Origin of the sequence: Nitrobacter winogradskyi Nb-255, from assembly GCF_000012725.1 — a bacterium.
In the GTDB taxonomy this organism is placed as follows: Bacteria; Pseudomonadota; Alphaproteobacteria; order Rhizobiales; family Xanthobacteraceae; genus Nitrobacter; species Nitrobacter winogradskyi.
In genome coordinates, this window is sequence record NC_007406.1 from 760,344 (window position 1) to 988,068 (window position 227,725).

Genomic DNA, 227,725 nt, shown 5'->3' on the forward strand with positions numbered 1-227,725 from the left:
TCGCTCTGATCCGGAATCTGGATCGCGCGAGCAGGAGCCGGATGGGAGACTTAATTGAATCGCAGCGATTTTGATGGTCGCAAAGGCCGTCATTGTTGCGACACGAGCATCGCCGTTGAAAAGAAGCTGGCCGCTGGCAGCCGTCGTAGCCTGACAAGGTGTCATCGATAGGCGTGATGGTCAGGCTTGATTTTCACGGCGTCGTCGTCGCGACAGCGTTGATGGCCGGGCGAGCCTGACGCTCTCAGTCATTATAACTCTATCGGAGATTTCAACATGCGTTCGCTCGAACGATTGATGATGGCCGCAATCTTGTCGATAAGCGTATTCGCCGTCTCCATGGGCGTATCCTATGCTCATGACAAGGTGGTTCGCGTCGGCTACCAGAAGTACGGAAATCTCATTCTGCTCAAGGGCAAGGGAACCCTTGAGCAGAAGCTCGCTCCTTTGGGCTTCAAAGTCGAATGGAAGGAGTTTCCATCGGGTCCGCCGCTGCTCGAAGCGCTGAACGTTGATGCGATCGATTTCGGACACGCCGGTGAGTCGCCGCCGATCTTTGGTCAGGCGGCGGGCGCGCAGTTTCTTTATGTTGGGCATGAGCCGCCAGCGCCGAAAGGGGAGGCGATCCTGGTGCCAAAGACGTCACCGATCACGCAGGTTGCGGACCTCAAGGGCAAGAAGGTCGCCTTCAACAAGGGATCCAACGTTCACTATCTGCTGGTAAAGGCGCTGGAGAAGGCGAGCCTGAAATACGCTGACATCGAACCGGTGTTTCTCGCGCCGGCTGATGCGCGCGCCGCTTTCGAGCGTGGCTCCGTTGACGCCTGGGTGATGGGATCCGTATCAGGCTTCCGCGGAAGTCGCGACGGGCGCCCGCACCCTTGCCGACGGGACGGGGCTTGCGCCCAATCACCAGTTCTATCTCGCCAGCCAGAAATTCACCTCAGCCTACCCGCAGATTGTCGATGCGGTGATCGATGCGCTCGCCGATATTGATCGTTGGGCCGATGGCAAGGAGGCGGCGGTTGCCGAGGAACTTAGCGCCGGCATCGGCATTCCTGCTCCAGTGCTGGAGATCGCGCTCAAGCGTCAGACCTATGGCATCCGGCCGCTGGATGACAAGGTGGTCGCCAGCCAGCAGAGCATTGCCGACACCTTCCATGCATTGGGGCTTCTGCCGAAACCGCTGGTCGTCTCTTCGATCGTCAGAAAGGCCGGATTATGACCGTTGCTCCGGCTGCAAAAGTGAAGCTGCTCTGGTTTCTGCCGACTCACGGCGATGGCCGCTATCTCGGTACAACCACCGGCGGCCGCGAGGTGAACTTCAGCTATCTGCGTCAGATCGCGCAGGCCGCCGATCAACTCGGCTATTACGGGGTGCTGCTGCCGACGGGTCGGAGTTGCGAGGATTCGTGGGTGACCGCTTCGGCTGTCGCGCCGTGGACAGAGCGCCTGCGTTATCTGGTGGCGGTGCGGCCCGGTCTGCAATCGCCGACCGTCGCGGCTCGAATGACCGCGACGCTTGATCGGGTGTCCAATGGCAGGCTGCTGATCAACGTCGTGACCGGCGGTGACCCCGTCGAGAACAAGGGCGACGGCGTCTATCTCGATCACGACGAGCGCTATGTCGTGACCCGGGAGTTTCTGAACGTGTATCGGAGCTTGCTGGCGGGCGAGAGCGTGAACGTCGACGGCAGGCATATCCGCATCGAGGACGGCCGCCTGCTGTTTCAGCCGGTACAGCAGCCGTATCCGCCGCTTTATTTTGGCGGGTCATCGGATGCGGGCATCGATGTCGCGGTCGATACCGTCGACAAGTATCTGACCTGGGGAGAGCCTCCGGCGCAGGTCGCGGACAAGGTCAACCGCGTTCGCGCGCTGGCCGCGACGCGCGGGCGACAGCTCAGTTTTGGAATCCGGCTGCACGTCATTGTGCGCGAGACCAATGCCGAGGCATGGCGAGCGGCGGATGAACTGATTTCCTACGTCACCGACGACACCATCGCGGCTGCGCAGAAGATCTTCTCGCGCATGGACTCCGTCGGTCAGCAGCGCATGGCGCAGTTGCACGGCGGGCGCCGCGACAAACTCGAAATCAGTCCGAATCTGTGGGGCGGGGTCGGGCTGGTCCGCGGTGGCGCTGGGACTGCGCTGGTCGGAGATCCCGATACGGTCGCGGCCAGGATCAGGGAATATCAGGATATCGGCATCGATACTTTCATCCTGTCCGGCTATCCGCATCTTGAGGAAGCCTACCGGTTTGCCGAGCTTGTGTTTCCGCTGCTGTCGCAGCCGGCTCGCGACAAGGTCGACACCATCCGACTCAATACCGGACCATTCGGCGAGACCATCGCCAATGAAAGCCGCCCCACGGAGGCGCGGCCGCTGCAGCGGGAGACCGTCCGTTCATGAGCATGGCGGGGGCGCTTTCAGGCGATCGCAAGTGGCGGTTGCCGCGTCTTGACGGAGTCGTTCAGTGGCTTCTGCCGGCCGCTATCCTGCTTGTCTGGCAGGTCGCCTGCAGCACGGGCTATGTGCCGGCGCGTGTGCTGCCGGCGCCGACCGAGGTCGTGCTGGCGGGCTGGAAGTCGCTGCAGTCGGGCGAGCTGGTTCAAAACATCTGGGTCAGCTTCTGGCGCGCGGTCGTGGGTTTCCTGATCGGCGGCGGCATCGGCTTTGCGTTCGGCCTTGCCAACGGGCTGTCGCCATTCAGCGACAAGCTGACCGACACCACGTTGCAGATGATCCGCAACGTGCCGCATCTGGCGCTGATCCCGCTCGTCATTCTGTGGTTCGGCATCGAGGAGGCGGCGAAACTGTTCCTGGTAGCGCTCGGCGTATTCTTTCCGGTCTACCTGAACACGCTGCACGGCATCCGCACCGTCGATCCGCAACTGATCGAGATGGGGCGCGTCTACGGCATGAATAGCGGCGAGCTGTTCCGCCGCGTCATCTTCCCGGGCGCGCTGCCCTCGATCTTTGTCGGCGTTCGATTCTCGCTTGGCATCATGTGGCTGACCTTGATCGTGGCGGAGACCATCGCGTCCTCATCGGGACTTGGCTACATGGCGATGCAGGCACGGGAGTTCATGCTGATCGACGTCGTCGTGCTCAGCATCCTGATCTATGCGCTGCTTGGAAAGGTGGCCGACAGCGCCTCGCGTTTTCTCGAGCGGATCACCTTGTCGTGGCATCCCGCATTTCAAAAACATTGAGAGCGACCATGCAACTATCCCTTCGTGCGCTACCCTCGGACGTTGACTTCGTGCCCCCGGCCAAGCTCATCGAGCAGGCGCGGAAAGCGTGACGCGCGGCCGATCCGAAACTCGAACCCGGGCCTGGCGGACTTGCCCTCACCATTCGGGGCTTGCGAAAATCGTTTGGTGAGAACGATGTGCTGCGCGGGATCGATCTTCATATTCCGGCGGGCCAGTTTGTCGCGATCGTCGGGCGCAGCGGTTGCGGCAAGAGCACCTTGCTGCGGCTGATCGCCGGTCTTGAGACGGCAACCGCAGGCTCGATCGGCTTTGGTGAAAACATCCGCGCGGAAGATGTCCGCGTGATGTTCCAGGAACCGCGCTTGCTGCCGTGGACGAAGGTTGCGGCAAACGTCGAGGTCGGCTTGGGTCGCGAGCGCGCGCGGCATGATGCGAGGGCACGCGCCGAGCAGGCGTTGACCGAGGTCGGGCTGCACGACAAACGCGGGCAATGGCCCAGGATCCTGTCGGGCGGGCAGAAGCAGCGTGTCGCGCTGGCCCGCGCCCTGGTCAGCCGTCCGCGCGTGCTGGCGCTCGACGAGCCGCTCGGTGCGCTCGATGCCTTGACGCGCATCGATGCAGCGCCTGCTTGAGCGAGTTTGGAGCGATCAGGCTTTTACCGCGATTCTCGTTACGCACGATGTCTCGGAGGCGGTCGCGCTGGCTGATCGGGTGCTTGTGATCGAGCAGGGGCGGATCGCCCACGATGTCGAGATCAATATTGCGCGTCCGCGCCGACGCGGCATTGCGCGTCCGCGCCGACGCGGCTCCGCCGATCTCGCCGCGATCGAGGGATCGATCCTGCAGGAACTGTTGAAAGAGGATCGGTCGACCGATGCTTGATGAACGGGACGGATCATTCTTTAATTTGAGGCCATCATGAATCTAGCTGTTCGAGACATTTCGCGGGGACGCGAGATCGGGTCAGGCGAGTTCCGCAACGCCATGCGCCATCTGGCCGGCGGCGTCAGCGTCATTACGGCCGGACGCGGCGACGATATTTCGGGTATGACGGTTACGTCAGTCGCCTCGCTGGCAATCGAGCCTGCAACCTTGACCGTCGCGATCAACCGAAAAGCGTCAACATTGCCGTTGCTCCTGCGATATGGCGCCTTTGGCGTCAATATTCTGACTGGCGGCCAGGCCGGTATTGCTGAACGATTCACCGGCAAGGATGGGCATAAGGGAGCGGCACGCTTTGCCGGCAGTTCCTGGACAACGGGTGCGTTTGGCGTGCCGCTGCTCAAGGATGCGCTGGTTGCCATCACCTGCGAGCTGGAAGAAACCATCGAGCGGCATTCTCACGTTATCGCGCTTGGCCGTGTTGTTCATCTGGCGGCCTCGGAAGGAGACTCATCACTCGCCTATTGGCGAGGCGATTACCTTGCAATTGAACGAATCAGTGGCATATCGCGAACCGCTGGTGGTCCTTTACCGACCGTTCATGCCTCGGATGAGTGAGGATCGAGAGCCAATCTCACGCGCCGGATAGCCAGATAAAAGAAGCTCCTTTGTAGAGTTCCCTGCCGGCAGCGAAGTGATGGAGATTTGGTTGTATATCACTGCGCCGGCCGCCAATCCAAGATTCTGCAACTCATTCCAGATTGCGGACTGAGCCGCCGCAACAAATGTTTCAATCTCCATCTCGCGTACCATAAGCCGATTGCAGTCAGGGCCCACACGATTGCGGAGCAAAGAACGCGGCGGCGGCGCCATAAAGCGAGACGACGAGGAAAACCACGGCAGAGGCTATCCGCCCCGCTGCCGAGCGCCGCGGCTTTTCTGGCCCCGGCGTTCTCCGCGACCTCCTGCGTCCCGCTTGCGCCGGATTTCATGGCGCTCGACCAGCGTTGCGCTGGCGCAGAAAAAATGGCCGGCAGCTAATCCAAATGTGGAGACGATGACCGTTTGAGGCCTGTAAGGCTGCCGATTCACGGCAGGGATCGGGCAGGACGCGAACAGTTCCCGGTTCCTATCAAGCTCCGCTTCTGATTGAATGATGAGAAGTGAGAGAAGAGAGGATTGAGATCGCTGTTCTGTCGTGTTTTCCTTACGCGAAACGGTGCCGTCCTTAGGGCTCAAGCCCGAGGACATACTTCGCTCGAGAACGCTATGGAAAGGTTACCGGGATGCGCCTCACAAGCCGGTTTGCTGCGGGACTAGTGGCTGCGTTCATTCTTGCGGCGATAGGCCCGCCGGCCGAAGCGGCGGCAAGGCCGTGCGAGCAGGCGGTCGGGTTCTCGGTCCTGCCCTCGCCGGTTGCGCCTTGGAAGGGGGCGCCGCTGCGCGTCATGATCACCACCGAAAAGCCGCTCCAGGGCGTGATCTCGCTGGTCGCGCCGGATGGCAGAGTCGTGGCCAGATCGTCCGACCGGCACGGCAGTGCGCCGTACTCCTGGTTCGCCGAGGCCGCTCAGCCTACGGCAGGCGTGTGGCGCGCCACCTTGACGCTCGACAGCGCAATGGCGGATTGCAGCACAATTACGCGCGACATCTCCGTGAGCGCGCGCAAGCCAAACCCTCCACCCATTCCATCGGGTGCGTTCTGGCAGGTGCGCAATAGCTGGGATCACACGACCGAGTCCCTGTTTTCCGCGTGGATTGAGAAGCTATTCGACGCGCCTCCCGATCAGGATCTTTCATGGAAAGCATGGCATGAAGTCCTGCACAACCGATCGCGCAATTTCCTGTTCAACTATTTAGGTCGCGGGGAAGATGACAAGCGGACGGGCCTTCGTCCCGACTGTGCTGATTTCGTGTATTTCCTGCGCGCCTATTTTGCCTACAAGATGGGATTACCCTTCGGCTATTCCAATTGCTCGCGTGGGGCCCGCGGCAAGGCGCCCAGGTGCTACCAGTGGTTCGACATGGAGCACCCCGAGAAGACGCGCCCGCAACCGCCTTCAGAACAGGAAACCGCGTCGGCTGCGGCCCCCGGCGCCATGCCGCCCGGACAAGCGCCTGCGCTTCTGCAGCCCTTTGCCTCGTTGCAGCCGGCCCCGGCCGAGACACTCGTGGCTCCGCCGAAGGCGCGGCCGAAACGGCCGACGACGTTCAACGAATATCTGCGGGATGTCGGGGACGTCGTGCATACGGGCGCCGTTCGCGCCGCCGCGAGCGACGATAACACCGATTTCTACACTGTCGCGCTGACCCAGGAAGCGCTTCGTCCCGGCACGGTGTACGCCGATCCCTACGGCCATGTGCTGATGCTTGTGCATCGCGTGCCGGAAAAGAACGGCAAGCCGGGCGTCTTCCTCGCCGTCGATGCGGAGCCGGACGGCTCGATCACACGAAAGCGTTTCTGGCGCGGCAACTTCCTGTTCGCGCACGACCCCGCGCTGGGAAGCCCCGGCTTCAAGCGCTTTCGGCCGGTCGTGCGTGGGAAAGGCGGTGCGTTGCGGCGGCTGGTCAACGCCGAAATCACCAGCAATACCCAGTATGCTGATTTTTCGCTCGATCAATCGGAGATGAGCGCCGAGGATTTTTACGATCGCATGGACGACGTGATGTCGCCGGAACCGCTCGATCCCGTGAAAGCGATGACAGACGCTATCGAAAGCCTGAACGAGCAGGTGAAGACGCGGGTGACCGCGGTCGAGAACGGACGACAGTATCAGAACAAGCATGCTGGAGAGGTAGCTATGCCCAACGGCTCCGCGATCTTCGGCACGACCGGAGCCTGGGAGGATTACTCCACTCCGGCGCGCGATTTCCGTTTGCTGATCGCGATCGATGTCGTGCGGGGATTTCCCGATCGTGTCATCCGACGGGCGACGCGTTACGCGATGCCGGGCGGCAAGAGCATCGCGGAGGTGAAAAGCGAACTGCAAGGCGTGCTTGCCTCCGAGCTTGCTTCGCGAAAAATATCCTATATGCGCAGTGACGGCTCGCAATGGACGCTTTCGCTCAAGGAGGTCGTCGAGCGAGCGCCGCGCTTCGAGATGGCTTATAATCCGAACGACTGCGCCGAGGTGAGGTGGGGTGCGTCGGAAGGCTCTGAGGAGGCATCCACGTGCAAGCGGCACGCGCCGCAGGCGCAGCGCGAGAAGATGTCGTCGAAGTACCGGACCTGGTTTCACGAGCGGAACTGGCCGACCAACAGCTAGAGGACGAGCAGATGGCAACCGCGAAGAACACGATCTGCCTGTGGTATGACAGGGATGCCGAGGCGGCGGCTCGCTTCTACGCCGCGACCTTTCCTGACAGCTCGGTGAGCGCCGTTCATCATGCCCCCACCGACTATCCGTCCGGCAAGGCGGGCGACGTGCTGACGGTCGAGTTCACCGTCGCCGGCATACCCTGTCTCGGTCTCAATGGCGGTCCCGCGTTCAAGCACAATGAGGCCTTCTCATTCCAGATTGCCACCGACGATCAGGAAGAGACTGACCGCTATTGGAACGCCATCGTCGGCAATGGCGGCCAGGAAAGCGCGTGCGGCTGGTGCAAGGATAAATGGGGCATCTCCTGGCAGATCACGCCGCGCGTTTTGACCGAGGCGATGGCTGCCGGCGGCGACGAAGCAAAACGCGCATTCAGTGCGATGATGACCATGAAGAAAATCGACGTCGCCGCGATCGAGAAGGCACGGCGGGGCTGACGCGTAACCAGATCAAGATCGGAGAGTCCCGTTTCCGCGATAGCGGAACGGCGGGAGCGGCGTCTCGATGTCACTGACTTCGATGTCACGGACCTCAGTGTCATTGACCTCGGTGTTATCGATGATGCGTCGGTCGACAGCCTTCCGGTGCGGCGACTTGCGGCAAACCGGATCGGTCGCGGAAGCATCGCCGGCAAGCGCCATGGCCTGACACCTGCATCCGCCGAAGTCGATGTCCTTGCGCTCGCAGCTTCTGCAAGGCTCCGGCATCCAGCCGTCGCCACGAAAGGCGTTGAAGGCGCCGCCATTGTACCAGATCTCGCCGAGGGGGCGCGCCCGGACGTTATCAAAGGCGAGATGCTTGATGGTTTCGGCGGCGTGGCATGGTAAGACCCGACCCGAAGGCGTGACATTGAATCCGGCGCGGCCCCAGCCGCCCATGCAAGCCTTCGGATATGTCGCGTAGTAATCGGCCGGAATGTAGTCGATCACAAGCGCGCCTTCGAGCCGCGCGCGCATCGTCTCCACGATGCTCGTAGCCTTGGCGACCTGATCCATCGTCGGCATCAAAGCCTTCTGATTGAGCATAGCCCATCCGTGGAATTGGACCGTCGCGATTTCGACCCGGCGCGCGCCGAGTTCGACTGCGAGAGATATGATATCTTCGATCTCTCCCATGTTCCGGCGATGACAGACCGCATTGAGGGTCAGTGGAATGCCGGCGTTGCGCAGCCAGCCGGCGACGGCCATTTTGCGCGCATGGCCACCGTCGTAACCGGCGACATGATCGGCGCCGGGCGCTCTCGTTCCCTGAATTGACAGTTGCACGTGATCCAGTCCCGCGGCCGAGAGCTTGTCGACGCGCGCTTCCGTCAAACCAAGGCCGGACGTTATCAGGTTGGTGTAGAGTCCCAAGGATACGGCAGCCTTCGTCAGATCGATCAGGTCGCGCCGCGAGGCCGGCTCTCCACCGGACAGATGCAGATGAAGAACGCCAAGAGCGGCGGCCTGCCGAAAGGTCTCGATCCACTCGCTCGTCGACAATTCCTCGTTCGCCCGTGCAAGTTCCAGAGGGTTGGAACAGTAGGGACAAGCGAGCGGACAGCGATGGGTGAGTTCGGCAAGCATCGCGATCGGAGGCGGAGCCGCGACCTGTCCCGTCCCTTCTGCGGTGACGGTCATCCGACGACCTCCAGCGTCCGCCGGTTGATGAACTCGCGGATGAAGGGAATGATGTCCCGGAGAACCTGTTCCTTCGGCGCCTCGAACCGGCGAGAGAGATCATCGGCGATCCGATCCAGATTCCGATGACCATCGATCTCCTTTATGATCGCGACTGCGATCTCATCGAGCGCGATCGCGCGCTCCGGCGCCAGAAGCACGGTCTGGTTTCGAACCGTATCCTTCCGCAGCCGGACGCCTCGCGCCAGATGCACGACGGTGCCGCCGTCAATCTCCGGCCTCGCAGTGTTCGGTATCATGACCTGAAGTCCTTTCGGCCTGGGCGATCTCGCCTTCATCCGCGCCGACGCCGTCGCGGCCGTTCCACGCGCCCGGAGGGATGAACCCCGGCGCGACATAGGCGAAATGGAGAGCGTCGAGCTGGGACCACAGCACATCGGTTTTGAAGATCAACGCCGCGGCGGCTGCATCCTGCTTCTCCATCGTGTCGGCATTGTCGAGAACATAGGACAGACCGAATTCAACCTCGCGCGGCGCTTCTTTCAGACGTTGACGGAAGTAGGACAGGGCATTGTCGTTGGCAAAGGCGTAATGCTCCAGAAGACCGGCGATGCGATCCTCATGGATGGCCCTCGCGAACATCTCCGTCAGCGATGAGGCGACAGCCTCAAGCATCGGCTTCTCCCGGACGAAAGACACATAGGCATCGACCGCGAAGCGCGTCCCGGGAAGAACGCCTCGGGTCGAAGCGACGTAATCGGGATCGAGTCCTGTGGCTTCCGCCAGTTTCAGCCAACGCCTCAGTCCTCCGCCTTCCTGAAGGCCGCCGTCATGTTCCTCGATGCGCCTGCGCCAGGCGCGGCGCAGTCCGGGATCATCCACCCGCGACATGAAAGCTGCATCCTTCATCGGGATTCGGCTCTGATAATAGTAGCGGTTGATCACCCAGGCGCGCGCCTGGGTCAGGGTGCATTGCCCACCATGCAGCATCCGGTGAAATACGTGCTTGTCGTGATAGCGCTCGGCGCCGATCGCCCTGAGGCGGGCTTCGAACGCGTTTCTGTCAGGAGCGGGGTGCAAGGGAAATCTCGGCGCCGTCGCAGCCGACTTCGAAACCATGCCGCAGAACGAGGTCGCGCTCCGGTCCGTCCCGCCAGATGGGATTGGTGTTGTTGATGTGAATGTAGACGATCCGCCCGATATCGAGTCGCGCCAGAACCTTGAGGCTGCCGCCTTCGCCGCTGATGGGCATGTGCCCCATGCGCCGCCCGGTCTTCGTCCCGGTCCGGGTGCGGATCATTTCGTCGTCGGTGAAGAGCGTGCCGTCGAAAAAGACGATGTCCGCACCGCGAATCCTGGTTGCCAGCGATTCCGTGAGGTGAGCGCATCCCGGAATGTAGAAAGCTCTCAGGCCGCCAGCGGACAGCGCAACACCTGTCACATGCTCACTTTCAGCACCGATTGTCGCATCCTCGTCCTCCATGAAAAGCGCCACCTTGCCGGGCACCGCGAACAACGACGCATCCAGCCCCGGCAGCAGCGGAAAGCTCTTATTCGGAACAACCAGATTGCGCTGCACGGTGTTCGGATCGAGCACACGGAAGACGGGATTGGAATCGAGGATGCCGGCAATCGCCCCGGTCAGGAATATCTGAAATGGCTGCCTTTCACGCAACGTCAACAGGCCGACGATATGGTCGAGGTCGCCATTGGTGAGGACCACGCTCATGATCGGCGTATCGCGCGGGCCACGCGGATGAAGCTGCGTATTGTCGTTGATCTGCTGGCGGATATCGGGTGAGGCATTCAGAATCGCCCAGTTCAACCCACCCAGGCTGACCGCCAGTGATGATTGTGTCTGAGGGCGCAGGCCTGAGGAGCGCGCCATCGCGCAGTTCCGGCAGCCGCAATTCCACTGCGGCAGGCCTCCGCCGGCGGCGGCGCCAAGCACGACAAAACGCATGGGTTGTCGATCTCCCGCGCCGACTTCCGCGCCGTCCTGGGGTCTCAGAGCCGAACCGGCGCGCGCCCGTCAGCCGGAGCGTAGCTATTGATCTCCATGCCGCAGCTGACTTCCGCAAACCTCGGTGGATGCCACTTCATCTCGTTCTCCCTTAAGGGTGAGCTTTTCAGGATTGAACTTGCCCAGAGGTCCTGCATCGATACCAAGCGTCAGATACCAAGGGCATCGATACCAAGGCATCGACGGGCTGGCTGTCTGTAACGCGCTGCTGTGCGGTGGGTTCCGCAGCCCGGCTATATGCGCACGGTCGGGGAGGAGAGCTATCGGGTGCATTCACCAGGGGCGTCATGTGGCTCCCGCGCCGCGGCTTTTGCGCATTTACCGCAACGGCATCGGCGGCCGTGGAGCATTGTCATCGCCCGGCCGCGGCGGAAGCCGGGCGGGTACGGGCGCTTGCGAGGCAATGTAGGCGTCACGTTGCGGGGGCGGTAGTTGCCTTTCGGTCGCCTCCGGCGGCGGAGGGGACGGACGAGAAGGAGGGGGCGGAACCGCCGCTTGAGGCGAGGTGCGTTGCCGCTGTGACGAAGCAGGCTTCGCTCGTTGTGGCGCGGGCTTGGGGTGAGCTTCACGCTCCGCGGCTGCTGCGATCTCTCGGCGCAGTTGCTGCTGGCCGGCTTTCAAATCTTCGATCGCGCTTTTCAGCGCGGCGATATCGTTCGCCATCGTCTCAAGCGATTGAGCAAGTTCGGCCGGAAGCGCGGCTTGAGCTGGCGGAGCCTGCGGCGCTGTCGTGATAAAATCGGTGGGCGGTGGCGGCGCCTCCGGTCCGATCGTCGCGGCCTCCGGTGGGGGGGCCGCTTCGGCGGTGGGTTGAGGCTGAGGCATGGCTGCTTGAGTTGCCGCCGTGTCCTCCGCTTCAGCCGCGTGTGCGTTTTGTGGAGGAGCAGGAGCCTCCATCAGAAGCTGCGGGACAAGTTGCGCAAGACCCTGTTTGGCCTGTTCACCATAGGAATGCCACGCCGCAGCTCCGCCAATGCCTATACAGATAGCCAACAGAACGGTTACGACGCCGCGACGGGACCGGGCGCGGGGGATTGCATCTTGGAGCGCGGCGGCGTTGTCGTTCGACGGCGCGGCCTGGAACGACGGCTCTCCCATCGGCAGGAAGGATTCCGTGGATAAAGGCGTCTCTTCAAGCTGAAACGGCTCCTGTTTGATCCGTGGCGCCAGGTCGCGAAGCTGCGCGACTATAGCCTCATGTGGATCGGCCTGAGAACCCGCGGGTTGCGATCTGAATAACATCGGAGTTCCAGGTTGCGTGTTGCACGGGCCGGTTCTGGCTGCGTCTTCGTGCCGAGAAAGAAGCTGCCCGTTTGGCATCAGCAAGGCGGCAAGATGAAAAGTGTAAGGCAGGAAGGAGGGAAACCGTGTCACCCATAGATCGGTTGTGGCGGATTTCATCCATGGGACTGTTGCTGTTCTCAGCGGCATTTCGGTCAGCACCAGCTGTTGCGCCGTGCCGTTCTTCCAGCCATCAGCCTTTGGGTGGGTTGCGGTGCTGACCTTGCGAGATCAGCGCGCATAGAAGACGCCGATGGGACGCTCGGCCGATTGACGCCCCACAGTTGAAGCCAGCCTCTTGAGGGATCAAGTGGCGGTGCGGTTAGCCGCTAACGTCAGCGTTGCGTGAACCGGCCGGCGACCTGCATGTATCAGCAAGCTGTTATAGGCCGCTCCTGCCGGCATGCTTCCGCCTCCAGCCATCAACTCCGCAACCGGGCGGCGTTCCCGTTGCAACCAAGTACTGCATCGCGAGTTGTGAGGTTTCAAACTTCTCGGGAAACGGCCATGCCCATGAAAACCGCAATCGGACTGACCACAGTGATCGCCGCCGCTTTGGCTTCTGCATTTGCCGCCACCTCCGATCCATTGCCGCCCGAATCGACCTATCGCCCCTTGCCGACCCAGCCTTTCTCAAAGGTGAAGGAGGACGACGAGGCGCAGAAGCCGGCGGTGATGGAGCGGCAGCGAACGCTGATGGAGCAGCGATACGATCTGGCGAACCGGCCTGTCGCGGGCGTCATGATGTCAGGCGGCCGAAAGGCGGTTCAGCAGGGCGTGCGGGTCAAGCTTCCCCAAGGCGTTACATGGGACAGCCTTGCGGCAAAGGAACCGAACGAGATTCGAGACAAGGATCTGCTGCCGAAGGGATTTATGCCGCTGCCTCACGTAAAGCAGGCCACCGGGGGGCAGGTCTTCCCGGACGATCAGATTCGCAAGATTGCCCATGACGAACAGCGCGACCTTAAGCGCTTCGACATTGATTTCGACCTGCCCGGCCACCTGACGCCGGAGTTCCCGCCGCCGATCTTTCTCACGACGCATCCGGAACTCGGCGACGTATCGCGCGGCGATCTTTTGACGATCAGGAATTTCTACGAGTATCTGAACGGCATCATTACGCCGGTTCAGATGGAAGGTCTTCGCCTGCTGCTCACGCCTTTTCCGCAGGAAGAGTTCAACCAGACCGAAGATCGGAAAGTCGCGCAGCCGAGCCTTGGCGTCACCTGCCTGGATTGTCACGCGAACTTCCACACCAACGCTGCGTTTCACCTGACTCCGGATATCCGCCCGCAGGCGGAACGTTTCCGGCTCGATACCACCAGCCTGCGCGGCATGTACAACCAGCAGATCCACGGCTCGAAGCGATCGCTTCGTTCGATTGAGGATTTCACCCAGTTTGAACAGCACACCGCATACTTCAACGGCGATCACGTCAGCGCGGCGCGAAAAGGCATGCATCTGCCGGATCGCGCCAATCAGGTCGCGATGATGGCGCAGATGCAGAACATCATCGATTTTCCGCCCGCCCCGAAGCTCGATCCCTCGGGGCGTCTTGATCCGAAGAAAGCCACCGAACAGGAGTTGCGGGGCGAGCAGGTGTTCCTGGGAAAAGGCCGCTGCGCTGAATGCCACATCCCGGCAATGTCCTTCACGGACAACAACATGCACGATCTGAAGCTCGAACGCTTCTACAAGGCCGGCCAGACCATCAATGGCATGGTCGCCATCCCCGATGGCCCGATCAAGACCTTCACATTGCGCGGCATCAAGGATTCTCCGCCCTATCTTCATGACGGCCGCCTTTTGACGCTTGCCGACACCGTGGAGTTTTTCAACCTCGTCCTGGGCACCAAACTGAACCAGCAGGACAAGGATGCGCTGGTGGCTTACCTCCTCACCCTTTGAGGGTCGTCAATCAGACGAAGGTTATGCGGAAAGTGTTGCTGGTGAGAGGCGCTGTGCTCACACCGCCGCGCCTGAGCGCAGAAGGCCGATGGCGGCGAGGCTCAGGCAGTCCCCTGGAACGAGGCCGCCATTCATCGCCGCGTCATACGCCTGAAATATCGGTGGACCAACGTCGTGGAATTGAGAATCAGAAAATGTGAGGAGCCTGATGCGAGTTCTGGTTGCGACCGATGCCTGGCATCCGCAGGTCAACGGCGTGGTCCGCACATTGACGTCCCTGGCTCGCAGCGCCTCGGCGCTTGGCGCCAGGATCGAGTTTCTGACCCCGGAAGGATTTCCCTCAATGGCTCTCCCGACCTATCCGGGGTTGAGAATATCCTTTCCAAACCGCGGCGAGATCGCCCGCAGGATCGAAGCGGCGTCACCCGATGCCATTCACATCGCGACCGAGGGACCGGTCGGGTGGATGGTGCGCGGGTATTGCCGCCGTCGAAAGCTGCCCTTTACAACATCCTATACAACACGCTTCCCGGAATACATCGCCGCGCGATCGATCATCCCGATGTCGACAAGGTCGATCATCCCGATGTCGACGCGTTCGATCATCCCGATGTCGGTGAGCTACGCGGTGCTTCGGCGATTTCATGCGGCCGGGGCCATGACGATGGTCGCCACATCCTCGCTCAGGCAGGAGCTGAGCGCGAGAGGCTTCAAAAGGCTCGGGTCCTGGACACGAGGGGTCGATACCGAACTGTTCACGCCCGATCATGCGTTCGAGCTTGATCTGCCGAGACCGGTTTTCATGACGGTAGGCCGTGTCGCGGTCGAGAAGAACCTGGAGGCGTTCCTTTCGCTGAACCTGCCGGGATCCAAGGTGGTGATTGGCGACGGACCGCAAAAGGCGGAACTGGAAAGCCGGTATCCGAAAGCCAGGTTTCTGGGCGAGAAGACCGGCCGCGAACTCAGCGCGCATCTGGCGGCGGCTGACGTCTTTGTTTTTCCAAGCCTCACGGACACGTTCGGCATCGTGCAGCTCGAAGCGTTGGCATGCGGCACGCCCGTCGCCGCGTTCCCGGTTACCGGTCCTCTCGATGTGATTGCCGATCATCCGGTCGGTGCATTGGACATGAACCTGAGAAGCGCCTGCATCCGCGCGCTCAGCATATCACGTGAAGCCTGCAGGAGTTTTGCCTTGCAATACTCATGGGAGAGTTGCGCAAGGCAGTTCATCGGCAACCTCAGCGCGTTGCAGCCGAGCCGTTCATCGCCGCTTCGCGGTGGCCTGATGACGCAAGGCGTTGCGCAAGGTTAACCCGCACGAAAAAGGAAGAGTGAAGTTACCATGACGGAAATCCTCAAGCTGGATGATGGCGAGCAACTGGACTTCGACCGCGCGACGGTCGAGCAGGCCTATGACCGCTGGGCTCCGGTTTACGACTTCGTGTTTGGCGGCGTGTTCAGCAAGGGCCGCAAGGCGGCTATTCAGGCCACCGGCAGGGTCGGCGGGCGCGTGCTCGAGGTCGGCGTCGGCACGGGAATCTCGTTGCCGCAATATGCACCGCATCTTCGCATCTTCGGTACCGACATTTCGGAAGCGATGTTGCGGAAGGCGAAACGCAGGGTCAAGGCTCTCGGCCTGAAGAACGTCGAGGATCTTGCTGTCATGGACGCGGAGAAGCTCGAGTTTCCGGACAATTCGTTCGATGTGGTGATGGCGCAGTATGTCGTGACGGCGGTGCCGAATCCGGAAGCGGCGCTTGATGAGTTCAGTCGCGTCCTGCGGCCGGGCGGTGAACTGATCATCCTGACCCGGATCAGCGCCGATGCCGGCCTGCGCCGTTTCATCGAGCGCCGGTTGCAGCCGGTGGTGCGTCCGCTCGGCTTTCGGACAGCCGAGTTCACCTGGTCGCGTTATGCGCAATGGCTGGCAACGACAGGCGCGATGGGATTGGTGGAGAACCGGCCGATACCGCCGCTCGGCCACTTCTCGCTGCTCCGGATTCGGAAAACCGCGATCGCGGCTGCCGCCTGACCTCGAGTCTTTCCCGCTTCACCGAAGCGATGAAAGACCCGAGATTTTTGATCCGACGCGTTTCTTGACGCGAACCGGATTCCATCCTCGGGTCAAGCCCGAGGACATGCTTCGCTCGAAAAGCTACAAGGCGTCGAAGTCCGCGCGAGCGCCTCGTCGCGGCGCTCCTTGTGACATTTGCATAGTGTCATCTTGCGTACATCGAATCCTTGTAAACCGAATGAACCTTATTCTGGGCAGGGAATGAATGATGAGCTTTCGAGAGCAATTGCGCACTCAACGGTGGGATGATCATCGCTACTATCATCACAGCCGCATTAACCAGAGCCTGCATTTTGTCAGCGCCTTCAGCTTTCTCGTTGCGTATGCGTTGTTGTTCGTCGACCCGGTTGCCGCCGCACTGATCGGCTGGCTGTTCTCCATGACCACAAGGCAGGCGGGTCATTTCTTCTTCGAGCCGAAAGGCTATGATCATGGCAATCATGCCACCCATGATCACAAGGAGGAAATCAAGGTCGGCTATAATCTGAACCGGAAGATCGTGCTCATGGCCATCTGGGCGCTGTCACCGCTGGTTCTCTTCCTCGATCCGACACTGTTCGGTGTCTTCACGCCGTGGGCTTCGCCGGCTGACTTCATGCGTCAGGTCGCCAAGGTATGGCTGGCGATCGGAATCGGCGGCGTGCTGTTCCGAACGGTTCATCTGTTCTTCATTCGCGATGTTGAGACCGGCCTCGTCTGGATGACCAAGATCCTGACCGATCCTTTCCACGATCTCAAACTATACTACAAGGCGCCGCTGTATCTGATGAAGGGCGAGTTGATCGATCCGGGCCTTGGACAGGTTCAGACACGCAAAGCGCGCTCGAACTGAAATGCTCCGCAAGACGGTCGCCGGCTCACCGCGGCCGTCTTCGCGTGATCATCTCCTTCAGGATTTGCCGGCGCACGCTTTTGTTGGTGAGCGAGGGATCGCGCCGCCACCAGCCATCCCGTTTCATATTTTCGGCCGCTGTCACGAAGCGTTCCGCGACCGCGGCAAAGTCGGCGTCGGTGTAGTTCAGGCTGAAGATCAGGCGGCCGGTACCGATCCAGCTCAAGGCGAGACCTTCGGCTCGCAGATAATACTGAAGCATCCAGTTGTAGCGGGACGGCTCGGTGTAGTGCACCGTCCAGATCGACGACAGATTGCCCACCTGCACCGGAAGGTCCCGTGCGCTCAGCAGGTCGTTCAACTGTTTCGCGCGTCCGTTCCAGGTCTCGTCAAGACCGTCATAGATCGCCTGGAAGCCCGGAGCGGCGAGCCGGCTCAGGAATTCGTCCATCGCCGCCATGACGTAGGGATGCGAATTGAAGGTACCGCGGGCGAAGCAGACATCGGCGGGCCGATCGTCGCGGAAGCGTCGCATCAGGTCCTTACGGCCGCAGACCGCGCCGACAGGAAGGCCGCCGGCAAGGCTCTTGCCGTAGGTTACCATGTCGGCGCGGACGCCGAAGTATTCCTGCGCGCCGCCGGCGGCGAGACGGAAGCCGACGAAAACTTCGTCGAAAATCAGCACGATGCTGCGCTCGGTGCAGATCTCGCGCAGCCGTCTCAGCCATTCGCTGTAGGCGGCGCGGTCGAACCGGCTTTTGCGGGAACTGTCGACCAGCGCGGAATCAGCCGGCGCGCTAGCGTTGGGATGAAGCGCCTGCAAGGGGTTCACCAGAACGCAGGCGATGTCGCGCCTCGTCTTCAGGACATGGAGCGTCCGTTCCGACATGTCGGCAAGAGTATAAGTCTCGTGCGGCGGCATCGGGTTGCCCACTCCAGGCTGAACGTCACCCCACCAGCCATGATAGGATCCGGCAAAGCGAACCAGATGCGTTCGGCGGGTATGATAGCGGGCGAGCCGTACCGCCTGCATCACGGCTTCGGTGCCGGACATGTGAAACGAGACTTCGTCAAGACCGGAGATTTCGCAGAGCCGGCGAACATTGTTCGCGATCACGGGGTGATAGGGTCCAAGCACGGGACCCAGATCATGCGCGCGTTTTTCCGCCGCCGTGATGCAATCCTTGTAGAAATCGTTGCCGAAGATGTTGACGCCGTAGGAGCCGGCCAGGTCGTAAGAAACATTGCCGTCGACGTCGGTGACGGTGACGCCGCACGAGGACCGCATGAAGGCGCCGGTCGAAAGATGCTCGCGCACCATCCGGCTGTACTGAAAGGGCACCCGATAGGTCTCGGTGAACTGCAGGTCGGAGATCCGGCTCGAAACCTCCGCGGTCATCCGGCGGCCCTTGGCGTAGCGTTCCTCATACAGGCGGGCGAGCCGGAAGAAAGCGTCGCTTCGTTGCTTGACGACTTCCGGCGGCGCGCCGTCGGAGCCGAAGAAGCCGTCGTGATCGAACTCATAGAACGGCAGCAGCCGGGCAACCGTCCTGGACAATCTGGAATGGCCGGTCAGCGAGCGGTGCTTGGCCCGCGAAAGCGCCAGCCGGGCGTTCAGTTTGGGAAGGGCCGCTGCTGCGCCGCCAATCGCGGCGGCGGACAGGGCCAGAATCGGAAAAGGCAGGTCCATGCCGCCAGCGCTATCCAACCCCTCTGACAGGTTCATGACAATGAGAAAGCTGATCTCGGCCCTGACCGAGCAGGAGGATATGAATTTCCTGCTGACCAACCGGATTCCGCGGGCCATGCTGACCCGGTTTATGGGATGGTTCGGCAAGATCGAGCAGCCCCTGATCCGGGATCTCTCGATCGCGTGCTGGCGTCTGTTCTCCGATCTCGACCTGAGCGAAGCACGCAAATCCAGCTTCAAGAGCCTGCATGATTGTTTTACGCGGGAGTTGCTTCCGGGTTCGCGCCTGCCGGATCCTGATCCCGCGATTGTGGTCAGCCCCTGCGACGCCATCGTCGGGGCGTTCGGGAAGGTGGCGGATACGGAGCTTTTTCAGATCAAGGGCGCGCCTTATTCGCTACCGGACCTGCTCGGCGATCCGGCGCTGGTCGAGGCCCACCGGAATGGCCGCTTCATCACCCTGCGGCTGACGTCGAGCATGTACCATCGCTTTCATGCGCCGCACGATTGCCGGATCGATCGGGTCACGTTCATTCACGGCGACGTATGGAACGTGAACCCGATCGCATTGAAGCGGGTCGAGCGGCTGTTCTGCAAGAACGAGCGGGCGGTGCTTCAGGCGCGGCTGATAACCGGCGAGACGCTGACCCTGGTGCCGGTGGCGGCGATTCTGGTCGCGAGCATTCGGCTGCACTTCATCGATGCCACCCTCAACGCTCGAACCAGGGGACCGACGGTTTTTTCCTGCGATGCGAGCGCTCGAAAAGGCGACGAACTCGGCTGGTTCGAGCACGGATCGACGATCATTGTGCTGGCGTCGGATGAATTCGATTTCTGCGACAATGTGGTGGAATCGGCGCGACTTAAGGCGGGTCAGCCTCTCATGCGAAGGGTTGCCGGGGACAGGATGGCGGGAACGCAGAATCGAATCTGATTGATGGTGGGCGATTCGTGACCGGCCCCAATACGGGGCCGCGAGAGGATAGCGAAGCGTCGCTTTATCGGTGTTGCGAACCTCCCCTGAGTGACACATGCGACGATAGGTAGCGCCGCGGCGTCAGTCTGAAACTATGGCCCTAAAAAATGAGATCTTTCGCGTGGCTCCGGCGTTTGCGAGGTGGTGCAAAAAAGCATCTATGCAGATTGATGTGAAGATTACCTCACGGGTTTAGATGAATTCTATAATAAAGACTTTGTCGTTTCATGTAGAAGCGCACCCATACATAGGAACTGATTGATTTGGGGGCTCTAGGGTTATGACCAAGAAGCTTGAGGTGCAGCTTTATTCGTCGATTTCTCATCTGGCTTTGTCAGCCGGACTTGCGGTGTCGCTGGCCGCGATCGCTCAGCCGGCGTCGGCGCAATCATCTCAAACATCGAGCGCTATTGCCCTTGATACCATCAACGTCCAAGGGGAGGGCGGGGCCCCGAGCAGCGGTGAAGGCGCATACAATGTTACGATGGCCTCTTCACCGCGGCAGACCGCGCCGTTGCTCGATACGCCGCAAACCGTGACGGTCGTGCCGCAGGCGGTTATTCGCCAGACCGGCGCACGCAACCTCACCGAAGTGTTGCGCACCACGCCTGGCATTTCCTTCGAAGGCGGCGAGAACGGTTTCGGCACCTCGAGCAACACCTTCCAAATGCGCGGCTTCGACGCCAGCGGCAGCCTTTTCATCGACAACGTGCGCTCGAACGGCAGCTACACGCGCGACATATTCAATGTGGACCGCGTCGAGGTGTTCAAGGGGGCCGCGGCGGATAATGGCCGCGGGAATGCCGGCGGCTATATCAACATGGTCACCAAGCTGCCGTCGCTGCAGAACTTCACTCAGTTCGATACCTTCTCCGGCTTCTCTGAATACGGAAACCAGCCGCAGAAGCGCGGCACCGTCGATCTCAACTACATCGTCGCGCCCAACACGGCCGTGCGTTTCAACGCCTTGCTGGAACAGAGTGGCATTCCCGGCCGCGATCTGGCCGAAAACAAGGCGTGGGGCGTTGCGCCGTCGGTCGCCCTGGGTCTCGGCACCGATTTCCGTACGTTCCTGGCTTTCGAGCATCTGTCGAGGCGGGATCGTCCGGATTGGGGTGTGCCGGGGGCGACCGTTCCAGGTCTCGTAACCTATAATCCAGCAACGATGGGTGTTCGCCGCAACGCGTTCTACGGCCTGCGCTCGGACTTCGACAATGTGGACGCCGACCGCGTGCTCGGTCGTTTCGAATACGACATCACCCGGCGCATCACGATCAGCAACCAGACGGTCTGGGCGCAGGTCGACCGCACGACGCGCTTTACCCAGCCGACCGGATTCACTGCGCCGGCCACCGCCGCGACCAGCACGACTTTCTACGGCAGGCGCAACCAGACGGTCAGCAACATCACCAACATGACCATCGATGTGGACACCGGTCCTTTCAATCATAAGATCGCGACGGGCCTCGAGTTCAACCATGAAACGTCCGACGCCAATCGGTTCGGTTCGATCAGCTCGACGACCAATCCGGCGCTGCTTGCCAACCTGTTCGATCCGAATCCGGATCGTGCCGGACCTGCGCCTTTCAACCCGACGGAAAACAACCGCGCCAGCGTATCCACCGCCGCAGCTTACTTCTACGACACCATCAAGCTCTCCGAGCAGTGGCAGATCACCGGCGGCTTGCGCGCTGAACACTACAAGGTCGATATCAACAGCCGCACCGTCGCCGGCGCGCCGACCGGCCTCGGAAATTTCAACGACACCCGAACCACGCTGAACGGTAAGGTCGGCCTGGTCTACAAGCCGGTGAGGAACGCCAGCATCTATGGTTCATTCGGCGTTTCGCATCTGCCGCCGGGTTCCTATCTTTCCAACGAGGATATTTCCCGTACGGGCGACAATGCCTTCCCCGGCCTCGTTCAGGGTGCCGATCCAGTGCGCTTCCACAACTATGAACTGGGCAGTAAAGTTGACTTCTTCAACAAGCGGTTGATGGTCGCCGCCGCTTTGTTCCGCACGGAGAAAGTCAACGCGCCGATCACGGGCATCGACCCATCCATCCCCGGAGATGTCGTGGGGCTGAAGGGTTACGGCAAGCAGATCGTGCAGGGTGTCGAACTGAGCGTGACCGGGGCCCTCACCGAAAACTGGAACGTGTTCGGCGGCGCCGCTTTCATGGATAGCAGACGCGAGCACAGCGCTTATCTTGACCTCGTTCGCCGCACCGCGAATCCAGGCGATTTCACCGCAAATGCGGGCAACGGTCCGTGGACCTCGACCAACGGCGACGCGCTGGCTTTCACGCCGCGCGCTACCGCCAATCTGTGGACCACCTATCATGTTCCTGCGACCAACCTCACGATCGGCGGTGGTATCCGGTATGTGGGCACGTCCTATCTGGGCCGGCCGGACACTGCGAGCCGGATCATACCCAATGGCAGGTTCGGCCAATTGCCGGCTTATACCGTGGTCGATTTGATGGCGTCGTATGAACTCCACAAGGATGTCATCGTTCGGTTCAACATCGATAATGTGGCGGACAACCGGTACGCGATGTCGACCAACTGGTCCGGCGTCCGTGCCCTGCTTGGACCGTCGCGTAATTACCGCGTGAGCACCAGCTTCAGGTTCTGATGGGCTGGGCCCGACGGATAAATTCCCTGAACACTCCGGCGTCGTCGCGCCGGGGTGTTTTTCTTTGCGCGAGCCAACGATCGTGCCGCCCGTTGCGAGAGGCTCCAAGCTTACATGGTCTCGGCCGGCGCTATGGTAAGGACGCAATGCGGGACTACTTCGCTGCTGATTCAACCAGAAGCGATAATGTTCTAGATCACGTTCATGGTTTCGGATCGAATCGATCCAAAACCATGAACGTGATCGATTCTAATATTTTGAGACGCGGGATGCGGGCGGAAAACCGCTACACATTTTTCCTCATCCCGCTTGAGTGCTTTTCAGCTTCAATCAGAAGGGTAAGACGGGGGCGAGGCTGCCGCGAAAAGGATACAGGCGATGATCCAGGTTATTTCGGACGTGCTGACTCCGGACGAGCTGAAACGTTTCCGCGAGTTGCTCGGGCAGGCGCAATGGCAGGACGGCCGCGCCACCGCGGGCCATGTCGCGGTCCGCGCCAAGGCCAATGAGCAGTTGTCGCACGAGGATTCGCTGGGGCAGCAGTTGTCCGAGTTTCTGCTGGAGCGCCTCGGCAAGATCAGCCATTTTATCGCCGCGGCGCTGCCGCTGAAGGTACTGCCGCCACGTTTCAACCGCTACACCGGCGGCGGCAGCTACGGTGATCACATCGACAACGCGATCTTTTCCGTGCCGGGCGCCGGCGTGCGTATCCGCGGTGACCTTTCCGCCACGTTGTTCCTCAGCGAACCCGGCGATTATGACGGCGGTGAACTGATTATCCAGGGCGAGTTCGCCCGGCACCAGTTCAAGCTGCCCGCGGGACAGATGATCCTCTATCCTGCCAGCACCTTTCATCAGGTTACTCCGGTCACCCGGGGCGCGCGGCTCGCGGCGTTCTTCTGGACGCAGAGCCTGGTGCGCGAACACTCGCGCCGCGCGCTGCTGTTCGAACTCGACAATACCATTCAGGCGCTGGCGCAGGACAATCCCGAGCAGCCGGCGGTCGCCCGCCTGACGGGGCTCTATCACAACCTGTTGCGCGAATGGAGCGAGACCTGAGCATTTTCCGGCGAAGTGGATACCAGTTCGCCGCAAGAAAATGTGAGCAGAGAATAATTTCCAGAGCATGGCCGATTCAACCTGAAGGGATCATGCTCTGGAGCCTCTCCGCTTCCGGTCAAATCAGAAGCGGGCTCTATGATTTTGATTTGACGCGCTTTCTTCACGCAAACCGGTATCCACTTCGTTCGAAAACGCTATAACACCACGATGACCACGCCGCTTGCCAAGCTCACGCAGATTCCGCCGACGGTCGCGGCGGTTGCCGACTACGAGGTGCTGGCGCGTGAGCGTGTGTCGCCTGGAGCCTGGGCCTATCTCGACGGCGGCGCGGCGGACGAGGTGACCGCGCGGGAAAATCGCGCGGCGTTCGCTCGTCTGCACTTGCGCACACGGGTTTTGCGCGATCTCTCCAGCGGAAACACGGCTTGCGAGTTGTTTGGCACGCGGCTGCGTGCGCCGATCCTGCTCGCACCTGTCGCCTACCAGAAGCTCGCATATCCGGATGGCGAACTCGCCACCGTGCTCGGCGCTTCGGCGATGCGGATGGCGATGGTGGTCAGCACGCAGGCGAGCGTCGCTCTGGAGGAGATCGCGCGGGAAGCGCAGACGCCGCTGTGGTTTCAACTCTACATCCAGCACGACCGCGACTTCACGCTTCGTCTCGTGCGCCGCGCGGAATCCGCCGGCATTCGCGCGCTGGTGGTGAGCGTCGATGCGCCGATCAGCGGCCTGCGTAACCGCGAGCAGCGCATGGGCTTCGCTTTTCCGGGCGGCATCGAGCCGGTCAATCTGCGCGGCCTGACGCCCTCGCCGCGAGCCGCCGGCGAGACGCTGTTCGATAGTCCGCTGATAACCAGGGCCGCGACCTGGCGCGACATCGAGAATCTGCGCGAAGCGACCAAGCTACCGCTGGTGCTCAAGGGCATCATGACGGCGGAGGACGCCGAGCAGGCTCTTGCGGCCGGCGTCGATGGTCTCATCGTCTCCAACCACGGAGGGCGGGTGCTTGATGGTCAACCCGCGACCATCGAGGTGCTTCCGGAGATCGCGGCCGCCGTATCCGGCCGCGTACCGATCCTGCTCGACGGCGGGATCCGGCGCGGCGGCGATGTCTTCAAGGCGCTGGCGCTCGGCGCCAGTGCGGTGCTGGTCGGCCGTGCCTTCGTTCATGGGTTGGCCGCGGCGGGCGCGGTAGGCGTTGCCCATGTGCTGCGCATCCTGCATGCCGAGTTGGAAGCGACCATGGTGCTCACCGGCTGCCGGGATATCCGTGCGATTTCTCCGGCGTCAATCCGGCAAGCAGGACTGCGTACGTAGTGGGTTGGTTCAAAAGTTCGCTTTCATTTTCAGCGCGTCCTCCGAACGAACGTCTCACACCCGATGGATCATCTGGATAATCGCTCAGTTCCGATCGCTATAACGATCGTGCCGGCGAGGGCACGCAACAATCTAGAAGGATTCTTAAGTGCTCAACGTAGCGAAATGCCGCCGTATTGGATATTGGAGAGGGACTAAAGCAGTAAGAGGTGTCCTTATCATTTCTGTCTCCTGAGGACGATCGGTAGATTCGTCACGGCTTTATCCTTTGTTGCTCTCGCTTCTCATCGAAAGTAACCGGTTGGTGGTTCGAGGATCATCGACTGTCGGGCGTGGGCTTGGATCGGATGATTGCCGCTATAACGACCAGGGACAATGGAGTGCGGCCGCCAATAATATGAGCGGGCTGTTTCAGCCGATTTGAGCGGGGACTGTCGCTTACTCAGACAAACCACTTTCGAGGCTTTCATATTGCGCGGTATGGAGTGACTCTTCTTCGAATGCCTTCATCCTTGAGCGGCTATTGAAAAGCTCCCGGCTGCGCTGCCAAGAAATGCCGTGTGGTTTCTGCTCGACCTTTGGGCAGCTGTTTAAGGGGCGAAATGATAGCGCTGGCAAGCCAACAGATATCCGGAACAAAGAGCATGATTGTGAGACTTGCGAAGGCGACGATCCATCTGACGTTTGCAGCGTTATTGGCTGTCCTCGTTCCATCGGCTACGGTTTTTGCCCAGCACCGGGCGTCGTCCCCGTCGACGACATCGTCCGGGGGGGGGGCGGCGGCAACTCCTTCTGCTTCTTCGGTGAACGGCTCTGCGGGGGCGGCTTCGGCTGCGTCTGCATCGCCGGGGCCGGCGAGTTCTGCTCCGTCGGCCACTGACGGGTCGGCTGGGGCTGCGTCATCGCAGCCGTCGGCGTCGACGTCTCCCGAGGGGGCGTCTGATGCGTCGTCCGGGGAGGGGTCTGCTTCATCTGATGCGTCTGCGGGTGCATCGTCGGACGCGGCCGCGCCGTCGGATCAATCCGCCGCGCCGGATTCCGCCGCGCCGTCGCCTGCGCCGGAGGGCTCGTCGTCGACGCTTCCGCAGGACCTGTCGCCGTGGGGCATGTTCATGCAGGCGGACATCGTCGTGAAAGCGGTAATGATCGGTTTGGCGTTCGCATCATTGGTAACGTGGACGGTCTGGCTGGCCAAGGGGATCGAGCTCGCGGCGTCGCGGCGGCGGGCGCAGAGCTGCGTGCGCAAGCTGGAGCGCGCCGACAGCCTCGATGCCGCGCGCTCCGAGATCGCCGAGGGCTGGACCTGTGAGGGCACAGTGGCGGATCTGATGGGGGCGGCGGAGCGCGAGCTGCAGCGCTCGGGCGATCTGTCGTCCGAGGGCATCAAGGAGCGGCTGGCGATCGCGCTGTCGCGCATCGAGGCCAAGGCGGGGCGCGACATCGCCCGCGGCACCGGCCTGCTGGCGACCATCGGGGCGACCGCGCCGTTCGTCGGCCTGTTCGGCACGGTGTGGGGCATCATGAACGCCTTCATCGGCATCTCGCAGACCAAGACCACCAACCTCGCGGTGGTGGCGCCGGGCATTGCCGAGGCGCTGCTTGCGACCGCGCTCGGGCTTGTCGCCGCGATCCCGGCGGTGATCATCTACAACGTGTTCGCTCGCGCGCTTTCGAGCTACCGGGCGCTGCTGTCGGACGCCTCCGGCGAGATCATTCAGCACATCTCGCGCGATCTGGAGCGGCAGGAGCGGGGGCTCGGCCCGTCCGTGGTGGCGCTGTCGCGCGGCCGCGCTGCGGCTGAGTGATGCGCCATGGGGGTATCGCTGAAGAACCCGCAGGATGGCGGCATCGACGAGCTGAGCGAGATCAACGTCACGCCGTTCATCGACGTGATGCTGGTGCTTTTGATCATCTTCATGGTGGCGGCGCCGCTGTCGACGGTGGATGTCGCGGTCGACCTGCCGGTGTCGAACGCGCAGCCGCAACCGCGTCCCGACAAGCCGGTGTTCCTGACGGTGAAGCAGGACCTGACGCTGGCGCTCGGCAATGACGACGTGCCGCGCAACACGCTGCAGGCGACGCTGGACCAGCAGACCGAGAATGACCGCGAGCAGCGGGTGTTCCTGCGCGCCGACGGGACGGTGGCCTATACCGAGCTGATGAAGGTGATGAACCTGCTGCGCGAGGCCGGCTATCTCAAGATCGCGCTGGTGGGGCTTGAGGATACCGGGCAGGCGGTGGCGGCGGGCGGAGCCGCGCCGGCGGCGGCGCCTGCGCCATGATGAAAATCGACTGGCGCGACCCGGACGGCCGGGCCGGCGATGATGTGAACCGGGCGGCGGCGCTGCGCTGGACCGCGGCCGGGCTTGCGGTGGTGGCGCTGCATGCCGGCGGCATCTGGATGGCGCTGCACTGGCCGGCGGCGGCGGAGGCGCCGGGCGATCCGCCGGCGGCGATCATGATGGAGCTGGCGCCGATGGCTGTCGCGCCCGAGGCGCCGCAGCAGGACGTCGCGCCGGGGCCGGAGATGGTGGAGGCCGAGGAGCAGGTCGATCCGGACAAGCCGATCGAGGAGAAGCCTGATCCCGAGCCGACGCCTCCGGAGGTGAAGGAGGCCGAGGTCAAGCTGCCGGAAACGCCGAAGGTGGAGAAGGCGGAGGTTGTGCTGCCGGCCAAGGTCGAGCCGCCGAAGCCGAAGCCGAAGAAGAAAAAGCAGAAGAAGGCGCCGCGCACCACCGCGCCGCAGAGTTCGCAGGCGCAGCGCGCCGATCGCGCGGCCGCGCCGGCCGAAGGCATGGCGTCGTCGATGTCGCCGGCGACCTGGCGCGCCGCGCTGATGGCGCATCTCAACCGCCACAAGCGCTTCCCGCCGGGCGCGGGCATGGGCGTGGCCTCGGTCGCGTTCACGATCGACCGCTCGGGCCGGGTGCTGTCGGCGCGCCTGGTGCGCTCGGCCGGCGATTCCTCGCTCGACGCCGAGGCGGTGTCGCTGCCGCGCCGCGCCAGCCCCGTCCCAGCCCCTCCCTCCAACGTCGGCGGCGGCTCCATCACACTCGCCGTCCCAATCAGGTTCAACAGATAATGTCAGCCCGCTTTATGAGAACGTGCCTGCTCACCCTTGCCGCCGCAATCACGACCGTTGCCATGACTGCGGCTCATGCGCAGCAACCGGCCACGCCGGCGGCGTCTACGCTGCCGAACGGGGCCGCCTCGGTGAGCGAGACCTACGGCGACTGGACGGTGGACTGCCGGCTCGTCGATCGGCGGAAGCAATGTCTGCTGTCGCAGGTGCAGGGCAACAAGGAAACCGGCAGGCGCGTTTACGCTATCGAACTGACGCCTCCCGCAGGCGGCAAGATCGAGGGTACGATCCTGATGCCGTTCGGGCTCAATCTCGATGCCGGCGCGGTGCTCAAGCTCGACGACAAGGACCTTGGCAAGGGGCTGCGCTTCTCCACTTGCGTGCCGCAGGGCTGCCTGTTGCCGGTGAGCTTTCCGGCCACGGCCACGGACGCCATGCGGAAGGGCACGAAACTCGTGGTCGCTTCCCTCAACCTCTCCAGCAACGAGCCCGTCACCTTCAGCGTCTCGCTGAACGGCTTCGCCGCCGCGCTGGCGCGGGTGACAGAACTCGCGAAATAAAACGACTCCTCCCTCATAATTTGGCCCGTCCATCTACGACGGGTAGCCGAATTGCGGCGCGACCGGCCCCCGAGACTATCAAGGAACGATCGTTCACAACGCGGTCGGGCTGGGTGCTGGCGTCGCGGTGCGGCCTTCATGGATCGTTTATCGCTGCTGGATGCCTTCATGAATCGGGCGCGGCGGCGCGCCTCAGTGTTGATCACTGATCGACGCTCCCGCTGTTTTAGAGCATGATGAGTTTAGATTTGGTTGTATCCTGCATTGACGAAGTAGTTGGCGCATTCAGCCGGTGCAACGGTTTCGAGGATCGGAGCGATAGCATTGTAGACGGCCTCGGTGGTCCGCTGCGCGGCTTTGCGTAGCCAGTGTTTGAACTTGGCAAAGAACTGCTCGATCGGGTTCAGATCAGGCGAGTATTTCGGCAGGTAGAAGAGCCGGGCACCGGCGGCACGGATGACGCGACGCACGGCGCTGGCCTTGTGCGAGCCGAGGTTGTCCATAATGACGATGTCGCCGTGCCGCAGGGTCGGGACCAGAACCTTCTCGATGTAGAGAAGGAAGGCTTCGCCGTTGATCGGCCCCTCGATGAACCACGGCGCGGTGATGCGATCGTGGCGCAGAGCGGCCATAAAGGTCATGGTCTGCCAGCGGCCATGCGGCACCTTGGCTCTGATGCGTTGACCGCGCGGCGCCCAGCCCCGCAGCGGCGCCATATTGGTTTTGGTCCAGGTCTCATCGATGAACACCAGCCGAGTGGGATCAATCCGATCTCGATACTTGGTCCATTGCGCTCGCCGACGGGCGACATCGGGACGATCCTGCTCTGCAGCAATCAGCGTCTTTTTTTGTAACTGAGCTTCACAGCGTGAACGAACTCCCACATCGTGCGGTAATCGACCTTAAGGCCACGCTCGGCAAGTTCGGCCACCAGCCCGCGCACGGTAAAGTCCTTTCGGCACCGTTGCAGCAGCCATTCGCGGTGCGGCCCCGCAATCTTCTTTGGCCTATAGCCGCCGATCTGGCTTGGCGCGACGCTGCCGGTCTCGTGGAAGCGTTGTACCCAGTTGATCGCCGTGCTGATGCCCACCCCAAACTGGGCCGCAGCCTGATGCCGCGACAGGCCGCCTTTAACGACAGCACGCACTACCCGCTCACGAAGGTCGTTCGAATAGGCTCGTCCCATCCATGCTGGCCTCCTTCCCAGTCAGCATGTTGAATCAGATGAATTCTGATTTGGGAATCTCAATCGATTCAAAATAAACCCATCCCGCTCTAGGCGCAGTTAGAGCGTTTATGGCGAGGTGCATGACCTATTCGCCGCAAGAGATGCGACCAGAACAAATAATCTCCGGAGCATGGCTTATCGCTTCTGACGGAATCAGGAGCGGGTTCCATGATCTTCATTCTGAGGCGTTTTCTTTGCGCGAGCTGGTACTCTTTCGTCCGAGAAAAGCTGGTGTTTGCAAAAGGACGGAGTTCGCAACGGCGTTTCATCGAAGGTCGCTGCACCGTCTCTTTGGGTGATGCTGGCGATCACCCTCGCAAAGATCGGTCGCGATCGTTAATCGACGACATGCGTTTAGCAGGCGATCGGTTTTTCGCTACCAGCAATAGCACCCCCGCTGAATCGGATCCTTATTAATCCGCGTTCATTCCGGAGCACGGCGAAGAAGTTGGCTCGCTGTGTGACGAGAGGAGGCCGGATCAGGATGCCGAGCGTGTCCGCAAAGGCATCGAGGGACTATTCAACTGCCGTGGGCAGTCGCATGCCGTGGATATTGCGGAAGCGTTTTCGATCAGGGTGAAGTCGGGACTATAAGGATGGGCCGAGCAGACCAGCTAGGCCGAACTAAAAAGGATGCCGGCTCCTTGAAGGGACACCGGCTCCTCATCGCACCGCTCATAGGCTACACGCCTGTAAGAGAATAACATCTGAAGGCGGGAGGGGTGTTGCCTGCAGGTCATCCCCTTCAGCGCTGTCAAGGCTCTTCGGAAGGCCTTGAAAAGATGATGAGCAAAAACCCGACCACAGCCATCGCGGCACCGTAGTAGACCCATTCGGTGTGCCGGACCAGAATACTATCGGCGGGATAGCTGTAAAAACGGAAACCCTGCCCCATGAAGCCCAATCCGGCGATCAGGGTGATAACTCCAACGATTCTCAATAGAGCATGCATTCTGAGGCGCTATCCCGGATTGTTGAATGAGACGAAGAAGCAAGTATGCCGTATATTAAGCGGCCTCGGTCTTCGCTTCAACTCCATTTACGATAGGAATTCTCTGTCCTGTGGAGGAGCCTGCTTGAGAGTGTTTAATTGCTTCAATCCTTTAATCACATGAGATGGAATTCATATCCGAATGCGCTCAAAAGTAATGTCGACTCTGTAGGGATTGCCGGGTCGATCAGTTTGAATGAATGCGAGTCATCAAGCCATGGTGCATCGACGGTGGTCAGCATCGTTTTGGCGCGTACCTATGTTGCTCTGGCCCATATTTGCGACGAAACCACCGCCTGCTTGGCAACGAATTAATCGTGGTGGAGAGCGTTAAGAACCCTCCCAGGAGGGCATCAGACATCAACCAACTGGCAGGCCTAGGATACCCGCACAACGCCACTGATAAGTTCCCCCGTAGGTTGATCTACCGACAGTTGCACTAGCCTCTGACCGATGTGATGCTTCTCAATAAAAATGGCGCCCGTTATGCACGGGCGCCATTTTTATTAAAAGACATTCGGCGTCTAGAAAGCGATCAAATGGCCGTCAGATTCGCTAAACAGCGGAACCAGCCCTGACCTTCTTCTCTGGCTTCTGAGAAGCCGCCGTCGAAGTGACGGTGGGTACGCCATTCTCGAAGCTGACTTCGGCGCCCATACCTGCCGCCATTTCACCCTCAAGGATCGAAGGCTGCTTCGGAGCGGTCAGACGCTGGAAAGACTCGGTCAGAGCGCTCGAAAAGTCAGCGGCTCGGCCACAGACCGAATCCCACAGCATTACCGCACCCTGGTTAGGGACAAACATTCCCTGCCTGGTGGATCGGTTAAGGGCCAGGCGCGACTCGCGCGCACGACGACGTATGGCGTGCTCGTGATCGTGGTCGTCCTCCTGCGCATTGACCGGCAACTGCAGGACCGTAGCCGTCTGCCCTGCGACCAGTTGAGCAATCTTCAGAACCTGCCCATTCGGAAACTCCAGGGCGTCATGCTGAACGTACGGATTGTCCTCATCGACTTTGCGGAAGCTCGCGACCTTGTGATCGACACGAGCCTTGCCTGAGAACTTTATGCCAAGAAAACTGCGGGGCTGCTCGTACTGAACATTCTCATCGAATGCGAGCTCTGTTCCAGGCAGCAAGCAGACCGCCAATTCAGGCGGGCTGTCATGAATTACAAGCTTGGGGCCGAGCTCGCCGACGGCGGCAAAGCCGCGCACGTTAGATTTCGCGAGCTCCATAGTAACCAGCTTATCGGCGACCTTGGCAGGCCGCGAAGAGACGTGATGCAGACTGTAGTCGCACATGAAGGGCTCCTCTGGTTGGGACTACGCATTACCCCACATCGATACAACACCCTCGATGCGAACTCGTTCCGCCCATTTCATACCACTGGCGGCTGCGTTTTAAAGTCCGACGATCCAACCATGCTAAATTGGTACGGTCCAAAATGTACCATGTTAACGCCGTTCACGTCAACTTAATTTCCCCAGTCGGCCCCAGTGGCCAAAGGAACAATTATGCTTTGAATTCAGTGGTGCGCCGCCCGCGAAGCGGCCCGATACCCGCCAAAACCCACAGGCAGAAGCCAGGACGCGGCTGGAATTGCTCCAGAACATCGTCTCGGCCTGATTTCAAGTTGCAGTCGCACGGTAACTGGATTCCAAATCCTTCGTGTCCCGATGCTTCGAGCGCTACCCGAGTGAAACAGATTCTTGCGATGACTCCCGAGCGACACACGAGTCCGCCTTAGAAGCCGCGCGGCGCCCGGCATGTAGAATGTCGATGTGCCGCGGGAGCCGGCGCGGTTCGCTGCTTGCCGCTTGGAGACAGCGGGCAACTGCGCTATGTAAGGACAGCTCTGGGCCAGGGACTGCGGTTGGGAGCAACTTCGCGTCTCCAAGAAAAAAGACGTACGGAAGGGGCCTCCGAATCCGAGCCTACCGAGCGGTTCTAGTCGACCCGGGGTTGAGGCTTGGCGTGAGGATTTCGCCAAAGCGCAGGAGTTTTGACATGACGGATGAGGCGAACGTAGCTGGAGCCGAAAGCGCCTGCCTGGTCGAGGCTCGCACGGATAGCGGGACTGATCACGCCGCGAATACCCCGCCTGACGAGATGGCGCGAATGGGTGAGGAAATCATCGCCGCGCTCAAAACGGTCTATGATCCTGAAATTCCGGCAGACCTCTACGAGCTTGGTCTGATCTACAAGATCGCAATAGACGACGAACGCAAGGTCAATATCGAGATGACATTGACCTCGCCGAATTGCCCGTCAGCGGCAGAATTGCCCGGTCAGATCGAACGAGCGGTTAAAGGGGTCTCCGGTGTGCACGATGCCAAGGTCGCCATCGTCTGGGAACCGACGTGGGATCCGAGCCGCATGTCAGACGAGGCGCGCACGGTCCTGAACATGTGGTGATGGACCGCGGGAACCGGCGTTGACTTGATGCTCGCGCGACCTGCCGGCAAAGGCCGAGCTATGTTCACTGAGTGATATTTACCCGCAGGCCCGCTATTGATCCGTCCTTCTCCGGGGAGGTTTTACGGCGCGGCCTTCTATGGTGTTGTCCGGTGAAGCATGCCGTCAAGGTTCGACCCCGTGGAGGGACGCTGGTTGGCGTGAAAGACCTGGAGCCTTTCCGCTACCGATAGAATTGGAAATTGCTCTATGGTTTTGATTCGACGCGTTTTCTTCACGCAACCGGTGCTCGCCTGGCTTGAAAACGCTCTGGGCTCAAAACGTTGGAGCCTCGCTTCCGATGGAATCGGAAGCGAGGCTCCAGGCTGTTTCGTAATGGCTCGTAACCAGGAACTTACTTCGGCAGCGGCGCCGGATCCTTGGAGAGCGTATTGAGATAGGCAATCAGGTCAGCGCGCTTGCTTTCGCTTTTCAGTCCAGGGTAGCCCATGGACGTGCCCTTGGCGTAGGCTTTCGGGTCATCCAGCCAACTGCTGAGATCGGCGAAGGTCCACTTGCCGCCAGCCTTGCTCTTCAGAGCCGCGGAGTAGTTGAAGCCTTGCTCCGAAGCGATCGGCCGGTTGACGATACCGTAAAGATTCGGGCCGACCTTCTTGGCCCCGCCTTCCTCGGTGGTGTGACAGGCCAGGCACGGCTTGACAAGCCCAGCGCCACGTTCTGCGGAGGCGCTGGCCAGCGCCTTGTTGAACGACTCGGCGTCAGCAGCGCTCGGCGCGGCTGCGGCTTCCTTGGCCTCGGTCTTGTGGCTGGCTTCAGCGTGCGGCTTCTCCGGCGCGCTGAACGACTCGTCGATGATGCGTACTGTTTGAACAAACAACAATGTTCCGAGCAGCGCGCCCATAATGGCGTTGGTCCGGTTCGAATGCACTGTATCACTCCCAGAGCTCATTACTGAAGTACTCCCAGCGGTATGAAGGAGCCAAAGAAACCCGGGATATCCCGGACGAACTGAAAGATCGATGGCAGCGGCACCCCCCGGCTCATCAATCGCGAAACAACTCCACCCCGGCCCGTTTTGCGTGCCTAAAGGGAGCGGCGGGCACACCCATATCAAATAGAAGTTTGTCGCGCAACGGTTCAGCCCGGCGTTGAACGGCCCCGAATTTTGCACTGCGAATGCGGCTTTTGACGGGCGTCATGGATCTTTTAGTTTCTTGCCAGCCCCGGTTCACATCGCTCATGCGACGTGGTCGGAGGCGGGTGCTCGTGGCGATGGCGATCACAGCCAGGGCGCGAGTTTATCCATCGCGATGAGTTGGTCGACTTCGATGCGCGGGCGGACCGTCGCATACTGGTTGCCCCTGACCAGCACCTCCGGGACCAGCGCGCGGGTGTTATAGGTCCCTGACTGCACGGCCCCGTAAGCGCCTGCGGTCATGATCGCCAGAAGATCTCCGGCTTGCGGCTCCGGCAGATTGCGCCCGAGCGCCAGATAATCTCCGGTCTCGCACACCGGGCCGACCACATCGGCGACCATCACCGCGGCATCCCTGGGCGCCGCGCGCACCGGCATGATCTGATGGTAGGCTTCATACAGCGTGGGACGGATGAGGTCGTTCATGGCCGCATCGATGATGACGAAATTGCGGGCGTTGCCGTGCTTCACGTAAATCACGCGCGTCACCAGAACGCCGGCATTGCCGACGATCATGCGGCCGGGCTCGAACATCAGCGTGCAGTCGAGATCGCGGGTCACGCGTCTGACCATCTCGGCATAGGCAAGCGGCTCCGGCGGCGCCGATCGGTCCTCGTAATAGGGAATGCCGAGGCCGCCGCCGAAATCGACGTGGCTGATGACGTGACCATCGGCGCGCAGCGTGCCGACGAAATCCGCGAGCAGACGGAAGGCTGTTTCCATCGGACCGAGATCGGTGATCTGGCTGCCGATATGCATATCGGCGCCGGTGACCTTGATGCCGGGCAGTTTTGCCGCCCGGGCATAGACCGCGCGCGCCTGCGTGATCGGAATGCCGAACTTGTTCTCCAGCCGGCCGGTTGAAATCTTGGCGTGAGTGCCGGAATCGACGTCAGGATTGACGCGCACCGAGATGCGCGCGGTGCGGCCTGTTTCAACCGCGACGCGGGACAGCAGGTCGAGTTCCGGTTCCGATTCGACGTTGATGCATAGAACGTCCGCGGCGAGCGCCGCGCGCAGTTCGGATTCGGTCTTGCCGACGCCCGAGAACAGAATCTTGCTCGCCGGAATGTTCGCGGCGAGCGCACGCTTGAGTTCTCCGCCCGACACCACGTCTGCTCCCGCTCCGAGCCTCGCCATGGTGCGCAGCACCGACTGATTGGAGTTCGCCTTCACGGCGTAGCAGATCAGATGGTCGGTTCCCGCGAAAGCTTCGGCGAATACGCGGTAGTGCCGTTCCAGCGTCGCCGTCGAATAACAATAGAACGGCGTGCCGACGGCTTCGGCCAGCGTTGAAAGATCGACGTCCTCGGCGTGGAGTACGCCGTCGCGGTAATCGAAGTGATGCATGGCTCTAGTGTCCCGAATCCGAAATCCGCTTCACCAACTCAGCGTCTCACACAATAGCCCAAGAGCGTTCGGCAAGGGTGCGCGGAAACAGCAAGCGAAACTTCCGAGGGGCCACGCCCGCATCACGCCCGCATTTCAGTGGCTGTCGAGCAGCGGGTCGAGGATGAAGGATTTCCTGGCGCCTCTGGACGCCGCCGGGTCGCTGTTGATTCCGAAAGACGGATCGAACAGGTTGTCCTTGGGCGCATTGGCGCGGTCATGGTCATCCGCCGCGGCGGCGGCAGGCGGCTGGTTTGATGCGGTCGGCGGCACATCGAGGCCGCCCTTGCGCCCGCAGCCGGCCAGCGCCAGCGCGGCGGCGGTCAGAAGAAACAGGGCCCATCTCATCGAGATGGAGCTTGAAGTGCTGTTCACGGCGATATCCCCAATCGGCGGCACCATACAAAGAATGCCCTGTTCTGGCGAGGCCCGGAAGGTCAGAAATTCAAGACTGGCGTTCGGGTCAGTCCGGTGTTCGCTTTTTCTCCAGCCGCCTGAGCCAGGCCTTGGCTTGCGCGCGGACGTTCTTCGGCGCGGTCCCGCCATAGCTCGTCCGGCTCTTCACCGAGGCTTCCACGGACAGCACCGCAAGCGCGTCGCGGGTGATGCGCGGCTCCACCGCCTGCATCGCGGACAGCGGCAGTTCATGCAGGGCGACGCCCTGCTTCGATGCGGCCGCGACGATACGCCCGGTGACATGGTGCGCGTCGCGGAACGGCATCTTCAGCGTCCTGACCAGCCAGTCCGCGAGATCGGTCGCGGTCGCATAGCCATCGCCGGCAGCCGCCTTCATTCGCGCTTCGTCAGGCACGAGGTCGGCGACCATGCCGGTCATGGCGCGGATCGCCAGCGAGAGCGCGCTGAACGCCTCCATCGCGCCCTGCTTGTCTTCCTGCATGTCCTTTTGATAGGCCAGCGGCAATCCCTTCATCACCACCAGCAGTCCCGTGAGCGCTCCCACGACGCGGCCGGTCTTGGCGCGCACCAGCTCGGCGGCGTCCGGGTTGCGTTTCTGCGGCATGATCGACGAGCCCGTGGTGAACTTGTCGGAAAGTCGCACCAGGCCGACCAGCGGCGAGGTCCAGATCACCATCTCCTCCGCGAAGCGCGACAGGTGGGTCGAGGCGATCGCCGCGGCTGACAGCGTCTCCAGCACGAAATCGCGATCCGAAACCGCGTCGAGCGAGTTCGCCATCGGGCGATCGAAGCCGAGTCCCTTCGCGGTGGCATGGCGATCGATCGGAAAGGACGTGCCCGCCAGGGCAGCCGCTCCAAGCGGGCTCTCGTTCAGGCGCCTGCGCGCATCGGCGAAGCGTCCGCGATCGCGGGCCGCCATTTCGACATACGCCAGCAAGTGATGGCCGAAGGTCACCGGCTGAGCGGTTTGCAGGTGCGTGAAGCCCGGCATTACCGTTCCGGCGAATTCCAGTGCGCGGGTCGCGAGAGTATGCTGGAAGGTTGCGAGCGCGTTATCGGTCTCGTCGATGATGTCGCGGACATAGAGGCGGAAATCGGTCGCAACCTGATCATTGCGCGACCGCGCGGTATGCAGTCGTCCCGCCGAGGGACCGATCAGCTCTCCGAGCCGGCTCTCCACATTCATGTGAATGTCCTCAAGCGCCCGCTTGAAGTCGAAGGAATCGTCGCGGATTTCTGACAAAATCGTGTCTAGACCCTTGCCTATTTTTTTCGCATCATTTGCCGCGATGATGCCTTGAGCGGCAAGCATCTCGGCATGGACCTTTGACGCGGCAATGTCCTGGGCGTAGAGGTGGCGATCGACGTCGATCGAGACGTTGATCTCCTCCATGATCGCGTCAGGTCCTTCGCCGAACCGTCCACCCCACATCTTGTTGCTCATGTCCTGTTGCTCATGTCTTGCCGCTCATGCCGTGCTCGCCACTTTCATCATGCCTGCCGGACGGCCGATCCGCTCCGGTGGGTGTAGCCGTCGAAGCCGACGCCTGCATACCCGTATCTGATACAGGATGACAAACGTTATGACCGATACCCCTACGCCGCCTCATCGCGCCGAAAGCAGGTTTCCCATAGGCCCGCTGGTCGCAGTCGCCATTGTCGTGGGGGCCACGGTGGCGCTTCTGGGAATCGGGCATCTCAGGCACGCGAAATCCGCCGTTAATGCGCTGGCGCCCTGCGGTCCGGCCATGGAACTGTCCAGGAAGCTCGCCCCGCAGGCCACGGGCGAGGTGGCCTCCCTGACCATGGCGTCGAAGCCGCGTCGGATGCCTGACCTGGCCTTTCTGGATGGCGAGGGCCAACCCATGAAGCTCTCGGACTGGAAGGGGAAAACCGTTCTCCTGAACCTCTGGGCGACATGGTGTGTGCCTTGCAGAACCGAAATGCCGGCTCTGGACCGGCTTCAGGGCAAGCTCGGCGGCGATAAGTTCGCCGTGGTCGCCATCAATATCGACACCCGCGACTCCGATAAGCCGAAGGCTTTCCTGAAAGACGCCAACCTGACTCACCTCGGCAATTTCCATGACGAGAAGGCGTCCGTTTTCCAGGAGCTTAAAAGCGTTGGCATGGCGGTCGGCATGCCGACCTCGGTGCTGATCGACGGCCAGGGTTGCGAACTCGGCAATATGGCCGGACCGGCTGAATGGGACAGCGAAGACGCCATCAAGCTGATCAACGCGGCGGTGGGCTCCTAAAGCGCTTTCCGGCGGAGCGGATGACCTGTTCGCACGAACAGAACACGTCAGAACAGCGATCCGGAGCCTTGCTTCTGATTCAATCAGAAGCCAGGCTGCTCGAAGTGCCTTCGCTTCTGATCAAACAAGCGCGCGTTGCATAGGAGCCGATGCGTTCGGCTCTCAAATATGATTCGCCCCACGGGAACGCACGGAAGCGCGTGATGGCGTCGCCATCGTGAAAGCGAAGCCTGCGGACAATACCTATGGAAGCGGCCCGCACCTGCAGAAAGCCGTGAGCGGCTATTTTCAAAGGCATGTTGTCGAAGATACGAACATGTCTTGGTGGTTATGTCATACAATCCGGTTGCTTTGTCGTTTGCGTTTCTCTTAATGGATATTTCTGTTTTCGGTTTCCAATGATTGATGCGCATGGCGGCTCAAAGCCCCTCCGCGTAACAACCTGTGCCCCTACGAAGTGATACGCCTCCCCAGAGGCGAGAGAATACTTACGACTTGATTATCGCTCGGATTGACTGCGATCAGATTATTCATGGCAGGGGGTGCTCCATGCATATCGACCACGAAGGCAATCGGGTTGGCTCACGCATCGCCGTTCGCTCACGCATGACCGCCGGCCTGCGCATCGCCGGCTCCTGCGGCGTCCTTCTGTTTTTCGGACTTTCAACCTCACCGGCTTTATCAGCCAAAACCAAAGCGGCCGCGCAGCAAAACACCACGGTCACATGCTCAAGCGGATTTCTGCCGGCCGCGGGATCAACGAATAGTCCGCCTGACCTTGTGGTCAACGGCGAGTGCCACGTCAAACCCGATCAGACTTACTACTTCGAGAACGTCAACGTGCTGGACAAAGGCCAGCTCGTGTTCGACGAGCTTGACAAGACGATCAAGCCCACGGCCACCCACTTCTGGGCTCAATCGATGGTGATCGAGAACGGAGGTACGGTCGTCGCCGGGTCGCAGAGGCAGCCCTACGGAAATTACGGTGGCGTCCTGACAATCCACCTTTACGGTGCGGACCGCAACGCCAGCGGTCCCGCGCTCGGCGCGCTTTGCCGGACCGCGCAGAACACCGATACGGGCCCTTGCGGTATCCCAACTTCTGCCTGGCGTGACAACGGAAAGACCAAGCTTGCTCTGCCCGGCGGCGTCTCGGATTTCTTTTACCGTTACGGACCGCTGCACGGCGACGGCAAGTGCTCCGACGGATCGGTCTGGTCGAGCACATCGCCGTGCGATGACAGTCAAGACAAGCAGGTTGGGTATTTTGGCTATAAGGTTCTAGCCGTCTCCTATGGCGGAAGCCTCGAACTCTGGGGCGCGAAAGGCTCCTGCAATTCGATGGGCTGCTCCAATCCGCAACTTCATCCGAGCTGGACACGGCTGGACCGCTCGCTCGCGGCAGGCGGCGGCGCAGGGCCGAACGATCCGCTCGTCGTCGCCGGCGCGAGCAACCTGCGGCCGGAAAACCTCCATGTCCAGGCCGGAGATCAGATCGTCGTCACGACGACGGACTACCTGCCCGGTCATTCCGAAACCTTCGTCGTCAAGGATGCTCACACGGGAGATAACGGGAGGGGGCGGTGGCTCACGAAGATCCGTGTCGATCATGGCGCGGCATGGCCCCACAACGGCGAACGCTACGCACTCACCGACAAGCTGGCGCCGTCGCAGGGACGCCTCGATCTCGATCCCGATCTCGTCAAGAACGGCGTCGAGACCCGCGCCGCTGTCGCTATCCTCAATCGCAGCATCCGGATCGTATCCGGAGGAGACCGGCCGGGCGAGGAGTTTCCGGACTCGACACCCGAGAAGCCCTGCGTCGCCCAGGATGGCAAAGGGCCGTGCTATTCGCTCGGCGGTCATGTCGTGTTCCGGCAGGGATTCAAGGCGGTGCACGTCAAGGGAGTCGAATTCAAGGAGCTAGGGCAGGGCGGGCGGATGGCACATTATCCCGTCCATTTCCATATGGCTCGCCAGACGCCGGAAGGAACCTACGTGCAGGATTCGTCGATCAATGAATCGATGACCCGCTGGATCGTCCTTCATTCCACGCAAGGCGTCATGATTGCCGGCAACGTCGGCTACAAGTCCATCGGCCATGGCTTTTATCTTGAGGACGGCACAGAGACCGACAATATGTTTTACGGCAACCTCGGCATTCTTGCGCGTGCCGCTGTCGCCAATGAACAAAATCCGCGATCGATCCCGGGCATCCTCGCCGCCAACGAAGACAAAAAACCCGTCCCGAAATTTCCGTTCCTGACCGACTCGGCCTATCCGTCGGTGTTCTGGATCACGAACGGCTGGAATGAGTTCATCGGCAACATGGCGGCCGGCGCAACGGCCTGTGGATCGGCCTACTGGTTCGTCCCGGTTTGGAACAGCGACAGGCCGGACGTGATGACCCCGAATAACAGCCTTGATCAGCGGCATATGAAGTGGTCGGGTTATGCCGGTCTGCAAAAAGACGGCGCTTATCGAGGCTCGACGCCGCTCAAGGCGTTCGTCGGAAATTTCGCCACGTCGACGATGATGTCGTTCCAGACCACGGGCGACGCGCCGGAGTGTTCGGGCGTCCTCAAGCCTGCGTCCCGTGCGGCGCAGGATAAGACGGCGGATGCCGCGCAGGGCGGCGCTGCCACCAATGCTCTGGTCGCGGTTCGCAGCCTTGCGCCGGATCCGAACGACAACGAGGCTGACGATCACTATTATCCGCATGCGGTCGGCGGAAACCGGCACGCGACGGCCTGCAATAGGAAGGACGACGGCACCTACGATTGCGAGGGCATCAAGTTTTGCGATCCGGGCCATCCTGAAAATTGCGCGGTGACCGTCATCGACAAGTTCACGTCGATGTTTCACTGGGCCCAGCACAATGTCGCGGCGATCTGGCTGCGCAATCAATGGTATCTCGTCGTCAACAGCGTGCTGTCGGATGTTCAGAACGGCGGCCTGACTTTCATCACCGGCGGCGATTATACCCATGCGTCGGTGATCCGCGGCTATTGGGCGCTCGCGCGCAAGAGCGTTTTCATCGGCCATTCCCAGCCGCAGGACGACGCCCACGCCTTCGCGCTGGACGCGGGGCCCTTCAACGCGCGTTCGAAGCTGCGTTGCGACTGGCAGGTGGCGGGTCTTTCGCCGAGCAATTATTGCCTCAGCGCGAAGGAAGGCGTCTCAATTCCGCTGATCAATTTCGACTCGGGTCAGCGCCTGTTCAACATCTACGATGGTCCCGCCTATCAGGATTCCAACGCCTACCTCGACATCACCAAATCAGACTGTCCCGTGACCGGATCGAAGACCGATCCGGGCTGCATGTATGGCTCAGGCGTGGTCCTGGGCGTCACCAAGGATCCGCTGAACGGGCAATGCTATCTGCCGAACGCCGCCATCGGCTGGAAACAGAACAACGGCTTTTTCTATCCGCCGGCTTTTCACTCGGCGAATCTGTTTTTCAGCAATGTCGACATCCGTCATTTCGTATTCGATCCCCTGTTCAAGGCGCCTGACGGCGTGGCGGAAAAACAGGATTTCGGTCAGGGCGGCACCTATCTCACGGCGACCTCCGGCCCGAACGCGGTGTCGAACTTCTATTGCACCTCGACGGACAACATGTTCGACGGCTGGAGCGGCATTGACCGCCAGACCGAGCTTACCGATGACGACGGGACGCTCACGGGACTCATCAGTTCGAAGCCCGGCGGTGAGACGGTGTCGATCAACGAGGATCAGTTCTTCACGGCCAAGCTTGAAACCTCCGAGTGTAAATCGAACCTGAGGGTCAGCCCGTCGCTGGTATGTCCGCAGAAGCCGCTGCCGCCCGCGTCGACGCCGTCGACCGCGAAGACGAGTCCCTATGATTACGTGGCCACGGCGATTGCACCGGGGTGCTCGGAGAAGTCCCCGCCCGATCCGTCGAAACCCTATGGCCGCTGCGGAGACACGCCCGATCTCGGTCAGGGCGGAGACTGGTCGAGCGAGTGCTCCAACGGGGCCTGCTACGGCGTTCCGCTTTACCGTCAGTACCTGACCACGACCGAACTGGGCCATTGGCAGACGAACGGCTGCGCCGCCAACGCCAATACGCCCGCGTGCCGCTGGCCTTTCATGCGGATGGGCGGCCAGAACATGTATCAGCGCGAAACGCTGACCGTGAACAACGGTGTCTACTATGTCGACACGTCCGTCTCCAAGACCACTCAGAACACGGAGAATTATACGAAAATGCCGCAGACGCGGGACGTGAATGTCTTCGCTCCCGGCCAGACCTATTACATGTTCTTCCTCTATGCGAAGCCGAGCACGGCCCAGACCTACCAGATCTATGTCGGCGAGGGCTTTGATACGGGAACAGTGAAGCCCGTGCGCGGAAGCCTGGCGACCGCGCCGATCAAGTTCAGCCCGGACTCCGCGCCCAATGCGGGGAAGTGGTTCACCGTGAAGGGCGTCTCCAAAGGCGTGCTCACGATCGAGACCAATTTCGCGGCTCAATCCGAGCTTGATCCGCGGCAGCAGAAGAACGGCCTTTGCGGCCCGGCGACATTCTGCGGCTGGAAGGCGGACGGAAGCTGCGGCTCGAAGCTGGCGAGCGCCGATCCAGGCAAGGAGCCATTGCTTCTCGCCGATCCGGCACTGGGCAAGGAGGCGGACGCCGTTTGCCGGACCTGGGCGGTCAAGGACCTCGATTGCCCGGCAGCCGGATGTTTCGGGTTCGCGTTTACGCTCCCAGCCAATTTCAAGGCGCAAGACCAGGGGCAGGCGGCACGCCCGACGCCGGCCGCCTTCCCCACGACCGGCGAATTCGCGACGCGGTTCCTCAACACTAAAATCGTTCCCGACAACGCAAGCCATGCGCGGGACGGAGTCGAGACGGAGTGCTTCTATCCGAGACTGCCCGGAAGTTGCCCGGCGAAATAGCTACAGCCTTTCGCTCCCGATTGAATCGGGAGCGAAGTTCGTTGCTATGGGACGGAGGTTACGCAATCGGCCGGACAAATCATCGCGTCGGCGCTTCGCGCGCGATATTCCGTTGAGTCTCGTTCTTGAATTTCAGATTGACGCGAACTTTCTAAAATAAATAGGCCGCCCCAAGGGCGGCCTATTGCCGGCTGAAGCGGTCCAATCAGGTGCCGCCGCTGTATCCGGTTTTTTCCTGACCTTGAGGATTCTTGTCGGGCATATCTTCCTTGACCGCCTTTTTGATCTCGGACTTGCGGGTGCTTTCGCCCTGTTCGCCCGGCTTCTTGCCCTGGTTGCGCTGGTCGTCCTGATTCTTCTCATTCGGATTCGTCATTGAAGTCTCCTTGGGGTTGCCAGGGTCAATGGGTTCCGTTCTGGATTGGTTCCTAAAACTTTTTCGCTTGCGATCGAAAGCGCTCGGGTTTCCTGACTGAGGATTGTGGGTAGCCTTCGCTGCTGCGTTGCACAAACTTTCGGCACCGCCTGCTTCCATAGCGAGCGATCGTGCGCGCTCATTCCTACGAATGGTTGATGTGGCGGCGTTCTGATAGCGGCGTGCCGTATTTTCAGGTCTGGCACAGGTCTTGCGTAATCGTCCGTGACGGCTCTCGCTATCTGAGGACGGAGCAAGATCGAGATGAACAAGAAAGAGAAGCTCGTCATCGTCGGCGCGGGCATGGCCTCCGGCCGCATGCTCGAGCATCTGTTCGAGGCTGACCCTGAACGTTTCGATGTTACGCTTTTCGGCGCGGAGCCGCGCGGAAATTACAATCGCATCATGCTGTCGCCGGTGCTGGCGGGCGAGAAGTCGTTCGATCAGATCGTCACGCATGACGCGGCCTGGTACGACGCCCATCAGGTCGAATGCCGCTTCGGCGAGACGGTGACGCGCATCGATCGCGCCGCGAAGGTGGTGCACTCGGCGGGAAGCGAAGCTCCTTACGACAAGCTTGTGATCGCGACCGGATCCGCTCCCTTCATGATCCCCGTCGCCGGGCGGGACTTGCCGGGCGTCATGGCGTTTCGGGACTATGACGATGTTCAGGCGATGGTCGCCGCCGCCGGGAAAAAAGACGCCAAGGCTGTCGTCATCGGCGGCGGCCTTCTCGGACTGGAGGCCGCGGCGGCGCTCAGGCTGCATGGCATGGAGGTGGTGGTTCTGCATCTGATGGGCCACCTGATGGAGCGTCAGCTGGATGCGGCGGCGGGCTATCTCCTGCAGAAGGAGCTGGAGAGCCGCGGCATCAAGATTCATTGCAAGGCGCAGACCAGTGCGATCCTCGGACGCGGGCGCACCGAAGCGGTTCTGCTCGATGACGGCACCCTCTATCCCGCCGATATCGTGGTGATGGCGGTTGGCATTCGTCCCGAAGCGCGGATCGCGACCGATGCGGGTCTCCATGTCGAGCGCGGCATCGTCGTGGACGACCGGATGCTGACGTCCGATCCGGACATTCTCGCCCTCGGAGAATGCTGCGAGCACAACAACATCTGCTACGGCCTCGTCGCGCCGCTCTATGATATGGCCAAGGTCGCGGCGAAGACCTTGACAGGAGTTGAAGCGACGTTCCGCAGCGTCGACACAGCGACCCAGTTGAAGGTGACCGGCGTGAGCCTTTACTCGGCGGGCGACTTCGCCGACGCGCCTGACCGCGAAGATATCGTGCTGCGGAATTCCGGCGCGGGAATCTACAAGCGGCTCGTGCTGAAGGACAACCGCATTGTCGGCGTGGTCCTTTACGGCGATACCACGGACGGCGCCTGGTACTTCGATATGCTGCGCAAGGGGACGGATGTCTCGGAGTTGCGCGAGACGCTGATCTTCGGTCAATCCCGTCAGGGAAACGCGTCCCTCGACCCGATGGCGGCGGTCGCGGCCTTGCCGGATGATGCGGAGATCTGCGGCTGCAACGGCGTTTGCAAGGGCGCGATCGTCTCGGCCATCATCGCCAGGGATCTGACATCGCTCGACGACGTACGTGCCCACACCAAGGCGTCCGCCTCCTGTGGGTCCTGCACGGGTCTCGTCGAGCAGCTCATGACACTGACGCTCGGGGACAAGTACAATCCCGACGCCGTCCAGCCGGTGTGTGGCTGCACCACGCTCGGACATGGCGATGTCCGGCGGCTGATCAAGGCGAAGCGTCTAAAGACCATTCCCGCCGTGATGCAGGAACTGGAATGGAAGACCTCATGCGGCTGCGCGAAGTGCCGGCCGGCGCTCAACTACTATCTCGTCTGCGACTGGCCGGACGAATATGCCGACGACTACCAGTCGCGTTTCGTTAACGAGCGTGTTCATGCCAACATTCAAAAGGACGGCACCTATTCGGTCGTGCCGCGCATGTGGGGCGGCGTCACCAGCGCGAAGGAATTGCGCGCCATCGCCGACGTGGTCGATAAATTTCACATTCCCTCCGTGAAGGTCACGGGCGGCCAGCGTATCGACATGCTGGGCGTCAGGAAGGAAGACCTGCCTGCGGTATGGGCCGATCTCGGCAGGGCCGGCTTCATCTCGGGTCATGCCTATGCCAAGGGCCTGCGCACGGTGAAGACCTGCGTCGGGTCGGACTGGTGCCGCTTCGGCACGCAGGATTCGACCGGGCTCGGCATTCGTATCGAGAAATTCATGTGGGGTGCGTGGACGCCGGCCAAGGTCAAGATGGCGGTCTCGGGTTGTCCGCGCAACTGCGCCGAGGCGACCTGCAAGGACGTCGGCGTGATCTGCGTCGACTCCGGTTATGAGATCCATTTCGCCGGCGCGGCGGGCCTCGATATCAGGGGCACGGAAGTTCTGGGACTTGTCAAAACGGAAGATGACGCGCTGGAACATATCGTGGCGCTCGTCCAGATGTACCGCGAGCAGGCCCACTATCTTGAGCGCATCTACAAATGGGCGAAGCGCGTCGGCCTCGACGAGATCCGCCGCCAGATTTTGGACGATCCGCAGAAGCGCAAGGCTTATTTCGATCGCTTCGCCTTCAGCCGCAAGTTCGCGCAGGTCGATCCTTGGTCTGAACGCGTGTCCGGCAAGGACAAGCACGAATTCCGGCCGATGGCGACCATCGGTTTTCCGGTGGCGGCGGAGGAAGCATTATGAGCTGGATTGCGATTGGCGGGACGGAGGATATTCCGCTTCGCGGCGCGCGCTGCGTGGCGACGCCTCTAGGGCGGATTGCGGTATTCCGCACTGTCGAGAATCGCTTCTTCGCTATCGAGGACCGCTGCCCGCACAAGGGAGGTCCTCTGAGCCAGGGCATCGTGCATGGTGCTCAGGTCACCTGTCCGCTGCATGGCTGGGTGATCTCGTTGGAGACAGGCAAGGCGCAGGGCGCTGATGAGGGGTCTGTACGCACCTTCGCGCTGAAGGTGGAGGGTGGAAAGCTCCTGATCTCCTCGGACGCGCTCGTCAGCATGACCGCCTGACGCGAAGCGACCTGCCGGAGGCGTCTGGTGACTGGTCGGTGGTGTTTGGCAGGCAAAGACCATGTTCACCGCGTGCGCCGAACAGTCCGGCACTGCCTCCGACAGTTGCCAATGACGGCAGAGTCACTCCCTGACGAAAACCGGAACTGAACAGTTTGTACTGTCCCATTCTTGTTACTTGCCTCTCGGATCGGTGGTGTACAGGGTACAGAAGCCCCAGCGTCTCATTCGTCACCTTTTCAGATGTGGCCATCTTTCTTTCACATGGATGCGGTGTTTGAGCATTATCGCTTCTGATTGAATCAAAAGCGAAGCTCTCGATTGTTGTTCTGACGCGTTTCTTCACGTGAACCTGTATCCACTTCGCTCGAAAACGCTATATTCGCGGCGGTGGTCAGCGTCACCGTCACCGTCACCGTCGCGGTCGTGGCCTTGTCCGGATTTTGAGACGCCGCATATGACGCGACTGGCGTAGCTCGCGCATCCGAAAACCCCAGCACTGAAGGAGAATCTCAGATGCCGACCCTCTACACGATGCCTGGCACTTGCTCGCTCTCGCCGAACATCGCCGTCGCGTGGCTCGACGCTCCGGTCGAGATTCACAACATTCCTTATGGCGACCAGAAAAAGGAATACTACCTGGCCATCAATTCTCGGGGACAGGTGCCGGCGCTGCGCTTCGAAGACGGGGACGTACTGACCGAGGCGGCGGCGATCCTCGCCTGGCTTGGCGCGACCCATGGTAAGGAAAGCCACGCTCCCGGTAGCCGGCTCGGCCGCAAAGAAGCCGAAGCGCTGGCCTACATGACGTCGGAAGTTCATGCGGCTTATGGCGGTCACTTTAACACCCAGAAGTTTGCCGAGAGCGCGGCGGCGCAGGAAGAGGTCAAGCGCAAGACCTATGAGAAACTCGCCGGTCACTATGAGCGGTTGAATGGCGTCCTGAGCGAGAATGGCGGCGAATGGTATCTCGGCCAGCGCTCTTTCGCCGACACTTTCCTTTATGTGCTGACGCGCTGGATCGAGAAGACGCCGCTTTCGATTGGCGATTATCCGGCGCTGAAAGCGTTCCGCGCGTGCATGGAAGCGGACGAGGGCGTGAAACAAGCCCTTGCGCGGCAAGCCATGGAGCCGATCGGATGAACGAGGACGAGTCGGACTGGCCCGCTCTGCCCTATGGCGATTGGGCCGAAACATGCTCCGCCCTCCATCTGTGGACTCAGATCGTCGGCAAGTATCGGCTCGCGCATACACCCTGGGTCAATCACTCCTGGCACGCCACGCTTTACGTGACGCCGCGCGGTCTGACGACGGGAATGGTGCCCGACGGCAGGTCGGCCATCACCTTAACCTTGGACTTCCACGATCATGCGCTGATCGGCGAAACGGCCGACGCGCGTGAGAGCTTTCCGCTGGAGGCAATGAGCGTAGCCGACTTTCTGCGCCGGACGAGCACGCTGGTCGAACGGCTTGGCGGGCGGATGGATATTCATGGCGCTCCGAATGAGATCGCCGATGCGACACCCTTCGCGCAGGACACCGCGTCGCGGCCCTACGACCGCAAGGCGGTCGAGCGGTTTCATCGGGCGCTGGTGCAGATCGATCGCGTGTTCGCGCGCTTCCGCACCGGCTATCTTGGCAAGGTGTCGCCGGTGCATCTGTTCTGGGGCTCGTTCGATCTGGCTGTGACGCGTTTCTCGGGCCGCAAGGCCCCGCGTCATCCGGGCGGAATTCCGGCGCTTCCCGATCCGATCACGCAGGAAGCCTATAGTCACGAAGTATCCTCGGCCGGGTTTTGGCCCGGCGGCGGCGGGGTGGATGAGGCGATGTTCTACTCCTACGCCTATCCGGCGCCCGATGGCTTCGCCGACCGCCCCGTCGAGCCGGCGGCGGCCCGCTTCGACCGGAAGCTCGGAGAGTTCGTGCTGCCCTATGAGGCGGTGCGGGCCAGCGCCGATCCTGAAGGCGAACTCACGAGGTTCCTGCAATCGACCTACGAAGCGGCGGCGGATCTGGCCGGGTGGGACCGGCAGGCGCTCGAATGCGACCTTGGCGTCCCACGGATCCCCACAGGTCATTCCAACCTTAGAGGGAGTCTAAACACATGACATTGCATGGGAATTAACGCTCTCATAAGGATAGGCCCGCGGTAGCAAGCAGGAAGGCGCGCCGGCGTCTCCTTTAGGCCGGAGGCTCTTATTCGTGGCGTTCGATGTCCAGGATCTGTTTCGGAGGCATAGCCAGGAGCTGAAACGCTTTCTGCGCCGCCGGGGCGCTCTGCCGATACCGCCGCCGATCTGATGCAGGAGACCTTCCTGAAGCTCCTGACCGCGAAGCCTACCGCGCCGGTCGATAACGTGCAGGCTTATATTTTTCGTACCGCCAACAACCTGTCGATCGACCTCGCGCGCCGACAGCGGTTGATGCCGCTGGTCGATAACAGCGACGACGTTCTCAACCGCCTTTCCGCTTCTGACAGAATCAGAAACGGCTCTATGATTTTGATTTAACGCGTTTTCTTCACGCGAACCGGTGTCCACTTCGCTTGAAAACGCTCTAGGATTTGGCCGGCTCCGGATCGTATCCATGGCCGTCCGCGAGAGGAGTCTGCCTGATGGTGGCCGATCCCGATTGGAGCGACGACGAGGATTTCGGCGGCACAACCTCGACAAGATATCGCGGGAAGCCGTGGCGTGGTTCGCAATCATGCACGCCGATCAGGTCGCGAAATCCGATCAGCTTGCCTTTCGCGCCTGGCTTCGACGGGACGAGCGTCATCGCGTGGCCTATGCGGATATCGAACGTCTTTGGTCGGGAGCTTCCGAACTTCCGGTCGTCAAATCGCGTCGCCGCGAGAAGCGGATCGCCGTCACGCGGCGAACGTTCGGCGCGGGCATGCTCGCCGCCATGGCCGGCGGCGGCGGCTGGGTGGCGTATCAGCAGCATCCGTTCGCGGACTACCGCACCAGTGCCGGCGAGCGCAGGACGGTCAGGCTCGCCGACGATTCAAGCGTGGACATGGCTGGCGCGACGGCGTTGTCCGTCGATTTCAGTTCCAAACTGCGTCTTGTCACGCTGCATCGGGGAGAGGCTTATTTCTCGGTTGCGCCGGATACGTCTCGCCCGTTCGTGGTCGAGGCGGCGGCGGGCCGCACGATGGCCGCCGGAACCGCGTTCAACGTCGACTATGTTTCCGATGACGACGTGCGCGTCACCGTTGCCCAGCATGCTGTCGATATCCGCGTCGCCGCGGAGGGGGCGCGGCTGGATGCCGGATCGCAACTGACCTACGGCCGCGAAAGCATCGGCCCGCCTCAGGCGATCGATCCGGCTTCGGAGCTTGGCTGGCGCGACGGCCGCCTGATTTTCATCTCGCAGCCGTTCGGGCGGGTCGTCGCGTCGCTCAATCGCTGGCGGCAGGGCAGGCTGATGGTGATGGAATCGGCGTTGGCGGTCCGCCCGGTCACCCTGATCGTCGATCTTCAGAAATCGGGGAATATTCTCGCCACTCTCGAAGACACGCTCCCGATCCGGGTCGTCAACGTCACCCCCTATTTGACGCTGTTGTTCGCGGCATGAGCAGATTTTTTCTCCGGTCCATCTGATACCGGCGGGATCGCTTCGTCTGAACGAGTGAGGAGCGCGGAATTAAGGCCGACGCTCATTTGTTCAGGGGAGCGGGGGCGATGGCGGGGCGGAGTGTTTCAGGAGTTGCGGCGATCAGGATGGCAAGGTTGCTGGCGTCGATATCGTTCGCCGCCTTGTTGTTGCCGTCTCAAGCCGCATTCGCGCAAACCGCGCCGTCATCAGCGCCATCGGCGGGCGCGCTTCAACAGTCGATCACCTTCGCCATTCCGCCGCAGTCCTTGTCGAGCGGCATCGTGGCGTTCTCGCGCGCGGCCGGAATCGATCTCGTTTTTGACGGCGCGGTGCCGCGCGGCGCGCGCACGTCAGGCGTCTCTGGAACGTTCACGGTGCGCGACGGCGTCAACCGGTTGCTTGCGGGCACCGGTCTGTCGGCGCGATTCACCAATGCGCGCACGGTGCAGATCGTCAACCCTTCCGCGGCGGGCGGCGTCAGCGGCGCGGCTCCGTCAGGCGCGATCTCGCTCGACACCATCGACGTGCAGGGCGAGACCGCGTGGGGGCCGGCGAACGGTTTCGTCGCCAGCCGCAGCGCCACCGCCACCAAGACCGATACGCCGATCATCGAGGTGCCGCAGTCGATTTCGGTGGTGACGCGAGATCAGATCGAGATACGGAGAAACCAGACCCTGAACGAGACGCTGCAATACACGCCGGGTGTTTTTGCCGAGTCGAGCGGCATGCAGCACAGTGGGCCGACGTTTCAGATACGAGGTTTCAGCGCCGTTCCCGCGGACGGGCCGATATTCCTGAACGGGTTGCGCACGATCAATAACGGCGATATCGAGCCTTTCGGATTGGAGCGTATCGAAGTAATGCGCGGCCCGGCATCGGTTCTCTACGGGCAGAACCAGCCCAGCGGCGTGATCGCTCTCGTCACCAAGCGCCCGACGGAAGGACCCGTTCATGAAGTCCAGTTGCGGGGCGGCAGTTTCGGCCAGAAGAGTGGCGCTTTCGACTTCGGCGGTCCGGTGACTGAGGACAGAACGCTGCTCTATCGCTTCACCGGCCTGTTGCGGGAAGGCGGTAACGGCATTGATTTCTCAAACGATCAACGCGCGTTCGTTTCAGGCGCGGTGACGTGGCGCCCCACGGACGCGACAGAACTCACGGCGTTCAGCCTCTTTCAGAAAGACAAAGGCAGATGGAATTACGGCCTCCCGGCGCAGGGAACGGCGCTGCCGAATCCGAACGGGCGAATCCCGGTTACGCGCTTCATCGGTGAGCCTGACCTTGACTACAATGTAACGGAACGGGCCGTCGTCGGATACAACCTTCAACATCGCGCCACCGAGAGCCTCACCTTCAGGCAGAATCTTCAGTACGCGCGGGAAAACTGGGACTATCGCAACGCCACGCCGATCGGTCTTCAAGCCGACCTTCGTACGCTCGACCGTAGCTACGAAACCCTGCGTGCGAGTTGGGACACTTTTGCGATTGACAACCAGGCTGAACTGAAGACTACGACCGGCGTCCTGCACCACACCGTGCTGTTCGGTGTGGACTATCGATGGCGACGATACAATTCTCTTGGCTTATGGGGAGGAGTTGCTTCTCCGATCGATGTTTTTGCGCCTGTCTATGGCCAACCCGTTCTCATTTCGGCTGACAATTATGGATCTCGTCAAACTCAAAATTTCCCCGGCATCTACCTTCAGGATCAGATCAAGCTCGACCGCTGGATCCTGACTTTCGGCGGACGCCACGATTGGGCGGAATCCAAGACCGTCAATGCCTTTAGTGCTGCAGTCACCAATCAGAACGATCGGGCCTTCACTAGGCGGGCCGGGCTTGGCTACGAATTCGATAGCGGAGTGGTCCCTTACGTCAGCTATTCCGAGTCCTTCATGCCCGTTTCTGGAACGACGTTTGACCAGGTGCCGTTCAGGCCGAAACCGGAACGCAGTACGAGGCAGGCGTCAAATACCAGCCGCATGATATGAACCTGCGGATTACGGCCGCCATTTATGATCTGAGGCGCAAGAACGTTACGACACGGGATCCGGCGCACCCGTTCTTCAGCATCCAGACCGGCGAGGTCACCGCGCGGGGTTTCGAATTCGAGGCCGTGACCAGCCTGACCAGTGGCCTGAGCCTTACGGGCGCTTACGCCTATAATGACGCCAGGGTGACCGAGAGCAATGACGCCAATCTGGGTATGCGCCCGATCCGAACTCCGCAACATCTTGCATCGGTCTGGGCCAATTACACCATCCACGACGGCGCGCTGAACGGTCTTACCCTTGGCGGAGGCGTGCGGTATGTGGGGGCGAGCGCAGGCGATTTCATGAATACGTTCTATGCGCCCGCCTATACGGTGGTGGATGCGATGGCCCGTTACGACATCGACAGCTGGCGCTTTTCCCTCAACGTCACCAACCTGTTCGATACGCAGTATGTCGCGGGGTGCGGGTATATCGGCCAGTGTAACGTCGGACGCGTGCGCACCGTGCTCGGCAGGGTGAGCTATCGCTGGTAGCGGACAGTGTTTGCGGCGGCGACGCCGGCTCGCCGCAGCAACCGAAGTATGTTTGTAGGCGGCGATAGATTCCCGGAGCAGGTCGGCTTCGCTGAGTATGAATTCCGCGATTCGATGGCGACGCGCGAGGTCTGCTCCCGAAAATGACCTGCTCCTGAAAGAGCGGCACGCCGAAGCGTATTGTCCAACACATCGCGCGGATGGCGATCGTGCGGCCTTGGCCCAGGACGACATGGTGCATCCCTGTCTGCGCCGTGAGGACTGGAGCCGGTCCTGTCTCCAGACGCGCTGAGCGTTACGGGCGCTGAAGCTTCTAGAGCGGGATGAAGAAAAGTGTGTAGCGGTTTTCCGCCCGCATCTCGCGTCTCAAAATATTGGAAGCGATCACGATGAAGACGGCGACGGTGTCCTGGCCGTGAATGGCCTGGGGGAACCGCAAGACTCGTCTCGTTGAGAAACCGGCTACGCGCTCATCTCAATCGGTCTTGTGGTGCGCCTATCCGGCGACGAATCGAACCAGATATTCGCTGAATTAGCCCAATGGGAGCAAGTCCTTAAGGATACGTCGCTCGCGCGACCTGCGCCGCCATCGCTGTAGGGATTGTCGCTATGCCCCTCAGCGCCGATTTCGACCGGGTGGCCATCCTGGCCGCCGAAGGCGGTCGTCAGAATGCCGTACGGTCGCCGCCCAAAAAGCGCCTTCCACCGTTCAGCATCCGCCTGAGCCCGGAGGAACGCGCCCGCCTGGCTGTTGAGGCTGCGGGCGCTCCGCTGGGCGCGTACATCAAGGCCAGGGTGCTGGGCACGGTGCCGGTGGAGCGCAAGCGCCGGAAAGTCCTCACCATAAAGGACAGGGAGGCGCTTGCGCAGGCTCTGGCGCTGTTGGGCCGTTCTCATCTGTCCAGCAATCTCAATCAGCTCGCCTACGCCGCGAACATCGGCTCGCTGCTGGTGACGCCGGAAACCGAAGCCGATCTGCGGGCCGCGCTCGCCGATGTCCGGGAATTGCGCCGCCTGCTGCTGACCGCCCTGGGATTCAGGCCGGAGGGGCGGTCATGATCCTGAAAGCCTCGCAGCGCGGCAGCGGCCAGAACCTCGCCGCCCATCTGATGCGCACCGATGATAACGAGCATGTGCTCGTCCATGATCTGCGCGGCTTTGCCTCGGACGATCTGCATGGTGCGTTCAAGGAAGCGGAAGCCGTCAGCCATGGCACGAAATGCCGCCAGTATCTGTTCTCGCTCAGCCTGAATCCGCCGGAAGCGGAAAACGTCCCCATCACCGTCTTCGAGGACGCCATCGAGCGGATCGAAGGAAAGCTCAAGCTTGAAGGCCAGCCGCGCGCCATCGTCTTCCATGAGAAGGAAGGCAGGCGTCACGCCCATTGCGTGTGGTCGCGCATCGACGCCGAAACGATGACGGCGCGCCAGATGTCGTTCTTCAAGCAAAAGCTGATGGGCGTCTCGCGAGACCTCTATCTGGAAAACGGATGGAAAATGCCGCGTGGGCTGGAAAACGCGGCGGAACGCAATCCCACGAACTTCAGCCTTGCAGAATGGCAGCAGGCCAAACGGCAGGATATCGATCCGCGCTGGCTCAAGACGACGCTGCAACATTGCTGGGCGCGCTCCGATAACGAACGGTCATTCGTGCGCAGCCTCGAAGAGCATGGCTTCTTTCTCGCGCGCGGCGACCGGCGGAGCTTCGTCGTCCTCGACCATAATGGCGAGGTCTGGTCGCTGGCACGCTGCCTCGACCTGAAGAGCAAAGAGGTTGCGGCACGCCTCGGCGATGCCGCCGCCTTGCCGAGCGTCGAGGTCGCAAAGGCATCGGTCGGCGCGCGCATGACCCCCGCCCTCCGCCGCCACGTCGAAGAATCCAGGGCGCGGTTTCAGAAGCGATCCGCCACGCTCGGCCAGCGCAGGATGGAGATGACGCACCGCCAGCGGGCCGAGCGCGCGCAGCTCAAGGCAACGCAGGAAACCGAATGGCAACGGGAAACCCGTGCGCGAGCGGAGCGCCTTCCCAAAGGGCTGCGCGGCCTCTGGCATCGGATAACGGGAAAATACCAGCAAGTCCGGTCTGAGAATGAGCGGGAGGCGCAACGCACGCAGGAGCGACATACGGGTGAGCGTCAGACCCTGATCGACCGCCAGCGCGATGAGCGCTCTCTATTGCAAAAACAGTTCAGGGAATTGCGGTCACAGCAGGCCGCGCTTCTTCTCGAATTACGCAAAGACATCGGGCGCTACCTGCGCATGGCGCGCGCCCGTGCGGACAGTGCCGCGCTTTCCAGACGCAGAGGCTCCAGCCTCAGACTCCAACGGTAAAAAGGAGATCGCCCATGTCTTCGAAGAACAACGACGAGATGACCGGAATCGTCATGGTGTTCGCGCTGATCGGCGGGATGGTTTATGCCGCCATCCTGGCTGTCGGCTTTCTCATCATCCTCGGCGTTGCCGTTGTGACTATCGGCTTCACGATCCTGTCGCTGATCGCCTGGAACCGCCCGGTTCGGGCTTTCGGCCAGGTTATTACACCTGAGGAAGCACGGCGCTTCATCAAACAGGGCCTGCACGGACTCTGGATGTTTCCGTTCGCGCTTGCGCTGCTGGAGTGTTTTACGAGTCTGCGGGTGAACTGGGATTATCTGTGGGTGTACCTCTTCATCGGTTATGCGATGGGATCGCTCGGCGTGGAATGTATCCCCACGCATGACGAAAACGGCCAGCCCCTGATCGAGATACTGCCGCCGGACTACCAGCCGCCCCGGCAGGAAGTGCTGCTTCCTCCTGCACGGGAGCCCCGGCCCGCGCCGGAACCGGAGCCAGAGCCATTCCGGTTTGCGAGCTGGGATGATGAGGAGCGCGCATCATGAACAGGCTGGTGCAGGTCTATCAGTTCGTCTGGATGCTTGAATCCCATCATCAACAGCGCCTTGCGTGGGAAGACGCCGCGCAGGCGCGCATCGCCCGCGCACGAGCGGAAGCGCAGGCCGAGGCCCAGCTTCGCGCCATGCTGGACGCAAACCCCAGCGGCCAGCTCGGCCATTCCAGATTGAACGACGAAAGGGCGCTGCGTGAGGCGGGACTGCTATGAACGGCCTTGCACGATCCTACGCCCATATCCGCCAGGGGATCGAACTCGGCTTCTTTCGCGGCAGGCCGCTGATCTATGACGGTACCGAGCCGGTCGCCATCGACGCCCAGGCCGGAAAAGGCAAGCTCACACGGTTTCTCGGCGTCAATCTGGTGTCGCCGCGCACGGCGCATCTGAGCAAGATCATCACCGATCCGAAGGATGCCGAACTTGCATGGGTATCGTGGAAAACGCTTGAGCGGCAAGGCTATCATGTGCGCTTTATCAATGCGGGCAGGCTCTACGGTTATCCTTCCGAAAGCTATAATTTCAACACGCGGCTTCTGGAAATCGCCTCGATCCCAGCGCTGCGAACTCTGGTGGGGGAGGCCGCGTACGATGCCGCGAGCTATCTCGTGCCAGTCGATCCGAACCCCCATCACAAATGGATCGGCCAGGGCGTGCGCACGGCCTTCGCGCTCTACAACAAGATCACGGCGCTTTATCCTTCCGAACGTTGGCCCTGCACGGTTGGCGGGCTTTGGGATTTCTTCGGGCGCGCGCCGGATGAGATTGCGGACGATCTACTGGTGTGGGCGTCTGATTCCCGCATGGAGGAAGACTGGGGCATGTGCCGCCTGGTCGCGGGCCTGACCGCTTCGACCGATCAATGGAACGCCTATTCCTCGACGGTGGTGGAGCGGCTGCAAGGTTTCCAGCCGGGATCGGCGGCGCGAACCGTGACCGAACGCAACAGCTTCGATCCCGCCGACATGAAACGGGAGAAGACGGCTCTCTTTATTATTGGGTCGGCCCGCTCGGACACGAGCCGGAATTTCGTGGGTGCGATGGCGGCGGCGGTCATCGAGCGTTTCGCGGATGCGCATGGCACGCTGCGGGCGCTGGTCGTCGGCGAAGAATGGGGGCAACTCTATGTCAGCAACTTCCCTGAAATCCTCACCCTCTACCGGCAGGGCGGGATCAATTTCCTCGGCGTCTTCCAGAACGCTGCAGCCCAGATCGAAAACCGCTACGGGCGCGAACTGGCCCGCATCTGGCGCAAGGCGGTCGCGCATACGCTCTATCGGGGCTTGCCAGATACCGAAACGCTCAAAGACATCGAGCACCGCTCGGGCCGCACCTCGGTCATGGTGCGCGGATTCAACGTCAACCAGAACCAGGTGAACGGCTCCGGCGACAATCTCTCCGAACAATCGAGGCCGCTGCTCCAGGTGGAAGACATCCGCCTTGCGACCGGCGGTGAAAGCGCGCTGCTCGAATCCCGCGATCAGGGGTATTTCACGGTCGATATGCCGAATTTCTGGGAGCGGCCTGAAATGAGCGGGATGCTGCGCGATGTACGCGAGAAGCCCGATAAATATGCGTGGCTCGCGTAGAATTCTCTTTCTAATGCTTCCCGCACTAAACGTTGGTCGGAACGGGTTGGCCCAGCGGTAGGCGCGGTCGAACGCTTACGGCCACCTCGACCTCCTGTCCCAGCAGAGTCAGGATCGTCATAAGCCGGTCAAGCGTGAACCGCCCTAGATTGACGCGGCGGATACGGGAAAAGTCCGCGTGGCTGATTCCGGTTGCGTCTTCCGCCTTCCGGGTTGTCCAGTGGCGGTCATCGAGAATCTTGATGATCTCAGATGCCATCAGCGCCTTGGCTTGCAACAGATCAGCGTCGTCGCGGCCAAAATCGCGGAAGACGTTGCCGCTGCCATGGACCAGTTCCGTGTCGTCGTTTTTGATACTCATTTCAGCATCTCCTTCAATCTTTTGATCCGCTCCAGGATCAGGTCGGTCTCCTGCTTCGGGGTTTTGATGCCGCTCTTGGATTTCTTCTGGAAGGCGTGAACCACCCACAAGGCATCCTTGAACTGCAACGTATAGACGGCCCGATATGCGTCGGTACGATGGCGCAAAGCTACTTCGTAAACGCCGGAACCAAGGCCCTTCATCGGCTTTACATTGCCCGGAAAGCTGCCGTCCGCCGCAACGGTGAGAGCCGCCAGAATGTCGTCCTGCGCTCCTTGCGGGAAATCCTCAAAGGTCTTTCGGGCAGCCTTCATCCATGAGATCGGCCTTGTTTCGCGGAATGTAATCATCTGCCCCTATGGTGTCAAATATGCCACCAATGGTCAAGATAATTCTGTTCACGGTTCGATCCGAGAGCGCAGTAATGTATCTGTTCACTGGAGGACAAGGGCGACGCAATTTTGCTTGGAAATCAAACAAGCTTGTGTCTATTTGTCTGAGCCGGAACTTTCCGGTCCAGGAATTTCCTTGGCCCCGCCACCTAGGCGGGGCTTTTTTTTAAGTGCTAAACGTTAACATTTTAACCCAGTGTGGCAGACTCGCTACAGCACTATCTGAGCTTTTGCTTTTGATTAGAAACCATCGATTCTAACTTCGAGGTTCCCATGAAAAAGATTCTTCTGATCACCGCAGCTGTGTTGGTCAGTGTACCGGCTGCTTCTGCCGCTGATCTCGCGCCGCGTCCTTATACCAAGGCTCCGCCCTATGTGCCCGCTCCGATCTACAACTGGACCGGCTTCTACCTCGGTGGCCACATTGGCGGTGCGTTCTCAAACGGAAGGGACGGCGTGTTCCTGGGTGGTGTGCAGAGCGGATGGGATCTCCAGTTCGCACCGAATTGGGTCTTCGGCCTCGAAGGCAGTTACAGCTTTCTCGATTCCGGGATAGCCGGTGCCAATCTCGGCCTTGGTTCGGCTACCGCACGGCTAGGCTACACGTGGGGGGGGCCAGCTCTATTTTACGTGAAGGGCGGCTATGGTACAGCCGTTTTGCGGGGTAATAACGCTATCTTCGGGATCAACCCAAACATCGGTCTTGACGGCTACACCGTCGGCGCTGGTCTCGAATATATGTTCACCCAGAACTGGGCCGGTAAGGTTGAGTACCAGTATTTTGATTTTGGCAGAATTGCAGGTACCAACATCAATCTGGACACCCATACCGTCAAGGTTGGACTGAACTATCGCTTCAACCTTGGTGCTCCGGCCGCTGCCCCGTATGCACCCGGATACTGATCTCATTACATGCTGGTGTGAAAAGGCCGGCAATTTTTAGGCTGTGTGAAAATACTGGAGGCTCTGGCATTTGCCAGGGCCTCTTGTGCTTTCAACGCCTCGCAATCGGCGGCATCTTAAGCGCGGATGCCAGCGCAATCCAGAATAGCACTGGTATAGGCTAGCTACCATGCATGGCGCCGCACTCCCCGACTCGCGATAAGGCCCGTGCCGATGGGCAGGAGTAGCCCCAGGTAGCCATAGGCAAAGATGGCCATCAGCATCGCGCGCACTGCCAGCGCTGCCGCCGAGGCGATAGCCGTCACTCGATACGCGACGATATAGGGCGTGCGGAAATCATGAGTTCGCGGGTGCCCTTGATTTCGCCTCAACGCCCGATGACCTGACCCCCAGCTTTCCTCCATCTGGGATTAGAGCCGGGTGGTTGTTTTGCGCATGAGCGCGGTTGAAGCAATGGGCTGCGTAGCGGAGCCCGTAGGGCGTAGCGAAGCAGGCCATTGCTTATCCAGTTCGGCAGCGAACGCCGCCGGTGTCGCGTATCCGAGCGATGAGTGCGGTCTCTCCCGGTTGTAATCCTCGACCCAGGCCGCGATCTCGACCCGCGCGTGGGCGAGGCTGTGGAACAGCGTCTCGTTGAGCAGTTCGTCGCGCATGCGGCCGTTATCGGCAGGCCGCGCGTTCTAACGGATGAACAATTGCAGGAGGCGCGCTGGCGCATAGAGGTCGGCGGCAAGACGACTGCCAGCGTCGCGCGCGAGATGGACGTGCCGCAATGGACGTTGAGCCGTTCTCTCCGGCGGCAGGTTGAAACGGTGCAATGAAGAAACGAGCGATGGGGTCACGGGAGAGCGCAATCTTCCCGTGCCGGATGCCGCAAGCGGAATGGCGGTCGTGGGTCGAGGGGCGCGAAAGCCCTCGTCAGGGTTCCAAGGGGCTCGAAGGCTCTTTGGTCGCAAGGGTCAAGGGAAGGCCGATGCCTTCCTTGTCATGGGGTGTTGGGGCAGCACGAAGGCTCCCCGACTGGTGATGCAACGGCCAAACGGTGCGAGTGCTCAACCGGCGATACGGTTGAATGGTGTTGTAGAGGCTCGATGCCTTGGAAACACCACGGCCTGGGGGATGCAACGGGGGCGCGCAGCGGCCCCCTTGCCAAGATTGCGGTACTACACCGCACATCTTGCGATTATCAGAACCCTCCTGAAGCGCCAGTGGTGACAGGTTCATACCGGGAGATGCAGCCCGATGAAGCAGGCCGGGCATTGCACGGCAAGCAAGACTTACCTGTGTGAGAAGACGTGACCGTACCCTCGGCCCGGCTACATGAGGCGGAGGCGGTTATTAGACTAAAGTCCTATCAATCAGCAACTTATGGAATATATTCCGATTATTCTTCCAAGAACCGGATAATTGTCTTACAATTATATTGATGTGTGCGGGTAGTCCGCCTGCATCGGGGCTTCAAAACCTCTTTTAGATCAGCGGCTGGCATCAGCCGTTATATGGTGCTTTTCCTGAACTGTATTTGGATGAGCATCGTTGATGCTGCTCGGTCTCAAGACCGGGTGGCAGTGGCGTATGTCCAGTGGCCCTCGGGTCTAAAGGCCATTGTGCCGTTTCTGATCTAACGGTTTTGAACACCCGGTCACCAGGGACTACCTCTGGTGATTTTTTTTGTTTTCGGGGGTTCAGTGGATCAGGGGTATTTTTCAGAACTTTGCTTTCGACTGCTGCCTTTTGCCTCGCCTACCTGCCTCGATACCCTTTTTCTCGTCAACGCCGCGCTGGCGTTCATGTTTATAATCGGCGGCGTCGTTGGCGCGTGCCTTTATCATCTCCGGCAGACGCGGAAATCGAAAGCGACTCCCCCACAAAAGGTATCTGCGGGCAGAAGCGAAGCCGGAAACGTCTTTTTCGCCATCTTCGCGGCTGTGGGCATGGTTGCATTACTCGGCGTGGCGCTGACAAACCTCATGCAGGGTCCGATTACATCCGTATCGAAGGTAACGCGCGCCAATATCGCGCAAAACGATATGCAGGCGGCGGTGGCCGTGATCACGCAGGCGTCGTTCGTCGCGCCGGACGCGGATTGCGACGATGACGGCTTTATCGAACCTTTGCCGTTCCGCGATGCAGAAGCCGCGCCTGCACCTTCCGGCGGCGGGCTTCTTCCCTTCAGCACCGCCGTCAACCGCCGCGATCCGTGGGGCACGGATTACGGCTATTGCGTCTGGGATCATGGCGGAAAGGTTCTGGACGATTCATGCGGCGGCGCGGACGCCATGCGCAGCGGCGGGGGCAATACGCAAGAGGCCGCCGCCATCGCCGTGATGTCGGCGGGGCCGGACAAGATATTTCAAACCGCCTGCGAAGACTGGATCGACAACGATACGCCCGTTGTGAACAAGGTTTCGGGCAGCGACGATATGTGGCGCATCATTCCCTATGCGCAGATGATGGTGCCCGCCAGCACGACCAATGCCCGCTTGCAGGAACTGCCCGATGGAGCCTGCAATGAAAACACGATTGGCATCATGCGGCTGTTTTTGGGGACCGCGCAAATTTGCCTTGCAGACGGCTGGGTGGAGATCGACGACGTGTCCGTCGAGTCGGCGGGGGACTTTATCGACATCACGGGGGCCGAGCCTGCAAGTACGGAACACCTGTCGGGGACGATTTCTTTCAGCGGCTTTCGCGGAACGCGGCCCCTGACCGTGCAGGGCGCGGCAGTCCTTTTGATAAACGGCAATCCCGTCACCGCGCCCGCCGCCGTATCGGACGGCGATACAATCGAGCTGCGGGCCGATGCGCCAGGCAACCCCGGTGAAACGTCCACGTTCTCGATCATGATGAGCGGCATCAGAAAAGAATGGAAGATCGAAACACGGGCGGCCTATCCGCCAAGCCTGTCGATCACGCCGAACGCGGCGGCCATAAATGTCACCGGCCCCGGCAATCCGGCTTATAGCGATCTTACCGGCTTTGTCGTGCGCAATACGGGCGAACAGGCGACGGGCGTTTTACAGGCGGCGCAGCTGGTGCCCCTCTCGAATTACGAGTTTTCAGGCGATGGCGATGATTGTGGGGGCGTGACGTTGGAACCATACGCGAAAAGCGCGGCGCAATGCACTGTCGATATCAGGGCGAAATCGTCGGGCGAAGCAATCCCATCCGGCACGCTGACCGTAACGGACGGCGCATCGGCGAATGCGACAGCGACATTGTCGGGAACGGCAAACGGCTTTAACTGCACGCTTGCCGGGGTGACGGTCGCGCACGGTGCGTCCAGTACCTTCTACTCCGCCACAGCCCACACGGACTGTGCAAGCGTGAGTCAGACCCGGACCTGCAACAGCGGCGTGCTCAGCGGATCGGGCAGCTACCAGTATGCAAGCTGCGACACGCTTGCAAACTGTACGCTCAACGGGGTGACGGTCGCGCACGGTGCGTCCCGCACCTTCTACTCCGCCACGATCCACACGAACTGCGCGAGCGTGAGTTTGAGCCGGACTTGCAACAACGGCACGCTTAGCGGATCGGGCAGCTACCAGTATGCAAATTGCAACGCGCCTGCAAACTGCACGCTCGGCGGGGTGACGGTCGCGCACGGTGCGTCCCGCACCTTCTACGCGGCCACATCCCATTCGAACTGTGCAGGCGTGAGTCAGACCCGGACTTGCAACAACGGCACGCTGAGCGGATCGGGCAGCTACCAATATGCAAGTTGCACGCTTGCCTGCGTTCCGTACGCGGGGCAGGTTTGCGGGTATTCTTGTAGGAATGAATGTGTGACAGCTTGTGGCGATTGCGCTGTTGATGGGCAATGGGCCGTGAATTTTGGCTCACTGTGGGGGTGGATATGCATTCAGGGATCGGGGAGTGGGTACGGTTGCTTCCCAGGTGGAAGCGGGACGACGCCGACGCGATACTATGCATGTGACGGGAGCTGCAATTAAGACAATTCGGATGCAGCCCTACCGGCCCTATCTACATCCCGAGCCCGTGTATGACCTTGCTGACAGAGGCGTTGGCCTTTCCTCAAAATTTTCCAGCCTGTCCTTAGAATGGCTGCCGCAGTAGTAGCGCCCACAGATAGGCAAAGAACGCATCCTGTGGGTTAATGTGCAGTTCGTTGATGAGAATGTCGCTGTCCTTGTGGATGTGGCGCGGATCGAAGGGCCGTGTTGTGGACGCTCCGGTATCGACCTCTGCCTGTTTGAGTGCCTCCCATATCTGGTAGCGCCGCTTCGGCTGCATCCCGTTGAAGCGCAACAGCCGGATCGCCTTCTCGACATTCTTCGGCTCTGATGCGGGCAGCCGCTCAAAACCCTTGAGATGCTGGGCGCACAGGATGCGGTGAATCCGCTCGATGGCGTGCAGGTCGTGTAGATGCTCCGGCACGCCGCGATGTTTCGGGTTGAATACCTCCTTCAGCGGGTGCGGTTCGTCGCCGAACTGCGGTATGAACAGTCCATGGTCGCGCATCCGCTCTCGCAGCCGATGGAAGATGAGATTGACGGTCGGGGCGCTGAGCTTTGTCGCCTTCACCGTCTCCGCCGCCGTTAGGTCGCGGGCGAAGCATTCCACCACGCGCTTCAGCCGGTGTTCGGAAATTTTCGCGTTCCGGTAACGGCGGTTTTTTGGTGTTGCTCCAGGCACTTGGCGGCTCCCCGAAAGCGCCCTTCCTCGCCCTTTCCTTGCTGAGAGGTTCGACACCCTTGCGAGGGCAAGGATAGGCTTGCCGCAGGATAGATCGAAGCCGGGTAGTTCACATAATTTCCATGATCGCTGATGGCTTCGACAACTTCGCAAAGGAATATATTCCTTGACAAGTTCCCTTTTTGTTCTGTATGCTTCTGCTCGTCCTGTGACGGCAGAAAGGAGGCAGGCATGAGCGACGATGACTTTTCTCCCTACCTTCATCATCTGGTGCACCTCGACCTGCCGCTGGAGGCCAAGATCGAGATGTTGCGCGTGCTGCAAGTAATGATGCGCTCCTTCGTGGATCGCGCCTTCGGTGACGATCCCGTCCAGCTCGCCCGCAGGGATGGGGATGAAATCCGAATTGAGCGTGAAGCTGATTCCTCCGCTGTGGTACCCTTGGAGGATCACAACAGCACAGAAGACAAAGCCCAGACGGATGCGTTCACGCAACGCGCAGACAGGGCAACGCGAAAGGAGAACGTCTGATTCATGAAAGCCACCACGTCCCAGAAGGCCGTCATCTATTGTCGCGTGTCCAGTAAGAAGCAAGTCCGTGAAGGTGACGGCCTGCGCAGCCAGGAAACCCGCTGCCGCGAATATGCGGCCTATAAAGGCTATGAGATCGTCGGTGTTTTCTGCGACAGCGTGACCGGCAGCAAGAAGAAGCGCCTGGGGCTCTCCGCCGTGGTGAAACACCTCAAGGCGCACCGCAAGGATGGTTGCGTCGTCATCATCGACCACATCGACCGCTTTGCCCGTGACGTGCGCTGGCATTGGGACTTGCGCGATCTGCTACGCGAGGCGGGCGGGAAGCTGGAAAGCCCTTCCATCGAGTTCGGCGAGGATGCGGATAGCATCCTGCGTGAGAACCTGCTGGCCTCGGTTTCGCAGCATCAGCGCCAGAAGAATGCAGAGCAGACCCGCAACCGCATGCGCGCACGGGCGATGAATGGCTATTGGGTGTTTCAGGCTCCGATGGGCTACCGCTACGAGCGCGTTGCCGGACACGGCAAGATGCTGGTGCCGCAAGAACCATTGGCGTCGATCATCGGGGAGGCTCTCGAAGGCTACGCCTCGGGCCGCTTCGAGGGATTGACGGAAGTGAAGCGATTTCTGGAATCCCAGCCCGCGTTCCCGCGCAACAGTAATGACGAGGTTCACATCGAGCGAATCTCGGAGATTTTCTCGCGCCCGGTCTACGCAGGTCATATCACCATCGAGGACTGGGGCCTTCGGTTGGTTCCCGGCAAGCATAAGCAGCTGGTCAGTCTCGCCACATGGCAGGCTGTGCAGGATCGGCGTTCCGGCACGGCAAAGGCTCCGGCGCGGGCCGATATCAGCGAAGACTTCCCGCTGCGCGGCTTCGTCTCCTGCGGCTGCTGCGGCAAGCCGCTGACCGCTTGCTGGTCGAAGGGCCGCAGCGCCCGCTATCCCTACTATCTCTGCGATACGCGGGGCTGCCCGGAATCACGCAAGTCGATCCGCCGCGACGCGATCGAGGGCGAGTTCGAGACGCTGCTGACCTCGCTCAAACCGACTGAGGGATTGTTCAATGTCGCCTTCGCGATGTTCCGCGATCTCTGGGAAGCGAAGCTCGCGAGCCAGCATTCTCAGGGCGGTACGCTTAAGAAGGAAATCGCCCTGATCGAGCGCAAGGTCGATGCGTTGCTAGACCGGATCGTGGACGCGGACAGTGATTCCATCGTCAGAGCCTATGAGAAGCGCATCCGTGATCTCGAAACGCAGAAGGCTCTGATGCGGGATCGTATCGCGAATTGCGGTAGGCCGCTCACCAGCTTTTCCGAAGCTTATCGAACCGCCTTCGACTTTCTCGCAAACCCTTGCAAACTCTGGCACTCGGAGAAGATCGAGGATCGCCGCGCCGTGCTCAAGCTGGCCTTCGCCGAGCGTCTGATCTACGTGCGCGGGGAGGGTTATCGAACCGCCCAATTCTCCATGCCATTCAAACTCATAGGAGGTGCTGAAATGAATGAAAAAGAGATGGTGCCCCTGGCCGGAATCGAACCAGCACTCCTTGCGGAACTCGATTTTGAGTCGAGCGCGTCTACCAGTTCCGCCACAGGGGCATTCGCGAGTCACATCCGAATGCGGCCATGACCTTACGAAGCGGAGCGGACTATAGCGGCCGATCCTTGCCGGTCAACCCGGCCGCGCTAGGTGTGATGTTGCGTCAGGGGGGGCTTGGTCCGAAGGACCGCGGAAGGCGGCGGGCTGCCGGCTCGACAGCGGCAAGGCTCGCGGGCTATAGAGCATCTCCCGGCTAAGCGGAATCTGGTTCGTGAAGACAACGCGTCAGACCAAATGATAGAGCGCCCATCGTGAAACCCGCCTCCGCAGCCGGCAACAGAAAAACCGCTTTCGCTGCGGCGCTGGCCGTCGCCTTCATCGCTGCGGCGACCCTCGCAGGCGCATGGTTCTTTCAGCTTGTGCTGGAGATCCTGCCGTGTCCGCTCTGCCTTCAGCAGCGCTATGCTTACTACTTTGCGATCCCTTTCGCCCTGCTTTTGGCCTTTGCCATCGCGAAGGGCGCGCCACGCTGCCTCATCATACCGCCTCTCGCCGTTCTCGCGCTGGCCGCGCTGGGCAACGCCGGGTTCGGCGCCTATCATGCCGGAGTGGAGTGGGGCTTCTGGCCGGGGCCTGCCGAATGCAGCGGATCGGTGCTCGATCTGGGCAAGGGAAGCCTGCTTGAAAATCTCGACAGAGTGAAGGTCGTGCGTTGCGACGAAGTGCAGTGGCGCTTCCTCGGCCTGTCGCTGGCCGGCTACAACGCGCTGATCTCTCTGCTGATGGCGGCAATCGCGGGATGGGGGATCGCGGCTTTGGCGGGCAAGGTTCGGTAAGCCAGAGTTTGGGACTCTGTGTAGACGGTCTTGGGACTGGCGGTCCTGATTGACGGACTTCGCTGGCGGAAGAACAAAGCGGCGCGGTTTGCCGCCCGCATCCGCTCGCAAAAATACTGGAATCGATCACACGATGATTGAGGATCGATTTGATCCACAATCATCGTGATTAATCTAATGAGCGGGATCAGTTCGGCTGGGCCGCCTTGGCCTTGCATTCGGCGCGGAATTTCTTGCGTTCCTTGCCGCGCAGGCCCTTGGCGTCGGCTTCCTTCGTGCATTCGAGCGAAGCTGTGGAATTCGCCTTCTGGGCCTTCTGGGTCTTGTGAGCCTTCTTTGCGGTGGACGCCGCCTTTGAAGCCGCCGCGGGCGCTTCGGTTGCGGGGGCTTGGGCGAATGCCGTTGCGCCAAGCAGCAGCGATGCCGCGACGACCGCTATGACGCGGGGAAACATGGTCATGGGAAATCCCTCAGGTTGATGACGGCCGCACCATCGCGGAGCCGGGCTGAACGGTGGGTGAACGGCGGCGAGCGGATTGCTGTTTTGAAGCGCTTCCTTCACGCGAACCGATTTCCACTTCGCCCGAAACGCGATAGGATCGATCCACCATCCTTCAGGCCCCGGAAAGATAGAGTCATGACAGGTTATCTAAAACTGCTTGGCGCCGTGACGGCGTCAGGTCTGCTTGGGCTTTCGGCGTTGCCCGCCGACGCGCTGACGGCGCAGGAGTGCAGCGCCAAGTATCAGGCCGCGAAATCAGCGGGCACCCTCGACGGCCAGAAATGGAACGATTTCCGCAAGGCTCATTGCGGAGCGGCGGCGACGGCCCCGGAGGCGGCCGAAGCGTCCGCGCCGACGACCGCAGCAGCTCCTTCGGCCACGTCAGCCGACAACGCGGTTTTCCCATCTGCGGTGTCGTCGAAATATGCCGGTGAATCCGCTGGCAAGGCGCGCAGGCATACCTGCCTCGATCAATACAAGGCCAACAAGTCCAGCAACGCCAATGGCGGGATGAAATGGATCATGAAGGGCGGCGGCTACTATAGCGAGTGCACCAAGCGGCTGAAGGGCGCCTGATCGATCATGCCGGAATCGCGGGACCCGTTCGGCGCCCCGACAAGGCGCGGGCTGCTGCGAGCCTTCGGCCTGGGAATGGTGACGGCGGGTCTGACGCACGCGCCGACACTGGCCGAGACGCCTGACAATATTCTGACGGAAGCCCGCGTGTTGCGCGACCCGGAAATTCCGGCGGCGGGCAATGCGCAGGGCGACATCACGATCGTCGAATATCTCGATTTCAACTGCTCCTACTGCCGCAAGCTCGCGCCGGGACTCGCTCAGGTGGTGCGCGACGACGGCAAGGTCCGGCTGATCTTCAAGGATTGGCCGATCCTCGGCCCCGTCTCGGTCTATGCGTCGCGTCTGGCGCTGGCGTCCAGGTATCAGGACAAGTTCGTCGTCGCGCACGAAGCCCTGATCAATACGCGTTCACGTCTGACCGAACCGCGTGTTCGCGCATTGATGGCTGATGCGAAGATCGATGTAGATCGCGCGATCAAGGACATGGCCGCCAACGCCGGCGCGATCGACGCCGTTCTGAAGCGCAACAACGATCAGGCGGCGGCCTTCGGATTCAACGGGACGCCTTCATTCATTATCGGGAAGTTCCGCGTGCCCGGCGTACTGACCACGGCGCAATTCGTCCAGGCCATCGCGGACGCGCGCAAGGCCGTCGCCGCGAAGACCAGGTGAAAGCATACGGACCGGCGCGGACGTCAGGTCAGCAGGCTCACGTCGCGTTCGTGGAAGCCTGCGGCGGCCACGGCCGGTCAGGCCGGTAGAACACCGCGATCTTCAGGCTTTCAGCGATGCGTTCGGCCTTTTCCATGAAGGCCGCGCGGATCGGCTCGTCGCACAGTTCGCGGCAGGTTTCGTCGAAGAGCGCGAGCCATTGGGTGAACAGATCCGGCCTCATGCCCGGTATCGCCATGTGCTTCATCATGGGATTGCCCTTGTAGCGGCCGGTGGTCAGCATCACCGAGGACCAGAACGCGTACATCTTCTCAAGATGGTGCGGCCAGTTATCCTTGATCTTGTTCTCGAAGACCGGGCCCAGCTCGGCGTCGGCGCGCACCTTCGTATAAAAGGCGTCGACGAGCCGGCGGATGCCGTCCTCGGTTACATCATCCATTTTGTCGGACACGAGTGTCATACGAGAAACGCCATTGCGATGACGCCGGCCACTGTCCAGATCAACGAGTTAACCGGCATATGGACCAGATGGGAATAGTCCCCGGAGTTATTGCGAGTTCCGAGAGCGTTGCAGACGGCTGTCCCCGGCAGCAGCAAACGCTTCGCGACGATGCCGCTGACCGTGGCGCTCTTGCTCATGAAAAGCTCCTCTACAAAAGCCGGTGTTTCTATACATCGGCGGTTGCACAAAAGCAATATCTTGAATATAGCTTTTACGTGACCATCTCGCGGGGAAGTATGCATGCGCCTCACCACCTATTCGGACTACGCGTTGCGGGTGCTGATGTATCTCGCGCTCAAGTCCGATGGGCTGTCGACCATCGCCGAGATCGCCGGAAGCTATAACGTTTCCGAGGCTCACCTGATGAAGGTGGTTCATCAGCTGGGGGTGGCGGGATATATCGAAACCGTGCGCGGTCGCGGCGGCGGACTGCGTCTCGCCAGGCCCGTCGAGGCGATCGGGCTGGCGGAAGTCATTCGCATGACCGAGCCGGATATGGCGGTCGTGTCGTGCCTGAAGCCGCTGAACGCGCCCTGCAAGATCAATCCCTGTTGCGTGCTCAAGCGCGCGATGGAGCGCGCGCAGCAGGCTTTCATGGATGTGCTGGAAGGATATACGCTGGCCGATCTCGTGGTCCCCAGCGGCCGCCTTTCGAATCTGCTCGGCATCTCTCCGACCGCGTCGACGCAATAGAGCCTTTTCGCTTCTGATGTAATCAGAAGCGAGGCTCCATATTGTTGTTTTGACGCGTTTTCTTCATGCGAACCGGTATCCACTTCGCTTGAAAACGCTCTAAAAGCCAGGTTGTGCTCAGTGGAGTCTCGGCTTCTTCAGCATCCGCGCGCGGTCGGTGGATGTCACCACCACGTCGAATGTGTCTCCTTCGCGATGAAGCGTCAACGGCACGTCGACGCCCGCGGGGCCCAGCGCCCACAATTTGCGATAGAGCTGGGCCGCGTCCGTTACTTTTTCTCCCTTCAGCGCGAGGATCGCGTCGCCGGCGCGCAGTTCGGCGCGATCTGCCGGTCCTTTCGGTACGATGCCGACGGCGGTCACCCTGTTTTCGACCTCGGCGACGTAGATCCCGAGCCAGGGGCGGGCGGGCCTGTTGACCTTTCCAAACTTCCGCAGGTCGTCGAGGACGGGCTTCAGCAGATCGATCGGCACGTTCATGTTGAGATGTTCGCTGCGGCCGCCTTCCTCCCGCTCGAGTTGCAGCGAGCCGATTCCGATCAGATCGCCCGAGGCCGAGATCAAGCCGGTGCCGCCCCAGTTGGGGTGCGCGGGGCGGGTGAAGATGGCTTGATCGATGAGGTATTCCCAGTAGCCGGCGAACTCCTCCCTTGAGATGATCCGGGCGGCGAGCGAACGGGAGCGTCCGCCGACTCCGGCGACCACGACCGGGTCATTGACGCTGGCGGCGGCCGACGAACCCAGCGGCAGCGGTTCGAGATCGAGATCACCGAGTGCCTGCACCAGGCCGAAGCCGCTTTCCCGATCGACGCCGACCGTGTCCGCCTGAACCACGCGGCCGTCCGCGAGATGCAGCCATACGGTTTCCGCCTCGGTGATGACGTAGCCAATCGTCAGAACGAGGCCGTCGTCGATCACGACGCCGTTCCCGGCCCGCTCGGTGCCGAGGGTGTCCGCCGTGAGGGCATCGGGCGGAACGAAGGAATGCAGCCCGACGACGGCGGACAGCGTGCGGTCCAGATCGAAACGATAGTCCTCCGGACGCGGCTGAGCGGAGCTTGGCACCTTCCATTGCGTCAATGAGGCCATCCGGGTACTCCGTGGCGGTGCGTATGCCAGAGTCTGATTCAACCACGTTGAATCCGATTCAACCATGTTGAATCACACTCGTCGCTTATTGAGAAAGCGGGATGCCGGCAGAAAACCACACCATGCTTTTCCCTTCTCGCTTCAGGGATCGAGTTCGGTGTCCCAATACAGATAGTCCAACCAGCTATCGTGCAGATAGTTCGGCGGGAACAGCCTGCCGTTCCGGTGCAATTGATGCACGGTCGGCGCGAACGGCGCCTGGCGTGGAAACATTCCGGCCTGTTGCGGCGTCAGGCTGCCCTTGCGCAGATTGCAGGGCGAGCAGGCCGCGACGACGTTGTCCCAGGTGGTTTGACCACCCTTGCTGCGCGGAATGATGTGGTCGAAGGTGAGATCCTCGACGGCCGTGCAATACTGGCACATGAACCTGTCGCGCAGGAATACGTTGAAGCGGGTGAAGGCGGGGTGGGTCGATGGCTTCACGAAGGATTTTAACGACACCACGCTCGGAAGCTGGATTTCGAATGATGGGCTGCGCACCGCGCGATCGTAGCGTTCGACAATGTTCACGCGATCAAGGAACACTGCCTTGATCGCGTCCTGCCACGACCAAAGAGACAGCGGGTAGTAACTCAGCGGCCGGAAGTCTGCGTTCAGGACCAGCACCGGCCAGCCGCCCTGTGAGACATGCGCGTTCAAATAGCGCCTCCAGAGCACTTTCCTGGCAAAGTCACACGCCGGTTCGCCGCGGAAAATGCATCTATATTTATACTTATGCCTGAATGAACTCTGACCGCAAAACCGGCACTTTGCGGAGCACCCCCAGTTCCATATTCCGGCCGCATCGACCCAGAGACGGCCCAGGACGACATACTACAGGCAGCGTGACGGGATTGTGAAGAGCGCAAGCTCTGCTTTTCGGGTGGACCACGCTCGCAAGTGGGCATGGGGGACTGCCGCCGGATCGAAGCGCGCTTGCCCATTCCATCTCTTACATTCTCTAATAGCCTCCGCGCGACGCGAAGTGGAAACCGCTACCTTGATTGATTGCAGTTACGGAGGCGCCGGCTGTGGAGACAGCCTGGCGAGGGCCTGGCTCAACTCATGAATCGCGTAGGGCTTGCGCAGAACGTGAAAATCCAGCGGGTGCCCGGCAAGCGTTTCGCTATAGCCGGTGGCCAGCAACACCGGCAGTTGCGGATGCGTCGTGCGGAGCATCTTCGCCAGACCGAGACCATCCATTTTTCCCGGCATGACGATGTCGGTGAAGACGAGATCGATTCCGTTGCGTTCGATTTCCAGCAAGGCGGCCTCTGCATTGCTGGAAATCCGTACGCGATAGCCCAGCTGCTCAAGCAATCCCGCGCTCGCCTCCGCGACATCCGGATTATCTTCGACGAGCAGGACCGTGCCGCCTTTTGCCCCGCGGCGGCTCGATCCGTTGCTCTCTATGCAAAGCATTTCGGCGCGCGGAAGATAGAGCGTGACTGTGGTGCCACGTCCGAGCTCGCTCTCGATCGCGACATGTCCGCCGGCTTGATGCGCGAAGCCGTGCACCTGTGATAATCCGAGCCCCGTTCCTTTTCCGGCGGGTTTCGTCGTGAAGAACGGGTCGAACACCTTTGCAAGAACATCCTTTGGAATACCGTCACCGGTATCCTCGACTGAAATGGCGACACAGCATTCTTCGGCTTCGTCCTTATTGGTCGTGTTCTGCGCCTTCACGATAACGCGCCCGCCGTCGCTCATGGCGTCGCGCGCATTGATGACCAGGTTGAGCAGCGCCGTCTCGAATTCGGTTGCATCGATCGTGACCGGCCACAAGTCGTGGGTGGTGTCGATATGCAGAGTGATCGCATTGCCGAGACCGCTCTGAAGAACCTGGGCAATCGAACGGATGCGTCTGGAGATATCGGTCGGCAAGGGATTGAGGCTTTGCCGGCGGGAGAACGTCAGCAGTTGCTTGGTGAGCGTGGCCCCGCGTTTCGTCGCCGTCTCGATGGCGTGAACCGCCCGCAGTGCTCTCGGATCGTTCTCGACGATTTTTTTTCAGGGTCTGGATATTGCCGCTGACGATCATCAGCAGATTGTTGAAGTCGTGAGCGACTCCGCCGGTAAGCTGGCCGAGCGCGTCCATTTTTTGCGATTCCGCAAGCTGCCGTTGCACCCGCTCGAGCTTCTGCTGGGCCTCACGGCGTTCTGTGATGTCCCGCGTGACCTTGGCAAAGCCGATGAGGTTTCCGAAGTCGTCGCGAATGGCGTCGATCACGACGCTGGCCCAGAAAAAGGAGCCGTCCTTGCGAACCCGCCAGCCCTCTTCGTCGTATCGGCCGGTCGTGCTCGCGATTTTCAGCGCCCGGGCGGGCCGGCCGGCTGCGCGGTCCGGGTCGGTGTAAAAAAGCGAGAAATGCTGGCCGATGATTTCGTCGGGCCGATATCCCTTGATGCGTTCAGCACCTGCGTTCCAGTTGATGACGGTTCCCGTGGGATCAAGCATGAAGATCGCGTAGTCGATAACCCCCTGAACAAGAACGCGATGTTTGCTATCGAACAGGCTCTTGTTGTTCTTGTGATTTTTTGACATTTCGCGGTGCTTGGTCCCACAGCCCGTCAGTATAATCGTCATACAATCGATAAGTTCCAATTCTGGACCAGGCGCGGCGTCCCTAACTTTGCCGACACTGCACCTATCGTCTATTTCGTTTGGGGTACGATACCTTCTCTGCGTTTGATGGCCCTGTAGTATGCCCACCAAAGATGCGCCGCTGCGCCCCGCAGCGGTCGCCACGGCTCCGCCAGCGGCATCATCTGTTTCGGCGTGGGCCGGGTCTTCAGCCCGAATCCGGCCCTGATTGCCTCCTGAAGCGCCACGTCGCCTGCGGGCCAGGCGTCGCCATGGCCAAGGCAGAACAGCAGATAAACGTCGGCGGTCCACGGTCCGATGCCCCGATACCGGACCAGCGTTGCATGGGCGGCGTCGGCATCCTCCTCGGTAAGCACGTCCAGGTTGAGCCGGCTCGCCGAGATCTCGCGCGCGAGGAGCTTCAGCGTGGCGATCTTCGCCGCCGACAATCCCAGCCGGGCCAGCCGGTCGACGCGCGCCTTGCGGATCGCATCGTGATGGAACGGCGCGAAGGCGGCGCTGAGCCGTCCCCAGATCGCGCCCGCGCTTGCGGTGGACAATTGCTGGCCGCAGACGATGGCGGCGAGACCTTCGAAACCAGGCTCGCGCCGGCGCAGGGCGGGAAGGCCGGTGCGCGCGAGGATGGGTTTCAGGCGCGAATCCTGCTTCACCAGCGCGCCGACCGCGTCGTCGAGATCGGATTGGGTTTCCAGGCGAACCGTCATTCGTTAGGACTTCAGCCGTCACGGCCGATTATGCAAGCAAGGATCAATGCCGCCACCCGTTTTCCGTTTCGCGCCGTCGCCGAACGGCTTTCTGCATCTCGGCCACGCTTTTTCGGCGCTCATGAATTTTGAATCCGCCCGGCGGGGGCAAGGGCGTTTCCTGCTGCGGATCGAGGACATTGATGCAGCCCGGTGCCGTCCCGAGTTCGAAGCGGCGATCTATCAAGATCTCGCCTGGCTTGGCCTGTCGTGGGAGACGCCGGTGCGGCGGCAGTCGGAGCACCTTGCCGACTATCGCGCGGCGCTCGACCGGCTGGCCGCGTTGGGGTTGCTCTATCCGAGTTTCGAGAGCCGCGCCGAGATCGCGGCCCTGGTGAACGCGCGTGAGATGGATGGAGGCTGGCCACGCGACCCCGACGGCGCTCCGCTCTATCCGGGAACGGCGAAATCGCTCGCGGCGACCGAACGCGAACGGCGGCTGCGGTCCGGCGCGCCCTTCGCCCTGCGTCTGGATATGGAGGCGGCGCGTCGGCTCGCGGGCGATCTTACCTGGATAGAGCGGGGCTCCGGGCCGGACGGGGAGACGGGCGAAATTCTCGCGCGCCCGGAAGCCTGGGGTGACGTCATTCTCGCCCGCAAGGATATCCCGACCAGTTACCATTTGTCGGTCGTGATCGACGATGCGCTCCAGGGGGTGACCGAAGTGACGCGCGGGCAGGATCTGTTCAGGTCGACCGCCGTGCACCGGCTGCTGCAAGAAATCCTGGACCTGCCTCAGCCGGTTTACCGTCACCATGATCTGATCCGCGATGCCGAGGGGAAGAAGTTGTCCAAGTCGTCAAGAGCGATTGGGTTGCGGGAGTTGCGGAGCGGCGGAATGACAACCGCGGAGCTTCGCAGCCTTGTCGGCCTACCTTGAAACCGCCGCAACGCGGCTGCGTTGGTTAGCCGTAAAGCATCTTCGCATGACAAACCCATCCACGACGTGACTCGCGCGTTCGAGCCGTGGCATGCTGGCGTGGGGTGGGGAAAGCAAGATCATGGCGCCGACATCGCGCGGGTTGCGCAAGCCGCGGAAGCCTACGAGGCGACCGGCGAAGAAGCATGTTCCGAAGACGCCGGCGAAGCCTGCAAAGGCGGGGCGGCCGCGTTCGCAGTCAACGTCCGGCGTCGTCGAGGACGCGCTCGCCGCGTTTGCGCATGAAGTGCGGACGCCGCTCACCGGAATTCTCGCCGTCAGTGATCTGCTCGCCACCTCCGATCTCGGCGAGCGCGAGCGGCGCTGGGTCGAGACCATCAAGGCCGGCGCCGATCATCTCGCCAGCCTGGCGACGCTGTTCGTCGATGCGGCGCGAAGCCGCCGTTCGGCGCCGGGCGGACGGCAGGATTTCTTCGATCTGCGAGCGCTGGCGCGCAACGCCGGCGATTCACTGGCCGGCCGCGCAACCGCCAAGGGCCTGCGCTCCACTGTTGAAATTTCAGACGGGTTGCCCGCGTTCGTGACCGGCGATGCCGTCCGCCTGCGTGCGGCGCTGGAGAATCTCATCGACAATGCGGTCAAGTTTACCGAGCAGGGTGACGTCATCCTCAAGGTTACGGCGTCGCGACCGTCAGAAGGAAAAACAGGCGTGACCTTCGTGATCTCCGATAGCGGGATCGGCCTGTCGCTCACCGAGATCAGGCGGCTGTTCCGGCCGTATTCGCAGGCCAATGTCTCGATCGCATCGCGCTTCGGCGGCGCCGGTCTCGGGCTCTCCTCGGTGAAGCAACTGGCGCGCGCGATGGGGGGAGATGTCACGGCGACGCAGCGGCGCGGCGGCGGCACCACGTTCACGTTCACCGTTCTGCTGACGCCAGCCGAGGGACCGGTGGCGATTCAGTCCGGCGACGATCTCCACAGGCCGTCGGATGTTTCCGGTGCGCTCCGGATTCTCAGTGTTGAAGATAATCCGTTTGGGCGCGTCGTGCTCAACACGATCCTTACCGAACTCGGCCATCAGGCGGAGTTCGTCGGACGGGGCGAGGATGCGGTTCAGCGCATCGCGCAAGGAGGGTTCGATGCGGTGCTGATGGATATGGTGCTGCCTGGAATCACCGGCATCGAGGCGATCGGGCGTATCCGGGCGCTTGATGCGCCGGGGGGGCGCGTTGCGATTATCGGCGTGTCCGGCAGGAGCGACGATGAGGCGGCATCGCGGGCCGCCGGCGGCGATGCGTTTCTGGTCAAGCCTGTTTCTCCCCGGGCTCTAGCGACTGCGCTGCTTGAAGCGAAACACCGCGCGGCAACCGCGACTTGATGATCGCCGCGTTCAGTTCGCCGCCGAAAACGAAGATCGCGGCGATGAAATAGAGGAACACCAGCGCGATGATGACCGATGCGAGGCCGGCATACATCGTGACGTAATTGTTGGCGAAGCGAGCAAGATAAAGGCCGAAGCCGACGCCTGATATCAGCGAGGCCAGCATGGTGAAGATGATGCCGGGAATGATCTGCACGAAGGATCGCCGGCCCGCCGGCAGCCACGCGTGCAGGATCACGAGCGCGGTGAACATCGCAAGGATGGTGATGCCGTAGCGGGCGATGTTGAGCAGGCTTTCGTTCGATTCGACGATCAGCGGGACATGGCGTCTCGCGGCGGCGATGATCAACGGACCGAGCACGATCAGGAACGCCATCGCCAGCGTCGTCACCGCGGCAACCAGCGTATATCCGATCGATTCCAGTCGCAGCCAGTACCAGCGGCGCGGCTCGATCACCGCATAGGCGCGGTTCAGGGCGACCCGCAGGCTTTCGACGCCGTTCGAGGCGAAGTAGACCGCGAGCACGAGACCGACTGTCAGCGCATCGCCGCGCGACGTCGTCAGCACGTCGTGGATTTCTCGCGACAGCGTATTGGCGACCTGATCCGGCCAGATCTGCAGCATCAGGTCCGCCGCCTGATCGGCGAGTTCCTTGGAGCCGAAGAAGCCCGCCAAAGCCGTCAGGACGATCAGAAACGGGAATAGCGCCATCAGCGCCGACAGCGCGATATGGCTGGCGATCGCCCAGCCGTCATCGGCAAGAAACGTGTAGAAGGCGTCCGTTCCGATCGTATAGAGGTCTCGGATTTGTCTCACGTTTCCACCTCGGCGACGTCGAGCGGCGCCTCATCGGCGACGTTTACTATCTGATATCAATACATAAAAGCCAAGATCAACGCGCGGGGCTGAATCTCGTCGCCGACAATGGCGCTGTCGCGGTTGCGGTGATATGTATCCACCATGACAGTATTTCTGAGCATGATTTTGGTTCCCGTCGCGGTGGCCTCGGTCGCTGCCGTCCTGATGATGGGTCTGGTCAACATGATGCGCGGCGGTAGTCCCAACCTATCGCAGAAGCTCATGCGATGGCGGGTATTCCTGCAGTTCGTTGCGATCATCATCGCGATGGTCACGATCTGGATGCTGGGTCAGTGACGGACTGATGGCCTGGCGTCGGAGGATCGATGGTCGTTCTCAACCGAATCTACACGCGAACCGGTGACGACGGCACGACCGCGCTCGGCACCGGTGAGCGCCGCCCGAAATACGATCTCCGCGTCGGCGCCTACGGGACCGTTGATGAGACCAACGCCGCTATCGGCGTGGTCCGGCTGCATCTTTCCGGCGCGCCCGACCTTGATGGAATGTTGGGCCGCATCCAGAATGATCTGTTCGATCTTGGCGCTGACCTTGCGGTGCCTCAGCGCGAGGGCAAGGCCGAACGGCTTCGCGTGCTGACCAGCCAGGTCGCGCGCCTGGAGAATGAGATCGACAGCCTCAATGCGGGGCTCCCTGATCTGACATCATTCGTGCTGCCGGGAGGGACGCCCGCCGCGGCGTATCTTCATCTGGCCCGAACCATTTGCCGCCGCGCCGAACGCATGATGGTGGAACTCGCTGCGCGGCCGGGCGAGCCGGTCAGCGAGGCCGCCGTGAGATACATGAACCGGCTGTCCGATTTTCTGTTCGTCGCCAGCCGTTTTATGAACGCCATGGGCGCGGGCGATGTGCTCTGGGTGCCCGGTCAAAACAGATGACCCGCCCGCCGGTGGCGTCCTGGATGCGTGAGGAACGAGGACCGCGTTTTTTGGCCTTCCCGCGTTGACCACCGGAAACGGGACCTTTAGGTTCCGCGCCGAAGTTCACACTCGCGGTTGATCCAAGCAACGCTCGGTTCGAGAGATGTCGATGAAGATTCTGGTGCCGGTCAAGCGGGTTGTCGATTTCAATGTGAAGATTCGTCTCAAGGGCGACGGGTCGGGCGTCGAGCTTGCCAACGTCAAGATGTCGATGAATCCGTTCGACGAGATCGCGGTCGAGGAAGCCTTGCGCCTTCAGGAGGCCGGCAAGGCCACCGAAGTCGTGCTGGTGTCGATCGGTCCCGCTGAAGCCGCGGAAACGATCCGCACCGGTCTCTCCATGGGCGCGGACCGGGGGCTCCTGATCCAGTCCGAAGCGCCCGTTGAGCCGCTGGCGGTCGCCAAGCTCCTCAAGGCGGTCGTCGAGGAGGAGGGGCCAGGACTGATCATTCTCGGCAAGCAGGCCATTGATGACGATTCAAACCAGACCGGCCAGATGCTGGCGGGGCTGCTCGGATGGGCGCAGGCGACCTTTGCGTCAAAGATCGAGGTCGATGAGGCCCATTTCAATGTGACGCGTGAAGTGGATGGCGGATTGCAGACGATCAGGCTGAAAAGGCCGGCGATCGTCACGACGGACCTGCGGCTCAACGAGCCGCGCTATGCCAGTCTTCCGAACATCATGAAGGCGAAGAAGAAGCCGATCGTGGTGAGGGCCGCCAACCTTTACGGCGTTGATCTCGCGCCTAGGCTCGAAATCCTCAAAACCACCGAACCTCCGGGCCGCAAGGCGGGCGTCAAGGTCAAGGATGTCGCCGAATTGGTGTCCAGGCTCAGGAACGAGGCCGGGGTAATCTGATGACCACACTGCTGATCGCCGAACACGACAACGCTTCTCTTAAGGATGTGACGGGCAAGGCGCTGACCGCCGCCATTCAACTCGGCTCGCCGGTCGAGGTCCTTGTCGCGGGCGAGAATGCCAGGGGCGCTGCCGAGAGCGCGGCGAAACTGCAAGGCGTCGCCAAAGTGCTGCTCGCGGATGACCCGGCCTATGCCCACGACCTCGCCGAGCCGCTCGCCGCGCTGATCCGCTCGCTGGCGTCGGGTTACGATGCGTTGGTCGCGCCGGCGACCTCCCGTTTCAAGAATGTGATGCCGCGCGTCGCGGCGCTGCTCGACGTGATGCAGATCTCGGAAATCATCAAGGTGGTCGCGGCCGATACCTTTGAACGGCCGATCTACGCGGGCAATGCGATCCAGACGGTCAGGTCCAGGGACGCCAGACGGGTCATCACGGTGCGCACCTCGACCTTTGCCGCGGCCGGGGAGGGCGGCAACGCTCCGGTGGAGACTATCGCCGCAACGGCCGATCCAGGATTGTCGAGTTTCGTCGGCGAGCGGGTCGCCAGGAACAACCGCCCGGAACTGGCTTCAGCGAGGATCATCGTCTCCGGAGGCCGCGGTATGCGAAGCAGCGCGAACTTCACCAAGTACATCGAGCCGCTGGCGGACAAGCTCGGCGCCGGCGTCGGTGCGTCGCGCGCCGCGGTGGATGCGGGTTTCGCGCCGAATGACTGGCAGGTCGGGCAGACGGGCAAGGTGGTGGCGCCGGATCTCTACATCGCTGTCGGCATTTCCGGCGCGATCCAGCATCTCGCCGGAATGAAGGATTCCAAGGTGATCGTGGCGATCAACAAGGACGCTGATGCGCCTATTTTCCAGGTCGCGGATTACGGCCTGGTGGCGGACCTGTATCAGGCGGTTCCTGAACTCACGGAAGAACTTGGAAAGCTGGACCGCTGACGATGATCCGGAGGAGTGCTGTCGGCGCAACGGACTCCCGCCGGTGGTTGTGCAAGAATGGAGTGCGCCGCGGTCTGCGCGGCTCGGGACCGGTGAGATGACGAGATGGCGGCAATGATCAGAAAAGTCGGCGTGATCGGCTCGGGCCAGATGGGCAACGGCATTGCGCATGTGACCGCCCTCGCAGGGTTCGACGTCGTGCTGAACGATGTTTCCGCCGATCAGCTCAATGCGGCGATAGCGACGATCAACGCAAACCTGTCCCGCCAGGTCGCGAAGAAGATCATTACCGACGGTGATCGCGAAAAGGCGCTTACGCGGATTTCGCAAACCGAAACTCTCGACGGGTTGGCGGATTGCGATCTCGTGATCGAAACCGCCGTCGAGAAAGAGGACGTGAAGCGCAAGATTTTTCATGATCTGTGCGCCGTGCTCAAGCCCGAGGCCATCGTCGCGTCCAACACGTCATCGATCTCGATCACGCGGCTGGCCGCCTCGACCGATCGGCCGGAAAAGTTCATCGGCATTCATTTCATGAATCCGGTGCCGCTGATGGAGTTGGTCGAACTCATCCGGGGCATCGCGACCGGCGATGCGACCTTCGATGCGGCCAAGGAATTCGTCGCCAAGCTCGGCAAGCAGATCGCCGTCTCCGAGGACTTTCCTGCCTTCATCGTCAACCGCATTCTGTTGCCGATGATCAACGAGGCCATCTACACGCTGTACGAAGGCGTGGGGAACGTCGAGGCGATCGATGCCGCCATGCGGCTCGGTGCGCATCACCCGATGGGGCCGCTTGAACTCGCCGATTTCATCGGGCTCGACACCTGTCTGTCGATCATGCAGGTGCTGCATGAGGGGCTTGCGGACTCCAAATACCGGCCTTGTCCGCTGCTGGTAAAATACGTCGAGGCCGGCTGGCTCGGACGCAAGAGCCAGCGCGGCTTCTACGACTACCGCGGCGAAAAGCCGGTTCCGACGCGCTGAACGCCAGAGAGCATCTCGCTTCTGATTGAATCAGGAGTGGAGCTCTCTGGATTATTGTTGGTCGGGGGTTGGTTTCGCGCGAATCGGTATGCGCCTCGCCGCAGGAAAGACGACCGGACAATAGTTTCCAAGCATGAGCTTCCAAGAATGGTCCGTTCCAACCTGGTCGAACCATGCTTCAGTGCGTCGCCGGGCGGTCGGGCTCGCCTAGAGCCTTTCCGCTTCTGATTGAATCAGAAGCGGGGCTATATGATATTATTTTGACGCGTTTTCTTCACGCGAACCGGTTTCCACTTCGCTCGAAAACGCTATAGGGCGGGATGAGGAAAAGTGTGGTGCGGTTTTCCGCCCGCATCCCGCGTCTCAAAATACTAGAATCGATCACGTTTATGGTTTTGGACCGAATCGATCCAAAGCCATCGTGATCTAGGCGATGCAGCCCTCGAACCCTTCGGTGATCAACTGTTCCGGCAGATTGCGGCCGATGAAAACGATGCGGCTTTGACGCTTTTCGTCGTCCTTCCAGGGCCGTTGATGGTCGCCGTCGAGAATCATATGCACGCCCTGGAAGACGAAGCGCCGATCCTCGTCCTTGAAGGAAAGAATGCCCTTGCTGCGCAGGATGTTCGGGCCTTCCTTCTGCACGAGATCCTCGACCCACGGGAAAAATTTGTCCGCGTCGAGCGGCTTGTCGGTTTTGAGTGAAATCGACTGCATTTCCTCGTCGTGGTAGTGCTTGACCCCGCCATGATGGTCATCGTGCTTGTGGTCATGATCATGATGATCATGGTCGTGATGGTGATCGTGGCCATGATCGTGATGATGGTCGTGATCGTGGTCCTTGCGTTCGAGGAATGCCGGTTCGATATCGAGAATGCGGTCGAGGTCGAAGGCGTTGCGTTCCAGAATCTCGCTGAGCGCGATCTGCGCCCGTTGGGTTCTGTGCAGCTTCGCGTAAGGATTGATGCCGCGGATGCGCGCCTCGATTTCGCTGAGCTCTTCGGGTGAGACCAGATCGGTCTTGTTGATCAGGATCACGTCGGCGAAGGCGATCTGGTTCTTGGCTTCCGGGGCGTCCTTGAGCCGGTCATTCAGCCATTTGGCATCGGTCACGGTGACGACGGCGTCGAGCTTGGTCTTCTTCCCAACATTCTCATCGACGAAAAAGGTCTGCGCCACCGGCGCCGGATCGGCGAGGCCGGTGGTCTCGACGATAATGGCGTCGAACTTGCCGTTCCGCTTCATCAGGTCGGCCAGGATGCGCATGAGGTCACCGCGCACGGTGCAGCAGATGCAACCGTTGTTCATTTCGAACACTTCCTCGTCAGCGCCGACGACGAGGTCGTTGTCGATGCCGATTTCTCCGAACTCATTGACGATAACGGCGTATTTTCGGCCGTGCTCCTCCGAAAGGATTCGGTTGAGCAGTGTGGTCTTGCCGGCGCCAAGATAGCCGGTCAGCACGGTGACCGGGATTTTGTCAGTCATTTTGTTCCTCCGCTGGTTCGCCTATATAGGCACCCAGCCTCTTTGCATCAATCATCGCGAGGGGATCGTGTCTCGGCGCTGTTCTGGTGAGCCGTCGCCCGCATCGCGCACTGATGCCGATCTTGCGCGGCCGCCGGATCGCGCGCTACGCCAGGTTCGGGTTTTGCGCGCTGCCGAGCAAAGGGTGAAGCTATCAAGTTCCGGGCTCTTTTTGACCTACTTGCGATCGACCTCCTGCTTCGTCGGGTTCTCAGCGTTCGGCTGCGCGTCATCAGGTTCGCGCGTGAGGAGTCCCGCGCGCAACAGACCGGCAATAAAGATGTCCGGGCTCACCGTTGAAACGTGAACACCCTCCTGGAACATGCGATCGGCAACCGCTTCCATGTATTCGCGATCGCTGAGGTTCTGTTCGTTCCAGCTCGACTCGCGCAGGCGGCGGATTGCATCAAACGACGTTTCGGCCTCGATCAGCAGCCCCTGGCTGGTGCGGTATCGCATCGGTTCTCTCCTTGAGACGAGTGTGTTCTGCGGCTTCGATATCAGCCTTAATCACAGGCGAGCACGGCTTGTCCATGAGGGCGATCGATCGGCTCCCGTCACTCGGGATGTTCGTATCTTCAAATACCCGCCGGCGCCTGTCGTTGCCAATCCGGCCGCGTGGTCCTCGCCGGCGCGCCGTTGAGTGAGGAGGGCTCTGCTGCCGCGAAGCCTTTAGTGATCAGGAACCTTATTAGTGATCAGGAACCTTATTCAGACCGGCTTCGCGATAAGCGGTAAATTTAGAGCATTTTCCGGCGAAGTGGATACCGGTTCGCGTGAAGAAAACGCGTCAAAACAAGGTTATAGAGCCTCGCTTCTGATTACATCAGAAGCGAAAAGGCTCTACTATCGCAAACGCCTGATACAAAGCCTGACCTGCGGACCGCTGACCCATCCGACAGCGCCGGCAAGGCTATTAAGTACCAGCGATGATCGCGAAGCTATCGTCACCGCGCACCGTCAGGCTTCTGCAATTTCGTTGCAGCCGATCGTAAACCGGGATGGATGTGTGCTTTTCCAGATCAGTCGGCGAGCACAACCATTTCGCCGTCAATGACCTGATACTCGGCAATAAGCTCCGGAGTAGCTTCCGAATCGACCTTGACCTCCGCGTCAGGGAGAGTTTCCTTGACCGCGCGGACAGCCGCGTCCTGGTCGGCGATGGCGACAAGGATGAATTCCCGGCGAGGCGCTCCGCTGGCGCCTCTACCGGGCCTCACGGTGCTGATTTTCCAACCTTTGATCATGGCTCAGTATGACATGGATTTGTGCCCGCGTACATATCCCGTCGGGTTCGTTCCACAACCCTGATGCAGCCCGTGGCGTGGCCAGCCTTCATCAGCGCGCTCAAGCCGTGCCTCTCTTGAAAACGCCATAGCCATTGAACCCGCCGTGTTGCGATTGTAAACGTGCAGCCTTCATCCGAAAGGTCATCTGATGCCGGAAACCGCGTTGAGCGCACTCGTTGATGTCTTGAGCCGGCCTGTCCATGTCCCGAAGCCTGATCAGGCCGGATCTCTCGTCATCGCTGAGCCACCGACCCCGTTCGTGGCGCCGAGATTCGAAACGGCAGACGGAGATGGGGGCAGCCTGGAGAAGGAGATCATCCTCATCGAGGCATCTGCGGCGGCGGGCAAGAGCACATTGGCCAGCCAGTTGTCAGCAACGCTCAAGATCCCGGTTCTCGACCTGGCGAGGGTGCCCGTCGCCGGAGGATCGCTCCATGCCCTGCTGGCCGGTCTGGAGGCCGCTGATAAGAGCGACCCAATGGCGGCATTTCACGAGGGTCGGCTTCCCCTCATTGTCGACGCGCTTGACGAAGGGAGATTGCTGTCGAACGAGACCGGCATCGAGCAGTTTCTCGGATCAAGCGCCGAATTGTTGCAAAGCGACCGGCGAGTGGCCTCGAAGCCCAAACTGGTCATGCTGGGAAGGTTCGAGTCGATCGAACTGGCGCGACAGCAATTTGGACGCGCCGCGCCTGAAGTGAAGCACGTCACGGCCAACGTCGAATTCTACGACAAAGAGGGCGCCCGGCAACTGATTCACGCTTACGCCAGGGCGGCCGCCCGGCCCGGCTCGCACTATTTGAACCACCCGGATCTCGCCGAGGATTTCATAACGACATTCTTTGACGCCATTGAAGCCGCGCTCGGCTTGTCGGCGGGCGAGTTGTGGGACGATGGACGAGGCAAGGTCTTCGCGGGCTACGCGCCGCTGCTTGCGGCGGTGGGGTCCATCCTGGCTGTGATCGATGATTTCGACAACGTCGCCAAAAACCTCAGGGCCAACCGGGGTCGCGAGGCGTGGGGAGTCGTCGAGGCGGTCCTGTACGAGATATTGTGCCGCGAACAGGACAAGTTGCGGGACCGGTTAAGCGATCAATGCGAATCCGCGGTGCCGAACTCCGTTTACGATATAGAGGAGCAACTGACGCTCCTTGCGCAATACATCCAATCGAAGCCGCTCGAGGGCGCCGGCCGTGTCAGGCTTTCGGCCTCCGATATGGGAAAATACAGGGCGATGGTCCAAACCTATCTGCCGCATCATCCCTTCCTGCGAAGGCATGAATTCGGAGATGCCGTGCTCGGGGCGAACGCCGTGTCGCGCGCCGTCTATCACGGTGGGACGATTTCCCGAGACCGGCTGATCAGCCTGTCGCGACAATGGCGCCAGTCGGGCCCAACGCGAGGGCGGTCGCGTTGATCGCGCCGGTGTGGGTTATGGCGATGATCGGCCCGTCGCGGTCATCCACCATTGCGGCGCCCGAAGCTCGGTGACGGCGTCAAATGCGTCATAGGGTTTGATGTCGAGCACGGGCGTGCCGTCATAGGCGTCCAGAGCCTTGACCGTCAGAATGTTTTTCTCCCGCTTCAGCAACTCCACGACGGCCAGCCCGATCGGATTGGGTCGTTCCCGTCCGCGGGCGGAGAATACGCCCACTTCCGGCAGGTCGGTGCGATGCCGGGGATGCGTGGTCAAGGGGACAGGCTTGCCGGCGATCTGATCCATCCAGAACAGGACGATCAGGTGCGACCATTCCTCAAGGCCGGTCAGAGCCGCCGCAAGATCCTCGCGCACGATGATTTCCGCGACGATATCTCGGCGCGATACTCGCACCTCGTTCGTGAAACGGCTGCGCACGGTCGCTATGGATCGCATGGAAATCGTCATGTGTGGTTACCGGTGCGGATGGGTGAACCGGATCTGTTATCCGGCCAGAGACGTTGGCGGTTTATGATCTGCTGTCGCCGCCGCCCTTAAACATTGCGCCAGGATCGAGCGTCACGGCAAGACGAGAGTCAAGGCAAGGGAGGTCAAGATCAAGAGATGCCGTTCTCTGTATCCGCATCTTGCCCTCGCGAAGATGCTGCGTAGGTAGCAGGCGCGGTCGAAGCCTCGCTGTGAACGTTGCGGAAGATATTCACGGCCTTCAAGTTTATCGCCAATGACCGGAACTTGGTACGTGGTCAAGAAGTGGTCAAGAAAGAGTAAGAAGATTGCGGCCGCTGATCGCGCGATCGAGATGACGTATCGACGAAAGAACCGCGGCGAGCTGTTTGATACAGCGCAAAGATCCAATCAACTCGCGCGAGTGAATTGCGTTCAGGGTTGCCGCAGAGCAGCATGAACGGCGCTTGCATCTTAAAATATACTCCTTTAAGAAATCGGCCGGTATGTAACGCGCTTGTTGGGCCCGTATCAAAGGCCGTCAGGTGCTGGTGCGGATTTATGACAAGGAGCGCGAGCGGCATGAAGATGTCGATGGGCCAATATGGCCGCCGGTTTGGCCGCCGGTTTCTGGGATTGGCGTTTGGAGGAGCGGCTTTTGCCGCAGGTGGCGCGGCATTTGCGGCGGATGAGATAGGTCAGCCGCATGCGTGGGGCTTTGATCTTCAGCAGGGCGTGACGCCTGTGATGGAGAGCATTGCGCGGATGCATAACGGGCTTCTGGTGGTGATCACGCTGATCACGCTGTTTGTGACGGCCTTGCTGGTTGTTGCGATGGTGCGGTTCAACGCGCGCTCCAATCCGGTTCCGTCGAAGACGACGCACAACACGATGATCGAGGTTGCGTGGACGATCATCCCGGTTCTGATCCTGGTCGGCATTGCGGTTCCCTCATTCCGTCTTTTGTTTGAGCAGCTTGACCTTCCGAAGGCTGACCTGACGGTGAAGGCGACCGGCAAGCAGTGGTACTGGACCTACACCTATCCGGACAACGGCAAGTTCGAGTTTGACTCGCTGCTGGCGCAGGACAAGAAGCCGCGTCTGCTTGCGGTGGACAACGAGCTGGTTGTTCCGGTGAACAAGGTGGTCCGGGTTCAGGTGATCGGGGCTGATGTCATTCATTCCTTTGGAGTTCCGTCGTTCGGCATGAAGGTGGACGCGATTCCGGGTCGTCTCAACGAGACCTGGTTCAAGGCCACGAAGACGGGCATTTTCTACGGCCAGTGCTCTGAGCTGTGCGGCCGGGACCATGCCTTCATGCCGATTGCGGTTCGCGTGGTGAGCGAGCAGGAATTTGCGGCGTGGGTTGAAGTCGCGAAGAAGAAGTTTGCCTCGAACCCGGCGAACGCGGTGGCGTCGGCTGCCGGCGTGATGCAATAGGCGTCGCGTCGGGCGATTTCGACGACGAGGGGCGGCGCCTGCGAAGGGGTCGCCCGCCAGGGTTCGAAGGACTTCAAGGGACGAAAGACAGGATTAGACAATGGCAACAGCATCTGCTCACGACCATGCCCATGACGATCATGGCGACCATGCGCACCACCCGACAGGGTGGAAGCGCTTTGCGTATTCGACCAATCACAAGGACATCGGGACCATGTACCTGGTGTTCGCCATCGTTGCGGGGATCATCGGCGGCCTGATGTCGATGGGCATCCGGGCGGAACTGATGTACCCCGGGATACAGGTTTTTGATCCCGCGCATACCTACAACGTGTTTGCGACCAATCACGGCCTGATCATGATCTTCTTCATGGTGATGCCGGCGATGATCGGCGGCTTCGGCAACTGGTTCGTGCCGCTGATGATCGGCGCGCCCGACATGGCGTTCCCGCGCATGAACAACATCTCGTTCTGGCTGCTGCCGGCGGCGTTTGCGCTGCTGCTGATCTCCTCATTCATGGAGGGCGAGCCGGGCGCGACCGGAGCGGGCACGGGCTGGACGCTGTATGCGCCGCTGTCGACGAGCGGTCATCCGGGTCCGGCGGTGGACTTCAGCATCCTGTCGATCCACCTTGCGGGCGCCTCCTCGATCCTCGGGGCGATCAACTTCATCACCACGATCTTCAACATGCGCGCGCCTGGCATGACCATGCACAAGATGCCGCTGTTCGTCTGGTCGATCCTGGTCACCGTGTTCCTGCTGCTGCTGTCGCTGCCGGTTCTGGCGGGCGCGATCACGATGCTGCTGACCGACCGTAACTTCGGCACCACGTTCTTCGCGGCCGATGGTGGCGGCGATCCGGTGCTGTTCCAGCATCTGTTCTGGTTCTTCGGCCATCCCGAGGTGTACATCCTGATTCTGCCGGGCTTCGGCATGATCAGCCATGTGATCTCGACGTTCTCGAAGAAGCCGATCTTCGGATATCTGGGCATGGCCTACGCCATGGTGGCGATCGGCGGCATCGGCTTCGTGGTGTGGGCGCACCACATGTACACGGTCGGCATGGTGTCCTCGGCGCAGGCTTACTTCGTCGCGGCGACCATGGTGATCGCGGTGCCGACGGGCGTGAAGGTGTTCTCGTGGATCGCCACGATGTGGGGCGGCTCGATCGAGTTCAAGACGCCGATGCTGTTTGCGATCGGCTTCATCTTCCTGTTCACGGTCGGCGGCGTGACCGGCGTTGTGCTGGCCAATGCGGGCGTTGATCGCGTGATGCAGGAGACCTACTACGTCATCGCGCACTTCCACTACGTGATGGGCATTGCCGCGGTGTTCGCGATCTTCTCGGGCTGGTACTACTGGTTCCCGAAGATGTCGGGCTACATGTACAACGAGACCATCGGCAAGCTGCACTTCTGGGTGATGTTCATCGGCGCCAACATCCTGTTCTTCCCGCAGCACTTCCTCGGCTTGCAGGGCATGATGCGGCGCATGGTGGACTATCCGGATGCGTTCGCCGGCTGGAACGAGATCTCGTCCTACGGCGCCTTCATCACGGGCTTCGGCGTCATCATCTTCCTCTACGGCCTGGTCGACGCCTTCGCGCGCAAGCAGCAGGCGGCCGACAATCCGTGGGGTGAAGGCGCGACGACGCTGGAATGGACGCTGTCCTCACCGCCTCCGTTCCACCAGTTCTCCACCCTGCCGAAGGTGCAGTAAGCAGTCATGTGAATGTGCGCGGCGCGCTCACGCGCCGCGCACCCAACAAAGCGGGTAGTATCGTGTCGGTTGTCGATCAAAAAGCCGTTGAGCTGCCGCCCCGGATCTCGGAGGCGGGTGTCGCCGATTACTTCGCGCTGCTGAAGCCACGAGTGATGTCGCTCGTGATCTTCACCGCGCTGGTCGGGCTGATGATTGCGCCGGGCCATATTCACCCGGTGCTGGGCTTCATCGCGATCCTGTGCATCGCGGTCGGAGCCGGCGCCTCCGGCGCGCTGAACATGGCGCTGGAAGGCGATATCGACGTGCTGATGTCGCGCACGGCCAACCGGCCGATCCCGCGCGGCCGCATCACCCGCGGCGAGGCGATGGGGTTCGGCCTCACGCTGTCGTTCTTCTCGGTGATGACGCTCGGCGCGCTGGTCAACTGGTACGCCGGGGGGCTGCTCGCCTTCACGATCTTCTTTTACGTGGTGATCTACACGATGGGGCTGAAGCGGCGGACCGCGCAGAACATCGTGATCGGCGGCGCCGCCGGCGCGCTGCCGCCGGTGGTGGCGTGGGCGGCCGCGACGGGGTCGTTGTCGGTTGAGCCGCTGCTTCTGTTCTTGATCATCTTCTTCTGGACGCCGCCGCATTTCTGGGCGCTGGCGCTGTTCCGCTCCGACGATTACGCCCGCGCCGGGGTGCCGATGCTGCCGGTGGTCGCCGGTCCCGACGCGACGCGGCTGCAGATCCTGCTCTACACCATCGTGCTGGTGGCGATCGCCGCCGCGCCCTGGCCGCTCGGCTACTTCGACTGGGTCTATGGCGTCACCTCGCTGATCCTCGGCGCCGGCATGCTGGTGCTCGCGATCGAGGTCTATCGCCACCGGACCGGAAGCCAGGCGCTGCGCGCCACGCGGCGGCTGTTCGCCTTCTCGATTCTCTATCTGTTCGCGCTGTTCGCCGTTCTGCTGCTCGATGTGGTCGCGAAGGCCGTCGCGCCGTTGATCTGGTAGAGGGGCGCATGAACCGATGGACAGCAACGACAAGCCGGCCGGAGACCGGATCGTTCTCACCGAAGCTCAGAAGAAGCGCCGGCGCGAACGCTCGATCGCGATCGCCTGCGCGCTCGGCGTCCTGGTCCTGCTGTTCTTCGCGGTCACCTTCATCAAAGGGCCGGGCGTTCTCGTCCGTCCGGTGTGATTGAGAATGACGGACGCGTCGCAACACCAGCAATCCGCGGCCCCGGCCTTGCCGAAGGCCGCGCCGCGCATCGGCCGCGACGTGAAGGTCGGCGCCGCCTGCGGCCTGGTGGTCGCATTGATGCTCGGAGCGGCCTATGCGTCGGTGCCGTTCTACGACTGGTTCTGCCGCGTCACCGGGTTCAACGGAACCACGCAGGTGGCAGGGAGCGCGCCGCAGGCGGAGCCGCTGGCGCGCACGGTGACGGTGCGTTTCGACTCCAACGTCTCCGGCGGGCTGCCCTGGAAGTTCGAGGCGGAACAGACCGCGATAGAGGTGCGGGTCGGCGAGGTCACCACCGTGCATTACGCCATCACCAACGAGTCGGCGTCGCCCACGACCGGACAGGCCGCCTATAACGTCACGCCGCTGGCGGTCGGATCATACTTCACCAAGATCAACTGCTTCTGTTTCACCGAGCAAACCCTGGCGCCCGGCGAGAAGCGGGAGATGGCCGTCGTCTTCTATGTCGATCAGGCCTTCGCCGCCGACAAAGAGTACGACGGCGTCAACACCATCACCCTGTCCTATACCTTCTTCCCGGTGAAGAATGCCGCGCCCAGGCCGGTGGCGGCAAACGAGCCGGACAGGCCAGGGGGAAGCATCTGAGCTTCGAGGGCCGACGCGTTTAGTTACCGACGCGTTTTGTTGTGAGACCAATAGGTGCCCAATACCGCCGGCACCGCTAAGGGAGAGAGACCGCAAATGGCTACGGCGCAAGTCAAGCACGATTACCACCTGGTCGACCCGAGTCCGTGGCCGATCGTAGGCGCGACCGCGGCTTTCATCATGGCCGTGGGCGCGATCCTGTGGATGCATCATATGACCGCGGCCGCGCCGATCATCTTCGGCATCGGCGTGGTCGGCGTGCTCTACACCATGGCGAGCTGGTGGGCGGATGTGATCCGCGAAGCCGAGCACAAGGGCGATCACACCCGCGTGGTGCAGATCAGCCATCGCTATGGCATGATCCTGTTCATCACCTCCGAGGTGATGTTCTTCGTCGCCTGGTTCTGGGCCTTCTTCAACTCCGCGCTGTTCCCGGGCGACCCCGTGCATGTGACGCGCGAGGCCCTGTTCGGCGGCGTCTGGCCGCCCAAGGGCATCCAGACCTTCGATCCCTGGCACCTGCCGCTGCTCAACACCCTGATCCTGCTGACCTCGGGAACCACCGTGACGTGGGCGCACCACGCCCTGCTCAACGGCGACCGCAAGGGACTGAAGTGGGGCCTGATCCTGACCATCGCGCTCGGCGCCATCTTCACCTGCGTCCAGGCTTATGAGTATCAGCACGCCGCCTTCAGCTTCGCCGGCAACGTCTACGGCGCCACCTTCTTCATGGCGACCGGATTCCACGGCTTCCACGTGCTGGTCGGAACCATCTTCCTGATCGTCTGCCTGTTCCGCGCCAACGCGGGACACTTCACCCCCTCCCAGCACCTCGGCTTCGAGTTCGCCGCCTGGTACTGGCACTTCGTCGACGTGGTGTGGCTGTTCCTGTTCGTCTGCATCTATATCTGGGGCAACGGTGCCGCCGCCATGGCCCACGCCGCACACTGACCGCCAACCCGGCAAAAACAACAATAATCAAGGGCGGCCATAAGGCCGCCCTTTCTCTTTTCGGAGCATACGATGTCTAATTTTCTCGTTCGGCCGACATTATCCCAGACCATCCTGCGCGGAATTGCCTGCAAATGTCCGCGTTGCGGTAAGGGGAAGCTCTTCTCCGGGTTCCTGACGCTGCGGCCCGCCTGCGATCGCTGCGAGCAGGATTATTCCTTCATCGATGCCGGCGACGGACCCGCCGTATTCATCATCCTGATCGCAGGATTTATCGTCGTCGCAGCCGCCCTCGTCGTGGAAGTCAAGTATCAGCCGGCACTCTGGATCCACGCGGTGCTTTGGATACCTCTTGTTCTTGCTGTCACCCTGTGGCCGTTACGCGCGATGAAATCGCTTTTGATCAGTCTCCAGTTCCATCACAAGGCCGCCGAAGGGCGTGCGGTCCCACGTCGTCACGCATGAGCGCCGCCACACGCCGCCACAGCGCCGGTTTCGGTCTCGGCCTCGTTATGATGGCTATGGTTGCTGTGCTCGTTGGTCTCGGTGTCTGGCAGTTGCAGCGTGGCACGGAGAAGCATGCGCTGATTGCAGGACTCACCGAGCGATTGGCCGCTGAGCCTGTCACTTTGCCTGAACCTGCGGACTGGGCGACATTCTCGCCGGCCAGGGACGAATTTCGTCGGGTGAGTTTTTCGGCGATCTACCAGGGGCCCGACGCGATGGTTTACAGTTCTGGCTCCGGATTGCGCTCGGACGTCGGGCTGGGCACATGGGCATTCCTAGCCGCTCGACTGAGCAACGGTAGCACGATCGTTGTCAATACGGGCTTCGTACAGAACACCATGCAGGATCGCAGCCAGCAGGATATCGCCGTGAAACCATTGGTGACTGGCCAGCCTGTCGCGATGACCGGTTATCTCCGCTTCCCGGAAAAATCTGGCGCGTTGACTCCGTCCTCCAGTCTCGACAAGCGGCTGTGGTTCTCGCGCGACATCGGCGCGATGGCGCAGGCCCTCGGCTGGGGAAACGTTGCACCTTTCTATATCGATCTTGAGAAGCCGGTGCCTGCGAGCGGCGTTCCGAAGCCCGGACCGCTCGATGTGCATTTGAAGGATGATCACATCCAGTATGCCATCACCTGGTTCGGTCTTGCCGCGGCCGTGCTTGTTACGTTCGGCTTTTGGTGGCGCAGCCAACGCCGCGCGACGTAGCATGCGCGGAGGGTAGATCCTTCCGAGATTGCGGCGCCGCTGCGAGTTACAGAAGCCCCGGCAGGTAAACTAACGCGAAGATGCTTATCCAGACGATCACGAGGAAATGCCAGAACAGGCTTAGCCGGTGCAGGCGCGAGACCGCGCCTGGAGCGGGATGAGTGTGTAGCGGTTTTCCGCCCGCATCCCGCTCCAAAATACTAGAATCGATTACGCTCATGGTTTTGGATCGATTCGATCCAAAACCATCGTGATCCAGGGCGGGCCCGCGCCATGCGAGTTCGCCTCCCAGCAACGCGATCCAGATGAGGCCGAGGCTGACGTGAGCCCCGTGGGCGCCGATCAGCGTGAAGAAAGCGGAAAGAAAGCCGCTTTGCCACGGGCCGGCATGGGCGGCGGCCATGCCATAAAGCTCCAAAATTTCCGTGACGACAAAGCCAAGCCCGAGCACGAAGGTCAGCCCCAGCCAGATGATCGCGCGCCAACGTTGCCTGGCTGCCGCCGCGATGCTGGCGAAGCCGAGGGTTGCGCTGCTGGCCAGCAGCAACATGGTTTCGGGGAAGATGCGGGGCAGCCGGAGCAGAGGGCGTTCGGTCGATACGTCCGCGGCATCTCGCGTCATCGCGATGAAAATGGCGAACAGCAGCGCGAAGATGATCGCATCGCTTACCAGGCAGAGCCGGAAACCGTAGGCTTTCTCCTCGATTGCGCGCCGGGCTGTTTCAGCATCGGCTTCATCGCCATGATCGGCGGTGATGAGGGCATCTGTCACGTCGGCGCCTCGCGGCCAAGCGCTGGCGAGATGAGGCGGCGGCTTTCGATCGCTTCGACGTCGCTTGCGGGGAGGCGCTGGCCGGCATGATCATGAAACGTCTGCGAGAGCACCGCGGCGAACATGCCTAACCCGCCGACAGCCGCCAGCCACCAGATGTGCCAGATCATTGCAAAGGCGAATACGAAGGACATCGCACCCAGCATGACGCCGGCGCTGCTCTTGCCGGGCATGATGATGTCATGGAAGCGTGCGGGTCCTTGATCCGCTGTTCCCGCCTGCTTCATGGTCCACCACGGATCGATGCCCTGCACCGGCGGCACGGCGGCGAAGTTATAGGCCGCCGGCGGGGAGGCCGTCGCCCATTCGAGTGTCCGGCCATTCCATGGATCGTTGCTTGAGGCCGCAAGCGCTTTGCGGTCGCGGATGCTGACGGCGATCTGGATGGCCAGAAAAGCGACGCCGCATACGATGAGGAGGACGCCGGCCTGCGCGGCGATGAGATAGGGCTGCCACTCGGCGACATCACTGCGATTGAGGCGCTGCGGCATGCCCATGAGGCCGAGGATGTACAGCGGCATGAAGGCCAGACCGAAGCCGACGAGCCAGCACCAGAAGGCACGTCGACCCCATTTTTCCTCCAGTCGAAAACCGAATGCCTTCGGAAACCAATACTGATAGCCCGCGAAATAGCCGAACAGCGCGCCGGGGATCAGCAAATTGTGGAAATGCGCCACCCGGAAAGTTGTGTCGTGGATGCCGGCCGGCACCACCGCGAACAAGAAGCCCGTAATGCCGCCTATGAGGAACGTGACGATATACCCGAGCGTGAACAGCATCGGGACCGAGAATCGCACCTCGCCACGATAGATCGTGAGCGACCAGCAAACGATTGTCACGATGGTCGGCACGGCGATGAGCGGAGCTGCACGGCCAAAGAAGGCGCTCACGTCGGCAGCCGAGCCGATGGTCAGAAAATGGTGCAGCCAGACGACCAGTGACAGCACGGTGATCGCGATCATGGAGTAGACGAGAGCCGCATAGCCGAACAACCGCCGTCCCGAGAATGTCGCCACGACTTCCGAATAGATGCCGCAAGCCGGCAAGATCAGGATGTAGACGTGCGGATGCCCCCAGATCCAGAACAGGCTGACATAGTTCGCGACGCCGTTACTGCCCGCAAAAAACTGCATGCCGAGATGACGGTCGAGACCAAGCAGCGTCGCGGCAACGATCAAGGCAGGATAGGCAGTGATGATCAGGATGCTGGTGCAAAGCGCCGTCCAGGTAAACAGCGGCATCGCCATCAACTTCATGCCGGGCGCGCGCCGCTTGACGATCGTGACGAGAAAACTGATTCCCGCCAGTATGGCGCCGATGCTGCTGAGCAGGACCGCCCAGATCCAGTAATCGACGCCGACGTCCGGGCTGAACTGAATTCCCGATTGAGGCGGGTAGGCGGTCCAGTAGGCGGCCGAGAAGCGGCCGACGACAAGCGATATCATCACCAGTGCCGCGCCCGACACGGTCAGCCACAGGCCCGCCGCGTTCATGAACGGAAATGCGACCTGGCGCGCACCGATCTGCTGCGGAATGATGATGCTGAACAGACCGAGCACGAACGGCATCGCCACGAAGAACATCATGATGGTGGCATGAGACGTGAAGATCTGATCGAAATGGTCCGGTGGCAGATAGCCGTGCGGTTCGAATGCAAAGGCCTGCTGGGTGCGTATCATCAGAGCGTCGACGACGCCGCGCACCAACATGATCAGCGCCAGGATCACGTACATGATGCCGATCTTCTTGTGGTCGAGGCTCAAGAGCCATTCGGACCACAAATAGCGCCATCGACCGAGCCATGTGATGAGCACGGCCACGCCCAGCCCGCCGCATACGACGGTCAGCGCTCCTGCCATGGCGATGCCGCTGTAAAAAGGCAGGGCGTCGATCGTCAGCTTACCGAGCATATCAATTGGTCTTCGAACGGGGAGGGCCGCAGCGCGATCGGCGACAAATCAGACGGCGCATACGCCAGTCGTGCAAGAGTACCGGGTAGGGTTGCGGGGTCAATTGAAATCGCGGGCAGCGCCGCCGCAATCGCTCGGACCCGGGCCTGACATCGCTCGAAATCTGCCCGTTTCACCCCGGAGGGATGATCTTGATGATGTTGTAATGAGTCTTGCCCGAGACGATGCTATCCTTTTCGATCAAGTGCAGTTCGGGCCTGGTTTGAAGCACGGCACGCTGATGTTCGGGACGCAGAACCGCGATGGCCGGGACGTTCAGTTCAGCCAGTTCATCCAACGCGATCGTGCTTATCGGTCCCCGCACGTAAACCAGCATGTTGAAATCGGTCGAATCTCCGCCTGCGACGTAGAGCGGCTTCGAATCTCCCTTGAGGATGGCATCGATGGCCTGGCCGGCCAGGCGGCTTTCCTGGAACAGGTGCGGAACGACGGGCATCACTATCCAGCCTCGGACGAGCAGGCCGCCAAAGATCATGCAAGTCACGACCAGGGCGGGCGCGATGACACGGGGGTGGCTGTGACGCCAGTTCTCAAACAGCAGCCCGCAGATCACTGCTAGCGTCATGGTTCCCGGCATAGCATAACGCGCCGCCACTTTGCCCGGCCAGAACAGCAGAACGAGGGTGCAGGCGACAGAGTAAAGGATCGCGGCAAGCAGCAGGTCATCTCGCATATCGCGTCGGCCATCTCGCCATCTGTCGATAGCGATCATGATTGCGGGACCTATCAGGATGGAGCCCGGCAGAAATTCCACAGCCAGGCTCTTGACGAAATCAAGATGTCCAAGAACCGTCGCCAGGACGTCGGTCGTCTGTGTCAGACGGGAGTGAGCTTTCCAGGTATCGGCGTCGCCCGTCTGATAAACAAGGCCATACCAGCCGCCGATGACGAGTCCGGCGCCGATATGCGCCGCGATGAATCCTGGAATCTGATCACGCTGTCTCAAGAGGATGTAAGCGCCAACGCCGAGCGTGAAGTATGCGACCTCCTGCGGTCCCTTGGTCAGGCCGGCGAGGGCGATCAAAACGCTGATACAGAGCCATCGTCCGGGTGTTATGCCCTTGTCACGCGTTCCATGCCACCAGATGCAGAATGCGCTGAACAGCAGGACCGAAAGGACGATGTCAGGTTCGGCATTGATGAATTTGGGCGCGACGACGGGCATGCTGATCCAGCAAAGCGCGCCGAAAATCGCAGCGCTCTTGCCGGTCATGGATCTGAGCAGACTGTAGATCAGCAGCGCTCCCGCAAGGAAGAAGCAAAGGTGGGGGATGCGCAGCGACCATAGCGTGACGCTCCCTGTTGCTTCACCGAAGAAGGCAGCTAGCCAGGATAGTAGAACCGGCCGCTCGGCAAATCTCTCGCCATAGACGAAGGGGGTCAGCCAATGGCCATCCTCGACCGCGCCTCGCGCCATGGCGATGATCCTGCCCTCCTCAAGATTGGATGCGCGGATGATCGTGGCGGGTATGGCCTGAATCCAGAAGAGACCGATGACCCATAAAATGGGCCATCGTGACCTGTCTAAATCGGAAAATTTCGCAAGAAGCCATGCGCCGGGGACGAAAACCTTGTCCCACAATTGACCGGCAGCCGAACGCCCGCTGGCTTTGTCCAGGCGCATTGTGTTCCTTCTGGAACTCATGTCAGGGGTGGGCGGTTGCCGTGAGGCTGCGAACGAGGCTGCAAACAGCGTGGAACTGATCCGACTTCTCTGTGGACGGAGGCGTCACCGCACTCGGCGGAATCTCGTCGGGTCGATCAATCCTCCTGCGCGCTCTCAAGGTCCTTCACCTTGAGGCCATGCTCGATGAAAAAACGGTACTGTCTGGAATTCTCTTCGTAGAACGGCTTATCCTCGACCGGCCCGTAGAGTTCAAAGGCGTAGTTATTGAACTCGCCGGACGGCGACTCGTCCTTGAACGAGGACAGTTCTAAAATCACGCCGAAAGACGGCGCGCGCAGAACCTTCAATTGATCGATCAGCTTGGATGCGGCCTTCTCCGACCTCCGCTGCAACGTGATCACCGCCGGCGGCCAGTTCTGATGATCCGGAAATGAGCATACGACCGAATACAGGCGCGTGGCGGCAGGCGGGGAATTGGGGTCGTTCGGATTATAGCTGCCTCGTTTATTCAACCCTGATGCCGTCACCGTCCGGCCCGTCCTCCAGGTGACCTCGTCGCCGCTCTTGAGCTTGACCGTAAACTCGGTATCGGCCGGAATCCAATGCTTGCTGTCGTCCGCACGCGCCAGAATTCCGCCGCCGGCTTCCCGCGGACGCCATAAGATGAAGCACCAGTTGATGAAAACCGGGCAGATGCGGATGGATGCTCCGATGCTCCGACCCAGCAGGCTGTGCCAGAACTCGCCTTCCCTGGCGTTCTCGAATTGGGCAAGTTCGGGCGATGAAGCCTGAAGCAGCTTCAGTCGCGGCACTTCCACGTTGCCAAGACTGCCCAGACCGGGATGGTCCAGCAGGAACGCAGGCAAGCGCGACTTAGCCATGTTAGTCTCCTAGGCCGTGGGAGGGAATTTGCGGCGCATGATCGGGGATTTCGTGCCGGGCTTCAATGGAATTCGGGATTAAAACTGAATTGTCGGCCGGCCCGCGACGCCTAACCAGGGCGCATCCGTACGGTCCTCGTATGGACTCGGCGAGACGATGATGTGGCGTTGGGAGCTTTTCCAGGAAACCACCCCCGATCTCGCCAGTTGCAACCGTCCATCACAATGAACCGGCGTCGCAGGCGCTCGCTCGATCATTGAAGAAACAACACTACAAAACCGCGATGGTTGTTCGGTCCGCTCGCCGTTCATTCAGCCTCGAATGTCGGGCCTGCCGCGTGATTTTAGCGGTTTGTACATTACATTACTTATTAGAGGGCGCCTACTATAGAGGACTAACGAGCTGAACGAGGAAGCATAATCTGGGAGTTGCCTGACTGAATTACGCAATTCGATCGGAAACAAACGCTAAGTCAGCCGTTGTTCTCTAATGGTGCTTCTTTGTGACGAAAAAAATGCTCGTTTAGCGGATTAACGCCCTTGCGTTTTCTAACGATTCTAGTCTAGCATAAGCCTACCGTCGCCGATCATGTGGGTCTGAGAACGACGGGTCACGAGCGGGAAACGTCTGTTGTCTAACATAAACTTAATGCCCGCCCGATCATATGGATCTGAGGACGAGGGATCATGAGCAAAAAGCCCCTAGCGTCGTGGCGATTTATGCCCGTTGTTGCGCTAGCTACGACAGCCATATGGGCAGCGTTGCCGACAATGGCTAACGCAGCCGATGCAGCGGCAGGTAAGAAATTATTCGATGATAAGACGTGCAGTGCATGTCACAGCATAGGCGGGGGGGATCTTGTCGGTCCCGACCTGAAGAATGTCACGAAAGAGCGTCCTCGTGAATGGCTGCATGAGTGGATCATGAAGCCTGACGCAATGATTGCCAAGAAGGATCCGGTCGCGGTCGAGCTCCTCGGCAAGTATAACGGCATGGAAATGCCGAATATGGGGCTCACCTCTGCTGAGGTCGATAATATCATTGCATTCCTCGAAGGTGGGGGTGCGGGTGCATCCTCGGCTGCTGCGGCGCCGGCCCTTAAGGGTGATGCTGAGAACGGCAAGAACCTGTTCACGGGTAATGAGAAGTTCGCCAATGGTGGGCCGCCGTGCATGGCTTGTCATAGTAGTGGCGGTCTCGGTGCGTTCGGCGGTGGTGCGCTTGGTCCTGATTTGACCACTGCTGCAAAGCGACTTGGTGGTGCGAGCGGTCTGTCCTCCTGGTTGGCTGGTTTGCCCACTCCGACCATGAAGGCGGTCTGGACGAAGCAGCCGCCGACTCCGCAGGAGCGTGCAGACGTTGCTGCCTTCCTGTCCCAGGAGGGGTTGGCCGTCCGTTCGGCCTCTGCGATTTGGCAGCTTGCGGGCCTGACAGGGTTGGGTGCTGTGGTTCTTTTGCTGATCGCGGGCTTCAGGTGGCGGAACCGATTGAAGTTCGGCGTGCGGCGCCCGATGATGGCTACGCCTACTACCGGACGAAGCACCGGACCGTATAACGGTGGTTGGTTTACGGGTACGTATTCCGACGGCTGGATCGGAAGGTTTAAGGGTACTGACGGCAATAGCAATAGGCCTCGCGGCCGGACGAACGCACCGAGGAGACACTGATGAGCTGGATACTTGACCTCGTTAATCCCCGGGAGCGCAAGTGGGAAGAGTTCTACCGCAATCGCTGGTCCCACGATAACGTCTTCCGCAGCACGCACGGCGTGAACTGTACTGGTGGTTGCTCCTGGGCGATCTACGTCAAGGACGGCATCATCACCTGGGAGATGCAGCAGACCGACTATCCGCTGCTTGAGCGCAGCCTTCCGCCCTATGAGCCGCGTGGCTGCCAGCGTGGCATCTCCGCTTCGTGGTACGTCTACAGCCCGATCCGGGTGAAGTATCCGTACGTTCGTGGTCCGCTTTATGATCTATGGAAGGAGGCGAAGGCTTCCCATCCGGATCCGGTGCAGGCCTGGGCTTCGCTGGTTGGAGACGAACAGAAGCGATCTCGCATCCAGAAGGCGCGCGGCAAAGGTGGTTTCCGCCGCGCCAAGTGGGAAGAGTTGGTCGAGCTGATTGCTGCGGCTGCCCTGTATACGGCCCGTAAGTACGGGCCGGACCGGGTGATGGGCTTCTCGCCCATTCCGGCGATGTCGATGCTGTCCTACGCTGCGGGCTCTCGCTTCCTGCAGCTCTTCGGCGGCGTGAACATGAGCTTCTACGACTGGTACGCCGACCTGCCGACGTCGTTCCCGGAGATCTGGGGCGACCAGACCGACGTGTGCGAAAGCGCCGACTGGTACAATTCGAAGTTCATCGTTTCGATGGCTGCGAACATGAACATGACGCGCACGCCCGACGTGCACTTCATCTCGGAAGCGCGCACCGAGGGCACCAAGTTCGTGGTTCTCTCGCCGGACTTCAGCCAGATCGCGAAGTACTGCGACGAGTGGATTCCGATCCAGGCGGGTCAGGACACGGCTCTGTGGATGGCGGCCAACCACGTCATTCTCAAGGAGTACTACATCGATCGTCAGGTGCCGTACTTCATCGACTATGTGAAGCGCTATACCGACCTTCCGTTCCTTGTCGAGCTCGAGCCCAACGGCAACACCTACAAGACCGGCCGGCTGCTGCGGTCCAATCGCGTCGCGCGTTACAAGGACGTCGAGAACGGTGAGTGGAAGATGTTGGTGCTCGACACCGCCACCGGCGAGCCGCGCGCGTTCAAGGGCCAGGTCGGCGATCGCTGGGGCTCCACGCACGGCAAGTGGAATCTGTCGGCGGAAGACACGCTCGACAACAGCCCGATCGATCCGGTGCTGAGCTTCATCGATCAGTCGGACGGCGTGGTGCAGGTCGGGTTCGACGACTTCGTGAACGGCAGCGTCGTTTCGCGCGGCGTTCCGGTGAAGCGCATCGCGACCGACAAGGGCGAGGTTCTGGTCACGACCGGCTTCGACATCATGATGTCCCAGTTCGGTCACAGCCGCGGCCTGGAAGGCTCGTTCGCGACCAGCTATGACGATGAGGACGCGCCCTACACGCCGGCATGGCAGGAGCGTCACACCGGCATCGGCCGTGAGACCGCGATCAGGTTCGCGCGTGAATTCGCGACCAACGCCGAGCTCACCAACGGCAAGTCGATGGTGATCGTGGGCGCCAGCGCCAACCACTGGTACTACAACAACCTCTGCTACCGGTCGGCGACGGTCGCCCTGATCCTGTGCGGCTGCTGTGGCGTCAACGGCGGCGGCATCAACCACTATGTCGGCCAGGAAAAGCTGGCGCCGGTTGCTCCGTGGAACACCATTGCGATGGCTCTGGACTGGACCAAGCCGCCGCGCGTCGTGCAGTCGTCGACCTGGCACTATGCCCATAGCTGTCAGTGGCGCTACGAGCAGGAGTTCACCGAGTATGGCCTGACGGCTCCGAACCCGCGGTGGGCCAAGGGTCATGCGATCGATCTCGAGGCGAAGTCGGTTCGTTGTGGCTGGATGCCGTTCACTCCGCACTTTAATCGTAACCCGATTGAATTGGCTGCTGAGGCTGAGCGTGCTGGTGCGAAGAGCACCGCGGACATCGTGACTCACGTGGTCGATCAGGTCGCTAGCAAGAAGGTGAATTTTGCTATCGATGATCCGGATGCCGAAGAAAGTTGGCCTCGGATGTGGTTCATCTGGCGCGGTAACGCGATCCAGTCGAGCGCCAAGGGCCATGAGTTCTTCCTGCGTCACTATCTTGGTGCTCACGATAACTCGATTGCCGAGGATCGTGCCAAAGGTAAGACGCAAAGGGTGAAGTATCGTGATACGGCGCCGCGCGGAAAGTACGACTTGGTAGTCGACTTGAACTTCCGCATGAACACGACATCGCTTTACTCTGACATCGTGTTGCCGACCGCGTTCTGGTACGAGAAGAACGATCTCAACACGACGGATCTGCACTCGTTCCTGCACGTGCTGGGGCAGGCGGTTCCGCCGGTTTGGGAGTCCAAGACGGACTGGGAGATCTTCAAGCTGATCTCCAAGAAAGTCAGCGAGCTGTCTCCGCTGGCGTTCTCCAAGCCGGTGCGTGACGTGGTCGTTCAGCCGCTGATGCACGACACCCCTGACGAACTCGCTCAGCCCGAGATTCTCGACTGGGCCGAGGGCGAGTGCAAGCCGGTGCCGGGCAAGTCCTTCCCGCATGTGCGGGTGGTCGAACGCGACTATGCGAACTTGTATAACAAGTTCATTTCGTTCGGACCAAAGGCGCGTGAAGATGGTGTCTCTGCGGTCGGCGTGAACATTCCGATCAAGAAGCAGTACGACCAGATGCTTGATAACCCCATCATGCCGATGCCGGATGCGAGGCATATGCGGTGTGTGGAGTGGGGCGGCAAGCGTTACCCGAGCCTCGAGGATGTTCTCGACGCGTGCAACACGTTGCTGATGTGCGCGCCGGAGGCAAATGGTGAAGTCTGCTACCAGGGCTTCCATAACGAAGAACATCACGTTGGTCTGCCGCTTGTTGATATCGCTGAACCGACACGAGGTGTCTCGTCGACATTCTACGATCTGACGCGTCAACCGCGCCGGATCCTGACGAGCCCCTGCTGGACGGGTCTGACGAACGATGGTCGCGCATACTCCGCCTGGTGTATGAACGTCGAGCGCTTGGTGCCGTGGCGTACGCTGACGGGCCGGCAGTCGCTGTATCTCGATCATCAGTGGTATCTGGACTTCGGCGAGCACATCCCGACCTACAAGCCGCGCCTCAACCCGCGCAAGACCGGCGACATCGTGAAGAGCCGGGTGGATGACCGCTCGCTGGTGCTGAACTACATCACGCCGCATGGCAAGTGGAATATTCACTCCACCTATAAAGACAACCATCGTATGCTGATGCTGTCTCGCGGCATGGATCCGGTGTGGATCAATGACCGGGATGCGGAAAAGGTCGGTATCGAGGACAACGATTGGGTCGAGGTCTACAACGACAACGGCGTGGTCGTGACCCGAGCCAACGTCAGCCGTCGAATCCAGCCTGGCACCTGCATGTATTACCACGCGGTCGAGCGCACGGTGTACATTCCGAAGTCCCAGGAACGGAAGTGGCGTGGCGGAGGGCACAACAGTCTGACGCGTACTCGCATCAACCCGTTGTTCCTGGCCGGTGGCTATGCCCAGTTCACTTACGGCTTTAACTACTGGGGTCCGACTGGTATCTTCACACGCGACACCCATGTCGTCGTGCGCAAGATGGAGAAATTGGAATGGTAGGTGAGATCGCGACGCATGATCATGATCATGATAACGACCATCATGATCACAATCATGAATCGGCTCCGGCGCACTTCGGTGCGCCCGAGCGGGTTAGCGTCGGGAAATACGTGACCATCAACTACACTCTGAGAACTAACGGTCAGATTCGTCACATTCGTTCAGCTGTATGGGGCGATGAACCGTTGGAGTACCAGCATGGAAGTGGACGGCTGCTGCCCGCCCTCGAGCGAGCGCTCGAGGGGAGGGTTGCTGGCGATCGATTTGAAGTGACGTTACCGCCCGAAGATGCTTATGGGGAACGGGATAAGGCGTTGCAGCAACGAGTGCCGGCTGAAACGTTTGGCGGTGTAGATCAGATTGAGCCGGGAATGTGTTTTCTTGCGCACAGCGATGATGAGCGCCGAGTAGAGAACGTGATTGTTACCGAGGTCGATGAGGATAACGGGTACGTCGTAGTTGATACGAATCACCCGCTTGCGGGTATGACGTTAGAGTTTGAGGGTAGCATCGTGGCAGTACGGGATACACCAACCCCGGCGGGACACCAGCATATCGATCCGCTGATGGCCAGCATGGGTGATGGGCTTGCATTGGCTGCGGCGCAAGCAACAGTGGATTCACGTCGCAAGCGAAGTGATGAACCTTCTAAGTCACCTGCGCCTGATCCCATCGATGAGAATGGTGGCGCATAAGTGCGCGACGACACTCGAGAATGAAGTCATAAGAACGAGCCATAGGAACGAAGGAGTAGACACATGGACATCCGAGCTCAAGTTTCGATGGTCTTTCACCTGGACAAGTGCATCGGTTGCCACACCTGCAGCATCGCGTGCAAGAACATCTGGACCGATCGCAAGGGCACCGAGTACATGTACTGGAACAACGTGGAGACCAAGCCGGGTACGGGTTACCCGACACGTTGGGAAGACCAGACCAAGTATCGCGGCGGCTGGGTGGTTGACGGTCAAAGGCAGAAGAGCCTTCGGCTTCGGCTGCAGGGCAAGTGGGGAACGCTGACGAACATCTTCTACAACCCCTATCTGCCGACGCTCGACGACTATTTCGAGCCGTGGACCTACGATTACCAGAACCTGATCACTGCGCCTCTGGCTGACGAGCAGCCGACCGCGCGGGCGATTTCGATGGTGACCGGCAAGTACATGGACACGATTGAGGCGGGTCCGAACTGGGACGACGACCTCGGCGGTTCGCAGGTTTACGCCAACAACGACCCGAACTTCGACGGCGCCTCCGACGAGGAAATGCGCCAGATCAACGAGATCAACAGCACGGTGTTCTTCTATCTGCCGCGCATCTGCAACCATTGCCTCAATCCGGGATGCGTTGCGGCCTGCCCGCAGGGCGCGCTCTACAAGCGTGGTGAGGACGGCGTCGTGCTGGTGAGCCAGGAACGCTGCCGGGCCTGGCGCATGTGTGTCTCGGGCTGCCCCTACAAGAAGACCTACTTCAACTGGTCGACCGGCAAGGCCGAGAAGTGCATCCTGTGCTATCCGCGTCTTGAGAGCGGCCAGCCGCCGGCGTGCTTCCACTCCTGCGTGGGACGCATCCGCTATATCGGCCTCGTGCTTTACGATGCGGACGCGATCGAGGAGACGGCGAAGTCGCCGCAGGATCAGCTGGTGATGGCCCAGCGCAACATCATCAAGGATCCGTTCGATCCGGAGATCATCGCCGCCGCGCGAGCGAACGGGATTCCGGACTCGAAGATCGAAGCGGCGCAGAAATCTCCGGTATTTCAGTTCGTGAAGAAGTGGGGCATCGCGCTGCCGTTGCATCCGGAGTTCCGCACGTTGCCGATGCTGTTCTATGTGCCGCCGCTGGGGCCGGTTCTGGCCAAGGTGGAGAACGGCGTATACGACAACGTTGCCAACGAAGCGCGGCTTGGACCGTTGATGAGTTCGCTCGAGCGATCACGTATTCCGCTTCGTTACATGGCGAGTCTCCTCGCGGGCGGCAATGAGGAGATTATCCGCGACGTCTACAAGAAGCTGGTTGCGGTGCGCGTCTACATGCGTTCGCGGAAGGTCAAGGACATTCCGGACGAGGAGGTGCAGCGGGCGCTGTCGGAAGGCAAGACCACCGCGGCGGAAGTCGAGGCGATCTGGCGTCTGACATCGATGCCGACCTTCGAGGAGCGCTTCGTGGTTCCGCCGATGGAGCGTGAGACGGCGGTCGACGCCCTGTTCCCGCAGCTTGATCCGGTCTCTCATAACTATCCGATCCGCAAAGGCGAGGTCGGCGTCGGCTTCCACACCGATCCGGCAAGAGGACCATAGACCCCTTGCTGTATGACAAGACGCGAGACAGTTTTCGGATCATGCATCCGGACCTGTCTCGCGCAGGGTAGTCTGGAAGTAGACTGTCCTTATGAACTATCGGCACCTCAGTTCTAAGGCTCGAAGCAAAAGATCATGAGTCGTTTTTCTCATCGTGCAGAGGTCTTGTATTCGAACCGCTCCAGGGTTTTGGGATTATTTGCTGATATTCTGGATTATCCTGTTCCAGGCTTGGGGGAGAAAGCCTCTGAATGTGTGGCATTGATAAAATCAGTGCAACCACAAGCCGCAGCGTTGCTAGAAAGTTTTCGAGTTTTCGCTGAAGAGACGCCGGTAGGAAAACTACAAGAGGTTTATAGCGGTTTCTTTGATTTGAATTCTATATGCCATCCATATGTTGGCTATCAGCTTTTTGGTGAGAACTATAAACGTAGTGTTTTTCTGGTGGAGCTTAAGAAGAGCTATCGCGCGAATGGGTTTGAGCCTGATCCCACAGAGATGCCGGATCGTCTGTCGGTCGTACTGAGGTTTTCTGCCCAGAACGAGGGAGACGACATTGATGCGTTATTGAACAAGGGGGTGCTGCCAGGGCTCGAACGGATGACGACGAAGCCGGAAACTGAGAGTCATCAGCATGGGCCGGCTGACATTGATGGAGATACCGGTATAGAACGTGCGAAGTTGGACGATCGTGATCTGCGAAAGCAACTAAAGGCCCAGCAACGAGAAGCGCGGAAGTTGCTGGAGGGGCAGAGTCAAGGAGACGATCGCCAGCAACTCAAAGGACAAGGCCAGGGTGATGTTTTGGAAGGTGGATTTCTCTTGGCCATGAGTGAGGATTACGATGTCGAGGAGGCGGAAAAGCGTGCGCATCCTTACCATCAGGTGCTAGATGCTTTACGGCTTTTGCTGAATGAAGGCATGACGAAGAAGCGTGCCGACCGATCAGTTGAGCAGGAACGTGTTCTTAGCTGGACGCGTGAGCGTTTTAATCTCGACGAAGACGAGACGATCATGGTGTCTGAGCTTCCTTGTTCTGATCCTGGTTGTCCCCCAGTGGAGACGCATGTCGTGTTCTGGACACAATCTGGCCGACAGCATTTCAAGGTGTATAAGCCACTTGCGGAGGTCGCAGCAGACGACCTGCTGGATTGGCGAGCGTGAGAGGAATGTCCCATGTGTGACGGAGGCAAATTCTATGTATGACGTATTCCTGTTCGCGGTTCTGCCATACTTGGCGATCGTGGTGGCGGTTCTGGGTGGTGTTCATCGGTATCGGACGAATCGCTTCTCGTATTCGACGTTGTCTTCGCAGCTCTTGGAGAATCGCCGTTTGTTCTGGGGATCTGTACCTTGGCATTACGGTATTGTGGTTGTCTTGTTAGCCCATATGATCGGGTTCCTTGTTCCCGGTATGTGGTCCGCCCTGACATCGACTCCCACGGCACTTTACACGGTTGAGTTGATAGGTTTTGCATTTGGTTTTGCTGCCTTGATAGGCCTATGCGTGTTGATAGTGCGTCGATTTACGACTGAGCGAATTCTTGCTGTAACCAGCCCGATGGATGGCATACTGCTAGTTGCGTTGCTCGTTCAGGTTGCGCTTGGTTTTTGGGTTTCGCTGGCTTACAGGTGGGGTGCTGACTGGTATATCGATACGGCTGTGCCTTGGTTGATTTCTTTGGTGTCGCTAAACCCACAGACCCATTATGTGTCAGCTTTGCCCTTTCCAGTTAAGGCGCACATGCTCACGGGGTTCCTTGTAATTGCACTGTTCCCATTTTCTCGGTTGGTGCATTTGATCATGTTCCCGTTCTGGTACCTGTGGCGCCCCTATCAGATCCAGATCAGAAATACTGTGAGGTCCGCGCATTAGCTACTTGGCGAAGTAGTGAGGAATTGTTAAGGTGTTATTCTCGCCGGCGAGTTGCACTCGCCGGCGAGAATTATAAGTAGTTAACGCGCGGGTCGAGAATGATCGGACGAGCGCAACTGTAGAGTTGTCCATAGCGGCTGGTAGTCTTGCTAGGTCGACAATCTAGGTAGATAACCTGTTTTCTTAGAAGTAACGCAAGCTAAATAGCTATTTTCTTCGTAGGAGCTACCGGTGGAACAATCAGCTGGCAAGGTCGAGACGTCGGGCGAACCGCAGGGCAACGCGCGCGTGCTGTGGATATCGACCATAGCGTTTTCGCTAGGGTTCGCTATATGGGGAATGTTCTCGGCCCTCGCACCGTTTCTGATAGAGTGGTACCATTTTACAAGTACGCAGGTGCTTGTGTTGGCCGCTATGGAGCCGCTTTTTGCAGCTGCAATCAGCATTCCACTCGGTATTTGGACGGACAAGTTCGGCGGACGAACGGTGTTTACGATTCTGCTGGTTTTGCTTTCAGTGGTTTTAATCTTGGGAACTTTTGCAGAGGGTTATTATTCCTTCTTGTTCCTTGGGTCGATGCTGGGGCTCGGTGGAGCAACCTTCGTGGTAGGTAACGCGCATGTTTCCTCGTGGTATCCGAAGTCTAAGCAGGGTACTGCCTTGGGGTTGTTTGCCTTGGGTAATATAGGGATTACCTTTGGCATGATGGCTGTCACCTTCGTCATTACAAGCGTTGCTGACCAGAGCGACCCTGAAGGTTGGCGTATTATATTTCCGATCTTTGCCATTCCCACGTTGTTTATGGCGGCGATCTATATGTTCTTTACTTCTGATCCGCCAAACAGGAAGCTTAAGAATACGTCGACGCGAGAAATTTGGGCTGTCTATCGGTCGGGTGTCGTTGTATGGCTGGTGCCAGGTCTCTATTGGGTGGCTTTTGGTACTTTGGTTTTCTTTGCGTCTACGATGCCGACTTATTTGGTCGATCATTGGCACGTTGACGCTACCTCGGCGGTGGCGTTTTACACCCCCGTGTTGGTGGTTTGCGTAGCAGTTACCCGACCGCTCGGTGGCTGGGCAGCTGACCGATACGACGTGCTGACGCTTCTAAGTTGGATGTTTGGCGCTATGTCGGTTCTCGCGGTGCTGATGGCGTTGCAATTGTCTTTCAGCTTGGAGCTTGTAGCGATCTACGGGTTGGCGTTGTTGTCAGGTGCCGCTGCGGCTGCGGTGATCAAGCTGATCCCGATCTATTTTGAGCACGTTGGTGCGGTTAGCGGGTTGGCGAAGGCGGCTGGTGCTGCTTGTGGTTTCACGATGACCGCTGTGCTAGCTGCTAGCAATTTCCTGGTGGGGGGATACACGCTCGGTTTTATCGTCTGGGCATTAATGAACATGGCAGCTTTTTATGTGTCGTTCTCTCGAGTGGGCTTTAGAGATGTCAAGCCCATTGGCGCTCCAGTAGCTGAAGCCGTACCTGCTCATTGATTGCCGTCAGGTCTCGGACATTTGATCGTCAGATTGAGCATTGTCACCGCCCCTAATGAGGGTGGTGACATATTGCGGTGCAGAGCGTAGGGATTAGTAGGTCTCGTGCAGCCGATCGACTCATCTAAACGTCGCTTCCGGCTTAGCATGCCCGGAGCTCGGCGTCTTTCACCAGCTTATTTTGCATTGGTGATGGCTACTGGGATTGTTTCGATCGCCTCAGAGAAAGCGGGTTTTCATGCGATTGCCGTTGCGCTTCTATGGTTGAACGCGACGCAGTTTGTGGTCCTTTGGATTCTCACGTCGTGGCGACTTATACGCTACCGACGAGCTCTGATTGTTGATTTGACAGACCACCGATCGGCGCCAGGATTCCTTTCTGCGGTAGCCGCTACTGGCGTGATGGCAAACCAGTTCATACTTGCGGGCGCATTGGACATTGCCCTAGGACTTTGGATCTTCGGTATCCTCCTTTGGGTCATCCTAACTTATACAATTTTCGCTAACCTGACGATCATGGAAGCCAAGCCGACCATCGATCAGGGGATCACCGGGGCTTGGTTACTTGCAGTTGTCTCGACCCAGTCGATCTCTCTCCTGAGCGCACTTCTCGCGCGGCATATCCATCAACCCCTCCGGCTGGACGTCAATTTTCTTGCGCTTTCGATGCTGCTGTGGGGCGGCATGTTGTATATCTCGATCATTTCGTTGATTTTCTATCGCTATATGTTTTTTAAGTTTTCGCCAGCCGACTTTGTTCCCTCGTACTGGATCAACATGGGTGCGATGGCAATTTCAACGCTTGCCGGGTCTCTCTTGATTGAGAATGCGGCGGACGCATGGTTTCTTGAAGAACTGCTTCCCTTTCTCAAGGGGTTTACGATCTTCTTCTGGGCTGCTGGGACGTGGTGGATACCGCTTCTTATAATCTTGTTCGTCTGGCGTCATTTTTATCGGCGATTTCCCCTAAGGTACGATCCGGCCTATTGGAGTGCGGTTTTTCCATTGGGAATGTATACCGTCTGCACTTATGAGATGGCCGGAGCCATGCGATTGGAGTTTCTACGTCCGATCGCGGATGTGTTCGTCTATGTGGCTCTGTTGGCTTGGACGGCAGCTTTCATTGGTCTCGTCAAGAAGCTCGCTGGCAATCTGATTCCTGCACCCAGTTCTCGCTGAGGACCAATGAGGTGTTTAGTTTCGGCATTTGATGGATTGGATTGTTGATGAGTCGATCTGGCTCTTACGTCCTTTGGTTGCAAATGAACTCATAGGACTTGAGGCCCTTGAGACGGCGCCCGAATTTTAGGTGTCAATGGTCGTCGAAGAAACCGTTGCAGTTAGTTGAGCGGGGCCCTGGTATTGGAAGTGTTTGAGAGTTGTTGAAGTGGACGTAGCCGATCGGATAGCGCTCGAACTTCCGCCCCGGCGCCTTGTCGCACTCCACGTTCGAACAGTCGGGATATGCGACGACGCTGTAGACAGCAATGCAGTGACGAGCAAGTCGAATGCGGGATCTTCGGCTGAAGCGCATAGAGGCAGTCGTCGAGCGGCAGCAGGGTAGTGTGTACTTGCGGAAGGCGACGATGGTCGCCTCCGCTCGATCCGAAAGCGACGACGAATGCGGCTCCTTCGATCTGGTCGGCAGATCGGCAATTGAGCCGCGCGCTTCGTCCACTTCGCCATAGTCTTGTGGTCGATGCCGTAGCGCCTTGCCAAAGTCTTCAGGCTCTCTTGACTATGTTGTATCGCTTGACGGATCTGGCTTCTGTCGTCGTGGCGCTCCAGTGACGATGGTTTACCTCTCTATTTATGCGAGAGACCCACCATTAAACCCGATCGTCGCGTGTGGCTTACAGTCACCTATGTCAAATCAGTACCGATAGGGCTTTGGTTTGAAGTTTGTGGAGTTGAGGCGAGGCTTAGTATCGCATCCCAAGAGGGGCAAGGGTGAAAGGTATTCTGTTGTTCTCTAAAGCGACTTCTATTCCGCGCAGGAATGCGTGCTGAATTCATATCATCCGAGGAAGGCCAATCGAATTGGAGATGAGTTGGCTTCTGCACTCATAAAAATCAGGAAATGTGAGGCGCAGCCCTTTCCAAAGCGAAGGTGGATTGGTACATACTGCTTTGTAGTAGGGTGTTCACCCGAGTTGTCCTCTCAGTCATTCACGGGACGAGAATTGATCGGCGCTTAAGTGTCGACTGTTCGCTGCCGAGCATGATCTGAAAGGCGAACATAAGCTTAACGCGGGGTGTGTCCGTCGTCAGATGAATTGAGACTGTTCCGGGGTCACGGGAACGGAGGTTCTGGCTCATCTGGGTTTGAGGTTAGGCGGCCTGCAGGTGATGCTGCAAGCGTCTTTGGTGGATGGTCTGGCGTTTGATCCTTTCGCGTTCGGTGAGGATGGTCTGCCCGCGGCCGAAGTAGACGTCAGCGGGCGTGAGATTATCGATGCTCTCGTGATAGCGGCCGTGATTGTAGTGCTCGACGAAGGCCGCGACCTGCCGTTCAAGGTCGCCGGGCAGATAGTAGTTTTCCAGCAGGATGCGGTTCTTCAGGGTCTGATGCCAGCGCTCGATCTTGCCCTGCGTCTGGGGATGATACGGCGCGCCGCGAACGTGTTTCATGCCCTTGCCGTCGAGCCAGGTAGCGAGTTCGGCCGAGATGTATGAGGCGCCGTTGTCGCTCAACAGCCTCGGCCGATGCGCGACCGTGATCTGGTCGAGCCCCGATGCCGCCAGAGCCAGATCGAGCGTGGCGGTGACGTCATCCGCCCGCATCGTGGCGCAGAGCTTCCAGGCGACGATGAAGCGGGAGAAGTCGTCGAGCACGGTCGAGAGATAATACCAGCCCCAACCCGTGATCTTCAGGTAGGTGAAGTCGGTTTGCCAGAGCTGGTTGGGCGCTGTCGTCTTGTCCTTGAACTCAGACGCCGCCTTGATGACGATATAGGCTGGGCTGGTGATGAGATCATGAGCCTTCAGCAGCCGATATACCGACGCCTCCGAGACAAAGTAGCGCTTCTCGTCGGTGAAGCGCACCGCCAGCTCGCGCGGGCTCAGCTCCGTTTCGCGCAGCGCCAGCTCGACGATCTCGGCCCGGATTGGGTCAGGAATCCGGTTCCAGACACGATCCGGCCGCGAGCGATGATCGGCCAGAGCCTCGATCCCACCGGTGAGATAGCGATCGTACCAGCGATAGAACGTGGCGCGCGGGATGCCGAGCTTGTCCAGGGTTCGCCGTGCCGGCAGATGCTAGGCCTCGACCAGGCGAATGATCTCGGCCTTTTCGGATGCAGGATACCTCATGTGTCGTCCTCCCCATCCGCGAGCATGCTTTTTTTCAGCAGGCGGTTTTCCAGGGTGAGATCGGCCACGGCCTCCTTCAGGGCCTGCGCCTCACGGCGCAGCTCTTTCACCTCGTCCGACGTCGCGGCGCGGGCCGTGTCACCAGCGAGACGGCGCTTGCCGGCGTCGAGGAACTCCTTCGACCAGCCGTAATACATCGACGAGGCGATCCCCTCGCGCCGACACAGCTCGGCGATGCTCTCCTCGCCGCGCACGCCTTCCAGCACGATGCGGATCTTCTCTTCAGCCGAGAACTGCCGGCGCGTTGCCCGGCGGATGTCCTTCACGACCTGCTCTGCCGGTGCTTTCTCCGGCCCGGATTTCTGTCTCATCTGCGCTCCAAATTGGCTGCGATGATCCAGAAATCCTCCCTTCCCGAAAACCCCTAAACTGTCTCAAGAGCCCTGACGGCGGACAAACGCCGCTACGAACTTGTCTTTCTGCGCCTGTTCAGCCATTCCGCCCCGCCTCGTTTCTTTTCGCCGGAGCGTGGCGCTTTCGCGCTCTGCTCCGATTCAATTGCCTTCAGTCGCTCATATTCCTCCACCGCCAGAACCACGACGACAGCCCGGCCGTGCTTTTCGACCGTTACGGGCTCTGCCCGCGCCGTGTCGATCAGCTTTCCGAAGCCATACTTCGCTTCGCGAGCGGAGACTGATTTCACCGACATGCCTCTTTTCAGGTTGCTCATTTGTGGCCATTATGGCCGCAAACGTCAATCGATAATCCCTGATGAGGCGCCGATGACTCAATCCCGTTTCCGCTGGGTGACTGTGCAGCGCGCGCTGGATTTGCTTGTCGCAGAGTTCACGAACGCAAGGGCGATTTCGTTCATTGAGGAGATCGGCTGCGGGCCAGAAGTTGACAGGCTCTCGTCGGCCGAGCGAACAACACCGAAACTCAGAAATTTGATCTCGCGAGCGTGTCGAGAAGAGCCGCAGCGAATGGACACGGAGGGTTCGCCCCTTACAGATCGTGTGGTTCGTGAAGCAGCGTCCTATGTTCCTGCGCCAGAATCGGTGACGCCTTGGAATAACGAGCCACCGACGTTTTCCACGCCGGTTGCCGCCTTTCTGAATTCCTTAGCTGTTGACGGTTGGGGGGTGGAGCAGCGCCAGTTAATGCCCCACACGGCGGTCCCTATTGTCGAGCCCCGTTCTCGGTTGCGGCAGGTCCTTCAGGATAGTTCCGCGACCGAAGCATTGCGGCGCCTGGATCAGTTGGAAAAGGGCCTAGATGAAGGGCATTGGGAATCGGCAAATAGCGATGTCCGCGGATTTCTGAACGCCGTATTCGACACGATTGCTGAACGCCATCCACAGACGCGCGATCAAGGCTTGAAAGAAGGCGCCGCAAGAGCCCGGCTGCAGGACGTTGGCTTTTTCAAGCCAGATGCTCGGGACTCGAAGAAATCCTATGAAGGTAAGTTCGTGCAAGCACTGGCCGAACTTTTAGGCTCTGACGGCGCACACACGGGCGCAAGCGACGGCGATTCTGCCGTGTTTCGCTATGCGATTGCGATAGTCACAGCGGACTACTTCGTCGCGCGTGCCAGAAAGATTTGATCGAAAATGAAGGTGTTTATCGCCAATTTTGGCCGCGAGAACTATGAATGGCCGGTCTGCCAGACGCGCGGCACCATCGCGACCATGAATGAGGTTTCGGCCCAAGCCTATTGGGAGTCCGGCGACCGCGAGGGCTACATTCTATCGCGTATGAAGGGGAAGACGGCGGCTGGTATAACGCCGACGAAGCCGGTCGCTTCGCGTTGGTTCAATCTGATGAGCATCATTGCTCAATCCAGCGGAGATATCTGGATTCACCGAGAAAAAGACCAGTTCTGGTGGACCACTTCACGCGCCGATCCGCCAATGTTCGAGCCCAAGGTTGAGCCGGTCGGCGACAAGCGAAACGTCATCGTCTGCCACAAACCTTGCAATCCGTGGTCTGACAAGAACCGAAATGGCAATCGACTCGATTGGAATGGCCTACATCCGAAGGCGCGTGAGTTCCTGTTCACCGAGGGCACTCTTCAACAGCTGGGCGACGACAACGCTGAGTATGCCCTCGCTTTAATCGAGGGAGCGGACCTATCGTCTTGGCATTCTCTGCCTGCTTGGAAGGCAAAGGCGGAGAAGGCGCGCGAGAAACGTGGCGTTGTGACGATCTTCAACGCGAAGCAGCGAGCGGCCGCCCGTATGGCAATGACGGCGCGCGATACTGTTGCCGGTGCAAACGGGCAGCAAGTTCTGCGAACATTGAAGAACAAGGAATTGAAATTCGCATCGCCGCAAGAGCTCGAACGATATCTGATCGACCTCCTTGATTTACAGGAGGGTCTCTGTGCGATCACCGGGCTTACGCTTCAATACGATGGGGAACACGAAGATGCCGAGATGCTCTGCTCCCTCGACAGAATTGACAGTGAAGGGCACTACGAGGCTGGAAACCTGCAAGTTGTTTGTCGTTTCGCGAACCGATGGAAGGGCAGTAGTAGCGACGAGGGATTTCGGCGTCTGATCGGTGCCGTTCGTTCCGTTGGTTCTATCTAGTTTGAACGGCGCAGGCCCGCGCCTGGACGCGCAGCCGCGCATAATCCAGCATCGCCTGTTCGAGCGCCGCGCCGGGCGGCAGGCGTTGGATTTCGTCGGCAAGCCGAGCCTGGAAGGCACGGTCGTAGGCCGCAACCGTCAGGCAGACGACGGACGGCCTAGAAGGTGCCGTCGCGCAGGCGCTTAGCGAGAGCATCGCGATCACGAGGAGCGGCAGCGCCTGCTTCGAGCATCCGGTCCTTGGCATCGGAGGCTTCCTTCTGGGATTTGAGTTCGGCCTCGCGGGCCTTTGCCGCTTCGGCGGCGGCGCCTGCCTTGCGGCCGGCGGCGAAGACCGTCGCGATGGCGACGGCCACCGCGACGATCAGAACCAGCGCGATCCAGCCGATCACTTCGTGATCCCCGCTCGCAGGGTGCCGAGGCCGAGCGCGGCGAGGACGTGGCTCAGCCAGTCGGAACCGACATCGACACCCGGCACGTCGATGCCGAGACCCTTTTCGACGACCACGACGAGAACGAGCACGGCGGCAATGATGTAGGTGCGATAGCCCGCACCGAACTGAAGTACGGCGTTCATGGAAAACTCCTGTTGTGGGTTGGATCACGCCTCGTTGACGGAGAGGCTGCCGCTCTGGGCGAGAGGGACGGCGCGGACGTTGGCGGGCTGGACGCGATAGGCCGGACGGCGCACCGCCACGAGCCGGTTGCGCGACAGCCGCGTGATCGAGACGCGATCGGATTGATTGCCGCCGAGGACATGGAAGGCGCTGGCGTCGTGGCCGACATAGAGGCCGACATGCCCGCCGCCCTTGCGCTTGAAGACGAGCACGTCGCCCAGCGCCCCACCGCCCTTCGGAACCGTTTTGCCGAAAGAGGCCCATTGCAGCGCCGCGAGATAGAGCCGTGGCGGATTGCGTTCGGCCCGGCGCTCGGCGTTCGCCCGATGCGCGATGATCGCCATGAATAGGCCGCACCAGGGGATTGCGTCGTGCCGATAGACGCCGGCGTAGACGCGGCCGAGGCCGGCGGCTTCGAGTTCGGTTTGCCAGCCGATGATCTTCGGATTGTCGGCGGCACCGGGTGCTTCAAGCGTGCCGTATTCCTTCAGCGCCTCGACGATCATGCGCGGGCCGGGTTCGGCTTCGAGCCAGCGGTATTGGGCAGGCAGCATTGCGGACCTCCAGAAACGACGAAGCCCGCCGGAGGGCGGGCTTTCGGTCGGATTGCGATGGGTTTGACGGCGGATCAGTCGGGTACAGCGGCGGGCGCGAATGTTCGCCGCTCGTCCTCGTGTTCTTCGAGGCGGCCAACGCGCTCGCGGATATCCTTGAAGCCCGTCTTGAGCTCGGTAATATCGTTGCGGGTCTCGGCGACCACGCGCCGACCGGCAATGTCGTTGCTGATATCGGCCTTGAGTTGCGCCACATCCTTGCCGACGGTGAGGAAGTTCGCATCGATCGTGGTGAAGCGATGCGACAGCCACCAGGACACGCGCACGAGGAAGACGATCAGCACGAACAGTTCGAGGATGATGCTGCCGACGACCACCCAGGTGATCGTGAGCGCCTCAGGCGCGATGGCGATTGACGGCTGCATAGAGTTCTCCGATCACGACGATGGGGCGGTGAAGGCAAGCGCGTAGAGGACAACACGCACCTTGCCGCCGGTGAAATTGCTGCCGGCCGCGGTGACGCGAATGGGCGTGTTGGAATAGAAGGCGGTGGGGCCGATCACGCCGATGTTGGTTGAACCCAGCGCAATCCCGAGCGAGCCGCCGAACTGGCTATTGTTGCCCGCAACCCCGACGCCATAGGAGGTCGCGCCGGTGATCGCCTGCGTAGTGAGCGAGGCAACCGCCAGCACGATCATGCGGTCGGCGATCACCGCGGTTGCCGCATCGACAAAAGCGCCGGTGAGCGTCAATTCCTCTTCAAGCGCGACGAGCCGGATCGCACCACCATTCGCGGTGCCGACGATCCGGTCGCGCCAAGCGCCATCGGTCCAGACGACGGTGAGGCGTTCGTCCTCGACGTGGACGCGCCATCCGACGCCCGGCGCAAAGAATGCCCAAGCTCCCTCGCGCCAGAAGGCAATCTTGTCGGTTTGACCAGCCCAGGCGCCGGTCGCGCCGGAGGGCACGATCCATCGCTCGCCATTCGCCGGGCTTCCCGGCGGCGTCGCCAGCGCGCGGCTCTTGATGCTGGTTTGAACGAGCGCATCGAGGCGGAGTAGTGCATCGTTATGGGTAATCTCCTTCTGCGCCTGCCCTTGCGCGAGCACGGGCAGGCCGAGGTTCGGCGTCGCCATGGATCAGTCCTTCAGAGTGTTGCAACGCCCGGCCAGCCGCGACCGACGACGGCGGAGAGCTGATAGACGCGGATGGTGATGCTACTTTGCGCCGAGCCGAAATCCGCGACCTGCTGGGCGGCGGTGTATCCGGCAGTGGCAGTTGGTGTGATCACGGCGATGGTGCGGACGACGTTCGCGCCGTTCATCACATCGACCTCGTAGCGCTCACTTTCTTCATTGAGCGGAACATCGACGCCATCCGCCCAGACGCCGCCGAAGCGCGTGCGTCGAACCCAGGTGATGGCGAGATCGCCGCCCCCATTGCGCGCGCCCGTAATCTGGACCGGTGACCACGGCATGCGGCCGGCGGCTTTCGTGGCGTAGGTCGTCTGCTGCCAGGCGGGATCGGCGATATCGAGCGCAGGCGGTCCCCAGCGATAGAAGCGGGCAGCGAGCCGTTCGGCGGGCTTGCCGTCGATCTTCAAGACGGCCTCGTTGAGCAGAACCACCGGCGCGCCGAGGGCGAGCGGCGGCCGCATGGCATGCTCGGTTCCAAGCCGCCCGCGCAGCAGCTTGGTCAACCGATAGGTCTGCGGAGCCGTTAGCACGGCGTCTGCGAACTGAACGATCTCCCAATCACCATCGGGCGTGCCGATCGCGAGGCTGTTCGTGCTGCCGGTCAGGATCGCTTCTGGCATCGCGCTCGCCAGTTCCCCGGCATAGAGCTTCACTTCGAGGACTGAGGCTTCGTCCCAATACTCAGTCGGCCCGGCCGGGAAGGGTTGGATCGTTTCGCCGAGCGTGGCGCGAACAGCGAGCGTGGTATCGAGCGTGAAATCCGAGCCGGTGGCGCTATCCATAACCACCACGCCGCCCCAGGGCGCCGCCGACGCGGCAGCATAGGGCGAGAAGCCATCATCGCTGTCGCGAAGCAGCGGCAGGTCCATCAGGCGCAAGACCGCAGCGCCATAAATCGGCGGCGGCGTCAGCGTCGGCGGGGCGATACCGTTGAGCGGCGGCGTGTAGATCGCCGCTTCGGCACGCACAGCTTCCACATCGCGCGCGCCACGCTCGGTGACGCGCTTCAGCCGAAAGGCCCGCGGCCTGCCGTTGATGACGAGATCGACAACGTCGCCTGGATCGAGTGCGATCCGCGCGGGCGGCAAAGCAAAGCCCGCCGTTTCGCGTTCGATCCAGGCTTCGACCAAGGCACGATCGGCGATTGATTGCGCCTGAACCTGATCGAGTACGAGGGCCAGCCGGATGTCGCTCTTGCGTTCGGAATAGCCGGCAAGCCGGTTCGCCGAGACCGCGCCGGGCTTGTAGTCGTCGATCGCGTCGGTGAAGCCGATCGCGACCTCGTTCGGCAGTTCGGTTTCCTGCCCGCGCGTGAGCGTGATTTCTTCGCGCTCGCCCTGATCGGGTATTGCCAGTTCCGGCAGGGTGAGCGTCGCAACGGAATTGCGCCCGCGCGGGATGAAGCGGATCAGCCCATCGGTTTCCACCGCGTCGAAGGCGAAGGCCGAGGCGAGCGCCTCGATTTCGGCGCGCGGGCTCATCGGCCGGTCGCGCAGATAGCCGGTGACGACACCGACCAGCGTCGACACGTCATAGGCGGTGAAGCCAACGCGCCTGCAGCGTTCTGCGACGAGCGCGGCAAGATCGGCAAGCCCGACCTTGCCGTTCAGCCAGTGGCCGAGCGGATAGAGATCGCCATCCGACCACAGATCGGCGCGACCCGGCCAGGCGGGATAGGGCCGTGCGTCCCAAGTCCAGACGCCGATCGTTCCGATCATCCGCCCGCCATAGACGCCGGAGATGGGGTTGTGGCCCGCGGCCATCTCCCACCAGCCGATCACTGCCTCGATGGCGCGGCGCTGGATCAGATCATCGCGCGTGCCCTTCGAGAAATACGGGAAGAAGCTTTCGGACGATTTCGGATCGTAGAAGACGTTGGGCTGGTTCGCGCCCTTGTCGACCGAGGGCACGCCGAGTTCGCAGAGCCAGATCGGCTTCATTTCGGCAAGCCAGGCAGTCGGCGATCCGTTTTCAACACCACCCGGGCGATCGTAGTGCCGGTTCAGCCACCAGTTCCGGAGATCCTTGGAACGGAACACCCAGGGCTTGCCATAGGCGCCGTCGGTGATGGTTGTGCGCGTCTGGGCGTTGCGGGCAGCGTCTGAGGCATAGAACCAATCGAAGAATTCGCCTCCTTCGATGTTCGATTGGAGATAGGCACGATCATAGATCGAGGACGCGCCCGCCTGCCGATCGAGATGGCCGGAGCCATCGCGCCAATCAGCGAGAGGCGCATACCAGTCGATCCCCACGAAATCGATATTGCTGTCGGCCCATAGCGGATCGAGATGGAAGAAGACATCATTCGATCCATCGGTGGGCCGATAGCCATTGTAGTCGGACCAGTCGGCCGCGTAACTCACCTTCACGCCGCCGCCGACAATGCCCTTCACATCGGCGGCAAGCGTCATCAAGCGCGCCACCGCGGGGAAGTTCGTGGCGCTATCGCGCACGGAAACCAGCGCGCGCATTTCCGAGCCGATCAGGAAAGCATCGACGGCGCCGGTGTCGATCGCATTCACCGCCGCGCAGAGCCTGGCGTAGTGAAAAATGAAGCGCCGAAAGCTCCATTCGGCCGGGCCGGAATAGCTGGTCGCGACGGCGTCGGTGCTGCCGTTGACCGACACCGAAACATGGCTGGGCAGGCAGGAACCGAAGAACGAGGCGACCTGCGTCCCGGCCGTCGCGGTCTTGTCCACCGTGCCAGGCTGGCCTGCCGCCGGATGGCAGGTGATCCGCCCGCGCCAGGGATAGGCTGGCTGGCCCGTTCCGCCATAGGGGTTGGGCAGGGCATTGCCGACGGGAACATCCATGAACACGAAAGGATAGAACACGACGGCATAGCCGCGCGCCTTGAGATCGCGGATGGCACGAACGACGGTATCATCCGAAGGCGTGCCGCCATAGGACGGGCGACCGGCGTTGAGCGAGATCACCGCCGCGCCGTATCGCGCGACGCCATGCACCATCCAGGAATCCGGCGTCGTTACCTTGTCGGCGACTTCGACCTTCGGGCGGATCGTGCAGGAGCCGCAGCGCAGATCGTCGCCGAACCAGCCCACCACCAGAAAAACCGTATCGACATTTGGCAGCGAGGCCTTGAGATCATCGAGAGCCACCGACCAGTCCGAGGTCGATCGTCCGGCGCTGTCGTTTTCGGGCGTGGTCGCACCGCCACCAAGATTGCGTTTCTGAACTTTGGGGTCATAGGCGCGCTCGCCGGCGCCTGGGATCATGGTGACGGCGCGCACCATCGTCTCAACGCTATCGCCGTCGGACGACGACACGCGCCGGAACACCTCGAAGGTCAGCTGCGGAAGGCGATTGCCGAACTTTTCCAGCGCGAGGTTGTCGAACACGACATAAGCCGTGCCGCGATAGGCCGGCGCGTTGTCCGCAGCTTCGACGCCCTCAATCAGCGGATCGGGCGCTTGGCTTGCGGTGCCGCGATAGACCCGCATGGTGATGCCGGCCATCGAAAGCGGCTTGCCATCCGCCCAGATGCGACCGATCCGATCGATCGGGCCTTCGCACAAGCCCACTGCGAAATTCGCGAAATAGGCATAGGTGGTCGTCTTGACCGATCCACCGCCACCGCCTTTGCCGCCTTGCTTCTCGGTGGTCGCGACCTCCTTGAAGTTTGTTGCCCAGATGATCTGCCCGGCGATCCGGACCCGCCCCGCAATTTCGGGGATCGGCGCGCCTTCGGTGGAGGCCTGAACCTGCAAGCTATCGAGGCGTGGTCCCTGCTGGTCTTCGAGCTTCGGCCCGAACAGGAGGTTATCGATATACCCGCCCGCGGCTGTGGCGACGGCAGCCGCAGCGATCTGGACAAACGCCGAGGCGCCCGCCGTCAGCGCGGAGGCCGCGGCGGTGAGGAGAAGAACGGCCATGTGAGAAGCGTTACCTCTTGGCGAAGTATTCGTAGGGAGATTGATCGTGAAACAGAATTGAGCTTCAAATAGATGATCGCGAATTCAGGTTTGTTCTAATGTTCGGCGATTTCTTCATGCGCTGGCGCGCCCGCCGCGCCCGATGGAAGGCAGACGCGAAGCGGTTGGTTGCTATCAATCCGCCGACGGCCTTCCACGCGGCTCAGGTTGAAGTCGCGAGAGCGAGGTCGGTTCAGGATCGTGCCGAGGCGTGGCATTGGATGAAGGTAGCAGCCGAGGTTGCGCGCATCTGCCCGGAGGCCGATCTTGACGTTGAGCGGAGTGTTCAGGCGATACGTGCCGCCGGCTTTTGCTATCGTTAGCGGCGCGATGCGTTGTTTCGGTTCGGCCGTCTGATTTTCGGAAACCTGAAGGCAAAGCGCAGTCGGTTGCGCCACCACGGCACGAACGAGACTTCTGCGACCGGGTGGGATTCGATCGTGTGGATCATGCGGTTCGGAGCAACGAGGATCGCGCAGTGCTTGGCCGGCGCGGTTTCGTTGATCGCAAAGAGCAACAGATCGCCGGGCTCGATGGCATCGAGCGCCAGCGGGATCATGTGACGGCTGGCGGCATCGGCCAGTGTCTCCTCGCGCAGCGTCTCGGCCCAATCGCGTGAATAGGCGGGTGGGTGCTCGGGGTCGGCGCCATAGACCGCACGCCAGACCCCGCGCACGAGGCCGAGGCAATCGCAGCCGACGCCTTTGAGCGCCGCCTGATGGTGATAGGGCGTGCCGATCCAGGACCGGGCCTCGATGATGATATGATCGCGGACGCTCATGTGATCTTGCCGCCGTCGTTGCCCGCGCCCTGGTTCGGATAGGACATCGCGAAATCGGTCCCGGGCATATGCGGGAAGCCGCCGAAATTGACCGTGTTGGCGAAGCGATCCCGGCAGGTCGCAAAGGTGCGGTCGCAGCCGGCGGTCGCATCGAAGGTATCGCCGATCGTCACCGGAGCGCCCATTGGCAGATAGATCGCCAGCCGCGACACGCCTGCGCTGGACGAATGCGCCTTGATCTCGACCGCGAGCCCATCATTGGCGCCGGAGGTCCAAACCAGCCTGCCGCGTGTCAGCGCGCCGGAGGTGATACCGGACATGCCGGAGGCCACGAACTCGAAGGCATCGAGCACGTCCGTGACGGCGCCTGCTCCGTGATTGCCAGACGCGCCGAGATCGATGCCGCAGCGCGCGTCGCCGAGATCCCAGGCGCAGGATCGCTGAAAAATGCGGCCCGCCGGTTGATCGAGCTTCGCGGCAAGGCCACGCAGTTCGGCGGAAAAGGCAAGCTTGCCGCGCGAGACCTGACCGAGATTGCCGGCCCGAAGGATCACGCGCTGGGCAACATCGGCCCAGTTGACGAGATAGATCGTGACGGCCGCGTCGTCATAGCGCCCGCCGTGGAGATCGTCCTCGGTGAGCGCGTCGGACGACAGCGCGCCCTGCACATCGAGGTTCGAGACGGCGAGGCCAAGCTGGCCTTCAATAGCGGTCGCGGTGAACCCGGACGCCGCCCTGAAGGTGACGGCATCGAAGACGAGATCGCGGTCGAAGTCGGTAAAGCCCATCACCACGCCGTCGCGGCGATCCACCCGCCAGCAGCGGCATAGCGTCGTGAGCCCGCCCGCGACATGGTTCGCAAGGGCAGGAGGAAGGGTTTTCATTCGAGGACTTCCACGAGGTCGATGTTGTTGACGATCTGCAAGTCCCAGGCGTTCGCCTGAACCGGCAGGCTGTCGGTGTCGAAGCGGACGGGAACGTCGAACTGAAAGGAGGCGGTCGGCGCCGAGCCGGGCGCCGAGGCGAAGGTGATGCGGCCGGTCAGCGTATCGATCGCGGCAGGCGTGACCGGGCTTCCGGCGATCTTCACCGCGACCGATCCGGCGACGGGCTTTGTGATCGTGCGGACGTGCTCGTAGCCAGAGCGATTGTAGCGTTTGACGATCTGCCAGACCGTCGGTGTGTTCTGCACCATCGCCTGATCGGCGGCGTCATAGTCGTTCCAGTCCTTGAAGCGGAAGGAATAAGCACGGCCCTTCACGACATGGAAATGGGCGATCACCGCCGCCATGTCGGCGCGGTTGCGGATGCCGGTCGAGATATTCCAGCGACCCCGGCTGTTCGACCAGTTGACGTTTCGCTGCTCGGCACCCGATGCAAGCGTCACGATCTGCGTCGAAAAGCCGGGCCCGCCGGTGGCGCCGCGCCCGACCGAGCCGGGGAAGGCGATATCGAGAAAGGGTTGCGGCATCACATTCCCCGCATGCCGGAGCGAACGGCGCGGGCAAGGCCCGCGGCGATCTGGGTGCGGCTGGCGTCAAAGGCGGTTGGGTTCGGCGTCTGGATCGTGACGTTGACGATCGCGCCACCGGCGCGGTCGTCGCCGCGCTCATAGGCGCGCGCCTCCTTCCGGTTCAGCACGCGCTCGCCGCGTTGCAGGATCGCCGGCACTTCGTCAGCGCGCAGATATGCGCCCTCGTGAAAGCGCGGCGCATAGGCAAAGGCGGCAACCGGCACCATGCGCCCGACACCTCCCGCGCCAACCAGTCCGCCCTCATGGAAGAGGCGCGAGAAGATGCCGCTCAACAGCCCGCTGCCCTGGCTGAACGTCGGCAGGTTCGAACCGAAGAGCAGGTTCTTCAGGGGATTGAGCAGGGCAAGCTTGATCATTTCGCGGGAAAGTTCTTGCAGCGCGGCGCGGCCGGCATCGCCCCACGATTTCCAATCGAGCTTTCCCTGCGCCAGCACATCGGCGAAACGGTCGAGCGCCGAGCCGACCGCATTCTCGATGGCGCGATAGGCGGCGTCCTGCCGCTGCAATTCTTGCGTCAGCCGTTCAATCTTGCCGGCGTTCTCGACAATCATCCGCCCTTCTTCGCTGGCGAGGTCGATCCCGCGCGTCCGCAGGCCTTGTTCGGTTCGGAGCTGCGCGATGATAACGGCGCGTTCAGAAGAGCTTTGACCGATCAACCCTATCTGCCGTTGCAGAAGGGTGATTTCGTCCTTCTGGTCTTCGAGGGCCTGGCGGACGGCGAGTTGACGGTTGAGTTCGTCGACCCGCCGCGCATTGCCGATCGCGGCTTGCCCTTCCGGGCTCGCCGCATCGATCCCGCGCTGGCGCAATTGCTGGATCGCGCGAAGGATCGCCAGTTCTTCAGATCGCCTGGAGACGGACGCTCCAATCAGCGCCACCTGACGCTCAAGGAGTGTGATCTCGTCGCGCTGATCGCGAAGCTGTTCCTGGCCGCGCAGCGTCCGGTTCAGCCCCTCGATCTGCCGGGCAGACTCGATATAGGCCCGCGCTTCCTCGCTCGCGAGATCGACGCCGCGACGTTGAAGTTCCTGTTCGGCGCGCATGACGGCGAGCGCATCACCGCGCGCCGCGACAGTCGCGTTGATCAGCGAGACCTGTCGCGTGAGCAGTTCGATCTCGCGGCGGCGGTCCTCGTTGGCCGAAAGGGCTTGCGCCCGTTCCTGCTCGGCGAAGAGCCGGCCATAGGCTTCCCGCATCCGATCAATGATGCGGGTGAGGGTCTCCTTTGTTTCGCCTTCGGCAAGGGCCTGCGCGATCAGCAAAGGGCGGAGCGCCTGCTCAACCTGCATCGCCTGGGCGGCCTTGGCGGAGGCAAGCGCGCCGCCTGCGACCGCATCATTGACACGCTTCTGCGCAGCCGCTTCAGCGGTGAGATCGGCAACCTGCCGGCCTGCTTGGGCGGCGGCTTCCGCGATCCGTTCGCGCAGAACCTGCCGGGCACGGGCTTCGGCGTCGATACCCTCGCGCGCCTGATCGATCAGACCCTGCTTGCCGGCTTCAGCCCGTTCGGCGGCTTCGGCGCTTTCGAGATAGGCGTTCGCCAGTGCAAGCGTCGCCCGGATCGAGATTTCGGTCGCCGAGTTCTGGGTGACGATCGCCTGCGTGGCCGCATCGACCGCCGGCCGGTAGCGGGCGAGTTCAGCGGTAACGCGGGCATAGGCCGCTTCCACCGCTGCAACATCGGCAAGTTTCGATCGCGTGAGCGGATCGTTGAGCGCCGCCCTCAGGGCCGCCTGCTCACGTTGCAGCCGTTCGAGTTCACGCGCGCCGGGGATGATGTCCCGGGCCGTTTCGCCGGCTCGCACGGAGAGTTCATTCGCGCGGGCGTCGGCTGCAAGCTGCTCCGCGCGCCGTTGCGCATCCGCAAGCTGGGCTTCAATTTCGGCGATGCGCCGTTCGACCACCGGCAGCATCAGCGGCACGAAATCGCCACGGACGTTTTCGCGAAGCCGTTCGCGCTGCCACTTTAGAAGATCGAGTTCTTCGGCCGGCGTGCGACCATCGACGGCGCGGTCCACGGCCTTCCCGATCGCGTCGAAAGCGTTCGAGGCCTGACGCGCCACGAAATTCCAAGCGCGCCCGAAGGCATTGGTGGCCTGTTCGGCATCGGCGAGCGTCGGAACCAGCGCCGCCAGAAGAACCCGCTGCGCTTCGGTGCGGTTGTTCTGATCGACAAGGGTCCGGATATACTGCCGGGTTCGATCGTCGAGGAAGGCCAGCCGGGAATTGAGTTCATCGGCGCCGCGAACAGGATCGGTCAGCGCCGACGCCAGTTGCTCGGCCCCAGCTTTGGTTTCGACACCCATCGTGACCGCGAAGTTGCGGGCGATGGAGATCGCGCGCGCCATTTCCTCGGCGCCGATCTTGCCGGTGCGCAGGAACGCGACTTCCATTTCGCGCGCCGACCTGACCGAGATCTTGCCGGCTTCGGCGGAAGACTGCGCGACGCGCTCGAGTTCGGAGGCGGTCGTGCCGGAAGCGCGGCCGATCCCCATGAGCGCGGTCGTAACCGAGCGCGTAGAGGCGTCGTTGGCGACCCACGCGGCGGTGAGGCCAACGACCGCCGCCGCAACCCCGATTGCGACCGCACCCACGACACCGAGCGCCGAGCCGAAGGCGGTGAGCGTACCGCGCAGGCCGCCAAAGGCCTGCGTCACCTGACCGCCCTGCTGCATGAGGATCGTCATCGGCGACATGCCGGTCGACATCGACGCAACCACGTCGTTGAACGTGTATTGCAGCGTCAGCAGCTGGTTGCGCGTCAGTTTGGAAGAACCGCCGACCCCGGTGATCGCGCGGGCGGTCTGATCGAACCTTTGCCGGGCGAGACCTTGCGCGGCGGCATGTTCGGCCGAGGTGATTACGCCGCGCCTGGCGAGCGCTGCGTATTCGGCAAGTTCGCTGTTGAGGCGGGCCTGCGCGGCGCCCAGGGGATCGAGCGTTGCCCGCAGCGCATTCGCCCGCGCCTGGAAGCTTTCGGCTTCGCGCGCCGCTTCCTCGAACACCGAGGCGGAGTCGCGCGCGGATTTAGGGATTGGACGGTCAACGTTGAGGACCGCGTTGAACCGCTTCTGGGAGGCTTCGGCATCGGCTGCGAGCCGCGCGGCTTCCGCCAGTCGCTTGAGGCGGGCGACCTCGCGATCGGTCGCCGCGCCCGTCCGGTTCAACGCCTTCTCGACGGCGCCAAACGCAGCCTGCCCGGATTGCCCGACTTCCTCGAAGGCGCGCCGGATCTCTGCCTTCCCCTCGATGCCGAGGCGAATGGAGACGTTGGTGGCGCTCATGATGGATCAGCGTTCCGGCGATAGGCGTTGACGACGACGGCTTCGATTTCCGAGAGGACATCGACGACAAGCGGGTTCAGCGCGCCCATGCTATGGGCAAGCAAAAGGATCGCCCCGAAATCGAGGGCATAGACGCCGCCCATCACCGCTCTCACTTGCCCGGCCGAGCGGCGGATCACTTCCCAGGCCAGCAGGCCCTCAGACGTTTCCAGGCGATGCGTATCGTAGGGACAGCCCTCGCAATGGCTCGGGCAGGCGGCGCAATAGCTTTCGCCGCCTTCGAAGTGCCATTCGGCGAGGGCGATCAGACGTTTTTTTCGTCGAGCCTCGTCAGCGCCGGGCCGACATAGAGCCGGTCGATGGCGTCGAAGGCGGGCCAGAGTTCGAGCAGTTGATCAATTGCAGCCTTGTCGGGATCGACCGGCTTGCCCTTGGCATTGCCGATGCCCTCCCAGGCAATGATTCCGGTCTGCGCGAGCGAGCGCGTGAAGGCGGCGCCTGCTTCGATCGTTGCCTGTTCGCCCCCGGCCTTCAGCGCTTCACCCGCCGCACCTCGCGCGATCAACATGGCGGCGACCGAAACCGGGCGGAACTGGATGCGGACGCCGGGCAGAACATCGATCCAGAAGGGTTCGACGGACACAGGTTCGAGCTTGAGCATGGTGGCTCCTCTTGGGCTTGAGATTCTTGGGGGAGGTCGATCAGTAGGCCGCCACATCGTTCACCAGAACGACGGTGCAGGTCTTGCCGAGGATCGGGTCTTTGGCGGCCTGCCAGGCGAACGTTGCCTGCACGCCGGCAGGGCCTTGAACCGGCTGTTTCGCCCGCGGCAGGAACACGCTGTGCAGTGTGAAGAGGAGCGAGCGGTCAGCATCGATCGTCCAGCCGAACGACAGTTCGCAAGGCTCGCCCGAACTCGCCTGATCGAGCAGCGTCATATCGGCGAAGCGAATGCCGATCGATCCGGTGACGGCGACCATGCCGGGATCGGCATCGGCGATGCGGCCATCCGGGCGGATCACCTCGACCTTATCGAGCCCGTTCGAATAGGTCAGTTCGGCGGAGACCACGTTGCCGAGTGCCGTGCCTTCGCGCTTCACCTCGCCCTGGAAGTGGCTGAAGCGTTCGATCACAGCCTCAGTCGGCGTGCCGGCCTGTGATGTGGAGAATTTGGTTTCGCCCTGGGCGATCAGGCCCATCGTGGCATTCAGCAGGCCGGATCGCTGCAACTGGATCTGCATCGTGTTGGCACGGATGCCCACGTTGACACCGTAGCTCGGCACTTCCGGCAGGCCGATCTGGACTGCCATCGACGGCAGCGTCAACGCGCCGGAGACGAAGGTATGGGTATAGACGCCGGTATCTTCGACCGAGGACGGCGCGCCCATCGCGAGTTTGAGCCATTGCCCGAAATTGCGGAGATCGACCGGGACGACGACATCGCCCTCATTGTTGACGACATCACGGCTCGGCGGCAGCGGTTCTCGGCCATAGCCGAGAAGATCGCTCGGGATCAGTCCCTGCTCGTCGCCGAGCGCTGCCGACACGAAGGGCAGCTTCTTGAAGCCGCTCACCGGCGCCGTGCCATAGGTTGACTCGAATGCCGCAGCCATGACGGCGTTGGCGCCGCGTGCGCGTGCCATGAGATTGCTCCTGTGGTTGAGAGTTCAGTTCAGCGGATCGCTCGTCGCGTAGGCGGCGAGGATGGCGAGATCGGCGAAGCGGTCGGGCAGCGCGCCCAGCGCTTCGATATCGTCCGTCACCGGCGCTTCCGCCTCGATCCAATCGCAGAGGCCGCCGAGCGTCGGGTTCGCCTTCACCGCCGCGCCGATCGCGCCGGTCATGGCGTCGAGCACCTGCTCGCGCGTTAGTGTTGCGCTTTCATAGGTGGCGATCTCGATCGGGATGCGATGCGAATAGAGATAGGTCAGTGGCGAGAGACTGATTTCCGGTTCGCCGGGATCGCCGTCGCGGATCACGACGAGACCGCCAGGCGGAATGCGTTCGGCCTTCGCCAGATTGCGCTTCACTTCCGCGCCCGGCAGGGCGGCGGCGACAAGAGCTTTCACCGCCGCAAGGACGGTTTCACGTTTCGAGGCCATGGGTGCCAAGCCTTCAGGATTGCGACCAGTGCCGCGCGATCAGCGAGGGCACACGCGCGGCCTGCCGTTTGGCCGCCTGTCTGATATCGAGCCGCTTCTTCAGTGCGACTTGCGGCACGAGGACGAACACGATGACGCTGGCTTGACCGGTCTTGCGCCGGTTGGCGGCGGCAAGCCCCCTCTTGCTCACCCGCGCATTCTCGGCGACCAGCAAGGATGGGCGCCCGCGCCGATAGACGAACCGCAGCTTCAGTCCCGTGCGCCGTTGCCAGCCCTCGGGCGTAATCTTTTCAAGTCTGCCCGCTGCGCCGCGGCCAGTCTTGCCGGCCGTAGCGGTCGGGATTGCCAGGAACAGGCCGCGCGCGGAGCGGATGACGACGCCACGGTCGAAGGCATCGACGATCTTCGGTGCACGCGACCAGACATAGGCAGCGGCTTCGGCGCTTTCGCCGGCTTCGGGAAAGGTCTTTCCCCGCCACGTTCGCGATAGCCGTTCACCGAGCCCGGCGGCGACGACATCCTCGCGCAGATCGGCCTTCAGCCCTTCGCTTGCGTCCCGCATGCCGGCGGTGACGGCGTGCTCGATATTCTTCTGGGTACCGGCGAGTGCCTCGACGAGATCGGGACGTTGGATAGCAAATCTCATAGGCGCACTATTGACAGGTGTCCACAATAGGCGCACATGTAACATCTGTTCCAATAGGAGGGCATGATGAAGGCGCAGCTTCCAAACATTGACGTCAAATACGATCCGCAGAATTTCCGTGACCTGTTCGAGACTGAACTCGGAACGGGTGTGTGGAAGTTCCTCATTCGGCCTGACAACGTGATCCGCATGGAAACCGCGAGCTTTCTGGAGCGGGCAGCGGTCGAACCGTTAGCCCCAGGGCTCGTTGCCGAGTTTGGTCCCGACATCGCCCAAGATCGCATCAAGCAAATGATCGGACACATGGTGCGTCAGATCATGGAGGCGGTCGGTTACGAGATTGATCGACCCGGGCTCCGTATTACACGGGAAAGCCTGTTCTCAAGTGGTGCGAGGTATCAGCCGCAGGATCACAACCGCGACCGGACGATGAAGATCACACCGGAACAAAGGCAAGCTTGGCTCGAACGGACGGCCAAGAGCCCGTTCAATATTTGGCTCGACCGGCATGTGAAGGGGCCGGATGGCAAGCTTGACCTTGAGCGCCTTTACGAAGTCGCCCGCCGGCATGGCATAGAGAAGCGCTACGATCACCTCAACCCGGGTCAACAGCGCATGAACATCGGCGTGATGCTCCGTTCGCGTGTTACCCAAGAAGAAATCGAAGCTCAGTAGGGAGGTCCGCAGTGCTCATTGATATGATGTCGGGAAAGACGATCACGCGCGTCCCTTACGCGGGCGAATTCAGAGCATTTATGTCCCGGATGACCGCTGAGGAAATCAGGGCGATCAAGTCCGAGCTGAATGCCATGATCGAGGGCACCGAAATTCAGACAGCGGGGTGGATGCCCGGATCGAACTGGGGTGGCACGGTCTATCAGCCGATCTACGAGAAGGCCGCACGTCGCGATTACAGTGCATCGGCCCGCTGCTTCGGGCTGATGGTCTGGGAGGTCTTCATGGAGCGCCCCGAACGCTGGTCGTCCGGTCGTTTTGAGAAGAACGGCGAACCGATCGGAAGCCGAACCTACTTCCGCATCCAATAAGTGCTAAACCTTCACCGCCTCGCACGCGGCCACTAGCGCGAGGGCATCGCCCATCGGCTCGCCGATGATCTTGAACGTCTCGGCGCCGATAACGATCAGATCGCCCTCGGCGATCGTTGCGGATTGCGAGCGCCGTATATCGAGCGTGAGCGTGGGCAGCACGGCGCGACTTTCCCCGAACTCCGCCAAACGGTCGGGCGATTTTCGGATGATCCGCACCGCAACGCCTGGACCGACGCCGCCCGCCTTCCACACCGCATCTTCACCGATATTGGGATCGGCGAAGAGCGCATCAATCGCCGCGATGAACGCATTCGTCACGGTTCATTGGCCCGGAAGGATGCATTGAGCCGAACGCGACCGACGGTGTTGCCGGCGCCGCCGGCGACAGCCGCCACCGCGACGCCGATCAGCAGCGAGCCTGTGGCGACGCTGGTGCAGCGTTTGTTGGTGTCGTCCCAATAGACGAGCTGGCCGGCGGTCCAAGCCTGCGAGCCGATCTTGGTGAGATCGAAGACGCCGGACGTCTTGAGGGCGACATCGGCGCCGTTCGCCGCATCGCCGATGGCGACACCGAAAAGCTGCCCGGTCTTCGCGCCCTGGCCGGAGGTGAGGGCATAGGGCGCCGCCACGGTGACGACATCGCCCGCTTGATCGAAATTCTTCATTGGATTTTCTCCGAAGGTGGTTCAGGCGATCAGACGCCCGGGTTGTAGAAGAGGCCGCGGAAATCGAGCGCCTTGGCCGCGAAGTCGTGCCTGATCTTGAATTCCACGCCATCGACCTCGAAGCCGACGCGCTGGTCCATGAACGGCTCGGTCTGGCCTTCGAGATGCGCGTATTCGATGGTGTCGATCGCGTTCGGATCGGCGCAAAGCCACCACGGCTGCGGACCGCCAGGCTTGTAGAGCCGCGGCTCTTCGATCGGCTCAAGGCTGTTGGCGAAGGCGTTCACATCCGCCGCCTTGGCGGGCGTCACGGCGGCAATCATTTTGCGAGCCTCGATCGAGCGCGTGCCCGGCGGCACGAGGATGAAGCGCGGGATCACGGAGATATATTCCGCGTCCGCGCCGCTGATGTCTTTTTGCTGGGCCATCAGTTCCCACGCCTGGCTGAGCGCGGCTTCGGAGATCGCCGCGGCCGTGCCGAGGTTGCCATGCGTGGCGTGGAAGAGGGCCACGCCGTCGGCCAGCACGCCGTTCGCCAGAAGCTCGTTATAGACGAGCGCGCTCTCCAGTTCGGCAGCCTTCTGGCCGGCGGTGTTGAGCGCCCGGTCGAACGCGCGCAGATCGTCGTTGACGATCGCCTGCCGGGTTAGCGCAACGATCCGGCCATAGGTTGCGAGCTTGTAGGTCTCCCGGCCTTCCGCGATCGTGCCATAGGTGAACTCGGCGCCTTCCATCACCGGCTTGAGCGGCGGGAAGTTGCCGATCTGGGTGGGATACATCGGCTTGAAGTCGGGCGCTGTGGTCCCGCGCGTCCAACGGGTGAAGGTGCGCGGCGTAACCTGATAGGCCTGCCGCAGACGCTTGCCGGCGACGGCCGCGAGGATCAGCGGGAAGTCCGACGAGGAATGCAGGCCGGCGGCGCGGGTGGCGGCGTGGACGATCTCGTTGCCGGTCATTCCGCGGGTTGCCTGGCCGGCGACGGCGAGGCTGTCCCGGGCGACATCAACGAGCGACATGCCGCGATAGTCCCGCGCCCGGTCGGTCATGGTGAAGGCGACAGGCGCTAGGCGATGCAGGATCGCTTCGACGAGCGCCTCACGGCGCGTGACCGTTGCGTCGAGCCCGCCCGCCGGGAAGGAAACGGCAGTGTGGCCGGCACCGCGTTCATCGCGGCGGGCAAGCTTGTCGAGGATCAGGCGACGGGCTTCCTCGATAGCGACTCCGCGCGTCACCAGATCATCGGCGAAGGCGCGGTCGAGTTTGAAGCGATCGGCAAGGCCGAAGATCGCCCCGACGCGCTCGCGCTCCTCGGTCCGGACTTGATCGAGATCGGCCGCGGCAATGGACGGGTTGGGCGGCGCCGGCGTGGCGCGCTCGTTCGCGGCAGGCGCGGGCGGCGCCCGGTCAGTATGGGCATTCGGAGGCGAAGCCTCCGGCGCGGCTTCGCGGGTCTGGACCGGTTCGTCCATGGCGGCAGTCTCCATTGTTCGAGAAAAGGGTTCGATCAGTTCGAAGGGAAAGGTCGGCGCATCCTCCGCAGAGCGGACTTGCGCGCCGGGATCGGCGCCGACGGCGACGAAGGACAGTTCGTGCGGCGTCCAGCGTTCGACGAACCAGCGTTCGGGTTCGCCGACTCGTTTGGGCCGTTCGACCCGCACCTTGTCGATGTGGTAGCCGACCGAGATGTTGCGAACGATCCCATCGGTCACGAGCGCGAACAGGCGATCGGCGGCTTCATCGACGCCAGGCTTCGGGAAGCGCAAGGCGGCGCGGCCTTCGCCCTTGTCGATCCAGGCGCGTTCGACGACGCCGATAATCGCCCGCGTCGTCCATTGCGAATGGCTGTCGAGCACCGGCGCGCCGGCATCAAGGCGCGAGAGATCGACGGCATCGCGCGAGACCACTAGGATTTCCTCGTAGTCGATCGCGGTATCAAAGCCGGTCCAGCGACGTCGGCGCACGGACGCTCCGGTGGTCCAGACGACTTCGACGGTTCGGGTCTCGGCCTCGATGGAGGCGACCGGCGCAAGCCGGGTCTGCATCGGCAGCGCATTCGCCAAAGGCGCTACGCCGCGCGAAGGCGGTTGAGCAGGTTTCATGGTGTCCTCGAAGGAGATCAGTCGCCGGGCTTGGGCTTCGACTTGCCCGGCTGCTCGTTGTCTGCGGTGTCGCCGGCGGGATCGTTCGGATCGGGTTGCGCCGTGCCGGCGTTGGTCATCATGCGCGGGTCGCTATCGAGCACGATCTTCAACCGATCGAGAGCTGAGTTCATTTCAGCGATTTCGCCAAGTTGCGAAGCCGGATCGTAACCCTGCCGGGCGATGGCCTGGGCGAGAGTCATGGTGCCCGAGCGCAGCATCAGAAGATCGGCCTGCGCGTCCTTCAAGGGATCGACGGCATCAAAGCGCGGCGGTTGCCATTCGACCTTGACCACGGGGTTCGGGATCAAACCCGCAACCCAAGCCGCCTCGGTGAACCAGCGCCAGACCGGTTCGCAAAAGCCCGGGATCACCAATTGCCATTGCAGGGCATCGACCATGCGCCGGAACTCGACGAGACCGCCGCGTAGGCTCGAATAGTTGACTTGAGACAGATCGCCTGTGAGCAACTCGTAAGGCACGCGGTATCCGGCGGCGATGATGTGCAGCTGCGCCCGCAGCCATTCCGAGACGCCAGCCGTTGAAGCGGGCTGGTTGAACTTGATGTCCTTGCCGCCGCGCGCATAGGCGATCAGGCCGGGTTCGAATTGCTCGATGGTCTTGCCTTCGGCATCGACGACGGTCGGCGCCACGCCCTGATCGGCCTCATCCGCGCCGAGCACCACGCCAACGAGGCAGGCCTCGGTTTTCTTGCGGACAAGCTCTGCGTTGGTCCAATCATCAAGATCACGCATCGCCCGCATGGCCGGCGCGCCCCAGGGCACGCCGCGGCTCTGCACGCGCTGGCGCTCGAAGAGGTGGGCGATGCCATCTGCAGGCACGCGCGCCGAGGTGAGGCTGCGCGACAGCGGCACGCTGGTGTCGCCGGGATGATCGGGAAACAGCCAATAGGCGCGGCGTCGGCCGATGGCGTCATATTCGATGCCGCGCACGATCCGTCCGCCGTCGGGAAGCGCAGCGATCTTGGTGTCGTCGAGATGATCGGCTTCGAGAAGCTGAAGCTGCAAGGGCACGGGCAGCTTATCTTCGGTGCGGCGGATGCGACGGCGCAGAAACACGTCGCCGCCTTCGATCATCTCGCGGACGGCAAGCGTGGTGAGTCCGTGGAAATCGGCGAGGCCATCAGCATCTGATCTTGCCGCCCAGGCTTCCCATAGTTCATTGATCCGGTTGTCGAGCGCGTCGGTTCCGGCCGCCGCGCGCGGCCTGATCCCGGCGCCGACGATGTTGTTCACCAGCACCGCCACGGCCTTCGCAGCATGCGGATTGTTGCGCGTCAGATCCCGCATGCGGTCGCGCAGCCGCGACGCGCCGGAAGCGATCTCGCCATCGGCGGAGCTGGACGACGATCGCCAGCCATCAGTGCGCCGTCCGACCGCTGCGCCATCATAGGCGCGCGCCAGCTTCTCGAACGCCTGGCGTTCGAGAAGGCGCTTGCGGGCCGCACCCGGTGCGACGCTGGCGAGAGCACGATCGATCCAGTTCGCGGCCATCAGCGATCACCGCGGCCGAAGCTTGCAAATCCCGCTATGGGGCGCGGATTGCCAGATGTGCTGGCAATCTCAGTCTCGATGGTGCGAATGCGCTTCAGGAGATCGTCCGCCGAGCCATACTCGACGGTCTTCCCATCATAGGTGACGCGCAACGTTCCGCCCGCGAAGGCGCGCTTTAGCGCATCGAGTTCGGTCTGCGTCCAGGGCATCGGAAATCCCGCGATAGGTTAGAACCATTTGTCGCGCCGCCCGAGCCATTCGGAGCGGCGCACGGGCGCGGTCGTGGGCGTGACGCCGCGCTGATCGACGGGCCGCGCTTCGTCCTCGGCTGCGACCCGAAGCTCTTCTTCGAGCGCTTCGAACTTGGCGTCGTCGAACCGGTCGATCCCGAGCAGCCATGCGGCGGCGCGGGCATAGACCCGGCAATCCAGCGCCTCATTGCGCTCGCGCATCTGCCGCCATTCGAGTTTGGAGAAGCCGCGGCGGTCGCGCACCGTCACCAGCTGCTCGGCGACAAGCTGCTTCACCCATTCGGCGGTGACGCTCTTCGGCAGGTGCATGAAGCCGTCCGGAAACGGCGTGTCTGCGGCGAGTTCTTCGTCCGTCGGGCGGTCAAGCCGCAGGAAGCGATAGGTCTCCGACTTGAAGACTGCGACCGAGACCTTCCAGAGCTTCACACCACGCCGGATCGTGCGGCCGATCGCAAGCCGCGCGATCCGCATCCGCGCGCCGTTCTCGTGACGCCACGTCTGGCCGAGCAACGCCGTTAGCTTTCCCCAAACCTCCTCGCGCGAAGTGTCGCCTTCGAGCACGATGTGTTCGACGAGCGCGCTGGTGAGCCTTCGGCCCCACGCCCAGATATCGACCTCGATCCGGTCGTGCTGAACGTCGGCGCCTGCCGTGAGGATCAGGCCGCACATTGGCACCAGCGGTGCGAAATCTTCCCGCCGCTCGTAGAGGCGCTGCCAATCCGGTGCTTCGCCGCGTTCCTGCCACGTCTCGCCGAGCAGCGTGTTCTTTGCGGCTTTGAGCGCCGCATCATCACCCTGGGCCGCTTCCCATTCGCGGGCGATATCGGCCCAGCCAAGCCAGCCCACCGGCGAATAGAGCCCGGAGATGTGAAAGCCGACGCAATGCGGGTCGGCCGGAGTGGCGGTGGCGCGCCATTCGCCCGCCGACAGCATCGCGGTCTTGTGGTGCTCGGCGATCGGCTGATCGCAAGCCTCGCAGTGATAGGCAGCGCTCGCCGGTTCGCCGCTCGTCCATTTCAGGCGTTCGAACTTGAGCCATTGGGAGAGGCCGCAATGCGGGCACGGTACGAAGAATCGGCGCTGATCGCTCGCTTCGAATTCCCGCTCGATCCGGGACAGGCCCTTGATCGTCGGCGTCGAGACAAGAAACACCTTGGCGCGGTGGCCGAAGGTGCGCGTGCGGGCGATGGCGAGCGCGACCGGATCGCCTTCGCCATCGACATCGCCCTCATAGGCGTCCACCTCGTCGAGGAAGACATAGCGCGCGGGCATTGAGCGCAGGCCGACGGCGGAGTTGGCGCCGGTCAAGACAAGCTGCCCGCCTGCGAATTTCTTGGCGAGTACCGTGTTGCCGCTATCGCGCGAGCGCGACGGCAGGATCAGCGCCCGAAGTTCCGGGCTTTCATCGATCAGCGGCTCGATGCGCTGTTGTGACAGGCGTTTGGCGAGATCGGTCGTCGGCTGAACGCCGAGGAACGGACCCGGCGCCTGATGGATGCAATAGCCGATCCAGTTGTTGCCGGCCTCGGTCGCGCCGACCTGCGCCGCTTTCATGAACACGATCCGCCGGGCCGAACTGCCGGGCGAGAGCGCATCCATGACGCCGCGCATATAGGGCGTCCGGTCGGTTCGATAGCGGCCCGCCTCGGACGAAGCGCGCGAGGACAGAAAGCGATAACGATCCGCCCAAGCCGAAACCGTCAGAGCCGGATCGGGCGCAAGGCCACGGCTCCAGGCGGTAATGATCTCCGCGCGTCCGTCGAAGCCTTCATCGAAGCTCGATGCCGATTTGGCTGAGTTCTTCGAGATGGCGTCGGACATGGGCTTCGAGAACCTGCTCGCAGCGGTGAGGATCGATTTGCAGTTCGGCGGCGATCAGGGCGGCGGCGCGCGCCGGCCATTGCACCCAAGCGTCGCGTTCGCGCCTGGCGAGCGCAAAGACCGTTGAGACCGCGCGCGAGCGATCGACGAGATCGCCCTTGAGCTTGCCAAGACGGATGCGGCGCTCCTGCGCCTTGATCACCTCGTTGGCGGTGCGCGCCTGGACGAAGGTCATGTTGCCGGCGGCGGGCGCGGGCTCACCGCTTTCGCGCAAGGTTTCGCGGACCGCTTCGACTGCCGCAATCGGCACGGGACGCGGTGTGCCGCGCGGCGGTGGCGGCGATTTGGCCACGGGGCGAACTTGCGCGGGGTCGGAGCTCGATCCCCAGGCGCGATCCGCTTTCTCGGGATCGATCGTGCCGTCGTCCTCTACGGCGATCCGGCCCGAGGCGATGGCCTTTCGAACCGCCATGTCGGAGACGCCGCGATGGCGCGCATAGGCCCTCCGCGACAGACCCATGGGCTGCGCTCCCAATCGAAAATAATTAGCGATTAGAGCGACTTAGGAGTTGCTCCGATTTGTGTGTCGAGGCTGTCTGCGACCCGTCCTAACCCACGGAGATCGCTCATGAAGCGCCGCAAAGTTCATCCCGCCGACGCCGCCAACGCTGCAGTTCTCGCCAACGCCGTTCGCTATGACGTTGCCCTGTTCCTCGGAACCGGGCGCTACGCCCGGGCGAGCGCGCCGACCCTTGAAGATGCGCGGATTGAGGCGATGCGCCTCGTCGCCGATAACCCCACACCGTTCGGCAAGCGCCTTCCGCTGATCTACGGCGTCACCGCCGAAGGCCGTTCGGCGCTTGTCACTTCGAACTGAACCCGATCCTGAAGGAGCACGACCATGACCACGGAAGCCACGACCTACGACAAGAAGTTCAACGCCCAGCGCGGTGCGCAGCGCACCGGGTTGAAGCCCGGCGAGTTCGAAGTGTTCAAGACGCCCGATGGCCGGTTCGGCTGGCGGGCAATGGCGACAGACACCGATGGCCAGCCGCCGATCAAGACCACGGAGTCCGAGCTGGCAACGTCGCCGACCAGCCCAAAGCCCGGCAAGCGCAAGGCGATCATCGAGCAGGCGCAGGCGGGCGCGCTTCCGGCAGCGCCGGATTTCTCCAAGCCGACACATGCGCGGTTTCGGGCGAAGCTCGCCAAGCTGGTGACGCTGGTCGAAGCGAGCGATGTCGAAGGCCTGAAGGCCATCGAGATCAATCCGGTTTCAACGAGCCCGAAGGCCATGGCGCGCTATCGCGATCTCGCGCTCATCGCCATCGAGGCGCGTCGCAGGCAATCGGCGATCTGAGGGCCGAACTGACAGCGAACACGGAACGCTTCGCAGAAGAGGTCAGGAGCGCTAATGTCGCTTGAATCAAACAACGTCATGAGTCTTGAAAACATCGGGCGGAGCAAAATGAACCCTATCGAATACGCGTTCCCGACTGATCCGTCCTCTACCAGTTACTGCGTCTTTCCTGATGTGCTTGAGCGCGATGATCTGGTGCTGTTTCATGCGACCCCAATCGCAAATTTGGAGCCGATACTGAAGAATGGCTTCATAATTCCCGACCCCACAGGCACCAATGGGCTACCTTCAGTTTCCTTCGCGAAGCAAAGCTCCATGGCTCTGGGCCACGCTATGCAAATGCGCCAAGATCGGTCAGGGGAGTACTGCATTCTTGCAGTGCGCTATCATTCCCTTGAGCGGAAGGGGTTGAAGAACAACGTGAGTGATATTCACGACTACACACTCGACCCCCCTCCGCAAATTGTCGGCTACTGCAAAGTGCCGACAGCTTATGTTCATGTCTGACTATCAAGATCACTTGATGCAATTAAGGCCGGGCAGGCCCAGCGACATTCCAGAACACGACGCGGCCCGGACCCTTCCGGGCCGTCATCGTCTCCCAAGCCTTCGCGTCGTAGTGCGGATCGGACGGAAACGGCGATATCGCTTTCGCGACATCGGAGAATGGGCGCGGATAGACGTGGATCGTGGCGTTCGCCACGTCCTCGCGCGCAAGTTCCCGTCCAACCTGAACGACATGGCGGCGGGCACGAGGCCAAGCTTTATCCAGCGCCCGGGCCAGCACGCCGGAGCCAGCCGCACACCAGAGTTCATCGGGATCAAGCCCGGTCGCCAGCGCGGCGTCTGCAAGGCGTGTGATGGCTTCGGGCAGATCGACGCCGAAGGGCACAAGCCGCGCGCCGCTCGTTTTTGCATAGTCCTTCGCGCGAGCTTGCACGACCGAGAGATAGCCGGGCCGAACCGGCACCACCTTCGCACCGAGCCTTGCCGCTTCCAGCGTTCGCGGATGGAGCTTGGCTCGCGCCGCGACAAAGATCGTCGCGCGCTTGCCGAGATCCTTCGCGACGGTCGCGAGCGCGGTTTGCGCGCCGCCCTCAGCCGGGCTGGCGTAGACGGCTTCCTCCGCGCCTTCAAACAGCACCGGCATGAACCGCGCTTTCGTGCCGCCCGGGAAAAGATCGTCGCGGATCACTGATACGCCGCCGTGCTCACGGACAATCGGCGGCGTCATGCCAAGGCCTCCTCGATCTCGCCGAATTCGACTTCGCCGCAGGCTTCGGTTGCGCGCCGGGGATCGCCTTTGACGAAGACCAGAACGCTTTGGTGGGTGCGCCCTAGTTTGCGCGCGGCGGTGAACTGGCGACCGGTTCGGATCGGCAGTGATCCGACGGCGGTCACGAGGATCGCCTCGTTGTAAAAGCGCGCGCCCGCCGCCTCGAAGGCTTCGACCGTTCGGCCTGGCAGGTTGACGTAGAAACCGCGGTCGTCGCGCACATCGCCGACAACCCAGACCGCGAAGCGATCGTCCTTCAATCGGGCGACGGCGGCGGCGATGATCGCGGCCTGCGCCTCGAAGAACGCGGCCTCACCCATCGTCGAAAGATCGGCAGGATCGTCGGAATAGCGTTCGAGGTTCCAATAGGGTGGGCAGGAGAAGATCAGGTCCGCCGCGACATCCGCGGCAATAGCGCCAAGATCGCGCGCGTCGCCGACGCGCCATTCCGGCGACGGTTCGACGGCGATTGTGACCTGCGCGCGGTTCGCCTCGACCTGCTCGTGCCGAAGTTCGATCCCGACGTAGCGACGCCCCAGACGCGAGGCGACGATGCCGCGCACCGAGCCGCCCGCAAAGGGATCGAGCACGGTTCCGCCTTGCGGGCAGAACCAGCGATAGGCGATTTCGCACAAGACCGGATCGAAGATCGACGTGCCGGAAGCGGTCGGCGCGTCGGACGCCTCGTAGTGGTCGGCGAGGAATTCTTCTGTCGTCAGCTCGCGGCCGATCTCCGCCTCGCGAGCCCGCTTCTTCGAATAGAAGCCGGGATCGCCCGATGTGTGCGACGGCATCAGCACGCCGCCGTTGGTGGTCGCGCCGACCTCATGCTCGCCCCGCATCAGATCCTGACCGAACGTGCGGGCGAGACCCTTAGCCATGGGCGGGTTTGTCCTTCTTGCCGGTCCAGCCGCGATCGAGCGGGCGGGGTGATCCGCCGGGCGCTGCATTGTTCCGGTTGCGATAGTGATTGAGACCGGGCTCGGTCACGCCGTCGGCGACGCCATAGGTCGCGCCTTCGCCGCGTCCAAGTTCCGAGCGAATGCCGAGATCGATCCAGGCGCGCTTGCGGTCCTGCCACCAGCCCTTGCGGGCATCGAGCACCGAGAAGGGCGGAATGCCGAAGCGCTCGGCAAGGGTCGCGCGTTGTGTTTCGGTCGAGGCATCGGACGATGGCTCGCCATCCGCCGCGCCATCGCCGCCGGCATCGGCGTCAAGGCCATCGAGCAACCGGCCGAGTTCCTCTTCGGCAAAGCCCAGAAGATCGAGATCGAAGGCGTCTTCATGCAAGGCGGCGATTTCGGCCTTGAGCATCGCATCGTCCCAGGCCGCATTTTCCGCGATCCGGTTGTCGGCGATCACCAGCGCCCGGCGCTGCGATTCCGAAAGATGCGAAAGCACGATGACCGGCACTTCGGCGAGACCGAGCTTCTCGGCGGCGAGAACGCGCCCGTGGCCGGCGATGATCACATCGTCGGCGCCGATCAGCACCGGGTTCACGAAGCCGAACTCGGCAATCGAGCCCGCGATCTGCGCAATCTGATCGCCCGAATGCGTCCGTGCGTTGCGGACATAGGGGATCAGCCGCGCAATCGGGCGGCTCTCGATGGCGAGCATTGTGTCTCCGTTGAATGCGAACCGGGGTGCGAACCCGCGAACCTCAAGGGCGGGGTGCGAACCCGGTTCGCGAACCTGCCGCTAGCAAAGGATCGCGCTGCCGCCGCCCGCATACGTTGAGGGCCTGGAAGAACCTAAAAGGGGCGGGGATCGGCGGTTTCGCGCCGCATGCGCGTTGTCGTCGGGATAAGCGTTCGAATGCGAGGGTGCGCGGGATCGTGGTGTTGATGCCTGCACCTCTCGCGATCATGCCAACAAATATCGCGAAAACCTCTGAATTTGTCTCGCTCGAAGTTAGACGAACTGGCGTCAATGCGCGCCTGTTGAGCGCGGGCAAGAGCCGCCCCCACGTCGTCGAATGCGCGTTCAAGTCGTCCCTACGCGCGCGCGAAGAGGCGTGGTTCATGACGCCTGTTTCCTCGGCTTCGACATGCGCGGCTTGTCGTCGGCGTGCAAGCGATGGCTGATCTTGATCAGCGCGGTCGCCCACCAGCGCCAGGCTGTCGCCCTGCTCACGCCGAGCCTTCGACAGATCGGCTTCCAGCGCATGCCCTCGGCGCGCAGCCACACAACGCGCGCCTCTTCGGGTTCGAGCCAGAACAGCCAGGCGAAGCATTCTTCCATGCGGTCGATGGATTGTGGCGTCGCCCAGACCTTCATGGGCTGGCGCTCCATGGCCATGATTTCCCATGTCGTTCGCACAATGGCGGGCCAGACGTTGAAATAGCCCTGCGGCTTGTCGTCAGGCAGGCGGCGCAGTGTGCGTGCCGCTTCCTCGAAGCGGTCCTCGATCTCGTTCGGCGAGAGCGGTCCAGACAGGCGCTTGCTCATTGCGCGCCTCCGATCTCATTGGCGATGGCCCAGGCGAGAAGGGCCAGAGCATCGGCCTCGTTGTCGTCCTTCGGCAGGAAGCCTTGCGCCCGCACGGCGCGGATCACGTCCTCCTTCGGCGCGTTGCCTTTGCCGGTGGCGTGGCGCTTGATGGTGGCCACAGGCACGCCGAGATAGGGCGCGGCCTTGCGCTCGCACCACGCGGTGAGATGGGCGAGGAAGCCGCCATAGACCTGCGCGGCAAGCGTTCCGGCGTGGGCGCGGACTTCCTCGAACACCACGGCGTCGAACGGGCCAGCGTCGCGGTTGAGATCGGCGAGGAATTTCTCGAAGCGCAGAAACGCCATGCCCGCGCCTTCGAAGCGGCCGGGACGAAATTCGGTAACGCCTGAGGCAATCCGGCCCGAGCGCGGCAGCACGGCCCATCCGGTTCGGGTGCCAAGGTCAAGCGCGAGGATCGTTCGCGACGCCGGCGGCGCCACGGCGGGCGCCGGCGGGATAGCAGGGTTTTCAAAGGCGAGGGCAAGCATGGGTTCCTCCTGAGCTAGAACGGGATGTCGTCGCCGCGTTCCCAATCGATCGGCGGCTTGGTGGATGGTGTTTCGGGACGGGGATCGAGCAGCGGCGCGTAAAGCCCTGCGAAGCCCGCAGAACGGTTTCGGCGATTGCGGGCTGGCAGTTTGCGGGCAGGCTTCGTCTCGCGTTCTGTGGCCACGACAGGCGCGGCAGAACCGATCGCAAGTTTGGCGGTTGTCCCTGCGGGCCGAACCGCGGTGACTTCGGCGCCGGGGAAGGCCTCTTTCGTCGCGCGCACCGTGTCACCGAAGGCTTCGATCGCAATCGCCACTTCAGCCAGCGTCCAGACCGCGCCCTTGCGTTCGTGTCCCAGCGCAAAGGCCTCGTCGGAATCGCGCACGATGGCGATCACCTCGCCGGTTTCGGGCAGCACGGCTTCCCAGATCGTCGGCGCGAGCGGTTTCCAGCCTCCGGTGATCGCGGCGGCGTCGAGCGCATTCCACGCCCGCAGCATGGCTTCGGCCTGGGCCGAGATCGCTGCCGAAATATCCGAACGGATTGCCTCGTCGAGACGTTCGGCTTGCGACCGAAACCGAACGGCGAGCGGCGCATCGACGAGCTTCGGAAGGCGATCAATTCCCCATTTGCGTTCCATGGCCGAAGCCACCGCATCGAGGCGATCGAGCGAGGCCTTCGCCAGATCGGCTGAGGGCATCGGGTTCAGGGCGGCGGTCATGCCTGCGCCCTCCGATGGAAGCGCGGCGCGGCACGCCCTCGCGTGCGCGCCCGCGCGGTATCCCCGTAGGGGATACTGACCTGTCTCCGTTTCCGTCTCCGCTTTGAAATCAACGGGTTAGCGGGACGTTTCCGCGTCTCCGCGACGTTTCCGCCTCCAATGAAATCAAACACTTGGCGGATGTCTCCGCCGCTTCTCCGCCAGCATGTTGCGGTCATTCGAACTCCTCCGCAGGTTCATGATTTCGGCGCTGGTCGGAGCGCATATCGCGCTCGTCCAAAGGGACGATCCGCAGGCCGTAGGTTTTGGTTTTGGCGTCGAAGCGCGTCCGTTCGATCGCACCGCCGCCCATCAGGCGGGCCAACACATCCGCGACGGTTTCAGACGCGATGCGCATTGCCTTGCCGACGATCCCCGGCGCATAGCGATCCTTCGCCCGGGGTTGTTCGGAGAGCGGCGAGCCTGCGTTCCAGGCGGTTCGGATCGCTTCGAACAGCGCGCTTTCGATTTCAGCGGCGCGATCCACTTGCGGCGCGCGCTCGTTCGGATCGCCGGGCACCAGCGCGCCGACTTCCTCGCCGTTGGCGATGATGATCGACACTCGCTTGAACCAGCGCGCCGAACCGGACGCTAGCGACAGGTTCGCCTTCGCATCATCGAGACGCACCCACAGGCGGCGCTCATCCGCATCGAGGCCGAACTTGTCGGCGTCGCTCTGCGACATGGCGAAGAGCGTGCGCATGATCCGAGCGACACCGCCGAGCGACGACGCACCGCGCGAGGCCGACAGCGATCCCGTCCACGCATCGGGCGAAGCCGATGGCGGCTTGCCGGTGTGGTGGACGATGACGACCGCGCAATCGCCGCGCCGGGCCACTTCGCGCCACATGGCGGCGACGGCCTTGATCTGGGCGTTGTTGTTTTCGTCGACCTCGTGGGTCTCGACGAAGGGATCGACGATCAGGAGGCCGATGCCTTCGGCCTGCACCCGTTCGATGATGGCTTCGATATCCGGCAGGCGCACCACCGCGCCGTCCTTGGTCGCCTTGGCGATGACGAGCGGGCGCTCAGAGCCGGAGTTAAGACCGAGCTTGCCGCGCAGATCAGCGGGCGCGACGTTCCATTGCTGCATGATCGCAGCCAGGCGGCGGCGCAGTTCGTTGCGGTCGTCCTCGTTGTTCCAGACCCACGCCTTGATGGTCTCATGAACGGTTTCGCCGACGATCTCGCCGCGACCCGTGACGCCGGCCACTGCCAGTGCAATGCCGAGTGTGGATTTGCCCGCACCGGGAGGTGCCACCAGCACGGTCAGATGGCCGCGGATCGCGAATGAGCCGACGAGCCAGCGGCGACGCGGGATCATGGCGGCGCTTGCGCCATCCTCCCATTCGATCTCCATCGGAGGCGGCGGAAGCTTGTCCTCGATCGTCACGACCGGGTTTGGCAGGTTCCACTTGCGCCGCGCGCCCGTGATCATCGAGTTGAGTTGAAGGCACGTCTGGTCGACTGTGTAGCTTCGCCCGTCCGGCCCGTTGCCGATGGTCAAGGCGGGCGCGAATGCCAGGATCTCGGCGTTCGACAATCCGCGCGCCACCCAGTTGCCGACGAGCCGCACGGTGTTCTGATGCCAGTGGTCGTTGCGCTGGATCGCGGCCAGCGTCGCCTCCACCGACAGACTGCCGATAGGCAGTTCGAGCGGCTTCGGCGTCGAAGGCGCCATTGAGGGCGCCGACGGCTCGGACGCTGCCGGAGCAGTCTGGAGGAGCGGCGCGGGCGCGGCGAAGGCCTGCGTGAGCGCCGACGCCCAATAGGCCGGCGGGCGATCATCTTCGGGGATATGGACTTCGGTAGATTCGACAACGCGGCCCGGCTTGAGCGGCCAGGCAATCGATCCGCCGAGGCGCAGCACGCGGCCGGGGTTCGAGACGGTGCTGTCGCCGCCCAGCGCGAGGCCGATGCTCGAGCACAACGCCTTGATCGCCGCGGCGTCCCGCTCGGCGTCCACAAGCCGCCACCAGAATTGCGCGCGCATATGGGGATGGCGACCGGTGACAACGGTCATGGTCGCCGGAACACCTGCCGCCTTCGCCGCTTTGATGGCCGCTTCGACGCAATCATCATCGATATCGGCCCAGGCGAAGGGCGCGGAATGGAAATCGGAATCAGCAGTGCGCTTCGCCAGCGCGGTGCCGGGTTTGCGGAGCGCCGCGCCGACATAGACGTTGCAGCGTTCGGTGCGGTTCAGTTCAGCGGCACGCTCGACCAGCTCTTCGAGCTGATCGGTGCCGAACATCTGCGCGTTGCGAAGCGAGCCGGTCGCCGGATCGGTCCACGCCAGTTCGACGAGCCCATCGAGCGCACCGTCGAAGCCGCCGCCGAATACCAGTTCGACATGGCGGAGCATCGCGGTGCGATCGGGCTCGGATTCTGGCGCGTGCGTCGTCATTCGCGCTCCGGCGCGTTGAAGGGATCAGGGCGGATGGAAGAAAAGGCGGCGCTCCCGGCGATCCGAGAGCGCCGGAAGGTCAGAAGTCGGTTTCGTAAATCGGCTGCGGCGCAGGCTTCGCGGCGGGCGGCGGCACATGGGCGACGGGCGCGGGCTTCGACGCTGCGGCGGCGTTGCCTTTCCAGACCTCGCTCTCTTCGACAGCCGAGGCGTCCGGGAAATCAGCCGGACGATCGACCCACTTCGTCAGTTCGAGCTTCGGCCGGTAGTTGGTGCCATACTTGTCTTTCATGGCGTCTGCGCCGGTGCAGGTGATCACCGGCACCTTGCCGCGGTTCTCCGTGCGCCCGGCCTGTTCCTCGAACACCGCATAGACATCGCGGATGGCGTTCGATACGTGGATCGAGGCCGAGGCCATCTCGACGGCGCCGCCGAAGAACTTCGGCGAGAAGGCCATCACGACGAATCCGCGCTTGAAGCCCTCGCCGGGAGTGGGCGCGACCTTATCCAGTGCCGGATCGATCAGCCGTTCCGGCGCCTGGCCTTCCTGAAAGCGCAGCCAGCCGGTGCGGATGTTGGCGAGGTCGAGCAGGAAGGTGGGACGGGCGATTTCCAGATCGCCGCCGCCCTCCGCGCGGATAAACCACTTGTCCGACTTGGCGTTGTATTTGACGTAGGGGCGGATTATGCCAGAAGCGCCGATATTGAGTGCCATTGTTCGTCTCCTTGAGCGTTGAGCCTTGAGCGGTTGAGGGTTCAGAACCCGAAGACATCCCGGCCCGCCGCGCGAACGGATGGGTCCGACCAGTAGAAACTGTCGAAGTCCGGGACGATGAGACCCGCGAGCTCGCGGGCGTCATGGGAGAGGGCGAGGAAGCGCCCGAGCGAGAGGGCGATAAGCCGAAGTGCCGCGAGGTGCGCGCGCACGTCATCGCCCGACATTTCGAGAACCTGGACCTGCCGCCCATCGCCCTTGGCCGGAGCGGGCTTGGCGTAGGCGAAGCGCATCCCGAAATTGCCGTGGGCGGTGGCATAGACCGCGCCTTGCCGGCCGTGGCTTGCGCCGATCACTGACGGCAGTCGTTCGGTGGTCTTTAGGTCGACGATCAGGCCGTGGCCTGAGAACCGCCAATCGACGAAGCCGATCACCGGAACGGCGATATCGTCCAGGCGGATTTCAACCTTGCCTTGATAGCCGTCGGCATCGGGCAGACCGTATTGCCGGAGTTCGGCCAGCGCGCCGCGCACATAGCCCGGCAGTTTCTTGCGTTCGTCGTCGCGGCGCGGATCGGGATTGAGCGCGGTTTCGCGATCGAAGGCGCTTTCCGCTTCCGCTATGCAGGCCTCAACGGGAAGCGCCGGATCGTGAAGGCCGATATTGACGCCGGCCTCGACCGCCTTGCCGCGTGCGGCGGGAATGCCGGAGGGCGATCGCCGCCCGAGCAGGCGTTCCATGATCCAGAGCGCGGGTTCGGCCGCCCAGAGATTGAGGGACGAGGCGGAGAGATGGCCGATGTCATGCCGTTCGAAGGGGTTGCTCATCGCACGCCCCCACGGATCAGGATCTCAGCGCCGCGTTCGATCAGGTCGGACGGGGTGTCGAGGAATTCGACATCCTCGTCGCGGAACGCCACGCCGAGTTTCAGTTCGACATCGCCGACGAAATCCAGCCGGGCGATCGGATCGATCTGCCACAGGCGATCTTCAGCGGAAGGATGTTCGCCGAAGCGCTCATAGAAGGCGGAGCGGACGGCATTGGCGGCGAGCGCGCGGGCTTCAAGCCGCTCGGCAATCATCAGGGGCGCGATCATCGGGCGGACCCCGTGCGCTTCGAGACCACCGGCCCGCGTTCCTGGGAGATCATCCATTCGCGGAAGGCATCGGCGCGATAGAAGACGCGGCGGCCGATCCGGACGCAGGGCGGGCCGATCCGGCGGGTCTGCCAGCGTTGCAAGGTCGCGGTCGAGATTCCGAGCGCTTCGGCGACCTCGCGCCGCCCCATCCAGCCTTGCATCAGTTCCGCGGAAGCGGCTCCGTTTCGTTGCGCGTTAACTTGATCGTCCATGCCCGTTTCCTTGTGTCCTTGCGGTTCCGATGACCGCAAAGGGACCACGGCGGGCCGGCGTCAGGCAGGGTTGAAACGGGCGCAAACGGGGCGGAAACAATAGGGCGTGGGCATAAAGACGGGCCGAATACGGGCGGAAACACGGGCATAAACAAGCGCAAGCGTGTTTTGGCCGCCTCAATCCACCGTCGGAGGCGGCGCGTACCTTGCCGTCAATCCACAACGCGAAAGCGCTGCCGTCGAAGAATCGACTCGACTCCAGAGGCGAAAGAACATATCAAGAACTGACTGTTGACCAATCGGGTTATGAAAGGAGGAGGAGATGGTTCTGGCCATCGCATATCCAAGCACTGCGGCGGGAGATCCCCATCGCTTGAGCGCTCAGAAGATCGCGAGCATCGCCAGCGACATCCGCGCCCGCCTGTTCGGGGTTCAGCCAAGGCCGGTCGATGTGGCGGCGCTGATCGCGAAGACCGCGCGCCTAGTCGTCAACGGCAAGCCGATCAACCTGTCCTGGGGCCTCGATCGACCGATCCACGACGAGAACGGCCACGAGGCGCTCGGCGTTTGCGAGAACGATCCCGAACTGCCCGACACGGTGATGATCAGCATCAACGCCAGCCTGCTGGCTCATCAGCCGGAGGTGATCCGTTCAACCGCCGCGCACGAGTTTGCGCACGCCATCTTCGACATGCCGGCGGCGATGGGCGGCAACATCCGGCGGACGTTCCGAACATCGGTTGCGCCCGCCATCGCCAGGCCCGGGGCACCGATCGATTGGGTCGAATGGCGGGCCGACGAGTTCATGGGCGCGTTTCTGGTTCCGGCCGACAAGCTCGCGCGCGTGCTGCCGAAGCACGCAAGTGCCCTGGATCTGCCTTTCCACTGGCGCGCTGCACCCGATGGTCGCTCCGTTCCCTTCGTCGATCTCGATCCGAGCGAGGGCACACTCGGCCTGCTGGTCGATGACCTCGCCGAAGCGTTCGGCGTGACCGCCGCCTTCATGTCGGTGCGGTTGGCGAAGGGCGGCTTCATCGGTCGGCGCTTTGAAACCGGGAGCACGCTCTGATGGCCTTCGGTCAAACCGTCCGCTTTCACCGCAATCAAAAGGGCTTCGGCCTGAATGAGTTCGCCGAGCGTCTCGGCGTCTCGCCTGCCTATTGGAGCCGCGTCGAGCGCGAGCAGGAAAACCCGCCGCGCGACGATCTCGTTGAGCGCGTCGCCGCCATCCTTGAAGTGAAGCTCGACGATCTGTTCTGCGAAGCCGGGCGCCTGCCGCCCGATCTTCGCGGCGATATCAAAGCCGTTGTGACGCTCTATCGACGCAGCCGCGACGCAAGGAATTCCACCAGCAAATGATGACCATGACCAAATAACGAGTGTTTCGAGATGCCAGCGCCGCCCCGTTCCTTTCTGACCGTTACCGACACCGCGATCCGCTGGCAGGTTCCCGCCCTCGACATCGCGGGCTGGGCGATCGACGGCGAGATCGCACTTTCGGCCGTGCTGCCGACGGTCGAGACGGCCGACAAGCAGATCGCCTCGGGGATCGTGGAGATCGACGGCGCGGACGTGGTCGCCTTGTTCCGGCGTGACGGCGCATCGCGCAAGCCGGCGCTGGTGCGGCGTTTCCGTCGTTCGAAGAAAACGGAGTGGGAGTGGATTGCGCGCCCGGTCGATGGTGTCGCCGTCACCTCCGCCGACGTGATCATCCTGCGCAAAGAGTTTGAGCGTTGCGAACGCGCCTGGGGATTGTTCGACGCGGGTGCGGCCGAGAGCGGCCCGAAGGCATCAACACAAGCCAAGCGCGCCGCCGGGCCGGGCGCGCCGCCCAAGCACGATTGGGACGCCTTCGCAGGCGCCATCGCTCGGCGTGTGCACGATCATGGCATGCCGGTCAGCCAGGGCGAGTTGGTGCGCGATATGATGGATTGGTTCGCGGGCCGGGAGGATTTCCCGCCGCCCGACGAACGGACGGTGCGGCGGAAAGTTTCGGCAATCTGGAAGGAGCTTGCTTCTCAATAGTTCGGCAAGGCCCTTAAGCCGTCAAACTACTGGTCGAGGTCTGTGAAAAATTCGGAGAAGTCGATTGCCTCTGGCACGCGGCGAGCAAGAAATAGGCCTGTGATCCTTGCCGCTGGAAAGCGCCGCTTCAGTACGTTTGACATCGCGCGGAACCTACATCCTGTGACCAACAGATCGTCAACAATGCCGATCCATGTGGGTTCGTTTTGCACGAGCGTTTCGTCGATTGCATAGACGCTTTCCCAGTCGCCTGGCGGCGGTCGATTAGCGCTCTCGTGCGCCGCCGCCATCGGATGTGTTTGCCGAATAAGTTCTCGAACGTCTGGATTTACTCCTGCCGGCGCTCTTATGGCGCGCAGCATGTCCATAACGCGATCGTCATACTCCGGGTCTGTTTTGAGCTTTGACGGCGGAACCGGCACAAGCGTCAACTGAGACAAAGCCGCGCCCAGATTCCGCGTGAAGGCGTTCGCGGCAGCGTTAATCGCCAGCGCCTTGTACCGCCAACTCGCCGTGCCACGGAATCGAACGGGCTTCTTAAAGTTTAGGATGAGCTGGTTTGTGGCGCTGTGGGAAAAGCCTTTGCGTGCCGAATAGTCCCCAAAAAACAGGCACTCGTCCCCGGCTTCGAGGAAGGTGTGATCGCCGCGCGTGAGCTCGTCGATCTTAGTGAGACGTGACGGGAACGATGTGTCGCCGGATGTCGTCATAGTCGGCGACGCGGATCGCCCCGCGCTCCTCAAATGTGTGTGGCCATTTCAGTTCCGGATTGCGGAAATTGCTCTCCAATATGAAGACCTTTCGACCTTGCTTCAGAGCATGGCGCGCTTGCACCAAGGTTCCCGACGTCTCTCCGGCTTCCACGATGATTGTCGCGTCGGTCAGCGCGGACATTGTGATATTGCGCTCCGGAAAGAAGAAGTTGTTGGACGTTGGATTCTTCTGATTGCTGTAGCGCTTCACGGGCACCTGGCTGATCAGCAGGTGATGCTCGGCAATTTGTTGCTGCAGTTTCGCATTCGACGCAGGGTAGGATTTGGAGAGCGGCGTTCCGAGGACGGCGATCGTTCGCCCGCCCAGTTCGATCGCGGCGGTGTGCGCCGCCGTGTCCACGCCAGCGGCCAAGCCCGACACAATAGTGAAATCGTCTTGCAGAAGCGATTTCACGAGCCTGCGTGTTCTGGCCAGTCCCTCTGCGGAGGGCTTCCGCGTCCCGACGACCGCAACCGATCTCGGCGAGTTCACCAATTCCCACCAGCCTTGGAAGTAAAGAAGCTCAATCGGGTGATCAGCGACTCGCAGGCGCTCCGGGTAGTCACCGGCACCATGGACGCGGACGCCATAGCTCTTGATGCCAGCGTCCTTCAGACGAGCGTGAACATCGTTTGCATATGAAGACGCACGCGAGCGTTCCACAAAATCTGACGGCACCGCGCCTTCCTGCTTCGAAAAGAGATCTGCGATGGATTTGAAGCTCGCGCTCTGCTCGTCCCACAGCGACTCATACGCACCGAGTTCCAGAAAGGGCGAGACGGCGCGCTGAGCAAAGTCCTGTGATATGAGCTCCAGTTGCATGCCTTCTCCCTCTTTCCGATTAAAGCCTCGCCCGACGGGACGTGAACAAATACAGAACAAATGACTGCGTCGCAAGTTTGAAAACCGTTACTCGCGGTACCAAGCCTGCGTGACTTTACACTCCACGCAACGTCCCCGGATCGCAAGCGCCATACTCACGAGCGGCTAGGCGGCGGATCAATCGTCACCTTGCAGCCAAGCGCCGCAAGGATCAGGAGCGCCTTTCCAATTTGCGCGGTTGGCTTGCCGGCTTCGAGATCGACGATAAACCGAACGCCAACGCCAGCAGCTCCTGCGAGCTGATCTTGCCGCAGTTTCTGCGACTTGCGAGTAGTTCGGACGATCACGCCGATTTCGGTAGGTGTCACGGTGCGATTCGCCATTCTTCCCGAGCAGGCAAATAAGCACTGATCGGTACGCATGTCGATGGAAAAGTCCCGCTCGGGAATATTCGCCCAATTCTGTCGAGCAGATTGCCAGAATTACCCGCTCGGGAAGATGTGTCAGGCTGTCGCTACATTCTGAACCAACCGCGGCTTAGCCCGTAGCATATCGCCGACCTGTTCAAGCCCGGCGCGAAGGGGATCGTCGAGCAGGTGGGCATAGCGCTGCGTGGTCTGAACTTGGGTGTGACCGAGGAGCTTGCCGATCATCGGCAGCGTCATGCCGCCCGAAACGAGCAGGGACGCGAAGGTGTGCCGCAGATCGTGGGTGCGGACGGCGGGCAGTTCGGCCTTCGTCCGGACATCTTCCCAGAACCGCTTGATGTCCTGAAGCGGCTTGCCTTCGGCATCGCCCGGAAACACCCATTCGCAATCTTTGGGCACGCGCAGCCGTATCGTGCGCAGCAGCGCGGCGGCGGACGCGCTGATCGGCGCGCGGTGCAGGCGGCGCTGCTTCGTGGTGGCGGCGGGTTTGATCCAGACGGCGGCGTCAAGATCGAATTGATCCCAACGCGCGCCCAGCACCTCGCCGCGTCGCGCGCCGGTCAGCAGGATCAGGCGCACTGCATCGGCGGCGCGGCGGTTCGGATGCGCATCGAGCGCGGCGGATAGCCGCCCGATTTCATCGGTTGAGAGATAGCGGTCCCGAGGCGCTTCGGCATTCCGAGCGAAACCGGCGGCGGGGTTGTCGGTGCGGATGCGCCAGCGGATCGCAAGGTTGAACATCTTGCGCAGGATTTCGCCGACACGGTTCGCCCGGACCGGCGTGGGCTTGCGGCCTCGCTTTCCCAGCGTGCCACCGGCGATCTGGCAGAGAAGCCTATCGACATCATCGGGCTGGATCTCCGCCGCCTTGCGTGGTCCCCAGGCGGGTTCGACCAGCTTGCGCAGCATCGACGCCTGATCGTCGCGGTTCCGCTTCGCAAGCTTGGAGGCGTGTTCTTCGAGATAACGGTCGATCAGTTGTCGCACGTTGGGCGACTCTCGGGCCTCGTCCCGTTCGGCCATCGGATCACGGCCCTGGTCGATCTCGCGCTTCAGCCGCTTTGCTTCTTCCCTGGCGGCGGTGACCGACCAATCTGGCCATGCGCCGATGGTGAGGCGGCGCTCCCGCGCTTCGATCCGGTAGGTCAGGATGAAGGCGCGCGTGCCGCCGCTGGTGATCCGGACACCGAAGCCGACGACCTCCTCGTCATAGACGATGATGTTTTTCTGCTTCGGCTGAAGCCCCTTCACGTTGCGTTCGGTGAGATGCGCCTTCATGCTTTCGACCCTTTCCGCGCCACTCAGCCGCGGTCATTTCCGGTCAGCAAGATGCTCTCGGCGGGTCTTACTAAGAATGGCGGGAAGGGGCGCAAACAGGGCGGAAAGCACGGGGGCGGTGCGTGGGCGGGTTTCACCGCAACGTGCGCGCAGCATTGGGCTGGTCTCCGCGGCGGTGGGTGATGGCCCGCCGCGTTGCGGCGACTATTCCGAGCGAGGGGAGCCGGATGACAGGAAACCTTCTCCCTTTCTGGCTCGGCCGATCGACACCTCGACGATGCGGTCAATGATCCGATCGGCCGTCTTCCATTTCAGGACCAGTTTGCCGGGGTCCATCCCATAGTCAGCGACGACATCCTTCAATTGCTCAAGATTCAGTTCCGCGAGGCGCGCCCGAAGTTCCAACTCGCCTCGGCGCGCAAGCTCGACAGGATCAAGGGCTGCCGGCGCCCGTCGATGTGACGCGCGAGATAAGACGGGCTTTTTCGGCTTCTCTTGCAAACCAAGCGCCTCTTCGATCCGGCGGGCGAACTCAGGATTGCGCTCCGCCTCGTCGACCACGGCGCGCACCAGTTCGTTCAGGGTTCTCTTCATATTCATCTCAAACCCCCAGTTTGGTCAGAATCTCGGTTGCCAAATCGGAGAACCGATCATGCAGGCCCTGATAGCCCCACTTTTGTTTCAAGGTTGAGTAGCCCGAATGCTCTGCTGCGGCGGCAATCTGATTAGCCTGCGGAATGAGCGTGTCGAACACCGGCGGCCAATTCTTCGCATCGGCCGTATGGTTCAGTTTAAGCTGCTTCAGCATGTTGACGTGCACGTTCGAATTCGCCTGGAATTTGGTCACGACAATGCCGAGCGGTTCGATATCTTCGGCTATCTCCTCCGAGAACTCGCGGACTCGCCGAACGATCTGGGGAATGCCATAGGTCGAGAGAATATCCGGGATCGTCGGAATGATGAACCCGTGAGACATGCGAAGACCGTTCTGCGTAATCTTCCCCAAGTTAGGCGGGCAATCGATGATCACTACATCATAGTCTTCGATCAGATCCTTCGTCGCACGCCACAGAATGTCGAATGGCCGAATGGCGCCATATTTGCCAACAGGAGTGTTGATCAGCTCATCCTGAACGTCGATCAGGTCGAGGCTGGATGGCAAGAGATCGATGGTGGTTGCCGACGAAACGTCGGAAACGCGCTTCTGCAGCGTCTTCTTAAGATCGAATTTTTTGCTGTCGGGGTTGAGCGCATCCTTGAAGAGCTGAGCCAGCGTGAAGCCCTTGTCATTGAGCTCGCGCCACTTCTCCTCGCCGATCAGCATCGTGGTTGCATTCGTCTGCGGATCGAGATCGATCACGAGCACCTTCTTGCGCTTTTCCGCCGAAAGGGTTTCGGCGAGGGCAACCGTCGTAGTCGTCTTGCCGACGCCACCCTTCAGATTGATAGTCGAAAATACGTGAGCCATTGGGACCTTCCTTCTCCTTAGCCAGGCGCGGATGTGCGACCGGCGGAAAACAGGCCCTGAGGCAAGATCGACGATCGGCTTCGGAAAGTCGGACATGCGAGTGCGCCAGTTGGCGACCGCTTGCCGCGACGTCTTTGCCATTTCGGCGATCTCATTGATGCCGACCAGTTCGTCGTCCGGGATCATGTTTGGCCTGTGAACGATGTAAACAAAAACTGTTTACGCCGTTCACAGTCTGGCTGTCAAGCTCCGGTTTCACGGCGCCGCCGTTGCCCGGGAGTCGCGGGTGCCAGCTGCAATATTGGCGCTCTCCTCCAGCAGATCACTGACGCCATCGCTCAAACCCTGATCAGCGGAGCAGTCCGTTTCGTGTCCGCACTGTGTCCGTCGCCTTCCCGGTTTCGAACGACGGTTCACGCCTTGTTCCGCCGCCGAATGCGCGTTCTGCTGCGATTGCTCCGGCCCGGAGCATGTGCGGTTCGCATTCCTATCTCGCGCGCCGACAGGCAAAATCCCGAATGACATCAATCTGTTACAAAAGGGGTTGCGTTTGCGTTCTGCGGCGCATACAAGCCCGTCACACCTTGACGCGGGGTGGAGCAGCCCGGTAGCTCGTCAGGCTCATAACCTGAAGGTCATAGGTTCAAATCCTATCCCCGCAACCACCGATGCCTGCGATAGCAGGTCGTCCAAAACCCCGGCTTCCGAAAGGACGTCGGGGTTTTTCTTGCCCGCTACAAACCGGAGGATCGCCGCCAGGTCGCCGCGCAGGAGGATTGCCAGCGTTCCGCCTTCCGGAACGAGGTCCACCCGGCTGACCAGAGACCGGAAGGTCTCCGCAGCCTGGGTCTTGGTTTCCTCGCTCTGTAGGTCCCGGTATAGGGCGGCGATCTTTTGGTGATAGACCTCCGCCATATTCGGGCAACGCGCAGTTCGGGGACGTCCTGTATGACCCACTCGCCCTCCGGGTTAAGCCGCGAAACGCGCTTACCTGTGTCAGGGTCCTTGATGTAGCGCAGCCGGTTCCAGACCAACTTGCCGACATAAAGTTCATTGTTGAGGATGCCCACGCCGCGTTTCGGATTGCCGTGAATCGTTGACGGCCCCCATTCGCTTCCCTGCGGCCCGGACACACCCTCCCGGTTCAGCGTCATCGCGATCGTGCGCGATGACTGACCAGCCAGATAATCCGCGAAGATACGGCGGACAACGTCGGCCTCAGCCTGATTGATCGTGCGATCACCGCGGATCGCTTCGCCGTTCGCGTCGAATTGCTTGACGACATCATAGCCGTAGTACAGCCCACCACCTGACTTGCCGTCTTCGACACGCCCGCGAAGTCCGCGCCGCGTTTTGTCAGCCAGGTCCTTGAGGTACAGCGCGCCCATCGTTCCCTTGAGACCAATGTGCAGCTCGCTCACTTCGCCTTCCGACAAAGTGACGATGTTGATGCCGACGAACCGCATTCGCTTGTAGAAGCCGGCAATGTCCTCTTGGTCGCGCGACAGCCGGTCAAGCGATTCCGTCAGAACGAGATCAAAGCGACGCTTGAGGCCGTCCGCGATCAATTTGAACGCCGGGCCGCAGAAGCGATGCCCCGGAAATCGCCCGATCCGTATAGCTGTCGACGATCTTCCAACCTTCGCGGTCGGCGCGAGCGCGGCACAGCCGAAGCTGATCCTCGATAGAGGCGTCGCGCTGATTGTCCGATGAATAACGGGCGTAAAGCGCGACCTTCATGAGACGGCCTCCCTATTTACGGAGGCGTTCGCGGGACGCGCGCTCCCATTCCGCGTCGACGAACTCCCGCGCGGCTTGACGCGCAAGCAGCCGCACAAGCGCGACGAGGCGCGGGTCGGTCTTTGCGGGGTCGTAAGCCTCCGCGCGCTCCGATGGCACGAGAACCAACCGCACGCTTTCGGCTGTCGTCCTTCTCGGTCTTGCCAACGCCATCGCCTCGTCGCCGAGCGGCCCATTCCGCTCACGACGAACTGTGCCGCCAAGACCGACATTTGAGAATGCGCATTCCCGGTCACGTCAGCGGTCTCCCCCGTAGAGCGCTCGCCAACGACGCTTTGCTTCGCAGATGATCGTAGCTTCTGCGGCAGCAGCAGCGAACGCTGTCGTAAAAATACTTGTTTCTCGCGGTTTGTCATGCGGCAGATATCCACCGCCACCCAAGTCGAGAACGATTCTATTTTAGTCTGCGTCGAAGCCATTGCGCACCAGATCCTTGATCCGAACAATCATGCTGCGTCGCGGATCATGTGGTAGCTGCTCGAAACCGAAGTTCTGATAAAAGCGACGCACATCGTCATCGAGCGGATGCGTCAGCACGCCGTAGCAGCCGATCTCCTTCGCCATGCCCACTGCGGTTTTCAGCGCGTAGAACATCAGAGACCGCCCAACCCCCATGCCCTGAAATCGCGTATCGACGGCAAGTTGGCCGAGCAGAAAAATCGGAATGTTCTCCGGCCGATTCCGTTGCGACGACTTTGGCAGATACTCACGCTCGATATGTCCCACGCTGAGCGTGACGTAGCCGGCGATCATTCCCGTTTCCGCGTCACGGATCACCGTGCTTCGCGACACGTCGATTTGCTGGTTACGCCAGGCGTGTCGACGAAACCACTGGTTCATCGACTCGCGCCCGCAATCAAATCCTGCGCAGTCGTCGGTCTCCTCAAGCTGCCGCGGTGGCGTCAGTCTTGCCATACCGGGCGGCTCTTCGAGAGCTTCTTCAGCGCCGGAATTTCCTTGGCGGGACTGTTCACCCACGCCTCGAATTGTTTCCACTTCGCAGCGGGGATCGTCACGCGAGTCTGCTGAAGAAGGTCGATCTCGGCCGCTTCCACCGCCTTGCGGCGAATGAAGTCACTCAGATTGGTGCGGGATTGATCCGCCGCGGCCTCAAGCAGCTCGCGTTCCTTCTTGGACACCCGCACGCTCACAGGAGCGAGATTGGGCATGATGGCTCCTTTCATGCTCGTAGGACAATAGCATACAGCGCCCAAAAGGGCCAGCATTTTTTCGACGGCCAGGAGCCGCCGGCACTGTCCCCATCGACGCAGAAATTACGGAGAGCTTCGCTCGCTTTGTCGTGATCGGCTGCGGCTGACGCCTTGCCGATCGTAGCCGGGGAGAGATGGTCTCGGCCATCTCTCCCCCGCGACTACCGCCTGCGACATGGCAGGGCCGCGCACGCGCAAGGCGGCGCATCTTTGTCATTCTACCGATCCTTCCAATCTACCTCGCTTGTCGCGCAGCCCGGCCACGCTCGCCGATAGCCGCCCCCCTCTCTGCCGAGCGCTCACGCGCCCCCGGGAGGCATGGCGGGGGCCATGCCTCCGGCATGAACAGAGAAAGGATCGGAACAATGGCTAGGACATCGAAGAGGGCGAAGGCCGTCCCGGTTGCGACGGTCGTGGAAGCGGCGGACGTGGACGTTCGCAGCGTAGGAGACCGTCGCAAAATGGAAGAAGCGGACCTCGGTGGCCGACCTTCCGACGGGACCGAAAGATCCGCGCTCGACGGTGCTCTCATCCGAGGAGGAGGCGATCATCGTCGCCTTCCGCAAGCATACCCTGTTGCCGCTCGATGATTGCCTCTACGCGCTTCAGCCAACGATCCCGCACCTGTCGCGGTCTTCATTGCATCGCTGCCTGCACCGTCACGGCATCAGCCGGCTCCCGGAGGTCGAAGGCGACAAGCCGATCAGGAAGACGTTCAGGAGCTACCCGATCGGCTACTTCCACATCGACATCGCCGAGGTGCAGACGGCTGAGGGCAAGCTGCGCCTGTTCGTGGCCATCGACCGCACTTCGAAGTTCGCCTACGCCGAGCTCCACCAAGAGGCGGGCAAGATGGTCGCGGCTCAGTTCCTGCGCAACCTCATCGTGGCAGTTCCCTATGCCATCCACACGGTGCTGACGGACAACGGCATCCAGTTCACCAACCACGCCCGTCACAAATATGCGTTCCACCACATCTTCGATCGCGTCTGCGACGAGAACGGCATCGAGCACAGGCTCACCAGGATCAACCATCCCTGGACCAACGGACAGGTGGAACGGATGAACCGCACCATCAAGGACGCCACCGTCAAGCGCTTCCACTACGACAATCATGACCAACTGCGCCGGCACCTTCAGGACTTCATCAAGGCATACAACTTCGGCCGAAGGCTGAAGACGCTCAAAGCGCCTCACACCCTACGAGTTCATCTGCAAACGATGGACTTCAGAGCCCGATCGATTCATCATCGATCCAATCCATCAAATGCCGGGACTGAACACCATGCCGCCTTTGGAGCGGCCGATGGCCTGGCTCTGAGTCCCCCTTTTGCGCCCTGACCGTGCCGATGGACCTTCACGATCGTCGCATCGACCATGGCATATTCCATGTCCGGCTCGTCCGAGCAGGCCTCGAAAAGCCGCACGAAGACATCGGCTGCGCGCCAATCGCGGAAACGCCGGAAGGCCGTGCTCCAGTTGCCGAAATGAGCCGGAAGGTCGCGCCAGGGGCTACCCGTTCGTGCAATCCAAAGCACCGCCTCCACAAACCGGCGATTGTCGCTGCCGCTCCGGCCGGGGTCGCTGCGCTTCCCCAGACAGTGCGGCTCCATCCTCGCCCATTGGGCGTCCGTCAAAACGTAGCGATCCATCCAAAGCGTGAATCACATCTCACGCTCCTTGTGAATCCCCACGGGCCTTAGTTGGCGGTGCGGCGGCGCGACCAGATGAGCGCCATGTCCTCGCCGTCGCTCTCGACGGGGCTCGCATCGAGCCGACCGGAGCGGGGAAACTCGGACCGCCCAGCTTGCAAGGGAAAGGCAGCCATTGCCCTTCTCACATTGGACGCCTTCTCCCACGCTGCACCGAACGCGGCGAATCATCACGGCGAACAGACGGGCGGAAATCAGAACCGTTCTCATTCTTGCCTGTTCACGGCCGGCAAGGAACTCCACCGACACTGAGGATGACATTGAGCGTGCGGGGCTTGCCCGCGCAGGAGCCAGCGAAGCCGTTGTCGGTGCGATGGGAGAAAGCGCGGATCGATGGCAGCCATGACGCGATTTCCAGTCCCTCCGCTGACCAAACCACGCCCACTGCGAACTCGATGGTTCAGGTCTGACCGAAGACCGGCGACGAAGAAGTCGCCTCGATCTTGAACCTGCAACACGCCGCCTGCGGCTTTTTTCCGCCGCCGGCCAGGGCCGGCTTTGCATCGCCAAACAAAAAAGTCCTCGCCGGATGTTGCAGGCCGATCGTCCCCGGTCCGTCGACCTTCATCGAGATCGCGATGGTCGCGGTCCGATCAGCAGGGGGAAATCGCATCATGGCTACCATCGGCACTTTCTCCCGCACCGAATCTGGCTTTTCTGGCTCGGTCAAGACCCTCACGCTCAACGTCAAGTCGGTGAAGTTCGTCCCCGTCGAAAGCGACAACGACAAGGGTCCCAACTTCCGCGTGCTCGCCGGCGCCACCGAGTTCGGTGCGGCATGGAAGAAGACCGCTCGCGAGACGCAGCGCGACTATCACTCGGTCAAGCTCGACGACCCTTCGTTCCCGGCTCCGATCTACGCGAGTCTGGTCGAGACCGACACCGAGGGCGAGTTCGCTCTGATCTGGTCCCGCCGCGCGGCCGACTGACATCGGCCCCTGCGAAGCCCCGCGCAAGCGGGGCTTCGTCATGCTCATGTCCGCCGCCGTCAGAAAAAGAATAGAGAATAAGGTGAGCCGGATTTGTATTTCCGAGGCTTCTATTGCTGGAATAGAGGCTTCTATTGCTGGAATAGCGAAGTGGGATCGAAGATGCTTGGCATCGCATCTTTCTATCTGCGCGCGGTGTGCATGAACCGCAATCTTTGGGGTTGCGAGAACTTCGAGGAAATCACCATCCGGCACAGCAAGTTTGCCGCGCAGCGTTTCGCCCATGAGGCCGCGCCCGCGTTGACGAGCTTCGCCCATTCCTCGCCCGCGCCATTCGTCGCTGGCATCAAGGCGGCGCGGGAGCGCATCGTTGCCCGCATCGACGACGACCGCGAAACCTTCCTGCGCAAGCGCGGGTTCAGCAAGGCTGAAACGGCTAAGATCATTGAGACCGTCTTACAGGAGGAAGGCCGTCCGCCCGAAAGCATCTTCGATTTCGTGCAGGGCATGACGGCGCACGCTCGCACCAAGACGCATCAGGATACGCGGCTTGAACTGGAAGGAAAGGCAAAGACCTTGTTGGAGAAGGCCGCATAAACAGAGAAGGCCGCGCCGTCATGATCGACGGCGCGGCCCCACAGGGTCCGTCCACGTTCGGATTTCCAAGAAGACAGATTAGGTCACGAACCCATAAACGGGATTCCGTTTGGACGGGATGCGTGATTCAATCTCCAGAGGTGGGAGGATTGAATGGCACGTTTTGATCTGACGGATTTTGAATGGTCTGTGATCCAGCCGCTGTTGCCGAACAAGTCGCGCGGCGTTGCACGGGTGGATGATCGGCGGGTGCTGAACGGGATTTTCTGGCGGCTGCGCACCGGTGCGCCGTGGGCGGACATTCCAGCGCGCTACGGCCCGCACACCACTTGCGTGAACCGCTTCAACCGGTGGCGCAAGGCAGGCGTGTGGGATCGCATTCTGTCGGCTGTTTCAAAGGCTTACGATGGCGACATCCAAATGATCGATTCGTCGTCGATCCGCGTGCATCAACATGCGGCCAACGGTCAAAAAAACAGACGCGATCCCGTTGCATGGGTCGCTCGCGCGGCGGGCTGACCACCAAAATCCACGCGCTGGTGGATGCCTGCGGCCTGCCGATCGTCCTCAAGATCACCGAAGGCCAGGCCCATGACGGGCGTAGCGCGCAGGACATGATCGACACCGTCGAACGCGGCGACGTGCTGCTGGCCGACCGGGCCTACGACTCCAACGCCCTGCGTCAAACGCTGGCCGCGCGCGGCGCGAGAGCCAATGTGAAGCCGATGCCAAATCGCGTTGCGGCCTTGCAATTCAACAGACGGCTCTATCGCAAGCGCAATCTGGTCGAACGCTTCTTCAACAAAATCAAGCACTATCGCGCCGTCGCCACCAGATATGACAAACGTGACGACAACTTCCTCACCTCCATCAAGCTCGCCTCAATCCGCATCTGGTTGCGATTTAATGAGTCGATGACCTAGTGATTTTCCGCTGATCCGTAAACCGGGATCGGCGGCCGTACCTGAATGGCACGGCAGCCGCTCGCCGGGCTGCGCCCGGCTCGCGATCCACCCACAAACTTTTCAATTATCCGATCGGAAATGTCGCGCTGACGCGCGAGCTTGAGGCCATGATCGTCAACGCTTCGGCGGCCGGATCAGATCGCAGGGATCGACATCGAGCGCCACCGCGACCTTTCCCAAGACGCTGACGCTCGCCGAGACCGCGCCGCGCTCGATCGAGCCGACATAGCGCATGCTCAACCCCGAGCGCTCCGCCAGCTCTTCTTGCGTCAGTTTCTTGTCATAGCGCAGCCGACGCATGTTGATCGCCATGACCTCCTTAAGGTCCATGACGCATCGGAGCCAGAATCGGAACGATCGTTCTAGGAATGATCGTTCCTATTCCGTTATAGTTGGGGCTGGCTCTTACCCGAGATTCGTCCTGCCGGGCGATCCGCTACCGCGGCATCGGCATAACGTCATTCCGTATTGGCCACGGGAAAGCTGTCGCAATTCTATTGCGGGCCATGCCGATAACCTATTTGTCAAAGTGGGGAACGGTTCGGGGAACACGATGACGAATAAGTCCGCCTTCAAGGACAGCCCGCCGCTGACCGAGCGGGTGAACGCCTACGACGAAGCCCATCTCGCCACCTATCTCCGGCTGCTCGACGCGGCCGAGGAAGGCGCCGACTGGCGCGAGGTGGTCAAGATCGTCTTCGGCCTCGATGCCGAGGCCGATCCGCAGCGCGCGAAGCAGATGCACGACAGTCACCTGGCCCGCGCGCGCTGGATGACCGAGCACGGCTACCGGCATCTCCTCCAGCCGCGCATGCAGTGAACCCCGCAAAAATTCGGCATCCGGCATGCAACTCATGATTGCCCGTCCCGCGATCGCTTCGCATTCCGATTATCTGCCTTCCAGCGTTTCCGACCGCCCCCAGAACAATCCCGACCGCTGATGGGAGGGGGGACATTTCCTTAGAGACCCCCGATTTTTGTCACTCCGCCGGACCGCGGATTCTTCGCCATCGTCGCAACCGACTCGCCGCCATGACGGCGGTTGCGACGGAGCCGCGCAATGCCGGAGAAGACCGAGAAGACTTGGCCGCGTTTCGTGCGCACGCCCGAGGCCGCGCGTCTGCTCGGTCTTTCGCCACGCACGCTTGAGAAGCATCGTTGCGACGGCACCGGGCCGGTCTATCACAAGCTCGGCGGGCGCGTGGTCTATACCATCGCCGACATTGAAGCCTGGATCGACGTCTGCGCACGTCAGTCCACATCGGAATCCGCTGCCGGCCAGGCGGCCGGCGCGGCGGGCTGATCGTCGGCATGTCGGCGCGCCGCCCATACGACGACCAGCAGCTCGAACTGTTCCGGGCGCGCGGCGACGATGTCGCCGCACGCGACACGCAGGACCTCATGTCCTGGCCGTTCTTCTCGCTCGCCAAGGTCCGCCGCGTGACGCCGATCGACTTCCGCATGGGCGAGGTGTCGATCCGCGTCGAGGCGACGGCCGAGCACGGCATGGCAACGATCTGGGACGCCGACGTGCTGATCTGGGCCGCGAGCCAGATCGTCGACGCGCGCGATCGCGGCTTGCGCACGTCGCGCCTCATGGCCGCCACGCCCTATGAGATCCTCACCTTTGTCGGCCGCAGCGACTCCGGCCTGAGCTACGACCGCCTGAAAGCGGCGCTCGACCGGCTGCAATCCACCACCGTCGTCACCTCGATCCGTCAGCCGTCCGAGCGGCGGCGGCATCGTTTCTCATGGATCAACGAGTGGAAGGAGCGTCTCGACGCGACCGGGCGGCCGCTCGGCATCGAACTGATCCTGCCGGACTGGTTCTATGCCGGGGTCATCGACGACGCGCTGATCCTCACCATCGATCGCGCCTATTTCGATCTGACCGGCCGCCTCGAGCGCTGGCTGTATCGCCTTGTACGCAAGCATGGCGGCCGGCAGACGCACGGCTGGAGCTTCGACCTTCCGCATCTGCATCTGAAGTCCGGCAGCCTGTCGCCGCTGCGCCGTTTCCGCTTCGAGCTGCGCGCCATCGTCCAGCGCCAGCCGCTGCCCGGCTACCACCTGACGCTCATCGACGATCCCGATGGACGCCAGCGCCTGATCTTCCAACCAACGGCTTCCGATCGCACCGTCACGCCGCACCAGCGGCGGGGAGGTGTGCAATGAGCATGCCTCGCATCGGTGCAAAAGGTGTGGACGGACCCGTACTATTGGGAACGCCGACTCCCGTTCTATTAGGAACGCGAGTCCCGTACTATTGGGAACGCGCGCGCGCCGTATCGTCCGGCCGCCAAGCGTCGGAGATCGCGTCATGACGGTCACCGACTTTTCCGTGATTACGGGCGATTGTCGCGTCCTGATGCCGGCGCAGGGTCCGTTCGACCTGATCCTAGCCGATCCGCCCTATGGCGACACGTCGCTCGCCTGGGATCGCCGTGTCGACGGTTGGCTGCAGCTTGCATGCGCCGCGTTGAAGCCATCGGGATCGCTCTGGGTGTTCGGCTCGCTGCGCAGCTTCATGGCGACGGCCGATCAATTTGCCGACGCCGACCTGCGCTACGCGCAGGAGATCGTGTGGGAGAAGCAGAACGGCACCAGCTTCCACGCCGATCGCTTCAAGCGTGTGCATGAGCTGGTCGCGCAGTTCTATCGCGCGGACGTGCCGTGGAGCGCCGTTTATAACGACGTGCAGACGACGCCCGACGCGACGGCGCGCACCGTGCGGCGCAAGATGCCACCGCCGCATACCGGCCGCATCGACGCCGGCCACTACGTCAGCGAGGACGGCGGACCGCGGCTGATGCGCTCCGTGATCTACGCGCGCAATTGCCACGGCACGGCAATCCATCCGACGGAAAAGCCGTCCGGCCTGATCGAAATCCTGATCCGCACGAGCTGCCCGCAAGGGGGCCTGGTCGGCGATTGGTTCGTCGGATCGGGCGCCGCCGGCGAAGCCTGCCGGCTCGCCGGGCGGCGCTATGTCGGCTGCGAGATCGACGCCGGCATGGCCGAGCTTGCGCGGGGGCGCATCACATCGGTGCTGCCGTTCATCGAGGGAGCGCAGCCATAACGGCAGGGCTGCGCGCCATCGGTCAGCCGGGCGACCTTACGCTTGTCGAACTGACGTGGCGCGAGAAGCGCATCGAGCACCGTATCCGCTTCGGCCGGATCGCCGAAGAACATCGTCTCGACCGCCACCGACGCATCGTCGCCTTCGCGCCCGGCAGCGTGTTCGCTCGTGCGCTGGGCGGCCAACGAATACGGCACCATCATCTCGCGGATCGACATCGTTCGGTCTGTCGAAGGTGGCGAGCCTTATCAGACGTTGCCCTTCGTCCGTCCTGGCGGCGACATCCTGTTGCGGATCAGCGGCTGGCCGAAGGTGCAGCGCGTGTTGGCCGCGATCGACGCGATCGAAGCCATCGGCATTGATCCTCCCGACGTTGCACCGGAACACTGGCGGCATCTCAACCATCGCATCGGCGTCAACGAGCCGTTCCGCATCTACAGCCATGAGCAGCACCACGCCTGGCTGTTGCGGCGGGAGGTGTCGCGATGACCGCGCGCCGCAGGACGCTGCTCGCAATGCTCACGGGTGCGGCGCTGATCGTCGCGCCGGCCTGGAGCCGCCCCGAACTCCGCTTCATCTGGAACGCATCCGCCAGCGTGCCGATCGGTCTCTATCGCATCGTGCCCGGCAATCATGTCGACGTCACCGATCTCGCCGTCGTCATGCCGCCCGCCGAGCTGGCGGCATTCCTCGACGAGCGCGGCTACCTGCCGCGCGGCCTGCCGCTCATCAAGCGCGTGCTGGCGCTCGGCGGTACGAGAATCTGCCGGCGCGACAGCGCCATTATCGCCTATGACGGAATCTACGGGCAGGCGCTCGCGCGCGATACGCGCGGCCGACCGCTGCCCGACTGGCAAGGCTGCCGCACGCTCCATGACGGCGAAGCCTTCTTCATGAATTGGGACAGTCCCGACAGCTTCGACAGCCGCTATTTCGGGCCGCTTCCGATCAGCACCATCGTCGGTCGCGCCATTCCCATCTGGACCACCGACGGCACCGATCCGGCCGCGGAATCCCTCCGCGCGCCGGTCTCCGACGAGCCGTGACGGCTCGCTTCTCCAACCAGATGAGGATATCGCCATGACGCAGATCGGCACGTTCACGAAGACCAAGACCGGCTTCAGCGGTCGCCTCCGCACGCTCGCGCTCGACGTCGAGCGCCCGTCGTTCCGATCCTTGTCTGCCGTCATCCCTCTGATCGATCGGATCGCGGATCATCCCTCCGACCCGATCGCCCGTCAGGCGGCCGTCGCGCGCAGCGCAGGTCAAGGGCGGCCGCAGGGCCGGCGCAGCCTTGCCCTTGACCGAAGCGAGCACGGTGGCAGGCTGATGGCGTCTCGGAATGGCGGGCCATGCACGGCCCTGTCATCGATCATCGCGACGTTGATCGCGTGCGGCGTGATCGTTGTAGCCGCGCCTACCGCGTCGGCCGATCCGACACCCACAAATCGCGGCTCGACGGTTGCGCCGTCCGGTCCGTGGGCGCCGCACATCGCCGAGGCGGCGAAGCGCTTCGCCATTCCCGAGCGCTGGATACGCGCGGTCATGGCCGTCGAGAGCCACGGCGATCGGACCGCGCGATCGCCCAAGGGCGCGATCGGCTTGATGCAGATCATGCCGAAGACATGGGACGAGTTGCGCGCGCGTCACGCACTCGGAAATGACCCTTGGCAACCGCGCGCCAACATCCTGGCCGGCGCGGCGTACCTGCGCGAGATGCATGACCGCTACGGCACGGTAGAAGCGATGCTTGCTGCTTACAATGCCGGCCCTGGCCGCTATGACAAGCATCTTGCCACCGGCCAGGCGCTCCCCGCCGAAACCATCGACTATGTCGCGAAGATCACGCCGACGATCGACGTTACGGCCTCCGTTGTGCGGTCCATTGGCCGTCCATTGCACCCGTCATGGTCACGCGCTCCGCTGTTCGTTGCGCGTTCCATCGCCGCAGGCGAGGACGATCGCGATGCCGGCGAGTCTCCTTCCGGCCGACCTTCGAACGGATTGCCGATTACCGGTCTATCAGCGCTCGTGCCGCCGTCCGCCGGACTCTTCGTGCGCAGGCCTGAAGACGACGGAGGACAGCGATGAACATCGTGTTTCCTCGCTTCGCGAAGTGCGCAATCGTAGAGAGTGTGGAACGCTGCGGGGCAGCACAGGCAACGACCGAGCGAATGCCTCCCGTAATCGGTTGGACAACGGAATGGCAGCTGGCGTGCGGCCGGTTGGCGTGGCGGCGGCTGCTAGAGCATGATGAGTTTAGATTTGGTTGTATCCTGCATTGACGAAGTAGTTGGCGCATTCAGCCGGTGCAACGGTTTCGAGGATCGGAGCGATAGCATTGTAGACGGCCTCGGTGGTCCGCTGCGCGGCTTTGCGTAGCCAGTGTTTGAACTTGGCAAAGAACTGCTCGATCGGGTTCAGATCAGGCGAGTATTTCGGCAGGTAGAAGAGCCGGGCACCGGCGGCACGGATGACGCGACGCACGGCGCTGGCCTTGTGCGAGCCGAGGTTGTCCATAATGACGATGTCGCCGTGCCGCAGGGTCGGGACCAGAACCTTCTCGATGTAGAGAAGGAAGGCTTCGCCGTTGATCGGCCCCTCGATGAACCACGGCGCGGTGATGCGATCGTGGCGCAGAGCGGCCATAAAGGTCATGGTCTGCCAGCGGCCATGCGGCACCTTGGCTCTGATGCGTTGACCGCGCGGCGCCCAGCCCCGCAGCGGCGCCATATTGGTTTTGGTCCAGGTCTCATCGATGAACACCAGCCGAGTGGGATCAATCCGATCTCGATACTTGGTCCATTGCGCTCGCCGACGGGCGACATCGGGACGATCCTGCTCTGCAGCAATCAGCGTCTTTTTTTGTAACTGAGCTTCACAGCGTGAACGAACTCCCACATCGTGCGGTAATCGACCTTAAGGCCACGCTCGGCAAGTTCGGCCACCAGCCCGCGCACGGTAAAGTCCTTTCGGCACCGTTGCAGCAGCCATTCGCGGTGCGGCCCCGCAATCTTCTTTGGCCTATAGCCGCCGATCTGGCTTGGCGCGACGCTGCCGGTCTCGTGGAAGCGTTGTACCCAGTTGATCGCCGTGCTGATGCCCACCCCAAACTGGGCCGCAGCCTGATGCCGCGACAGGCCGCCTTTAACGACAGCACGCACTACCCGCTCACGAAGGTCGTTCGAATAGGCTCGTCCCATCCATGCTGGCCTCCTTCCCAGTCAGCATGTTGAATCAGATGAATTCTGATTTGGGAATCTCAATCGATTCAAAATAAACCCATCCCGCTCTAGAACATCTCCCGTTGAATCACGCGGGAGACGTTTGATGGCATTGTTGTTTTGTGGACTGGACGTGGCGATGGACGAGACCGCGATCTGCGTGGTCGACGATCAGGGTAAAATCCTTCTGGAAACCACCTGTGTGAGCGATCCGGTGGCGATCCGCGATGTGCTCAAACCTTATCTCGAGCGGTTGCGCCGCGTCGGTCATGAGGCCGGCTCACTGTCGCCCTGGCTGCACCCGGAGATGCTGAAACTCGGCCTGCCGGCGGTGTGCCTGGAAACCCAGCATGTGCGGGCGGCGCTGTCGGCGCAGCGCAACAAGACCGACCGGACGGATGCGCTGGGGATTGCGCATATCATGCGCACCGGCTGGTTCCGGCAGGCGCATATCAAGAGCGAGAGCTGCTACCGCTTGCGTCTGTTGCTGACACAGCGGCGCAACCTGAAGGCCAAATTCCTCGACATCGAGAACACCATCCGGCATTCGCTGAAGGCGTTCGGCATCAAGCTCGGCGGCGCCTCGCGCGGCACGTTCGACCAGGCCGTGCGCGAGGCGGTGGCGCAGGATCCGCTCACCGCGGAGCTGATGGATGCGATGCTGACGGCGCGGGCGATGCTGTGGAAACAGTATTGCCGGCTGCACGATCTGGTGGTGCGATTCGTCGCCGGCAATGAATTGTGTCGGCGCTTCATGCAGATTCCCGGCGTCGGTCCGGTGACGGCACTGTCCTTCATGACGGCGATCGACGATCCGTCGCGGTTCCGCCGTTCGCGCGACGTTGCTGCGTATTTTGGTCTGACATCCCGGCGCTGGCAGTCCGGCACCTCGATCGACGTCCAGGGCCGCATCAGCAAGGCCGGCGATCCGGACGTACGCCGCGCGCTGTATGAGGCAGCGTCGGCGCTGATGACGCGGTTCAAGCGCAAGGACAAGGTCAAGACCTGGGGCCAGCAGATCGCCAAGCGGTCCTGTCACCGCAAGGCCTGCGTCGCGGTGGCGCGCAAGCTGGCGGTGATCATGCATGCGATGTGGACCGACGGGACGTTCTATATCGGCGATCCCGCTGTCAGCGCCCAGGACATGGCCGCGCGTACGGCGCTGAAGGATCGCAAGCTACTCGGAGCGCATCGATGAGCAGTACCCAACACGATGGATTGCAGCCGCACGTCATGGTGACGACGGCCTTTTGAACAACGGAGCTCCACGCGAGCGGATGAGGACTGGTGCAGACCAAGGACGACGGGACGCACGTTATCTTGCCTGTGGCCGGACGCCGGATGGCGTCTTTGGACCACGCCGGAATGCCTGTGATGATGCCCCGTGAATCCGATGGAGAGATGCGCCGCGACGGTTCGAGCGCTGCCGATGTGCAGCCGAAACACCCCGTCGCCAAGATGTTCGGTCCGCAGACCGACGACGCTGACGTGAAGGATTTCACGGAGCGCTGCAAGGACGACCGGCATCACTTCAGGTTCATCGTGTCCCCCGAGGACGCGAGCGACATGGAGGATCTGAAGCGGTTCACCCGCGAACTGATGACGCAGGCGGAAAAGGACCTCGGCACGAAACTCGAATGGGTCGCCGTCGATCACTGGAATACCGACAACCCCCATGTCCACGTCATCGTGCGTGGTCGCGCCGATGATGGCCGCGACCTTGTGATCGACCGCGACTATATCAAGAGCGGCATGCGTGACCGTGCGCAGGACCTCATTACGCAGGAACTTAGCCCGCGCACCGATCTCGACATCAGCCGCGCACTGAGCCGTCAGATCGAAGCCGAACGCTGGACCCAGCTCGACCGCCAGCTTGTCCGTGACGCCAACGAGGAGGGCGTGATCGACGTGGCGCCGTCACCGGATCGCCAGCCCGACGCATACCTGACGCAGAAGGTCGGGCGATTGCGCCACCTCGAACACCTCGGCCTTGCCGAGGCCATCGGCCCCGGCCAATGGGTCATGGCGGAAGGTGCGGAGTCGACCTTGCGCGAACTCGGCCAGCGCAACGACATCATCAAGCGGATGCACCGCGCCCTCGACGAGTAGGGCATCGCGCGCGGCGCGGCCGACTATGTCCTGGCCGGCGAGGCGCATGGCTCCCCGGTCATCGGCCGCCTGGTTGAACGCGGTCTCGACAACGAATTGATCGGCACGGCCTATGCCGTGGTGGACGGCATCGACGGCCGCACCCACCATATCAAGCTGCCGGACATCGAGTCGTCCGGCGACAGCGCGCCGGGCTCCATCGTGGAATTGCGATCGTTCGAGGATGCGAAGGGCAATCGGCGCGTGGCGTTGGCGGCGCGCTCCGATCTGTCAATCGAAGCCCAGACCACGGCGAGCGGTGCGACCTGGCTCGATCGCCAGCTTGTCGCCCGCGATCCGGCCGATCTCGCCGGCGGCTTCGGCCTGGAGGTGAAGCAGGCGATGGAAGCGCGCGCCGAGCACTTGGTTCGGGAAGGGATGGCGCGGCGCGATGGCGAGCGCATCCTGTTCAACCGGAACCTGATCGGCACGATCCGGCAACGCGAGCTGGATGTTCTTGGTAACAGGCTCGCGACCGAGACCGGCGCCCCGTTCCAGAAATACGCTGACGGTGAATTTGTCGCCGGCGCCTACAGCCGGCGCTTCGCGCTCGCGTCCGGCCGCTTCGCGATGATTGACGATGGCCTTGGCTTCAAGCTCGTGCCGTGGACGCCGTCGATCGAGACACACATCGGTCAGCATATCTCCGGCGTCGGGCGTACCGATGGCGGCGTGGACTGGTCGTTCGGCCGCAAGCGGGGGCTGGGGCTATGAGGGGTGAGGTGGCCGGCTCGCGGCGGATGGCCTGGTCGCCGCGCACAAGAGCCTGATCTTGAATTCCAGGCCGGTCCGGCATATGTAGGTACTTGCCTACATGGAGGTGCGACGTGACAATCACCACTCTTTCCAGCCGCGAGCTGAACCATGACGTCAGCAGCGCCAAGAAGGCCGCGCAAAATGGCCCGGTCGTCATCACCGACCGGGGCAAGCCCTCCCATGTGCTGATGACCTATGACGAGTTCCGCCGTCTCAGCGGCAAGCGCCGCAGCTTGACGCAAGCGCTTGCCATGCCGGGCCTTTCGGACATCGATTTTGATCCGCCGCGTGTCGAAATCGCGCCGCGCGGGGTCGATCTGTCTTGAGTTATCTGCTCGACACCAACGTCGTCTCCGAGCTGCGCAAGATCGGCGACGGAAAGGCCGATGCCAGGGTCGCCGCATGGGTCGACGCGGAGGAAGCCGAGAGCTTCTTCATCTCGGCCATCACCATCCTTGAACTGGAACGCGGCGTGCTCGCCATCCAGCGTCGCGACGCCGCGCAGGGCGCGCGCCTGCGCGCTTGGCTGGACAATCATGTCCGACCGGAATTTGCCGGGCGCATCCTGCCTGTCGACGACCAGATTGCGACGCGCTGCGCGCATCTGCATATTCCCGATCGGCGCAACGAGGTCGATGCGCTGATTGCCGCGACAGCGCTTGTCCACGGCTTGACCGTGGCGACGCGCAACTTGCGGGATTTCGAGGGCACTGGCGTTGTCGTGGTCAACCCTTGGGAGGGTTGACCCGGTTTCACACGTCGATGCGCTGCCGGCATGTGGGCTGGCCGCTGCCCCAGGACTTCTTCCTGCAAGCGGTCGCGGTGGAGCGGGCCTTCTTCGACACGGCTTATGAAAGTGAGAGCTGAGCGATGGACGTCTTCGACCGGCTGAAGGCAGCCACACCAGCCGACTGGCGGAGCTACATCGACCACGACTTCGTCCGTCAGATGGGCGCGGGTACGCTGCCGCAGACGGCGTTCCGCACCTACCTCGTGCAGGACTACCTGTTCCTGATCCAGTTCGCGCGTGTCTATGCGCTCGCGACCTACAAGAGCCGCACGCTCGCCGACATGAAGGCGGCACAAGCCGGGCTGGCCGCCATCTTCGACGAAATGGATCTTCATGTGCGGCTTTGCGACCGCTGGGGGTTGTCGCCGGAGGACATCGAAGCCGCGCCCGAGCATCAGGCGACGATCGCCTATACCCGCTTCGTGCTGGATTGCGGCGCGGCAGGCGACCTGCTCGACCTGCATGTCGCGCTCGCCCCTTGCGTCATCGGTTATGCCGAGATCGGGCGCAACCTGGCGCCGAATGGAATCGACGCGCTCGGCGACCATCCCTATCGCGAATGGATCGCCGAATATGCGGGCGATGCCTATCAGGCTGTTGCGGCCAACGCGCGACATCATCTCGACGATCTTGCAGCACGGGCCATGACAGAGCGGCGCTTCGACGAACTCGCGACGTTATTCGGCAAGGCGTCCCGCCTGGAAGCCGACTTCTGGCAGATGGGGCTGGATGCTAATCGCTGATCGCTACGTCGGATGTTGGCGATTTTCTCTCCGCACGCCGCAAGTATTTTTTCGATCACCTACGCTGTTCTACGATACCTGACACAGGCGCAGTTGAAATCTCAGCATTCCTTGCTCTTCTTCGGAGCATCGCAATACGCAGGGAGGTTTGCTCGCTGTGTCCGCCAGCCGCGTCATGTGGGGACAGATCGTTGTCGTGTTTACGATCGTGCTGCTCGCGGTCTGGATCGCGACGCAGTGGATCGCATGGCGTCTTGGCTTTCAGCCGCAACTCGGCGCGCCTTGGTTTCGCTTGCCGGATGGCCGGTCTATCCGCCGCCGGCCTTCGGACCCTCCGGCAATTCCGAACTGGTCAACTACCGCGCCCGCCAGAACTATTATGTCGTCGACTGGCTGTTTGCCGCCGCCGAACTGCGCCTGGGTGACAAGGACAGCGAGAAGCGCGTGCGGATCGTGCGCACTGACGGCCGGCCAGGGCGTGGCCCGAGGTTGTTCTGATGACCGACGCACCTAATCCGTCTCCCGGCGATATCCGCGCCGAACTGCGCTTGCGGCCCGAGCAGCCCCGCGTCACGCGCCTGTCGCGCAAAGTGCTCATCATGCTTGGCGGAGTCAGCGCCGCCGCCATCATGGCCGCGCTGTTCTGGGCGCTTGATGCCAACCGGCGCGCCAGTCAATCTCCCAATGAACTCTACAACACGGAGAACCGCACACCGGCGGATGGACTTGCTGGCCTGCCGAAGGACTACACCGGCATCCCAAAGCTCGGCCCGGCGCTGCCGGGCGACCTGGGCCGCCCGATCCTGCACGCGCAGGATGAAGGCAAGCCCGTCGTCGCGCCAGATATCCGCACACCGCGCGCCGATCCGGCGGAGCAGCGCCGTCTTGCCGAGATCGAAGCCGCGCGCGTTGCCAAGGTGTTCACCGACAGTCGCGGTGTGCAGGCGACGGTCGCATCTGCGGCGGCGGTTGGTCGGATCGATCCAACCACAGGCCTCACGCTGCCGACCGAAACGCCGCCGCTCGATCCGGGCGCAGCGCAGAACATGCAGGATCGCAAGCTCTCCTTCGTCAATGCTGCCGTCGATCGCCGCACCGTCACGCCTGACCGCGTGCAGGAGAAGGCGTCGCCCTATGTCGTGCAGGCCGGCACTGTCATTCCCGCCGCGCTGATTACCGGCATCAAATCCGATCTGCCCGGAACGATCACCGCGCAGGTGACGGAGCAGGTTTACGACACCCCGACCGGCAAGCAGCTTCTCATTCCGCAGGGCGCACGGCTGATCGGTCAGTACGACAGCCAGGTCGCATTCGGGCAGTCGCGCGTCTTGCTCGTCTGGAATCGCATCATCATGCCGAACGGCACGTCGATCGTGCTGGAGCGGCAGCAGGGCGCCGATGCACAGGGCTATTCCGGGCTCGAGGACGACGTCGACTATCATTGGGGCCAACTCTTCAAGGCGGCAATCCTCTCGACCTTGCTCGGCGTCGGCACCGAGATCGGCGCCAGCAACAATGAGAACGAGATCGCGCGTGCGATCCGTCAAAGTAGTCAGGACACCGACTCAGATGTTGGCCGCCAGCTCATCCGCCGCCAGCTCAACATTCAGCCGACGCTCACCATCCGGCCGGGCTTCCCCGTCCGCGTGATCGTCAATCGCGACCTGATATTGCAGCCCTATGGGGCGGCGAAGGAGCCGTCATGACCAAGCTCAGGCTCTCGGCGCTCCCCGATGACAAGCCAGTCAAGATCACGGTTAAGCTGCCGGCGGCCATCCACCGCGATCTCGTCACCTATGCCGAGATTTTGGCCCGGACCTCGGGCGAGGCCACGCCAGCCGATCCAGCCAAGCTGGTCGCGCCGATGCTTCAGCGCTTTATGGCGACGGATAAGGGGTTCAACAAAGCGAAACGCACGACACAACACTGAGGAGTGGCGTGGCTCTAAAGCCGCTCCGACGATCGAAGGCGGACTTAAATCCGTTGCTTGATCCGTGAGAACAAACTACGAACATTAGTCGAGTATCCAATACCGGACCTTGGGATGTCGGAGGCGACGGAAGCCGATTCCATGCCGGAATCGGATCGGCTCGGTATGGCCGTGGATTAGAGGGGCGCGGCACACGATGGCGGCATGCAGCACCTTCCAACCCGATCTTAACGGTTAAGCGAGTATTGATTGTGAGCGACAAACGACGTCATCGACAGCGCGATGTGGGAACGGTCATGGCCGAGACGCAAATTGAATGGACCGACGCCACCTGGAATCCAGTTGCTGGCTGCTCCATCGTCAGCGCTGGCTGCACGAATTGCTACGCCATGGAAATGGCGAGACGCCTTCAGGCAATGAATGTTCCCAAATACAAAGGGCTCACGCGCCGTAGCGGAAAGCGAACCGTATGGAATGGCGTGGTCCGCGAGGACAGGGCCGCGTTAGACATTCCTCTACGCTGGAAGAAGCCACGAAAAATCTTCGTTAACTCGATGTCCGACCTGTTTCATGACCGGGTGACGGACGCCTTGCGGAGAGTTGTTGTTCCGCGATGTCGCCGAAAGCGGCGCGTGCTTGTCGAGCTGCCACTGCCATCGCACCGGAGGTTTCTGCCTTCTCGTCGGAAAGCTTCGTCAAAACCGAGCTACGTCGCCAGGCCAGATCGTTCTCGGCGAAGGCGCCGATCCGCGTCGGGCAAAGTCGGTTGCGATCGCTCCAGGTAAGATAGCGAGTCTGCCCTTGCGCCTCGGCCCGGTCGGAAACGAGCGTCCATACTGGCTCGAGATCGCTTTTTACGGAAAGGTTCAGAGTTAGCACCGTCTCCTTGCCGCTTTCGGGCTCATCGTCGATTTCGCCCGTTGCCGCATCGAATGAACGAAGATAGTTGCCGTACACCTCCATGCTCTTGAGGCCGTCATCCAGTTCGCCGAGCGTAACCGAGATGGATATCGGCGCTGAAACGTCCAGTCCGTGGAAATCCGCGTCCGAGAACGAAAGGTTGCGTCTCGCGCCAAGGCAATAGTCGATCGCATCAAGAACTGAAGACTTGCCCGCATCGCCAGGGCCGATCAGGCAGTTGATGCCGCCCGACGGTCGCCAGATGAAAGATTTGAGGCAACGAAAGTTGCGAATATCGATGATGCGAATGCGGGCCAAGGGACGAACTCAAAGTAAGTTCAAGGGATGGGTTAAAGTACACATTCCTACAACCTGTCGTTTCCGGCGCGATCCGCGCTCCTGTCACCGTTGTCGTGCCGATGTTCCAGCGTCTCATGCCCGACCGACAAAGCGCCCGGAGGCGAGAGGGGCATTTTCGGTAGAGTCCTCCGTAGCATGGCACGAGGTGGAACCGCAGTGCCAGCCGCGTTCGCAAGGTTCAGCGCCATTCCCCAGAAGCCGTCTTGACTCCGACACCCCAAAAAAAGAACAGATAGAGAACATGAGACTGAACCCGTCCCCGGAGGTCAAGAACGAGCTTGCGGCCCAAGCCCGCCATAGAGTCTTTGCGCGGGCAGATCGACAAGATCGAGGGCAGACGCCGCCGCGCCAGATCGTTGCTTCCGTTTGGAATCCCCGACGTCGACGTGCGACTCCCCGGCGGCGGCCTCAGCCTCGGCGCGCTCCATGAAATCGCGGGATGAACACGCAGCCGATGCTGCGCCGCACACTCTCGAATCGATGCAAATGCGCGGCGGAGGTAAATTTCTCCGTTGCGGTAGCGGTTCCGCGTCCTCACATTGTTCCATATTTTAGGGCGCTTTTGGGAGCAGCCGTGGCCTTTTCAGTAGAATTCTTGCCCGTCGGGGACAGCGACGGCGATGCGATACTTATTCAATACGGTACCGAGAACTCTTGGTACTTAAACATTGTTGATGGTGGCTATGCCTCCATCGGCGAGAAGGTCGTCGAACATATTCACGAGCACTACGGTCGCGATATCAACATTAACAACATGGTCGTTTCCCACGCCGATAACGATCATGCGGCCGGGCTAATTGAGGTTTTCAAGAACTTCCGCGTTGGCACGCTCTGGATGAATCGACCGTGGCTCTACGCCAATGAAGTCATCGACCAGTTTCACGGAAACTGGACGGTCGAGGGTTGGATTAAACACGTTCGCGGCACGCATGATTACCTGGTCGAACTTGAAGACCTCGCTCGTGCTCGCGGCATGGAGCCACAGGAGGTCTTCCAAGGCGCCCAGATTGGCCCCTGCTATGTCCTCGCCCCGTCGCGTAGCCGGTACATCTCGCTAATTCCGAACCTAGACAAAACGCCGCCCCCATACAAAAGCGACGCAACACCGCGTTCTATCTTTGAGACAGCCCGTAGCCTGCTTGACCGAATAAAGGAGACTTTACAGATCGAAACGTTGGACGCGAACCCTCCGGCAACGTCTGCGTCGAATGAGACAAGTGTTGTCCAGCTCGCTGTTTATGAAAGCCACAAAGTCCTGCTTACCGCTGACGCTGGACCAGCCGCGCTCACGGAAGCCGCAAATTACGCGCATCTGCTCGGGATGTTGAGCGCCCCGAACCTCGTTCAGATCCCCCACCAAGGAAGTCGTCGCAACGTGACGCCGGCAGTGCTCAACGCTTGGTGTCCGTCGTCAGATAATTTGAGACTGATCAGACATTTCTAGAAGAGAGGCTCTGGTTCATCTGTGGTTAGAGTTTAAGCGGCCTGCAGCTGATGCTGCAAGCGACGGTTTGCGATGGTGTCGCGCTTGATGCGGTGTCGTTCGGCGAGGATTGTCTCAGCCCTGCCGAAGTAGACTGTCCGTCGTCAGATGAATTGAGACTGTTCCGGGGTCACGGGAACGGAGGTTCTGGCTCATCTGGGTTTGAGGTTAGGCGGCCTGCAGGTGATGCTGCAAGCGTCTTTGGTGGATGGTCTGGCGTTTGATCCTTTCGCGTTCGGTGAGGATGGTCTGCCCGCGGCCGAAGTAGACGTCAGCGGGCGTGAGATTATCGATGCTCTCGTGATAGCGGCCGTGATTGTAGTGCTCGACGAAGGCCGCGACCTGCCGTTCAAGGTCGCCGGGCAGATAGTAGTTTTCCAGCAGGATGCGGTTCTTCAGGGTCTGATGCCAGCGCTCGATCTTGCCCTGCGTCTGGGGATGATACGGCGCGCCGCGAACGTGTTTCATGCCCTTGCCGTCGAGCCAGGTAGCGAGTTCGGCCGAGATGTATGAGGCGCCGTTGTCGCTCAACAGCCTCGGCCGATGCGCGACCGTGATCTGGTCGAGCCCCGATGCCGCCAGAGCCAGATCGAGCGTGGCGGTGACGTCATCCGCCCGCATCGTGGCGCAGAGCTTCCAGGCGACGATGAAGCGGGAGAAGTCGTCGAGCACGGTCGAGAGATAATACCAGCCCCAACCCGTGATCTTCAGGTAGGTGAAGTCGGTTTGCCAGAGCTGGTTGGGCGCTGTCGTCTTGTCCTTGAACTCAGACGCCGCCTTGATGACGATATAGGCTGGGCTGGTGATGAGATCATGAGCCTTCAGCAGCCGATATACCGACGCCTCCGAGACAAAGTAGCGCTTCTCGTCGGTGAAGCGCACCGCCAGCTCGCGCGGGCTCAGCTCCGTTTCGCGCAGCGCCAGCTCGACGATCTCGGCCCGGATTGGGTCAGGAATCCGGTTCCAGACACGATCCGGCCGCGAGCGATGATCGGCCAGAGCCTCGATCCCACCGGTGAGATAGCGATCGTACCAGCGATAGAACGTGGCGCGCGGGATGCCGAGCTTGTCCAGGGTTCGCCGTGCCGGCAGATGCGAGGCCTCGACCAGGCGAATGATCTCGGCCTTTTCGGATGCAGGATACCTCATGTGTCGTCCTCCCCATCCGCGAGCATGCTTTTTTTCAGCAGGCGGTTTTCCAGGGTGAGATCGGCCACGGCCTCCTTCAGGGCCTGCGCCTCACGGCGCAGCTCTTTCACCTCGTCCGACGTCGCGGCGCGGGCCGTGTCACCAGCGAGACGGCGCTTGCCGGCGTCGAGGAACTCCTTCGACCAGCCGTAATACATCGACGAGGCGATCCCCTCGCGCCGACACAGCTCGGCGATGCTCTCCTCGCCGCGCACGCCTTCCAGCACGATGCGGATCTTCTCTTCAGCCGAGAACTGCCGGCGCGTTGCCCGGCGGATGTCCTTCACGACCTGCTCTGCCGGTGCTTTCTCCGGCCCGGATTTCTGTCTCATCTGCGCTCCAAATTGGCTGCGATGATCCAGAAATCCTCCCTTCCCGAAAACCCCTAAACTGTCTCAAGAGCCCTGACGGCGGACAGTCGCCGCTCGATGCGATGATGAAGTTAGCTGGGTTAAATCCAGCAGGCCTCTGGGAATTGAGGTGGCGGGCATAGAGGGCTGCTTCGCGGTAAGCTTGCTCGACTGGCACGCCGGGCGCTTTTGCCTCAACCATCACAATTGGAAAGCCGTGAACCCACACGCTTGCATCCGGGTAATAGCCGCCCGCCACCTTCGCCCCTTTGTCGAGATCGCTGGGCGCCAGATATTCTTTGGAGAAAACGTTTTGGCTGGGAATGCCGAGATAAAGCTCGCTCATTAAAAGGGGGAAGAGAAGCTTTGCTTCCACATCCCCTTCGCTCTTTAGCACAAGATCATCGTGGTCTATGTGCATACCCTGGCCCCCGTAGATCACCCAGCATAGCCGAATCGCAAAGCGAATGCGATCCGAGAAACGGTCGTTCGACTGCCTCTCTCCACTGGCTAGTCGAACTAAACCCCCGAAGGCCAAGTATCGCGTCATGCTGAACGGCGAGCCATTCATGGCGATCGCCGGCATCTGGCGTGAGGCGCAAGGCAATCATCCTGACGGCGGCTCCAGGGCCTGATGTGATGTCAGATCACAATCGGCAGGTGGTGAGCTCTGTCCGGTCGATTGCCCCCCCACTGGCCGTAGCTGAAGAGGTCGCAGGCCAATCTGACGCGACCTTTGGAGAAGGGATCACTCATCGCTACCACCGTGCGCAAGGCGCTGCCTATTCCTCGCTGATCTTAATTACCTGCCCGGCGTCGTATGGGCGGTTTGGCTGGCTTCTCCTTGCCGATGAACGTCTCGCACGACAAAAGCAGTTGTCGAGCGTAGGTCCGTGAGGCATCAACCACACTCTTTTTACCGACTGCGAAGGTCATGTAGATCGCGTGGATGACGGCGAAGACGAGCACGATAAGTAACCGTACTGTCACATCATCTTCGGTGTCGACGATTCCTTTTCGATAAAGCAGCGTAAGGCACAACAAAACGATAGCAGCGTTCAAGGTGAGCGCGGGCCACTTTAGTCCGAGTAGATTGCGACGGAATCCGTAAATGATGTTCTCGTTGAATAGCACCGGAAACTTGGTGGTATCGCGCGTATTCTCGCGCAACCACCCTCCGGCGCGTTCGTAAAACGCATCCACCGCTTTCGGATCGTCTCTCTCATCTTGTTCCGATGGGACCGGCTGAGCGATCTTCAGCGAGAGAAATGCACGGTACTGCGCTTTTGTCGCGGCATCGAAGGTCGTGTCGGAGCTTCGGAGCATTACCAAGGAGGGTTTACCTCCCAGCTCAGCATAGATGCGCTCCTCGATGTGTTTGCCGAGGCGTCGAGCGATGTCGGCAGCAGCAAAAACAAGAACCGGAATGGCGGTCGTCGCGATCACGCTTGTCAGGCCAAATTTGCTCCATGAAATCAAGATGGCGAGTGCGGCGAGACTGGGAATGACCGCGATCAAGGCGGGGAAAAGCCTTGCCTTCAGGCTATAGGCGTCGAGGACCTTGAACATCAGTCGTCCTCAACGTCATACGAAAAGGGCTCTGGCGTTATGGATACTCCGCGCTTCGGCCATCCCCAGGACATTCGCATCCAACCTGTGCGGCTGTTCGCCGTCAGCACGCATGAGACAAATTGAGGGACTTTCCGAAGGGAGGATTTCTGGATCATCGCAGCCAATTTGGAGCGCAGATGAGACAGAAATCCGGACCAGGCAAAGCGCCGGCAGAACAGGTGCTGAAGGACATCCGACGGCAGACGCGCCGGCATTATTCGGCGGAGGAGAAGATCCGTATCGTGCTGGAAGGACTGCGCGGCGAGGAGAACATCTCCGAGCTTTGCCGCCGCGAAGGCATCGCCGCCTCGATGTATTACGGTTGGTCCAAGGAGTTCCTGGAAGCCGGCAAGCGCCGGTTGGCGGGCGACACGGCACGTGCCGCAACCTCTGGCGAGGTGAAAGATCTTCGTCGGGAAGCCTCGGCGTTGAAGGAAGTCGTCGCCGATCTCACCCTGGAGAACCGTCTGCTAAAAAAAAGCATGAACGGGGATGGGGAGAACGAGGCATGAGGTATCCTGCGTCCGAGAAAGCCGAGATCATCGCGTTGGTGGAGCAGTCGCATTTGCCGGCCAAACGCACGCTGGACAAGCTCGGCATCCCCCGCGCCACGTTTTATAGATGGTACGATCGCTACCGCGCGGGCGGCATTGAGGCCCTGGCAGATCACCGCTCTCGACCGGATCGGGTCTGGAATCGTATCCCGGATGACGTCCGCGGCCAGATCATCGACCTGGCATTGGAGCTTCCGGAACTATCGCCGCGAGAGCTCGCCGTGCGGTTTACCGACGAGAGAAAGTACTTTGTCTCGGAGGCTTCGGTCTATCGGCTGCTGAAGGCGCACGACCTCATCACCAGTCCGGCCTATGTAGTGATCAAGGCGGCGAACGAGTTCAAGGACAAGACCACCGCCGCCAACCAGCTCTGGCAGACCGACTTCACCTACCTGAAGATCACCGGCTGGGGCTGGTACTATCTATCGACGGTGCTCGACGACTTCTCGCGCTACATCGTCGCCTGGAGGTTAGGTCCCACGATGTGTGCCTCCGACGTCACGGCTACGCTCGATCAGGCACTGGCCGCCTCTGGTCTGGATCACGTCAGCGTCAGGCAGCGGCCCCGGCTTCTCAGCGACAATGGTTCGAGTTACGTCGCGGATGATCTGGCCACGTGGCTCAGGGCCAAGGACATGCAGCATGTGCGCGGAGCGCCGTATCATCCTCAGACTCAGGGCAAGATCGAGCGTTGGCATCAAACGTTGAAGAACCGCATCCTGCTTGAGAACTACTATTTACCGGACGACCTCAAACGTCAGGTCGCCGCGTTCGTCGAACACTATAATCATGACCGCTACCACGAGAGCATCGGCAACGTTACACCTGCCGACGTCTACTTCTGTCCGCCGTCAGGGCTCTTGAGACAGTTTAGGGGTTTTCGGGAAGGGAGGATTTCTGGATCATCGCAGCCAATTTGGAGCGCAGATGAGACAGAAATCCGGGCCGGAGAAAGCACCGGCAGAGCAGGTCGTGAAGGACATCCGCCGGGCAACGCGCCGGCAGTTCTCGGCTGAAGAGAAGATCCGCATCGTGCTGGAAGGCGTGCGCGGCGAGGAGAGCATCGCCGAGCTGTGTCGGCGCGAGGGGATCGCCTCGTCGATGTATTACGGCTGGTCGAAGGAGTTCCTCGACGCCGGCAAGCGCCGTCTCGCTGGTGACACGGCCCGCGCCGCGACGTCGGACGAGGTGAAAGAGCTGCGCCGTGAGGCGCAGGCCCTGAAGGAGGCCGTGGCCGATCTCACCCTGGAAAACCGCCTGCTGAAAAAAAGCATGCTCGCGGATGGGGAGGACGACACATGAGGTATCCTGCATCCGAAAAGGCCGAGATCATTCGCCTGGTCGAGGCCTCGCATCTGCCGGCACGGCGAACCCTGGACAAGCTCGGCATCCCGCGCGCCACGTTCTATCGCTGGTACGATCGCTATCTCACCGGTGGGATCGAGGCTCTGGCCGATCATCGCTCGCGGCCGGATCGTGTCTGGAACCGGATTCCTGACCCAATCCGGGCCGAGATCGTCGAGCTGGCGCTGCGCGAAACGGAGCTGAGCCCGCGCGAGCTGGCGGTGCGCTTCACCGACGAGAAGCGCTACTTTGTCTCGGAGGCGTCGGTATATCGGCTGCTGAAGGCTCATGATCTCATCACCAGCCCAGCCTATATCGTCATCAAGGCGGCGTCTGAGTTCAAGGACAAGACGACAGCGCCCAACCAGCTCTGGCAAACCGACTTCACCTACCTGAAGATCACGGGTTGGGGCTGGTATTATCTCTCGACCGTGCTCGACGACTTCTCCCGCTTCATCGTCGCCTGGAAGCTCTGCGCCACGATGCGGGCGGATGACGTCACCGCCACGCTCGATCTGGCTCTGGCGGCATCGGGGCTCGACCAGATCACGGTCGCGCATCGGCCGAGGCTGTTGAGCGACAACGGCGCCTCATACATCTCGGCCGAACTCGCTACCTGGCTCGACGGCAAGGGCATGAAACACGTTCGCGGCGCGCCGTATCATCCCCAGACGCAGGGCAAGATCGAGCGCTGGCATCAGACCCTGAAGAACCGCATCCTGCTGGAAAACTACTATCTGCCCGGCGACCTTGAACGGCAGGTCGCGGCCTTCGTCGAGCACTACAATCACGGCCGCTATCACGAGAGCATCGATAATCTCACGCCCGCTGACGTCTACTTCGGCCGCGGGCAGACCATCCTCACCGAACGCGAAAGGATCAAACGCCAGACCATCCACCAAAGACGCTTGCAGCATCACCTGCAGGCCGCCTAACCTCAAACCCAGATGAGCCAGAACCTCCGTTCCCGTGACCCCGGAACAGTCTCAATTCATCTGACGACGGACAGTACTCGAACGAGGTCTCTCCCGACCTCAGCACCTTCCGGACCGTGTTCCGGGACACCTTAAGGTCGCGGGCGATCGCCCTGATCGTCTTGCCCTTGATGAAGTGTTCGCGCCGTATCCGCGCAATCGTCTCCACGACCAGCATCTCCCACCACCTGCTTCGTTACAAAGCAGGCAGCGCAACAGACCAACCTTCAGGGGGTCAATTTTGGACGCCGATCCCCCGGCTTAGAGGGTCAATATCGCAGGCCGAATGACAACCAACGTAAAGGATATTGGCGTCAAGCTCGCGAAAGAAGGGAAAATCGAGAACACCTGGGGGACTGGAAACAGAAAACCCCGAGGTGAAACACCGATCAAGCTGGCACGCGAAACCAGGTTCGCAAGCTAATTTCCCAGGATACTCAGCTCTATTTAAAGTCCGAGAAGAACTCGGATGCCGGATCAACGCCCGAGACAAGGAGCTGATCCCGCGCGCGGGTGCAGGCGGCGTAGAACAGGTGTCGCTCCGTTTCGTAAACTTCGTCAAGTTCGGACTTGTCGGCCACAGTTTCCACGCGCTCTTGTAACGGAAGAATATCGTTGTCGGAGGCGGCCAGCAGCGACACGGATGCGAGGATGCCAACAGCGAACCTGGATGTTCGTTTCATCGCGGTTTCCTCCTTTCTCGTCCTCCTTATTTGCGCAGAAAGAATTGCACTGGCACGACCAACTCCAACGTCTCGCCGGGCACGTCCGGCGGCGGAACCGACAGCGGCTGGGCGCGCTGGATCAGCGCCAGGGTCTCCTCGTCGAGCGGGCCGACACCGGAACTCCGCTCTAGCCGGAACCCACTTCATGCGATTGCTGTCTGGGCTGCTCATCCATTTTTACGGCGGCAGTGAATGGTGAGCTTTCGTGATTATTCGGCGATGTATCGGATGATGCGCCACTGTCCGTCGCTCTCTTTGCGAAAGATGTCCAAGCCGGTTTCTGTGCTGATCGCTTCTCCGGGAGATATCCTCAAGGTCCAGTCCAGCCGGACAACGGCGATGGATTTATCAACGATGACATCCTTGATGTCGAGGCTGTAGTGAAACGACCTTTGCGGATCATCGAGCGCTTTGCTGATGATTGCACATCTCATCTCATAGTTCGCTTCACCTTGGCCTCGGACATCAGAAATCAGTGTTACCTCACCATTCGAACTTCATGCCGACTCCCATCGATGTCGCGCCCCTCGCATCGACATCGGATTCCACCCGGATATGGCGCGTCACGTCCACATTGGCCGAGAGGCCGGACTGGCTGGGGGTTGCCCCGGTCCGGACACCGACGCTCAGCCTGTCGCCGATCGCGCGTGATGCGCCCACCATTGGGCCGCCCCCCGATCCGACGCTCACATCCAGACTGTCGACGCCGAGCGAACGGCGCATGCGGTCCAGCACCCCATCGCCGCCGCCTGCGAACTGCGCCGCCACTTGTGCGAGTTGCAGGGCTTGCGCCGTCGTCAGGTTACCCGACGCCTTCTGGAACAGGATGCGTGACAGGATTTCATCCTGGGGCAGTTCGGGTCGCGACGTGAAGGCAAAAACAGGTGCGGCCGCCGGGCCCGAAATCCCGATCTGTGCGGTGATATCGGAGGCTTCTATCTCGGCCGCGAAATCGAGTTCAGGCGCAAGGTCCCCGTTGAAGGAGAGATTTCCCTTGGTGAAGTTCAGCGTCTTTCCCAGTGCCGTCATCTTGCCGCGATAAAGCGAGAATGCGCCCTTGGTGACGGGTTTGTTGGTCGTGCCGCCGACGCGAAGGGAGCCGCCAAGTTCCGCGTTCACGCCACGGCCGTGCACGAAAACGTGGTTCGGTGCCGAGACGGTAATGTCGAGCGCGGCGTTGAAAAGCGCCTGGCGTGCCTTGCCGTTGCTCTTCTCCGCGGCTTCCGCCTTGCGCGCCGCCGCGAGCCGGACGGCGGCCTGGCCCGTGGCGTTGACGTGGTCGATGCCGTCGATCGGCTTCAGCGTCGAGGGCAGCCGTTCTGGAATATCGACGCTGACATGAGTGAGATCGACGCGGCCGCTTATCTTCGGATCGCGCGCAAGCGCGCCGGTGACGTTGACGTCAAGATTCGCCCGAGCGGTCGCGAGCGCGCTCGCCGCGAGCGTCGCCTGTTTCCCGCGGATCGAGACCGTGCCGGGAAAGCCCGCATCGGGCGCGATGCGAATCTGGCCGGAACCGGACAGCGCGCCGCCGTTGGGGGTCGTCGCGCTCAGCCGCTCTATGGATATGCGCTCACCTTCAGCGGTGACCTTTGCCTCGATGGCGTCGAGCCGCATTCCCACCTGGCTATCGCGGAAGCTGCCGCCGCTCATGGCGGCAAAGCCGCCGACCTGAGGCTTGGCGCGCGTGCCGCTCACGCGGGCATCAAGCTGCACGATTCCGGAAACGGTGCGGCCGGAAGCCGACAGCATGGCGTTGGCGACGGCGGCGTCAAGCCGGCCTTTAGCCGTCATTGCGATCGTTTCGGAGGCGTCGAACGGCACGGTGCCGGCCGCCGTGAAGGTGCCGGCCTTGCCTGCCGAGGCCGTGGCGTTGAGCTTCGTGCGGGTCTTTTCGAGACGGCCGTCCAGAGTGATATCGATCGGCGGTACGCCGGCGTTTCTTGCTTGCGGCGCCGTGAGCCGTTTGACGGAAATCTTGTATTGTCCTGTCGGCGAGCTTGCGGAACCGCCGATTTCGGCCGACGCATCGAGCGTGCCGCCGAGACCGAGGCCAGGTATCGCGACATCGGCTTCGGCGAGCGGGACTGCGCTTGCCACGGCCTTGAGGTCGAGTGCCTTGCCGGCAGTGCCATCGAGCGTGAAGCGACCGCCGCCGATCCCGATCGCCAGATGTCGGATCATCACCGTGCCGTCGTCGAGCGTGAAGCTCGCGGGCCTCTGCAGGGCGATCGTCCTGGCACCGCGTTTCGCGGTAAAGCGGTTGAGGTCGAACCGGATGCGCTCCTTCGGCGTCAACACGCCCGCGGCATCGAGATTGAAGCCGGCGGCTTTGGCCGACAAGCCGATTGTGCTCGCGTCGGCGTTGCCTTTCGCGCTCAGGGTTGCGTTCGCGATCGCCTGGCCGCCGATCTCGGCGCCGTTGATCCGGACATCCGCGTTGAGCACCGGACGGCTGTAGAGATCGTCGCCCTCGGCACGCAGATCGAAGTTCCGGATCTTCGTGGTGGCGGCCCGAAGCCCCGTGCCCTTGCTGACAAGGCGGACGGACTGCCGCCCGCCGTCGTCGGACAGCGCAAGGTCGAGTGAAGCCGCGCCTGCAAGATCGATGAGGGCGAGCGGTGCGATGTCCGCCAGCGAGTCGGCCGCGAAGCGAAGCTGTCCGCGCGCGAGGTTTTGCGCGTCGATCGTGCCCGCGCCCTTCAGCGACACCGACCCGATAGTGATGTCGATGGTCCTGGCGTCCCAGCCCGCGAAGGCAGGCGCGGGCTTGTTGCGCGCATCCTGATCGATCTTGGTGTTGGGGGCGTGCTCCATCGGACGGCGGCTCGCCTGAACGATGCCGCGCGCAGGCTTGCCGTCAATGGCGCCGTCGAGTCTGACGTCGATGGCGCAGGGTCCGTTGATGTCGGCGACCGTGACGTTCAGTCCCAGATGCGGGATCGGGCGCTGCATCGTCGTCACGTGATCCAGCGCCGCCGTGAGCGATAGTCCGGGATGCGCGAGTCCTCCAGTCAGCCGCGCGTCGAGCGACGCCACGCCGGCCAGGCGCGCATCGGTCGCCGCGAGATTCGGAAGCTCGATACGCGCCGCGAGGTCGCTTGCGTCGCGGGTCAGGCTTCCCTTGGCGCGAACCGTGACATGGGCGGCGTCCAGCGAAGCCGCGCGGACCGTGTATGTATCGTTGCCGCCGGACGAAAAATCGGCGGCGAGGGTGACGCGTGGTCCCGCAAGTCCATCAAGCGCCGGAAGGCCGGTGGCGAAGCGGTCGCCGGTGCCGGAGAGCTTTGCGTCGATGCGGCCGCGTCGAAGGTCGCCGTCGAGATCGAGGCCCAGCCTCACCGCGCCCGCAAGCTGTAATCCGGCAAGGCCGCCGAAGCGGCCGAGATCGGGCACGGCGCCGGTCGCATGACCGCGCAGCCGGTCCCGGCTGGCTTCACCCGTATAGGCAGCCTGAATGGTGGAGGTGCCGGCTTCCAGGCGCTCTATCTTTGCTTGGCCACCGAGATTCGTGCTGCCCTTGAGCACGAGGGATGCGCTGTCGCCGATTGCTGCCGCGAGAGCAGGGTCTCGCAGCGCGATGCCGGACGCGCGAAGGCTGGCGTCGATCGCGACGGTCGTGGCGAGGTCGTTGAGTTCAGCGTCTGGAATGACGTTGATCGAGGCTTCGAGCGCGTCAAGGTTGCCGTCGGGTAAACGGGCATCGGACACCGCGAGCTTTGCTGAAACGCGGGGCGCTTTCGCCAGGCCGTTGACGCGGCCGTCGAAGGTGAGGCTGCGGATCGAGCCCTGGTCGGTTTCGGTGACGTCACCGTTGCTCGGCAGCGAGCGAACGGTCGCCGAGAAATCCATCATCTTGTCGGCGCCGAGCGCGCCCTTCACCTCGAGCCGGGCGAGACGGCTGGTGAGCGTCAACCCGTCCATGGCCACGCTGCCGTCGTCACCGATGCGCGTCGCGCTATCGAGTCTGGTTTCGCCGGCAAAGACGGAGGCGGCAAGCGGCGGCAGCCATGGTCCGAGATGACCGTTGATCCGGGTCGCGAGAACCCGGCCGGTCCCGCTCCGGTCGAGCATGATGGCGCCGGTCGCATCGATGGTGGGGCCGGCCTGGAATTTCAACGCGCCGCGAAAGCTGTCGAGCGTACCCTTGCCGCGAAGCGCGAAGGCGATCGGCGGTTCGTCGGGAAACCGGCCGAGCTTGGATAATAGTCCGTGGGATGGCTCGTCGAGAGAAACGTCGAGGGTGAGGGCGTTGCTCTTCGGTACGAAGGCAAGCTCCACCTTGAAACGGCCAGGGGAATCCTTGCGGGTCGCGTCGAGATTGAAGACGAGCCCCTCCGAGGGCGAGCCCAGTTCGGTGTTTCCGGTCGCCGCGACGCTTACGGCCTTGCCGAGAACCGGCTCACCGAGCACCAGCGCGTGAAGATCGAACGCCTTCACCTGCACCTTCACCGGAAGATCGGGCAGGATCGACTGGCTGGACTCCGCTGCGGATGGCCCCGGCTGTGCAGCCGGTGCGCTCGGTTCGGTGTCGGGCTGGCCGGTCTCCACGGCAGGCTGCTCGGGCTCTGCGACGGGCTGGTCCGCGGCTAGCGGCTTCCGACGGATCTCGAGCGTGCCGATCTCGAGGCGGTCGATCTCCAGTCGTCCCAGCAGCAGCGCGGTACGCCGCCAGACGAGGCGGGCGCGATCGAGCTTCAGCCAGGTGCCTTCCTTGTCGGTGATGGTCACGTCGCGGATCGTGGCGTCGGATGATAACGCGCCATCCACGGCCCCGATATGCACCTGGGTTGCCGGCGTGGAGAGCGTCCGCGACACAAGGCCGGCGAGAAGGTCCTGCTGATTGTCGCCGATCCCTCCGATCATCTTGTAGGCAACGACGCCCGCCGCCGTGACGCCGGCGAGCCCGAGCGCTGCGGCAGCGGCGAGCATGATGGTCCGCCGCGCGCGCATCAGAACGCCTGCCCGATGCTGACATAGACTGCCCAGCGGCTGTCGCCGGGGCGGGGGTTCAACGGTGTAGCGACATCGAGGCGGATCGGCCCGACCGGTGTGAGATAACGCAGGCCGATGCCCGCGCCGTAGCCGACATACTCGTCGAAGTTCGGCAGCGATGAACTGGAGGCGGTGCCGAAATCGACGAACGGCACGACGCCGATGGTCGGCGTGACCTTCACCCGCATCTCGGCGGAGCCTTCGAGCAGACTGCGGCCGCCAATGATCTTGCCGAACATCATCGGCGAGATCGTGTTGAAAATGAACCCGCGGACGGAGCCGCCGCCGCCGGAGAAGAAGCGGTGCGCATCCGGAATGCGGGCCAGCGGCGCGCCAACGAGCGAGCCTGCCGCCAACCGGCCCGCCAGCACATAGTTGGCATCTTCGTCGAGTGCGTAATAAGTCGAGCCCGCGATCCGCGCTTCATAGAGATCGATCGTTGAGCCCATCAGCTTCGAATAGGCGTTGATTGTCGCGGCGAGACGCACCCCGCGCGTCGGATCGAGCAGGTTGTCGGTTGTATCATAGCGTCCGCTGGTAGCGACGCCGATCAGCGTCGCATCGACCCGCCCGAGCACGTCCTGCGATTGCGATCGCTCAATCTGGAGACCGGCCTGGACCGAGGCCATCTCCGAAAAGCGGTGGATCACGCCGACGGTGCCGCGCACCGCATCATTGGTGTAGCCGCCGAGGTCGTTGTTGCCGACGCGCTCGCGAAAGGCGGTGGCCTCGACGAGAAGGTCGTTGGGCGTACCGTAAAGCCCCGGCTTGAGGAACGTCGCGGTGAACCGCCCGCCGAAATCGGAGGCGCGGATATCGCCGAAGTTCAAGGAGGAGGAGCCATCGAGCCGCCGCAGCAGCGAGGCGGATGCATCGAGCCGCAGGCGCTCGGCGTTGCCGAACAGGTTGCGGTGCTCGTAATAGGTGGAGACGCCGGGACCGTCGATGGTTGAATATCGCGCCGACAAACCTGCCGCGTGCTTCGGCCTTTCGGTCACGTCGATGAAGATTGGCACGTTGCCGTTGGCGTCGAGCTCGTCGCCCTCGCGGATGCGGATGCCGCCGATCGCCGGGATCCTGGCGATCGAGGTTTTCATCAGCACCAGGCGCTCGGGCGAGTAAGGCTCGCCTTCGCGCAGATGGACATGGGTCGCGACCACGCGCGGATCGATATCCCCGCTGCCTGAAATCGCGACATGGCCGATGCCGGCTTTGGGACCGGCTTCGACCCGCAACCGAAAATCCATCGCGGTGGCCGCATGATCCACGGTGGCTTTCACGTCCGCGACCTTCGCGAGCGGATGACCGTTGCTGCGAAACCAGTCGATGAGTTTCAGCTGCGCCGTTCGCAGGTCGGCGGAAATCGCCGGATCGCCGGGCTTCAGCGGGAAGGCGCGACGCGGCAGCCGCTGCGGCGCCATCTCGCGCGGATAATCGACATCAACGGCGCGCAGCTTGAATACCGGGCCGAGCCGCGCGACGACCTTGACGGGAATGATCTCCCGATTGCGAAAGCTCTCCGCTCGATGCACCGCGGCGGCGAGATCGATCTCGTCAAGCGTGACGGGGACCCCGTCGATCGTGACGTCGATCTTGGCGTTGTAGCGTCCAAGTCCCCAAAGGGCGTCCAGCAGTGGATTGATGTCGGCCTGCAGGCGGCGCACGAGGCCTTCGCCGTCCGTCGGCGGGGCCTGCCTGAGGCGATAGGTCGCGGACGCGTCCCGTAGCGCCTGTACGGCGTCACTGTCCTTCTTGCCGTCGGCGCTCCTGGCCTCGATTTCGAGGCGATACGACAATGCCGCCGTGCTGATCGGTGGCGGATTGTCGGAATCGAACAGACCGAAAAGGTCGAACGCATGCGCCGGCTCACATAGTGACCAGCCAACGGTTCCGACGGCGGCACAACCGGTGCATAGAAACAGTCGTACCGCAGCGATAAAATTTTTTCGCCTTGCCGGGCTCTCCGAGGGAGCCGGGCTTTGTGGCGGCACCTGTTCCTGAATTATTCCGCTCCCCCGAGCTGTTATCGGCTCAGCCCGAATCCTAAGTAGCTCCGGCTCGGCGATTCCCCCTGCCTCTGTAGCTCAACAGGCACCCGCGCGTGTAATTTATAGACAACATGATGGATTTTGTTGGACGAAAATATCGAGCCGATGCTGATGCTACGGCACATCCGTTAAAAAAGTCGCGCATCTGACCTCAATGACGAACCGTGGAAACGGCTCGTTCCCGTAGGGACGAACGGTAAGACGATCTTGTTGAAAGTCTCGAGCCTGCCGGTCGGAAGGTCGGCAAGGTCGTGAACAGATGACCCTTCGCCTTCGTGACCCCATCATGCGGTGGCCTTGCGCCGACCGCGAAGAGAGGCGCGTGACCCACGCGGACGAAACGTCCACCACCGCGGCGATCAAACAGGAGCAGCCTCAACGATCAAATTGAATAGCGGTTCTCAGTGACCGAGGAACTTGAAGGGCTTGGCTTCTTTGAATTGATCGTTGGCGACCCCGGAATAGATATGCGTCTGGTCGGGACCAAGATCTAGTTTCAGCACCTTTCCAGTTTTCTCGGAAAAGTCCAACTTGGTCAGGTCGACCCAGAAGATGTTTGGCGTGAGCGCCGACTCGAAGAAATAGAGCCTGCGCTTCTGGTCGGATACGGTGCGCCAGCGGGTCGAGGAGATGTTGGGCTGATCGGGCGTTGTGATACCGAACGGAACGGAGACATTGCGGATGACACTGAACACGCTTGCGATCGCCTCGACCGGCTTCTCGGTCTTGGGGATCGCATTCACATAAAAGGAGGCGCGAGTAAACCGGTCGGAAGCGCGGTTCGTGCCCGGTAGCATCACGGTACCGCCGATCTGCGTCCAATATTCGTTCAGCGCGAGCTGCTTCTCGAAGATCGGTGAATTTGTCATCACCTGGAAGTCCCGACCGTGGTGGATGATCTGCTTGCCGCCGATAAACTCGATGATGGCGCTGTCGCCGGTGGCATCAGAGAGCGAAAGATGCAGCGTGGCGAGGCGGTCCTGGCCCGGCACCTTGTTTGTGACGATCGTAAAGGACTCCTTGGCCAGCGTATCGACAGCTTCCCGAACGGTGGCGAAATTGTCGAGCATATATTGCGCCCAGGCCGCGATCGACAGGGTAGGAGACTTGCCGTCGTATTCTGGATAGGAGGACTCGACCAGCCATAGCACGTTGGTCACAAGCCCTGCCTCGTTCATACCGTCGGTGGTCGAAATATCGTAACCGGAAGCGATAACGCTGCCGTATTTGGATGTCCACCGGATCGAGTTTGGTCCCGCTTCACCGGATCGCTTCATGCCACGTGGAAATACCCAGAGGTTTGTGCCGATATCGACCGTCCAGTCCATCGAGCGTGCCGTGATCACTTCACCATCTGCGCCATGGTAAACGAAGCGTGTGCAGGCTTCGGCCACAGGGGTGAAAAGCAGATTCACCGAGACGAATAAGGCGGCGCAACGCGACGCGCGCGAATACTTTTGTGACATCACGAATCCTTTCTCGCTCCAGTTGCCAACTCGCCCTTCGCCCGGAGCTATGACCTATGGCATCTGCCGCTCTCGGAACCGGCGCTTTTGTCTATGCGCAGTCCTTGCATTTTTGGGTCAACGACGCGCTGATGACGGAATATTCGATTTTCTGTCCGACCTCAAATCTCCACAGTCGGCGAATGTCGGGTTCGATCGAAACCTGTCCGGGTGTCGCGACGCCAAGCTGTTCGTTCAGGGCGCGCCGCTACCCGCCTCTCATGTCGGCTTCGATCGTGTGGTGCGGTGTCGTCCTGAACTGTGATCGGTAGATCTGCAGGTTCTCCATAACGCGTTGCACGTAGATACGATTCTCCTTGAAGGGGATGCGCTCGACCCAATCAACTGCGTCTACGCTTGGATCACGTGGATCGCCATAGCGTGCGATCCATTCTTTAACGCGTCCGGGTCCGACATTATAGCCAACTTCTTCGCGTGGATGGCATTGGTCACCAGGCATCGGATTAGGAAAGGGCCCGTCGATAGCATTTGGTCGATCCGCAAGGTCGATGACCGCGCGGCGCACGAGCCCGTCGCGATCGCAGCGGAGTAACCAGCATTGGATTGCCGGCACCACCTGGCAACAGCTGCGTGTTCTTGTACCGCGTTCTTTGCCGGGCTTGCGGGATGTATTCCTCGCGAAGCCTCTCAACGCCATGCTGCTCGGTGACCGCTCGGGCGTCCTTGGTGTCCCGGTCGGGCCATCAGGCTCGCCGTCCTGATCGCAGCCCACATCGCGCGCGATCTGGTCGGCGTCAGCGATCATCGTATTCTGCTTCCCGCCGCGATCCTGCTTGGAGCGACCGTGGGTCTCGCGGCCGATCGTGTGACCCATCTTCCGCAGCGAGAGGGCCTGATAATTGGGATGGGCGGCTCGCGTGAGCTATACTATTCTGCCTTGATACGCGCCTAACCAGTATTCGCCTTGCAAGTGGTCGCGACGGCTGGAAGATTTGCTCCTTGAGAGACCCAGGCTCCCCGTTTGCCGCCGAAAAGGAGCCGAACTTTGAAACCGGATTACATGTATTCTTTACTTTCGTCACAAGGAGATGCGAGATGGCGACGACGGTCACCCAAGTCACTTTCGATACGCCTGCGCCGGAGTTTCGGCTTCCGGCGACCGACGGCAAGACTTATGGACTGGACGATCTTGCCGGCGTAAATGGTACCGTCGTTGTCTTTATCTGCAACCATTGCCCCTACGTCAAAGCGGTGATCGACCGCATGGTTGCGGACGCGCGGGTGCTCATGTCGGAGGACATTGGTTTTGTGGCGATTTGTTCGAACGATGCGGCGAGTCACCCCGAAGATTCATTTGAAAATATGAAGAAATTCGCCGAGACTCACGGCTTTCCGTTTCCTTATCTGCACGATGAGACCCAAGAAGTCGCGCGCGCGTATGGGGCGGTGTGTACGCCGGACTTCTTCGGTTACAGCGCCGACCGTAAGCTCAAGTACCGCGGTCGGCTCGACGAAGGCCGCAAAACTCCGCCCCGCGCGGAGGCACCCCGAGAGCTTGTCGAAGCCATGCGCGCTATTGCGCGGACCGGTGTGGCGCCGGCTGATCAAAACCCGTCCCTTGGCTGCTCGATTAAATGGAAGGATTCCTGAAACCGGTCCCCTCACCATAAGCCGCACCAGCTCCGCGGTCGAAGTCATGGCTTCTCCGAAAATACTTCGAGCCCTTTTGGCTACAGCACTCCGTCCGCATCAACCAATATCGGTCGGGCGCTAGACACGTATCTGGTCGGCAAGATTGGAATCAATCGGTTCCGACGCGCATCAAACATGACATCAATGAGAACTGGCGCTTCTCCGCGGCCGTTTCGCGTAACACCAGCGATCGCGCTTCGACGGTTCCGACAAATACAATCAGGAGTAACGCTGGAAATTACGTGACGACCGCGGCCACGACGACCTTTAGTCTCGATACCGTCGACAGCAATCAAGCCGCCCTTAATGGCCGCTTTGAGACGAGTTCGATCAAGCACGATCTGTTTCTCGCCACCAATGGTTTCCTTTGGAATCGCTACACGCCGTTCAGAAGAGGCGCGATCACAGTCGGCAGCGCTAGCCTCAGCAATCCCTCGATCTTCAGCGAGCCAAATTTTCCGGATTTCAAGGACCGCTATCGCTCCGTATACACCTTCCAGCAATCTGTCACGCTGGGCGACACCATTGCTCTCAACGAAAGATGGTCGATACTGGCCGCAGTCAGCAATAGCTGGATCGAAACCTCCAACTACAACAACGCGGGCGGCGTCACAGGCGGATACAGCGCCAGCGGATGGAGTCCGCTCGGCAGCATTATGTTCAAACCCGGGGAGAACGTGACGACCTATGTCACTTACGCGAACAGCTTGCAGCAAGGCGACAGTGCTCCGGCCGGAACAGTTAATCAGGGCGAAGCTCTGGCCCCATTTCGCAGCAATCAGTATGAGTTAGGCGCCAAGTTCGATTTCGGGCGCTTCAACTTGAATGCCGCGCTCTACAGAATTGAGCGACCTTATGCCTACACCGGATCGGATAACGTTTTCTCCATGAAACGAACTCAGATCAATCGTGGCGTTGAACTGATGGCGTCTGGGGCCATCAATGATGAATGGACGGTGTTCGGCGGAATGACCTTCATTGATCCTCGGCTCCATAATATGGGTTCGCCCCAGACCGAGGGGCGGCGCATTCTGGGCCTGTCACAGTTCGTCATGAACTGTCTGGTCGAGTATCATGTTCCTTCTGTTCAAGGACTGACGTTCACCGCGAACGTCAATTATGGGACGAACCGTCCGACCGATTACGCGAATACGTCCTTTGTCCCGGACTATGCTGTACTCAATCTCGGCATGCGCTATGCGCAGCTCATTGCCGGCAAGCCGGTCACGTTCAGGTTTGACGTTTTCAACGTCACGGATCTCCACTATTGGGCAAACGAGACGCCGGCCGCCCAGAACGGATATAACGCGACAGGTTCAGCCACCGGCATCCTGGGCGCGCCGCGAACTATTCGTGCCTCGCTACAGGTTGAACTATGAGAATCCGAGCCGTCTCAGCCGCATGTGCAGGCATTCTCATCCTGACGTCGGTCGAGGCGTATTGCGCGGATGCGCAGGAACAAGCAGCCACGTTGCGGGTCTTTGCTGCCGGAAGCACACGCGGCGTCCTTGCCGCGATTGCCGATGATTATACAAAAGCGACGGGTCAGAGGTTTGAACTCACGTTTGGCCCCGCGGGCCTGCTACTAAACAGGATTCAGAAAGAGGGCGGCGCGGACGTGTATGTTTCCGCCAACATGGAGCATCCGCAGCGACTTTACGAGAAAGGCGCCGGGACACCTCCCGTCATCTTCGCCAGGAACCGACTATGCGTGACCGGCCGCGCGGAGCTTGGTCTCACGCAGGACACTGTGCTCGACAAATTGCTTGATCCGTCCATCAAGATCGGCACATCGACGCCCGGCGCTGATCCAGGGGGAGATTACGCCCTGCAATTTTTCGATCGAGCGGAGACCGTACGCGCCGGCGCGAAAGAGGCGCTCATCAAGAATGCGCGGCAATTGGTTGGCGGACCAACCAGCCCTAAAGTGCCCGCCGGCGAAACCGCGATCCATTATTTCTTTTCGCGGCACGAGGCCGATGTCTTTATCGGGTATTGTAGTTCGCATACAAATATCGGTGCCGGCACTAAGAAGCCGTCGGATGTTCCGATCACGCGGGTCGAGGTGCCTCAACCTCTCGCGATACCCATCAACTACGGGCTGACGATACCGGCGACAAGCGAGAATGAAGATCGCATGGAATCTGCTTATCGCTTCGCGCTTTACCTGATGTCTCCGGACGCGCAGCGGCGCCTTCCAGAATACGGCTTCCTTGCGGGCGGCGGGCCCTAGCTGTGGAGCCTCGGGAGGCTGTTCACAGTCTGAGCGAGCCTGCAGATAGGCGGCATTGATCCGATACTACCTCCCATTGGGACGAGGCCAGTCGCGGTCAAACACACCGGGCCGGCTCTAGATCACGATGGTTTTGGATCGAATCGATCCAAAACCATGAACGTGATCGATTCCAATATTTTGAGACGCGGGATGCGGGCGAAAACCGCTACACACTTTTCCTCATCCCGCTCTAGCGGATGAAGCGATTGTACAATCTCCACGATCCGAAAACGACGCCCGGCAATTCGGCGCCGTCGCAGCGAGATCGGCGAGTGTCCTGTTGCTACGCGGCTTCACGGTTGTGCGCGACATGGGTGAACCAATTTTATCGCTTAAGCGTGCGATCGACAGTCATAAATCATCTGTCAATCGTCCTCTTCAACAAAGTGGCAACCCGGCTCAGTTCAATCTCGGTCAGGCTGGCATAGCCGAGCCGAAACGCATGCGGTGCGTGCGCTGCGTCGAGCACGAATTTGACACCCGACGACACCGCCAATCCGACCTGCGCCGCGTTCGCTGCCCAGGTTTCCGCATCGAGCCCGGCGCGCAGGCGTAGCCACAAAGCGAGTCCGCCTGCCGGCAGGTCGAAGGCGACGTGTTGGCCAAGCTCGCGACGGATAGCTGCGGCAAACAGATCCCGCTTTTCCCCATAGATGCGGCGGGCCTTCCGGGTGTGTCGGCGCAGTTCGCCGTCCTCTATCAAGCTGGCGAGCGCCTGTTCGAGCGGCACGTCGCCCTGCCGGTCGATGGCCTCGCGTCGATCGGCCATACGAGTCAGGACGGCTGGCGCGGCAATCGCGTACCCCACGCGCACGGCCGGGGCGAGCAGCTTGGAAAGAGAGCCGAGATAAACCACGCCCTCTGCTTCGACGCGCGCCGCCAGCGGCAGCACCGGCCGTCCTTCGAAGCGATACTCATGATCGTAATCGTCCTCGATCAGGACGAGCCGCTTGCGACGTGCGAGATCGAGGAGTTTGAGGCGGCGGCTTGCGCCGAGGGTGACGGTCGTCGGATATTGATGGTGCGGCGTCACATAGATCGCGCGCAGCTCAGGCTCGCGATCAGCGATCGCCGCCAGCCGATCGACATCGATCCCATGCGCATCCACCGGTATGCCGACCACTCGGGCGCCCGCGGCGCGAAAGGCGGACCATGCAAGCGGATACCCCGGCTCCTCCACCGCGATCGCTTCGCCCGGCTCAACCAGCGCCGCGGCAGCGAGGTAAAGACCCATCTGGCTACCGCGCGTGATCATCATGTCATCCGCCGAGGCGGTTAGCCCCCGCTCGGAGATGAGGTAGCTTGACAGGGCCGTGCGCAGCCTGATGGCCCCACGAGGGTCGCTGTAATCGCCGCCGCCGACGAAGGCCGGCGACGTCAGCGCAGTTCGGAACGCCCTTGCCAGCTGGGTGGCCGGCATGAGCCGTGCGTCCGGTGCGCCGTCCGAAACACGCAGCATTGGACGCGCCGTGCCGCCCGCGGGATCGAGTGGCGCCCGGAGCGTAGGCGGCGGAGTTTCGCCACCGGCCGGCTCCGGCAGGTCATTCGCGACGAAGGTCCCCCGCGACGGTCTGGCCACGAGCCAGCCTTGCATGGTCAGTTCCTGATAGGCGGCGTCCACCGTGTTGCGGTGAACCTTGAGACTCGTCGACAGGGCCCGCGTACCCGGAAGCGGATCGCCGGGTTTAAGGCGGCCGCGTTCGATCTCCCGAATGATCGAATAAGCGATGTTCATAAACACCGGTCGTTCGCCGTCACCGGTCAGTTCAAGCTTTAGATCATGGCGTGATCCCAACCGGCCTATCTCCTGTATCAAAACTGGCACTATAAGATAGGCCGGTTACCGATATGATAGCAATGAGAAGGTTGGAGCAATCTATTCGCGCTGTCGCCGCCGAGTTCCATCCCTATGACGTGAGGCCTGCCTGCAACGCTGAAGACCGCCTCCGCGATCCGGCGCATCCACTTCGAAGACCTGGGAAGCTTCGAGGGGCGTCGAGGAGCGCGGGCTCGTCCAGCAGGCGGCGATACCGGGATGAATTTGAAAGGAGTCTACAATGAGCACGATGACTGCGCCTAAAGACGAGCTTGTGAAGCTGGCCGAAAGCCGGATGAAGGTTGCGATCGCGGAGAATACCTGGACCGATCGCCAGAAGCTCGCTCTGACCTGCCGCATTCTCTTCGAAGGCGGCCACGATTCCGGTCTGGCCGGCCAGATCACGTGCCGCGCTGAGGCGCCAGGAACGTATTACACCCAGCGTCTCGGCCTCGGGTTTGACGAGATCAGGGCGCAGAACCTCCTTCTCGTCGATGAGGATCTTAACGTCCTCGATGGCGGCGGCATGGCCAACCCGGCAAACCGGTTTCATAGCTGGCTCTACCGTGCGCGGCCCGACGTCAACTGCATCATCCATACGCATCCGCTCCATATCGCGGCGCTGTCGACGCTGGAGGTGCCGCTGGTGGTGTCCCACATGGACCTGTGTCCGCTGTACGGTGACGTCGCGTTCCTCGAAAAGTGGCCCGGGGTGCCCGTCGGCAACGAGGAAGGCGAAATCATCGCCGAAGCGATCGGTGACAAGAAAGCCATCCTCCTATCCCATCACGGGCAACTGATCGCCGGGGCCACGATCGAAGAGGCCTGCGTTCTGGCAATGCTGATCGAACGCGCGGCGAAGATGCAGTTGCTGGCCATGGCCGCCGGCGAGATCAAGCCGATCCCGGAGAACCTGGCGCGCGAAGCGCATGACTGGATCTCCAAGCCGAAGCGCCACAGCGCGGCATTCGACTATTACTCCCGCAGAGTTCTGGGTCGCCACAACGACTGCCTGCTCTGAACTCCTGCGCTCGACTCCTCCTACTATTTTAAAGGACAGCAAATGCCCGATCTCGCTATTCAAGGCATCATTGGTTACACGATCACGCCCTTCGACAACCAAGGCCGCCTTGACTTGAACGCGCTGGATCTGACTATCAACCGCATGATCGAGGCTGGCGTTCACGCCATCGCGCCCCTCGGCAGCACAGGCGAAGGCGCCTATTTGAGTGAGGAAGAGTGGACCGCCGTCGCCGAACGCAGCGTGAAGACCATCGCCGGCCGCGTCCCGGTGATCGTCAGCGTCTCCGATCTAACGACGGCTGGCGCGGTGAGGCGCGCGCGAGCGGCGGAGTCGTTCGGCGCCACTGCGGTCATGGTCCTGCCGACATCGTACTGGAAGCTGCAGGAAGACGAGATCGTCGCGCATTATCAGGCGGTAGGAACGGCCATTGGCGTGCCGGTGATGCTCTACAACAACCATGCGGTCAGCGGGATCGACATGTCGGTTGATCTGATCCTGCGCATCGTGGACGCCGTCGACAATGTCACGATGGTCAAGGAAAGCACCGGCGACATCCAGCGGATGCATCAACTCTATCTGCGGACCGAAGGACAGCTTCCGTTCTACAACGGCTCCAATCCCTTGGCTCTCGAAGCCTTCGCCGCTGGTGCGACCGGCTGGTGCACGGCCGCCGCCAATCTGATCGCCGCCGACAACATAGCGCTCTACGAAGCAGCTCGGCAGGGTCGCCTCGTCGAGGCCCGAGCGTCCTTCTACCGGCAGTTGCCGTTGCTCGACTTCATTCTCAAGGGCGGTTTGCCCAAGACGATCAAGGCCGGGCTCGAAATAGCCGGGGTGCCGGTCGGAGCACCGCGGTTGCCGGTGAAGCCTCTGGACGAGGCGGGCAGAGCGAGGCTCTCGGCCATTCTCGAGACGCTGAACTGAATAGCGAAGGGTGGCCAGCGTTCCAGTGGCCACCCTCATCGGAAGATTAGGTCGTGTTGACAAAGTGTCTGATCCAAAAGGGATGACGCTGTCGCTCGCAACCCAGGCGAACGGGTGCGATGCGCTCATACCTTCCTCTCAGCCATCTGCACCGCCGCATCATACCGGTTCGCGTGAAGAAAACGCGTCAAAACAACAATATAGAGCCTCGCTTCTGATTACATCAGAAGCGAAAAGGCTTTAAGTCCGATCTCTCTTACTCACTTGAACGATCCGGAGATTTGAACCGATTCGTTGAGTTGGGCTCCGGACGCGGCAAATGACTTGCCATTTTTCCCTGCCCAGGCCACCGATGATTCCAGGGTGTTGATCATCTCGTCGATCGACGGCAAGGCCACCTTGACACCGTTCTTCAGAAGGTCCGGCAGGATATTCTGCGCCGCGGTAATTCCTCCCTTGATGACGGTGGCCAGGATGAGAAGCATGATCTTATCGCCCAAATTTTTTGCCACCGCACCGGAGACGCTGAAGATCAGCGTCAAGATGACGGACATTAGGACCTTGCCGATGATGGCCCCGGTAGAATTGTGGATCCGGTGGCTGGCATCCGCGGCTCGCGTAACCGTGTAGTTCAAGGTGCGCGAGCCGTCTTCCTTGGTGATGAGTTCGAGCCCGTTATAAAGGGTGACGTCGACATAAAGCGTGACGCCCGGCTCCACCTCTGTTTTCGCCTCCACGAAGGAGACGATTTGCCGATCCTGAAGCGTGATGGAGAATTGCGTGACGGTCAGGTCGTAATTTCCGCTCTCGACCACCGCCGCAGGCAGTTTCAGGGTTTTGCCGGACTTTAGGGAGATGGACGTATCATCGTTCAGAAGCTCGAACTCATCCGGGCTGGCCCCGTCAAAGGCTGCGGTTGCCGCCGGAAGAAGCACATCCTGAACGAACGCCTGGCTACCGATCAGAACCCCGGCGCTGCCGCCCGATGGAATGACATCCGGCGCGAGAACGTGGAAGGCGCCGGGCGATGTGGTCCCGCCCATAATGCCAAGGACACCGGGCGCATCCTCGCCCGACCCCTGATAGGCATAGGACGCCTGAGCCAGTTGCAGCCATGAAAATCCGCTGAACGTCTTGTTGATTGTCACGGTCGCGCTGTTCAGCTTCGGCAGCTTCCCATCCGCTGCGGCCCTCTGCAACCAGGCGCCGAACCCGGCCCGCAACAAGGCAGAAGGCACCGGTCCCAGGGAGCCGGCGCCCGAGTAAAGATAGTCGATGATGGCAGGGCTTGACGCCGTCTCCGTCCAGTCGACCCCGAGAACATGTTGCGTACCGGAAGCCGTTTGCGCGGCCGAAGCAGGGATCGGCGGCGAAAAAGCCAGAGGCGCCTGCACCACGAAGGTGCCCGGCGAAACCGTTTCGCTCGCGCCGCTGCGTGTTACCACGCCTTTGATGAGGGGCATGGCGAGATAGAGATAGCGGCCGCTGCCCTGCAGCCCTTGCGGTCCTCCGTCATGGATCGAGACCTTCCCGAAAGTCCCGGAGACGCTGATACCGTCGCCCAGATCAAAGGAAAACTCGGTGACCGCGGCAGGCTGATCTGCCGCCCAGGCCGTGTTCACCTCCGCCTCCACGAGCCCGTTGACCAGAGTCCAGCCGAAGGTTGAAGCGGATACAGGTGCTGGCTCCGGGGCGCGCAGCGGAGCTTCGGGAAGATCGTAGACTACGCCCTCTGCGATTGAAAAGACGTTCGGATTGCTGATGTCTTTTTTCAGCTCCATTGCGTTTCACCTTTCACGCCGGTTCAGGGGCAGATCGTCAGGTCCGGGCACTCGAAGGTGCCGAAACCTGTTGAAGGGTTTCGGAGCAAGTCGATCAGGCAAAGCCGGGATCGCCACTAAGCTGCACTGACTCGTTCAGTTGCACCGCGGTGATGGTGAATTGCGATTGCTGGGTCGGCCAGGTGATCGGACTTGTCCCGGTCTGAACCAGAGGATCGATTTCCGGCATGGACTCGGCCACGCCCTTGGCGATGACCTCGGTGATGATCAACTGGATGGCCGTAATGATCCCGGCAATGATGGCAACGATGATCGCGATGATGATGCGCTTGGCGAGCGTATCGACGATCTTGCCGACCACCAGGCCGACAACGGAAACGATGATGCCGGCAATCACCTCCGTGATGATGACCCCCGGCGCTGTGTGCACCCTGTGGGTCGCAGAATAGGGCCGGGTCTCGCTGAAGCCGATGGTCTGCTTGCCGTTCGTTTTCTTCTCGAGTTTCAGGCCGTGCCAGGTGTTGATGGTGATGTAGGTGTCGATCCCTGGAGAGATATTGACCTTGACCTCCATGGTCGTGTGAAACTCGGTCGTGTTGATGACCAGATCGAAGCTCTCGATATAGGGATGATAGTCGATCGCCCCGACCTTCACGGAATCGAGCTCCACCTTGCCGGAGCCGTTGTTGATGATCTCCGTATCGTTGTTGACGAGCCTGAAATCCGACGTCCTGGCATTGTTGAACGCGTGAGGCAGCCCCGGAAAAATCGCCTCGCGCAAAAATAACTGCTGGCTGATGAGAAAGGCGGAGCGCTGGTTGGTCGGGATCGCCGAGGCGGCCAGCTCATGCTTGAGGTTCTCCGCTCGGCCAATGTCGCTTGTTAGCGTCAGCACGCCAAAGAAACTGTTCTCCACCGTTCCGCCATCGGCAAAGGCATAGCTGGTCAGCGCCGGAGATAGCCACTGGAGAGTCCCCTGATCCGCCATGATGTTGAGATCCACGGCGGCGAAGGTTTGGGTGAAGTCTTTTATGTTCGCATTCAGGTATGTCGTCATGGCGGCGAGGAGAAGCCCCTTCACCGCCTCGATTGACATTCCGTCCGGCCATTTGGCCGAAGTCGATGCCGGAACGTCGATGAAAACCACGGAGACCGGGGAAACGTTGGGGCCGGGGGCTTGGTCACTGACGACGATATTGTGCTTCGTGCCGGTTTCTGTCGGCTTGGTGGGAGGTGCGTTCGGCGGAATCACATTGAGATGATACTGTGCCGTCGCGGTTACGCCGGTCAGATCATAGTTCTTGCCCCCGAAGATAAATGTGCCGGAGCTCGCAGGCACCAGCACATTGACATTTTCTCCATCCGCGCCGGTGGTCAATTGCCAGGCAGCGAAATTTCCGGAAAGAGAAGAGCCTTCGCCAAGCGGGTTGCTGACAGAGAATGTAGGCGGAGTCGTCTTTTGCTTTACGATGGCCTTGTTCACATCGGTCATCCGGATGGCGAACACGGTATCCCAGCCTAAGGTGTCAGCCTTAGGTGGCGGATTGGAGCCCCCGGACTGCGCCGCCAGGAAAGCCGCGCCATGGCGGTCGTGTTTTTCAAGGGCCTCGATCCGCAAGTCTTCGTCGAGATCAGGGAAACTAAAGACCAGCGGTTTGTCGTGAGCTTCAAGCACGCGCGCGTCCATCGTTACCTCCTGCTGGGTTTTGCCGCCTTGCTCCTCCGGACCTTCAACGGTGGGGCCGCCGTCAGAGGTGTTTCTTGCGGAGCTGCGAAGTTCAGCGTTCCTCCGAACTGGAGCGCACCGTTGAGCCCCGCCGATGTCAGGGTGAATGACGATGCCGCCGTCGGCCAGACAACCGGATCCGTTGCGGCATAGATCATCGGATTGATGGAAGGCATGGCCTCCGCCACGCCCTTGGCGATGACGTCTTCGATGATCAGTTCAACACCGACGATGATTCCGATGATGATCGCGACGATGATACCGATGATGATGGCATCTGCAAGCGCCGCCCCCGGCCCGGCCACCACGGCGCCGATAACGGCGACCAGAACCGAGAGAATCGCGGTCGTGATTTTGACCCACGCCGCTACGTGTTTCACGTAAGTATGCCTGGGCGGCCGCGTGGCTTTGTAGCCGAGCGTCTGGGTGCCGTCGGTTTTGGTGACCAGCGTCAGGGTCTGGTAGTTGGTCATCATGATGGTGACGCTGATGCCCGGAGAAACATCCACGTCCACGACCATGTTCGTTACAATTTCCGTGTCGTTGATGACCAGATTGAACGAAGACATTTTGGGATGGTAGGTGGTGCCGCCGTAGTCGATATCGTTGACATCGACGGTCACCCCGCGCGCCAGGGTGATCTCCGAGCCATGATTGATCAGTTGGAAGTCGCTTGCCGATGCCTTTTTGAAGGCGTGCGGCAACCCGGGAAGAACGGATTGCTTTAAGAACAGCTCGGCGCTGATCAGGAAGCCGGACTGGGCCCCCGAAGGAATGGCACTGGGGGCGATCTGATGGCTGAGATCGGCGATGGAGCGCCGCTGGGTCGTGGTCAGCACGCCTAGCAGGCTGTTTTCCGGTTTGGTGCCGTCAGCGTAGGCATATCCCGTAAGCGATGGCTTCAGCCACTGGAAGCTCGCCTTGTCCGCCTTCTCCGCTAGGTTGACCGTGGAAAACACATGCTGAAATCGCTCCAGATTGTCGATGAACCACTGGGTCAGCGCACCCTGAACCAGCGCCCGGTTGATCGGCGTGTTGCCGCTCGCCTTGCTTCCCTCGGGGAAAACAAACTGAACGACGGCTGCTATCGGCTCGTTGGCCGGGTCCGATGTCGTCGTCTTCGTTTTCAGCTTATGGGGTACGCCCTTGGCGTCGACAGGGACCGGTGCGGCTTTCGGAACGCCAGGCACGTAATCGAAGTTGATCATGACCGTCGCCAGTCCGCCGGCGATGTCATAGGTCGCGCCGTTGAAATCAAGCGTGCCGTCAGCGACCGGGACCAGCAGGTAGATGTCCTGACCGTCGCCGCCCATCGTCACCTGCCACGTCCCGAAGGTGCCGGCGATAGCGTAAGCAGAGGAAAAGGTCTGGCTGAAGTCGCCGGGGGCCGAGCCGGTTTGTCTTAGGGCTTCGTTCACATGGGGCAAGTTGATGGCGAACACCGTGTCCCAGCCCAGCGTGTCCGCAATGGGCACATCGGATGCAGGCGGCGACGGCTCCGGCATCGGGTCCGGATCGTGGATCCGGATGGCATACTTGCTGGGGTGAACAACAATCTTTTCTGCCGCAGCGGCCATCGACCTTCCCCCGTTTCAATAACCTTGCTGACAGCGGCCGTCAGGCGTGGCCGCTCATTGCGGCGCCGCCGTTCCCTGCATGTAGAACAACCCGTTGAGACCGGCGCTTTTCACGTCGATATTGGTGGTGTGGCTCCACTGGATCGAAGCGGGCGGAGTTCGCGCCAGCTTGACGCCCTGTCCTCCCTGCAGGGCGTTGGCGATCGCGTTGCCGATCAGGCGCGCCACCAACTGGACGATGACTTCGACGACCGCGCCGCCGACGATCCAGTACCAGGGTATATGCACGTCCTTGTGAAAGCGGGGGTGAGGGTCGGATGTAAATGTCAGGAGCTTGTTCTTCATGTCGAACCGCGATGAATTTCTGGAACTGGCGTTGTAGCTCATGCGGATTCCAGCTTTCATATCGCAGTCCCCGGACAGCGAGGTATCGAGTGTTCCGCCGACAAGCGTCAGGTTGAAGGAATTGATCTTAGGATGATAGGTGATAGCGCCTTTCTTGACAGACCCGGCTCCGAACGATCGACGCGCCTTGACCTCCCTTCCGTTCCAATAGAAGTTTGATCTCCCCGCATCTGGATAGGCCCTTTCCAGAACCGGAACGATGACATTCTCCATAAAGAGGGATTCTGCGATGAACAGTCCGGCATTGTTCGATCCGGAGACGATCTGGTCATCGATGGTCCGCTGCAAGTTGGACACGTCGCGGTCGGTGGTCACCGCCAGAATGCCCAGATAGTTGCTGCCGTCGTTCTTGTTCATGAACGCGTAGTCGGCTTTTACCGGTGCAAGCCAGGAATCCGTTGCCGGCCTGGCAAAGTTCACCGTCGCCAGAACGAAAGTGATCTGTGGGGCGACGCTCACCAGAAACTGCGGCAGAAGGGCAAACACCAGCGCATGCTGCGCGGGAGTAAGATGCTTGCCCGGATCGAGCAGATTAACCGGGGTCAGTAGGCCGGGGCCGGCTTGCTGACTGACCTTCCTGATATCGGGCACCAGGTTTTGCGACGTCGGCATTCCGCTCGGCAGCAGCGTCAGCTCCAGATCAGCAACGAGCGTTACTCCATCGAGGGAGGCATCCCCGACAGTTTTGGAAACAAGAGAACCTTGCGCAACCTGAAACGACATGCGCAGCAGCTTGCCGCTGCCGCCGGAGACGATCTGCATCGATCCCATGACCCCGGTCATCTCGGTGCCATCAGAAGTATATTCAAGTTCTGGAAGTCTTTCTCTTCGCAAAGCCGCGTTCACGAGGTTCACGTCAATGACGTAAACCGTATCCCACCCGAACGTATTGTAGACCATACATCACTCTCATCAGGAGCATGGATTCCATGACATGAAACAAGAATTGCGGGTTACCCGCCTCGGGTGAGTTGCAGAGTGCGTTCCGCAAGCGCACCTTGATTGGTTACGTTCTGAAATCGTCAACATGCTTATGAACGCAACAGATGAATCTCATCATAAGCCGGCGAACTGCATTTAAGTTAATGCATAACCGCATCACCTGAATCCCTTTTGCTTTTAAGGATCAAACCGGAGCGACAGCCAATGCGAAACCGATTCAAGATCGCGTCGCGGTCCTGCGTTTCAACCGACGGCTCTATCGCAAGCGCCATCTGGTCGAGCTGCTCTTCAACAAATCAGGCACTATAGCGCGGTCGTCACCCGATACGACAAACGTGACGACGACTTATCGCAAGCATCAAACTCGCCTGAATCCGAATCTGATTGCGGTTCATTTGAGTTGATGACCCTGGCGCGCGCACCCAACGATGAATCGCTGCGAGATACGTTTCAGGGTCGCGAGCACTTTAAACAACCGGGCGCGATAACACCGTATTATGGTGCTATCCTCGATCTTGCCGATGTTCTTTCCGCCTATGCGAGCTATACGGGCATCTTTCGTCCTCAAGCAGCGCAGGACGAATAAGGTTCGACGCTTCCGCCTCTTGAAGGCAAGAATACAGAAGTTGATCTAAAAACCGCTTTCTTCGACAGTCGTCTTATTGCAAGCGCCGCGTACTTTGATGTGGAATAGGACAACTTCGTGCTCGTCACTGGTGGGGTCACACCCAACGGAAATCCAGCCTTCTGTCCGGAAGGATGGTGAATCCAAAGCCGAGACCGCACATAACCCTACGATGTGCGGGACGGTGGAGTATGTCATGGGCCATAGGCGCGCTCGCCGTCAGCGCACATCTGGAGCGGCCATCCACTCTTTACCCTTGAGCATCGCATGCCAATAGATCGGCGGCAGGACTCGCTCCTTCAGCCACCAGGCGGCCCGGGTTGGTTTCCTGCCGTCCAGGATGAAGGTAGGGAAGCTCGGCAGAAGCTTTCCGCCATATCCGAATTCGGCCAGAACAATTCTGCCGCGCTCGACGGTTAGCGGGCACGCTCCATAACCGTCATACACGGCCTGCTTTGCTCTCAGACCCAGATCGACGCAGATATTCTCGGCAACGATCGGCGCCTGCTTGCGGGCCGCCGCGGCCGTCTTTGCGTTCGGGGCGGAACAGACATCGCCGAGAGACCAGATATTGGCATACGCCTTGTGGCGCAGGGTGCCGTCGTCCACATCGACCCATCCAGCCGCGTTAGCCAATGGGCTCACGCGGATGAAGTCCGGCGCGCATTGAGGCGGCGTTACATGGATCATGTCGAACTGCACTTCGACGGTCTCCGCCGGACCATCGGCCGAGGTCTTGGTGAAGTAGGCTTTTTTATCCGGACCATCGATAGCGACGAGGTCATGCTGAAACTTCAGCTTCGCATCATATTTTCTGACGTATTCCATCAAGGCCGGAACGTAGTCGGCCACGCCGAACAGCACGCCACCCGCGTTATAGAATCCGACATCGATGCCGCGGAGATGACCCTGGCGATGCCAATGATCGGCCGACAGATACATCGCCTTTTGCGGTGCGCCCGCGCACTTGATCGGCATCGGCGGCTGCGTGAAGACCGCGTTTCCGGATTTCAGGGAACGGACGAGTTTCCAGGTATAGGGCGCAAGATCGAAGCGATAGTTGGAGGTCACGCCGTTGCGGCCCAACGTTTCGGTCAACCCATCGACCTTTTCCCAATCGAGTTTCAGGCCGGGGCAGACGACGAGACGGCTATACTTTACGACGCGACATCCTTCCAGAATGACGGCGTTCTCGGCCGGCTCGAATGCGGTAACCGCGGCTTTGATCCAGGTGACGCCGGAGGGAACGACCGACGCCATCGTATGGACGGTTGACGTTGCGTCGAAAATGCCGGCGCCGACCATGGTCCATCCGGGCTGGTAGTAGTGAATGTCGGCGGGATCGATAACGGCGATGTCGAGATCGGGCGCGCGCGCCAGGAGACTTGACGCGCAGGCGATGCCGGCGGCGCCGCCGCCGACAATGACGACGTCGTAGCTTGCGTCGGGCAGGCGTGTCGGAGTCCTGCCGCCGTTGGCGATCCTCCGCACGATCCCGGACATATCGTAGCCGGCTGCCTTGGCGGCGCCGAGCAGCGCGGGGAGGGGTTGCGTGGATGCATTCGCCAAACACCAAAGCGAAATGGAGCGTGTTCCTGTACGGCAGAATGCCAGGGTCGGCTTCGGCAGGCTCTTTAGTGTCTGGGCGAATTGCACGGCGTCATCATCCGACATCTTGCCGGCAACGACCGGCTGATGGACGAATTCGAGTCCATGGCTGGACGCTGCCAATTCCAGTTCCCGAGCCGACGGCTGATCGGCGGCCTCGCCGTCAGGCCGGTTGCAGATGATCGAACGGAAACCAGACTGCTTCAACGCGGCCATATCCTGCGGCATGACCTGTGCCGACACGCTCAGTTCATCGGATAGTTTCTTCGTATCCATGCGTTTTCCTTCTCTCTCATATCCGGCTTGTGGTTCCACCTTCAGAGCGTGTTGATCGGCACCTTCAGAAAGGTCTTCCCGCTCTCGTCCGGCTCGGGCAGGTGTCCGGCGCGCATGTTGACCTGAAGCGAGGGCATGATGAGGCGCGGCATCGAAAGCGTCTCGTCGCGGGCTTCGCGCATTTGGACATAGCTATCCTCGCTGATACCGTCGCGCACATGGATGTTGTGCATCCGCTCCTCGCGGATGGTCGTTTCCCATCGAATGTCGCGGCCGTCAGGCCCGTAATCGTGGCAGAGGAATAACCGTGTTTCGGGCGGCAGTGTTTCCAGGAGTTTCCGAATGGAGCGATAGAGCGTGCGGGCGTCGCCTCCCGGAAAGTCCGCCCGCGCCGTGCCTGCGTCAGGCATGAACAACGTATCGCCGGTGAAGGCCGCGTCTCCGATGACGTGGGTCGTGCAAGCCGGCGTATGTCCCGGAGTATGCATGACAAACGCGGTCATACCGCCGATCGAATAGGTATCGCCATCCTTGAACAGTCGATCGAACTGACTGCCGTCGCGCTTGAACTCCGTTCCTTCGTTGAAAACTTTTCCGAAGGTCTCCTGTACAGTTACGATGTGCTCACCGATTCCGAGCTTGCCGCCAAGCCGTTGCTGGATGTAAGACGCGGCCGAAAGATGATCGGCGTGTGCATGGGTTTCGATGAGCCAATCGACCTGCAACCCGTTGCGACGGATATGGGCAACGATCAGATCCGCTGATTTGTAGCTGATGCGGCCAGCGGCGTAGTCGATGTCCATGACGGAATCGATAACCGCGCAGGACAGCGACGACCGATCCCTGACGACATAGCTGATGGTGTTGGTCTCAGGATCGAAGAACGGAATAACCTTGGGCTTAACCTGAGTATCGATCGGATAGCTCATTGCGAGACTCCCTGGATCAGGCAGGCATGAACAGTCCTCATCCTCAACGGCCGAGCAGAGCAGATGGCAGGCGTTCAAGACAGGGCAGGAGGGATTTCATGGCCTCCGCCTGCTCACCAATTCTCGTGGGGAAGGGTGGCATAACTGTCTCCTCCAGCAATCAATTACATAATTATATTTTCCTTATAATGTAAATATGAAACTGATAGGGGTCAAGTAGGCCTTTCAATCGTTGTACGACGTGATATTACGATTCCCATAATTATATAGTTATGTAAGTGTTTTGGGATGAATCGTCATTAGACAGGAACCTCCAGACAGGAACCTCCAGGTAGCCCTATGTCCCTTTTGATGAACGATGAGAGGCCTCGTCTCACTCCTTCTCCATTCCCGTTGCGGATGGGAGATGCCGCCCCCGACTTCGAAGCCCGATCCACGAAGGGGCCGATCCGGCTTTCCGACTACAGAGGCCGGTGGCTCGTGTTCTTCTCGCACCCGGCGGACTTTACGCCCGTATGCACCACGGAATTCGTCGCGCTGGCCAAAGCGCAAGACCGCTTCGCCGCGCTGGACTGTGCCCTTCTGGGTCTTTCGGTCGACAGTCTTTATTCGCACCTCGCCTGGACCCGGACCATCACGGAACTGTTCGCGGTGGAGATTCCATTTCCGGTGATCGAGGACCCATCGATGATGGTAGGCCGCGCCTACGGCATGATCGACGAGGCCGCCGAGAGCAGCGCGAGCGTGCGGGCAACCTATTTCATAGATCCCGAAGGCGTCATTCGCGCGATTACCCACTATCCGCTGACGATCGGCCGTTCGATTGACGAGATGGTGCGGATGGTGGCGGCGCTGCAGGCGACCGCGTCGAGCCAGAAGTTGGCGCCGGCCAACTGGCGGCCCGGAGAACCGCTGCTCCTGCCCGCCGATGAAAAAACGCAAAAGGATGTCAACTGGTTCTGCCGGAGCGTCGCATGAGAGCTTTATGGCAGTCGCGCGAGCAAGCAGATTTTGCAGCTGACAGATTGCGCAAGTTCGCTCAGCCTCAACGCCTGATGATCCTGTCGCTGCTGCGGGAAGGCGAGAAGTCGGTGACGGAAATCGATGCGGCGACCGGGATCGGACAGCCTGCGCTCAGCCAGCAACTCGCGGAACTCCGTAAGGCCGAACTCGTCACCACACGGCGACAGGCAAAGCAGATCTATTACAGTCTGGCTCATGAGTCAGTGGCGCTTTGCGTTCGCAGCATCGAGGCTGTCTTCAATGCCGATAATCCGGAACAGGCATTGTTAAACGCCGTAAGGCACGACCTCCGTCCGGAAAGTGAAGACGTCGTTCATGGAGCGGCGAATTTCGCGCGGCTCCGTTAACTCTCCCGCTTCTTGACAGCCTGGAAAATGATCCGATCCAGCCCGTTATCGCGATCGGGCGATCATTCGAAGGTGCTTGTGAGGCGTCACAGCGATCCCGCTACTCGTTGATCTCGGGTCCAACCAGTCTTGCAAGCTTGTCCAGAGAGTCCTGCCAGCCAAGATAACAGCCCTCGGGCGGGATCACATCCGGCACGCCCGTTTGTTCGATGTTGATCTCGGTGCCGACCGATACCGCCTTCAAGGTCACGGTCACGCGCATCTCGCCGGGCAGGTTCGGGTCGTCGAAGCTGTCGGTGTAAACGAGACGCTTGTTCGGGACGAGTTCAACATAGGTGCCGCCGAAGCTATGGTTCGCGCCGGTGGTGAAATTACGGAAGGACATCCGGTGTTTGCCGCCGACCTTCGCTTCCAGTTCCTGGACAGTGCATAGGAAGCCATAGGGCGGCAGCCAGCTTGCGACGGCATCGCTCTCCACAAAGGCGCGATAGACCTTCTCCGGTTTAGCGGCGATGACGCGGTGAAGCCGGATCGTGCTGGGCATGTTCTCTCCTCGCGGTTCGGCAACCTGTCAGTGTTGCTTGCAAATCTCAGTCGAAGCGTATCCGGCCTGCGCGCGGCCGGTCAAAGACAAAGGCGCAACCGCGTGGTGGACACGACATCTGCGTTGCGTTTGTGCCGGTGCATCGCGTCGCTTTGATGATCATGATGACACATGCGGCATATCTTTCGACGAACGTATGTCGATCGCTTTCTCTAGAACCAATCTAAATGATTACGGTTGCGGAGGAATTTCAAAGGCCATACGCCTTGGAAGTTTCGCGGCACCGGTGACGGCGTGCCGGCGTCTCAAACTCGCGCGATTCGCGTAGGCATCATGGTTCATTCGGGGTTCGCATCCAACCCGGTTCATCGGCTTCCGCTGGCTGGATTTTCCGGCCGCGCGAATGTCGTCGGCGTGTGCCTTGCGGGGCGCCGATGACGTGGGATCTGCAAAAGCTGTTCATTCGGCACGCGCGGGAGATTGATCGCTTTCTCCGCCGCCGCGGCCACAATGCCGAGACGGCTGCCGATATTACCCAGGATACGTTCCTGCGCGTGCTGGCCTCGCCGCCGGGCGAGGCTCGGACCAACCACAATCCGAAAGCCTATCTCTATCAGGTGTCGCGCAGCCTCAGCATCAATCACCTGCGCCGCGAAAGCCTGATACAGACGACTGATCTTGATGAGGCGGGCGCTATCGCCGATCCAACGCCGTCAGCCGAGAAGATCATCTACTCACGGCAATGTCTGGCGCAGACGCGCAAAGCCCTCGCCGAATTGCCGGAACGCACCCGGATGGCCTTTGAGATGCACCGGCTCTGCGACAAGACCATCCAGGAAGTGGCCGACGAGCTGGGCGTCTCGACCAGCCGGGCCTGGAAGCTGATCCGGAATGGCTATCGGCATCTCCTGACGCGGGTGGACGATTTCTGAGTTTTTTTCGTCTCTGGCGTGAAATTCGACGCTGCCTGTTTGTATTAGAGCATGATCCCGAGAAGTGGAAACCGGCTTTCGGAGAAGATCATGCTCAAGCAAAAGATAAGCGACAAGTCTGATTCAACGCGGTTGAAATAGACTCTAGAAGGGTAGGCGCGATTCTCGAAATGTCTCGCCGCCTGACGAAGGAATATGAATGAGCCAGACCGGGCCAGATCAGTATCGCCTGATGGATGAAGCGATCGATCTCGTCATCCGCTTGCAGAACGACCCCGGAAATCCGGTCGCGACCGAGATGGTGAAAGTCTGGCGGGCGCGCAGCCCGGAGCATGAACGCATCTGGGCGCGGGTGGCCAAGGTTCACGGCGCTTCCGGCAAGATCCTGACCCAGCGCCGCAAGACTGAACGTCGTGAGAAACTGGGACTGACGCGCCGCAACCTCGTGATCGGCGGGCTCATCGGCCTTGGAACAGCCGGCGCCGGCTATTCAATCCTGCCCGAGATGCTGCTTCGCGGCTGGGCCGACCATATCACCGCCAAGGGCGAGATCCGCAGCGTCACGCTTGAAGACGGAAGCGTGGTGACGCTCGGGCCGGATAGCGCCATTGCGGTGGATTTCACCACCCATTTTCGCCGTGTTCAGCTTCTGGCCGGCATGTCGTTCTTCGACGTCGCGGCCGAACCGCAGCGAGCCTTCACCGTGCAGGCTGCGGAGCTGACGGCAACGGCGCTTGGCACGGCCTTCGATGTCGCCCACGACGCCGGCATGCTCTCGATCTCGGTCGATCATGGCGTCGTCGAAGCGCGGGCGTCGGGTTCGGCGATCGCGGCTGGCACGAAGCTTTCCGCCGGAGAATGGGTGACGTTCGATAGCGCGACCTATGCGATCGAGCGCGGATCGCGCGAAGCGGGTCAGATCGCGTCGTGGCGCGACAATCTGATCATGGCCGAGAAGGAAGCGGTCTCGGTGTTGGTGGCGCGCATCGGCCGCTGGATTCCGGGGCGGATCGTCATGGCCGATCCCTTCATCGGTTCGCAGCGGGTGAGCGGAATCTTTGATTTGAATAATCCGAAACGGGCGCTTGAGGCCGTCGTGCATCCGGCCGGCGCTCATGTCCGGCAGGTCTCGTCCTACCTGACGGTGATTTCTCTCATCTGAAAAAAGTTTCGCGAGCACGTAAAAAAACTTCGGCCCCGATTGTATCAGCTATAGGGGTTGGCGCCGTCCATGCATTTTGACGCCGCGAGCCCTCCTGACGAGACAATTGGGGTGGCATTGGTCATGGGGTACGCGGCTCGAACGTTTTCTGGCAAGGCCGGCATCGGCAGGGTGTTGGCATCGGCGTTGATGATGAGCACGGCGATCATCGCAGGCGTTGTCATGACTGGCGGCGACGCCTTTGCGCAGAGCGCGGCACAGACGTCGTTCAATGTGCCGGCCGGTCCGCTCGGTCGGGTGCTGACGGCATTCGGCCGTCAGGCCGGCCTGCAAGTAACTTATCTGACGAGCATCGGGACCGGAAAGACGTCGCCGGGCATTTCAGGCCCGGCCACGCGCGAGCAGGCGCTTGCGCGCATCCTCCAGGGCACGGGGCTGAGCTATCACTTCACCAACGCCACCACCGTTGCGATCTCGCAGCCGGCGGCCGCTGGCGGCGCTGGTGCGGCTCCCGCCGGGCGATCTCGCTCGATACGATCGATGTGCAGGGCGAGACCGCGTGGGGTCCGGTGAACGGCTTTGTCGCCAGCCGCAGCGCTACCGCCACTAAGACCGACACGCCGATCATCGAGGTGCCACAGTCGATCTCGGTCGTGACGCGCGACCAGATCGAGACCCGGAGAAACCAGACTCTGAGACGCTGCAATACACGCCGGGCGTTTTGGCACGCGCCGCGCTGGTTACATCACGCCGTTTTTTGGTTGAGAGCATTTTCTTCACACCAACAGGATTCCACCTGGCCGGAAAATGCTCTAAGTCCGGTTATGCCAACGAGCGAGGCAAGAACGTCGCCGCTGCGGATCCTGTTGTCCGAGGGATCGAGCACGTCGGCGCGCGAGGCGATCACAATTCTCGGGATGCAGGGGCATCATGTCGAGGTGTGCGATCCCGATCCGCGCTGCTTTGGACGCTTCTCGCGGTTCGTTCGGCGATTTCATCGCTGCCCGGGTCTTGGCGTCGATCCGGCCGGCTATGTCACCTTCGTGCTGGCGCTTCTGGCGAGACGGCCCTTTGATGTGCTGCTGCCGATCCATGAGCAGGGGTACGCGCTTTCGAAAATACGCGAGGCGATCGAGAAGCATGTCGCCGTCGCCCTGCCGGCGCATGCCGCCTATCAGCAGGCGCACAGCAAGGCTTCCTTCAGCCGCCTCCTCAGCGGCCTCGACCTGCCGCAGCCGCGCACGCTACTCGTCAGTACCAGCGAGGACGTGCTGGCGCTCGATCGTTTCCCGCTGATCCTGAAAGCCGCGACCGGAACGGCGAGCCGGACGGTGTGGCCGGTGAGGGGAGCGCACGAGCTTGCGGCCGTGGTCAGGGAACTTGCGCGATGCGGCGCGTTCGCCGACGACATCGTCGCCCAGGAATTCATCGACGCGCCCGTGGAGCATGCGCAGGCGGTGTTCGACCGCGGACGGCTGTTGGGCATGCACGCTTACCGGCAAATTGCCCGCGGCGCGGGAGGCGGGGATGCGGTGAAGGAAAGCGTCGACCGCCCGCTGGTGAGGGAGCATCTAACCCGTATCGGAAAGCATCTCGACTGGCACGGCGCATTGTCGGTGGACTATCTGACGCCGGGTGCGAACGACGTGCTGTACATCGATTGCAATCCGCGCTTGGTCGAGCCGATGAACGCGCTGCTCGCCGGACACGACCTGTTGGGCCTGCTCCTGCGGGTGACGCGGGGAGTCTCGCCGGAGGCGCTGGTTCCGGGCCGCGCGGGCGTGCGCACGCATCTGGCTCTGCAGGCCCTGCTCGGATGCGCCATGCGGTCGCGGTCGAGGCTGGAACTGTTGCGCGAATGCCGGCGTTTGCTGATGCGAACGGGCGTTTACAGAGGCAGCCAGGAGGAACTGACGCCCCTGCGCATCGACTGGCCGAGTGTCATTCCCACCGTGTTCGCCGCCGCCTTGCTGCTGATCCGGCCCGGCGCGGCGGAGCACCTTGTGAGCAAGGGCTGGGGGGATCATCTGTTGAATCCGGAAAGCATTCGGGTCATTGAAGGTTGGAACGGCCCGCCGGTGTAGTATCCTTATCCTACCGGGTCGATCTCCTTGGAGCCGCGGACGTGAAATCCATGCTGCAACCTCGCGCCAGAATGGCGCTTGCTGGCCGTCGCCCGATCCTGGTCACAGGTGGAAATGGATTCATCGGACAACATCTGGTTGCAGCGCTGCGCCGCAGGCACGGCGTCGTGCGCGTCCTGGATCTGCAACCGCCGCCACCCGGACCCGTGCCGGAATTCATCCAGGGAACGATCCTGGATCCGCACGATGTGCGGCGCGCTCTGGACGGCGTGGATACCGTGTATCATCTGGCGGCGATCTCGCATCTGTGGACGGCGAACCCCGCCGACTTCGAGCGCGTGAATCAACATGGCACCGAACTCATGCTAGCGGCGGCGCGCGAGAGAGGGGTGCGCAACATCGTTCACTGCTCCACCGAAGCGATCCTGTTTCCCTATCGCAGGGGCGGCACAACGATGCCGCAACGCGCGGAAGACATGCCGGGGCCCTATACGCGATCGAAGTTCATGGCCGAGCAGATCGCGCGCGAGGCGGCGGCCGATGGACTGCGTGTCGTGATCGCCAATCCCACCGTTCCCATCGGGCCCGGCGATCACAACTTTACCGAGCCGACGCGGATGCTCGACCTGTTCGCGCGCAAATCGCCGCCGATGGTGCTGGACTCGATGCTGAACCTCGTGGACGTGCGGGACGTCGCGGCGGGGCTCATCCTGGCCGGAGAGCGCGGCAGGGCGGGAGAGCGCTATATTCTCGGCGGCGAAAATGTCAGCGTGCGCGAACTCGTGCGGCGTGTCGGAAGCCTGTGCGGCCGCAGCGCCAACGTGCATGCGTTGCCGGCTTCGCTGGCGCTTGCGATCGGAGCGGCGTCCGAATGGTTCGAAGGCCAGGTGATCCAGCGCACGCCGCGGGTCTCGATCGAGGCGGTGCGCATCGCGTTGCGCTCGATCCCGCTGGACACACGAAAGGCGGAGACCGAACTCGGCTATCTGCCTCGCCCGATCGACGACGCGCTCACCGACGCCATCGCCTGGCTCACGCGCCGTGACGCGGATGCGGCTCAGCCGCGGGTCTCGGCTTAGAGCCTGTTTCAACCGCGTTGAATCCGATGCAACCGCGTTGAATCAGAAGCGGACACCGGTTCGCGTAAAGAAAACGCGACAAAACAAAATCAGAGAGCCCGCTTCTGATTCTATCAGAAGCGGAAAGGCTCTTAAGCATGATCCCGAAAAGCGGGCGTCGGTTTTCAGATAAGATCACGCTCTAAAAACGCGCCCGCGCGGTCAGCATGAAATTGCGCGGCGTGCCGTAGAAATTTCCACCCCAGGGATTACTCTCCGTCACATAGTAATACTTCTTGTCGAAGACGTTGTTGACGTTGAGAGCCAGCGACCAGTTCTTGCTGATGTCGTATTGTACGAGCAGATCGACCACCGCGCGACCTGGCTCGGTAAAATCAAAGGGTGTCTCTGGGCCTTCATACGCCCCGTTGACGTATGTTCTTATGAAGCCTCTTTGGTAGTATGAGCTTTGTGCCGTCACGCCGCCGCCGACTTTCCAGCCATCAAGCGGCCCCTGAAACGCGTAGGTTGTCCATAATTTGAATAGGTGTTTTGGGGTAATGGTGCTGTAGGCGCCTCCTCCGCCTTATTTTCATTGTCGTTGAATGTATAACTGGCATGAACCCGCCAGCGATCGACGATCTCGCCATTGATCTCGACATCCACACCCTGACTGACAACGCGACCGCTATCGAAATAACAGCAGTCGGTGCCGAGATTCCCAGGAGTAGGCGGATATGAGGTATCGCGCATCGCCTGACCGTTGCGCTTGATATGATACAGGGCGAGCGATGTATTCAGGCGGCCGTCGAGCAGACTGCCCTTGACTCCAACCTCGTAAGTACGCCCGCTAACGGGACCGAGCGGCGTGCCGGGCAAAGGTGCTTTGAGCATGTTGGCCTGTGGTTGATAGGTCTCAGCGAAGCTGGCGTAGGCGGACCATCGCTCTGACAGATCGTAAACCAGGCCCAGATAAGGGGTGAAAACGTTCTTGTCTTCATATCCTGCTAAAATCGTATCAGTAACAGCGCCCGTATTCCGATCGAGAACGTTTGTGGTGCTGTCATATTTATACCAGCTCAACCGCCCTCCCAGGATCAACTTCAGAGGGGGCGCGAGTTGAGCCGTGAGCGATCCATACACGCCCTTTTGGACAGTTTGGTTCTTACTACGGGATACCGGGTAGTAGGGTGCATTTGAAATATGATCGAACGGGTTGTACTCGAAGATGTTAGGAGCCAGGGTGACGTTAGAATCGCGAATCCTCGTTGCTATGTGATAGTCACGCTTGTTGATGTTCGTTCCCAAAGTCACCTTGTGTTCGCCGCCGAGCAGACGGAACGACCCTTTTAGCACAGCGTCGAGCGTGTCCTGTGTTTCGTCCAGATCAAAGTCTCTGTCCCTGAACGTTCCGGGTCCCGTGAGAGTTATCGGGTCGATATAGGAGGCCCACGACATGTCGCGGCGGTTATTGTTGCTTTTTGCTCGCGATGCTTCGACGCCCAGGGTCCAGTCAGATCCCAGTTGCTGATCGAGGCGAACGAAGTGTCTGGTGTTGTTCCTCAGCCAGTGATCGTCGGGGCCGCCGAGGTAGAAGTTGCGTGAAAGGCCGATATCGGCGCCATTCGAATAGCGCGGGAGACCGAAAAGATTATATCCATCGAAGTTCTGGCGCAGGATACTGTTGCCCACGGTCAGCATCGTGCTGTCGGTGACATCCGCTTCGACAATGCCGTAAAGCAGATGCTTTCTACTCTTGGCGTATTTATAGAAGTACTTCCGGTCCTCAAAGGAGCCGACGAGACGCGCGCGAACGCTGCCGTTCTCCGTGACCGCGCCGCCGACATCCAGATCGCTTCGATAGTTGTCCCAGCTGCCGCCGCTGACCGCGGCATTCGCGTGAAGCTGCTTCGTGGGCTTCTTGCGGACGAAATTGATGACACCGCTCGGCTGGCCCGCCGTGCCGTAGAGAGCGTCTGACCCGCGCATGACCTCGACGCGATCGAACATGGCGAGATCCATGCCTGACACGTTGAGGCCCTCTGTACCCGCGGAGCCATATATCGGACTGTTGCCGTCGATCCGGAAATTGGTGATCTGGAAGCCTCGGGAATAGAAGGCTGCACTATTGGTGGATTGCTGCATAACCGTGATGCCGGGGGTGCGCTCCATCGCATCCTCCACCGTCAGCAACCTCTGATCCTGAAGGCGCTGGTGCGTCATCACGGTGACAGTTTGCGGTAATTCCCGGAGCGTCTGATTCTTGCCGAATGAAGACCGGCTCGTTGTGTAGGAGTTGGTGCCTTCCGTCCTGCCGGGATCACTCGACGGTACCCCCTCCACATCAATCGTATCGAGCGCGATCGCGCCGGCGGGAGCCGCGCCGGTGGCAGCGCCACTGGACGGCGCCGCGATCGAGACGGTTCGTGAATCGGGGAACGAGTATGTGAGCCCCGTGCCTTGAAGGATTCTCGCAACGGCCTGCGCGGGCGACGCGGCGCCGCTGACGCCGGCAGATGATTTTCCTGCCGCGATCGCGGGACATAAACAATCTGGAGACCGCTCTGGCGTCCGAATTCCGCCAACACGCGGTTCAGGGAGCCGCCGGGGATCGAATAGGATGTCTGGGCGGACTGCGCGCCGGCCGGTGTCGATCGCAGCAAAGACACACCCGTCATCGCCGTTGACGCCAGCAAAACCGCTCCAATGCCGGCGCCAAGACGGCCCCGCCCGATGCGACCGGAAAATTTCAAACCCATGACCAAGCCACCCTGAATGCTTCGACAGGGCTGCTGAAACGCGCCCCTAATTTTGCATACGAACGGGGCGTCGCGGTTTTCCTAGTCTCGTCAAAAAAAATCAGATCGGGGAAATCAACGTGAGATACGAGCCGATCACCCGGACGCGTCCGCCGAACGGATGCACGAGAGCCCTGAGCGCGCGAGGCGGGTCGGCGACGTCAAACACGCCGCTGACGCGCTGCGTGCCGAGACCGGGATCGACGACGACGGTGCGACCGGGCTGCCAGCGGCTGATCTTGGAGATAATCGACGAGACCGGCTCATCCTCGGCGAAAAGCTGTCCGGTACGCCACGCGGCAATCTGATCGGGCCCGCGCGTACCGCGCTTGCTGGTCCCATCGCGTTCATCGAACGCCAGCCATTGCCCCGCCGACAGGCGGGTGGATTCGATGTCCGCCGCCGTGGATGTGACCTCCACCGTGCCGCGGTCGACCGACACCGATCGATAGCCCGCGCCGTCGCTGACCTCGAACGCGGTGCGCGGTCGTCACAAGCTGGGCGACCGAGACGCGGAAGGGCCGCCCCTGATCGCTTGCGACATCAAAAAACGCCATGCCCTGGAGCAAACGGATCGATCGCTGTTCTTCGCTGAACTGTACCGCCAGCGCTGTGTCCGGTCCCATCGTCGCGACGCTTCCATCCGCGAGATCAACACGGCGGACCTGCCCGGTGCCGGTGGTGTAATCCGCTTTCGCCTCGACCAGAAGACCAGGCAGCGCCGCGTAACCGGCAGCGGCGCCCGCGCCGACCAGTCCCGCAATGACCAGCGAGCGCCGCGTGATGCCCGCGGCTGCTTTTTTCCCGGCGTCACGTTCATCGGTGATGATCTTGACCATCATGCCGTGAATTTCAGCGACTTCGGTCCATATGCTCTCGTGCTCCGGGCTTCTCAAGCGCCACTCCCGGATCATTCTGCGCGGAACGGGATTATCGGGATCGTTCTTCAGCCGGATCATCAGATCCGTGGCTTCCATGAACAGCCGATCCTCTTCGGACATTTCGTCGGTCATGAACACGCCTTCAGGGACAGGGCAGGGTGCGTCTGCGCTCCGCAGTTCCATACTAAAGAATACGAACGGGAGCGGAGATTTTTCCCTCGGGCAGCGTGCTAACCTTCCGCCTCGCGTAGGCGATCGCGGATATGACGGTACGCGCCGCGGATCAGGACCCAGGCTCGGGTGGTGGACACACCAAGTTCCCGAGCCACGGTTGCGATGCCTTTTTCGCCGAGATGGTGCATCTCGAAGGCGCGACGTGTCCTTTCAGGCAGTTCCCGCAGGCGGCGGCGGAAATCGCCAGCCGCTGCCGGTCAAACACGATTGTCTCCGGAGACGGCATGTCGTCCGGAATAGCCTCGAACTCGGCATCCGTCAGGGCAACTTGCGGCGCGCATCGCTCGCGCCGGATCTGATCGATATGCAGATTGCGAGAGGCGCGGAAAAGAAAGGCGCGGGGATTATCGCATGGGTCTGGTCTGGCCGGCCTGCCGTGAGAAGCCTCAGGAACGCCTCCTGAGTGAGGTCGGCCGCGTTTTCCGGGCTGACGCCTCGCCGGCGCAACGCGTTGGCGATCTCTTTCGAGTGTCGCATAAACAGCGTGTGAAAATCCCAAGGCATCAGTCGCTCGCCTCCGTTCGACACCAAGCAAAACGCCTGGGGGCGAGCAGGCTGTTCTGACGGTCCGAAATCACGCGACTGTTGCGGATCGCCGCGAGAAGGCGGGATAGACGCGGAACTGCGAAGCAATACCCGCTTCCCTGCCACTTCCGCTGATGCGTCACCGTCCCGTTCACATTGGTCTCCAAACCACGCGGATAGCGGCAAGCCGGGTCAACCGCCACTGCCATCCTGACTGTGGCCATAGCGGCGGAATACTCTTGCGCAAACTCAATGATTTAGAATGGGTTTAAGAGCGGACTCCAGAAAGACAGGCGATGACATCTCCCGATTGCATCTCTGATAACGCACTCATTTCCAAAGCTGTTATTCCTGTCACGAGCGAGAGGCTTTCGAGCGCGTTTTCCGATCGTCTGCTGGAGGTTGCATGGCGAATACCTTTCCACATGGCACTGTCCACAAGGCAGGCGATGATCTTCAGGCAGCCTTGCGATCAGATCCGAAGGTCTTTGCATTGTGGGAAAGCCTGACGCCGCTCGGCCGCAATGAATTCATCTGCTGGGTCGAGGACGCAAAGCAGTCACGGACACGCCAGCGCCGCATCGAGCGAACCCGCGATGAACTGTTGGACGGCAAGAAACGTCCCTGCTGCTGGACGGGCTGCATTCATCGCGCCGACAAGGCCCCAAGCCGATGGCAGCAGGCGGTCTTGATCGATCAGAAGCGGAAGAAGAGGTCGTAAAGCGGCTTCAGTGAATGCGCCGCACCAGATCCCGGCTTGCGCCGGGCATCTGGCGAATGAGCAAGCCGCATGGGCTTTGGGGGGACGGCAAAGCCTTCAGAAGAAGAAGCTGGTCTGGAGATAACCGTAGAAGGTGTCGGCCGTGTCGGGCGCGTTGGGCGCGTCGCGCAGGAAGCTGCCTTTGAACAGGTAGGCTGCCCCGGTTTCGAGCAGCATGGCATCGGGGACCACCCAATATCGCAGGCGAGCCTCAACCTGTTGGCCGGCGAAGTTGCCGGATCGGCCGGAACGGTCCCGTATTTGCGTGCCGCCGAAGCTGTCGGTGCGATCCGCCAGGAAAAGCGCGCGGTAAGCGACGAAGGCGTCCCAGATCGGGCTCGGCGTCACCTCGAAGCGTATCGCCGGTGAGACCAGGTTCGCCCGCCCGACCGGTCTGTAGATAGCCATCGGGTTGTATTCGCGCGCGACGCCATACAGAGTGTCGAAACGGTTGAAGGTATTGGGGTTGGAGCTGTCACCGCTGGCGTGATCGTACTGCAGCGCGACCCGCGGCTGCCAGTTCGCGGCGAAGGTGTAGCCCGCCTCGCCATGGACGAAGAAGGCCGAGACGTTGAGGTCGCGCGTATCGGTGACGGCGGTCGTCTCCCGGCTGAGACCCGTCTGGTAGATCGCCTCGAAATCGTAATCCAATTCTCCGGCTTTCTTCTTCCGCGCCAGCCGCACACCAGGGATAAACAGCCGACGGTTCCGGGTCTGCACCGATCCCGGACCCGTCCCGGAATCCTGCTCGTACAGGCCGTAGCCATAGACCTCGAACGATCCGCCGAACACCTTCGCGAAAGTGTAGGAACCGCCGAACAGTTGCAGGTCCGGGCTCTCCGAGTCCAACTCAATCGTATTGTTATGAATGCCGCGCGTGTCATCGGGCAGCAGCCTGTGCGGCATGGTCCAGAGCAGGGTCATCCGATCCGTGTTCGCACCTTTCCAGTCGTAGGAGAGGCCGGTGAAGGCATTCATGGTGTTTCGGTATATCGGACGCGATATAAGTCGGCGCGCGCCCATGTCCTTCGTGAACCGGCCGGCGGTGAGGCTGCTCCTCGATCCATCCTGCAAGATGCCTGTGAGATCGACGTTAAGATAGGCCTGTCCGAGTTGGAAGGCATTTACGTCCGTGGTGGAGACCGCCGAGTTTCGTGGTACGAAATAGCCGCGGCTGTCAAACACCTCCGCGCCGATCTTCACCGTACCAAGATTGTACTCGGCGAAAATGTCGGTGAAGAACGAGGCCAGATAGTCGTTATGCGCGAAAGGCGCAGGGCGGAACGTATTGGCGAGCCCTTCGCCGCGGGCGCGGAACACGCCCTTGACCGTGAGATTGTCGGGTCGCCCGAGTGCGTCGTAGAGCGAGAATACCGGCTTTGACGTGGTCGCCTTGAAGGCCGGCCAGGTTTGAGGCTGCGCATCGGTGTGAGCATCTCCGTTCTGGGCTATGGCATGGCCATGGCCACGGCCCTGGCCCTCGTCGCCCTGCGCATGCGCGAGATTCTGTGGGATGGCGGCAAGCACGACACCTGACAGGAGAATCCGCTTCATCAAACTCATCACCGACTTCCTAAGTTTCTTGGCATGGCAGGTGCCCGTTGATCACAACATCTGAACAAGCGTTCTCTGCTGTCCTTGATCGGCGCAGCCGTCCGCGCATGCCGCGCGCCCCTCCTCGATGAGGAGTGCATGCGGCCACCCAAACCAGCAACGATCTATAATTGAGACGACTTGTGATGCCCCAGGGCGAAGCCTTCGATGTATCCATCGGTATATGCCGATATCGCCTGATGTCAACAGGCAGACGGCATCAAACGAGTTCGGGGCGACGATTTCATGGAGTTTCCTCCACCCTGAGGCTTTTAATCCCGACTGAGAGGTCCGGGGATTGAAAGACAACGCCAAGACCACACGTGCAACGACAGTTGCCGTCCTGCGGTCGAGGATACGCCCTTAATCCGTGCGTACACCGTCTCTGTTCAGTCGTGAGGTCGAGCAACGAAATTCCACCGCGCAGAAGATCGATGATAGTGATGCGGCGCCGCTCGTCCGGCCCGACCTTGAGACGGGCGCGACATCCTTGATGCGCAGCGAAACGGCTTCATTGGTTCTCAGTAACACGCTCTCGATGTCGGATGGAGATTCGATGTAACCGCGCCCGCACGCCACATAAACTCTACGAAAGTCCGAGCGCGGCGTGCGGGACCGCCGAGGTCCTGCGTCGCTGTCGCGCACGAAGAAGCCGCCGTCAGCGACGCCTTCCGCCTTCGAGGCGGCGAAGCGGATCACCGCGTCCTTGCGGCGAGCGCAATTCAGAAAGCGTCGTCTCCGTGGCGACGGCGGGATATTGTTGTACGTCGCAGACGATAATCTGTTCTGGTCAGGCACCTGCGGGTGGGCTCTTGGCGGACCGTATTCTTATTACGGACCGTATTCTTATTAGAGTACGCCGCTACTTGCCCCACAGAGATCGAAGTCGAAGATCGCGCGACTTCTCGTTCTTTGGCAATGTCTTCGTCTATGCTAATTTTGATGATGGTGCCGACAATGTTCCTTTGGTGATCCGAAAAACATTCCGATGCGCGAACCCGACAGCGAGGGACACTGGCGATAGATTGCGGCTCACGAGATGGACTGCTGTACTAGCTACGAAAAGCCCGCCGAACGTGGCGGGCTGAACGCAAATATGACTTGGGGATCACAACGCTCATCAATAGAGCGCAGCCTCCCTGAACGGCACCTGAACGACAAAGATCAGGACATTGCGGCTCTGACCGGAGGGTTTCGCTTTTCATCCGGATTAGGCTGAGGCTTATCGCTTGGCAAGTCCGACGGAGGCGGTTCCTTTATATCGGGAACCACATCCGGGCCGGGCGGAGGCGGCTTAGGTTTCGGATCTTCAGGAGGGACCGGATTATCTGGTGCTGGCTGCATGACACACCTCTACCGATTCCAACATACGCATAGAGCAATCGTTCCGAAGTTTGATCGCGCCGACACTTTCCTGATGCGCGTCACGGAAACTGAAGCCGCTCCATATTTGAAGAGATGGTTCGCGCCGTCCGTGGAGTCGCCGCAGGCTGATCCGCTCGAATGATCTCTGGTGCCGGCTCAGGCTTCGCTGATCAAGGACAGCGAAGCTGCGGTGAAACACGATGTGTTCCTACCTGGAGCACTCTGAAAGTTGACTCAGGTCGTTCTCGGCTTCTGCTCTCGATGGATAGGAATTCTTGCCGACAGCCTTGGTTTTTCCTCGTGTTGTCGGCTTCAAGCTTGTGACCACACATGTCTCTGTTGAAGTATCTTGTATGATATACCAGGCGCTGGCCGAGCCGGTTGTTGTGCTCGGCGAACTCGGCGAAGCGTCCGGCTCCGTCTGAGCGAGGGCAGGTACCGCCAATGTAGAGGCGATCAGACTCGCCAGTGCGAGTTTGAGTTTCATTTCTGCTCCATCGTGTGTGTGTGGGTTTAATGGAAACGAGAAATCATCAAGTGATTACAAACGTTCCGAAGCCATGGATAACATCTCATCCGGAGGAGGTTCAAGAGTGAAGACGACGCAGCCTCCGTGCATTTCTGCTTTTGAATCAGAAACGTGCTCTAGATGGTTGTTTATCGTGTTTCCTTTACGTGAATGGCGTCCGCCGTGCTTAAGGAAAGCGCTTTAGCTGAACGAGGAATCTTCACTGATTGGACACGTTGTTGACGCTTTTTTGTCAACGTCAGTTCGTGCTCGGTCCGGTGAAATCGCAGTCGCTGCTTTCGTCGGACTCTCGTGGTAATCTACGTTAGAGTTTTTACCGTTTCACGGAACCGGTAAAAGACTCTATGTTTTGACGCGTTTTCTTCACGCGAACCGGATTCTATCCTTAGGCTCAAGCCCCGAGGACAATGCTTCGCTCGAAAACGCTACAGCGGTTCGTGTGTTTGGGAGATTGCGATGTCAGGTTTGTCAGATGCCGTGAGAGTGATCGAGCCCGGCAAGACCTATGTCGGCAAGCAGGGCTTTACTTACGGAGCCGGGGTATCGAAGGAGACGGTCGGAGCAAAGAACATATGTTTGAATGTGCTGCCGATGCCTCCGGGCGCCAGGGCGAAGGTCCATTACCACGACGGTATCGAGACCATCGCATATCTTTTGGAAGGTGAGTGCGCCGTCTATTACGGTGACAAACTTGAGCATCGTATCGCCGTCAAGGCCGGGGATCATGTCTATATGCCCGAGGACGTGCCGCACGCTCCGTGCAATGAGAGCGGCGCTCCGTGCAAGTGGCTTGTCGCGCATTCATCGGGCAGCGATCAGGACGGCATCGTTCTGCTGCCGGAACTCGATGCCGTTCTGGCGCGGAAGTCGAATATGTCAGCTTGATGATGGGTGAAGGCGCGGAGAGAATCCTCGTGCTGTCTGAATGATGCGCGAAGCCAGCACACGCAAAAGACGTTCATCACGCTTTCAACGGATATGCTCGCGCGGCGCAGAGAGCCGATCCGCGTTCAGGGTTGCCACTCGGTCATCTGAAGGATGTTCCCGCCGAGCTTCTGGAATGCGCGCTGGCGGCAGGAGAACACAATGATCTGTTGCTCCCTCGATTGCCGGTGCAACGCGTCGAACATCTTCTCGATCCTGTCGTCGTCCGAATAGACGAGGGCGTCGTCGAGGATGACCGGCGCGGGCCGGCCGTCGCGGGCGAGCAGCCTTGCGAAGGCGAGACGTGTCAGCACCGATAGCTGTTCCCGCATGCCGCCGCTGAGGCGATCGACTTCCTCCTCCTGGCCGTTGCGCCGGATGGCCTGGGGCAGCAGCGACTTGTCATCGAAGGTAATCGAAACATCGTCGAAGAGCAGCCCGAGAAGCGGCTTGAGCTCAGTCATGACAGGCTTGAGATAGAGTTCACGTGCTTCGGTCCTGGCTTTCTCCAAAGCTGACGCCAGCCGTTGCAGGATGGCGATTTCCTTCTCGAACGCTGCGACGCGGACCGTTGCGGCGGAACGCGCGTCCGCGCTCTCGCGCCATCTCTCTTCCACCGCCTCGTCGGCGCGCGCCCGTATCCCGGCGTTCAAGCCGGCAATGGTCTCCCGGAGACGGTGTATCTCTTTCTCGGAGGCTTCTTCAACCGAGCGCGCGCGCTTCAGCGCAGCCTCGGCGGACTCGAGATCGGTGGCGGTGTCGCTGAGCTTCTTCGCATCCGTTTCGGCTTCGGCGCGTGATCGTTCCCGATCATCGCGGACCTTCACCAACTGCTGTTCGCGTGCGGCGCGCTCCTCTTCAGGGCCGAGGAT

General features: G+C 61.3%; 215 protein-coding genes, 2 tRNA genes and 18 pseudogenes (1 of these 235 running past the window's edge). 119 read left to right on the forward strand and 116 right to left on the reverse strand.

Features of this window, described 5'->3' with window-relative positions; all coding sequences use genetic code 11:
• Positions 1–276 precede the first annotated feature (276 nt).
• The 8 genes and pseudogenes from NWI_RS03530 to NWI_RS03560 all read left to right on the forward strand — a co-directional run bounded on the left by NWI_RS03530 (position 277) and on the right by NWI_RS03560 (position 7,857).
• Positions 277–1,225, forward strand: a pseudogene (locus NWI_RS03530) (sulfonate ABC transporter substrate-binding protein).
• Positions 1,222–2,412 (forward strand): FMNH2-dependent alkanesulfonate monooxygenase, encoded by a 1,191-nt coding sequence (gene ssuD / locus NWI_RS03535; protein ID WP_011314004.1) that lies wholly within the window; start codon positions 1,222–1,224, stop codon positions 2,410–2,412. Before NWI_RS03530 ends, ssuD begins: the two are co-directional and overlap by 4 nt.
• A complete protein-coding gene (locus NWI_RS03540) occupies positions 2,409–3,215 on the forward strand; it encodes an ABC transporter permease subunit (protein WP_011314005.1) in 807 nt (268 codons plus the stop codon). Before ssuD ends, NWI_RS03540 begins: the two co-directional genes overlap by 4 nt.
• Positions 3,216–3,436: 221 nt before the next feature.
• A pseudogene (locus tag NWI_RS18530) lies at positions 3,437–3,850 on the forward strand (ATP-binding cassette domain-containing protein); the annotation flags it as partial.
• The gene (locus NWI_RS18535; RefSeq protein WP_011314007.1) at positions 3,834–4,100 is read left to right on the forward strand and encodes an aliphatic sulfonate ABC transporter ATP-binding protein; all 267 of its coding nucleotides are present in this window, start codon (positions 3,834–3,836) and stop codon (positions 4,098–4,100) included. The pseudogene NWI_RS18530 and the gene NWI_RS18535, both read left to right, overlap by 17 nt.
• A gap of 36 nt (positions 4,101–4,136) precedes the next feature.
• A complete protein-coding gene (locus NWI_RS03550) occupies positions 4,137–4,718 on the forward strand; it encodes a flavin reductase family protein (RefSeq protein WP_011314008.1) in 582 nt (193 codons plus the stop codon).
• 668 nt (positions 4,719–5,386) lie between these two features.
• Positions 5,387–7,366, forward strand: coding sequence for a hypothetical protein (locus tag NWI_RS03555; protein WP_011314009.1), 1,980 nt, complete (start codon positions 5,387–5,389; stop codon positions 7,364–7,366).
• Positions 7,367–7,377: 11 nt separating this feature from the next.
• Positions 7,378–7,857, forward strand: a complete 480-nt coding sequence (locus tag NWI_RS03560; RefSeq protein WP_011314010.1) for a VOC family protein — start codon at positions 7,378–7,380, stop codon at positions 7,855–7,857.
• 12 nt (positions 7,858–7,869) lie between these two features.
• Here NWI_RS03560 and pqqE read toward each other — a convergent pair whose 3' ends face one another.
• The 6 genes from pqqE to NWI_RS18110 all read right to left on the reverse strand — a co-directional run bounded on the left by pqqE (position 7,870) and on the right by NWI_RS18110 (position 11,887).
• The gene (pqqE, locus tag NWI_RS03565; RefSeq protein ID WP_011314011.1) at positions 7,870–9,039 is read right to left on the reverse strand and encodes a pyrroloquinoline quinone biosynthesis protein PqqE; all 1,170 of its coding nucleotides are present in this window, start codon (positions 9,037–9,039) and stop codon (positions 7,870–7,872) included.
• Positions 9,036–9,338, reverse strand: coding sequence for a pyrroloquinoline quinone biosynthesis peptide chaperone PqqD (gene pqqD, locus NWI_RS03570; protein WP_011314012.1), 303 nt, complete (start codon positions 9,336–9,338; stop codon positions 9,036–9,038). Before pqqD ends, pqqE begins: the two co-directional genes overlap by 4 nt.
• A complete protein-coding gene (pqqC, locus tag NWI_RS03575) occupies positions 9,307–10,158 on the reverse strand; it encodes a pyrroloquinoline-quinone synthase PqqC (protein ID WP_011314013.1) in 852 nt (283 codons plus the stop codon). The genes pqqD and pqqC overlap by 32 nt, the downstream gene beginning before the upstream one ends.
• Entirely contained in the window at positions 10,103–11,002 is a 900-nt protein-coding gene (gene pqqB / locus NWI_RS03580; RefSeq protein ID WP_011314014.1) for a pyrroloquinoline quinone biosynthesis protein PqqB, read from the reverse strand. The genes pqqC and pqqB overlap by 56 nt, the downstream gene beginning before the upstream one ends.
• 44 nt (positions 11,003–11,046) lie before the next feature.
• Positions 11,047–11,199 carry a pyrroloquinoline quinone precursor peptide PqqA gene (gene pqqA, locus NWI_RS18505; RefSeq protein ID WP_347335899.1) on the reverse strand — a complete coding sequence of 51 codons (153 nt, stop codon included), beginning with the start codon at positions 11,197–11,199 and terminating at the stop codon, positions 11,047–11,049.
• A 181-nt stretch (positions 11,200–11,380) separates the two neighbouring features.
• Positions 11,381–11,887, reverse strand: coding sequence for a hypothetical protein (locus tag NWI_RS18110; RefSeq protein WP_244374965.1), 507 nt, complete (start codon positions 11,885–11,887; stop codon positions 11,381–11,383).
• 963 nt (positions 11,888–12,850) lie between these two features.
• On the opposite strand from NWI_RS18110, the gene NWI_RS03590 reads away from it, so the two are divergent.
• From NWI_RS03590 to NWI_RS03605, 4 genes are all read left to right on the forward strand, one after another.
• Positions 12,851–14,251: a cytochrome b6 gene (locus tag NWI_RS03590; RefSeq protein ID WP_011314016.1), complete on the forward strand. Its 1,401-nt coding sequence runs from the start codon at positions 12,851–12,853 to the stop codon at positions 14,249–14,251.
• A gap of 208 nt (positions 14,252–14,459) precedes the next feature.
• Positions 14,460–15,563, forward strand: a complete 1,104-nt coding sequence (locus NWI_RS03595; protein ID WP_011314017.1) for a glycosyltransferase family 4 protein — start codon at positions 14,460–14,462, stop codon at positions 15,561–15,563.
• 30 nt (positions 15,564–15,593) lie between these two features.
• On the forward strand, positions 15,594–16,283 hold the full coding sequence (locus tag NWI_RS03600) for a class I SAM-dependent methyltransferase (protein WP_011314018.1): 690 nt from the start codon (positions 15,594–15,596) through the stop codon (positions 16,281–16,283).
• A gap of 247 nt (positions 16,284–16,530) precedes the next feature.
• Positions 16,531–17,157 (forward strand): membrane protein, encoded by a 627-nt coding sequence (locus NWI_RS03605; RefSeq protein ID WP_011314019.1) that lies wholly within the window; start codon positions 16,531–16,533, stop codon positions 17,155–17,157.
• A gap of 25 nt (positions 17,158–17,182) precedes the next feature.
• On the opposite strand, the gene NWI_RS03610 is transcribed toward NWI_RS03605, so the two are convergent.
• Positions 17,183–18,847 (reverse strand): aminotransferase class III-fold pyridoxal phosphate-dependent enzyme, encoded by a 1,665-nt coding sequence (locus NWI_RS03610; RefSeq protein WP_011314020.1) that lies wholly within the window; start codon positions 18,845–18,847, stop codon positions 17,183–17,185.
• Between the two features lie 34 nt (positions 18,848–18,881).
• Here NWI_RS03610 and asd point away from each other — a divergent pair, with 34 nt between their 5' ends.
• The 8 genes from asd to NWI_RS03650 all read left to right on the forward strand — a co-directional run bounded on the left by asd (position 18,882) and on the right by NWI_RS03650 (position 28,482).
• On the forward strand, positions 18,882–19,781 hold the full coding sequence (gene asd, locus NWI_RS03615; RefSeq protein ID WP_041344712.1) for an archaetidylserine decarboxylase: 900 nt from the start codon (positions 18,882–18,884) through the stop codon (positions 19,779–19,781).
• A gap of 322 nt (positions 19,782–20,103) precedes the next feature.
• Positions 20,104–22,461, forward strand: coding sequence for a TonB-dependent receptor (locus NWI_RS03620; protein ID WP_011314022.1), 2,358 nt, complete (start codon positions 20,104–20,106; stop codon positions 22,459–22,461).
• Positions 22,462–22,839: 378 nt separating this feature from the next.
• On the forward strand, positions 22,840–23,520 hold the full coding sequence (locus NWI_RS03625; protein ID WP_011314023.1) for a Fe2+-dependent dioxygenase: 681 nt from the start codon (positions 22,840–22,842) through the stop codon (positions 23,518–23,520).
• Positions 23,521–23,730: 210 nt separating this feature from the next.
• Complete coding sequence (locus NWI_RS03630; protein WP_011314024.1) at positions 23,731–24,840, forward strand: alpha-hydroxy acid oxidase; 1,110 nt, start codon at positions 23,731–23,733, stop codon at positions 24,838–24,840.
• 602 nt (positions 24,841–25,442) lie between these two features.
• On the forward strand, positions 25,443–26,645 hold the full coding sequence (gene exbB / locus NWI_RS18115; RefSeq protein ID WP_011314025.1) for a tonB-system energizer ExbB: 1,203 nt from the start codon (positions 25,443–25,445) through the stop codon (positions 26,643–26,645).
• A 6-nt stretch (positions 26,646–26,651) separates the two neighbouring features.
• Entirely contained in the window at positions 26,652–27,122 is a 471-nt protein-coding gene (gene exbD, locus NWI_RS03640) for a TonB system transport protein ExbD (protein ID WP_011314026.1), read from the forward strand.
• Complete coding sequence (locus NWI_RS03645; RefSeq protein WP_011314027.1) at positions 27,119–27,922, forward strand: energy transducer TonB family protein; 804 nt, start codon at positions 27,119–27,121, stop codon at positions 27,920–27,922. The genes exbD and NWI_RS03645 overlap by 4 nt, the downstream gene beginning before the upstream one ends.
• A 62-nt stretch (positions 27,923–27,984) precedes the next feature.
• Positions 27,985–28,482 carry an invasion associated locus B family protein gene (locus NWI_RS03650; RefSeq protein WP_244374967.1) on the forward strand — a complete coding sequence of 166 codons (498 nt, stop codon included), beginning with the start codon at positions 27,985–27,987 and terminating at the stop codon, positions 28,480–28,482.
• A gap of 242 nt (positions 28,483–28,724) precedes the next feature.
• Here the strand turns inward: NWI_RS03650 and NWI_RS16650 are convergent.
• The 3 genes from NWI_RS16650 to NWI_RS03670 form a co-directional block, all read right to left on the reverse strand.
• Positions 28,725–29,668, reverse strand: a protein-coding gene (locus NWI_RS16650) for an IS630 family transposase (protein ID WP_187147962.1) whose coding sequence is annotated in 2 segments (ribosomal slippage) — positions 28,725–29,330 and positions 29,333–29,668 — 942 coding nt in all. Because the reading frame shifts where the segments join, the coding sequence is not laid out codon by codon here.
• 796 nt (positions 29,669–30,464) lie between these two features.
• On the reverse strand, positions 30,465–30,662 hold the full coding sequence (locus tag NWI_RS03665) for a hypothetical protein (protein WP_011314029.1): 198 nt from the start codon (positions 30,660–30,662) through the stop codon (positions 30,465–30,467).
• A gap of 594 nt (positions 30,663–31,256) precedes the next feature.
• Positions 31,257–32,003, reverse strand: a complete 747-nt coding sequence (locus tag NWI_RS03670) for a hypothetical protein (RefSeq protein WP_011314030.1) — start codon at positions 32,001–32,003, stop codon at positions 31,257–31,259.
• A 706-nt stretch (positions 32,004–32,709) separates the two neighbouring features.
• Between NWI_RS03670 and NWI_RS03675 the strand changes: the two genes are divergently transcribed.
• Positions 32,710–33,117 carry an SUF system Fe-S cluster assembly protein gene (locus NWI_RS03675; RefSeq protein ID WP_011314031.1) on the forward strand — a complete coding sequence of 136 codons (408 nt, stop codon included), beginning with the start codon at positions 32,710–32,712 and terminating at the stop codon, positions 33,115–33,117.
• A 394-nt stretch (positions 33,118–33,511) separates the two neighbouring features.
• Here the strand turns inward: NWI_RS03675 and NWI_RS03680 are convergent, their stop codons facing one another.
• The 4 genes from NWI_RS03680 to argH form a co-directional block, all read right to left on the reverse strand.
• Positions 33,512–34,066, reverse strand: a complete 555-nt coding sequence (locus tag NWI_RS03680; RefSeq protein WP_011314032.1) for a c-type cytochrome — start codon at positions 34,064–34,066, stop codon at positions 33,512–33,514.
• Positions 34,067–34,396: 330 nt separating this feature from the next.
• Entirely contained in the window at positions 34,397–35,662 is a 1,266-nt protein-coding gene (lysA, locus tag NWI_RS03685; protein WP_011314033.1) for a diaminopimelate decarboxylase, read from the reverse strand.
• Positions 35,663–35,797: 135 nt separating this feature from the next.
• Positions 35,798–36,049, reverse strand: a complete 252-nt coding sequence (gene lptM / locus NWI_RS03690; protein WP_244374968.1) for an LPS translocon maturation chaperone LptM — start codon at positions 36,047–36,049, stop codon at positions 35,798–35,800.
• Between the two features lie 115 nt (positions 36,050–36,164).
• Complete coding sequence (argH, locus tag NWI_RS03695; RefSeq protein WP_011314035.1) at positions 36,165–37,562, reverse strand: argininosuccinate lyase; 1,398 nt, start codon at positions 37,560–37,562, stop codon at positions 36,165–36,167.
• 139 nt (positions 37,563–37,701) lie between these two features.
• On the opposite strand from argH, the gene tlpA reads away from it, so the two are divergent.
• Positions 37,702–38,373 carry a thiol:disulfide interchange protein TlpA gene (gene tlpA, locus NWI_RS03700; RefSeq protein ID WP_011314036.1) on the forward strand — a complete coding sequence of 224 codons (672 nt, stop codon included), beginning with the start codon at positions 37,702–37,704 and terminating at the stop codon, positions 38,371–38,373.
• A 549-nt stretch (positions 38,374–38,922) separates the two neighbouring features.
• Positions 38,923–43,296, forward strand: a complete 4,374-nt coding sequence (locus tag NWI_RS03705; RefSeq protein ID WP_011314037.1) for a G8 domain-containing protein — start codon at positions 38,923–38,925, stop codon at positions 43,294–43,296.
• Between the two features lie 205 nt (positions 43,297–43,501).
• Here NWI_RS03705 and NWI_RS17840 read toward each other — a convergent pair whose 3' ends face one another.
• On the reverse strand, positions 43,502–43,672 hold the full coding sequence (locus NWI_RS17840) for a hypothetical protein (RefSeq protein WP_187148010.1): 171 nt from the start codon (positions 43,670–43,672) through the stop codon (positions 43,502–43,504).
• 303 nt (positions 43,673–43,975) lie between these two features.
• On the opposite strand from NWI_RS17840, the gene nirB reads away from it, so the two are divergent.
• The 8 genes from nirB to NWI_RS18120 all read left to right on the forward strand — a co-directional run bounded on the left by nirB (position 43,976) and on the right by NWI_RS18120 (position 52,888).
• The gene (nirB, locus tag NWI_RS03715; protein WP_011314039.1) at positions 43,976–46,438 is read left to right on the forward strand and encodes a nitrite reductase large subunit NirB; all 2,463 of its coding nucleotides are present in this window, start codon (positions 43,976–43,978) and stop codon (positions 46,436–46,438) included.
• Complete coding sequence (gene nirD / locus NWI_RS03720) at positions 46,435–46,764, forward strand: nitrite reductase small subunit NirD (RefSeq protein WP_011314040.1); 330 nt, start codon at positions 46,435–46,437, stop codon at positions 46,762–46,764. The genes nirB and nirD overlap by 4 nt, the downstream gene beginning before the upstream one ends.
• A gap of 516 nt (positions 46,765–47,280) precedes the next feature.
• Positions 47,281–47,907 carry a glutathione S-transferase family protein gene (locus tag NWI_RS03730; protein WP_011314041.1) on the forward strand — a complete coding sequence of 209 codons (627 nt, stop codon included), beginning with the start codon at positions 47,281–47,283 and terminating at the stop codon, positions 47,905–47,907.
• A complete protein-coding gene (locus NWI_RS03735; protein WP_011314042.1) occupies positions 47,904–48,872 on the forward strand; it encodes a DUF5996 family protein in 969 nt (322 codons plus the stop codon). Before NWI_RS03730 ends, NWI_RS03735 begins: the two co-directional genes overlap by 4 nt.
• Positions 48,873–49,064: 192 nt before the next feature.
• Positions 49,065–49,274 (forward strand): sigma factor, encoded by a 210-nt coding sequence (locus NWI_RS03740; protein WP_011314043.1) that lies wholly within the window; start codon positions 49,065–49,067, stop codon positions 49,272–49,274.
• Positions 49,275–49,452: 178 nt separating this feature from the next.
• Positions 49,453–50,343 carry a FecR family protein gene (locus NWI_RS03745; RefSeq protein WP_244374969.1) on the forward strand — a complete coding sequence of 297 codons (891 nt, stop codon included), beginning with the start codon at positions 49,453–49,455 and terminating at the stop codon, positions 50,341–50,343.
• 146 nt (positions 50,344–50,489) lie between these two features.
• A complete protein-coding gene (locus NWI_RS03750) occupies positions 50,490–52,352 on the forward strand; it encodes a TonB-dependent siderophore receptor (protein WP_244374970.1) in 1,863 nt (620 codons plus the stop codon).
• Positions 52,349–52,888 (forward strand): TonB-dependent siderophore receptor, encoded by a 540-nt coding sequence (locus tag NWI_RS18120; protein WP_011314046.1) that lies wholly within the window; start codon positions 52,349–52,351, stop codon positions 52,886–52,888. Before NWI_RS03750 ends, NWI_RS18120 begins: the two co-directional genes overlap by 4 nt.
• A gap of 313 nt (positions 52,889–53,201) precedes the next feature.
• Here NWI_RS18120 and NWI_RS18440 read toward each other — a convergent pair whose 3' ends face one another.
• Positions 53,202–53,327: a hypothetical protein gene (locus NWI_RS18440; protein WP_283805210.1), complete on the reverse strand. Its 126-nt coding sequence runs from the start codon at positions 53,325–53,327 to the stop codon at positions 53,202–53,204.
• 170 nt (positions 53,328–53,497) lie between these two features.
• Between NWI_RS18440 and NWI_RS03755 the strand changes: the two genes are divergently transcribed.
• The 5 genes from NWI_RS03755 to NWI_RS03775 are packed head-to-tail and all read left to right on the forward strand — an operon-like array spanning position 53,498 to position 57,363.
• Positions 53,498–53,947: a hypothetical protein gene (locus NWI_RS03755; RefSeq protein ID WP_011314047.1), complete on the forward strand. Its 450-nt coding sequence runs from the start codon at positions 53,498–53,500 to the stop codon at positions 53,945–53,947.
• Positions 53,944–55,218, forward strand: a complete 1,275-nt coding sequence (locus NWI_RS03760) for a relaxase/mobilization nuclease domain-containing protein (protein WP_011314048.1) — start codon at positions 53,944–53,946, stop codon at positions 55,216–55,218. Before NWI_RS03755 ends, NWI_RS03760 begins: the two co-directional genes overlap by 4 nt.
• A 38-nt stretch (positions 55,219–55,256) precedes the next feature.
• Positions 55,257–55,766, forward strand: coding sequence for a hypothetical protein (locus NWI_RS03765; RefSeq protein WP_148203771.1), 510 nt, complete (start codon positions 55,257–55,259; stop codon positions 55,764–55,766).
• Positions 55,763–55,987 carry a hypothetical protein gene (locus NWI_RS03770; RefSeq protein ID WP_041344721.1) on the forward strand — a complete coding sequence of 75 codons (225 nt, stop codon included), beginning with the start codon at positions 55,763–55,765 and terminating at the stop codon, positions 55,985–55,987. Before NWI_RS03765 ends, NWI_RS03770 begins: the two co-directional genes overlap by 4 nt.
• On the forward strand, positions 55,984–57,363 hold the full coding sequence (locus NWI_RS03775) for a type IV secretory system conjugative DNA transfer family protein (RefSeq protein WP_011314050.1): 1,380 nt from the start codon (positions 55,984–55,986) through the stop codon (positions 57,361–57,363). The genes NWI_RS03770 and NWI_RS03775 overlap by 4 nt, the downstream gene beginning before the upstream one ends.
• 25 nt (positions 57,364–57,388) lie before the next feature.
• On the opposite strand, the gene NWI_RS03780 is transcribed toward NWI_RS03775, so the two are convergent.
• Together NWI_RS03780 and NWI_RS03785 are read right to left on the reverse strand one after the other, a co-directional pair.
• On the reverse strand, positions 57,389–57,724 hold the full coding sequence (locus NWI_RS03780; RefSeq protein ID WP_011314051.1) for a helix-turn-helix domain-containing protein: 336 nt from the start codon (positions 57,722–57,724) through the stop codon (positions 57,389–57,391).
• Positions 57,721–58,038, reverse strand: coding sequence for a type II toxin-antitoxin system RelE/ParE family toxin (locus NWI_RS03785; RefSeq protein WP_202943784.1), 318 nt, complete (start codon positions 58,036–58,038; stop codon positions 57,721–57,723). The genes NWI_RS03780 and NWI_RS03785 overlap by 4 nt, the downstream gene beginning before the upstream one ends.
• A 351-nt stretch (positions 58,039–58,389) precedes the next feature.
• Here NWI_RS03785 and NWI_RS03790 point away from each other — a divergent pair, with 351 nt between their 5' ends.
• The gene (locus NWI_RS03790) at positions 58,390–59,019 is read left to right on the forward strand and encodes an outer membrane protein (RefSeq protein ID WP_011314053.1); all 630 of its coding nucleotides are present in this window, start codon (positions 58,390–58,392) and stop codon (positions 59,017–59,019) included.
• A gap of 410 nt (positions 59,020–59,429) precedes the next feature.
• Here the strand turns inward: NWI_RS03790 and NWI_RS03795 are convergent.
• Positions 59,430–59,681 (reverse strand): annotated as a pseudogene (locus tag NWI_RS03795) (integrase core domain-containing protein); the annotation flags it as partial.
• A gap of 33 nt (positions 59,682–59,714) precedes the next feature.
• Here NWI_RS03795 and NWI_RS18445 point away from each other — a divergent pair.
• From NWI_RS18445 to NWI_RS18540, 3 genes and pseudogenes are all read left to right on the forward strand, one after another.
• A complete protein-coding gene (locus NWI_RS18445) occupies positions 59,715–59,840 on the forward strand; it encodes a hypothetical protein (RefSeq protein WP_283805211.1) in 126 nt (41 codons plus the stop codon).
• Positions 59,841–60,680: 840 nt separating this feature from the next.
• Complete coding sequence (locus NWI_RS03800; protein WP_011314055.1) at positions 60,681–62,972, forward strand: hypothetical protein; 2,292 nt, start codon at positions 60,681–60,683, stop codon at positions 62,970–62,972.
• 1,237 nt (positions 62,973–64,209) lie between these two features.
• Positions 64,210–65,223: pseudogene (locus NWI_RS18540) on the forward strand (recombinase family protein); the annotation flags it as partial.
• Between the two features lie 499 nt (positions 65,224–65,722).
• Here the strand turns inward: NWI_RS18540 and NWI_RS03825 are convergent.
• Positions 65,723–65,807, reverse strand: a tRNA-Leu gene (locus tag NWI_RS03825).
• A 252-nt stretch (positions 65,808–66,059) separates the two neighbouring features.
• On the opposite strand from NWI_RS03825, the gene NWI_RS03830 reads away from it, so the two are divergent.
• A complete protein-coding gene (locus NWI_RS03830) occupies positions 66,060–66,584 on the forward strand; it encodes a disulfide bond formation protein B (RefSeq protein ID WP_011314058.1) in 525 nt (174 codons plus the stop codon).
• A gap of 187 nt (positions 66,585–66,771) precedes the next feature.
• Here NWI_RS03830 and NWI_RS03835 read toward each other — a convergent pair whose 3' ends face one another.
• The gene (locus NWI_RS03835) at positions 66,772–67,044 is read right to left on the reverse strand and encodes a PsiF family protein (protein WP_011314059.1); all 273 of its coding nucleotides are present in this window, start codon (positions 67,042–67,044) and stop codon (positions 66,772–66,774) included.
• Positions 67,045–67,221: 177 nt separating this feature from the next.
• Here NWI_RS03835 and NWI_RS03840 point away from each other — a divergent pair, with 177 nt between their 5' ends.
• Positions 67,222–67,662: a hypothetical protein gene (locus NWI_RS03840; RefSeq protein WP_041344736.1), complete on the forward strand. Its 441-nt coding sequence runs from the start codon at positions 67,222–67,224 to the stop codon at positions 67,660–67,662.
• Positions 67,663–67,668: 6 nt separating this feature from the next.
• Positions 67,669–68,337 carry a DsbA family protein gene (locus NWI_RS03845; protein WP_011314061.1) on the forward strand — a complete coding sequence of 223 codons (669 nt, stop codon included), beginning with the start codon at positions 67,669–67,671 and terminating at the stop codon, positions 68,335–68,337.
• A 37-nt stretch (positions 68,338–68,374) separates the two neighbouring features.
• On the opposite strand, the gene NWI_RS03850 is transcribed toward NWI_RS03845, so the two are convergent.
• The gene (locus NWI_RS03850) at positions 68,375–68,797 is read right to left on the reverse strand and encodes a group III truncated hemoglobin (RefSeq protein WP_011314062.1); all 423 of its coding nucleotides are present in this window, start codon (positions 68,795–68,797) and stop codon (positions 68,375–68,377) included.
• Entirely contained in the window at positions 68,794–68,976 is a 183-nt protein-coding gene (locus NWI_RS03855) for a hypothetical protein (protein ID WP_041344738.1), read from the reverse strand. Before NWI_RS03855 ends, NWI_RS03850 begins: the two co-directional genes overlap by 4 nt.
• A gap of 103 nt (positions 68,977–69,079) precedes the next feature.
• Between NWI_RS03855 and NWI_RS03860 the strand changes: the two genes are divergently transcribed.
• The gene (locus NWI_RS03860) at positions 69,080–69,532 is read left to right on the forward strand and encodes an RrF2 family transcriptional regulator (protein ID WP_011314063.1); all 453 of its coding nucleotides are present in this window, start codon (positions 69,080–69,082) and stop codon (positions 69,530–69,532) included.
• 117 nt (positions 69,533–69,649) lie between these two features.
• On the opposite strand, the gene NWI_RS03865 is transcribed toward NWI_RS03860, so the two are convergent.
• The 4 genes and pseudogenes from NWI_RS03865 to NWI_RS03880 all read right to left on the reverse strand — a co-directional run bounded on the left by NWI_RS03865 (position 69,650) and on the right by NWI_RS03880 (position 73,969).
• Positions 69,650–70,621, reverse strand: a complete 972-nt coding sequence (locus NWI_RS03865; protein WP_011314064.1) for a S1C family serine protease — start codon at positions 70,619–70,621, stop codon at positions 69,650–69,652.
• A 141-nt stretch (positions 70,622–70,762) separates the two neighbouring features.
• Positions 70,763–71,320: an HNH endonuclease gene (locus NWI_RS03870; protein ID WP_041344740.1), complete on the reverse strand. Its 558-nt coding sequence runs from the start codon at positions 71,318–71,320 to the stop codon at positions 70,763–70,765.
• A 354-nt stretch (positions 71,321–71,674) separates the two neighbouring features.
• Positions 71,675–73,205, reverse strand: a pseudogene (locus tag NWI_RS03875) (ATP-binding protein).
• Between the two features lie 110 nt (positions 73,206–73,315).
• Positions 73,316–73,969, reverse strand: a complete 654-nt coding sequence (locus NWI_RS03880) for a DNA-3-methyladenine glycosylase family protein (protein WP_011314066.1) — start codon at positions 73,967–73,969, stop codon at positions 73,316–73,318.
• A gap of 46 nt (positions 73,970–74,015) precedes the next feature.
• On the opposite strand from NWI_RS03880, the gene gluQRS reads away from it, so the two are divergent.
• Positions 74,016–74,888, forward strand: a complete 873-nt coding sequence (gene gluQRS, locus NWI_RS03885; RefSeq protein WP_011314067.1) for a tRNA glutamyl-Q(34) synthetase GluQRS — start codon at positions 74,016–74,018, stop codon at positions 74,886–74,888.
• A 121-nt stretch (positions 74,889–75,009) separates the two neighbouring features.
• The gene (locus NWI_RS03890) at positions 75,010–76,266 is read left to right on the forward strand and encodes an ATP-binding protein (protein WP_011314068.1); all 1,257 of its coding nucleotides are present in this window, start codon (positions 75,010–75,012) and stop codon (positions 76,264–76,266) included.
• Here NWI_RS03890 and NWI_RS03895 read toward each other — a convergent pair.
• Positions 76,193–77,086, reverse strand: a complete 894-nt coding sequence (locus NWI_RS03895) for a YihY/virulence factor BrkB family protein (RefSeq protein WP_011314069.1) — start codon at positions 77,084–77,086, stop codon at positions 76,193–76,195. The genes NWI_RS03890 and NWI_RS03895 overlap by 74 nt on opposite strands.
• A 144-nt stretch (positions 77,087–77,230) precedes the next feature.
• On the opposite strand from NWI_RS03895, the gene NWI_RS03900 reads away from it, so the two are divergent.
• The 5 genes from NWI_RS03900 (at position 77,231) to NWI_RS03920 (ending at position 80,859) form a co-directional block, all read left to right on the forward strand.
• Positions 77,231–77,425 (forward strand): twin transmembrane helix small protein, encoded by a 195-nt coding sequence (locus NWI_RS03900; RefSeq protein WP_011314070.1) that lies wholly within the window; start codon positions 77,231–77,233, stop codon positions 77,423–77,425.
• 29 nt (positions 77,426–77,454) lie between these two features.
• Entirely contained in the window at positions 77,455–78,027 is a 573-nt protein-coding gene (locus NWI_RS03905; protein ID WP_011314071.1) for a cob(I)yrinic acid a,c-diamide adenosyltransferase, read from the forward strand.
• 151 nt (positions 78,028–78,178) lie between these two features.
• Positions 78,179–78,928 (forward strand): electron transfer flavoprotein subunit beta/FixA family protein, encoded by a 750-nt coding sequence (locus NWI_RS03910; RefSeq protein ID WP_041345353.1) that lies wholly within the window; start codon positions 78,179–78,181, stop codon positions 78,926–78,928.
• Positions 78,928–79,872 carry an electron transfer flavoprotein subunit alpha/FixB family protein gene (locus NWI_RS03915; RefSeq protein ID WP_011314073.1) on the forward strand — a complete coding sequence of 315 codons (945 nt, stop codon included), beginning with the start codon at positions 78,928–78,930 and terminating at the stop codon, positions 79,870–79,872. The genes NWI_RS03910 and NWI_RS03915 overlap by 1 nt, the downstream gene beginning before the upstream one ends.
• 105 nt (positions 79,873–79,977) lie before the next feature.
• A complete protein-coding gene (locus NWI_RS03920; RefSeq protein WP_011314074.1) occupies positions 79,978–80,859 on the forward strand; it encodes a 3-hydroxybutyryl-CoA dehydrogenase in 882 nt (293 codons plus the stop codon).
• A 426-nt stretch (positions 80,860–81,285) separates the two neighbouring features.
• Here NWI_RS03920 and NWI_RS03925 read toward each other — a convergent pair whose 3' ends face one another.
• Entirely contained in the window at positions 81,286–82,347 is a 1,062-nt protein-coding gene (locus tag NWI_RS03925) for a CobW family GTP-binding protein (protein WP_011314075.1), read from the reverse strand.
• Positions 82,348–82,563: 216 nt separating this feature from the next.
• Entirely contained in the window at positions 82,564–82,845 is a 282-nt protein-coding gene (locus NWI_RS03930; protein WP_011314076.1) for a hypothetical protein, read from the reverse strand.
• A 235-nt stretch (positions 82,846–83,080) separates the two neighbouring features.
• On the opposite strand from NWI_RS03930, the gene NWI_RS17845 reads away from it, so the two are divergent.
• The gene (locus NWI_RS17845; protein WP_187148011.1) at positions 83,081–83,443 is read left to right on the forward strand and encodes a hypothetical protein; all 363 of its coding nucleotides are present in this window, start codon (positions 83,081–83,083) and stop codon (positions 83,441–83,443) included.
• Here NWI_RS17845 and NWI_RS17850 read toward each other — a convergent pair.
• Positions 83,409–83,606: a hypothetical protein gene (locus NWI_RS17850; protein WP_181410551.1), complete on the reverse strand. Its 198-nt coding sequence runs from the start codon at positions 83,604–83,606 to the stop codon at positions 83,409–83,411. The genes NWI_RS17845 and NWI_RS17850 overlap by 35 nt on opposite strands.
• A gap of 232 nt (positions 83,607–83,838) precedes the next feature.
• Between NWI_RS17850 and NWI_RS03940 the strand changes: the two genes are divergently transcribed.
• Positions 83,839–85,092 carry a hypothetical protein gene (locus NWI_RS03940; protein ID WP_244374972.1) on the forward strand — a complete coding sequence of 418 codons (1,254 nt, stop codon included), beginning with the start codon at positions 83,839–83,841 and terminating at the stop codon, positions 85,090–85,092.
• Positions 85,093–85,107: 15 nt separating this feature from the next.
• Here the strand turns inward: NWI_RS03940 and tsaA are convergent, their stop codons facing one another.
• Positions 85,108–85,560: a tRNA (N6-threonylcarbamoyladenosine(37)-N6)-methyltransferase TrmO gene (gene tsaA, locus NWI_RS03945; RefSeq protein WP_011314079.1), complete on the reverse strand. Its 453-nt coding sequence runs from the start codon at positions 85,558–85,560 to the stop codon at positions 85,108–85,110.
• Between the two features lie 579 nt (positions 85,561–86,139).
• On the opposite strand from tsaA, the gene coxB reads away from it, so the two are divergent.
• The 8 genes from coxB (at position 86,140) to NWI_RS03985 (ending at position 92,718) form a co-directional block, all read left to right on the forward strand.
• The gene (gene coxB / locus NWI_RS03950) at positions 86,140–86,997 is read left to right on the forward strand and encodes a cytochrome c oxidase subunit II (protein WP_011313558.1); all 858 of its coding nucleotides are present in this window, start codon (positions 86,140–86,142) and stop codon (positions 86,995–86,997) included.
• Positions 86,998–87,097: 100 nt separating this feature from the next.
• Positions 87,098–88,717 (forward strand): cytochrome c oxidase subunit I, encoded by a 1,620-nt coding sequence (ctaD, locus tag NWI_RS03955; protein WP_011313559.1) that lies wholly within the window; start codon positions 87,098–87,100, stop codon positions 88,715–88,717.
• 62 nt (positions 88,718–88,779) lie between these two features.
• Complete coding sequence (locus NWI_RS03960; protein WP_011313560.1) at positions 88,780–89,718, forward strand: heme o synthase; 939 nt, start codon at positions 88,780–88,782, stop codon at positions 89,716–89,718.
• Between the two features lie 16 nt (positions 89,719–89,734).
• Positions 89,735–89,905, forward strand: a complete 171-nt coding sequence (locus NWI_RS03965; protein WP_011313561.1) for a hypothetical protein — start codon at positions 89,735–89,737, stop codon at positions 89,903–89,905.
• Between the two features lie 6 nt (positions 89,906–89,911).
• The gene (locus NWI_RS03970; RefSeq protein WP_011313562.1) at positions 89,912–90,553 is read left to right on the forward strand and encodes a cytochrome c oxidase assembly protein; all 642 of its coding nucleotides are present in this window, start codon (positions 89,912–89,914) and stop codon (positions 90,551–90,553) included.
• 96 nt (positions 90,554–90,649) lie between these two features.
• Positions 90,650–91,504: a cytochrome c oxidase subunit 3 gene (locus tag NWI_RS03975; protein ID WP_011313563.1), complete on the forward strand. Its 855-nt coding sequence runs from the start codon at positions 90,650–90,652 to the stop codon at positions 91,502–91,504.
• Positions 91,505–91,576: 72 nt separating this feature from the next.
• The gene (locus tag NWI_RS03980; RefSeq protein ID WP_011314081.1) at positions 91,577–91,969 is read left to right on the forward strand and encodes a DUF983 domain-containing protein; all 393 of its coding nucleotides are present in this window, start codon (positions 91,577–91,579) and stop codon (positions 91,967–91,969) included.
• Positions 91,966–92,718 (forward strand): SURF1 family protein, encoded by a 753-nt coding sequence (locus NWI_RS03985; protein ID WP_011314082.1) that lies wholly within the window; start codon positions 91,966–91,968, stop codon positions 92,716–92,718. The genes NWI_RS03980 and NWI_RS03985 overlap by 4 nt, the downstream gene beginning before the upstream one ends.
• A gap of 46 nt (positions 92,719–92,764) precedes the next feature.
• Here NWI_RS03985 and NWI_RS03990 read toward each other — a convergent pair whose 3' ends face one another.
• From NWI_RS03990 to NWI_RS04005, 4 genes are all read right to left on the reverse strand, one after another.
• Entirely contained in the window at positions 92,765–93,490 is a 726-nt protein-coding gene (locus NWI_RS03990; RefSeq protein WP_011314083.1) for a cytochrome c oxidase subunit 3, read from the reverse strand.
• Complete coding sequence (locus tag NWI_RS03995; RefSeq protein ID WP_011314084.1) at positions 93,487–95,460, reverse strand: cbb3-type cytochrome c oxidase subunit I; 1,974 nt, start codon at positions 95,458–95,460, stop codon at positions 93,487–93,489. The genes NWI_RS03990 and NWI_RS03995 overlap by 4 nt, the downstream gene beginning before the upstream one ends.
• Before the next feature lie 172 nt (positions 95,461–95,632).
• Complete coding sequence (locus NWI_RS04000) at positions 95,633–97,144, reverse strand: ArnT family glycosyltransferase (protein ID WP_011314085.1); 1,512 nt, start codon at positions 97,142–97,144, stop codon at positions 95,633–95,635.
• 137 nt (positions 97,145–97,281) lie between these two features.
• A complete protein-coding gene (locus tag NWI_RS04005; RefSeq protein ID WP_011314086.1) occupies positions 97,282–98,028 on the reverse strand; it encodes a hypothetical protein in 747 nt (248 codons plus the stop codon).
• A gap of 771 nt (positions 98,029–98,799) precedes the next feature.
• On the opposite strand from NWI_RS04005, the gene NWI_RS04010 reads away from it, so the two are divergent.
• The 8 genes from NWI_RS04010 (at position 98,800) to NWI_RS04045 (ending at position 110,183) form a co-directional block, all read left to right on the forward strand.
• Positions 98,800–99,696 carry a c-type cytochrome gene (locus tag NWI_RS04010; RefSeq protein ID WP_244374974.1) on the forward strand — a complete coding sequence of 299 codons (897 nt, stop codon included), beginning with the start codon at positions 98,800–98,802 and terminating at the stop codon, positions 99,694–99,696.
• Entirely contained in the window at positions 99,696–103,340 is a 3,645-nt protein-coding gene (locus NWI_RS04015) for a nitrate reductase subunit alpha (protein ID WP_011314088.1), read from the forward strand. Before NWI_RS04010 ends, NWI_RS04015 begins: the two co-directional genes overlap by 1 nt.
• The gene (locus NWI_RS16380) at positions 103,334–104,035 is read left to right on the forward strand and encodes an FKBP-type peptidyl-prolyl cis-trans isomerase (RefSeq protein ID WP_049750544.1); all 702 of its coding nucleotides are present in this window, start codon (positions 103,334–103,336) and stop codon (positions 104,033–104,035) included. Before NWI_RS04015 ends, NWI_RS16380 begins: the two co-directional genes overlap by 7 nt.
• A gap of 63 nt (positions 104,036–104,098) precedes the next feature.
• Positions 104,099–105,640: a nitrate reductase subunit beta gene (gene narH / locus NWI_RS04025; protein WP_011314090.1), complete on the forward strand. Its 1,542-nt coding sequence runs from the start codon at positions 104,099–104,101 to the stop codon at positions 105,638–105,640.
• 135 nt (positions 105,641–105,775) lie between these two features.
• Positions 105,776–106,804: a nitrate reductase molybdenum cofactor assembly chaperone gene (locus NWI_RS04030; RefSeq protein ID WP_011314091.1), complete on the forward strand. Its 1,029-nt coding sequence runs from the start codon at positions 105,776–105,778 to the stop codon at positions 106,802–106,804.
• Positions 106,805–106,838: 34 nt separating this feature from the next.
• Positions 106,839–107,516 carry a respiratory nitrate reductase subunit gamma gene (gene narI, locus NWI_RS04035; protein WP_011314092.1) on the forward strand — a complete coding sequence of 226 codons (678 nt, stop codon included), beginning with the start codon at positions 106,839–106,841 and terminating at the stop codon, positions 107,514–107,516.
• Positions 107,517–107,747: 231 nt separating this feature from the next.
• Complete coding sequence (locus NWI_RS04040; RefSeq protein ID WP_011314093.1) at positions 107,748–109,004, forward strand: MFS transporter; 1,257 nt, start codon at positions 107,748–107,750, stop codon at positions 109,002–109,004.
• 105 nt (positions 109,005–109,109) lie between these two features.
• Positions 109,110–110,183 (forward strand): tellurite resistance/C4-dicarboxylate transporter family protein, encoded by a 1,074-nt coding sequence (locus tag NWI_RS04045; RefSeq protein WP_011314094.1) that lies wholly within the window; start codon positions 109,110–109,112, stop codon positions 110,181–110,183.
• Between the two features lie 175 nt (positions 110,184–110,358).
• Here NWI_RS04045 and NWI_RS16665 read toward each other — a convergent pair.
• From NWI_RS16665 to NWI_RS04065, 3 genes and pseudogenes are all read right to left on the reverse strand, one after another.
• Positions 110,359–110,818: pseudogene (locus NWI_RS16665) on the reverse strand (IS481 family transposase); the annotation flags it as partial.
• A gap of 517 nt (positions 110,819–111,335) precedes the next feature.
• Positions 111,336–112,687: pseudogene (locus tag NWI_RS04055) on the reverse strand (IS3 family transposase).
• A gap of 92 nt (positions 112,688–112,779) precedes the next feature.
• Positions 112,780–113,025, reverse strand: coding sequence for a type II toxin-antitoxin system prevent-host-death family antitoxin (locus NWI_RS04065; protein ID WP_244374975.1), 246 nt, complete (start codon positions 113,023–113,025; stop codon positions 112,780–112,782).
• Between the two features lie 73 nt (positions 113,026–113,098).
• Here NWI_RS04065 and NWI_RS17445 point away from each other — a divergent pair, with 73 nt between their 5' ends.
• Positions 113,099–113,920, forward strand: coding sequence for a hypothetical protein (locus NWI_RS17445; RefSeq protein ID WP_011314098.1), 822 nt, complete (start codon positions 113,099–113,101; stop codon positions 113,918–113,920).
• Between the two features lie 6 nt (positions 113,921–113,926).
• A complete protein-coding gene (locus NWI_RS04075) occupies positions 113,927–114,907 on the forward strand; it encodes a hypothetical protein (protein WP_011314099.1) in 981 nt (326 codons plus the stop codon).
• A gap of 158 nt (positions 114,908–115,065) precedes the next feature.
• On the opposite strand, the gene NWI_RS17860 is transcribed toward NWI_RS04075, so the two are convergent.
• From NWI_RS17860 to NWI_RS04105, 6 genes are all read right to left on the reverse strand, one after another.
• Positions 115,066–115,299: a hypothetical protein gene (locus NWI_RS17860; protein ID WP_041344747.1), complete on the reverse strand. Its 234-nt coding sequence runs from the start codon at positions 115,297–115,299 to the stop codon at positions 115,066–115,068.
• Positions 115,296–115,484: a hypothetical protein gene (locus tag NWI_RS04085; protein WP_011314101.1), complete on the reverse strand. Its 189-nt coding sequence runs from the start codon at positions 115,482–115,484 to the stop codon at positions 115,296–115,298. The genes NWI_RS17860 and NWI_RS04085 overlap by 4 nt, the downstream gene beginning before the upstream one ends.
• A 24-nt stretch (positions 115,485–115,508) precedes the next feature.
• Complete coding sequence (locus tag NWI_RS04090; protein ID WP_011314102.1) at positions 115,509–116,078, reverse strand: TIGR02594 family protein; 570 nt, start codon at positions 116,076–116,078, stop codon at positions 115,509–115,511.
• Positions 116,079–116,152: 74 nt separating this feature from the next.
• Positions 116,153–116,503, reverse strand: a complete 351-nt coding sequence (locus NWI_RS04095; protein WP_011314103.1) for a hypothetical protein — start codon at positions 116,501–116,503, stop codon at positions 116,153–116,155.
• A gap of 12 nt (positions 116,504–116,515) precedes the next feature.
• The gene (locus tag NWI_RS04100; RefSeq protein ID WP_011314104.1) at positions 116,516–117,214 is read right to left on the reverse strand and encodes a DUF2793 domain-containing protein; all 699 of its coding nucleotides are present in this window, start codon (positions 117,212–117,214) and stop codon (positions 116,516–116,518) included.
• 11 nt (positions 117,215–117,225) lie between these two features.
• Entirely contained in the window at positions 117,226–121,167 is a 3,942-nt protein-coding gene (locus tag NWI_RS04105) for a baseplate multidomain protein megatron (RefSeq protein WP_011314105.1), read from the reverse strand.
• 98 nt (positions 121,168–121,265) lie between these two features.
• Between NWI_RS04105 and NWI_RS04110 the strand changes: the two genes are divergently transcribed.
• On the forward strand, positions 121,266–121,529 hold the full coding sequence (locus NWI_RS04110; protein WP_011314106.1) for a hypothetical protein: 264 nt from the start codon (positions 121,266–121,268) through the stop codon (positions 121,527–121,529).
• Here the strand turns inward: NWI_RS04110 and NWI_RS04115 are convergent.
• From NWI_RS04115 to NWI_RS04155, 9 genes are all read right to left on the reverse strand, one after another.
• Complete coding sequence (locus NWI_RS04115; protein ID WP_011314107.1) at positions 121,526–121,987, reverse strand: NlpC/P60 family protein; 462 nt, start codon at positions 121,985–121,987, stop codon at positions 121,526–121,528. The two genes, NWI_RS04110 and NWI_RS04115, sit on opposite strands and share 4 nt — an antisense overlap.
• Complete coding sequence (locus NWI_RS04120) at positions 121,984–122,871, reverse strand: DUF2163 domain-containing protein (protein ID WP_011314108.1); 888 nt, start codon at positions 122,869–122,871, stop codon at positions 121,984–121,986. Before NWI_RS04120 ends, NWI_RS04115 begins: the two co-directional genes overlap by 4 nt.
• Positions 122,868–123,458: a DUF2460 domain-containing protein gene (locus NWI_RS04125; RefSeq protein ID WP_011314109.1), complete on the reverse strand. Its 591-nt coding sequence runs from the start codon at positions 123,456–123,458 to the stop codon at positions 122,868–122,870. Before NWI_RS04125 ends, NWI_RS04120 begins: the two co-directional genes overlap by 4 nt.
• On the reverse strand, positions 123,458–126,805 hold the full coding sequence (locus NWI_RS04130; RefSeq protein WP_011314110.1) for a phage tail length tape measure family protein: 3,348 nt from the start codon (positions 126,803–126,805) through the stop codon (positions 123,458–123,460). The genes NWI_RS04125 and NWI_RS04130 overlap by 1 nt, the downstream gene beginning before the upstream one ends.
• Positions 126,802–126,948, reverse strand: a complete 147-nt coding sequence (locus tag NWI_RS04135) for a DUF7697 family protein (protein WP_011314111.1) — start codon at positions 126,946–126,948, stop codon at positions 126,802–126,804. The genes NWI_RS04130 and NWI_RS04135 overlap by 4 nt, the downstream gene beginning before the upstream one ends.
• A 161-nt stretch (positions 126,949–127,109) precedes the next feature.
• Complete coding sequence (locus tag NWI_RS04140) at positions 127,110–127,466, reverse strand: hypothetical protein (protein ID WP_011314112.1); 357 nt, start codon at positions 127,464–127,466, stop codon at positions 127,110–127,112.
• A 40-nt stretch (positions 127,467–127,506) separates the two neighbouring features.
• Complete coding sequence (locus NWI_RS04145; protein WP_011314113.1) at positions 127,507–128,448, reverse strand: phage tail tube protein; 942 nt, start codon at positions 128,446–128,448, stop codon at positions 127,507–127,509.
• 24 nt (positions 128,449–128,472) lie between these two features.
• A complete protein-coding gene (locus tag NWI_RS04150; protein ID WP_011314114.1) occupies positions 128,473–128,907 on the reverse strand; it encodes a hypothetical protein in 435 nt (144 codons plus the stop codon).
• A 13-nt stretch (positions 128,908–128,920) separates the two neighbouring features.
• Positions 128,921–129,553 carry a DUF6441 family protein gene (locus tag NWI_RS04155; protein ID WP_041344753.1) on the reverse strand — a complete coding sequence of 211 codons (633 nt, stop codon included), beginning with the start codon at positions 129,551–129,553 and terminating at the stop codon, positions 128,921–128,923.
• A 66-nt stretch (positions 129,554–129,619) separates the two neighbouring features.
• Between NWI_RS04155 and NWI_RS04160 the strand changes: the two genes are divergently transcribed.
• Positions 129,620–130,228 (forward strand): hypothetical protein, encoded by a 609-nt coding sequence (locus tag NWI_RS04160; protein WP_011314116.1) that lies wholly within the window; start codon positions 129,620–129,622, stop codon positions 130,226–130,228.
• Positions 130,229–130,308: 80 nt separating this feature from the next.
• Positions 130,309–130,599: a hypothetical protein gene (locus NWI_RS04165; protein WP_244374976.1), complete on the forward strand. Its 291-nt coding sequence runs from the start codon at positions 130,309–130,311 to the stop codon at positions 130,597–130,599.
• A 3-nt stretch (positions 130,600–130,602) separates the two neighbouring features.
• Here NWI_RS04165 and NWI_RS04170 read toward each other — a convergent pair whose 3' ends face one another.
• Genes NWI_RS04170 through NWI_RS04200 form a run of 7 tightly spaced genes read right to left on the reverse strand, consistent with a single transcriptional unit; the run spans position 130,603 to position 137,511 of the window.
• Positions 130,603–130,920 (reverse strand): head-tail joining protein, encoded by a 318-nt coding sequence (locus tag NWI_RS04170; RefSeq protein WP_011314118.1) that lies wholly within the window; start codon positions 130,918–130,920, stop codon positions 130,603–130,605.
• Positions 130,917–131,267 carry a DUF2190 family protein gene (locus NWI_RS04175; protein WP_011314119.1) on the reverse strand — a complete coding sequence of 117 codons (351 nt, stop codon included), beginning with the start codon at positions 131,265–131,267 and terminating at the stop codon, positions 130,917–130,919. The genes NWI_RS04170 and NWI_RS04175 overlap by 4 nt, the downstream gene beginning before the upstream one ends.
• A gap of 29 nt (positions 131,268–131,296) precedes the next feature.
• Positions 131,297–133,366: a prohead protease/major capsid protein fusion protein gene (locus NWI_RS04180; protein WP_011314120.1), complete on the reverse strand. Its 2,070-nt coding sequence runs from the start codon at positions 133,364–133,366 to the stop codon at positions 131,297–131,299.
• A 17-nt stretch (positions 133,367–133,383) separates the two neighbouring features.
• Positions 133,384–134,919 carry a phage portal protein gene (locus tag NWI_RS04185; protein ID WP_011314121.1) on the reverse strand — a complete coding sequence of 512 codons (1,536 nt, stop codon included), beginning with the start codon at positions 134,917–134,919 and terminating at the stop codon, positions 133,384–133,386.
• A complete protein-coding gene (locus NWI_RS04190; protein ID WP_011314122.1) occupies positions 134,919–135,128 on the reverse strand; it encodes a phage head-tail joining protein in 210 nt (69 codons plus the stop codon). Before NWI_RS04190 ends, NWI_RS04185 begins: the two co-directional genes overlap by 1 nt.
• An 18-nt stretch (positions 135,129–135,146) precedes the next feature.
• A complete protein-coding gene (locus NWI_RS04195; protein WP_011314123.1) occupies positions 135,147–136,991 on the reverse strand; it encodes a phage terminase large subunit family protein in 1,845 nt (614 codons plus the stop codon).
• Complete coding sequence (locus NWI_RS04200; protein WP_011314124.1) at positions 136,939–137,511, reverse strand: hypothetical protein; 573 nt, start codon at positions 137,509–137,511, stop codon at positions 136,939–136,941. Before NWI_RS04200 ends, NWI_RS04195 begins: the two co-directional genes overlap by 53 nt.
• Before the next feature lie 108 nt (positions 137,512–137,619).
• Between NWI_RS04200 and NWI_RS04205 the strand changes: the two genes are divergently transcribed.
• From NWI_RS04205 to NWI_RS04215, 3 genes are read left to right on the forward strand one after another with little or no spacing between them, the layout of a single operon-like run.
• Entirely contained in the window at positions 137,620–137,868 is a 249-nt protein-coding gene (locus NWI_RS04205; RefSeq protein ID WP_011314125.1) for a hypothetical protein, read from the forward strand.
• 24 nt (positions 137,869–137,892) lie between these two features.
• Positions 137,893–138,351, forward strand: a complete 459-nt coding sequence (locus tag NWI_RS16385; RefSeq protein ID WP_011314126.1) for a hypothetical protein — start codon at positions 137,893–137,895, stop codon at positions 138,349–138,351.
• 54 nt (positions 138,352–138,405) lie between these two features.
• On the forward strand, positions 138,406–138,858 hold the full coding sequence (locus NWI_RS04215; RefSeq protein WP_041344755.1) for a hypothetical protein: 453 nt from the start codon (positions 138,406–138,408) through the stop codon (positions 138,856–138,858).
• 22 nt (positions 138,859–138,880) lie between these two features.
• On the opposite strand, the gene NWI_RS04220 is transcribed toward NWI_RS04215, so the two are convergent.
• From NWI_RS04220 to NWI_RS04270, 11 genes are all read right to left on the reverse strand, one after another.
• Positions 138,881–139,585 carry a pyridoxal-phosphate dependent enzyme gene (locus tag NWI_RS04220; RefSeq protein WP_011314127.1) on the reverse strand — a complete coding sequence of 235 codons (705 nt, stop codon included), beginning with the start codon at positions 139,583–139,585 and terminating at the stop codon, positions 138,881–138,883.
• Positions 139,582–140,508 carry a DNA methyltransferase gene (locus NWI_RS04225; protein ID WP_011314128.1) on the reverse strand — a complete coding sequence of 309 codons (927 nt, stop codon included), beginning with the start codon at positions 140,506–140,508 and terminating at the stop codon, positions 139,582–139,584. Before NWI_RS04225 ends, NWI_RS04220 begins: the two co-directional genes overlap by 4 nt.
• Complete coding sequence (locus NWI_RS16390; RefSeq protein WP_011314129.1) at positions 140,501–141,244, reverse strand: ParB/Srx family N-terminal domain-containing protein; 744 nt, start codon at positions 141,242–141,244, stop codon at positions 140,501–140,503. The genes NWI_RS04225 and NWI_RS16390 overlap by 8 nt, the downstream gene beginning before the upstream one ends.
• 402 nt (positions 141,245–141,646) lie before the next feature.
• The gene (locus NWI_RS04235; protein ID WP_011314130.1) at positions 141,647–142,075 is read right to left on the reverse strand and encodes a DUF6362 family protein; all 429 of its coding nucleotides are present in this window, start codon (positions 142,073–142,075) and stop codon (positions 141,647–141,649) included.
• Complete coding sequence (locus tag NWI_RS04240; protein ID WP_011314131.1) at positions 142,072–142,605, reverse strand: hypothetical protein; 534 nt, start codon at positions 142,603–142,605, stop codon at positions 142,072–142,074. The genes NWI_RS04235 and NWI_RS04240 overlap by 4 nt, the downstream gene beginning before the upstream one ends.
• A gap of 14 nt (positions 142,606–142,619) precedes the next feature.
• The gene (locus tag NWI_RS04245; protein ID WP_011314132.1) at positions 142,620–143,327 is read right to left on the reverse strand and encodes a hypothetical protein; all 708 of its coding nucleotides are present in this window, start codon (positions 143,325–143,327) and stop codon (positions 142,620–142,622) included.
• A 214-nt stretch (positions 143,328–143,541) separates the two neighbouring features.
• Entirely contained in the window at positions 143,542–145,773 is a 2,232-nt protein-coding gene (locus NWI_RS04250) for a helicase RepA family protein (RefSeq protein WP_011314133.1), read from the reverse strand.
• A gap of 79 nt (positions 145,774–145,852) precedes the next feature.
• Positions 145,853–146,488: a hypothetical protein gene (locus NWI_RS04255; RefSeq protein WP_011314134.1), complete on the reverse strand. Its 636-nt coding sequence runs from the start codon at positions 146,486–146,488 to the stop codon at positions 145,853–145,855.
• Between the two features lie 41 nt (positions 146,489–146,529).
• Positions 146,530–147,315 (reverse strand): hypothetical protein, encoded by a 786-nt coding sequence (locus NWI_RS04260; protein ID WP_011314135.1) that lies wholly within the window; start codon positions 147,313–147,315, stop codon positions 146,530–146,532.
• A complete protein-coding gene (locus NWI_RS04265) occupies positions 147,312–147,584 on the reverse strand; it encodes a hypothetical protein (RefSeq protein WP_011314136.1) in 273 nt (90 codons plus the stop codon). The genes NWI_RS04260 and NWI_RS04265 overlap by 4 nt, the downstream gene beginning before the upstream one ends.
• Positions 147,581–147,838: a helix-turn-helix transcriptional regulator gene (locus tag NWI_RS04270; protein WP_041345363.1), complete on the reverse strand. Its 258-nt coding sequence runs from the start codon at positions 147,836–147,838 to the stop codon at positions 147,581–147,583. The genes NWI_RS04265 and NWI_RS04270 overlap by 4 nt, the downstream gene beginning before the upstream one ends.
• Positions 147,839–148,289: 451 nt before the next feature.
• On the opposite strand from NWI_RS04270, the gene NWI_RS04275 reads away from it, so the two are divergent.
• The 3 genes from NWI_RS04275 to NWI_RS04285 are packed head-to-tail and all read left to right on the forward strand — an operon-like array spanning position 148,290 to position 149,863.
• Positions 148,290–148,907: an ImmA/IrrE family metallo-endopeptidase gene (locus tag NWI_RS04275; protein WP_148203773.1), complete on the forward strand. Its 618-nt coding sequence runs from the start codon at positions 148,290–148,292 to the stop codon at positions 148,905–148,907.
• Positions 148,907–149,197, forward strand: a complete 291-nt coding sequence (locus NWI_RS04280) for a helix-turn-helix domain-containing protein (protein ID WP_011314139.1) — start codon at positions 148,907–148,909, stop codon at positions 149,195–149,197. Before NWI_RS04275 ends, NWI_RS04280 begins: the two co-directional genes overlap by 1 nt.
• Positions 149,198–149,227: 30 nt before the next feature.
• Positions 149,228–149,863, forward strand: a complete 636-nt coding sequence (locus NWI_RS04285; protein WP_011314140.1) for a hypothetical protein — start codon at positions 149,228–149,230, stop codon at positions 149,861–149,863.
• A 26-nt stretch (positions 149,864–149,889) separates the two neighbouring features.
• Here NWI_RS04285 and NWI_RS04290 read toward each other — a convergent pair whose 3' ends face one another.
• The 6 genes from NWI_RS04290 to NWI_RS04315 all read right to left on the reverse strand — a co-directional run bounded on the left by NWI_RS04290 (position 149,890) and on the right by NWI_RS04315 (position 154,798).
• On the reverse strand, positions 149,890–150,573 hold the full coding sequence (locus NWI_RS04290; RefSeq protein WP_011314141.1) for a hypothetical protein: 684 nt from the start codon (positions 150,571–150,573) through the stop codon (positions 149,890–149,892).
• A complete protein-coding gene (locus NWI_RS04295) occupies positions 150,530–151,438 on the reverse strand; it encodes a DNA-processing protein DprA (RefSeq protein ID WP_011314142.1) in 909 nt (302 codons plus the stop codon). The genes NWI_RS04290 and NWI_RS04295 overlap by 44 nt, the downstream gene beginning before the upstream one ends.
• Positions 151,439–151,593: 155 nt before the next feature.
• The gene (locus tag NWI_RS04300; RefSeq protein ID WP_041344757.1) at positions 151,594–151,821 is read right to left on the reverse strand and encodes a helix-turn-helix domain-containing protein; all 228 of its coding nucleotides are present in this window, start codon (positions 151,819–151,821) and stop codon (positions 151,594–151,596) included.
• A gap of 120 nt (positions 151,822–151,941) precedes the next feature.
• Positions 151,942–153,144, reverse strand: coding sequence for a tyrosine-type recombinase/integrase (locus tag NWI_RS04305; RefSeq protein ID WP_011314144.1), 1,203 nt, complete (start codon positions 153,142–153,144; stop codon positions 151,942–151,944).
• Positions 153,145–153,348: 204 nt separating this feature from the next.
• Positions 153,349–153,738, reverse strand: coding sequence for a hypothetical protein (locus tag NWI_RS04310; RefSeq protein WP_210160324.1), 390 nt, complete (start codon positions 153,736–153,738; stop codon positions 153,349–153,351).
• Between the two features lie 7 nt (positions 153,739–153,745).
• Positions 153,746–154,798, reverse strand: coding sequence for an AAA family ATPase (locus NWI_RS04315; protein WP_011314146.1), 1,053 nt, complete (start codon positions 154,796–154,798; stop codon positions 153,746–153,748).
• Positions 154,799–155,200: 402 nt separating this feature from the next.
• Between NWI_RS04315 and NWI_RS04320 the strand changes: the two genes are divergently transcribed.
• A tRNA-Met gene (locus NWI_RS04320) sits at positions 155,201–155,277 on the forward strand.
• A 69-nt stretch (positions 155,278–155,346) separates the two neighbouring features.
• On the opposite strand, the gene NWI_RS18135 is transcribed toward NWI_RS04320, so the two are convergent.
• The 5 genes from NWI_RS18135 to NWI_RS04345 form a co-directional block, all read right to left on the reverse strand.
• Positions 155,347–156,180 carry a recombinase family protein gene (locus NWI_RS18135; protein ID WP_011314147.1) on the reverse strand — a complete coding sequence of 278 codons (834 nt, stop codon included), beginning with the start codon at positions 156,178–156,180 and terminating at the stop codon, positions 155,347–155,349.
• Positions 156,149–156,352, reverse strand: coding sequence for a recombinase family protein (locus NWI_RS18450; RefSeq protein WP_041344759.1), 204 nt, complete (start codon positions 156,350–156,352; stop codon positions 156,149–156,151). The genes NWI_RS18135 and NWI_RS18450 overlap by 32 nt, the downstream gene beginning before the upstream one ends.
• A gap of 12 nt (positions 156,353–156,364) precedes the next feature.
• Positions 156,365–156,565, reverse strand: a complete 201-nt coding sequence (locus tag NWI_RS04335; RefSeq protein WP_187148012.1) for a hypothetical protein — start codon at positions 156,563–156,565, stop codon at positions 156,365–156,367.
• A gap of 246 nt (positions 156,566–156,811) precedes the next feature.
• Positions 156,812–157,390: a GNAT family N-acetyltransferase gene (locus NWI_RS04340; protein WP_347335901.1), complete on the reverse strand. Its 579-nt coding sequence runs from the start codon at positions 157,388–157,390 to the stop codon at positions 156,812–156,814.
• Entirely contained in the window at positions 157,315–157,581 is a 267-nt protein-coding gene (locus tag NWI_RS04345) for a DUF1778 domain-containing protein (RefSeq protein WP_011314149.1), read from the reverse strand. The genes NWI_RS04340 and NWI_RS04345 overlap by 76 nt, the downstream gene beginning before the upstream one ends.
• A 489-nt stretch (positions 157,582–158,070) precedes the next feature.
• On the opposite strand from NWI_RS04345, the pseudogene NWI_RS04350 reads away from it, so the two are divergent.
• Positions 158,071–158,944: pseudogene (locus NWI_RS04350) on the forward strand (IS481 family transposase); the annotation flags it as partial.
• On the opposite strand, the pseudogene NWI_RS16675 reads toward NWI_RS04350, so the two are convergent.
• The 3 genes and pseudogenes from NWI_RS16675 to NWI_RS04355 all read right to left on the reverse strand — a co-directional run.
• Positions 158,908–159,275, reverse strand: a pseudogene (locus NWI_RS16675) (IS5 family transposase); the annotation flags it as partial. The pseudogenes NWI_RS04350 and NWI_RS16675 sit on opposite strands and share 37 nt — an antisense overlap.
• A 47-nt stretch (positions 159,276–159,322) precedes the next feature.
• A complete protein-coding gene (locus NWI_RS18455; protein WP_283805212.1) occupies positions 159,323–159,451 on the reverse strand; it encodes a hypothetical protein in 129 nt (42 codons plus the stop codon).
• Positions 159,452–159,735: 284 nt separating this feature from the next.
• The gene (locus NWI_RS04355) at positions 159,736–159,951 is read right to left on the reverse strand and encodes a hypothetical protein (protein ID WP_148203774.1); all 216 of its coding nucleotides are present in this window, start codon (positions 159,949–159,951) and stop codon (positions 159,736–159,738) included.
• Between NWI_RS04355 and NWI_RS04360 the strand changes: the two genes are divergently transcribed.
• The 3 genes and pseudogenes from NWI_RS04360 to NWI_RS16680 all read left to right on the forward strand — a co-directional run bounded on the left by NWI_RS04360 (position 159,950) and on the right by NWI_RS16680 (position 161,784).
• Positions 159,950–160,264: a DUF736 domain-containing protein gene (locus NWI_RS04360; protein WP_011314152.1), complete on the forward strand. Its 315-nt coding sequence runs from the start codon at positions 159,950–159,952 to the stop codon at positions 160,262–160,264. The genes NWI_RS04355 and NWI_RS04360 overlap by 2 nt on opposite strands.
• A gap of 81 nt (positions 160,265–160,345) precedes the next feature.
• Positions 160,346–160,861, forward strand: a pseudogene (locus NWI_RS04365) (DUF932 domain-containing protein); the annotation flags it as partial.
• 153 nt (positions 160,862–161,014) lie between these two features.
• A pseudogene (locus NWI_RS16680) lies at positions 161,015–161,784 on the forward strand (IS5 family transposase).
• Between the two features lie 156 nt (positions 161,785–161,940).
• On the opposite strand, the gene NWI_RS04380 reads toward NWI_RS16680, so the two are convergent.
• Complete coding sequence (locus NWI_RS04380) at positions 161,941–162,156, reverse strand: helix-turn-helix domain-containing protein (protein WP_011314154.1); 216 nt, start codon at positions 162,154–162,156, stop codon at positions 161,941–161,943.
• 223 nt (positions 162,157–162,379) lie between these two features.
• Here NWI_RS04380 and NWI_RS04385 point away from each other — a divergent pair, with 223 nt between their 5' ends.
• The 7 genes and pseudogenes from NWI_RS04385 (at position 162,380) to NWI_RS04415 (ending at position 166,996) form a co-directional block, all read left to right on the forward strand.
• Entirely contained in the window at positions 162,380–162,646 is a 267-nt protein-coding gene (locus NWI_RS04385) for a DNA -binding domain-containing protein (RefSeq protein ID WP_011314155.1), read from the forward strand.
• A gap of 240 nt (positions 162,647–162,886) precedes the next feature.
• Positions 162,887–163,129, forward strand: coding sequence for a helix-turn-helix transcriptional regulator (locus tag NWI_RS04390; protein WP_011314156.1), 243 nt, complete (start codon positions 162,887–162,889; stop codon positions 163,127–163,129).
• Between the two features lie 8 nt (positions 163,130–163,137).
• A complete protein-coding gene (locus NWI_RS04395; RefSeq protein WP_011314157.1) occupies positions 163,138–164,001 on the forward strand; it encodes a replication initiator protein A in 864 nt (287 codons plus the stop codon).
• Between the two features lie 145 nt (positions 164,002–164,146).
• Positions 164,147–164,905 carry a DNA-methyltransferase gene (locus NWI_RS04400; RefSeq protein WP_011314158.1) on the forward strand — a complete coding sequence of 253 codons (759 nt, stop codon included), beginning with the start codon at positions 164,147–164,149 and terminating at the stop codon, positions 164,903–164,905.
• Positions 164,902–165,394 (forward strand): annotated as a pseudogene (locus NWI_RS04405) (DUF2840 domain-containing protein). The gene NWI_RS04400 and the pseudogene NWI_RS04405 overlap by 4 nt, the downstream one beginning before the upstream one ends.
• Positions 165,391–165,951, forward strand: a complete 561-nt coding sequence (locus tag NWI_RS04410; protein ID WP_011314160.1) for a S26 family signal peptidase — start codon at positions 165,391–165,393, stop codon at positions 165,949–165,951. The pseudogene NWI_RS04405 and the gene NWI_RS04410 overlap by 4 nt, the downstream one beginning before the upstream one ends.
• 34 nt (positions 165,952–165,985) lie before the next feature.
• The gene (locus NWI_RS04415) at positions 165,986–166,996 is read left to right on the forward strand and encodes a lytic transglycosylase domain-containing protein (protein ID WP_011314161.1); all 1,011 of its coding nucleotides are present in this window, start codon (positions 165,986–165,988) and stop codon (positions 166,994–166,996) included.
• 168 nt (positions 166,997–167,164) lie between these two features.
• Here NWI_RS04415 and NWI_RS16685 read toward each other — a convergent pair.
• Positions 167,165–168,108, reverse strand: a protein-coding gene (locus NWI_RS16685; RefSeq protein ID WP_187147962.1) for an IS630 family transposase whose coding sequence is annotated in 2 segments (ribosomal slippage) — positions 167,165–167,770 and positions 167,773–168,108 — 942 coding nt in all. Because the reading frame shifts where the segments join, the coding sequence is not laid out codon by codon here.
• Between the two features lie 127 nt (positions 168,109–168,235).
• Between NWI_RS16685 and NWI_RS04430 the strand changes: the two genes are divergently transcribed.
• The 9 genes and pseudogenes from NWI_RS04430 to NWI_RS16690 all read left to right on the forward strand — a co-directional run.
• Positions 168,236–169,327, forward strand: coding sequence for an IS110 family transposase (locus tag NWI_RS04430; protein WP_011314162.1), 1,092 nt, complete (start codon positions 168,236–168,238; stop codon positions 169,325–169,327).
• Between the two features lie 251 nt (positions 169,328–169,578).
• A pseudogene (locus tag NWI_RS17450) lies at positions 169,579–170,991 on the forward strand (relaxase/mobilization nuclease domain-containing protein); the annotation flags it as partial.
• Between the two features lie 113 nt (positions 170,992–171,104).
• The gene (locus NWI_RS04445; protein WP_011314165.1) at positions 171,105–171,359 is read left to right on the forward strand and encodes a type II toxin-antitoxin system Phd/YefM family antitoxin; all 255 of its coding nucleotides are present in this window, start codon (positions 171,105–171,107) and stop codon (positions 171,357–171,359) included.
• Positions 171,356–171,778 (forward strand): type II toxin-antitoxin system VapC family toxin, encoded by a 423-nt coding sequence (locus NWI_RS04450; RefSeq protein WP_011314166.1) that lies wholly within the window; start codon positions 171,356–171,358, stop codon positions 171,776–171,778. The genes NWI_RS04445 and NWI_RS04450 overlap by 4 nt, the downstream gene beginning before the upstream one ends.
• A 125-nt stretch (positions 171,779–171,903) precedes the next feature.
• Entirely contained in the window at positions 171,904–172,566 is a 663-nt protein-coding gene (tenA, locus tag NWI_RS04455) for a thiaminase II (protein ID WP_011314167.1), read from the forward strand.
• Between the two features lie 315 nt (positions 172,567–172,881).
• Positions 172,882–173,064 (forward strand): annotated as a pseudogene (locus tag NWI_RS04460) (TrbG/VirB9 family P-type conjugative transfer protein); the annotation flags it as partial.
• The gene (locus tag NWI_RS04465; RefSeq protein WP_011314169.1) at positions 173,064–174,272 is read left to right on the forward strand and encodes a TrbI/VirB10 family protein; all 1,209 of its coding nucleotides are present in this window, start codon (positions 173,064–173,066) and stop codon (positions 174,270–174,272) included. The pseudogene NWI_RS04460 and the gene NWI_RS04465, both read left to right, overlap by 1 nt.
• A complete protein-coding gene (locus NWI_RS04470; protein WP_011314170.1) occupies positions 174,269–174,496 on the forward strand; it encodes a DUF2274 domain-containing protein in 228 nt (75 codons plus the stop codon). The genes NWI_RS04465 and NWI_RS04470 overlap by 4 nt, the downstream gene beginning before the upstream one ends.
• 296 nt (positions 174,497–174,792) lie before the next feature.
• Positions 174,793–175,086: pseudogene (locus NWI_RS16690) on the forward strand (DUF5131 family protein); the annotation flags it as partial.
• On the opposite strand, the gene NWI_RS18545 reads toward NWI_RS16690, so the two are convergent.
• Positions 175,043–175,714, reverse strand: a complete 672-nt coding sequence (locus NWI_RS18545) for an ATP-dependent nuclease (RefSeq protein WP_011314172.1) — start codon at positions 175,712–175,714, stop codon at positions 175,043–175,045. The pseudogene NWI_RS16690 and the gene NWI_RS18545 sit on opposite strands and share 44 nt — an antisense overlap.
• A 616-nt stretch (positions 175,715–176,330) precedes the next feature.
• Here NWI_RS18545 and NWI_RS04480 point away from each other — a divergent pair.
• A complete protein-coding gene (locus tag NWI_RS04480) occupies positions 176,331–177,200 on the forward strand; it encodes an MBL fold metallo-hydrolase (RefSeq protein ID WP_011314173.1) in 870 nt (289 codons plus the stop codon).
• A 207-nt stretch (positions 177,201–177,407) separates the two neighbouring features.
• Here NWI_RS04480 and NWI_RS04485 read toward each other — a convergent pair.
• The 3 genes from NWI_RS04485 to NWI_RS04505 all read right to left on the reverse strand — a co-directional run bounded on the left by NWI_RS04485 (position 177,408) and on the right by NWI_RS04505 (position 180,346).
• Positions 177,408–178,759, reverse strand: a protein-coding gene (locus NWI_RS04485; protein WP_148203761.1) for an IS3 family transposase whose coding sequence is annotated in 2 segments (ribosomal slippage) — positions 177,408–178,423 and positions 178,423–178,759 — 1,353 coding nt in all. Because the reading frame shifts where the segments join, the coding sequence is not laid out codon by codon here.
• Positions 178,671–179,363, reverse strand: coding sequence for a type I restriction endonuclease (locus tag NWI_RS17455; protein WP_011314174.1), 693 nt, complete (start codon positions 179,361–179,363; stop codon positions 178,671–178,673). The genes NWI_RS04485 and NWI_RS17455 overlap by 89 nt, the downstream gene beginning before the upstream one ends.
• A 212-nt stretch (positions 179,364–179,575) precedes the next feature.
• A complete protein-coding gene (locus NWI_RS04505; RefSeq protein ID WP_011314175.1) occupies positions 179,576–180,346 on the reverse strand; it encodes a hypothetical protein in 771 nt (256 codons plus the stop codon).
• 179 nt (positions 180,347–180,525) lie between these two features.
• Between NWI_RS04505 and NWI_RS04515 the strand changes: the two are divergent.
• Both NWI_RS04515 and NWI_RS04525 read left to right on the forward strand, forming a co-directional pair.
• Positions 180,526–181,811, forward strand: a pseudogene (locus NWI_RS04515) (IS3 family transposase); the annotation flags it as partial.
• Positions 181,812–181,869: 58 nt separating this feature from the next.
• Positions 181,870–183,221, forward strand: a protein-coding gene (locus NWI_RS04525) for an IS3 family transposase (protein ID WP_148203761.1) whose coding sequence is annotated in 2 segments (ribosomal slippage) — positions 181,870–182,206 and positions 182,206–183,221 — 1,353 coding nt in all. Because the reading frame shifts where the segments join, the coding sequence is not laid out codon by codon here.
• Positions 183,222–183,294: 73 nt separating this feature from the next.
• Here NWI_RS04525 and NWI_RS17460 read toward each other — a convergent pair.
• From NWI_RS17460 to NWI_RS16710, 7 genes and pseudogenes are all read right to left on the reverse strand, one after another.
• Positions 183,295–183,438 (reverse strand): annotated as a pseudogene (locus tag NWI_RS17460) (IS21 family transposase); the annotation flags it as partial.
• A 265-nt stretch (positions 183,439–183,703) separates the two neighbouring features.
• The gene (locus NWI_RS04530; RefSeq protein ID WP_148203775.1) at positions 183,704–183,943 is read right to left on the reverse strand and encodes a hypothetical protein; all 240 of its coding nucleotides are present in this window, start codon (positions 183,941–183,943) and stop codon (positions 183,704–183,706) included.
• A gap of 251 nt (positions 183,944–184,194) precedes the next feature.
• A complete protein-coding gene (locus tag NWI_RS04535) occupies positions 184,195–184,419 on the reverse strand; it encodes a hypothetical protein (RefSeq protein ID WP_011314178.1) in 225 nt (74 codons plus the stop codon).
• Positions 184,420–184,468: 49 nt separating this feature from the next.
• Positions 184,469–188,938 carry a translocation/assembly module TamB domain-containing protein gene (locus NWI_RS04540; protein WP_011314179.1) on the reverse strand — a complete coding sequence of 1,490 codons (4,470 nt, stop codon included), beginning with the start codon at positions 188,936–188,938 and terminating at the stop codon, positions 184,469–184,471.
• A complete protein-coding gene (locus tag NWI_RS04545; protein WP_244374978.1) occupies positions 188,938–190,776 on the reverse strand; it encodes an autotransporter assembly complex protein TamA in 1,839 nt (612 codons plus the stop codon). Before NWI_RS04545 ends, NWI_RS04540 begins: the two co-directional genes overlap by 1 nt.
• Before the next feature lie 653 nt (positions 190,777–191,429).
• Positions 191,430–192,494 (reverse strand): linear amide C-N hydrolase, encoded by a 1,065-nt coding sequence (locus tag NWI_RS04550; RefSeq protein WP_011314181.1) that lies wholly within the window; start codon positions 192,492–192,494, stop codon positions 191,430–191,432.
• Positions 192,495–192,741: 247 nt separating this feature from the next.
• A pseudogene (locus NWI_RS16710) lies at positions 192,742–192,957 on the reverse strand (lytic transglycosylase domain-containing protein); the annotation flags it as partial.
• Between the two features lie 632 nt (positions 192,958–193,589).
• Between NWI_RS16710 and NWI_RS04565 the strand changes: the two are divergent.
• The 3 genes from NWI_RS04565 to NWI_RS04575 all read left to right on the forward strand — a co-directional run bounded on the left by NWI_RS04565 (position 193,590) and on the right by NWI_RS04575 (position 196,419).
• Positions 193,590–194,144, forward strand: a complete 555-nt coding sequence (locus NWI_RS04565) for a thioredoxin family protein (RefSeq protein WP_011314183.1) — start codon at positions 193,590–193,592, stop codon at positions 194,142–194,144.
• Between the two features lie 170 nt (positions 194,145–194,314).
• Positions 194,315–195,565 carry a TonB-dependent receptor gene (locus NWI_RS04570; protein ID WP_347335904.1) on the forward strand — a complete coding sequence of 417 codons (1,251 nt, stop codon included), beginning with the start codon at positions 194,315–194,317 and terminating at the stop codon, positions 195,563–195,565.
• Positions 195,562–196,419: an extracellular solute-binding protein gene (locus NWI_RS04575; protein WP_011314185.1), complete on the forward strand. Its 858-nt coding sequence runs from the start codon at positions 195,562–195,564 to the stop codon at positions 196,417–196,419. The genes NWI_RS04570 and NWI_RS04575 overlap by 4 nt, the downstream gene beginning before the upstream one ends.
• Before the next feature lie 400 nt (positions 196,420–196,819).
• Here NWI_RS04575 and NWI_RS04580 read toward each other — a convergent pair whose 3' ends face one another.
• Positions 196,820–198,196: a PLP-dependent aminotransferase family protein gene (locus NWI_RS04580; protein WP_049750621.1), complete on the reverse strand. Its 1,377-nt coding sequence runs from the start codon at positions 198,194–198,196 to the stop codon at positions 196,820–196,822.
• Between the two features lie 322 nt (positions 198,197–198,518).
• Here NWI_RS04580 and NWI_RS04585 point away from each other — a divergent pair, with 322 nt between their 5' ends.
• Together NWI_RS04585 and NWI_RS04590 are read left to right on the forward strand one after the other, a co-directional pair.
• Positions 198,519–199,298, forward strand: a complete 780-nt coding sequence (locus tag NWI_RS04585; protein WP_011314187.1) for an aldolase — start codon at positions 198,519–198,521, stop codon at positions 199,296–199,298.
• 42 nt (positions 199,299–199,340) lie between these two features.
• On the forward strand, positions 199,341–200,225 hold the full coding sequence (locus NWI_RS04590) for a dihydrodipicolinate synthase family protein (protein WP_011314188.1): 885 nt from the start codon (positions 199,341–199,343) through the stop codon (positions 200,223–200,225).
• Between the two features lie 260 nt (positions 200,226–200,485).
• Here the strand turns inward: NWI_RS04590 and NWI_RS04595 are convergent, their stop codons facing one another.
• The 4 genes from NWI_RS04595 to NWI_RS04610 form a co-directional block, all read right to left on the reverse strand.
• Entirely contained in the window at positions 200,486–202,006 is a 1,521-nt protein-coding gene (locus NWI_RS04595) for a TULIP family P47-like protein (RefSeq protein WP_011314189.1), read from the reverse strand.
• 94 nt (positions 202,007–202,100) lie between these two features.
• Positions 202,101–203,693: a TULIP family P47-like protein gene (locus NWI_RS04600; protein WP_011314190.1), complete on the reverse strand. Its 1,593-nt coding sequence runs from the start codon at positions 203,691–203,693 to the stop codon at positions 202,101–202,103.
• A 2-nt stretch (positions 203,694–203,695) separates the two neighbouring features.
• Positions 203,696–205,309 (reverse strand): TULIP family P47-like protein, encoded by a 1,614-nt coding sequence (locus NWI_RS04605; RefSeq protein WP_011314191.1) that lies wholly within the window; start codon positions 205,307–205,309, stop codon positions 203,696–203,698.
• 54 nt (positions 205,310–205,363) lie between these two features.
• The gene (locus NWI_RS04610) at positions 205,364–206,614 is read right to left on the reverse strand and encodes a TULIP family P47-like protein (RefSeq protein ID WP_011314192.1); all 1,251 of its coding nucleotides are present in this window, start codon (positions 206,612–206,614) and stop codon (positions 205,364–205,366) included.
• Between the two features lie 445 nt (positions 206,615–207,059).
• Here NWI_RS04610 and NWI_RS04615 point away from each other — a divergent pair, with 445 nt between their 5' ends.
• The gene (locus NWI_RS04615; RefSeq protein WP_041344778.1) at positions 207,060–207,242 is read left to right on the forward strand and encodes a hypothetical protein; all 183 of its coding nucleotides are present in this window, start codon (positions 207,060–207,062) and stop codon (positions 207,240–207,242) included.
• 258 nt (positions 207,243–207,500) lie between these two features.
• On the opposite strand, the gene NWI_RS04620 is transcribed toward NWI_RS04615, so the two are convergent.
• A complete protein-coding gene (locus tag NWI_RS04620) occupies positions 207,501–209,165 on the reverse strand; it encodes a bifunctional protein tyrosine phosphatase family protein/NAD(P)/FAD-dependent oxidoreductase (RefSeq protein WP_011314194.1) in 1,665 nt (554 codons plus the stop codon).
• A gap of 41 nt (positions 209,166–209,206) precedes the next feature.
• The gene (locus NWI_RS04625) at positions 209,207–210,094 is read right to left on the reverse strand and encodes an MBL fold metallo-hydrolase (protein ID WP_011314195.1); all 888 of its coding nucleotides are present in this window, start codon (positions 210,092–210,094) and stop codon (positions 209,207–209,209) included.
• 399 nt (positions 210,095–210,493) lie between these two features.
• Here NWI_RS04625 and NWI_RS04630 point away from each other — a divergent pair, with 399 nt between their 5' ends.
• Together NWI_RS04630 and NWI_RS04635 are read left to right on the forward strand one after the other, a co-directional pair.
• Positions 210,494–211,072, forward strand: a complete 579-nt coding sequence (locus tag NWI_RS04630) for a peroxiredoxin (RefSeq protein ID WP_244374979.1) — start codon at positions 210,494–210,496, stop codon at positions 211,070–211,072.
• Positions 211,069–211,464 carry an ArsR/SmtB family transcription factor gene (locus tag NWI_RS04635; RefSeq protein ID WP_011314197.1) on the forward strand — a complete coding sequence of 132 codons (396 nt, stop codon included), beginning with the start codon at positions 211,069–211,071 and terminating at the stop codon, positions 211,462–211,464. Before NWI_RS04630 ends, NWI_RS04635 begins: the two co-directional genes overlap by 4 nt.
• Before the next feature lie 100 nt (positions 211,465–211,564).
• Here NWI_RS04635 and NWI_RS04640 read toward each other — a convergent pair whose 3' ends face one another.
• Positions 211,565–212,008: an SRPBCC family protein gene (locus NWI_RS04640; protein WP_011314198.1), complete on the reverse strand. Its 444-nt coding sequence runs from the start codon at positions 212,006–212,008 to the stop codon at positions 211,565–211,567.
• A 434-nt stretch (positions 212,009–212,442) separates the two neighbouring features.
• Between NWI_RS04640 and NWI_RS04645 the strand changes: the two genes are divergently transcribed.
• Together NWI_RS04645 and NWI_RS04650 are read left to right on the forward strand one after the other, a co-directional pair.
• The gene (locus NWI_RS04645) at positions 212,443–212,940 is read left to right on the forward strand and encodes an RNA polymerase sigma factor (protein WP_011314199.1); all 498 of its coding nucleotides are present in this window, start codon (positions 212,443–212,445) and stop codon (positions 212,938–212,940) included.
• Between the two features lie 199 nt (positions 212,941–213,139).
• Complete coding sequence (locus NWI_RS04650; RefSeq protein WP_011314200.1) at positions 213,140–214,102, forward strand: FecR family protein; 963 nt, start codon at positions 213,140–213,142, stop codon at positions 214,100–214,102.
• A 44-nt stretch (positions 214,103–214,146) separates the two neighbouring features.
• Here the strand turns inward: NWI_RS04650 and NWI_RS17475 are convergent, their stop codons facing one another.
• The gene (locus tag NWI_RS17475; protein ID WP_148203776.1) at positions 214,147–214,326 is read right to left on the reverse strand and encodes a hypothetical protein; all 180 of its coding nucleotides are present in this window, start codon (positions 214,324–214,326) and stop codon (positions 214,147–214,149) included.
• Here NWI_RS17475 and NWI_RS04655 point away from each other — a divergent pair.
• The 3 genes from NWI_RS04655 (at position 214,325) to NWI_RS04665 (ending at position 217,265) form a co-directional block, all read left to right on the forward strand.
• The gene (locus tag NWI_RS04655) at positions 214,325–214,675 is read left to right on the forward strand and encodes a secretin and TonB N-terminal domain-containing protein (protein ID WP_148203777.1); all 351 of its coding nucleotides are present in this window, start codon (positions 214,325–214,327) and stop codon (positions 214,673–214,675) included. The genes NWI_RS17475 and NWI_RS04655 overlap by 2 nt on opposite strands.
• A gap of 293 nt (positions 214,676–214,968) precedes the next feature.
• Positions 214,969–216,186 carry a hypothetical protein gene (locus NWI_RS04660; protein WP_244374981.1) on the forward strand — a complete coding sequence of 406 codons (1,218 nt, stop codon included), beginning with the start codon at positions 214,969–214,971 and terminating at the stop codon, positions 216,184–216,186.
• 50 nt (positions 216,187–216,236) lie between these two features.
• Positions 216,237–217,265, forward strand: coding sequence for an NAD-dependent epimerase/dehydratase family protein (locus NWI_RS04665; RefSeq protein ID WP_011314203.1), 1,029 nt, complete (start codon positions 216,237–216,239; stop codon positions 217,263–217,265).
• Between the two features lie 181 nt (positions 217,266–217,446).
• Here the strand turns inward: NWI_RS04665 and NWI_RS16715 are convergent, their stop codons facing one another.
• The 6 genes from NWI_RS16715 to NWI_RS18550 all read right to left on the reverse strand — a co-directional run bounded on the left by NWI_RS16715 (position 217,447) and on the right by NWI_RS18550 (position 221,661).
• On the reverse strand, positions 217,447–217,725 hold the full coding sequence (locus NWI_RS16715) for a hypothetical protein (RefSeq protein ID WP_430691778.1): 279 nt from the start codon (positions 217,723–217,725) through the stop codon (positions 217,447–217,449).
• Positions 217,722–220,031, reverse strand: coding sequence for a TonB-dependent siderophore receptor (locus NWI_RS04670; protein ID WP_430691787.1), 2,310 nt, complete (start codon positions 220,029–220,031; stop codon positions 217,722–217,724). Before NWI_RS04670 ends, NWI_RS16715 begins: the two co-directional genes overlap by 4 nt.
• A 72-nt stretch (positions 220,032–220,103) precedes the next feature.
• Positions 220,104–220,463, reverse strand: a complete 360-nt coding sequence (locus NWI_RS18160) for a hypothetical protein (protein WP_049750548.1) — start codon at positions 220,461–220,463, stop codon at positions 220,104–220,106.
• A complete protein-coding gene (locus NWI_RS16720) occupies positions 220,390–221,055 on the reverse strand; it encodes a FecR domain-containing protein (RefSeq protein WP_244374983.1) in 666 nt (221 codons plus the stop codon). Before NWI_RS16720 ends, NWI_RS18160 begins: the two co-directional genes overlap by 74 nt.
• Positions 221,056–221,153: 98 nt before the next feature.
• Positions 221,154–221,285 (reverse strand): hypothetical protein, encoded by a 132-nt coding sequence (locus NWI_RS18165; protein WP_244374984.1) that lies wholly within the window; start codon positions 221,283–221,285, stop codon positions 221,154–221,156.
• 130 nt (positions 221,286–221,415) lie between these two features.
• Positions 221,416–221,661, reverse strand: a complete 246-nt coding sequence (locus NWI_RS18550; protein WP_430691779.1) for a sigma factor — start codon at positions 221,659–221,661, stop codon at positions 221,416–221,418.
• 427 nt (positions 221,662–222,088) lie between these two features.
• On the opposite strand from NWI_RS18550, the gene NWI_RS04685 reads away from it, so the two are divergent.
• Positions 222,089–222,403 carry a YdeI/OmpD-associated family protein gene (locus NWI_RS04685; RefSeq protein ID WP_011314206.1) on the forward strand — a complete coding sequence of 105 codons (315 nt, stop codon included), beginning with the start codon at positions 222,089–222,091 and terminating at the stop codon, positions 222,401–222,403.
• 96 nt (positions 222,404–222,499) lie between these two features.
• On the opposite strand, the gene NWI_RS04690 is transcribed toward NWI_RS04685, so the two are convergent.
• Positions 222,500–224,005: an alginate export family protein gene (locus tag NWI_RS04690; RefSeq protein ID WP_041344786.1), complete on the reverse strand. Its 1,506-nt coding sequence runs from the start codon at positions 224,003–224,005 to the stop codon at positions 222,500–222,502.
• 2,380 nt (positions 224,006–226,385) lie between these two features.
• On the opposite strand from NWI_RS04690, the gene NWI_RS04700 reads away from it, so the two are divergent.
• Entirely contained in the window at positions 226,386–226,814 is a 429-nt protein-coding gene (locus NWI_RS04700) for a cupin domain-containing protein (protein ID WP_011314209.1), read from the forward strand.
• A 125-nt stretch (positions 226,815–226,939) separates the two neighbouring features.
• Here NWI_RS04700 and NWI_RS04705 read toward each other — a convergent pair whose 3' ends face one another.
• Positions 226,940–227,725 carry the final stretch of an AAA family ATPase gene (locus NWI_RS04705; RefSeq protein WP_011314210.1) on the reverse strand. It continues 1,836 nt past the right edge of the window, so the window shows 786 of its 2,622 coding nt (coding positions 1,837–2,622); its start codon lies beyond the right edge, outside the window; the stop codon is at positions 226,940–226,942.

Coding starts and splice junctions, on each gene's coding strand:
- NWI_RS03645 (WP_011314027.1), top strand. CDS start 27,119: ATGATGAAAATCGACTGGCGCGACCCGGACGGCCGGGCCGGCGATGAT.
- NWI_RS04175 (WP_011314119.1), bottom strand. CDS start 131,267: ATGAAGAATTTCGATCAAGCGGGCGATGTCGTCACCGTGGCGGCGCCC.
- NWI_RS03755 (WP_011314047.1), top strand. CDS start 53,498: ATGCCCCTCAGCGCCGATTTCGACCGGGTGGCCATCCTGGCCGCCGAA.
- NWI_RS04115 (WP_011314107.1), bottom strand. CDS start 121,987: ATGAGCGTCCGCGATCATATCATCATCGAGGCCCGGTCCTGGATCGGC.
- NWI_RS04625 (WP_011314195.1), bottom strand. CDS start 210,094: ATGAGCTATCCGATCGATACTCAGGTTAAGCCCAAGGTTATTCCGTTC.
- NWI_RS04095 (WP_011314103.1), bottom strand. CDS start 116,503: ATGCAGCCGTCAATCGCCATCGCGCCTGAGGCGCTCACGATCACCTGG.
- NWI_RS04530 (WP_148203775.1), bottom strand. CDS start 183,943: ATGAAACGAACATCCAGGTTCGCTGTTGGCATCCTCGCATCCGTGTCG.
- asd (WP_041344712.1), top strand. CDS start 18,882: ATGACAATGAGAAAGCTGATCTCGGCCCTGACCGAGCAGGAGGATATG.
- pqqC (WP_011314013.1), bottom strand. CDS start 10,158: ATGGTTTCGAAGTCGGCTGCGACGGCGCCGAGATTTCCCTTGCACCCC.
- NWI_RS04415 (WP_011314161.1), top strand. CDS start 165,986: ATGACGCAGATCGGCACGTTCACGAAGACCAAGACCGGCTTCAGCGGT.
- NWI_RS04650 (WP_011314200.1), top strand. CDS start 213,140: ATGAGCCAGACCGGGCCAGATCAGTATCGCCTGATGGATGAAGCGATC.
- NWI_RS04260 (WP_011314135.1), bottom strand. CDS start 147,315: ATGAGCAACCCCTTCGAACGGCATGACATCGGCCATCTCTCCGCCTCG.
- NWI_RS18455 (WP_283805212.1), bottom strand. CDS start 159,451: ATGGCTGCCTTTCCCTTGCAAGCTGGGCGGTCCGAGTTTCCCCGCTCC.
- NWI_RS04315 (WP_011314146.1), bottom strand. CDS start 154,798: ATGATCCCGGACGACGAACTGGTCGGCATCAATGAGATCGCCGAAATG.
- NWI_RS03835 (WP_011314059.1), bottom strand. CDS start 67,044: ATGACCATGTTTCCCCGCGTCATAGCGGTCGTCGCGGCATCGCTGCTG.
- NWI_RS03680 (WP_011314032.1), bottom strand. CDS start 34,066: ATGAGCTCTGGGAGTGATACAGTGCATTCGAACCGGACCAACGCCATT.
- NWI_RS04005 (WP_011314086.1), bottom strand. CDS start 98,028: ATGGCTAAGTCGCGCTTGCCTGCGTTCCTGCTGGACCATCCCGGTCTG.
- NWI_RS04600 (WP_011314190.1), bottom strand. CDS start 203,693: ATGGACGCGCGCGTGCTTGAAGCTCACGACAAACCGCTGGTCTTTAGT.
- coxB (WP_011313558.1), top strand. CDS start 86,140: ATGAAGATGTCGATGGGCCAATATGGCCGCCGGTTTGGCCGCCGGTTT.
- NWI_RS18450 (WP_041344759.1), bottom strand. CDS start 156,352: ATGAAGGTCGCGCTTTACGCCCGTTATTCATCGGACAATCAGCGCGAC.
- NWI_RS03600 (WP_011314018.1), top strand. CDS start 15,594: ATGACGGAAATCCTCAAGCTGGATGATGGCGAGCAACTGGACTTCGAC.
- tlpA (WP_011314036.1), top strand. CDS start 37,702: ATGACCGATACCCCTACGCCGCCTCATCGCGCCGAAAGCAGGTTTCCC.
- pqqA (WP_347335899.1), bottom strand. CDS start 11,199: ATGCAGGACCTCTGGGCAAGTTCAATCCTGAAAAGCTCACCCTTAAGG.
- NWI_RS04110 (WP_011314106.1), top strand. CDS start 121,266: ATGTTCGGCGATTTCTTCATGCGCTGGCGCGCCCGCCGCGCCCGATGG.
- NWI_RS04410 (WP_011314160.1), top strand. CDS start 165,391: ATGACCGCGCGCCGCAGGACGCTGCTCGCAATGCTCACGGGTGCGGCG.
- NWI_RS04665 (WP_011314203.1), top strand. CDS start 216,237: ATGCTGCAACCTCGCGCCAGAATGGCGCTTGCTGGCCGTCGCCCGATC.
- NWI_RS04655 (WP_148203777.1), top strand. CDS start 214,325: ATGACTGGCGGCGACGCCTTTGCGCAGAGCGCGGCACAGACGTCGTTC.
- NWI_RS04615 (WP_041344778.1), top strand. CDS start 207,060: ATGACCCTGGCGCGCGCACCCAACGATGAATCGCTGCGAGATACGTTT.
- NWI_RS17445 (WP_011314098.1), top strand. CDS start 113,099: ATGACTCAATCCCGTTTCCGCTGGGTGACTGTGCAGCGCGCGCTGGAT.
- NWI_RS03590 (WP_011314016.1), top strand. CDS start 12,851: ATGCCCATGAAAACCGCAATCGGACTGACCACAGTGATCGCCGCCGCT.
- NWI_RS16380 (WP_049750544.1), top strand. CDS start 103,334: ATGGTAGGTGAGATCGCGACGCATGATCATGATCATGATAACGACCAT.
- NWI_RS04225 (WP_011314128.1), bottom strand. CDS start 140,508: ATGGCTAAGGGTCTCGCCCGCACGTTCGGTCAGGATCTGATGCGGGGC.
- NWI_RS03865 (WP_011314064.1), bottom strand. CDS start 70,621: ATGGCCTCATTGACGCAATGGAAGGTGCCAAGCTCCGCTCAGCCGCGT.
- NWI_RS18550 (WP_430691779.1), bottom strand. CDS start 221,661: ATGCCTTGGGATTTTCACACGCTGTTTATGCGACACTCGAAAGAGATC.
- tenA (WP_011314167.1), top strand. CDS start 171,904: ATGGACGTCTTCGACCGGCTGAAGGCAGCCACACCAGCCGACTGGCGG.
- argH (WP_011314035.1), bottom strand. CDS start 37,562: ATGAGCAACAAGATGTGGGGTGGACGGTTCGGCGAAGGACCTGACGCG.
- NWI_RS03605 (WP_011314019.1), top strand. CDS start 16,531: ATGATGAGCTTTCGAGAGCAATTGCGCACTCAACGGTGGGATGATCAT.
- NWI_RS04690 (WP_041344786.1), bottom strand. CDS start 224,005: ATGAGTTTGATGAAGCGGATTCTCCTGTCAGGTGTCGTGCTTGCCGCC.
- NWI_RS04300 (WP_041344757.1), bottom strand. CDS start 151,821: ATGGCGAATCGCACCGTGACACCTACCGAAATCGGCGTGATCGTCCGA.
- NWI_RS03560 (WP_011314010.1), top strand. CDS start 7,378: ATGGCAACCGCGAAGAACACGATCTGCCTGTGGTATGACAGGGATGCC.
- NWI_RS04030 (WP_011314091.1), top strand. CDS start 105,776: ATGAGTCGTTTTTCTCATCGTGCAGAGGTCTTGTATTCGAACCGCTCC.
- NWI_RS04130 (WP_011314110.1), bottom strand. CDS start 126,805: ATGAGCGCCACCAACGTCTCCATTCGCCTCGGCATCGAGGGGAAGGCA.
- NWI_RS04390 (WP_011314156.1), top strand. CDS start 162,887: ATGCCGGAGAAGACCGAGAAGACTTGGCCGCGTTTCGTGCGCACGCCC.
- NWI_RS04185 (WP_011314121.1), bottom strand. CDS start 134,919: ATGGCCGCGAACTGGATCGATCGTGCTCTCGCCAGCGTCGCACCGGGT.
- NWI_RS04120 (WP_011314108.1), bottom strand. CDS start 122,871: ATGAAAACCCTTCCTCCTGCCCTTGCGAACCATGTCGCGGGCGGGCTC.
- NWI_RS03840 (WP_041344736.1), top strand. CDS start 67,222: ATGACAGGTTATCTAAAACTGCTTGGCGCCGTGACGGCGTCAGGTCTG.
- NWI_RS04100 (WP_011314104.1), bottom strand. CDS start 117,214: ATGGCGACGCCGAACCTCGGCCTGCCCGTGCTCGCGCAAGGGCAGGCG.
- NWI_RS03730 (WP_011314041.1), top strand. CDS start 47,281: ATGCCGACCCTCTACACGATGCCTGGCACTTGCTCGCTCTCGCCGAAC.
- NWI_RS04575 (WP_011314185.1), top strand. CDS start 195,562: ATGAGAATCCGAGCCGTCTCAGCCGCATGTGCAGGCATTCTCATCCTG.
- NWI_RS04645 (WP_011314199.1), top strand. CDS start 212,443: ATGACGTGGGATCTGCAAAAGCTGTTCATTCGGCACGCGCGGGAGATT.
- ssuD (WP_011314004.1), top strand. CDS start 1,222: ATGACCGTTGCTCCGGCTGCAAAAGTGAAGCTGCTCTGGTTTCTGCCG.
- NWI_RS04250 (WP_011314133.1), bottom strand. CDS start 145,773: ATGACGACGCACGCGCCAGAATCCGAGCCCGATCGCACCGCGATGCTC.
- narI (WP_011314092.1), top strand. CDS start 106,839: ATGTATGACGTATTCCTGTTCGCGGTTCTGCCATACTTGGCGATCGTG.
- NWI_RS04280 (WP_011314139.1), top strand. CDS start 148,907: ATGGCCTTCGGTCAAACCGTCCGCTTTCACCGCAATCAAAAGGGCTTC.
- NWI_RS04255 (WP_011314134.1), bottom strand. CDS start 146,488: ATGGCACTCAATATCGGCGCTTCTGGCATAATCCGCCCCTACGTCAAA.
- NWI_RS04565 (WP_011314183.1), top strand. CDS start 193,590: ATGGCGACGACGGTCACCCAAGTCACTTTCGATACGCCTGCGCCGGAG.
- NWI_RS03900 (WP_011314070.1), top strand. CDS start 77,231: ATGACAGTATTTCTGAGCATGATTTTGGTTCCCGTCGCGGTGGCCTCG.
- NWI_RS03595 (WP_011314017.1), top strand. CDS start 14,460: ATGCGAGTTCTGGTTGCGACCGATGCCTGGCATCCGCAGGTCAACGGC.
- NWI_RS04540 (WP_011314179.1), bottom strand. CDS start 188,938: ATGCGCGCGCGGCGGACCATCATGCTCGCCGCTGCCGCAGCGCTCGGG.
- NWI_RS04685 (WP_011314206.1), top strand. CDS start 222,089: ATGGCGAATACCTTTCCACATGGCACTGTCCACAAGGCAGGCGATGAT.
- NWI_RS04085 (WP_011314101.1), bottom strand. CDS start 115,484: ATGAACGCCGTACTTCAGTTCGGTGCGGGCTATCGCACCTACATCATT.
- NWI_RS17840 (WP_187148010.1), bottom strand. CDS start 43,672: ATGACGAATCCGAATGAGAAGAATCAGGACGACCAGCGCAACCAGGGC.
- NWI_RS04590 (WP_011314188.1), top strand. CDS start 199,341: ATGCCCGATCTCGCTATTCAAGGCATCATTGGTTACACGATCACGCCC.
- NWI_RS04090 (WP_011314102.1), bottom strand. CDS start 116,078: ATGCTGCCTGCCCAATACCGCTGGCTCGAAGCCGAACCCGGCCCGCGC.
- NWI_RS04190 (WP_011314122.1), bottom strand. CDS start 135,128: ATGCCCTGGACGCAGACCGAACTCGATGCGCTAAAGCGCGCCTTCGCG.
- lptM (WP_244374968.1), bottom strand. CDS start 36,049: ATGAGATGGGCCCTGTTTCTTCTGACCGCCGCCGCGCTGGCGCTGGCC.
- NWI_RS04155 (WP_041344753.1), bottom strand. CDS start 129,553: ATGAGATTTGCTATCCAACGTCCCGATCTCGTCGAGGCACTCGCCGGT.
- NWI_RS04605 (WP_011314191.1), bottom strand. CDS start 205,309: ATGGCCGCTGCGGCAGAAAAGATTGTTGTTCACCCCAGCAAGTATGCC.
- exbB (WP_011314025.1), top strand. CDS start 25,443: ATGATAGCGCTGGCAAGCCAACAGATATCCGGAACAAAGAGCATGATT.
- NWI_RS04125 (WP_011314109.1), bottom strand. CDS start 123,458: ATGCCGCAACCCTTTCTCGATATCGCCTTCCCCGGCTCGGTCGGGCGC.
- NWI_RS03850 (WP_011314062.1), bottom strand. CDS start 68,797: ATGACACTCGTGTCCGACAAAATGGATGATGTAACCGAGGACGGCATC.
- NWI_RS04610 (WP_011314192.1), bottom strand. CDS start 206,614: ATGGTCTACAATACGTTCGGGTGGGATACGGTTTACGTCATTGACGTG.
- NWI_RS04285 (WP_011314140.1), top strand. CDS start 149,228: ATGCCAGCGCCGCCCCGTTCCTTTCTGACCGTTACCGACACCGCGATC.
- pqqB (WP_011314014.1), bottom strand. CDS start 11,002: ATGCGTTTTGTCGTGCTTGGCGCCGCCGCCGGCGGAGGCCTGCCGCAG.
- NWI_RS04290 (WP_011314141.1), bottom strand. CDS start 150,573: ATGACGACATCCGGCGACACATCGTTCCCGTCACGTCTCACTAAGATC.
- NWI_RS04150 (WP_011314114.1), bottom strand. CDS start 128,907: ATGGCCTCGAAACGTGAAACCGTCCTTGCGGCGGTGAAAGCTCTTGTC.
- NWI_RS04345 (WP_011314149.1), bottom strand. CDS start 157,581: ATGCCCAATCTCGCTCCTGTGAGCGTGCGGGTGTCCAAGAAGGAACGC.
- NWI_RS17455 (WP_011314174.1), bottom strand. CDS start 179,363: ATGCCGGCGATCGCCATGAATGGCTCGCCGTTCAGCATGACGCGATAC.
- NWI_RS16385 (WP_011314126.1), top strand. CDS start 137,893: ATGACCACGGAAGCCACGACCTACGACAAGAAGTTCAACGCCCAGCGC.
- NWI_RS03915 (WP_011314073.1), top strand. CDS start 78,928: ATGACCACACTGCTGATCGCCGAACACGACAACGCTTCTCTTAAGGAT.
- NWI_RS04245 (WP_011314132.1), bottom strand. CDS start 143,327: ATGACCGCCGCCCTGAACCCGATGCCCTCAGCCGATCTGGCGAAGGCC.
- NWI_RS04380 (WP_011314154.1), bottom strand. CDS start 162,156: ATGGACCTTAAGGAGGTCATGGCGATCAACATGCGTCGGCTGCGCTAT.
- NWI_RS03925 (WP_011314075.1), bottom strand. CDS start 82,347: ATGACTGACAAAATCCCGGTCACCGTGCTGACCGGCTATCTTGGCGCC.
- NWI_RS04305 (WP_011314144.1), bottom strand. CDS start 153,144: ATGAAGGCGCATCTCACCGAACGCAACGTGAAGGGGCTTCAGCCGAAG.
- NWI_RS03765 (WP_148203771.1), top strand. CDS start 55,257: ATGACCGGAATCGTCATGGTGTTCGCGCTGATCGGCGGGATGGTTTAT.
- NWI_RS04215 (WP_041344755.1), top strand. CDS start 138,406: ATGTCGCTTGAATCAAACAACGTCATGAGTCTTGAAAACATCGGGCGG.
- NWI_RS04270 (WP_041345363.1), bottom strand. CDS start 147,838: ATGGACGATCAAGTTAACGCGCAACGAAACGGAGCCGCTTCCGCGGAA.
- NWI_RS04165 (WP_244374976.1), top strand. CDS start 130,309: ATGTCCCGGATGACCGCTGAGGAAATCAGGGCGATCAAGTCCGAGCTG.
- NWI_RS03930 (WP_011314076.1), bottom strand. CDS start 82,845: ATGCGATACCGCACCAGCCAGGGGCTGCTGATCGAGGCCGAAACGTCG.
- NWI_RS04140 (WP_011314112.1), bottom strand. CDS start 127,466: ATGCTCAAGCTCGAACCTGTGTCCGTCGAACCCTTCTGGATCGATGTT.
- NWI_RS04015 (WP_011314088.1), top strand. CDS start 99,696: ATGAGCTGGATACTTGACCTCGTTAATCCCCGGGAGCGCAAGTGGGAA.
- NWI_RS03620 (WP_011314022.1), top strand. CDS start 20,104: ATGACCAAGAAGCTTGAGGTGCAGCTTTATTCGTCGATTTCTCATCTG.
- narH (WP_011314090.1), top strand. CDS start 104,099: ATGGACATCCGAGCTCAAGTTTCGATGGTCTTTCACCTGGACAAGTGC.
- NWI_RS03705 (WP_011314037.1), top strand. CDS start 38,923: ATGCATATCGACCACGAAGGCAATCGGGTTGGCTCACGCATCGCCGTT.
- NWI_RS04595 (WP_011314189.1), bottom strand. CDS start 202,006: ATGGAGCTGAAAAAAGACATCAGCAATCCGAACGTCTTTTCAATCGCA.
- NWI_RS03625 (WP_011314023.1), top strand. CDS start 22,840: ATGATCCAGGTTATTTCGGACGTGCTGACTCCGGACGAGCTGAAACGT.
- NWI_RS04310 (WP_210160324.1), bottom strand. CDS start 153,738: ATGAAGAGAACCCTGAACGAACTGGTGCGCGCCGTGGTCGACGAGGCG.
- NWI_RS03735 (WP_011314042.1), top strand. CDS start 47,904: ATGAACGAGGACGAGTCGGACTGGCCCGCTCTGCCCTATGGCGATTGG.
- NWI_RS04550 (WP_011314181.1), bottom strand. CDS start 192,494: ATGTCACAAAAGTATTCGCGCGCGTCGCGTTGCGCCGCCTTATTCGTC.
- NWI_RS04295 (WP_011314142.1), bottom strand. CDS start 151,438: ATGCAACTGGAGCTCATATCACAGGACTTTGCTCAGCGCGCCGTCTCG.
- NWI_RS04065 (WP_244374975.1), bottom strand. CDS start 113,025: ATGTCGGTGAAATCAGTCTCCGCTCGCGAAGCGAAGTATGGCTTCGGA.
- NWI_RS03750 (WP_244374970.1), top strand. CDS start 50,490: ATGGCAAGGTTGCTGGCGTCGATATCGTTCGCCGCCTTGTTGTTGCCG.
- NWI_RS03905 (WP_011314071.1), top strand. CDS start 77,455: ATGGTCGTTCTCAACCGAATCTACACGCGAACCGGTGACGACGGCACG.
- NWI_RS04160 (WP_011314116.1), top strand. CDS start 129,620: ATGAAGGCGCAGCTTCCAAACATTGACGTCAAATACGATCCGCAGAAT.
- NWI_RS03970 (WP_011313562.1), top strand. CDS start 89,912: ATGACGGACGCGTCGCAACACCAGCAATCCGCGGCCCCGGCCTTGCCG.
- NWI_RS04010 (WP_244374974.1), top strand. CDS start 98,800: ATGGCTAACGCAGCCGATGCAGCGGCAGGTAAGAAATTATTCGATGAT.
- NWI_RS03855 (WP_041344738.1), bottom strand. CDS start 68,976: ATGAGCAAGAGCGCCACGGTCAGCGGCATCGTCGCGAAGCGTTTGCTG.
- NWI_RS03790 (WP_011314053.1), top strand. CDS start 58,390: ATGAAAAAGATTCTTCTGATCACCGCAGCTGTGTTGGTCAGTGTACCG.
- NWI_RS16720 (WP_244374983.1), bottom strand. CDS start 221,055: ATGACCGACGAAATGTCCGAAGAGGATCGGCTGTTCATGGAAGCCACG.
- NWI_RS03630 (WP_011314024.1), top strand. CDS start 23,731: ATGACCACGCCGCTTGCCAAGCTCACGCAGATTCCGCCGACGGTCGCG.
- NWI_RS03860 (WP_011314063.1), top strand. CDS start 69,080: ATGCGCCTCACCACCTATTCGGACTACGCGTTGCGGGTGCTGATGTAT.
- NWI_RS04620 (WP_011314194.1), bottom strand. CDS start 209,165: ATGGATACGAAGAAACTATCCGATGAACTGAGCGTGTCGGCACAGGTC.
- NWI_RS04580 (WP_049750621.1), bottom strand. CDS start 198,196: ATGAACATCGCTTATTCGATCATTCGGGAGATCGAACGCGGCCGCCTT.
- NWI_RS03770 (WP_041344721.1), top strand. CDS start 55,763: ATGAACAGGCTGGTGCAGGTCTATCAGTTCGTCTGGATGCTTGAATCC.
- NWI_RS03920 (WP_011314074.1), top strand. CDS start 79,978: ATGGCGGCAATGATCAGAAAAGTCGGCGTGATCGGCTCGGGCCAGATG.
- NWI_RS04105 (WP_011314105.1), bottom strand. CDS start 121,167: ATGGCCGTTCTTCTCCTCACCGCCGCGGCCTCCGCGCTGACGGCGGGC.
- exbD (WP_011314026.1), top strand. CDS start 26,652: ATGGGGGTATCGCTGAAGAACCCGCAGGATGGCGGCATCGACGAGCTG.
- NWI_RS18535 (WP_011314007.1), top strand. CDS start 3,834: ATGCAGCGCCTGCTTGAGCGAGTTTGGAGCGATCAGGCTTTTACCGCG.
- NWI_RS16390 (WP_011314129.1), bottom strand. CDS start 141,244: ATGCTCGCCATCGAGAGCCGCCCGATTGCGCGGCTGATCCCCTATGTC.
- NWI_RS03670 (WP_011314030.1), bottom strand. CDS start 32,003: ATGTGCGACTACAGTCTGCATCACGTCTCTTCGCGGCCTGCCAAGGTC.
- NWI_RS04000 (WP_011314085.1), bottom strand. CDS start 97,144: ATGCGCCTGGACAAAGCCAGCGGGCGTTCGGCTGCCGGTCAATTGTGG.
- NWI_RS04700 (WP_011314209.1), top strand. CDS start 226,386: ATGTCAGGTTTGTCAGATGCCGTGAGAGTGATCGAGCCCGGCAAGACC.
- NWI_RS04075 (WP_011314099.1), top strand. CDS start 113,927: ATGAAGGTGTTTATCGCCAATTTTGGCCGCGAGAACTATGAATGGCCG.
- NWI_RS03965 (WP_011313561.1), top strand. CDS start 89,735: ATGGACAGCAACGACAAGCCGGCCGGAGACCGGATCGTTCTCACCGAA.
- NWI_RS04220 (WP_011314127.1), bottom strand. CDS start 139,585: ATGACGCCGCCGATTGTCCGTGAGCACGGCGGCGTATCAGTGATCCGC.
- NWI_RS04385 (WP_011314155.1), top strand. CDS start 162,380: ATGACGAATAAGTCCGCCTTCAAGGACAGCCCGCCGCTGACCGAGCGG.
- NWI_RS04585 (WP_011314187.1), top strand. CDS start 198,519: ATGAGCACGATGACTGCGCCTAAAGACGAGCTTGTGAAGCTGGCCGAA.
- NWI_RS03785 (WP_202943784.1), bottom strand. CDS start 58,038: ATGAAGGCTGCCCGAAAGACCTTTGAGGATTTCCCGCAAGGAGCGCAG.
- NWI_RS03890 (WP_011314068.1), top strand. CDS start 75,010: ATGGCGCCGACATCGCGCGGGTTGCGCAAGCCGCGGAAGCCTACGAGG.
- NWI_RS18120 (WP_011314046.1), top strand. CDS start 52,349: ATGAACCTGCGGATTACGGCCGCCATTTATGATCTGAGGCGCAAGAAC.
- NWI_RS03675 (WP_011314031.1), top strand. CDS start 32,710: ATGACGGATGAGGCGAACGTAGCTGGAGCCGAAAGCGCCTGCCTGGTC.
- NWI_RS03975 (WP_011313563.1), top strand. CDS start 90,650: ATGGCTACGGCGCAAGTCAAGCACGATTACCACCTGGTCGACCCGAGT.
- NWI_RS03740 (WP_011314043.1), top strand. CDS start 49,065: ATGCAGGAGACCTTCCTGAAGCTCCTGACCGCGAAGCCTACCGCGCCG.
- pqqD (WP_011314012.1), bottom strand. CDS start 9,338: ATGATACCGAACACTGCGAGGCCGGAGATTGACGGCGGCACCGTCGTG.
- NWI_RS04535 (WP_011314178.1), bottom strand. CDS start 184,419: ATGAGATGTGCAATCATCAGCAAAGCGCTCGATGATCCGCAAAGGTCG.
- NWI_RS04635 (WP_011314197.1), top strand. CDS start 211,069: ATGAGAGCTTTATGGCAGTCGCGCGAGCAAGCAGATTTTGCAGCTGAC.
- NWI_RS04180 (WP_011314120.1), bottom strand. CDS start 133,366: ATGAAACCTGCTCAACCGCCTTCGCGCGGCGTAGCGCCTTTGGCGAAT.
- NWI_RS04465 (WP_011314169.1), top strand. CDS start 173,064: ATGACCGACGCACCTAATCCGTCTCCCGGCGATATCCGCGCCGAACTG.
- NWI_RS03775 (WP_011314050.1), top strand. CDS start 55,984: ATGAACGGCCTTGCACGATCCTACGCCCATATCCGCCAGGGGATCGAA.
- NWI_RS04400 (WP_011314158.1), top strand. CDS start 164,147: ATGACGGTCACCGACTTTTCCGTGATTACGGGCGATTGTCGCGTCCTG.
- NWI_RS03760 (WP_011314048.1), top strand. CDS start 53,944: ATGATCCTGAAAGCCTCGCAGCGCGGCAGCGGCCAGAACCTCGCCGCC.
- NWI_RS03780 (WP_011314051.1), bottom strand. CDS start 57,724: ATGAGTATCAAAAACGACGACACGGAACTGGTCCATGGCAGCGGCAAC.
- nirB (WP_011314039.1), top strand. CDS start 43,976: ATGAACAAGAAAGAGAAGCTCGTCATCGTCGGCGCGGGCATGGCCTCC.
- NWI_RS03845 (WP_011314061.1), top strand. CDS start 67,669: ATGCCGGAATCGCGGGACCCGTTCGGCGCCCCGACAAGGCGCGGGCTG.
- NWI_RS03980 (WP_011314081.1), top strand. CDS start 91,577: ATGTCTAATTTTCTCGTTCGGCCGACATTATCCCAGACCATCCTGCGC.
- NWI_RS04135 (WP_011314111.1), bottom strand. CDS start 126,948: ATGGGCGGCGTCTATGCCCTCGATTTCGGGGCGATCCTTTTGCTTGCC.
- NWI_RS04200 (WP_011314124.1), bottom strand. CDS start 137,511: ATGGGTCTGTCGCGGAGGGCCTATGCGCGCCATCGCGGCGTCTCCGAC.
- NWI_RS04640 (WP_011314198.1), bottom strand. CDS start 212,008: ATGCCCAGCACGATCCGGCTTCACCGCGTCATCGCCGCTAAACCGGAG.
- NWI_RS03910 (WP_041345353.1), top strand. CDS start 78,179: ATGAAGATTCTGGTGCCGGTCAAGCGGGTTGTCGATTTCAATGTGAAG.
- NWI_RS04335 (WP_187148012.1), bottom strand. CDS start 156,565: ATGGCGTTGGCAAGACCGAGAAGGACGACAGCCGAAAGCGTGCGGTTG.
- NWI_RS18110 (WP_244374965.1), bottom strand. CDS start 11,887: ATGCCTCAGCCTCAACCCACCGCCGAAGCGGCCCCCCCACCGGAGGCC.
- NWI_RS18165 (WP_244374984.1), bottom strand. CDS start 221,285: ATGCACCATCTCGGCGAAAAAGGCATCGCAACCGTGGCTCGGGAACTT.
- NWI_RS03985 (WP_011314082.1), top strand. CDS start 91,966: ATGAGCGCCGCCACACGCCGCCACAGCGCCGGTTTCGGTCTCGGCCTC.
- NWI_RS03610 (WP_011314020.1), bottom strand. CDS start 18,847: ATGGACCTGCCTTTTCCGATTCTGGCCCTGTCCGCCGCCGCGATTGGC.
- NWI_RS03555 (WP_011314009.1), top strand. CDS start 5,387: ATGCGCCTCACAAGCCGGTTTGCTGCGGGACTAGTGGCTGCGTTCATT.
- NWI_RS04145 (WP_011314113.1), bottom strand. CDS start 128,448: ATGGCACGCGCACGCGGCGCCAACGCCGTCATGGCTGCGGCATTCGAG.
- NWI_RS04360 (WP_011314152.1), top strand. CDS start 159,950: ATGGCTACCATCGGCACTTTCTCCCGCACCGAATCTGGCTTTTCTGGC.
- NWI_RS04505 (WP_011314175.1), bottom strand. CDS start 180,346: ATGTTCAAGGTCCTCGACGCCTATAGCCTGAAGGCAAGGCTTTTCCCC.
- NWI_RS04205 (WP_011314125.1), top strand. CDS start 137,620: ATGAAGCGCCGCAAAGTTCATCCCGCCGACGCCGCCAACGCTGCAGTT.
- NWI_RS04430 (WP_011314162.1), top strand. CDS start 168,236: ATGGCATTGTTGTTTTGTGGACTGGACGTGGCGATGGACGAGACCGCG.
- tsaA (WP_011314079.1), bottom strand. CDS start 85,560: ATGACGATTTCCATGCGATCCATAGCGACCGTGCGCAGCCGTTTCACG.
- NWI_RS04355 (WP_148203774.1), bottom strand. CDS start 159,951: ATGATGCGATTTCCCCCTGCTGATCGGACCGCGACCATCGCGATCTCG.
- NWI_RS04235 (WP_011314130.1), bottom strand. CDS start 142,075: ATGAGCAAGCGCCTGTCTGGACCGCTCTCGCCGAACGAGATCGAGGAC.
- pqqE (WP_011314011.1), bottom strand. CDS start 9,039: ATGACCGTCACCGCAGAAGGGACGGGACAGGTCGCGGCTCCGCCTCCG.
- NWI_RS03540 (WP_011314005.1), top strand. CDS start 2,409: ATGAGCATGGCGGGGGCGCTTTCAGGCGATCGCAAGTGGCGGTTGCCG.
- gluQRS (WP_011314067.1), top strand. CDS start 74,016: ATGCCGCCACCCGTTTTCCGTTTCGCGCCGTCGCCGAACGGCTTTCTG.
- NWI_RS03550 (WP_011314008.1), top strand. CDS start 4,137: ATGAATCTAGCTGTTCGAGACATTTCGCGGGGACGCGAGATCGGGTCA.
- NWI_RS17475 (WP_148203776.1), bottom strand. CDS start 214,326: ATGACAACGCCTGCGATGATCGCCGTGCTCATCATCAACGCCGATGCC.
- NWI_RS03880 (WP_011314066.1), bottom strand. CDS start 73,969: ATGACGGTTCGCCTGGAAACCCAATCCGATCTCGACGACGCGGTCGGC.
- NWI_RS04240 (WP_011314131.1), bottom strand. CDS start 142,605: ATGCTTGCCCTCGCCTTTGAAAACCCTGCTATCCCGCCGGCGCCCGCC.
- NWI_RS03995 (WP_011314084.1), bottom strand. CDS start 95,460: ATGCTCGGTAAGCTGACGATCGACGCCCTGCCTTTTTACAGCGGCATC.
- lysA (WP_011314033.1), bottom strand. CDS start 35,662: ATGCATCACTTCGATTACCGCGACGGCGTACTCCACGCCGAGGACGTC.
- NWI_RS04195 (WP_011314123.1), bottom strand. CDS start 136,991: ATGTCCGACGCCATCTCGAAGAACTCAGCCAAATCGGCATCGAGCTTC.
- ctaD (WP_011313559.1), top strand. CDS start 87,098: ATGGCAACAGCATCTGCTCACGACCATGCCCATGACGATCATGGCGAC.
- NWI_RS04265 (WP_011314136.1), bottom strand. CDS start 147,584: ATGATCGCGCCCCTGATGATTGCCGAGCGGCTTGAAGCCCGCGCGCTC.
- NWI_RS04630 (WP_244374979.1), top strand. CDS start 210,494: ATGGGAGATGCCGCCCCCGACTTCGAAGCCCGATCCACGAAGGGGCCG.
- NWI_RS04395 (WP_011314157.1), top strand. CDS start 163,138: ATGTCGGCGCGCCGCCCATACGACGACCAGCAGCTCGAACTGTTCCGG.
- NWI_RS04470 (WP_011314170.1), top strand. CDS start 174,269: ATGACCAAGCTCAGGCTCTCGGCGCTCCCCGATGACAAGCCAGTCAAG.
- NWI_RS03665 (WP_011314029.1), bottom strand. CDS start 30,662: ATGCATGCTCTATTGAGAATCGTTGGAGTTATCACCCTGATCGCCGGA.
- nirD (WP_011314040.1), top strand. CDS start 46,435: ATGAGCTGGATTGCGATTGGCGGGACGGAGGATATTCCGCTTCGCGGC.
- NWI_RS03650 (WP_244374967.1), top strand. CDS start 27,985: ATGACTGCGGCTCATGCGCAGCAACCGGCCACGCCGGCGGCGTCTACG.